The sequence below is a fragment of the Pseudomonas fjordensis genome (assembly GCF_976987115.1).
Genome location: NZ_OZ336860.1, coordinates 899,546 through 1,129,587, shown reverse-complemented (window position 1 = coordinate 1,129,587; position 230,042 = coordinate 899,546). Strand labels below are relative to the sequence as shown.

General features: G+C 57.3%; 219 protein-coding genes, 6 tRNA genes, 8 pseudogenes and 2 riboswitches (2 of these 235 running past the window's edge). Of the genes and pseudogenes, 139 read left to right on the top strand and 94 right to left on the bottom strand.

What is annotated here, in order from left to right:
* The 6 genes from ACWHXD_RS05075 to ACWHXD_RS05050 all read right to left on the bottom strand — a co-directional run.
* On the bottom strand, positions 1–153 hold the 5' portion of the coding sequence (locus ACWHXD_RS05075) for a BolA family protein (protein WP_032893547.1). It extends 87 nt beyond the left edge of the window; only the first 153 of its 240 coding nucleotides appear in the window; the start codon lies at positions 151–153; its stop codon lies off the left edge, out of view.
* Between the two features lie 114 nt (positions 154–267).
* Positions 268–573, bottom strand: coding sequence for an STAS domain-containing protein (locus tag ACWHXD_RS05070; RefSeq protein ID WP_003188596.1), 306 nt, complete (start codon positions 571–573; stop codon positions 268–270).
* Positions 570–1,217, bottom strand: a complete 648-nt coding sequence (locus ACWHXD_RS05065; protein ID WP_138761301.1) for an MlaC/ttg2D family ABC transporter substrate-binding protein — start codon at positions 1,215–1,217, stop codon at positions 570–572. Before ACWHXD_RS05065 ends, ACWHXD_RS05070 begins: the two co-directional genes overlap by 4 nt.
* An 11-nt stretch (positions 1,218–1,228) precedes the next feature.
* Entirely contained in the window at positions 1,229–1,696 is a 468-nt protein-coding gene (gene mlaD / locus ACWHXD_RS05060; protein WP_003188593.1) for an outer membrane lipid asymmetry maintenance protein MlaD, read from the bottom strand.
* Complete coding sequence (gene mlaE / locus ACWHXD_RS05055; RefSeq protein ID WP_003188592.1) at positions 1,696–2,493, bottom strand: lipid asymmetry maintenance ABC transporter permease subunit MlaE; 798 nt, start codon at positions 2,491–2,493, stop codon at positions 1,696–1,698. Before mlaE ends, mlaD begins: the two co-directional genes overlap by 1 nt.
* Complete coding sequence (locus ACWHXD_RS05050) at positions 2,493–3,302, bottom strand: ATP-binding cassette domain-containing protein (protein ID WP_003188590.1); 810 nt, start codon at positions 3,300–3,302, stop codon at positions 2,493–2,495. Before ACWHXD_RS05050 ends, mlaE begins: the two co-directional genes overlap by 1 nt.
* 310 nt (positions 3,303–3,612) lie before the next feature.
* Between ACWHXD_RS05050 and ACWHXD_RS05045 the strand changes: the two genes are divergently transcribed.
* From ACWHXD_RS05045 to ACWHXD_RS05000, 10 genes are all read left to right on the top strand, one after another.
* Positions 3,613–4,587, top strand: coding sequence for a KpsF/GutQ family sugar-phosphate isomerase (locus ACWHXD_RS05045; protein WP_032893550.1), 975 nt, complete (start codon positions 3,613–3,615; stop codon positions 4,585–4,587).
* On the top strand, positions 4,588–5,112 hold the full coding sequence (locus tag ACWHXD_RS05040) for a KdsC family phosphatase (protein ID WP_003188588.1): 525 nt from the start codon (positions 4,588–4,590) through the stop codon (positions 5,110–5,112).
* 8 nt (positions 5,113–5,120) lie between these two features.
* Positions 5,121–5,693, top strand: coding sequence for an LPS export ABC transporter periplasmic protein LptC (gene lptC, locus ACWHXD_RS05035; protein WP_014716937.1), 573 nt, complete (start codon positions 5,121–5,123; stop codon positions 5,691–5,693).
* Positions 5,680–6,213 carry a lipopolysaccharide transport periplasmic protein LptA gene (gene lptA / locus ACWHXD_RS05030; RefSeq protein WP_032893554.1) on the top strand — a complete coding sequence of 178 codons (534 nt, stop codon included), beginning with the start codon at positions 5,680–5,682 and terminating at the stop codon, positions 6,211–6,213. The genes lptC and lptA overlap by 14 nt, the downstream gene beginning before the upstream one ends.
* Positions 6,213–6,938: an LPS export ABC transporter ATP-binding protein gene (lptB, locus tag ACWHXD_RS05025; RefSeq protein WP_138761300.1), complete on the top strand. Its 726-nt coding sequence runs from the start codon at positions 6,213–6,215 to the stop codon at positions 6,936–6,938. Before lptA ends, lptB begins: the two co-directional genes overlap by 1 nt.
* A 184-nt stretch (positions 6,939–7,122) precedes the next feature.
* Complete coding sequence (locus ACWHXD_RS05020; RefSeq protein WP_003188580.1) at positions 7,123–8,616, top strand: RNA polymerase factor sigma-54; 1,494 nt, start codon at positions 7,123–7,125, stop codon at positions 8,614–8,616.
* Positions 8,617–8,691: 75 nt separating this feature from the next.
* Complete coding sequence (hpf, locus tag ACWHXD_RS05015) at positions 8,692–8,997, top strand: ribosome hibernation-promoting factor, HPF/YfiA family (protein WP_003171804.1); 306 nt, start codon at positions 8,692–8,694, stop codon at positions 8,995–8,997.
* A gap of 10 nt (positions 8,998–9,007) precedes the next feature.
* On the top strand, positions 9,008–9,472 hold the full coding sequence (gene ptsN, locus ACWHXD_RS05010; RefSeq protein WP_003188579.1) for a PTS IIA-like nitrogen regulatory protein PtsN: 465 nt from the start codon (positions 9,008–9,010) through the stop codon (positions 9,470–9,472).
* Between the two features lie 2 nt (positions 9,473–9,474).
* Positions 9,475–10,332 carry an RNase adapter RapZ gene (gene rapZ / locus ACWHXD_RS05005; RefSeq protein ID WP_003188578.1) on the top strand — a complete coding sequence of 286 codons (858 nt, stop codon included), beginning with the start codon at positions 9,475–9,477 and terminating at the stop codon, positions 10,330–10,332.
* 16 nt (positions 10,333–10,348) lie between these two features.
* On the top strand, positions 10,349–10,621 hold the full coding sequence (locus tag ACWHXD_RS05000) for an HPr family phosphocarrier protein (protein ID WP_032893555.1): 273 nt from the start codon (positions 10,349–10,351) through the stop codon (positions 10,619–10,621).
* Between the two features lie 121 nt (positions 10,622–10,742).
* Here the strand turns inward: ACWHXD_RS05000 and ACWHXD_RS04995 are convergent, their stop codons facing one another.
* From ACWHXD_RS04995 to pmbA, 6 genes are all read right to left on the bottom strand, one after another.
* The gene (locus ACWHXD_RS04995; RefSeq protein ID WP_098949562.1) at positions 10,743–11,636 is read right to left on the bottom strand and encodes a ZIP family metal transporter; all 894 of its coding nucleotides are present in this window, start codon (positions 11,634–11,636) and stop codon (positions 10,743–10,745) included.
* Between the two features lie 32 nt (positions 11,637–11,668).
* Entirely contained in the window at positions 11,669–12,280 is a 612-nt protein-coding gene (locus ACWHXD_RS04990) for a superoxide dismutase (RefSeq protein ID WP_138761299.1), read from the bottom strand.
* A gap of 1 nt (position 12,281) precedes the next feature.
* On the bottom strand, positions 12,282–12,710 hold the full coding sequence (locus tag ACWHXD_RS04985) for a DUF2753 family protein (RefSeq protein ID WP_003188573.1): 429 nt from the start codon (positions 12,708–12,710) through the stop codon (positions 12,282–12,284).
* A 27-nt stretch (positions 12,711–12,737) separates the two neighbouring features.
* The gene (locus ACWHXD_RS04980) at positions 12,738–14,114 is read right to left on the bottom strand and encodes a class II fumarate hydratase (protein WP_138761298.1); all 1,377 of its coding nucleotides are present in this window, start codon (positions 14,112–14,114) and stop codon (positions 12,738–12,740) included.
* Positions 14,107–14,502: a hypothetical protein gene (locus tag ACWHXD_RS04975; RefSeq protein ID WP_032893559.1), complete on the bottom strand. Its 396-nt coding sequence runs from the start codon at positions 14,500–14,502 to the stop codon at positions 14,107–14,109. Before ACWHXD_RS04975 ends, ACWHXD_RS04980 begins: the two co-directional genes overlap by 8 nt.
* Positions 14,503–14,649: 147 nt before the next feature.
* The gene (gene pmbA, locus ACWHXD_RS04970) at positions 14,650–15,996 is read right to left on the bottom strand and encodes a metalloprotease PmbA (protein ID WP_032893561.1); all 1,347 of its coding nucleotides are present in this window, start codon (positions 15,994–15,996) and stop codon (positions 14,650–14,652) included.
* Positions 15,997–16,104: 108 nt separating this feature from the next.
* Between pmbA and yjgA the strand changes: the two genes are divergently transcribed.
* Positions 16,105–16,626 carry a ribosome biogenesis factor YjgA gene (gene yjgA, locus ACWHXD_RS04965; RefSeq protein WP_003188568.1) on the top strand — a complete coding sequence of 174 codons (522 nt, stop codon included), beginning with the start codon at positions 16,105–16,107 and terminating at the stop codon, positions 16,624–16,626.
* A gap of 45 nt (positions 16,627–16,671) precedes the next feature.
* On the opposite strand, the gene tldD is transcribed toward yjgA, so the two are convergent.
* From tldD to mreB, 8 genes are all read right to left on the bottom strand, one after another.
* A complete protein-coding gene (gene tldD / locus ACWHXD_RS04960) occupies positions 16,672–18,114 on the bottom strand; it encodes a metalloprotease TldD (protein ID WP_003188566.1) in 1,443 nt (480 codons plus the stop codon).
* A gap of 16 nt (positions 18,115–18,130) precedes the next feature.
* Positions 18,131–18,979, bottom strand: coding sequence for a carbon-nitrogen hydrolase family protein (locus ACWHXD_RS04955; RefSeq protein ID WP_032893563.1), 849 nt, complete (start codon positions 18,977–18,979; stop codon positions 18,131–18,133).
* A 48-nt stretch (positions 18,980–19,027) separates the two neighbouring features.
* Entirely contained in the window at positions 19,028–22,843 is a 3,816-nt protein-coding gene (locus ACWHXD_RS04950) for a YhdP family protein (RefSeq protein WP_138761297.1), read from the bottom strand.
* A gap of 78 nt (positions 22,844–22,921) precedes the next feature.
* Complete coding sequence (gene rng / locus ACWHXD_RS04945; protein WP_003188562.1) at positions 22,922–24,379, bottom strand: ribonuclease G; 1,458 nt, start codon at positions 24,377–24,379, stop codon at positions 22,922–22,924.
* A 70-nt stretch (positions 24,380–24,449) separates the two neighbouring features.
* A complete protein-coding gene (locus tag ACWHXD_RS04940; protein ID WP_032893566.1) occupies positions 24,450–25,046 on the bottom strand; it encodes a Maf family protein in 597 nt (198 codons plus the stop codon).
* A 51-nt stretch (positions 25,047–25,097) separates the two neighbouring features.
* Positions 25,098–25,586: a rod shape-determining protein MreD gene (gene mreD / locus ACWHXD_RS04935; protein WP_003188558.1), complete on the bottom strand. Its 489-nt coding sequence runs from the start codon at positions 25,584–25,586 to the stop codon at positions 25,098–25,100.
* Positions 25,586–26,674: a rod shape-determining protein MreC gene (gene mreC, locus ACWHXD_RS04930; protein WP_084570971.1), complete on the bottom strand. Its 1,089-nt coding sequence runs from the start codon at positions 26,672–26,674 to the stop codon at positions 25,586–25,588. The genes mreD and mreC overlap by 1 nt, the downstream gene beginning before the upstream one ends.
* Before the next feature lie 139 nt (positions 26,675–26,813).
* Entirely contained in the window at positions 26,814–27,851 is a 1,038-nt protein-coding gene (mreB, locus tag ACWHXD_RS04925) for a rod shape-determining protein MreB (protein WP_002555108.1), read from the bottom strand.
* 210 nt (positions 27,852–28,061) lie between these two features.
* Between mreB and gatC the strand changes: the two genes are divergently transcribed.
* The 6 genes from gatC (at position 28,062) to ACWHXD_RS04895 (ending at position 33,291) form a co-directional block, all read left to right on the top strand.
* Positions 28,062–28,349: an Asp-tRNA(Asn)/Glu-tRNA(Gln) amidotransferase subunit GatC gene (gene gatC / locus ACWHXD_RS04920; protein WP_003188556.1), complete on the top strand. Its 288-nt coding sequence runs from the start codon at positions 28,062–28,064 to the stop codon at positions 28,347–28,349.
* Between the two features lie 16 nt (positions 28,350–28,365).
* Entirely contained in the window at positions 28,366–29,817 is a 1,452-nt protein-coding gene (gene gatA / locus ACWHXD_RS04915) for an Asp-tRNA(Asn)/Glu-tRNA(Gln) amidotransferase subunit GatA (RefSeq protein ID WP_014716920.1), read from the top strand.
* Between the two features lie 10 nt (positions 29,818–29,827).
* Positions 29,828–31,273, top strand: coding sequence for an Asp-tRNA(Asn)/Glu-tRNA(Gln) amidotransferase subunit GatB (gene gatB / locus ACWHXD_RS04910; protein ID WP_005784800.1), 1,446 nt, complete (start codon positions 29,828–29,830; stop codon positions 31,271–31,273).
* A gap of 160 nt (positions 31,274–31,433) precedes the next feature.
* Entirely contained in the window at positions 31,434–31,805 is a 372-nt protein-coding gene (locus tag ACWHXD_RS04905) for a septal ring lytic transglycosylase RlpA family protein (RefSeq protein WP_138761296.1), read from the top strand.
* A 59-nt stretch (positions 31,806–31,864) separates the two neighbouring features.
* Complete coding sequence (locus ACWHXD_RS04900; RefSeq protein WP_238344535.1) at positions 31,865–32,911, top strand: calcium/sodium antiporter; 1,047 nt, start codon at positions 31,865–31,867, stop codon at positions 32,909–32,911.
* On the top strand, positions 32,908–33,291 hold the full coding sequence (locus tag ACWHXD_RS04895; RefSeq protein ID WP_044271602.1) for a carboxymuconolactone decarboxylase family protein: 384 nt from the start codon (positions 32,908–32,910) through the stop codon (positions 33,289–33,291). The genes ACWHXD_RS04900 and ACWHXD_RS04895 overlap by 4 nt, the downstream gene beginning before the upstream one ends.
* 118 nt (positions 33,292–33,409) lie before the next feature.
* Here ACWHXD_RS04895 and ACWHXD_RS04890 read toward each other — a convergent pair whose 3' ends face one another.
* The 5 genes from ACWHXD_RS04890 to kdgD form a co-directional block, all read right to left on the bottom strand.
* Positions 33,410–34,351, bottom strand: a complete 942-nt coding sequence (locus ACWHXD_RS04890; RefSeq protein WP_032893571.1) for an AEC family transporter — start codon at positions 34,349–34,351, stop codon at positions 33,410–33,412.
* Positions 34,352–34,550: 199 nt separating this feature from the next.
* Positions 34,551–36,104: a galactarate dehydratase gene (gene garD / locus ACWHXD_RS04885; RefSeq protein WP_138761295.1), complete on the bottom strand. Its 1,554-nt coding sequence runs from the start codon at positions 36,102–36,104 to the stop codon at positions 34,551–34,553.
* Between the two features lie 10 nt (positions 36,105–36,114).
* Positions 36,115–37,479, bottom strand: coding sequence for an MFS transporter (locus tag ACWHXD_RS04880; protein ID WP_003188541.1), 1,365 nt, complete (start codon positions 37,477–37,479; stop codon positions 36,115–36,117).
* Positions 37,480–37,649: 170 nt separating this feature from the next.
* Complete coding sequence (locus tag ACWHXD_RS04875) at positions 37,650–39,095, bottom strand: aldehyde dehydrogenase family protein (RefSeq protein ID WP_032893573.1); 1,446 nt, start codon at positions 39,093–39,095, stop codon at positions 37,650–37,652.
* A 54-nt stretch (positions 39,096–39,149) separates the two neighbouring features.
* Positions 39,150–40,061 (bottom strand): 5-dehydro-4-deoxyglucarate dehydratase, encoded by a 912-nt coding sequence (kdgD, locus tag ACWHXD_RS04870; protein WP_032893575.1) that lies wholly within the window; start codon positions 40,059–40,061, stop codon positions 39,150–39,152.
* A 233-nt stretch (positions 40,062–40,294) separates the two neighbouring features.
* Between kdgD and ACWHXD_RS04865 the strand changes: the two genes are divergently transcribed.
* On the top strand, positions 40,295–41,452 hold the full coding sequence (locus tag ACWHXD_RS04865; protein ID WP_138761294.1) for a phospholipase: 1,158 nt from the start codon (positions 40,295–40,297) through the stop codon (positions 41,450–41,452).
* A 141-nt stretch (positions 41,453–41,593) separates the two neighbouring features.
* Here the strand turns inward: ACWHXD_RS04865 and ACWHXD_RS04860 are convergent, their stop codons facing one another.
* The 8 genes from ACWHXD_RS04860 to rplM form a co-directional block, all read right to left on the bottom strand.
* The gene (locus tag ACWHXD_RS04860) at positions 41,594–42,343 is read right to left on the bottom strand and encodes a FadR/GntR family transcriptional regulator (RefSeq protein WP_003188534.1); all 750 of its coding nucleotides are present in this window, start codon (positions 42,341–42,343) and stop codon (positions 41,594–41,596) included.
* Between the two features lie 159 nt (positions 42,344–42,502).
* Positions 42,503–42,922, bottom strand: coding sequence for a ClpXP protease specificity-enhancing factor (locus ACWHXD_RS04855; RefSeq protein ID WP_003188531.1), 420 nt, complete (start codon positions 42,920–42,922; stop codon positions 42,503–42,505).
* A 17-nt stretch (positions 42,923–42,939) separates the two neighbouring features.
* Entirely contained in the window at positions 42,940–43,557 is a 618-nt protein-coding gene (locus ACWHXD_RS04850) for a glutathione S-transferase N-terminal domain-containing protein (protein WP_003188529.1), read from the bottom strand.
* 148 nt (positions 43,558–43,705) lie between these two features.
* On the bottom strand, positions 43,706–44,485 hold the full coding sequence (locus ACWHXD_RS04845) for a cytochrome c1 (protein ID WP_003188528.1): 780 nt from the start codon (positions 44,483–44,485) through the stop codon (positions 43,706–43,708).
* Entirely contained in the window at positions 44,485–45,696 is a 1,212-nt protein-coding gene (locus tag ACWHXD_RS04840) for a cytochrome b (RefSeq protein WP_003188526.1), read from the bottom strand. The genes ACWHXD_RS04845 and ACWHXD_RS04840 overlap by 1 nt, the downstream gene beginning before the upstream one ends.
* Complete coding sequence (petA, locus tag ACWHXD_RS04835) at positions 45,696–46,289, bottom strand: ubiquinol-cytochrome c reductase iron-sulfur subunit (protein ID WP_003188524.1); 594 nt, start codon at positions 46,287–46,289, stop codon at positions 45,696–45,698. Before petA ends, ACWHXD_RS04840 begins: the two co-directional genes overlap by 1 nt.
* 266 nt (positions 46,290–46,555) lie before the next feature.
* Positions 46,556–46,948, bottom strand: a complete 393-nt coding sequence (gene rpsI, locus ACWHXD_RS04830) for a 30S ribosomal protein S9 (RefSeq protein ID WP_002555064.1) — start codon at positions 46,946–46,948, stop codon at positions 46,556–46,558.
* A gap of 14 nt (positions 46,949–46,962) precedes the next feature.
* Positions 46,963–47,391, bottom strand: a complete 429-nt coding sequence (gene rplM, locus ACWHXD_RS04825) for a 50S ribosomal protein L13 (RefSeq protein ID WP_003188508.1) — start codon at positions 47,389–47,391, stop codon at positions 46,963–46,965.
* A 250-nt stretch (positions 47,392–47,641) separates the two neighbouring features.
* On the opposite strand from rplM, the gene ACWHXD_RS04820 reads away from it, so the two are divergent.
* Positions 47,642–48,682, top strand: coding sequence for an NADP(H)-dependent aldo-keto reductase (locus ACWHXD_RS04820; protein WP_032893580.1), 1,041 nt, complete (start codon positions 47,642–47,644; stop codon positions 48,680–48,682).
* Positions 48,683–48,809: 127 nt separating this feature from the next.
* Here the strand turns inward: ACWHXD_RS04820 and ACWHXD_RS04815 are convergent, their stop codons facing one another.
* Positions 48,810–49,946 carry an acyl-CoA dehydrogenase family protein gene (locus ACWHXD_RS04815; protein ID WP_186932422.1) on the bottom strand — a complete coding sequence of 379 codons (1,137 nt, stop codon included), beginning with the start codon at positions 49,944–49,946 and terminating at the stop codon, positions 48,810–48,812.
* 220 nt (positions 49,947–50,166) lie between these two features.
* Here ACWHXD_RS04815 and ACWHXD_RS04810 point away from each other — a divergent pair, with 220 nt between their 5' ends.
* Positions 50,167–51,087 (top strand): GlxA family transcriptional regulator, encoded by a 921-nt coding sequence (locus ACWHXD_RS04810; protein ID WP_192901619.1) that lies wholly within the window; start codon positions 50,167–50,169, stop codon positions 51,085–51,087.
* A 130-nt stretch (positions 51,088–51,217) separates the two neighbouring features.
* Here ACWHXD_RS04810 and zapE read toward each other — a convergent pair whose 3' ends face one another.
* The 3 genes from zapE to ACWHXD_RS04795 form a co-directional block, all read right to left on the bottom strand.
* Positions 51,218–52,312: a cell division protein ZapE gene (gene zapE / locus ACWHXD_RS04805; protein ID WP_032893582.1), complete on the bottom strand. Its 1,095-nt coding sequence runs from the start codon at positions 52,310–52,312 to the stop codon at positions 51,218–51,220.
* Between the two features lie 79 nt (positions 52,313–52,391).
* Positions 52,392–53,747 (bottom strand): tryptophan--tRNA ligase, encoded by a 1,356-nt coding sequence (locus ACWHXD_RS04800; RefSeq protein WP_138761291.1) that lies wholly within the window; start codon positions 53,745–53,747, stop codon positions 52,392–52,394.
* Positions 53,748–53,763: 16 nt separating this feature from the next.
* Entirely contained in the window at positions 53,764–54,393 is a 630-nt protein-coding gene (locus ACWHXD_RS04795) for an alpha/beta hydrolase (RefSeq protein ID WP_032893584.1), read from the bottom strand.
* A gap of 146 nt (positions 54,394–54,539) precedes the next feature.
* Here ACWHXD_RS04795 and ACWHXD_RS04790 point away from each other — a divergent pair, with 146 nt between their 5' ends.
* Positions 54,540–54,977 carry a Z-ring associated ZapG family protein gene (locus ACWHXD_RS04790; protein ID WP_032893585.1) on the top strand — a complete coding sequence of 146 codons (438 nt, stop codon included), beginning with the start codon at positions 54,540–54,542 and terminating at the stop codon, positions 54,975–54,977.
* Positions 54,978–55,702: 725 nt separating this feature from the next.
* Here ACWHXD_RS04790 and ACWHXD_RS04785 read toward each other — a convergent pair.
* The 3 genes from ACWHXD_RS04785 to ACWHXD_RS04775 all read right to left on the bottom strand — a co-directional run bounded on the left by ACWHXD_RS04785 (position 55,703) and on the right by ACWHXD_RS04775 (position 59,343).
* Complete coding sequence (locus tag ACWHXD_RS04785; RefSeq protein WP_138761290.1) at positions 55,703–57,427, bottom strand: ABC transporter ATP-binding protein/permease; 1,725 nt, start codon at positions 57,425–57,427, stop codon at positions 55,703–55,705.
* Between the two features lie 100 nt (positions 57,428–57,527).
* Positions 57,528–58,088 (bottom strand): response regulator transcription factor, encoded by a 561-nt coding sequence (locus ACWHXD_RS04780; RefSeq protein WP_003171731.1) that lies wholly within the window; start codon positions 58,086–58,088, stop codon positions 57,528–57,530.
* Entirely contained in the window at positions 58,081–59,343 is a 1,263-nt protein-coding gene (locus tag ACWHXD_RS04775) for an ATP-binding protein (protein ID WP_003188495.1), read from the bottom strand. Before ACWHXD_RS04775 ends, ACWHXD_RS04780 begins: the two co-directional genes overlap by 8 nt.
* A gap of 205 nt (positions 59,344–59,548) precedes the next feature.
* On the opposite strand from ACWHXD_RS04775, the gene ACWHXD_RS04770 reads away from it, so the two are divergent.
* From ACWHXD_RS04770 to ACWHXD_RS04715, 12 genes are all read left to right on the top strand, one after another.
* Complete coding sequence (locus tag ACWHXD_RS04770) at positions 59,549–60,262, top strand: SIMPL domain-containing protein (RefSeq protein ID WP_032893587.1); 714 nt, start codon at positions 59,549–59,551, stop codon at positions 60,260–60,262.
* A 182-nt stretch (positions 60,263–60,444) separates the two neighbouring features.
* Positions 60,445–63,801 carry a dermonecrotic toxin domain-containing protein gene (locus ACWHXD_RS04765; RefSeq protein ID WP_098949577.1) on the top strand — a complete coding sequence of 1,119 codons (3,357 nt, stop codon included), beginning with the start codon at positions 60,445–60,447 and terminating at the stop codon, positions 63,799–63,801.
* Between the two features lie 80 nt (positions 63,802–63,881).
* A complete protein-coding gene (locus ACWHXD_RS04760; protein WP_032893590.1) occupies positions 63,882–65,483 on the top strand; it encodes an ABC transporter substrate-binding protein in 1,602 nt (533 codons plus the stop codon).
* Positions 65,484–65,741: 258 nt separating this feature from the next.
* Positions 65,742–67,370 carry an ABC transporter substrate-binding protein gene (locus tag ACWHXD_RS04755; RefSeq protein ID WP_138761289.1) on the top strand — a complete coding sequence of 543 codons (1,629 nt, stop codon included), beginning with the start codon at positions 65,742–65,744 and terminating at the stop codon, positions 67,368–67,370.
* A gap of 366 nt (positions 67,371–67,736) precedes the next feature.
* Entirely contained in the window at positions 67,737–69,281 is a 1,545-nt protein-coding gene (locus ACWHXD_RS04750; protein WP_370874668.1) for an ABC transporter substrate-binding protein, read from the top strand.
* A gap of 170 nt (positions 69,282–69,451) precedes the next feature.
* On the top strand, positions 69,452–70,846 hold the full coding sequence (locus ACWHXD_RS04745) for an OprD family outer membrane porin (protein WP_003188488.1): 1,395 nt from the start codon (positions 69,452–69,454) through the stop codon (positions 70,844–70,846).
* Between the two features lie 80 nt (positions 70,847–70,926).
* The gene (locus tag ACWHXD_RS04740; protein WP_032893592.1) at positions 70,927–72,525 is read left to right on the top strand and encodes an ABC transporter substrate-binding protein; all 1,599 of its coding nucleotides are present in this window, start codon (positions 70,927–70,929) and stop codon (positions 72,523–72,525) included.
* A gap of 76 nt (positions 72,526–72,601) precedes the next feature.
* The gene (locus tag ACWHXD_RS04735; RefSeq protein ID WP_003171721.1) at positions 72,602–73,612 is read left to right on the top strand and encodes an ABC transporter permease subunit; all 1,011 of its coding nucleotides are present in this window, start codon (positions 72,602–72,604) and stop codon (positions 73,610–73,612) included.
* A gap of 10 nt (positions 73,613–73,622) precedes the next feature.
* Positions 73,623–74,534: an ABC transporter permease subunit gene (locus ACWHXD_RS04730; RefSeq protein ID WP_138761288.1), complete on the top strand. Its 912-nt coding sequence runs from the start codon at positions 73,623–73,625 to the stop codon at positions 74,532–74,534.
* A gap of 10 nt (positions 74,535–74,544) precedes the next feature.
* Positions 74,545–75,513 carry an ABC transporter ATP-binding protein gene (locus ACWHXD_RS04725; protein WP_014716896.1) on the top strand — a complete coding sequence of 323 codons (969 nt, stop codon included), beginning with the start codon at positions 74,545–74,547 and terminating at the stop codon, positions 75,511–75,513.
* Positions 75,513–76,484 carry a peptide ABC transporter ATP-binding protein gene (locus ACWHXD_RS04720; RefSeq protein WP_003188483.1) on the top strand — a complete coding sequence of 324 codons (972 nt, stop codon included), beginning with the start codon at positions 75,513–75,515 and terminating at the stop codon, positions 76,482–76,484. The genes ACWHXD_RS04725 and ACWHXD_RS04720 overlap by 1 nt, the downstream gene beginning before the upstream one ends.
* A 426-nt stretch (positions 76,485–76,910) precedes the next feature.
* Positions 76,911–79,169 carry a TonB-dependent siderophore receptor gene (locus ACWHXD_RS04715; protein ID WP_138761287.1) on the top strand — a complete coding sequence of 753 codons (2,259 nt, stop codon included), beginning with the start codon at positions 76,911–76,913 and terminating at the stop codon, positions 79,167–79,169.
* Positions 79,170–79,252: 83 nt separating this feature from the next.
* Here ACWHXD_RS04715 and ACWHXD_RS04710 read toward each other — a convergent pair whose 3' ends face one another.
* Together ACWHXD_RS04710 and ACWHXD_RS04705 are read right to left on the bottom strand one after the other, a co-directional pair.
* Positions 79,253–79,507, bottom strand: coding sequence for a hypothetical protein (locus ACWHXD_RS04710; RefSeq protein WP_138761286.1), 255 nt, complete (start codon positions 79,505–79,507; stop codon positions 79,253–79,255).
* Positions 79,508–79,786: 279 nt separating this feature from the next.
* On the bottom strand, positions 79,787–81,370 hold the full coding sequence (locus ACWHXD_RS04705) for a peptide chain release factor 3 (RefSeq protein ID WP_003188476.1): 1,584 nt from the start codon (positions 81,368–81,370) through the stop codon (positions 79,787–79,789).
* Positions 81,371–81,702: 332 nt separating this feature from the next.
* Between ACWHXD_RS04705 and ACWHXD_RS04700 the strand changes: the two genes are divergently transcribed.
* The 5 genes from ACWHXD_RS04700 to ACWHXD_RS04680 all read left to right on the top strand — a co-directional run bounded on the left by ACWHXD_RS04700 (position 81,703) and on the right by ACWHXD_RS04680 (position 86,769).
* Positions 81,703–82,419 carry an ABC transporter permease gene (locus tag ACWHXD_RS04700; protein WP_003188475.1) on the top strand — a complete coding sequence of 239 codons (717 nt, stop codon included), beginning with the start codon at positions 81,703–81,705 and terminating at the stop codon, positions 82,417–82,419.
* 19 nt (positions 82,420–82,438) lie between these two features.
* Positions 82,439–83,332, top strand: a complete 894-nt coding sequence (locus tag ACWHXD_RS04695) for a glycine betaine ABC transporter substrate-binding protein (protein ID WP_138761285.1) — start codon at positions 82,439–82,441, stop codon at positions 83,330–83,332.
* 12 nt (positions 83,333–83,344) lie between these two features.
* On the top strand, positions 83,345–83,998 hold the full coding sequence (locus tag ACWHXD_RS04690; RefSeq protein WP_003188473.1) for an ABC transporter permease: 654 nt from the start codon (positions 83,345–83,347) through the stop codon (positions 83,996–83,998).
* Positions 83,995–85,152 carry an osmoprotectant ABC transporter ATP-binding protein OsmV gene (locus ACWHXD_RS04685; RefSeq protein WP_003188471.1) on the top strand — a complete coding sequence of 386 codons (1,158 nt, stop codon included), beginning with the start codon at positions 83,995–83,997 and terminating at the stop codon, positions 85,150–85,152. Before ACWHXD_RS04690 ends, ACWHXD_RS04685 begins: the two co-directional genes overlap by 4 nt.
* 453 nt (positions 85,153–85,605) lie before the next feature.
* On the top strand, positions 85,606–86,769 hold the full coding sequence (locus tag ACWHXD_RS04680) for a type III PLP-dependent enzyme (RefSeq protein WP_032893596.1): 1,164 nt from the start codon (positions 85,606–85,608) through the stop codon (positions 86,767–86,769).
* A 66-nt stretch (positions 86,770–86,835) separates the two neighbouring features.
* Here ACWHXD_RS04680 and ACWHXD_RS04675 read toward each other — a convergent pair whose 3' ends face one another.
* From ACWHXD_RS04675 to ACWHXD_RS04660, 4 genes are all read right to left on the bottom strand, one after another.
* Positions 86,836–87,111 carry a type II toxin-antitoxin system RelE/ParE family toxin gene (locus ACWHXD_RS04675; protein WP_080765562.1) on the bottom strand — a complete coding sequence of 92 codons (276 nt, stop codon included), beginning with the start codon at positions 87,109–87,111 and terminating at the stop codon, positions 86,836–86,838.
* Complete coding sequence (locus tag ACWHXD_RS04670; protein WP_032893597.1) at positions 87,111–87,377, bottom strand: CopG family ribbon-helix-helix protein; 267 nt, start codon at positions 87,375–87,377, stop codon at positions 87,111–87,113. Before ACWHXD_RS04670 ends, ACWHXD_RS04675 begins: the two co-directional genes overlap by 1 nt.
* Positions 87,378–87,520: 143 nt before the next feature.
* Positions 87,521–88,279 carry a tetratricopeptide repeat protein gene (locus tag ACWHXD_RS04665; protein ID WP_032893599.1) on the bottom strand — a complete coding sequence of 253 codons (759 nt, stop codon included), beginning with the start codon at positions 88,277–88,279 and terminating at the stop codon, positions 87,521–87,523.
* A gap of 2 nt (positions 88,280–88,281) precedes the next feature.
* On the bottom strand, positions 88,282–88,962 hold the full coding sequence (locus ACWHXD_RS04660) for a Fe2+-dependent dioxygenase (RefSeq protein ID WP_056789563.1): 681 nt from the start codon (positions 88,960–88,962) through the stop codon (positions 88,282–88,284).
* A 205-nt stretch (positions 88,963–89,167) separates the two neighbouring features.
* Between ACWHXD_RS04660 and ACWHXD_RS04655 the strand changes: the two genes are divergently transcribed.
* Both ACWHXD_RS04655 and ACWHXD_RS04650 read left to right on the top strand, forming a co-directional pair.
* The gene (locus ACWHXD_RS04655) at positions 89,168–91,483 is read left to right on the top strand and encodes a TonB-dependent receptor (protein ID WP_098949582.1); all 2,316 of its coding nucleotides are present in this window, start codon (positions 89,168–89,170) and stop codon (positions 91,481–91,483) included.
* Positions 91,484–91,606: 123 nt separating this feature from the next.
* Positions 91,607–94,132, top strand: a complete 2,526-nt coding sequence (locus ACWHXD_RS04650) for a PepSY domain-containing protein (protein WP_032893602.1) — start codon at positions 91,607–91,609, stop codon at positions 94,130–94,132.
* Between the two features lie 137 nt (positions 94,133–94,269).
* Here ACWHXD_RS04650 and ACWHXD_RS04645 read toward each other — a convergent pair whose 3' ends face one another.
* The 4 genes from ACWHXD_RS04645 to ptsP all read right to left on the bottom strand — a co-directional run bounded on the left by ACWHXD_RS04645 (position 94,270) and on the right by ptsP (position 101,518).
* Positions 94,270–95,811: an alkaline phosphatase D family protein gene (locus ACWHXD_RS04645; RefSeq protein ID WP_032893604.1), complete on the bottom strand. Its 1,542-nt coding sequence runs from the start codon at positions 95,809–95,811 to the stop codon at positions 94,270–94,272.
* A gap of 206 nt (positions 95,812–96,017) precedes the next feature.
* Positions 96,018–97,727 (bottom strand): PTS fructose-like transporter subunit IIB, encoded by a 1,710-nt coding sequence (locus ACWHXD_RS04640; RefSeq protein WP_138761284.1) that lies wholly within the window; start codon positions 97,725–97,727, stop codon positions 96,018–96,020.
* A gap of 11 nt (positions 97,728–97,738) precedes the next feature.
* Entirely contained in the window at positions 97,739–98,659 is a 921-nt protein-coding gene (pfkB, locus tag ACWHXD_RS04635) for a 1-phosphofructokinase (protein WP_098949585.1), read from the bottom strand.
* The gene (gene ptsP / locus ACWHXD_RS04630) at positions 98,660–101,518 is read right to left on the bottom strand and encodes a phosphoenolpyruvate--protein phosphotransferase (RefSeq protein WP_138761283.1); all 2,859 of its coding nucleotides are present in this window, start codon (positions 101,516–101,518) and stop codon (positions 98,660–98,662) included.
* Between the two features lie 284 nt (positions 101,519–101,802).
* Between ptsP and cra the strand changes: the two genes are divergently transcribed.
* Together cra and ACWHXD_RS04620 are read left to right on the top strand one after the other, a co-directional pair.
* Positions 101,803–102,798, top strand: coding sequence for a catabolite repressor/activator (gene cra, locus ACWHXD_RS04625; RefSeq protein ID WP_098949587.1), 996 nt, complete (start codon positions 101,803–101,805; stop codon positions 102,796–102,798).
* Between the two features lie 2 nt (positions 102,799–102,800).
* A complete protein-coding gene (locus tag ACWHXD_RS04620; RefSeq protein WP_032893613.1) occupies positions 102,801–103,577 on the top strand; it encodes a TatD family hydrolase in 777 nt (258 codons plus the stop codon).
* On the opposite strand, the gene ACWHXD_RS04615 is transcribed toward ACWHXD_RS04620, so the two are convergent.
* The 5 genes from ACWHXD_RS04615 to ACWHXD_RS04595 all read right to left on the bottom strand — a co-directional run bounded on the left by ACWHXD_RS04615 (position 103,524) and on the right by ACWHXD_RS04595 (position 109,958).
* On the bottom strand, positions 103,524–103,952 hold the full coding sequence (locus ACWHXD_RS04615) for a hypothetical protein (protein ID WP_032893614.1): 429 nt from the start codon (positions 103,950–103,952) through the stop codon (positions 103,524–103,526). The two genes, ACWHXD_RS04620 and ACWHXD_RS04615, sit on opposite strands and share 54 nt — an antisense overlap.
* A gap of 125 nt (positions 103,953–104,077) precedes the next feature.
* Entirely contained in the window at positions 104,078–104,782 is a 705-nt protein-coding gene (locus ACWHXD_RS04610; protein ID WP_414478929.1) for a methyl-accepting chemotaxis protein, read from the bottom strand.
* 1,570 nt (positions 104,783–106,352) lie between these two features.
* On the bottom strand, positions 106,353–107,189 hold the full coding sequence (gene ampE / locus ACWHXD_RS04605) for a regulatory signaling modulator protein AmpE (protein ID WP_003188449.1): 837 nt from the start codon (positions 107,187–107,189) through the stop codon (positions 106,353–106,355).
* Complete coding sequence (ampD, locus tag ACWHXD_RS04600; RefSeq protein ID WP_098949592.1) at positions 107,186–107,749, bottom strand: 1,6-anhydro-N-acetylmuramyl-L-alanine amidase AmpD; 564 nt, start codon at positions 107,747–107,749, stop codon at positions 107,186–107,188. The genes ampE and ampD overlap by 4 nt, the downstream gene beginning before the upstream one ends.
* A 61-nt stretch (positions 107,750–107,810) precedes the next feature.
* On the bottom strand, positions 107,811–109,958 hold the full coding sequence (locus ACWHXD_RS04595; protein WP_499083572.1) for a DUF1631 domain-containing protein: 2,148 nt from the start codon (positions 109,956–109,958) through the stop codon (positions 107,811–107,813).
* 246 nt (positions 109,959–110,204) lie between these two features.
* Between ACWHXD_RS04595 and nadC the strand changes: the two genes are divergently transcribed.
* On the top strand, positions 110,205–111,053 hold the full coding sequence (gene nadC, locus ACWHXD_RS04590; protein WP_138761280.1) for a carboxylating nicotinate-nucleotide diphosphorylase: 849 nt from the start codon (positions 110,205–110,207) through the stop codon (positions 111,051–111,053).
* Positions 111,054–111,172: 119 nt separating this feature from the next.
* Here nadC and ACWHXD_RS04585 read toward each other — a convergent pair whose 3' ends face one another.
* The 3 genes from ACWHXD_RS04585 to ACWHXD_RS04575 form a co-directional block, all read right to left on the bottom strand.
* A complete protein-coding gene (locus ACWHXD_RS04585; RefSeq protein WP_032893620.1) occupies positions 111,173–111,478 on the bottom strand; it encodes a DUF6388 family protein in 306 nt (101 codons plus the stop codon).
* 149 nt (positions 111,479–111,627) lie between these two features.
* Positions 111,628–111,703: transfer RNA gene (locus ACWHXD_RS04580), tRNA-Thr, on the bottom strand.
* A 64-nt stretch (positions 111,704–111,767) separates the two neighbouring features.
* Complete coding sequence (locus ACWHXD_RS04575) at positions 111,768–112,181, bottom strand: pilin (protein ID WP_138761279.1); 414 nt, start codon at positions 112,179–112,181, stop codon at positions 111,768–111,770.
* Positions 112,182–112,382: 201 nt separating this feature from the next.
* Here ACWHXD_RS04575 and ACWHXD_RS04570 point away from each other — a divergent pair, with 201 nt between their 5' ends.
* The 4 genes from ACWHXD_RS04570 to yacG are packed head-to-tail and all read left to right on the top strand — an operon-like array spanning position 112,383 to position 115,271.
* On the top strand, positions 112,383–113,591 hold the full coding sequence (locus ACWHXD_RS04570; RefSeq protein ID WP_138761278.1) for a type II secretion system F family protein: 1,209 nt from the start codon (positions 112,383–112,385) through the stop codon (positions 113,589–113,591).
* Positions 113,588–114,454, top strand: coding sequence for a prepilin peptidase (locus ACWHXD_RS04565; RefSeq protein WP_138761277.1), 867 nt, complete (start codon positions 113,588–113,590; stop codon positions 114,452–114,454). Before ACWHXD_RS04570 ends, ACWHXD_RS04565 begins: the two co-directional genes overlap by 4 nt.
* Positions 114,451–115,074 (top strand): dephospho-CoA kinase, encoded by a 624-nt coding sequence (gene coaE, locus ACWHXD_RS04560; protein WP_032893625.1) that lies wholly within the window; start codon positions 114,451–114,453, stop codon positions 115,072–115,074. Before ACWHXD_RS04565 ends, coaE begins: the two co-directional genes overlap by 4 nt.
* A complete protein-coding gene (gene yacG / locus ACWHXD_RS04555) occupies positions 115,071–115,271 on the top strand; it encodes a DNA gyrase inhibitor YacG (protein ID WP_003188437.1) in 201 nt (66 codons plus the stop codon). The genes coaE and yacG overlap by 4 nt, the downstream gene beginning before the upstream one ends.
* On the opposite strand, the gene ACWHXD_RS04550 is transcribed toward yacG, so the two are convergent.
* Together ACWHXD_RS04550 and ACWHXD_RS04545 are read right to left on the bottom strand one after the other, a co-directional pair.
* A complete protein-coding gene (locus tag ACWHXD_RS04550; protein WP_003171680.1) occupies positions 115,268–115,483 on the bottom strand; it encodes a hypothetical protein in 216 nt (71 codons plus the stop codon). The genes yacG and ACWHXD_RS04550 overlap by 4 nt on opposite strands.
* 64 nt (positions 115,484–115,547) lie before the next feature.
* The gene (locus ACWHXD_RS04545) at positions 115,548–116,237 is read right to left on the bottom strand and encodes an energy-coupling factor ABC transporter permease (protein ID WP_138761276.1); all 690 of its coding nucleotides are present in this window, start codon (positions 116,235–116,237) and stop codon (positions 115,548–115,550) included.
* Between the two features lie 127 nt (positions 116,238–116,364).
* On the opposite strand from ACWHXD_RS04545, the gene ACWHXD_RS04540 reads away from it, so the two are divergent.
* From ACWHXD_RS04540 to ACWHXD_RS04530, 3 genes are read left to right on the top strand one after another with little or no spacing between them, the layout of a single operon-like run.
* A complete protein-coding gene (locus tag ACWHXD_RS04540) occupies positions 116,365–116,994 on the top strand; it encodes a DUF1780 domain-containing protein (RefSeq protein ID WP_003188431.1) in 630 nt (209 codons plus the stop codon).
* 54 nt (positions 116,995–117,048) lie between these two features.
* Positions 117,049–117,222, top strand: a complete 174-nt coding sequence (locus tag ACWHXD_RS04535) for a DUF3094 family protein (protein ID WP_032893628.1) — start codon at positions 117,049–117,051, stop codon at positions 117,220–117,222.
* 60 nt (positions 117,223–117,282) lie between these two features.
* Positions 117,283–118,581 (top strand): NAD(P)/FAD-dependent oxidoreductase, encoded by a 1,299-nt coding sequence (locus ACWHXD_RS04530; protein WP_014716868.1) that lies wholly within the window; start codon positions 117,283–117,285, stop codon positions 118,579–118,581.
* 196 nt (positions 118,582–118,777) lie between these two features.
* Here the strand turns inward: ACWHXD_RS04530 and ACWHXD_RS04525 are convergent.
* Positions 118,778–118,854 (bottom strand) — tRNA-Pro (locus tag ACWHXD_RS04525).
* 238 nt (positions 118,855–119,092) lie between these two features.
* On the opposite strand from ACWHXD_RS04525, the gene ACWHXD_RS04520 reads away from it, so the two are divergent.
* The 50 genes and pseudogenes from ACWHXD_RS04520 to ACWHXD_RS04275 all read left to right on the top strand — a co-directional run bounded on the left by ACWHXD_RS04520 (position 119,093) and on the right by ACWHXD_RS04275 (position 168,457).
* Positions 119,093–119,953, top strand: a complete 861-nt coding sequence (locus ACWHXD_RS04520; protein WP_020303021.1) for a ParA family protein — start codon at positions 119,093–119,095, stop codon at positions 119,951–119,953.
* A 1-nt stretch (position 119,954) separates the two neighbouring features.
* Positions 119,955–120,713 (top strand): hypothetical protein, encoded by a 759-nt coding sequence (locus tag ACWHXD_RS04515; protein WP_020303020.1) that lies wholly within the window; start codon positions 119,955–119,957, stop codon positions 120,711–120,713.
* Entirely contained in the window at positions 120,713–121,411 is a 699-nt protein-coding gene (locus ACWHXD_RS04510) for a DUF2786 domain-containing protein (RefSeq protein ID WP_020303019.1), read from the top strand. Before ACWHXD_RS04515 ends, ACWHXD_RS04510 begins: the two co-directional genes overlap by 1 nt.
* Positions 121,408–122,127, top strand: a complete 720-nt coding sequence (locus ACWHXD_RS04505) for an HNH endonuclease signature motif containing protein (protein WP_020303018.1) — start codon at positions 121,408–121,410, stop codon at positions 122,125–122,127. The genes ACWHXD_RS04510 and ACWHXD_RS04505 overlap by 4 nt, the downstream gene beginning before the upstream one ends.
* Positions 122,111–122,329 carry a hypothetical protein gene (locus ACWHXD_RS04500; RefSeq protein WP_020303017.1) on the top strand — a complete coding sequence of 73 codons (219 nt, stop codon included), beginning with the start codon at positions 122,111–122,113 and terminating at the stop codon, positions 122,327–122,329. The genes ACWHXD_RS04505 and ACWHXD_RS04500 overlap by 17 nt, the downstream gene beginning before the upstream one ends.
* A complete protein-coding gene (gene dnaB / locus ACWHXD_RS04495; protein WP_020303016.1) occupies positions 122,326–123,675 on the top strand; it encodes a replicative DNA helicase in 1,350 nt (449 codons plus the stop codon). The genes ACWHXD_RS04500 and dnaB overlap by 4 nt, the downstream gene beginning before the upstream one ends.
* Positions 123,676–123,837: 162 nt before the next feature.
* Positions 123,838–124,359, top strand: a complete 522-nt coding sequence (locus tag ACWHXD_RS04490; RefSeq protein ID WP_020303015.1) for a hypothetical protein — start codon at positions 123,838–123,840, stop codon at positions 124,357–124,359.
* Complete coding sequence (locus ACWHXD_RS04485; protein ID WP_020303014.1) at positions 124,356–124,595, top strand: type II toxin-antitoxin system HicA family toxin; 240 nt, start codon at positions 124,356–124,358, stop codon at positions 124,593–124,595. The genes ACWHXD_RS04490 and ACWHXD_RS04485 overlap by 4 nt, the downstream gene beginning before the upstream one ends.
* Positions 124,595–125,596 carry a nucleoid-associated protein YejK gene (yejK, locus tag ACWHXD_RS04480; protein ID WP_020303013.1) on the top strand — a complete coding sequence of 334 codons (1,002 nt, stop codon included), beginning with the start codon at positions 124,595–124,597 and terminating at the stop codon, positions 125,594–125,596. Before ACWHXD_RS04485 ends, yejK begins: the two co-directional genes overlap by 1 nt.
* A gap of 34 nt (positions 125,597–125,630) precedes the next feature.
* Positions 125,631–125,867: an Arc family DNA-binding protein gene (locus ACWHXD_RS04475; protein ID WP_020303012.1), complete on the top strand. Its 237-nt coding sequence runs from the start codon at positions 125,631–125,633 to the stop codon at positions 125,865–125,867.
* Positions 125,864–127,630 carry a ParB family protein gene (locus ACWHXD_RS04470; protein WP_020303011.1) on the top strand — a complete coding sequence of 589 codons (1,767 nt, stop codon included), beginning with the start codon at positions 125,864–125,866 and terminating at the stop codon, positions 127,628–127,630. Before ACWHXD_RS04475 ends, ACWHXD_RS04470 begins: the two co-directional genes overlap by 4 nt.
* A 27-nt stretch (positions 127,631–127,657) precedes the next feature.
* Positions 127,658–128,365, top strand: a complete 708-nt coding sequence (locus ACWHXD_RS04465; RefSeq protein ID WP_020303010.1) for a DUF2857 domain-containing protein — start codon at positions 127,658–127,660, stop codon at positions 128,363–128,365.
* Positions 128,362–129,672 carry an STY4528 family pathogenicity island replication protein gene (locus ACWHXD_RS04460; RefSeq protein WP_020303009.1) on the top strand — a complete coding sequence of 437 codons (1,311 nt, stop codon included), beginning with the start codon at positions 128,362–128,364 and terminating at the stop codon, positions 129,670–129,672. The genes ACWHXD_RS04465 and ACWHXD_RS04460 overlap by 4 nt, the downstream gene beginning before the upstream one ends.
* Positions 129,669–130,679: a hypothetical protein gene (locus tag ACWHXD_RS04455; RefSeq protein ID WP_139129477.1), complete on the top strand. Its 1,011-nt coding sequence runs from the start codon at positions 129,669–129,671 to the stop codon at positions 130,677–130,679. Before ACWHXD_RS04460 ends, ACWHXD_RS04455 begins: the two co-directional genes overlap by 4 nt.
* A 7-nt stretch (positions 130,680–130,686) precedes the next feature.
* Positions 130,687–131,412, top strand: a complete 726-nt coding sequence (locus tag ACWHXD_RS04450; protein WP_020303008.1) for a PFL_4669 family integrating conjugative element protein — start codon at positions 130,687–130,689, stop codon at positions 131,410–131,412.
* Between the two features lie 5 nt (positions 131,413–131,417).
* Positions 131,418–131,957 carry a DUF3158 family protein gene (locus ACWHXD_RS04445; protein ID WP_032905007.1) on the top strand — a complete coding sequence of 180 codons (540 nt, stop codon included), beginning with the start codon at positions 131,418–131,420 and terminating at the stop codon, positions 131,955–131,957.
* Between the two features lie 15 nt (positions 131,958–131,972).
* Positions 131,973–132,428 (top strand): single-stranded DNA-binding protein, encoded by a 456-nt coding sequence (locus ACWHXD_RS04440; protein WP_020303006.1) that lies wholly within the window; start codon positions 131,973–131,975, stop codon positions 132,426–132,428.
* A gap of 103 nt (positions 132,429–132,531) precedes the next feature.
* Positions 132,532–132,975 carry a hypothetical protein gene (locus tag ACWHXD_RS04435; RefSeq protein ID WP_020303005.1) on the top strand — a complete coding sequence of 148 codons (444 nt, stop codon included), beginning with the start codon at positions 132,532–132,534 and terminating at the stop codon, positions 132,973–132,975.
* A gap of 61 nt (positions 132,976–133,036) precedes the next feature.
* Positions 133,037–133,234, top strand: coding sequence for a CrpP family ICE-associated protein (locus tag ACWHXD_RS04430; RefSeq protein WP_073451677.1), 198 nt, complete (start codon positions 133,037–133,039; stop codon positions 133,232–133,234).
* Between the two features lie 97 nt (positions 133,235–133,331).
* On the top strand, positions 133,332–135,236 hold the full coding sequence (gene topA / locus ACWHXD_RS04425) for a type I DNA topoisomerase (protein ID WP_020303003.1): 1,905 nt from the start codon (positions 133,332–133,334) through the stop codon (positions 135,234–135,236).
* A 108-nt stretch (positions 135,237–135,344) separates the two neighbouring features.
* Positions 135,345–137,225: a hypothetical protein gene (locus ACWHXD_RS04420; RefSeq protein WP_069557502.1), complete on the top strand. Its 1,881-nt coding sequence runs from the start codon at positions 135,345–135,347 to the stop codon at positions 137,223–137,225.
* On the top strand, positions 137,222–139,177 hold the full coding sequence (locus ACWHXD_RS04415; protein ID WP_020303001.1) for a DEAD/DEAH box helicase: 1,956 nt from the start codon (positions 137,222–137,224) through the stop codon (positions 139,175–139,177). Before ACWHXD_RS04420 ends, ACWHXD_RS04415 begins: the two co-directional genes overlap by 4 nt.
* A gap of 164 nt (positions 139,178–139,341) precedes the next feature.
* Entirely contained in the window at positions 139,342–140,481 is a 1,140-nt protein-coding gene (pilL2, locus tag ACWHXD_RS04410) for a PFGI-1 class ICE element type IV pilus protein PilL2 (RefSeq protein ID WP_020303000.1), read from the top strand.
* Positions 140,481–142,289: a PilN family type IVB pilus formation outer membrane protein gene (pilN, locus tag ACWHXD_RS04405; protein ID WP_020302999.1), complete on the top strand. Its 1,809-nt coding sequence runs from the start codon at positions 140,481–140,483 to the stop codon at positions 142,287–142,289. The genes pilL2 and pilN overlap by 1 nt, the downstream gene beginning before the upstream one ends.
* Positions 142,290–142,292: 3 nt before the next feature.
* Positions 142,293–143,623: pseudogene (gene pilO2 / locus ACWHXD_RS04400) on the top strand (type 4b pilus protein PilO2).
* Positions 143,613–144,182 (top strand): type IV pilus biogenesis protein PilP, encoded by a 570-nt coding sequence (gene pilP, locus ACWHXD_RS04395; protein WP_020302997.1) that lies wholly within the window; start codon positions 143,613–143,615, stop codon positions 144,180–144,182. Before pilO2 ends, pilP begins: the two are co-directional and overlap by 11 nt.
* Positions 144,183–144,194: 12 nt before the next feature.
* Positions 144,195–145,754 (top strand): GspE/PulE family protein, encoded by a 1,560-nt coding sequence (locus ACWHXD_RS04390; RefSeq protein WP_020302996.1) that lies wholly within the window; start codon positions 144,195–144,197, stop codon positions 145,752–145,754.
* Positions 145,744–146,886, top strand: a complete 1,143-nt coding sequence (locus ACWHXD_RS04385) for a type II secretion system F family protein (protein WP_020302995.1) — start codon at positions 145,744–145,746, stop codon at positions 146,884–146,886. Before ACWHXD_RS04390 ends, ACWHXD_RS04385 begins: the two co-directional genes overlap by 11 nt.
* Before the next feature lie 20 nt (positions 146,887–146,906).
* Complete coding sequence (locus ACWHXD_RS04380) at positions 146,907–147,422, top strand: type 4 pilus major pilin (RefSeq protein WP_032905001.1); 516 nt, start codon at positions 146,907–146,909, stop codon at positions 147,420–147,422.
* Between the two features lie 10 nt (positions 147,423–147,432).
* Positions 147,433–148,374 (top strand): ATPase, T2SS/T4P/T4SS family, encoded by a 942-nt coding sequence (locus ACWHXD_RS04375; RefSeq protein ID WP_020302993.1) that lies wholly within the window; start codon positions 147,433–147,435, stop codon positions 148,372–148,374.
* Positions 148,364–149,641 (top strand): shufflon system plasmid conjugative transfer pilus tip adhesin PilV, encoded by a 1,278-nt coding sequence (pilV, locus tag ACWHXD_RS04370; protein ID WP_020302992.1) that lies wholly within the window; start codon positions 148,364–148,366, stop codon positions 149,639–149,641. The genes ACWHXD_RS04375 and pilV overlap by 11 nt, the downstream gene beginning before the upstream one ends.
* Before the next feature lie 57 nt (positions 149,642–149,698).
* Positions 149,699–150,139, top strand: coding sequence for a type IV pilus biogenesis protein PilM (gene pilM, locus ACWHXD_RS04365; protein ID WP_020302991.1), 441 nt, complete (start codon positions 149,699–149,701; stop codon positions 150,137–150,139).
* Positions 150,140–151,066: 927 nt separating this feature from the next.
* Entirely contained in the window at positions 151,067–151,372 is a 306-nt protein-coding gene (locus ACWHXD_RS04360; RefSeq protein WP_020302990.1) for a hypothetical protein, read from the top strand.
* Positions 151,373–151,678: 306 nt separating this feature from the next.
* Positions 151,679–151,933, top strand: a complete 255-nt coding sequence (locus ACWHXD_RS04355; RefSeq protein ID WP_020302989.1) for a hypothetical protein — start codon at positions 151,679–151,681, stop codon at positions 151,931–151,933.
* Positions 151,934–152,030: 97 nt separating this feature from the next.
* Positions 152,031–152,537 carry an STY4534 family ICE replication protein gene (locus ACWHXD_RS04350; protein WP_020302988.1) on the top strand — a complete coding sequence of 169 codons (507 nt, stop codon included), beginning with the start codon at positions 152,031–152,033 and terminating at the stop codon, positions 152,535–152,537.
* Positions 152,538–152,634: 97 nt separating this feature from the next.
* A complete protein-coding gene (locus ACWHXD_RS04345) occupies positions 152,635–152,952 on the top strand; it encodes a hypothetical protein (protein WP_020302987.1) in 318 nt (105 codons plus the stop codon).
* 110 nt (positions 152,953–153,062) lie between these two features.
* Positions 153,063–153,398: a hypothetical protein gene (locus ACWHXD_RS04340; protein ID WP_020302986.1), complete on the top strand. Its 336-nt coding sequence runs from the start codon at positions 153,063–153,065 to the stop codon at positions 153,396–153,398.
* Positions 153,399–153,502: 104 nt separating this feature from the next.
* A complete protein-coding gene (locus ACWHXD_RS04335; protein WP_020302985.1) occupies positions 153,503–154,156 on the top strand; it encodes a DUF3275 family protein in 654 nt (217 codons plus the stop codon).
* Positions 154,153–154,416, top strand: coding sequence for a hypothetical protein (locus ACWHXD_RS04330; RefSeq protein ID WP_020302984.1), 264 nt, complete (start codon positions 154,153–154,155; stop codon positions 154,414–154,416). Before ACWHXD_RS04335 ends, ACWHXD_RS04330 begins: the two co-directional genes overlap by 4 nt.
* A 77-nt stretch (positions 154,417–154,493) precedes the next feature.
* The gene (locus ACWHXD_RS04325; protein ID WP_020302983.1) at positions 154,494–155,099 is read left to right on the top strand and encodes a hypothetical protein; all 606 of its coding nucleotides are present in this window, start codon (positions 154,494–154,496) and stop codon (positions 155,097–155,099) included.
* A 22-nt stretch (positions 155,100–155,121) separates the two neighbouring features.
* Positions 155,122–156,579, top strand: a complete 1,458-nt coding sequence (locus ACWHXD_RS04320) for a DUF6094 domain-containing protein (RefSeq protein ID WP_020302982.1) — start codon at positions 155,122–155,124, stop codon at positions 156,577–156,579.
* A gap of 101 nt (positions 156,580–156,680) precedes the next feature.
* The gene (locus ACWHXD_RS04315) at positions 156,681–158,921 is read left to right on the top strand and encodes a DEAD/DEAH box helicase (protein WP_020302981.1); all 2,241 of its coding nucleotides are present in this window, start codon (positions 156,681–156,683) and stop codon (positions 158,919–158,921) included.
* Between the two features lie 193 nt (positions 158,922–159,114).
* Positions 159,115–161,022: an acyltransferase family protein gene (locus ACWHXD_RS04310; protein ID WP_020302980.1), complete on the top strand. Its 1,908-nt coding sequence runs from the start codon at positions 159,115–159,117 to the stop codon at positions 161,020–161,022.
* 261 nt (positions 161,023–161,283) lie between these two features.
* Positions 161,284–161,883 carry a methyl-accepting chemotaxis protein gene (locus ACWHXD_RS04305; protein WP_499083566.1) on the top strand — a complete coding sequence of 200 codons (600 nt, stop codon included), beginning with the start codon at positions 161,284–161,286 and terminating at the stop codon, positions 161,881–161,883.
* A gap of 10 nt (positions 161,884–161,893) precedes the next feature.
* Positions 161,894–162,673 carry a TIGR03759 family integrating conjugative element protein gene (locus ACWHXD_RS04300; RefSeq protein ID WP_019819672.1) on the top strand — a complete coding sequence of 260 codons (780 nt, stop codon included), beginning with the start codon at positions 161,894–161,896 and terminating at the stop codon, positions 162,671–162,673.
* A complete protein-coding gene (locus tag ACWHXD_RS04295; protein WP_019819670.1) occupies positions 162,658–163,215 on the top strand; it encodes a lysozyme family protein in 558 nt (185 codons plus the stop codon). Before ACWHXD_RS04300 ends, ACWHXD_RS04295 begins: the two co-directional genes overlap by 16 nt.
* Positions 163,212–163,715, top strand: a complete 504-nt coding sequence (locus ACWHXD_RS04290; protein ID WP_032873832.1) for an integrating conjugative element protein — start codon at positions 163,212–163,214, stop codon at positions 163,713–163,715. The genes ACWHXD_RS04295 and ACWHXD_RS04290 overlap by 4 nt, the downstream gene beginning before the upstream one ends.
* A gap of 264 nt (positions 163,716–163,979) precedes the next feature.
* The gene (gene traD, locus ACWHXD_RS04285; protein ID WP_032873829.1) at positions 163,980–166,208 is read left to right on the top strand and encodes a type IV conjugative transfer system coupling protein TraD; all 2,229 of its coding nucleotides are present in this window, start codon (positions 163,980–163,982) and stop codon (positions 166,206–166,208) included.
* 17 nt (positions 166,209–166,225) lie between these two features.
* Positions 166,226–166,981 carry a TIGR03747 family integrating conjugative element membrane protein gene (locus ACWHXD_RS04280; protein ID WP_019819662.1) on the top strand — a complete coding sequence of 252 codons (756 nt, stop codon included), beginning with the start codon at positions 166,226–166,228 and terminating at the stop codon, positions 166,979–166,981.
* Positions 166,982–166,990: 9 nt separating this feature from the next.
* Positions 166,991–168,457: a UvrD-helicase domain-containing protein gene (locus ACWHXD_RS04275; RefSeq protein WP_019819659.1), complete on the top strand. Its 1,467-nt coding sequence runs from the start codon at positions 166,991–166,993 to the stop codon at positions 168,455–168,457.
* A 58-nt stretch (positions 168,458–168,515) separates the two neighbouring features.
* Here the strand turns inward: ACWHXD_RS04275 and ACWHXD_RS04270 are convergent, their stop codons facing one another.
* Positions 168,516–169,001: a hypothetical protein gene (locus tag ACWHXD_RS04270; RefSeq protein WP_019819657.1), complete on the bottom strand. Its 486-nt coding sequence runs from the start codon at positions 168,999–169,001 to the stop codon at positions 168,516–168,518.
* Positions 169,002–169,166: 165 nt separating this feature from the next.
* Between ACWHXD_RS04270 and ACWHXD_RS04265 the strand changes: the two genes are divergently transcribed.
* The 12 genes from ACWHXD_RS04265 (at position 169,167) to ACWHXD_RS04210 (ending at position 178,244) form a co-directional block, all read left to right on the top strand.
* Positions 169,167–169,478 carry a hypothetical protein gene (locus ACWHXD_RS04265; protein WP_019819655.1) on the top strand — a complete coding sequence of 104 codons (312 nt, stop codon included), beginning with the start codon at positions 169,167–169,169 and terminating at the stop codon, positions 169,476–169,478.
* A 157-nt stretch (positions 169,479–169,635) separates the two neighbouring features.
* Positions 169,636–169,944 (top strand): integrative conjugative element protein, RAQPRD family, encoded by a 309-nt coding sequence (locus tag ACWHXD_RS04260; protein ID WP_232005465.1) that lies wholly within the window; start codon positions 169,636–169,638, stop codon positions 169,942–169,944.
* On the top strand, positions 169,941–170,180 hold the full coding sequence (locus ACWHXD_RS04255; protein ID WP_019819651.1) for a TIGR03758 family integrating conjugative element protein: 240 nt from the start codon (positions 169,941–169,943) through the stop codon (positions 170,178–170,180). The genes ACWHXD_RS04260 and ACWHXD_RS04255 overlap by 4 nt, the downstream gene beginning before the upstream one ends.
* A gap of 18 nt (positions 170,181–170,198) precedes the next feature.
* Positions 170,199–170,537 (top strand): TIGR03745 family integrating conjugative element membrane protein, encoded by a 339-nt coding sequence (locus ACWHXD_RS04250; RefSeq protein ID WP_019819650.1) that lies wholly within the window; start codon positions 170,199–170,201, stop codon positions 170,535–170,537.
* Between the two features lie 12 nt (positions 170,538–170,549).
* The gene (locus ACWHXD_RS04245; protein WP_019819648.1) at positions 170,550–170,930 is read left to right on the top strand and encodes a TIGR03750 family conjugal transfer protein; all 381 of its coding nucleotides are present in this window, start codon (positions 170,550–170,552) and stop codon (positions 170,928–170,930) included.
* The gene (locus ACWHXD_RS04240; RefSeq protein WP_019819645.1) at positions 170,927–171,580 is read left to right on the top strand and encodes a PFL_4703 family integrating conjugative element protein; all 654 of its coding nucleotides are present in this window, start codon (positions 170,927–170,929) and stop codon (positions 171,578–171,580) included. The genes ACWHXD_RS04245 and ACWHXD_RS04240 overlap by 4 nt, the downstream gene beginning before the upstream one ends.
* Positions 171,580–172,473 (top strand): TIGR03749 family integrating conjugative element protein, encoded by an 894-nt coding sequence (locus ACWHXD_RS04235; protein WP_019819644.1) that lies wholly within the window; start codon positions 171,580–171,582, stop codon positions 172,471–172,473. The genes ACWHXD_RS04240 and ACWHXD_RS04235 overlap by 1 nt, the downstream gene beginning before the upstream one ends.
* A complete protein-coding gene (locus tag ACWHXD_RS04230; protein ID WP_019819642.1) occupies positions 172,463–173,953 on the top strand; it encodes a TIGR03752 family integrating conjugative element protein in 1,491 nt (496 codons plus the stop codon). The genes ACWHXD_RS04235 and ACWHXD_RS04230 overlap by 11 nt, the downstream gene beginning before the upstream one ends.
* Positions 173,931–174,362, top strand: a complete 432-nt coding sequence (locus ACWHXD_RS04225; RefSeq protein WP_019819640.1) for a TIGR03751 family conjugal transfer lipoprotein — start codon at positions 173,931–173,933, stop codon at positions 174,360–174,362. The genes ACWHXD_RS04230 and ACWHXD_RS04225 overlap by 23 nt, the downstream gene beginning before the upstream one ends.
* Positions 174,362–177,325: a conjugative transfer ATPase gene (locus tag ACWHXD_RS04220; protein WP_032873822.1), complete on the top strand. Its 2,964-nt coding sequence runs from the start codon at positions 174,362–174,364 to the stop codon at positions 177,323–177,325. Before ACWHXD_RS04225 ends, ACWHXD_RS04220 begins: the two co-directional genes overlap by 1 nt.
* A complete protein-coding gene (locus ACWHXD_RS04215; RefSeq protein ID WP_019819636.1) occupies positions 177,322–177,621 on the top strand; it encodes a hypothetical protein in 300 nt (99 codons plus the stop codon). Before ACWHXD_RS04220 ends, ACWHXD_RS04215 begins: the two co-directional genes overlap by 4 nt.
* The gene (locus ACWHXD_RS04210) at positions 177,618–178,244 is read left to right on the top strand and encodes a DsbA family protein (RefSeq protein ID WP_019819634.1); all 627 of its coding nucleotides are present in this window, start codon (positions 177,618–177,620) and stop codon (positions 178,242–178,244) included. The genes ACWHXD_RS04215 and ACWHXD_RS04210 overlap by 4 nt, the downstream gene beginning before the upstream one ends.
* Before the next feature lie 93 nt (positions 178,245–178,337).
* Here the strand turns inward: ACWHXD_RS04210 and ACWHXD_RS04205 are convergent, their stop codons facing one another.
* The 5 genes and pseudogenes from ACWHXD_RS04205 to ACWHXD_RS04185 form a co-directional block, all read right to left on the bottom strand.
* Complete coding sequence (locus tag ACWHXD_RS04205) at positions 178,338–179,066, bottom strand: prepilin peptidase (RefSeq protein ID WP_032873819.1); 729 nt, start codon at positions 179,064–179,066, stop codon at positions 178,338–178,340.
* Positions 179,067–179,102: 36 nt separating this feature from the next.
* Positions 179,103–179,486 carry a C2H2-type zinc finger protein gene (locus ACWHXD_RS04200; protein WP_074059261.1) on the bottom strand — a complete coding sequence of 128 codons (384 nt, stop codon included), beginning with the start codon at positions 179,484–179,486 and terminating at the stop codon, positions 179,103–179,105.
* A gap of 187 nt (positions 179,487–179,673) precedes the next feature.
* The gene (locus ACWHXD_RS04195; protein WP_019819629.1) at positions 179,674–180,363 is read right to left on the bottom strand and encodes an NYN domain-containing protein; all 690 of its coding nucleotides are present in this window, start codon (positions 180,361–180,363) and stop codon (positions 179,674–179,676) included.
* Positions 180,364–180,622: 259 nt separating this feature from the next.
* Positions 180,623–181,258, bottom strand: coding sequence for an SOS response-associated peptidase (locus ACWHXD_RS04190; RefSeq protein ID WP_019819627.1), 636 nt, complete (start codon positions 181,256–181,258; stop codon positions 180,623–180,625).
* Positions 181,259–181,286: 28 nt separating this feature from the next.
* Positions 181,287–182,255: pseudogene (locus ACWHXD_RS04185) on the bottom strand (DUF4113 domain-containing protein); the annotation flags it as partial.
* Between the two features lie 351 nt (positions 182,256–182,606).
* Here ACWHXD_RS04185 and ACWHXD_RS04180 point away from each other — a divergent pair.
* From ACWHXD_RS04180 to ACWHXD_RS04170, 3 genes are read left to right on the top strand one after another with little or no spacing between them, the layout of a single operon-like run.
* Positions 182,607–183,017 carry a hypothetical protein gene (locus ACWHXD_RS04180; RefSeq protein ID WP_019819623.1) on the top strand — a complete coding sequence of 137 codons (411 nt, stop codon included), beginning with the start codon at positions 182,607–182,609 and terminating at the stop codon, positions 183,015–183,017.
* Positions 183,018–183,031: 14 nt separating this feature from the next.
* Positions 183,032–183,244 carry a CopG family ribbon-helix-helix protein gene (locus ACWHXD_RS04175; protein ID WP_019819621.1) on the top strand — a complete coding sequence of 71 codons (213 nt, stop codon included), beginning with the start codon at positions 183,032–183,034 and terminating at the stop codon, positions 183,242–183,244.
* A 59-nt stretch (positions 183,245–183,303) separates the two neighbouring features.
* Positions 183,304–183,582, top strand: coding sequence for a type II toxin-antitoxin system RelE/ParE family toxin (locus ACWHXD_RS04170; RefSeq protein WP_019819619.1), 279 nt, complete (start codon positions 183,304–183,306; stop codon positions 183,580–183,582).
* A 910-nt stretch (positions 183,583–184,492) separates the two neighbouring features.
* Here the strand turns inward: ACWHXD_RS04170 and ACWHXD_RS04165 are convergent.
* Positions 184,493–185,683: a sensor histidine kinase gene (locus tag ACWHXD_RS04165; RefSeq protein ID WP_081376978.1), complete on the bottom strand. Its 1,191-nt coding sequence runs from the start codon at positions 185,681–185,683 to the stop codon at positions 184,493–184,495.
* Between the two features lie 791 nt (positions 185,684–186,474).
* Between ACWHXD_RS04165 and ACWHXD_RS04160 the strand changes: the two genes are divergently transcribed.
* Positions 186,475–187,962: a SulP family inorganic anion transporter gene (locus ACWHXD_RS04160; protein ID WP_019819612.1), complete on the top strand. Its 1,488-nt coding sequence runs from the start codon at positions 186,475–186,477 to the stop codon at positions 187,960–187,962.
* 11 nt (positions 187,963–187,973) lie between these two features.
* Positions 187,974–188,497: pseudogene (locus tag ACWHXD_RS04155) on the top strand (universal stress protein); the annotation flags it as partial.
* Positions 188,498–188,581: 84 nt separating this feature from the next.
* Here the strand turns inward: ACWHXD_RS04155 and ACWHXD_RS04150 are convergent.
* Complete coding sequence (locus tag ACWHXD_RS04150; RefSeq protein ID WP_019819608.1) at positions 188,582–188,977, bottom strand: VOC family protein; 396 nt, start codon at positions 188,975–188,977, stop codon at positions 188,582–188,584.
* Between the two features lie 114 nt (positions 188,978–189,091).
* Here ACWHXD_RS04150 and ACWHXD_RS04145 point away from each other — a divergent pair.
* Positions 189,092–189,307 (top strand): annotated as a pseudogene (locus ACWHXD_RS04145) (Tn3 family transposase); the annotation flags it as partial.
* Between the two features lie 235 nt (positions 189,308–189,542).
* Here ACWHXD_RS04145 and ACWHXD_RS04140 read toward each other — a convergent pair.
* Positions 189,543–190,502: a DMT family transporter gene (locus ACWHXD_RS04140; RefSeq protein ID WP_019819605.1), complete on the bottom strand. Its 960-nt coding sequence runs from the start codon at positions 190,500–190,502 to the stop codon at positions 189,543–189,545.
* Positions 190,503–190,757: 255 nt separating this feature from the next.
* Here ACWHXD_RS04140 and ACWHXD_RS04135 point away from each other — a divergent pair.
* Positions 190,758–191,033 (top strand): annotated as a pseudogene (locus tag ACWHXD_RS04135) (transposase domain-containing protein); the annotation flags it as partial.
* A gap of 31 nt (positions 191,034–191,064) precedes the next feature.
* Here the strand turns inward: ACWHXD_RS04135 and ACWHXD_RS04130 are convergent.
* On the bottom strand, positions 191,065–191,694 hold the full coding sequence (locus ACWHXD_RS04130; protein ID WP_019819600.1) for a LysE family translocator: 630 nt from the start codon (positions 191,692–191,694) through the stop codon (positions 191,065–191,067).
* A 628-nt stretch (positions 191,695–192,322) separates the two neighbouring features.
* Here ACWHXD_RS04130 and ACWHXD_RS04125 point away from each other — a divergent pair.
* Entirely contained in the window at positions 192,323–193,417 is a 1,095-nt protein-coding gene (locus ACWHXD_RS04125; protein WP_019819598.1) for a competence protein CoiA family protein, read from the top strand.
* 353 nt (positions 193,418–193,770) lie between these two features.
* Here ACWHXD_RS04125 and ACWHXD_RS04120 read toward each other — a convergent pair whose 3' ends face one another.
* The 9 genes and pseudogenes from ACWHXD_RS04120 to ACWHXD_RS04080 all read right to left on the bottom strand — a co-directional run.
* Complete coding sequence (locus ACWHXD_RS04120) at positions 193,771–194,217, bottom strand: hypothetical protein (protein WP_019819597.1); 447 nt, start codon at positions 194,215–194,217, stop codon at positions 193,771–193,773.
* On the bottom strand, positions 194,207–194,920 hold the full coding sequence (locus ACWHXD_RS04115; RefSeq protein WP_499083561.1) for a hypothetical protein: 714 nt from the start codon (positions 194,918–194,920) through the stop codon (positions 194,207–194,209). Before ACWHXD_RS04115 ends, ACWHXD_RS04120 begins: the two co-directional genes overlap by 11 nt.
* A gap of 244 nt (positions 194,921–195,164) precedes the next feature.
* Positions 195,165–195,905 (bottom strand): IS21-like element helper ATPase IstB, encoded by a 741-nt coding sequence (gene istB, locus ACWHXD_RS04110; RefSeq protein WP_064491510.1) that lies wholly within the window; start codon positions 195,903–195,905, stop codon positions 195,165–195,167.
* Positions 195,902–197,422: an IS21 family transposase gene (gene istA / locus ACWHXD_RS04105; RefSeq protein WP_081273177.1), complete on the bottom strand. Its 1,521-nt coding sequence runs from the start codon at positions 197,420–197,422 to the stop codon at positions 195,902–195,904. Before istA ends, istB begins: the two co-directional genes overlap by 4 nt.
* 110 nt (positions 197,423–197,532) lie before the next feature.
* Complete coding sequence (locus tag ACWHXD_RS04100; RefSeq protein ID WP_499083560.1) at positions 197,533–198,684, bottom strand: hypothetical protein; 1,152 nt, start codon at positions 198,682–198,684, stop codon at positions 197,533–197,535.
* Positions 198,681–200,417 (bottom strand): hypothetical protein, encoded by a 1,737-nt coding sequence (locus ACWHXD_RS04095; protein ID WP_019819593.1) that lies wholly within the window; start codon positions 200,415–200,417, stop codon positions 198,681–198,683. The genes ACWHXD_RS04100 and ACWHXD_RS04095 overlap by 4 nt, the downstream gene beginning before the upstream one ends.
* Positions 200,410–201,702 (bottom strand): site-specific integrase, encoded by a 1,293-nt coding sequence (locus tag ACWHXD_RS04090; RefSeq protein ID WP_032873808.1) that lies wholly within the window; start codon positions 201,700–201,702, stop codon positions 200,410–200,412. Before ACWHXD_RS04090 ends, ACWHXD_RS04095 begins: the two co-directional genes overlap by 8 nt.
* A gap of 79 nt (positions 201,703–201,781) precedes the next feature.
* A pseudogene (locus ACWHXD_RS04085) lies at positions 201,782–201,994 on the bottom strand (Y-family DNA polymerase); the annotation flags it as partial.
* Positions 201,995–202,191: 197 nt separating this feature from the next.
* A pseudogene (locus ACWHXD_RS04080) lies at positions 202,192–202,361 on the bottom strand (sodium-independent anion transporter); the annotation flags it as partial.
* A 63-nt stretch (positions 202,362–202,424) separates the two neighbouring features.
* Positions 202,425–202,485: riboswitch (Fluoride riboswitch) on the top strand.
* A gap of 138 nt (positions 202,486–202,623) precedes the next feature.
* Between ACWHXD_RS04080 and crcB the strand changes: the two are divergent.
* The 11 genes from crcB to nhaA all read left to right on the top strand — a co-directional run bounded on the left by crcB (position 202,624) and on the right by nhaA (position 209,258).
* Positions 202,624–203,007, top strand: coding sequence for a fluoride efflux transporter CrcB (gene crcB / locus ACWHXD_RS04075; RefSeq protein ID WP_047338305.1), 384 nt, complete (start codon positions 202,624–202,626; stop codon positions 203,005–203,007).
* A gap of 10 nt (positions 203,008–203,017) precedes the next feature.
* The gene (locus tag ACWHXD_RS04070) at positions 203,018–203,341 is read left to right on the top strand and encodes a DUF190 domain-containing protein (protein WP_047338306.1); all 324 of its coding nucleotides are present in this window, start codon (positions 203,018–203,020) and stop codon (positions 203,339–203,341) included.
* 96 nt (positions 203,342–203,437) lie between these two features.
* A riboswitch (Fluoride riboswitch) is annotated at positions 203,438–203,510 on the top strand.
* 79 nt (positions 203,511–203,589) lie between these two features.
* Positions 203,590–204,936, top strand: coding sequence for a voltage-gated chloride channel family protein (locus ACWHXD_RS04065; RefSeq protein WP_047338307.1), 1,347 nt, complete (start codon positions 203,590–203,592; stop codon positions 204,934–204,936).
* The gene (locus ACWHXD_RS04060; protein WP_080967020.1) at positions 204,933–205,298 is read left to right on the top strand and encodes a hypothetical protein; all 366 of its coding nucleotides are present in this window, start codon (positions 204,933–204,935) and stop codon (positions 205,296–205,298) included. The genes ACWHXD_RS04065 and ACWHXD_RS04060 overlap by 4 nt, the downstream gene beginning before the upstream one ends.
* Positions 205,299–205,378: 80 nt before the next feature.
* Complete coding sequence (locus tag ACWHXD_RS04055; RefSeq protein ID WP_047338308.1) at positions 205,379–205,702, top strand: DUF190 domain-containing protein; 324 nt, start codon at positions 205,379–205,381, stop codon at positions 205,700–205,702.
* 41 nt (positions 205,703–205,743) lie between these two features.
* A complete protein-coding gene (locus ACWHXD_RS04050; RefSeq protein WP_047338309.1) occupies positions 205,744–206,010 on the top strand; it encodes a hypothetical protein in 267 nt (88 codons plus the stop codon).
* 94 nt (positions 206,011–206,104) lie between these two features.
* Positions 206,105–206,446, top strand: coding sequence for a hypothetical protein (locus tag ACWHXD_RS04045; RefSeq protein WP_173857494.1), 342 nt, complete (start codon positions 206,105–206,107; stop codon positions 206,444–206,446).
* A gap of 73 nt (positions 206,447–206,519) precedes the next feature.
* Complete coding sequence (locus ACWHXD_RS04040; protein WP_499083557.1) at positions 206,520–206,789, top strand: hypothetical protein; 270 nt, start codon at positions 206,520–206,522, stop codon at positions 206,787–206,789.
* 28 nt (positions 206,790–206,817) lie between these two features.
* The gene (gene ppa / locus ACWHXD_RS04035) at positions 206,818–207,348 is read left to right on the top strand and encodes an inorganic diphosphatase (protein ID WP_047338301.1); all 531 of its coding nucleotides are present in this window, start codon (positions 206,818–206,820) and stop codon (positions 207,346–207,348) included.
* Positions 207,349–207,453: 105 nt separating this feature from the next.
* Positions 207,454–207,879, top strand: coding sequence for an EamA family transporter (locus ACWHXD_RS04030; protein ID WP_047338300.1), 426 nt, complete (start codon positions 207,454–207,456; stop codon positions 207,877–207,879).
* Positions 207,880–208,061: 182 nt separating this feature from the next.
* Positions 208,062–209,258, top strand: coding sequence for a Na+/H+ antiporter NhaA (gene nhaA / locus ACWHXD_RS04025; RefSeq protein WP_087715968.1), 1,197 nt, complete (start codon positions 208,062–208,064; stop codon positions 209,256–209,258).
* 47 nt (positions 209,259–209,305) lie between these two features.
* On the opposite strand, the gene ACWHXD_RS04020 is transcribed toward nhaA, so the two are convergent.
* From ACWHXD_RS04020 to ACWHXD_RS03995, 6 genes and pseudogenes are all read right to left on the bottom strand, one after another.
* Positions 209,306–209,719, bottom strand: coding sequence for a TetR family transcriptional regulator (locus ACWHXD_RS04020; protein ID WP_153330866.1), 414 nt, complete (start codon positions 209,717–209,719; stop codon positions 209,306–209,308).
* Positions 209,709–211,451 (bottom strand): tyrosine-type recombinase/integrase, encoded by a 1,743-nt coding sequence (locus tag ACWHXD_RS04015; RefSeq protein WP_240678625.1) that lies wholly within the window; start codon positions 211,449–211,451, stop codon positions 209,709–209,711. Before ACWHXD_RS04015 ends, ACWHXD_RS04020 begins: the two co-directional genes overlap by 11 nt.
* 98 nt (positions 211,452–211,549) lie before the next feature.
* Positions 211,550–213,160, bottom strand: a complete 1,611-nt coding sequence (locus ACWHXD_RS04010; RefSeq protein ID WP_087715966.1) for a site-specific integrase — start codon at positions 213,158–213,160, stop codon at positions 211,550–211,552.
* A 10-nt stretch (positions 213,161–213,170) separates the two neighbouring features.
* On the bottom strand, positions 213,171–214,328 hold the full coding sequence (locus tag ACWHXD_RS04005) for a tyrosine-type recombinase/integrase (protein WP_087715965.1): 1,158 nt from the start codon (positions 214,326–214,328) through the stop codon (positions 213,171–213,173).
* Between the two features lie 119 nt (positions 214,329–214,447).
* Positions 214,448–214,585 (bottom strand): annotated as a pseudogene (locus ACWHXD_RS04000) (DNA polymerase V subunit UmuC); the annotation flags it as partial.
* A complete protein-coding gene (locus tag ACWHXD_RS03995) occupies positions 214,575–215,003 on the bottom strand; it encodes a LexA family protein (protein WP_020303094.1) in 429 nt (142 codons plus the stop codon). The gene ACWHXD_RS03995 and the pseudogene ACWHXD_RS04000, both read right to left, overlap by 11 nt.
* 198 nt (positions 215,004–215,201) lie before the next feature.
* On the opposite strand from ACWHXD_RS03995, the gene ACWHXD_RS03990 reads away from it, so the two are divergent.
* Genes ACWHXD_RS03990 through ACWHXD_RS03970 form a run of 5 tightly spaced genes read left to right on the top strand, consistent with a single transcriptional unit; the run spans position 215,202 to position 219,848 of the window.
* A complete protein-coding gene (locus ACWHXD_RS03990) occupies positions 215,202–215,633 on the top strand; it encodes a TIGR03757 family integrating conjugative element protein (RefSeq protein WP_020303095.1) in 432 nt (143 codons plus the stop codon).
* Positions 215,630–216,571 carry a TIGR03756 family integrating conjugative element protein gene (locus tag ACWHXD_RS03985; RefSeq protein ID WP_032905014.1) on the top strand — a complete coding sequence of 314 codons (942 nt, stop codon included), beginning with the start codon at positions 215,630–215,632 and terminating at the stop codon, positions 216,569–216,571. The genes ACWHXD_RS03990 and ACWHXD_RS03985 overlap by 4 nt, the downstream gene beginning before the upstream one ends.
* A gap of 22 nt (positions 216,572–216,593) precedes the next feature.
* Positions 216,594–217,952, top strand: coding sequence for an integrating conjugative element protein (locus ACWHXD_RS03980; protein ID WP_019821327.1), 1,359 nt, complete (start codon positions 216,594–216,596; stop codon positions 217,950–217,952).
* 13 nt (positions 217,953–217,965) lie between these two features.
* A complete protein-coding gene (locus ACWHXD_RS03975; protein ID WP_020303098.1) occupies positions 217,966–218,334 on the top strand; it encodes a hypothetical protein in 369 nt (122 codons plus the stop codon).
* Positions 218,331–219,848 carry a conjugal transfer protein TraG N-terminal domain-containing protein gene (locus tag ACWHXD_RS03970; RefSeq protein ID WP_020303099.1) on the top strand — a complete coding sequence of 506 codons (1,518 nt, stop codon included), beginning with the start codon at positions 218,331–218,333 and terminating at the stop codon, positions 219,846–219,848. The genes ACWHXD_RS03975 and ACWHXD_RS03970 overlap by 4 nt, the downstream gene beginning before the upstream one ends.
* A gap of 31 nt (positions 219,849–219,879) precedes the next feature.
* Here ACWHXD_RS03970 and ACWHXD_RS03965 read toward each other — a convergent pair whose 3' ends face one another.
* The gene (locus ACWHXD_RS03965; RefSeq protein ID WP_020303100.1) at positions 219,880–220,209 is read right to left on the bottom strand and encodes a hypothetical protein; all 330 of its coding nucleotides are present in this window, start codon (positions 220,207–220,209) and stop codon (positions 219,880–219,882) included.
* Between the two features lie 458 nt (positions 220,210–220,667).
* Here ACWHXD_RS03965 and mobH point away from each other — a divergent pair, with 458 nt between their 5' ends.
* Together mobH and ACWHXD_RS03955 are read left to right on the top strand one after the other, a co-directional pair.
* The gene (gene mobH, locus ACWHXD_RS03960; RefSeq protein ID WP_087716012.1) at positions 220,668–222,551 is read left to right on the top strand and encodes a MobH family relaxase; all 1,884 of its coding nucleotides are present in this window, start codon (positions 220,668–220,670) and stop codon (positions 222,549–222,551) included.
* Positions 222,548–223,825 (top strand): site-specific integrase, encoded by a 1,278-nt coding sequence (locus ACWHXD_RS03955; protein WP_019821271.1) that lies wholly within the window; start codon positions 222,548–222,550, stop codon positions 223,823–223,825. The genes mobH and ACWHXD_RS03955 overlap by 4 nt, the downstream gene beginning before the upstream one ends.
* Before the next feature lie 169 nt (positions 223,826–223,994).
* On the opposite strand, the gene ACWHXD_RS03950 is transcribed toward ACWHXD_RS03955, so the two are convergent.
* The 7 genes from ACWHXD_RS03950 to rluD form a co-directional block, all read right to left on the bottom strand.
* Positions 223,995–224,071 (bottom strand) — tRNA-Pro (locus ACWHXD_RS03950).
* Between the two features lie 133 nt (positions 224,072–224,204).
* A tRNA-Lys gene (locus ACWHXD_RS03945) sits at positions 224,205–224,280 on the bottom strand.
* A gap of 5 nt (positions 224,281–224,285) precedes the next feature.
* Positions 224,286–224,362, bottom strand: a tRNA-Pro gene (locus ACWHXD_RS03940).
* Positions 224,363–224,371: 9 nt separating this feature from the next.
* Positions 224,372–224,447 (bottom strand) — tRNA-Asn (locus tag ACWHXD_RS03935).
* Positions 224,448–224,742: 295 nt separating this feature from the next.
* The gene (gene clpB / locus ACWHXD_RS03930; RefSeq protein WP_003188426.1) at positions 224,743–227,307 is read right to left on the bottom strand and encodes an ATP-dependent chaperone ClpB; all 2,565 of its coding nucleotides are present in this window, start codon (positions 227,305–227,307) and stop codon (positions 224,743–224,745) included.
* A 135-nt stretch (positions 227,308–227,442) separates the two neighbouring features.
* Complete coding sequence (gene pgeF / locus ACWHXD_RS03925) at positions 227,443–228,168, bottom strand: peptidoglycan editing factor PgeF (protein WP_138761274.1); 726 nt, start codon at positions 228,166–228,168, stop codon at positions 227,443–227,445.
* The gene (gene rluD, locus ACWHXD_RS03920) at positions 228,165–229,127 is read right to left on the bottom strand and encodes a 23S rRNA pseudouridine(1911/1915/1917) synthase RluD (protein ID WP_003188422.1); all 963 of its coding nucleotides are present in this window, start codon (positions 229,125–229,127) and stop codon (positions 228,165–228,167) included. The genes pgeF and rluD overlap by 4 nt, the downstream gene beginning before the upstream one ends.
* A 149-nt stretch (positions 229,128–229,276) precedes the next feature.
* Here rluD and ACWHXD_RS03915 point away from each other — a divergent pair, with 149 nt between their 5' ends.
* A protein-coding gene (locus ACWHXD_RS03915; RefSeq protein ID WP_032893630.1) for an outer membrane protein assembly factor BamD crosses the window boundary here: on the top strand, positions 229,277–230,042 show its 5' portion. 260 nt of this gene lie beyond the right edge of the window; 766 of the gene's 1,026 nt are visible here — the first part of the coding sequence; it begins with the start codon at positions 229,277–229,279; its stop codon lies off the right edge, out of view.

Here is a 230,042-nt window from a genome sequence, read left to right as displayed (position 1 = left end):
GGTATAGATCTGCTGCTGACGCTTGACCGGGCTCAATGCCGCCAGTTCATCGCTAATCACGTTCAGCTGGAAATTGCAGCCTTCGCCTTCAACTTCTATGTTCGTTTCCGGCAGCTTTCCTTCAAGGAAGCTCTTAACTTCTAGGGCCTGCATGCTCAACCTCTATCGGCGCCCAGTGCGCACGGGTCGCACATCATACAAAAAAGCCCCGCGCCTGCGAACCCCGCATAGCAGGACTCTGACGGGGGGCTTTTCTAATAATGTGTATTAAGGATGCGCCAGCAGTTCGGTCAAACCGGAAACTTCGGCAATTTCACGCATGTCTTCCGGCAACGCACGGATGCTGACCGGTTTTTTCGCCGCCTCGGCATCACGCATGAAGCACAGCAACAACGACAGGCCGACACTGCTGGACTTGGTCACCGCCGAGCAATCGAGCACCAGTTCTGGCGCCTTGCTGGCCTTGATCAGCGCCTGGCCCTGCTTGCGCAGGTCAGGCCCGGTGCGGTAATCCAGCACGCCGCTGAGGAACAGCTCGCCGGCGTCGCCGATACGAACAGCCGACTCGGTCATTGCGCAGGCTTCCCGGCAGCTTTGTCGGTTTCTTCCTTGGCCTTGGCCACTTCACCGGCCCAACCATTGATGGTCTTGTCCAGGTCGTTGCCATTGCGCTGCATCGCGTCAGCGAACTGGTCACGGAACAGCTTGCCGATGTTGATACCGTTGATGATCACGTTGCGCAGTTTCCACTCGCCGTTGATCTTCGTCAGGGTGTAGGACACTGGATAAACGGCACCATTGCTGCCGGAGACTTTCATCCCGACTTCGGCGCGGTCGCCAGTCTCGTCCTTGGCCGGGTCAACGATAATGCCCTGGTTGTTGTACTCCAGCAGGGCGTTGCCGTAGAACTGGAACAGACCCTTCTTGAAGTTCTCCTGGAACGTCTGCATCTGCGCAGGCGTAGCCTTGCGCGAATATTTGACCGTCATGATGCTTTTGGAAATACCTTCAGCATCGACCACAGGGCCAACGATGGCGTCAAGCGCCTTGTAGAACTGGGAAGGGTCTTGCTTGTACTGTTCTTTGTTAGCCTTGAGGTCAGCCAGCATTCTGCTGGTGGTGTCCTGCACCAAATCGTGGGCAGAACCTGCCGCGTTGGCCATCATCGGCAATGCTGCAAGCAGTACCAGCAGGCCACGTCGCAAGGTAGAGATCATGAACAGATTCCTCATTTGGCGTCTTTATTGACCGTATTGAGCAAAAATTTTCCGATCAGGTCTTCAAGCACCAGCGACGACTGTGTGTCGTGGATGGTCGAACCATCCTTGAGCAGGGCTGTTTCCCCGCCCACGCTGACACCGATGTACTTCTCGCCCAGCAACCCCGCAGTGAGGATAGATGCTGTGGAGTCAGTCGGCAGATTATCTACCTTCTTGTCCAGTTGCATCGTCACCCGGCCGGTAAAGCTGTCGCGATCCAGATCGATTGCCGTGACCTTGCCGATGGTGACACCGGCCATGGTCACTTTGGATCTGACCGTCAAACCGGCGATATTGTCGAAGTACGCGTAAAGTTTATAGGTATCGGCGGTAGGGCTGGCCGAAAGGCCGCTGACTCGCAGGGCCAACAACAGTAAAGCCAGGATGCCAGCCAGCAAGAAAAGGCCGACACCGATTTCCACAGTGCGGTTTTGCATCAGAAATCTCCAAACATCAAGGCGGTCAAAATGAAGTCAAGGCCCAGTACCGCCAGCGAGGCGTACACAACGGTCTTGGTAGTGGCACGGCTGATCCCCTCTGAAGTGGGCTCGCAGTCATAGCCTTGGAATACGGCAATCCAGGTCACCACAAAGGCAAAGACAATGCTCTTTATGATGCCGTTGAGCACGTCACCGGTGAAGGTCACGCTGTTTTGCATGTTGGCCCAGTAGGAGCCGTCGTAGACCCCCAGCCAGTCAACCGCCACCCACGAACCGCCCCAGATACCTACCACGCTGAAGATCATCGCCAGCAATGGCAGGGAAATGAAGCCGGCCCACAGGCGCGGGGCAACAATGTACTTGAGCGGGTCCACGCCGATCATTTCCAGGCTGGACAGCTGCTCGGTGGACTTCATATTGCCGATTTCAGCAGTCAGCGCCGAACCTGCACGCCCCGCGAACAACAAGGCGGTGACCACGGGGCCAAGCTCACGCAACAGAGTCAGGGCCACCATCTGCCCTACCGCCTGCTCCGAGCCGTAGCTGGACAGGATATTGAAACCCTGCAGCGCCAGCACCATGCCGATGAACACGCCGGAGACCACGATGATCACCAGGGACATCACCCCCACCGAGTGCAGCTGCTTGACCAGCAGGCCAAAGCCGCCGCCGATGCCGCCGCGCCCCAGCAAGGCGTGGAACAGGAAAATGGTCGAACGCCCCAGCACTTCGACGATGTCGATGCCCGAGCGACCGAAAAGGCGAACCTTCTCGATAAGAGATGTCTTGCGCATCAGCGCTTCCCCAGAAGATCTGAGCGGTAGTCCGCTGCCGGAAAGTGAAAAGGCACCGGGCCATCGGGGTTGCCGGTCATGAATTGGCGAATGCGCGGGTTATCGGCGTTCATCAACTCTTCAGGCGTACCCTGCCCCAGCACCTGACCATCACCTACTACATAGAGGTAGTCGGCAATGCTCGCGGTTTCGGCCAGGTCGTGGGACACCACGATACTGGTGATCCCCAATGCATCGTTGAGCAGGCGGATCAGGCGCACCAACACGCCCATGGCGATCGGGTCCTGACCCACGAATGGCTCGTCGTACATGAGGATCTGTGGGTCGAGGGCAATGGCCCGCGCCAGGGCTACACGGCGCTTCATGCCGCCGGACAACTCGTCTGGCATCAGGTCGATGGCACCGCGAAGGCCCACGGCCTGCAGTTTCAGCAACACGATGTCACGAATCATCTCGTCGGACAGTTGGGTGTGCACCCGCAGCGGGAAGGCCACGTTTTCGAACACATCGAGGTCGGTGAACAGCGCGCCGCTCTGGAACAGCACCCCCATATGCTTGCGCGCATCGAACAGATCGCTGCGCGACAGCGTCGGCAGGTTCTGGCCGTTGACCCACACTTCCCCGGCACTGGGGCGCAATTGCATGCCCATCAGGCGCAACAGGGTGGTCTTGCCGCAACCGGAAGGCCCCATGATGCCCGTGACCTTGCCGCGAGGAATGCGAATATCGACGTTATTGAAGATGCTGCGCGTACCGCGCTTGAAGGTAAGGCCCTTCAGCTCGACCGCGTAGGCGTTATCGGCACTCATCTAATCTCCTTGGGATGCAGCCTTTCACTCAGACACCATGTGTGCGACTTTGGTTTTCAACTGATGCGCAATAATAAGGCACATGGGTTGGGCGGACCGAACTGGCGGCGAACTATATCACTGCTGGTACAGAGCGCCCAAGGCCGGAACAGCGCTGGTTCAGATTTGAGACAGGGAAAAAACGTTGCTTGCTATGTTACCGACGGTGCTTTTCAGTTATCCGGCGCACAAAGCCTGACGAACTTGTGTGAGGGAATTGATCATTACCGCTATAATCGCCGACTTTTCGTCAGGCTATACGATTTCAGACATGAGCCAATCCAGCGACCTTATTCAATCCGCGCAACGCACCATACGCCTTGAGCTCGAAGCCGTAGAAGGCTTGCTGGCGCATATCGACGCGGATTTCGTGCGCGCCTGCGAGATGATTCTGGCCAGCAAGGGCCGCGTTGTGGTGGTCGGCATGGGCAAGTCCGGCCACATTGGCAACAAGATCGCCGCGACCTTGGCGAGCACCGGGACCACCGCGTTTTTCGTGCACCCGGCCGAAGCCAGCCACGGCGACATGGGCATGATCACCAAGGATGACGTGATTCTGGCGCTGTCCAACTCCGGCACCACCAACGAAATCGTGACCCTGTTGCCGCTGATCAAGCGCCTGGGCATCCAGATGATCAGCCTTACAGGCAACCCTGAGTCAACGCTGGCCAAGGCCGCCGACGTCAACCTGAACGTGCACGTGGCCCACGAGGCCTGCCCGCTGAACCTGGCGCCCACCTCCTCCACCACCGCCGCGCTGGTGATGGGCGATGCCCTGGCGGTGGCGCTGCTGGAGGCTCGCGGGTTTACCGCTGAAGACTTCGCATTTTCCCATCCCGGTGGTGCACTGGGCCGTCGCCTGTTGCTGAAAGTGGAAAACGTGATGCACAGCGGCGCCGAGCTGCCGAGCGTTCCACGCGGTACCCTTTTGCGGGATGCGCTGATGGAAATGACCCGCAAGGGCTTGGGCATGACCGCCATCGTCGAGACCGATGGCCGGCTGGCCGGGATATTCACCGACGGCGACCTGCGTCGCACCCTGGACCGCACCATTGATATCCATACCGCCACCATCGACGCCGTGATGACCCCTCACGGCAAAACCGCCCGCGCCGAAATGCTCGCGGCCGAAGCGTTGAAAATCATGGAAGACCACCGGATAGGCGCTCTTATAGTGGTCGACCACGATGATCGACCGATCGGGGCCCTTAACCTTGGCGACTTGCTGCGCGCAGGAGTGATGTAAATGACCAGCGACCTGATGCAACGCGGTAAAAACATCAAACTGGCGATTTTCGACGTTGACGGCGTGCTGACGGATGGCCGCCTGTACTTCCTCGAAGACGGCAGCGAATTCAAGACCTTCAACACCCTCGACGGCCAAGGCATCAAGATGCTGATGGCAGCGGGCGTGCAAACCGCAATTATCAGCGGTCGAAAAACACCGGTTGTGGAACGCCGCGCACAAAACCTCGGTATTCCTCACCTGTATCAGGGCCGCGAGGATAAACTGGTGGTATTGGACGAGCTTCTTGGCCAACTCAACCTAAGCTATGAACAGGTCGCCTATCTGGGCGACGACCTGCCAGACCTGCCGGTGATTCGCCGGGTGGGCCTGGGCATGGCCGTCGCGAATGCCGCAGCGTTTGTGCGCGAACACGCCCATGGCATCACCACCGCCCGTGGCGGCGAAGGTGCCGCCCGCGAGTTCTGCGAGTTGATCCTGCGTGCCCAGGGCAGTCTTGAAGCGGCCCACGCCGCCTACCTATAGAGCGTTATATGCTGAGCAAAAAGATTCGCAACTTCCTGTTATTCGGGGTCATCGCCGCGCTGCTTCTGGCGGTGGGCTACTGGAATATCAGCCCGGAGCGCTTTCTCGACAAGCCTGTTGCGCAGGTTGACGAAGGCCTTATCGACTATTACGCCACCAATGCCTACAGCATTCAGTACCTGCCCGATGGCAAGGTGCAGTATGAGATGACATCGGACAAGGTCGAGCACTTGAAGGCTTCCGAAGTCAGCCTGCTGACCAATCCGGACCTGAACCTGTATCGCGGCACCGAATTTCCCTGGCACGTCACCAGCAAGCGTGGCGAGGTGAACCCGGACGGCACCGAAGTTGAACTGATCGACTCGGTTCGCGTCGCACGTACAGACGCGCAGAACCGCGATACCATCATTACCAGCAGTCGCATGACCGTATTCCCACAGAAGCAATATGCGCAGACCGAGCAAGACGTTAGAATCGACGGCGCTGGCGGTGTATCGACTGGCAAGGGAATGAAAGCGTATTTGAAAGAAAGCAGGATACACCTGCTATCGAACGTAAGAGGACAGTATGAGGCTCGTTAAAACCCTCCCTATTTTGCTCGGTCTGGGCGCAGCACTGGGAAGCGTGAGCGCCTGGGCTCTGCCGAACGATAGCCAGCAACCGATCCACATCTCGGCTGACGATGCACAGCTCGATGACAAGCAAGGTGTGGCCACCTATACCGGCGGCGTGATCATCACCCAGGGCTCGATGAAGATTACCGGCAACACGGTGACCCTGACGCGTACCAAGACCGGCGATATCGATGTGGTGACGTCGGTGGGCAACCTGGCTTATTTCGAGCAGAAGCAGTCCGCCACCGACACCGGCCCGATGAAGGGCTACGGTAAGACCATCCAGTATCACGCCCAGCAGAATCGTATCGTGCTGATCGACCAGGCCAAGGTACTTAGCCCCGACGGCAACTCGACCGAAGGTGAAAAAATCACCTATGACACCGTCAAGCAGATCGCCAACGCCGGTCGCGCCAACGGCAACAAGGTCACCGCACCGCGCCCGCGCATCGACATGGTTATCCAGCCGAAGAAGAAGGCCGAGTAATGGCAACCCTGAAAGCCCAGCACCTGGCCAAGGCCTATAAAAGCCGCCACGTGGTACGCGATGTCAGCCTGTCGATCGACAGCGGCCAGATCGTCGGTTTGCTCGGCCCTAACGGTGCCGGCAAAACCACCTGCTTCTATATGATCGTCGGGCTGGTCCAGGCAGACCAGGGTCGCGTATTGATCGACGACCTGGACGTCAGCCACCAACCCATGCACGGTCGCGCACGGGCAGGTATCGGCTATCTCCCCCAGGAGGCGTCGATCTTCCGCAAACTGTCGGTGGCCGACAACATCATGGCGATCCTCGAGACCCGCAAGGAACTCGATCGCGATGGCCGCCGCCAAGAGCTGGAAAGCCTGCTGCAGGAATTCCACATCAACCATATTCGCGACAACCTCGGCATGAGCTTGTCCGGTGGTGAACGTCGTCGCGTGGAAATCGCCCGCGCCCTGGCGACCGCGCCGAAATTCATCCTGCTGGATGAACCCTTTGCCGGTGTCGACCCGATTTCGGTGGGTGATATCAAGCAGATCATCCATCACCTCAAGGCCAAGGGCATTGGGGTGCTGATCACGGACCACAACGTGCGCGAGACCCTCGATATCTGCGAGACCGCTTATATCGTCAACGATGGCCAACTGATTGCCGAAGGCGATGCCGAGACGATCCTGGCTAACGAGCTGGTGAAGGAAGTGTACCTGGGTCACGAGTTCCGCCTGTAAACACAGGGGTATCGCGCTTTTCCCTGGAGCGCGCGGGAGTCAATGGAAACCTCGGTTTTTTTATTGTTACCGCGCTCTAGGCAAAGGCCCCGAGATCAGGCATATAATTTGCTTATGTTTGGCGCTCACGCGCCCTGTCGTGGATGGCGCATTGCGCCGGCGAATAAGGTGTTAAGCCCCTGCCATGAAACCATCGCTAGTCCTGAGAATGGGCCAGCAGCTGACGATGACACCGCAGCTGCAACAGGCCATCCGCCTGCTCCAATTGTCGACCCTGGACCTGCAACAGGAAATCCAGGAGGCCCTGGAGTCCAATCCGATGCTCGAACGCCAGGAAGAAGGCGACGACTTCGACAACGCAGATCCGCTGGCCGACAACATCGAGCAAAAACCCAATCCCGACGTGCAGGAACCCTCCTATCAGGAAACCGCCCCGACGGTGGATAACCTGGAGGAAGGCGACTGGAACGAACGCATTCCCAACGAGCTTCCCGTGGACACCGCGTGGGAAGACGTCTACCAGACCAGCGCCAGCAGCCTGCCGAGCAACGATGATGACGAGTGGGACTTCACCACCCGCACGTCGGTGGGTGAGAGCCTGCAGAGCCACTTGTTGTGGCAACTGAACCTGGCGCCGATGTCCGATACCGATCGTCTGATCGCGGTCACCCTGATCGATTGCATCAACAACCAAGGCTACCTGGACGAAACCCTCGACGAGATCCTCGAGGCCTTCGACCCGGAACTGGACATCGAACTGGACGAAATCGAAGCCGTCCTGCACCGCATCCAGCAATTCGAACCCGCCGGCATCGGTGCCCGTACACTCAGCGAGTGCCTGTTGCTGCAACTGCGCCAACTGCCCGCCAAGACGCCATGGCTCACCGAAGCGCAACGCCTGGTCAGTGATTACATCGACCTGTTGGGCAGTCGTGACTACAGCCAACTGATGCGCCGCATGAAGCTCAAGGAAGATGACTTGCGCCAGGTCATCGAGCTGGTGCAAAGCCTCAACCCGCGTCCGGGCTCGCAGATCGAATCCAGCGAAGCCGAATACGTGGTCCCCGACGTCATCGTGCGCAAGGACAACGAGCGCTGGCTGGTGGAGCTGAACCAGGAGTCGGTACCGCGCCTGCGGGTCAACCCGCAATACGCAGGTTTTGTGCGCCGCGCTGACACCAGCGCCGACAACACCTTCATGCGCAACCAGTTGCAGGAAGCGCGGTGGTTCATCAAGAGCCTGCAAAGCCGCAACGAAACCCTGATGAAAGTCGCGACGCAAATCGTCGAACACCAGCGCGGTTTCCTGGAATACGGCGACGAGGCCATGAAGCCTCTAGTGCTGCACGACATCGCCGAAGCCGTTGGCATGCATGAATCGACGATTTCGCGGGTCACCACGCAGAAATTCATGCATACCCCACGGGGTATTTATGAGCTGAAATACTTTTTCTCCAGCCACGTCAGCACTTCCGAGGGCGGCGAATGCTCGTCCACGGCGATCCGCGCGATCATCAAAAAACTGGTTGCCGCGGAAAATCAGAAAAAGCCGTTGAGTGACAGCAAGATCGCTGGTTTACTGGAGGCACAAGGCATTCAGGTCGCCCGTCGAACCGTCGCCAAGTACCGCGAGTCCCTAGGGATCGCGCCTTCCAGCGAGCGTAAGCGTTTGATGTGACGGGCGGGCCACAGCGTTCCAGTGGTGGGTATTCCTGCCCACCGCTTTATGCACTGGCAACGAAGGAGAAGCTGTATGCAAGTCAACATCAGTGGACACCAGCTGGAAGTCACCAAGCCCCTGCGTGAATACACCGAGAGCAAACTGAACAAGCTTGCGGGGCATTTTGACAAGATCACCAACGTGCAGGTCATCATGGAGGTCGATAAGCTCAAGCAGAAAATCGAGGCCACCCTGCACGTACCGAATGCCAAGCTCGTCGCCAATGCGGAACATGAAGACATGTACGCGGCAATCGACTCGCTCTACGACAAGCTCGACCGCCAACTCATAAAGCATAAGGAAAAGAATCTGCACCTGATGCAAGGTACAGGTCGTTAACTCTCCCCCCATGATCCGACTTGAAACCATCCTGACCCCCGGCCGTTCCCTCGTGAACGTGCCGGGCGGCAGTAAAAAGCGCGCCCTTGAACAAATTGCCAACCTGATCAGCAGCCAAGTGCCTGAGCTGGAGATGCAAGATGTTTTCGAAGCTCTGATTGCTCGTGAAAAACTCGGCTCGACCGGTTTTGGCAACGGCATCGCCATTCCTCACTGCCGCCTCGAAGGCTGCGATACCCCGGTCAGCGCGCTGCTGCACCTGGAAAAACCCATCGACTTCGACGCCATCGACGGTGCCCCGGTTGACCTGCTGTTCGTTCTGCTGGTCCCGCAAGCCGCCACCGATGCGCACCTGGAACTGCTCCGGCAGATCGCCAGCATGCTGGACCGCAAGGATGTACGCGACAAACTGCGCAGCGCCTCCAGCAATGAAGCGTTGTACCAAGTTGTCCTGGATGAACAAAACGGGCAGTAATCATGCGTTTGATCATCGTCAGCGGTCGCTCCGGCTCCGGTAAGAGCACCGCCCTCAATGTGCTTGAGGACAACGGCTTCTATTGCATCGACAACCTGCCGGCCGGCCTGCTGCCAGAGCTGGCGGAACGTGCATTGATCCATACCGAATTGGCACAGCCACTGGTGGCTGTCTCGATTGATGCGCGCAACCTGCCCAGCCACCTTTCGCGGTTCCCGGAACTGCTGGAAGAAGTGCGCGCCAAGCACATTCATTGCGACGTGCTGTACCTGGATGCAGACGAAGAAACCCTGCTCAAGCGGTTCTCCGAAACCCGTCGACGTCACCCCCTCAGCAGTGCCAACCGCTCTCTGGCCGAAGCCATCGAGGACGAGACCAAACTGCTGGGGCCGATCATTGACCTGGCCGACCTGAAGATCAACACCACCAACCTGAACCTGTATCAGTTGCGCGATGCGATCAAGCTGCGCCTGCTGAACCAGCCTGAGCCGGGGACGGCGTTCCTGGTCGAGTCTTTTGGCTTCAAGCGCGGCATGCCGGTAGACGCCGACCTGGTGTTCGACGTGCGCTGCCTGCCCAACCCTTACTGGAAGCCGGAACTGCGCGATCAGTCGGGGTTGGACCAGCCTGTGGTCGACTACCTGGCCGCGCAACCGGACGTAGAAGAGATGTTCCAGGACATCTCCAGCTACCTGCTCAAATGGTTGCCGCGCTTTGCCGCCAGCAATCGGGCCTATGTCACCATTGCCATTGGCTGCACCGGTGGCCACCACCGCTCGGTCTATTTGACTGAACGACTGGGCCAGGTGCTGCAACAAACCCTCAAGAACGTCCAGGTTCGCCACCGCGACCTAAGCTGAAAGGAACACCACTGCGATGCCGGCTCGGGAAATTGAAATCATCAACAAGCTGGGCCTGCACGCCCGGGCGTCGGCTAAGTTCGTCGGCGTAGCTGGGCAGTTCCCCTGCCAGATCCGTGCAGGGCGCACGCCAGAGTCCATGGTCGATGGCAAAAGCATCATGGCGATGATGATGTTGGCGGCCGGCAAAGGCACCAAGATCCACCTGAGCACCGAAGGCGAGCAAGAAGACGAAGCAATGGCCGCACTGGTCGAGTTGATTAACAACTACTTCGACGAAGGCGAATAACCCCTACTGTAGGAGCGAGCTTGCTCGCGAAAAACGTCAACGATACGCGGGCATCCTGGTTTAACGCAGTGCTCTCAGGTTTTTCGCGAGCAAGCTCGCTCCTACATAGATAAAGCCATCCTCAGCCCAACGCCGTATCCATCACCATCATCAGGCAAAACCCGAGGCACAGCCCAAGGCTGGCGAGCTTTTCATGACCATTGCGGCGCGACTCGGGGATGACTTCATGAGTCACCACCAGCAACATGGCCCCAGCGGCCAGCGCCAGACCCAACGGCAACAACACTTCGGCAAGGCTCACCAGCCATGCGCAGAGCACCGCAAATACCGGTTCAACCAAGCCTGATGCAGCGCCAATCAGGAAGGCCTTGGCCCTCGACATTCCCGCTCCAGCCAATACCAGCGCAATCACCAGCCCTTCGGGGACATCCTGCAATGCAATGCCCATGGCGAGGCTGTCGGCATCCGCCATGCCTCCGCCCGCAGAGACACCCACGGCCATGCCTTCCGGGATGTTGTGCGCAATGATGGCAAACACGAATAACCAAATACGCGGCGGGATAACCGGTTTATCCGGTGTACCCACCAGCATTTCCGGGCTGGCGCCAGAGACCTTGCGGTCCACCAGGTAAAGGCCGAACGCTCCGAGCATGATGCCGAAGCTGATCAGGCCACCGGCGCCCCAGGGCGACAGCCCCAGGCTTTCAGCAGCAGCGATACCCGGCACGACCAGGGAAAACGCGGTCGCCGCCAGCATCACACCAGCCCCAAAGCCCAGCAGGGTATCGCTCAGCGCCATCGGCATGCGCCGAATCACCAACACCGGCACCGCCCCCAGCGCGGTGCCGAGCGCGCAGATCGCCCCGCCCTGCAAAGCACGCAAGATGCGCGGTTCCAGGTTCAACCAGGCCAGCCCATGGGCCACCAATAACGCAGTACCTGCCAATAGCAGCAGCGTGCCAAACGCATAACGAAACATCCGCACGCTACCGATCGCCAGTGTTTGAGTGCCCATAGTCGGCCTTAGATCTTGTTATGGAGTGAGTGTCAGGCCAAGGCCGCCTGATAGCGCGCGGCAACTTCCGGCCAGTTGATGACGCTATAAAATGCATTGATGTACTCGGGTCGTCGGTTTTGATATTGCAGGTAGTAAGCGTGTTCCCAGACGTCCAGACCAAGGATGGGTGTATTGCCGCTCATCAGCGGGCTGTCCTGGTTGCCGCTGCTTTCCACCACCAGCGTTTTTTGTGGCGTAACGCTCAACCAGGCCCAACCGCTGCCGAAACGCGTCAACGCCGCCTTGGTAAAGGATTCCTTGAAGCTGTCGAAGCCGCCAAGTTGTTCATCGATGGCCTTGCCCAGCGTACCCTCGGGTTTGCCGCCCCCTGTCGGTGACATGACCGCCCAGAACAACGAGTGGTTTGCATGCCCGCCTCCTTGGTTGACCACGGCGGCGCGTAATTTCTCCGGCAATGTTTGGACGCTGGACACCAGCTTCTCCACCGGCCAGCCGGCGAACTCAGTGCCCTCGACCGCGGCATTGAGGTTATTGATGTAGGTCTGGTGGTGCTTGGTGTAGTGAATTTCCATGGTTTGCGCGTCGATATGCGGCTCGAGGGCGTCGTAGGCGTAAGGCAAGGCCGGCAAGGTATAAGTCATATCAATGTGCTCCATAGTGGGACGTAGACGTTGGCGTCGCAGCACTGCCCAGCAGCCGATGAGTGCGTGGGTATTCGCCGTGATCGCTGATGAAATTCAGCAGCTCGACGTAGGTCTTGCTGCTCTGGCGCAACGCGGCCTCGCGCAATGACGGACTGAGGCGCGGGTCCTGCATGGTCTGCAGCAGGCGCTGGTGGATAGCGCAGAGGTATTCCGCGCTTTCCTCAGGCTGGTTCAGGCGCAAGTGCAGGTCCGCCAGGTTGTGATGGGAAATGACGCAAGCCGCCACTGCTTCGTCAGCATCCGCCCAGCGTTCGAACAACACTTGGGCCAGGGCCAGGGCTTGCAGATAGGCCTCGCGAGCGTCAACCAGCTCACCCGCCATAAAGCAGCGATTGGCCCGTTCGATCGTGCGTTTCCAGTGCTCCATGGTGAGCCTCCAAAGCAGGGTCGTTGATTACACGCCGCCAGCCGTGAGCTTTTCCGGGTCCAGCAGGACTTCCAGTTGGCTGCGAGGCAGGTCGGTGTGTTCGAGGGCGACATCGATCACCGGGCGGCCTTGCTGATACGCCTTCTTGGCGATTTCAGCGGCTTTCTGGTAGCCGATGATCGGGTTAAGTGCGGTGACCAGGATGGGATTGCGCGACAGCGCTTCCTTGAGCTTGGGTTCGTTGACCTTGAAGCTGGCAATGGCCTTGTCCGCCAGCAACCGGCTGGAGTTGGCCAGCAACTCCAGGCTGCTGAGCAGGTTCTGGGCAATGATCGGCAGCATCACATTCAGCTCGAAGTTGCCCGATTGGCCGGCCACGGTGATCACTGTGTCGTTGCCAATAACCTGGGCGGCCACCATGGCCGTGGCTTCTGGTATTACCGGGTTGACCTTGCCCGGCATGATCGACGAGCCCGGCTGCAGCGCCTCCAGTTCGATTTCACCGAGGCCGGCCAATGGGCCGGAGTTCATCCAGCGCAGGTCATTGGCGATCTTCATCAGTGACACCGCCGTGGCTTTCAACTGGCCAGAGACTGCAACGGCGGTGTCCTGGGAGCCAATCAGCGCAAACAGGTTCTTGCCGGGGGTGAACTTCACGCCGGTCAAAAGGCTCAGCTGCTGGCTGAAGCGCCCGGCAAACTCGGGGTGCGCGTTGATCCCGGTACCGACCGCCGTGCCGCCCTGGGCCAGTGCTTGCAGCGCCGGTAGCAAGTCCTGCACGTGGCCGATATTGGCCTTGAGCTGCTGCGCCCAGCCGTTGAGCACCTGGCTCATGCGCACCGGCATGGCGTCCATCAAATGCGTGCGGCCGGTCTTGATGAACGGATGAACCTCCTCGGCTTTTTGCTCGATGACTTGCACCAGATGCAACAGGGCCGGCAGTGTTTGCTCGTGCAGCACCAACGCGGCACTGACGTGGATGGTGGTGGGGATGATGTCGTTGCTGCTCTGGCCGCAATTGACGTGGTCATTTGGGTTGACCGTCTCGCCGAGCAAACGGCTGGCAAGGGTCGCGATCACTTCGTTGGCGTTCATATTGGAGCTGGTGCCAGAGCCGGTCTGGAAAATATCCACCGGAAAATGCTGCATGTAGTCGCCTTCCAGCAAGCCTTGGGCGGCATCGACAATGGCCTTGCCCTGCCCTTCGCTGATTTGCTTGAGGTCGACGTTGACCCTCGCGGCGGCGGTCTTGGCCAGGATCAGGGCGCGGATGAACTGCGCCGGCATGGGTTGATGACTGATCGGAAAATTATTCACGGCACGCTGGGTTTGCGCGCCATACAAAGCGTCTTGCGGCACACGCAGTTCGCCCATGCTGTCGCGTTCGATACGGGTGTCACTCATCATTAGATCCTTGCACCAAGTCAGAAACGGAAATCGAAGGCAGTAATTCGCAGCTCGCCAATTGCCAGGCAAAGGTCTGCCAGCGCTTGAGGCGGCAGGCACAGTGGGAGAGTTTTTCCAGGTCGCGCAGTGGCCGCCAGGCCTGGTCCAGGCACAGGGAGCGCCAATGCCAGGGCAAGGCGATATCGCTGGCAGTGTCGATCAACAAGCGAAATGAGGTTTCGGCGATCGTCCACGGATGGGTTGCGGTGCAACACGCCAGGTACCGACCTTCGTTGAGGTAATGCTCGATCAGGCGGGGTTCATTGGGATCCAGGCCACAGCGAATCTGGCGGCTCATCCAACGCCAGCTTTCCAGATAGGGATCCTCATGCAGGACAGAACTCATGAGCCACACTCATTCGGTAATGATATTTATTATTAAATGATATTGAGAATCAAAACAAGAGTAGCCCATTGATCCCACAAAAGAGCTGCAATAAAAAAGGCGCGCCATCTTTGCGATGGCGCGCCTTTTGGGGACGTGCTGGAGGGATTAGCTGCCAGCGACCGTCATGCGTTCGATCAGCACCGAACCCGTGCGGATATTGCTGCGCAGTTCCAGGTCGTTACCCACGGCAACGATTTGCTTGAACATATCGCGCATATTGCCGGCGATGGTCACTTCCTGGACGGCGAACTGAATCTCGCCGTTCTCCACCCAGAAGCCCGCCGCACCGCGCGAGTAGTCACCGGTGACCATGTTGAGGCCATGGCCCATCAATTCCGTCACCAGCAACCCGCGCCCCATCCGCCGCAACAACGCGGCCTGGTCTTCATCGCCATGGGTCACGAACAGGTTATGCACGCCGCCCGCGTTGGCGGTGCTTGGCAGGCCCAGCTTGCGACCGGCATAAGTGCCCAGCACATAGGACACCAACTCACCCTTCTCGACAAACGGCTTGGCATAGGTTGCCAGGCCATCGCCGTCGAACGACGAACTGCCCATCGCGCGCATCAGGTGCGGGCGCTCGTCGATGGTCAGCCACTCAGGGAACAGCTTCTGGCCGATGGCGCCTTCCAGGAACGAAGACTTGCGATACAGGTTGCCCCCGGAAATCGCCCCCAGGAAGCTGCCGAATAAACCACCGGCCAACTCTGCGGAAAACAGCACAGGCACTTCGCAGGTCGGCACCGGGCGCGCGCCCAGGCGGCTTGCAGCCCGTTGCGCCGCACGCAGGCCAATGCTTGCAGGGTCTGCCAGTAACTCGCCTTGGCGGTTTACGTCGTACCAGTAATCACGCTGCATCTGGCCATTGGCTTCGGCGATCATCACGCAACTGAGGCTGTGACGCGTGGACGCATAGCCACCGATAAAGCCATGGCTGTTGCCGTAGACGCGGCAGCCCTGATGGGTGCTCAAGGTGGTGCCGTCCGCATTCTTGATGCGGGCATCGGCATCGAAGGCTGCCGCTTCGCAGGTCAATGCCAGCTCGATGGCTTGCTCAGGGGTGATATCCCAGGCATGGAACAGGTCGAAATCCTGCACATCCTTGGCCATCAGCGCTTTGTCGGCCAGGCCCGAGCTTTCATCCTCGGAGGTGTGCTTGGCAATCGCCAGTGCCGCGGCGACGGTCTCGCGAATCGCCTCAGGGCCACTGGCGGAAGTGCTGGCCGAGCCTTTGCGCTGGCCGGCATACAAGGTAATACCAAACCCTTGGTCACGATTGAATTCAACCGTTTCCACTTCTCGCTGGCGCACCGAAGTCGACAACCCTTGCTCCAGCGACACCGCCACTTCACAGGCGCTGGCCCCCTGGCGCTTGGCCTCGGCAAGGATCTGCTCGACTTGTTCCTGCAGTGCCGGTAACGCTTGTGGACCGACGCTTTGGGCTGCACTCATGGTTTTCTCCACTCAAATTCTGCTTTCGGTTAAGGCCATCGAGCGACCGGGCCGGACAAGCGGCCCCCGACTGGTTATCATGGCGGCGTTTCTTTGCGGACTGCCACCATGGTTGATTCTTACGACGACTCCCTCGATGGGGAGAAAAGCAAAACCCAGGTCAAACGTGAGCTGCATGCTCTGGTTGACCTTGGCGAGCGCCTTACAACGCTCAAAAAGGATTTGGTTGCCAAACTGCCACTGACCGACGAAATGCGTCGGGCCCTGGCCGATGCGCCCAAGCACACCGCGAATATCGCGCGTAAACGGCATATCTCGTTTATCGGCAAACTGATGCGCGACCAAGACATTGACGCCATTCTGACTTTGCTCGATCAAACCGATGCCTCCACTCGCCAGTACAACGAACGCTTCCACAACCTGGAACGTTGGCGTGACCGCCTGATCTCGGGCGATGACGCGGTGCTGGAGAAATTCGTACTGGACTACCCGGACGCGGACCGCCAGCAATTGCGCTCCCTGATCCGTCAGGCCCAGCACGAGCTGGCGCATAACAAGGCGCCAGCCACCAGCCGTAAAATCTTCAAGTACATCCGTGAGCTGGACGAGACTCAACGCGGCCTGCGCTGATCCTCTTCCCCGGGTGGCGGTCTTCGCCACCCGAAGCTTGCGTTCCTACGACCCCGTGCCACCCACGGTGATCGCATCAATTTTCAAGGTTGGCTGGCCGACACCTACCGGCACCGACTGCCCATCCTTGCCGCACGTGCCCACGCCGCTGTCCAGCGACAGGTCGTTACCGACCATCGACACCTTGCTCATGGCTTCCGGCCCGTTACCAATCAGCGTCGCCCCTTTGACCGGCGCGGTAATCTTGCCGTCTTCGATCAGGTACGCCTCGCTGGTGGAGAACACGAACTTGCCGCTGGTGATATCCACCTGGCCGCCGCCGAGGTTGGCGCAGTAGATACCGCGTTTGACCGAGGCAATGATTTCTGCCGGATCGCTTTGGCCACCGAGCATGTAGGTGTTGGTCATGCGCGGCATTGGCAAATGCGCATAGGATTCACGACGACCATTACCGGTGCGCGCCACGCCCATCAGGCGGGCGTTGAGCTTGTCTTGCATGTAGCCCTTGAGCACGCCGTTCTCGATCAGGGTTGTGCATTCGGTCGGCGTCCCTTCGTCATCGACACTCAGCGAACCACGGCGGCCGGCCAGGGTGCCGTCATCGACAATGGTGCACAGCTTGGACGCAACCATTTCGCCCATGCGCCCGCTGTAAGCGGAACTGCCCTTGCGGTTGAAATCGCCTTCCAGCCCATGGCCCACGGCTTCGTGCAGCAACACCCCAGACCAGCCCGAACCCAGCACCACCGGCAAGGTACCGGCCGGTGCCGGAATCGCTTCCAGGTTGACCAATGCCTGGCGCAGCGCCTCACGGGCATAGCCCATGGCACGGTCGTCAGCGAGGAAATAACGGTAGTCGGTGCGCCCGCCGCCGCCATGACCACCGCGCTCGCGGCGCCCGTTCTGTTCGACGATCACACTCACATTGAAACGCACCAGCGGCCGTACATCCGCCGCCAGCCCACCGTCGGTGGACGCCACGAGGATGCGCTCCCACACGCCGGCCATGCTCACAGTCACTTGCTGGATACGCGGGTCCAAGGCACGGGTAGCGGCGTCGATACGCTTGAGCAGCTCGACCTTTTCCGCACGACTGATCACTTCCAAGGGGTTATCCGGCGCATACAACTGGGCCACGTCCTGGGTACTGAATGCCTGCACCGTGCCATTCTGGCCGGCACGGGAAATCGAACGGGCGGCACGCGCCGCCAGGCCCAAGGCCTCCAGGGTGATCGCATTGCTGTAGGCAAAGCCGGTCTTCTCACCCGATTGCGCGCGAACGCCTACGCCCTGGTCAAGGTTGAAACTGCCTTCCTTGACGATCCCATCTTCCAGCGCCCAGGACTCGGAAATCTGCCCCTGGAAATACAGGTCAGCCGCATCGATACCCGGCCCGGCCAGATCGCCCAGCACGGTTTGCAGGCTTTCGATGGTCACGCCACCGGGTGCCAGGAGGTGATCACTGACTGAGGACAACAACTCGCTCATAGGTTTGGCCTTAAATTCATCGTTCTGAAGCAGGCCGCTGCGCGCCCTGCGAGAAAAAGCGCCGGTGATTGGTCACCGGCATGCGCGCCCGTATCGACGCCTGTTCACTGCTATCGCGTTCGGCCAGTAACACCGCTTCGCCTTGATCCTGTTGCGCCAGCACTCGGCCCCAAGGGTCGACAATCGCCGCGTGGCCAAAGGTTTCCCGTGGGCCTGGGTGCACACCGCCCTGGGCGGCTGCCAGCAGGTAGCACTGGGTTTCAATGGCCCGCGCACGAATAAGCACATCCCAGTGCGCAGCCCCAGTCACCGCCGTGAAAGCCGAAGGCGCGGTAATCAGTTCAGCCCCCGCCGCGCGCAACTCGCTGTACAGCTCCGGGAAACGCAGGTCGTAACACACCGTCAACCCCACACGGCCCACCGGCGTATCCGCCACCACCACCTGGCTACCGAAAGCATAGTCGTCAGATTCGCGATAACGACCGCGAGCGTCCGCTACGTCCACATCAAACAGATGGAGTTTGTCGTAGCGAGCGACGATTTCACCCTGATCGTTGATCAGCAGCGAGCAAGCATTGGGTTTGGCGTGGGGCTGGTCCTTGGGCGGCAACGGCAATGTGCCGGCCACTATCCATAAGGTGAGGTCGCGGGCGGCCTGTTTCAACCAGGGCAGCACAGGGCCTTGGCCCAACGCCTCGGCGCGACCAATGTCGGCCACGTCACGGCGCCCCATGGCCGCGAAATTCTCCGGCAGCACCGCGAGTTTCGCGCCACCGGCCGCCGCCTGTTCCAGCAGGCGACGCGCCTGGGCGAGGTTGGCCAGCACGTCACTCTGGCTGACCATTTGAATTACCGCAAAGGACATGGGCCGACACTCCATACAGGGCATGGGGCCATGCTACTCCACAGGCTCTCAGTTTGGCTTTTCAAATGGCTTGTCGAAGGTGATTTTCGGATCCTTCCAGGGGCCCTGCACCTTGTATTGCACACTGGCAAAGCGCGAAACCCGGTCACCGATCAGCTTGTCGATCAAAAACAATGCACCACCAATGGCCGGCGCGCCGACAATCAGCGCTGCAATCGGCAGGTTGTTGGTCACGGGCAACGTGACCAGCAACTTGGCGTCGACGCGATCGGCAACCAGATCCAGGGTGCCGTTAAGCTCAAGATTGGTGGAAGGCCCGGTCATGGTGATGGGTTCGCGGGTCACGAACACGCCATTACTGGCGGCCAACAAGCCTTTGACCCGGTCGTAGCTCAAGCCCTTGCCGAACAAGTCGGAAAAGTCCAAACGCAAACGCCGGCCAATGGAGTTGAAGTTAAGCAGGCCAAACACGCGCAATGCCTGGGCCCCGCCCTCCACTTCGACGAACTGACCTTTACGGAACGCGGCATCCAGGCTGCCGGAAAACCGCTTGGGCCCGACCCAGGCCGGCGAACCCGGCCAGCGGCCATCCACGTCCAGGTGGAAGTCTTCGCTGGTCACCGTAGGCGCAAAACCCCACCCTTTGAGCACATCGGCAATGTTGCGGCCATCGAGGCGGCCCTTGTACCAACTGCTGCTGGCGCCTGGCGCACCTTCCCAACCCCCGGCGCCCTTGAGCAGCATGCCCTTGAGGCCAAGGTCGAGGTTATTGAAGGCCAGGCCCTTGGCGGTCGGGCGGATCCTCAGCGACCAGGCCCCGATCAGGTCCGAACCCTGGAACAATTGGTCGACGGCAATATCCAGGGCCGGAATGCTTTTTGGGTCGATATCGGCCAGCGGGTCCGGCGCGTTTTCGTCCGCCTGCGCGGTCGGGTCTGGCGCAGGCAATTTCACATACTTGAGGTTGACCGCAATCGGCGCGCCCTTGGCGTCCGGCAGGTTCACCGTGCCCTTGGCTTGCTGGCTATCGAGTTGCAGGCCCCAGGCCGCTGGTTTGCGATCAAGCTGCAAGCTGACCTGGTCAAACTGGGTACCAAACCCGGTCAGTTTGCCTACTTTGAAATCAGCGCCACTGAGCAGTTGCTTGGCATTGCCACCGGGATCATTGCCCGCGTAGCGATCCACAAGTTTCTTCCAGGGGTCGATATCCAGCTCCGACAGCACGCCACGAATGCGCAGGCCCTTGGCCCCCGGCAGCACCGCATCACCATCGCCAAGGAACAGTTCGCCGCGGCCATCATTGAAGTTGTCCGGCGGCGCGGCAAAAGTGAAATTCGCCAGCTCGCCGTAATCAAACCAATAACGGCGCTCAGCACCCTGCAAAGTCATGCGAAAGGTGCTGTCACGGCCCTGGCTGGCCGGCATGCCAAACGGCGCCGGCAGGTCCACCGCGACACCCTTGAGGTTGGAATTGACCATCAACTGGCTGTCTGCGCCGTCGAGGATCACTTGCAATTGGTACGGGATATCGCCGGAGACCGGCAGCGGCTGGCTGACTTTCAACCAGTCCGTGAGGCGCTTGACGGTGACCTGGCCATTGGCGGTCACGCGAGTGCTGATATTGCCCGGCTTGCCTTCGGCAAAGATCTGCGCCGTGATGGGACGGTCGAACGCCTGGGCCGAGATCTTCTGCCCGCTCAGGCCCTTGGCGCTGTCGAAGCGAAAATCACCTTTGAGCTGGGTCAGTTCCAGCGGCGGTTCCGCCAATTGCAGGCGCGCCTTGTCGGTCTTGAAGTCCACCACGATCTTGGGCTCAGTGCCTTTGGCCAGCGGTACGTCCAAGTCCAGGCTACCTTGCAGGTCGCCCTCGCCTTTCCAGCCAGCGAACGTAGATGCCGTGCCGATCGGGGCTTCCTGAAGGATCTTCAGGCCGTCGCCCAAACCGCCGGAGAACCCACCCGTGAGCAGCAGATGACTGTCCCCGCCCGCTGGGGCGTGGGGGATATTGACGTAGACATCCTTGACCTGGGTGTCGAGCAATTGGCCCTTGCTCGCCAGAATGCGTACACCGCTCTCCTCGACGAACACTTCCCCATTGACCTTGTTCACATGAGGCCAGCCCGGCTGGAAGGCCAGTTCGGCATCATGCACCTTGAAGAACAGGCTGATATTGCGCGACGCCGGCAGCGCATTGTGGCTGAGCGAACCCTGGTACTGGAAAAAGCCTTCGTCCACCGCGCCCTTGAGGATCGCCGTGCGCAGCCATTCATCCAGCGCCGGGCTCAACACGGCCGGTAGATACTTGGGGGTGAAACGGCCATCACCATCGACCATGCCGACCCGCAGGTCCATGTAGTCTTCCTGGCTGTGGTCGAAATGCAGGCGAATCAGGAAATCCGCCGCCACCTTGCCTTCCTCGCCCAGTACCTTGATATACGGGGCGATCAGGGTGAAGCCTTGCTTGTCCAGCTTCCAGGTCAGGCGCGCATTGGCCTGGATGTACTGCCATGGCTTGGCGAAGATCGGATACAGATGCAAGGAAAAGTCCTTGCTGTCCATGCGCAATTCGCCCTGGCCCAGGTCGCCACTGATACTGCCGGACACATTGCGTGCGGCCGGCGCGCCGAAGTACGCATCGAAGCCGACACGCTCGAGGTTGGCGGCAAAACTGAGTTTGCGGTCGGTGGTGTCTTGCGGCCGGAAGTCCACCAGCACATTGCGTAACAGCCCGGTGGCTTTGAGGTGTTCGACGGCCTTGGCGAAACCGTCCGGCAGCGGTGCCAAGGCGTTGAGCAGCGGTGTGATGGGCGTGAGGTCGAGACGATCGGCCTGCAACTTCCACACTTCCTGTTCCTTGTCGGTCGCCAGGCTTTGCTGCAATTGCAGGCGCGATTCCCAACGGGTTTCGCCGATGTTCATCGCCAGGGAATCAAACAGTACCTTGAGGCCAGTGTCACTGCGCTGCAGGTAAGCCGTCAGAGCCAGGTTTTCGAGGTGTACCGGCTTACGGTCGGCGTAGCTGCCCTTCACTTGGGGCGAATTGAGGCGTACCGCCGCGCTTTGCACCGTGCCTTTGGCCCAACTGAGCCAAAACTCGCCGCCGGCCTTCAATTGCGTCAGCTTCCATTGCTGGGTCAGCCTGGCGGGAATCCATTTGGCCCAGTCGCTTTGCGGCAGGCTCAGGTAGGCATCGACCTCAGCGTCTTGCCACTGGCTGGCGCGAATGCGGCTACGCAGGCTGACCGCCAACGGTTGGCCGTCGGGCAATGTCAGGCGAGCGTCCAGGCGCTGCTGGCTCATGCCGGTATGCAGGCTCAGGCCCACATAGGTCACGGTCACCGGCGCCTGGTCGAAGGGTTGCAGGGTCACCTGGCTGTCCAGCACCGACACGCGCTTGACCATCTGCATGCGCGTCAGCAACTGTTGCGGGTCCAACGGCTGATCGTCCTGCACCGGCAAGCCTTGCAGCGTCCAGCGGCCGTCCTGGCCTTCCTTGACGCTCAGTTGCAGGCCACTGACTTGCAGATGAGCGATGCGCACTTCGCGGGCCAACAGGCTGGCCCACATATCCGGCACCACTTCCACCTGGTCCAGGCGCAAGGCACTGCCACCCTCGCCGACCATGACGTCATGGGCCAGCAATACCGGGGCAAACCCGCTCCAGCGGCCTTCAAGGCTACCAATATGCAGCGGCGTCTCCAGCGCAGCCTGAGCCTTGGCTTCGACTTCGGCGCGGTATTCGGCCACCAGCGGGGTGAGTTCGCGCCCCAGGCTCACGTACACCGCTGCCAATACCAGCAACAAGGCGCACAGGCCCAGGCCCCAACGGGTCAAAGCGGCAAAAAAGCGTATCAGACGCTCCATGTCAGGCGACCCTCAAAAAACAGTTAGCGGACGGCAGATCAAGGTCTGCCGGTCTCGAAGAAAGTGCACAGCTGGGGATCAGAGCAACACCACGTCGTATTGTTCCTGTGAATACATGGTTTCGACCTGGAAGCGAATGGTGCGACCGATAAAACTTTCCAGTTCGGCGACGTTACCGGACTCTTCGTCCAGCAGGCGATCCACCACCTTCTGATTGGCAAGTACTCTATAACCTTCGGCCTGGTAGGCGCGCGCCTCGCGCAGGATCTCGCGGAAAATCTCGTAGCAAACCGTTTCCGGGGTCTTCAGTTTGCCGCGGCCCTGGCAGCTGCTGCACGGCTCGCACAGCACCTGCTCGAGGCTTTCGCGCGTGCGCTTGCGGGTCATCTGCACCAGGCCCAACTCGGTGATGCCGATGATGTTGGTCTTGGCGTGATCGCGCTCCAGTTGCTTCTCAAGCGTGCGCAGCACCTGGCGCTGGTGCTCTTCATCTTCCATGTCGATGAAGTCGATGATGATGATGCCGCCCAGGTTGCGCAGGCGCAGTTGACGGGCGATAGCCGTGGCCGCTTCGAGATTGGTCTTGAAGATGGTCTCTTCAAGGTTGCGATGGCCCACGAATGCACCGGTATTGACGTCGATGGTGGTCATGGCTTCTGCCGGGTCTACCACCAGGTAGCCGCCGGACTTGAGTGGCACCTTACGTTCCAGGGCTTTCTGGATTTCGTCTTCGACGCCATACAGGTCGAAGATCGGCCGCTCGCCAGGGTAGTGTTCCAGGCGATCAGCGATTTCTGGCATCAACTCGGCGACAAATTGCGTGGTGCGCTGGAAGGTTTCCCGCGAGTCGATGCGAATTTTCTCGATCTTCGGGCTGACCAGGTCGCGCAGCGTGCGCAGCGCCAGGCCGAGGTCTTCATAGATGACGCTGGGCGCGCCGATGGTTTTGATCTGTGCATCGATCTGGTCCCACAAACGCCGCAGGTAGCGAATATCCATGAGAATTTCATCCGCGCCAGCGCCTTCTGCGGCGGTGCGCAGGATAAACCCGCCCGCTTCCTTGATGCCCTCGGCGGCGACGCAGTCGCTGACCACCTTCTTCAGGCGCTCACGCTCGGCTTCGTCTTCGATCTTCAGGGAAATGCCCACATGGGCGGTGCGCGGCATGTACACCAGATAGCGCGAGGGAATCGACAGCTGGGTGGTCAAGCGGGCGCCTTTGGAACCGATAGGGTCCTTGGTGACTTGCACCACCAGGCTCTGGCCCTCGTGCACCAGGGCGCTGATGCTTTCCACCGCAGGGCCTTCGCGCAGGGAAATTTCCGAGGCATGGATAAACGCTGCACGGTCCAGGCCGATGTCGACGAAGGCCGCCTGCATGCCCGGCAATACGCGCACCACCTTGCCTTTGTAGATATTGCCGACGATTCCGCGTTTCTGGGTGCGCTCGACATGCACTTCTTGCAGAACACCGTTCTCTACCACCGCCACGCGCGATTCCATCGGCGTGATATTGATCAGAATCTCTTCACTCATGGCTGGGTCTCGTTCAGGCGTTTTCACAATAGTGACCGGTCGCTTAAGGCTTGGCGCTGGAATACGGCGTTCAGCACACGGTAAGGTTTTGCCAACAGGGTATGCCGAATTGGGCGAGCAGTTGCGCGGTTTCGCAGACTGGCAGGCCCACCACGGCGGAATAACTGCCATTAAGCCCGGCCACAAACACCGAACCCAGCCCTTGGATAGCATAGCCGCCAGCCTTGTCCTGCGGTTCGCCACTGTGCCAGTAGGTGGTAGCCTCCTGCACAGAAACCTCGCGGAAACGTACACGGCTGCTGACACATCGGGTTTCACATTGCTGGCCGTCGGTCAGGGCAATGGCGGTGAGCACTTCATGCTCGCGGCCGGAAAGTGCCATCAGCATGGCCAGCGCATCGGCCTGATCCACCGGCTTGCCCAGGATCCGCCCATCCACGATCACCGCCGTGTCAGCCCCTAGTACGCAGGTGTTTGAGGTGTGGCCAAGCGCAACAAAACCCGCCGTCGCCTTGCCCCGCGCAAGGCGCTCGACATAGGCAACGGCAGGTTCGTTGTTAAGAGGCGTTTCATCAATAGCGGCGCTGACCAGGGTGAAGGGCACACCGATCTGGGCCAGCAGTTCACGTCGCCGCGGGGAGCCCGAGGCCAGATAAAGCGAATTCATTGCAGCCTCTCCCTGTGGGGTTCGATAACCAGGCAGAGCCTCGCAATCCATTCAATTGATTTTATAGCGACGACGCAGCCCACGCAGGCCAAAACTGATCCAGGGCCATAACAAGGCACTGACCAGCGCCGGCAAGACCAGCGCCAGGGTCGGCTGGCGGTTGCCAGTCAACGCGCTGAGCCACAGTTGCACCAACTGCGCCAGGCCGAAGATCACCAGGATCACCAGGCACTGCTGCCACATCGGGAACATGCGCAAGCGCTGCTGCAACGACAGCACCAGGAAGGTTATCAGGGTGAGGATCAACGCGTTCTGGCCCAGCAAGGTGCCATACAGCACATCTTCGGCCAACCCCAGGCACATCGCTGTGACCATGCCCACCTTGTGCGGCAGGTTCAATGACCAGAACGCCAGCAACAAGGCCAGCCAGAGCGGGCGCAGGATTTCCATGAACTGCGGCAGCGGCGAAACACTGAGCAGCAAGCCGATGGCGAAGGTCAGCCAGACGATCCAGCCATTGCGTGAATGAGTACCGGCCATTATTGCTCCCTCTGCCGTGTGGTGGTCGGAGCGGCGGCAGGGGTCGCGGTCGGCGGTTTAGCTACAGCCGGCTTAGCCGGGCGCGCCGTGTGCGCTGCCGGTTGAGCGGGCGTTGCCACCGGTGCTGGTGCAGGTGTCGCCGCGGGTGCAGGGGGACCAACAAAAGCCGGTTTTGGCACCGTGGCCGGCACGATGGGCGCGGTGCCATTCTGCTGGTCTTCCGCTTCCTGGGCCTGGGCGGCGTCGTTGGCGCGCTCTTCCGGGGTACGGTTGTCGCTGAACACCAACAGCAGGTAACGGCTGCGGTTCAGCGCGGCAGTCGGTACCGCCCGAACGATAGCGAACGGCTGGCCGGAATCGTGGATCACCTCTTTGACCGTCGCCACCGGATAACCCGCCGGGAAGCGCTGGCCCAGGCCAGAGCTGACCAACAGGTCGCCTTCCTTGATGTCGGCGGTGTCGGCCACATGGCGCAGCTCCAGGCGTTCCGGGTTGCCGGTGCCGCTGGCAATGGCGCGCAGGCCGTTACGGTTGACCTGTACCGGAATGCTATGGGTTGTATCCGTCAGCAACAGCACCCGCGAGGTGTAGGGCATCAACTCCACCACCTGGCCCATCAGGCCACGGGCGTCGAGCACCGGCTGGCCAAGCACCACACCGTCGCGCTCACCCTTGTTGATGATGATGCGGTGGGTAAAGGGGTTGGGGTCCATGCCGATCAGCTCGGCCACTTCGACCTTTTCGTTGACGAGCGCGGAAGAATTGAGCAACTCGCGCAGCCGAACGTTCTGCTCGGTGAGGGCCGCCAGCTTTTGCATGCGCCCCTGCAACAGCAGGTTTTCAGTCTTGAGTTTTTCGTTCTCGGCGACCAGTTCGGTGCGGCTGCCAAATTGGCTGGACACACCCTGGAATAGACGTTGCGGCAGGTCGGTGATCCAGTAGGTCTGCATCAACACCAGCGACATCTGGCTACGCACCGGCTTGAGCAGTGCAAAGCGGGCATCGACCACCATCAGCGCGACCGAAAGCACGGTCAGCACCAATAAGCGCACACCCAATGAGGGGCCTTTGGCGAAAAGCGGTTTAATAAGCCGCTCCTCCCAGGCAAATGTTCTCTTTATTCATACGGCATCAAACCGGCCTGGATGCAGATTGAAGAAGATAAACGCCAACAGGCAGCACTGCAAAGTGCTGCCTGCCGACCAAGCATGAACCATCCAGGCAATCTTATTCGCTGGAGAGCAGGTCCATGGTGTGTTTATCCATCATTTCCAGCGCACGACCACCGCCACGGGCAACACAGGTCAGCGGGTCTTCGGCGACGATCACCGGCAGGCCGGTTTCCTGGGCCAGCAACTTGTCGAGGTCGCGCAGCAAGGCGCCACCACCGGTCAGTACCAGGCCACGCTCGGCGATATCGGAAGCCAGCTCCGGCGGCGATTGCTCCAGTGCACTTTTCACGGCCTGAACGATGGTGGCGAGGGACTCTTGCAGAGCCTCCAGCACTTCATTGGAGTTCAGGGTGAAGGCACGTGGAACGCCTTCGGCCAGGTTGCGACCGCGCACATCGACTTCGCGCACTTCGCCGCCTGGGTAAGCGGTGCCGATTTCCTGCTTGATGCGCTCGGCGGTGGATTCGCCGATCAGGCTGCCGTAGTTACGACGCACATACGTGATGATCGCTTCGTCGAAACGGTCGCCGCCCACGCGTACGGATTCGGCATACACCACACCGTTCAGGGAAATCAGGGCGATTTCGGTCGTACCACCACCGATATCCACCACCATCGAACCGCGTGCTTCTTCAACCGGCAGGCCGGCACCGATCGCAGCGGCCATCGGCTCTTCGATCAGGAAGACTTCACGGGCACCGGCGCCAAGGGCCGATTCACGGATGGCACGACGCTCAACCTGGGTGGACTTGCACGGAACACAGATCAGCACGCGAGGGCTGGGCTGCAGGAAACTGTTTTCGTGAACTTTGTTGATGAAGTACTGCAGCATCTTTTCGCAGACGCTGAAATCGGCGATCACGCCATCCTTCATCGGACGAATGGCAGCAATATTGCCTGGTGTACGGCCGAGCATGCGCTTGGCCTCGGTGCCAACGGCAACGACACTTTTCTGATTACCATGGGTCCGAATGGCCACAACCGATGGCTCATTCAGAACGATACCGCGCTCGCGCACGTAAATAAGGGTGTTGGCAGTGCCCAGGTCAATGGAGAGATCGCTGGAAAACATGCCACGCAGTTTCTTGAACATGGGGAAAGGACCCTAGGCAACGCGTGGGTAAAAAAGTGCGGCAAACTCTAACAACGACAGGGATTTTGGGCAAGGCGCCAATGTGCTAAATTGGCCGACTTTCTGTGCACCAACCCCCACAATCGCGGCCTTATGACCGTAGAAATGCGGTAGTGTTCCGACAATCTAACACACGGACGCCCTCCGTTCTGTTTTCCACTGGAGAATCCCATGGCGCTTGAACGCTCCGACGTGGAAAAAATCGCACATTTGGCCTCGCTTGGCCTTAATGATGCCGATCTTCCACAGACCACCGCAGCCCTGAACAGCATTCTCGGGCTGGTCGACCAAATGCAAGCCGTGAATACCGACGGCATCGAGCCCCTGGCTCACCCACTGGAAGCCAGCCAGCGCCTGCGCGCAGACGTCGTGACCGAACGCAATAATCGCGAGGCCTACCAGTCCATCGCGCCAGCGGTCGAAAACGGCCTGTACCTGGTTCCGAAAGTCATCGACTAAAGGGAAAGAGCCTTTCATGCATCACATGACTCTGGCCGAGATCGCCCGCGGTCTCGCCGACAAATCGTTTTCCAGCGAAGAGCTGACCCAGACATTGCTGGCGCGTATCGCCGCGCTCGATCCGAAGGTCAACAGCTTCATCAGCCTCACCGAGGAGCTGGCCCTGAGCCAGGCCAAGGCCGCCGACGCCCGTCGCGCCAACGGTGAGAACGGCGCGCTGCTCGGCGCACCGATCGCCCACAAGGACCTGTTCTGCACCCAGGGCATTCGCACCAGCTGCGGCTCGAAGATGCTCGACAACTTCAAGGCGCCCTACGACGCCACTGTGGTCGCCAAGCTGGCCGCTGCCGGGGCCGTGACCCTGGGCAAGACCAACATGGACGAATTCGCCATGGGGTCGGCCAACGAATCGAGCTATTACGGCGCGGTGAAAAACCCGTGGAACCTGGAACACGTGCCGGGTGGTTCCTCCGGTGGCTCGGCTGCGGCCGTGGCCGCGCGCTTCCTGCCCGCCGCTACCGCCACCGACACCGGCGGTTCGATCCGCCAGCCAGCCGCCTTCACCAACCTCACCGGCCTGAAGCCGACCTACGGTCGCGTGTCCCGCTGGGGCATGATCGCCTATGCGTCCAGCCTGGATCAGGGCGGTCCGTTGGCACGTACCGCTGAAGACTGCGCAATATTGTTACAAGGCATGGCAGGTTTTGATAAACAGGACTCCACCAGCATCGACGAGCCCGTGCCGGACTACAGCGCCAGCCTGAATACCTCGATCAAGGGCCTGCGCATCGGCGTGCCGAAGGAATATTTCAGCGCCGGCCTCGACCCGCGTATCGCCGAGCTGGTGCAAAACAGCATCAAAGAGCTGGAAAAGCTCGGTGCCGTGATCAAGGAAATCAGCCTGCCGAACAACCAGCACGCGATTCCCGCCTACTACGTGATCGCGCCAGCAGAGGCGTCTTCCAACCTGTCGCGTTTCGACGGCGTGCGCTTCGGCTATCGCTGCGAGAACCCGAAAGACCTCACCGACCTGTACAAACGCTCCCGTGGCGAAGGCTTCGGCAGTGAAGTGCAGCGCCGTATCATGGTCGGCGCCTATGCCCTGTCCGCCGGCTACTACGACGCGTACTACCTCAAGGCGCAAAAAATCCGTCGGCTGATCAAGAACGACTTCATGGCCGCCTTTGAAGAAGTCGATGTGATCCTCGGCCCGACCGCGCCGAACCTGGCCTGGAAGATCGGCGCCAAGACCGGCGACCCGATCGCCGAGTACCTGGAAGACCTCTACACCATCACCGCCAACCTCGCGGGCTTGCCGGGGTTGTCCATGCCCGCAGGTTTCGTCGATGGCCTGCCGGTGGGCGTGCAATTGCTCGCCCCGTATTTCCAGGAAGGCCGCCTGCTCAATGTGGCGCACCAGTACCAGTTGAACACCGACTGGCACACCCGCACCCCTACCGGCTTCTGAGGAGAACACTATGCAATGGGAAGTTGTGATCGGGCTGGAGATTCATACCCAGCTCGCCACCCAATCGAAGATTTTCTCCGGTAGCGCCACCACGTTCGGCTCTGAGCCCAATACCCAGGCCAGCCTGGTAGACCTGGGCATGCCCGGCGTGCTGCCGGTGCTGAACCAGGAAGCGGTGCGCATGGCGGTGATGTTCGGCCTGGCGATTGACGCCGAGATCGGCCAGCACAACGTGTTTGCGCGCAAGAACTACTTCTACCCGGACCTGCCCAAGGGCTACCAGATCAGCCAGATGGAACTGCCGATTGTCGGCAAGGGCCACCTGGACATTCCCCTGGAAGACGGCACCATCAAGCGCGTCGGCGTGACCCGCGCGCACTTGGAAGAAGACGCCGGCAAAAGCCTGCACGAAGAATTCCCGGGCGCCACCGGTATCGACCTGAACCGTGCCGGCACGCCGCTGCTGGAAATCGTGTCCGAGCCGGACATGCGCAGTGCCAAGGAAGCCGTGGCCTACGTCAAGACCATCCACGCGCTGGTGCGCTACCTGGGCATCTGCGACGGCAACATGGCCGAAGGCTCGCTGCGTTGCGACTGCAACGTGTCGATCCGCCCCAAGGGCCAGGTCGAGTTCGGCACCCGCTGCGAGATCAAGAACGTCAACTCGTTCCGCTTCATCGAGAAGGCGATCAACAGCGAAGTGCGTCGCCAGATCGAGCTGATCGAAGACGGCGGCAAGGTGATCCAGCAAACGCGCCTGTACGACCCGAACAAAGACGAAACCCGCGCCATGCGCAGTAAAGAGGAAGCCAACGACTACCGTTACTTCCCCGACCCGGACCTGTTGCCGGTGGTGCTGGAGGATTCATTCCTCAATGATATCCGCGCCACCCTGCCCGAACTGCCGCAGCAAAAACGCGAGCGCTTCCAGGAGCAGTTCGGCCTTTCCGTCTACGATGCCAGCGTGCTGGCCTCCAGCCGTGAACAAGCCAACTACTTCGAAAAAGTCGTGAGCATTGCCGGCGACGCCAAGCTGGCGGCTAACTGGGTGATGGTCGAGCTGGGCAGCCTGTTGAACAAACAGGGCCTGGAAATCGACGAAGCGCCGGTCACCGCCGAGCAACTGGGTGGCATGCTGCTGCGCATCAAGGACAACACCATCTCCGGCAAAATTGCCAAGACCGTGTTCGAAGCGATGGCCGCCGGTGAAGGCAATGCCGACGAGATCATCGAAAAGCGTGGCCTCAAGCAAGTCACCGACAGCGGCGCCATCTCGGCCGTACTCGATGAAATGCTCGCGGCCAATGCCGAGCAGGTCGAGCAATACCGCGCGGCAGACGAAGCCAAGCGCGGCAAGATGTTCGGCTTCTTTGTCGGCCAGGCGATGAAAGCCTCCAAGGGCAAAGCCAACCCGCAACAGGTGAACGAACTGCTCAAAAGCAAGCTCGAAGGCTGATTGCAGTGAAATGGTTGGAGCAGAATCCAAATTCTGGCTCTAACTCCTGTGGGAGCGGGCTTGCTCGCGAAAGCGGACTGACAGCCAACATATATGTTGAATGTTCTACCGCATTCGCGAGCAAGCCCGCTCCCACATTTGCTACCGGGGCATATCTGAAATGAAGCGTCTACTCGGCCTCCTGGCCCTGTCCTCCCTGCTGGCCGGTTGCGCCAGCGGCCTCATCGACCCCAACGGCTACGACGAAACCGGCACCGCGTCCTATTACGGCGCCAAGCACCATGGCAAGAGAACTGCCAGCGGTGAACCTTTCAACCAGAACGCCTTGACCGCCGCCCATCGGCGCCTGCCCTTCGGCACCCAGGTCAAGGTGACCAACCTCGACAACAACCTTTCTGTCGTGGTGCGTATCAATGATCGCGGCCCGCATACCCGTGGGCGCCTGATCGACCTTTCACGCAAGGCTGCCGAGCAACTGCGCATGCTGAGCAGCGGCACCGCGCGGGTTCGCGTGCAAGCCCTGAACAACTGATCGAGGCAGCCTTGAGCATTTTCGGATTGAACGCCCTCTCGCCCTGGAGCCTGCTCGAACTGGTGGGCGGCCTGATATTGCTGATCGTCGGCGCTGAAATCCTGGTGCGCGCTGCGGTGCGCCTGGCGGCCAGCCTCAAGGTGCGGCCACTGATCATCGGCTTGAGTATCGTCGCTTTCGGCAGCAGTGCGCCGCAGATGACCGTGAGCCTGCAGGCCACGCTGGCTGGCAACACGGACATTGCCGTGGGCAGCGTCATTGGCAGCAGCATCTTCAATATCCTCGTGACCCTGGGCTTGTCCGCACTGATCATTCCACTGCGAGTCTCGCGGCAGCTGGTGCGCGTGGATATCCCGGTGATGATCGTCGCCGGCCTGCTGGTGTTTATCCTGGCCGCCAATGAAATGCTGACGCCCTTCGATGGCGCCGTGCTGCTGGTGGCGCTGCTGGCTTACCTGGGCGTATTGCATTACCAGACACGCCATTCCCGCCGCCCGCGCACCCTCGACACCGTGGCCAAGGCGCCGTGGCTGAGCAGTGTGCTGCTGATGCTCGGTGGTTTGCTGGTACTGGTGCTGGCCGGGCATTTGTTGCTCGGCGCAGCGGTGGAGGTAGCGGGCGACCTGGGCCTGTCGGAGCGCGTCATCGGCCTCACGTTGATCGGCGTCGGTACTTCACTGCCGTGCCTGGCCACCTCGCTGATCGCCGCCTTGCGTGGCGAACGAGAGATCGCCGTGGGCAACGTGATCGGCAGCAACCTGTTCAACCTGCTCGGCGTGCTGGGCTTTACCGCCCTGGTGGCGCCGACACCGCTGTCGGTCTCGCCCAACGCCCTGGACTTCGATTTACCGGTGATGCTCGGCGCCATCATCCTGTGCCTGCCGGTGTTTTATACCGGTTACCGGGTAACGCGCATCGAAGGGCTGGTGTTGCTGGGGCTGTACCTGGCCTACGGGCTGCATGTCATGGCCTTCACCACTGGCATGCCGCTGGCCAACAAGCTTGAACAATTGATGCTGTATTACGTCCTGCCGGCGTTAGGCGCTCTGCTGTTGTTCACCTCACTGCGCGCCTGGCACCGCCAACACAAGAGGGAATCGCAATGACCGATCAGAAAAAGCCCGGGGTTGAAGTGCGTCGCCAGGTCATGGGCGATGTATTCGTCGACCGCGCCCTGGGCAATGCAACGGCGTTCACCCAACCGCTGCAGGACTTCGTCAATGAGCACGCATGGGGCAGCGTCTGGAACCGCGAAGGTTTGCCACTCAAGACCCGCAGCCTGATCACCCTCGCCGCCCTCACCGCTCTCAAGTGCCCGCAGGAACTCAAGGGCCATGTGCGCGGTGCGCTGAATAATGGCTGTACGGTCGAGGAGATTCGCGAAGCGCTGCTGCATTGCGCGGTGTATGCCGGAGTGCCGGCGGCGATTGATGCGTTTCGGGCGGCGCAGGAAGTGATTGAGGCGTATCAAGCCGATCAGCAGTGACTGCCCGATCGCCTTCGCGAGCAAGCCCGCTCCCACATTTGTCCGAGTTTCAGCATGAGAATCCGGTCGAATGTGGGAGCGGGCTTGCTCGCGAATGGCCCTGAAGACCGCGCAAAACTTAGATCCAGCCACCCGCTTGCAACACAAAAATCCCGATATTCGTGGTCACCGCCGCCATCAGCGTGGTGATCACGATAATCGCCGCCGCCAACTCATGATTCCCTTCCGCCGCCCGAGCCATCACAAAGCTCGCGGCCGCAGTCGGTGCGCCGAAATACAAGAACAGAATCCCCAACTCCGGCCCTCGGAACCCCAGCAACCACGCGCCCAGGGTGGCGATCACCGGCAGCCAGATCATCTTCATCAGGCTTGCGCTCAAGGCCATGTTGCCGCTCTTGCGCAGCGCGGCCATGGACAAGGTGCCACCGATGCAAATCAATGCCAACGGCAGCGTGGTGTCGGACAGGTACTGCAAGGATTTCTCAAGCCAACCGGGCACGCCGATCTGGAAGTACGCGAACGGCGTGGCGACGATCACGCTGATAATCAGCGGGTTGGCCATTACGCTTTTGAAGATGCTCCACGGGTCGGACTTGATCACCGGGCTATACACCGCCAGCACGATGGTCGACAGCGTGTTGTAAAAGAGGATCACCAGCGCGGCGAGGATCGCGCCCAGGGAGATGCCGTAGTCGCCGTACATACTGGCTGCCAGCGCCAGGCCGATGACCCCGTTGTTGCCACGAAACGCGCCCTGGGCGTAGATGCCTCGGTCTTCGCGTTTGCAACGAAAGATCGCCCAGCCCCAGGCCATGGCAAAGCTCACCAGGGTGGCGACGCAAAAGTAGATGAGTAGCCCCGGCTTGAGCGCCGAGTGCAGGTCGGCATGCAGAATGCCCAGGAACAGCAGCGCCGGCATGGCCACGTTGAACACCAGGGACGATGCGGTGTGGATAAAGTTGTCATTGATCCAGTTGATGCGCTTTAAGAACACGCCCAGGAACAGCATGGCAAACACCGGCGCGGTGATGGTGAGGGTGGTGAGGAAGATTGCCAGCATGCCGGGGAGAACCTTGGTGGGCGTCGTTAGTTGGCTAATGATAAGCCAGTACGAGCGGGTTCGTGTGGGCAACGCACTTCAAATGTAGGAGCGAGCTTGCTCGCGAGAAACTCCCAGGCGCCGCGTTCATTCAGTTAACACGCGTTATCGTTGGCGTTTTTCGCGAGCAAGCTCGCTCCTACAGGGTTAGCGCCGGGTCTCAGGTAATGGGCGCCGGGTTGAACAGCGTGATGTTGTTATGCAGCTTGTGCCGCTCCGCCCAGGTCTGCTTCTTGCCGCTGGCCACATCCAGATAGAAGTGGAACAGCTCCCAGCCCAACTCCTCGATACTCGCGCGCCCCGTGGCAATGCGCCCGGCGTCGATATCGATCAGGTCCGGCCAACGCTGGGCCAGCTCGGTGCGGGTCGAAACCTTCACCACCGGCGCCATCGCCAGCCCGTACGGCGTGCCGCGCCCGGTGGTAAACACGTGCAGGTTCATCCCCGCCGCCAGTTGTAAGGTGCCGCAGACAAAATCGCTGGCCGGTGTGGCGCAGAAGATCAGGCCCTTTTCCTTGAAGCGCTCGCCAGGGCCAAGTACGCCGGTGATCGCACTGCTGCCGGATTTGACGATGGAACCCAGCGACTTCTCGACAATATTCGACAGCCCGCCCTTCTTGTTACCCGGCGTTGTATTGGCGCTACGGTCTGCTTCCCCCTTGGCCAGGTAACGATCGTACCAGTCCATTTCCCTGACCAGCTCGCGGGCAACGTCTTCGTTTTGCGCGCGTGAAGTCAGCAGGTAAATCGCATCGCGCACTTCCGTCACTTCGGAAAACATCACCGTCGCGCCGGCGCGCAGCAACAGGTCCGAGGCATAGCCCAGCGCCGGGTTGGCGGTGATGCCGGAAAACGCATCGCTGCCGCCGCACTGCATGCCCAGGATCAGCTCGGAGGCCGGCACGGTTTCGCGGCGGCGCTGGTCGAGTTTCTTCAAGCGCACCTCGGCCAGGGCCATGATCTGCTCGATCATTTCGGTAAAGCCGTGGCTGGAATCCTGCAGGCGATACAACCATGGCTCGCTCAGGTCCACGGAGCTGTCGTTGTCGTGCATCACCTGGCCGGCCTGGAGCTTTTCGCAGCCCAGGCTGATCACCAAGGCTTCGCCGCCCAGGTTGGGGTTACGCGCCAGGTTGCGCACGGTGCGGATGGGGATGTAGGCATCCGTCGCCGTAATCGCCACGCCGCAGCCGTAGCTGTGGGTCAGCGCCACCACGTCATCGACATGCGGGTAGTTGGGCAGCAACTCGTCCTTGATGCGCTTGACCGCATGGTCCAGCACGCCGGTAACGCATTGCACGGTGGTGGTAATGCCGAGGATATTGCGCGTGCCCACGGTGCCGTCCGCGTTGCGATAGCCCTCGAAGGTAAACCCCTCCAGGGGTGCCTGGGTTTCAGGCACCTCGGTGGACAGCGGCAAGCTGTCCAGCGGTGGTGCGGTGGGCATGCGCAACTGGTCCTCCTGCACCCAACTGCCGCGCGGAATCGGTGCCAGGGCATAACCGATGGTCTGGCCGTAGCGAATAATCTGGCCGCCCTCGGGGATGTCTTCCAGCGTCACCTTGTGGCTCTGCGGGATGAAATCCACGGTGACCAGGCCGTCGGGAAACTCGGTACCGGCGGGTACCCCTTGATCGTTCACCACGATCACCACATTGTCGCGCTCGTGCAAACGGATCGAGCGCGGCGAGTCGGCATGTTCAATCAACTGCATCACACGAACCTCAGGAATGCGCTTGAGAAAGGTTGGTCAACTCAGGGCCCTGGGTAGGCGGCTCCTTGAGCACCACGCGCTTGATCGGGCCGACAATCACCAGGTAACTGAACACCGCCACCAGCGCGTTGGCGCCAACAAACACCAGCGCCCATTTGAACGAGCCGGTGGTGCTGATGATGTAGCCAATCACAATCGGCGTGGTGATCGACGCCAGGTTACCGAAGGTGTTGAACAAGCCGCCACTGAGCCCGGCGATTTGTTTTGGCGAGGTGTCGGACACCACCGCCCAACCCAGTGCGCCAACGCCTTTGCCGAAGAAGGCCAAGGCCATGAAGCCCACCACCATCCATTCGATATCCACGTAATTGCAGGCCACGATGCTGCTGGAAATCAGCAGGCCACCGATGATCGGCGCCTTGCGCGCGAAGGTCAGCGAATGGCCTTTGCGCAGCAGGTAGTCGGAAATCACCCCGCCCAGCACCCCGCCGATAAAGCCGCAGATCGCCGGTAACGAAGCAATGAAACCAGCCTTGAGGATGGTCATGCCCCGCTCCTGCACCAGGTACACCGGAAACCAGGTCAGGAAGAAGTAGGTGATGCCATTGATGCAGTACTGGCCCAGGTAGACGCCGAGCATCATGCGGTTGGTCAGAAGCTGGCGGATGTAATCCCACTTCGGCCCGTCGGTTTTCTTACCCTTGCCCTTGTCCTGGTCCATATCGACCATCGCGCCATTGGCGGCGATGTGATTGAACTCGGCCTCGTTGATCATCGGATGCTGGCGCGGGCTGTGGATAACTTTCAGCCAGATCAGCGAGAACACAATGCCGATCACGCCCATCACGATAAACACGTGCTGCCAGCCGAAGCGATAGACGATCCAGCCCATCAACGGCGCGAACAGCACGGTGGCGAAGTACTGGGCCGAGTTGAAGATCGCCGACGCAGTGCCGCGTTCAGCCGTAGGAAACCACGCCGCAACAATACGGGCATTTCCCGGAAACGACGGCGCCTCGGCCAAGCCCACCATGAAGCGCAGCATAAACAGCGCGACTACTGCAGTGGAGACGCCAAACTCACCGACATAGCCTTGCAGCACGGTGAACAGCGACCAGGTGAAGATGCTCAAGGCATAGACTTTTTTCGAGCCGAAACGATCGAGCAGCCAGCCACCGGGAATTTGCCCGGCCACGTAGGCCCAACCGAATGCAGAGAAGATATAACCGAGGGTGACCGCGTCGATGCCGAGGTCTTTTTGCAGGCTGGAGCCGGCGATAGCGATGGTGGCCCGGTCGGCGTAGTTGATCGTGGTCACCAGGAACAGCATGAGCAGGATCAAATAGCGGACGTGGGTCGGCTTGGTCGCTTGCATGTAGAAGTACTCCCACTAATTATTTTTTTTGCGGGTAATGATTTTTTGTTTTCCTGTGGGAGCCGGGCTTGCCCGCGATGCAGGCACCTCGGTGTGTCAGCGAGACCGAGGTGATGCTATCGCAGGCAAGCCAGCTCCCACATAAAGCCGGTGCCACAGGGTGCTGCGTGTTACGAACCGATGTAGCTGGTTTTCACCACGGTGTAGAACTCTTGCGCATAGCGACCTTGCTCACGCGAACCGTAGGATGAACCCTTACGGCCACCAAATGGAACGTGGTAATCCACCCCCGCCGTCGGCAGGTTGACCATCACCATCCCAGCCTGGGAGTGGCGCTTGAAGTGGTTGGCATACTTGAGCGAGGTGGTGGCGATGCCCGCCGACAAGCCGAACTCGGTGTCGTTGGCCATGGCCAGCGCCGCCTCGTAGTCCGCCACGCGCACCACGTTGGCCACCGGGCCGAAGATCTCTTCACGGCTGATGCGCATCGCCGCTTCACTGTCGGCAAACAGTGTGGGCGCCAGGTAATAGCCTTCGGTGTCGCAGGTGACCAGGCCGCCGCCGCTCACCAGCCGGGCGCCTTCGCTCTGGCCGATGTCGATGTATTTCATGTCCTGATCCAACTGGGCCTGGGACACCACCGGGCCAATGTCGGTGCCGCTATTCAACGCGTGGCCGACCTTGATCGACTTCATGCGCTCGGCCATGGCCGCGACAAACTGGTCGTGAATTCCCGCAGTGACAATCAAGCGGCTCGACGCGGTGCAACGCTGGCCGGTGGAGTAAAACGCACTCTGTACCGACAGCTCGACAGCCTGTTTGAGGTCGGCATCGTCGAGGATGATTTGCGGGTTCTTGCCACCCATTTCCAACTGCACCTTGGCCTGGCGCGAGACACAGCTGACGGCGATCTGACGACCAACACCCACAGACCCGGTGAAACTGATGCCATCGACTTTCGGGCTGTTGACCAGCACGTCGCCGACCACACGGCCACTGCCCATCACCAGGTTGAACACACCGGCAGGGAAGCCGGCGCGGGAGATGATCTCCGCCAAGGCCCAGGCACAGCCCGGCACCAGTTCGGCAGGCTTGATCACCACGCAGTTGCCGTAGGCCAGCGCCGGGGCGATTTTCCACGCGGGGATGGCAATCGGGAAGTTCCACGGGGTAATCAGGCCCACCACACCGAGGGCTTCGCGGGTTACTTCAACATTGACGCCCGGGCGCACAGAAGGCACGTAATCGCCCGACAGGCGCAAGCATTCACCGGCGAAGAATTTGAAGATATTGCCGGCGCGGGTCACTTCGCCAATGGCTTCGGGCAGGGTCTTGCCCTCTTCGCGGGCCAACAGGGTGCCGAGTTCTTCGCGACGGGCGAGAATCTCGCTGCCGACTTTATCCAGCGCATCGTGACGCGCCTGGATACCGGAGGTGGACCACGCCGGGAACGCGGCGCGGGCAGCGTCGATGGCCGCGTTGACTTGGGCCACGTCCGCTTTGGCATATTCGCCAATGGCGTCGGACACATCCGACGGGTTGATGTTGGTGCAGTAGTCGGCGCCGGTTACCCATTCGCCATTGATGTAGTTCTCAAAACGCTTTGCTTGGGACACGAATCTTCTCCTGACGCAAAAGGCCGCTGATTGCTCAGCGGCCTTGTGGATAATTTATTGCGCGCCTTGCTTGTCGATCAGCGCAGCGAGGGCTTCGTACTCTTCCGGCAGCAGGTCAGTCAGTGGCGTACGCACAGGGCCGGCGTCATAACCCACGATTTTCGCACCGGCCTTGACGATGCTCACCGCGTAACCGGCCTTGCGGTTACGGATATCCAGGTACGGCAGGAAGAAGTCGTCGATGATCTTGCCGACAGTGGCGTGATCTTCGCGGGCAATGGCGTGGTAGAAATCCATCGCCGTCTTGGGGATGAAGTTGAACACCGCCGAGGAGTACACCGGCACGCCCAGGGCCTTGTAGGCCGCGGCGTAAACCTCAGCAGTCGGCAAACCACCCAGGTAGCTGAAACGGTCGCCCAGGCGACGGCGGATCGACACCATCAACTCGATATCACCCAAGCCATCCTTGTAGCCGATCAGGTTCGGGCAGCGTTCGGCCAGTTGCTCCAGCAATGGTGCGGTCAGGCGGCAGACATTGCGGTTGTACACCACCACGCCGATCTTGACCGACTTGCACACCGCTTCAACGTGGGCGGCAACCCCGTCCTGGCTGGCTTCGGTGAGGTAGTGCGGCAGCAGCAGCAACCCTTTGGCGCCGAGGCGTTCGGCCTCTTGAGCGTACTCGATGGCTTGGCGGGTGGCACCGCCCACACCGGCCAGGATCGGCACGCTGGACGCGCAGGTATCCACAGCGGTTTTCACCACCTGGGAATATTCGCTGGCCGCCAGGGAGAAAAACTCACCTGTGCCACCCGCGGCGAACAAGGCGCTGGCGCCATAAGGGGCCAGCCATTCCAGGCGCTTGATGTAACCCGCCTGGTGGAAATCACCCTGGGCGTTGAAATCGGTCACCGGGAAAGACAGCAGACCGTGGGAGAGGATGGACTTCAGTTCTTGTGGATTCATTATTCGAACACCCTGGGCGAAGACTTTCTTACGAAAGGTTGTTGTTGGTTTTGATGATGTCGTACGTCATCGTACAACTATAAATAAATTCGTCAACTGCAATTCATCCGGTGTAATCCGGCGAAGGCTTAAGACGCGGCTCTTGACGTAGGAAATTCCTCACCTATGATCCAGGTAACTGTATATACATACAGTTATTAAGGAAGATTCCCACGACATAGCAAGGAGCTAACATGTCAGGTCTTGAACTCGCAGCACCCGAAAAAAAACCGCCTACCCTGCGTTTCGAAGGCGGTGAACACACCGCCATCGGCGATGACACCCTGCTTCGCTTCAGCAAGGACGCCCCGGCCATCCCTGCACGCCAAGTCGAACTGCACCTGCCCAACGGGCTCGCGCTGACCTATGGCCAAGTGATCGCCCTGGGCGGCGACTTCTATGGCATCCCCGGCCAACCGATCAGCGATGGCAACTCCCCGGCCGAGCGCGTGCAACGCTTCACCGCGGCCTTCAATTCTCTTGCCGTGTTGCCCGCTTCACGGCAAGAAGCGCAGAAGATCCTGGCGGTGATGCAAAAGGAGATCAACGCCGTCAACCAGGCGATTAAGGACGGCAAACAGCCGCACGAAGCCTACGACGCCCTGGGTGATACGTTGTCCGAGGAGTGGAACCGCATCACCGGCGGCGGCAGCGCTGTTTCGGCACTCGTGCCGCTGGGCCGCTACCTGAAACTGGCAGCGGACAACGCCGACCACTTCGGTGAGTGGGCCTTGTCCGCCTACATGGCCGGCCATACGGCAGCACTGCAACAAGCAGTGGTGGCCCACCAGACCGGCACCGACCAGGCCCTGGAATTGGCCTACGCCATGAACAGCTTTGCCGATCACTTTTTGACCGACCTGTTTTCCGCCGGCCACCTGCGGGTACCGCGCAAACAACTGGCGGCAGTGGTGACGCCAGGAGAACTCGGCTCGCTGATCAGCCGCTTTATGCACGATGAAGACAGTAAATTCGGGCTCAAGGTGCGCAATGCCATGGGCGCTCAGTGGCATGCCTACGGCGACAAGCGCTACTTCGACAGCATCGACGCCGACAATCGCGTGCAGGTCAAAGGGGCCGTACAGGCCTCGGCAGATGAAATCTTCGAAACCTTCATCAGCGGCATCGCACCCTCCCCGGCCGAGTTCAAGGCACCGCTGTATGTGCCCGACCTGAACGCCGCGCAAAACCCGGCAAATAACTTCTCGCCGCTGTTCAAGATGGAGGGGGACAAGGTGCTGCGGCGCAAGGACGTCAACGATTTGAACGACAAGCACTGGACCAATGATTGGTGGGGATGGAGTACGTACTTGCTGCTTAAGGACTACAAGCCAAACCAACCCGCCAACTAACGGCTGGCATGATCGTTCCCACGCTCTGCGTGGGAATACAGCCTGTGACGCTCCGCGTCACCCTGCGTAGGGCTTGAAAATCCACGCGCATCGGGACGCGGAGCGTCCATAGAGGCGTTACCACGCGGAGCGTGGGAACGATCAGCCCCGCTGCGCCTCTGCCTCTTCATGGGCATGACGCAGCCGCTCACGGCTGTTGGTCAAATGCAGGCGCATGGCCGCACGTGCCGCATCCGAATCCTGGCGGGCAATCGCCTCATAGATTTCTTCGTGTTCGCGGCTCAAGCGGCTCATGTAATGCTGTTGATCATCATGGGCCAAACGGGCCGAATTCAGGCGAGTACGCGGAATGATACTGGTGCCCAGGTGGGTCATGATGTCGGTGAAGTAGCGGTTACCGGTAGACAGTGCAATTTCCAGATGAAAGGCAAAATCCGACGCCACCGCATCGCCAGCGTGGGCCGCACTTTCATTCAAGGCATCGAGGGCCGCACGCATGGCCGCCAACTGCTCATCGCTGCGACGCAAGGCCGCAAGGCCCGCAGACTCCACTTCCAGGCTGATACGCAGCTCCAGAATCGCCAGCACATCACGCAAGGTCACCACGGTGGCCGGGTCTATGCGAAAACCGCTGGGGCTTGGCGTGTCCAGCACGAAGGTGCCGATACCGTGGCGAGTCTCGACCTGCCCTGCCGCCTGCAACCGCGAGATGGCTTCACGCACCACGGTACGGCTGACGCCATGGGCGTCCATGATCGCCGACTCGGTGGGCAACTTGTCGCCGCGTTTGAGCTGGCCATCGCGGATCTGCTCGGACAACACCGTGACCAATTCCTGGGCAAGGCTGCGGCGCTTGCGGGGAAGACGTGGGGCGGCGCTGGCGTTTTCCATGATGAACCATCTTTCTCGACGAACTAAAGACCGCATCATAGCCCATGGTGGTTGTACGATCACCGTTCTGGCGCGACTTTCATCCATATCCTTCACGCAAAAAAAATGCCCCGACAGATGTCGAGGCATTTTCTAGATGGGTCTGTAAGCGAAATCCGCTTACTTCACCACTTTCAAGCTTGGCCGACCGCTAGGGCGCGGCGGCTCGGCATCCGGTGGCGGTACATCATCACCGTCTTCGCCTTCGATCGTTTCGTCATCCTCTAAAGGCGACTCCAGATCGAACACCATGCCCTGGCCATTTTCCCGGGCGTAGATCCCGAGGATGGCACCGATGGGCACGAACAGCGTATGGGGCACACCGCCGAAACGCCCTTCGAAGCTCACCGCTTCGTTGTCCATGTGCAGGTGGCGCACGGCACTGGGCGATACGTTCAGCACAATTTGTCCATCACTGGCAAAACCCTGAGGTACCTGAACCGCAGGAAATTCGGAATTGACCAGCATGTGCGGGGTGCAATCGTTGTCCACAATCCACTCATAGAGCGCGCGGACCAGGTAAGGTCGACTGGAGTTCATCAACGGCTCCTTAAGCCTTAGCGCATATCGCGTTCGGCACCAGACAGACTTGCCTGGAAAGCCTCACGCGCAAACTGGCGCTCCATGTAATCAAGCAACGGCTTGGCCGGCCGTGGCAGTTCAATGCCCAGAATCGGCAAGCGCCAGAGTATGGGTAATAGGCAGCAATCCACCAAGCTTTGTTCCTCACTGAGGAAAAAAGGTTTGTCGGCGAACAGCGGCGAAACGCCGGTCAGGCTCTCGCGCAATTCCTTGCGCGCCTGCACACGAGCGGCTTCTTTGGAACGCGAATCCAGGATCACATCCACCAACCCGCACCAGTCACGCTGGATCCGATGGATCAGCAGGCGGCTGTTGGCACGCGCCACCGGGTACACCGGCAGTAAAGGCGGATGAGGGTAACGCTCATCCAGGTATTCCATCACCACGGTCGACTCCCACAACGCCAGGTCACGATCGACCAGGGTGGGCAAGCTGCCGTAAGGGTTCACTTCGATCAGCTTCGGCGGCTGACGGCCCGCCTCCACACTGATGATCTCGGCGCTGACACCCTTCTCTGCGAGCACGATGCGTACTCGGTGGGAATAGTGGTCGGCGGGGTCGGAGTAACAGGCCAACCGATTGGTCACGCCCATGGCGGTCCTCCTCGCTTGTTGAAATTATCGAAAGCTCAAAAACGAGCGCGCCCAGAAAGCATCCCTGTAACGACCGGTTCAAACCGGCGCTACGTGTTCAGAGATGCCGCTGGGCGCGCAAGATTAACAGCAATTGCTTACGGTTGGATCAATGCACATCCTTCCAGTATTCACGCTTGAGCAAATAAGCGAATACGAAGAAGAAAGCCAGGTACAGCAAGACGTAGGTACCGATGCGCTGATGCTGCAGTTTGACCGGGTTGGCCGAGTAGGCCAGGAAGGTCACCAGGTTCTTGACCTTCTCGTCGAACTGCTCTTCGTTCAGCGTACCGGTCTTGGGCACGATGGTCAGTTGATCGCACGCTTCATGGGTCAGCGGCGTGCCGGTCAGCGGATCATATTGCTTCTTGCCGTCTTCAACGACCTGAACCTGCTTGCATCCTACCACCTGGCGCCCCTGCAGGCCGACCAGAACGTTCGGCATGCCGACGTTCGGGAAGACTTTGTTGTTCACGCCATAGGGGCGCGCAGGGTCTTCGTAGAAGGATTTGAGGTAACCGTAGAGCCAGTCGGTACCGCGTACACGAGCCACCAGGGTCAGGTCGGGCGGTGCAGCGCCGAACCAGGTCTTGGCGTCGGCCGGTTGCATGCCGATGTTCATGTGATCGCCGATCTTGGCGCCGGTGAACACCGCGTGGCTGAGCATCACTTCATGGGGAATGCCCAGGTCATCGGCAACGCGCTCGTACCGTTGGAACTTGGCGCTGTGGCACCCCATGCAGTAGTTGGTGAATGTACGCAGCCCATCCTGCATGGCGGCTTTGTCAGACACATCGATATCGACTTTTTCCAGCTCCGCGCCATGCTCGGCAGCGAAGGACAGTAGCGGCAGCGCCGCAAGCACGAATGCAACGAGTAATTTTTTCATCAGCCAGTCACCCTTTCCGGAACCGGTTTGGTCTTCTCGAGCCGGGTATAGAACGGCATCAGAATAAAGTAGGCGAAGTACAGGAAGGTGCAGACCTGCGAGAGCAACGTCCGCTCAGGGGTAGGTGCCAATACACCCAGTACACCCAGGATCACGAACGAAATGCAGAACACCCACAGCCAGATCTTGCTCAGCCAGCCTTTGTAGCGCATCGACTTGACCGGGCTACGGTCGAGCCACGGCAGCACGAACAACACCGCGATGGCCGCGCCCATGGCGATCACGCCCATGAGTTTGTCGGGAATTGCGCGCAAAATCGCGTAGAACGGCGTGAAGTACCAGACCGGGGCAATGTGCTCAGGTGTCTTGAAGGCGTTGGCCTGTTCGAAGTTAGGCTTCTCCAGGAAATAACCGCCCATCTCCGGGAAAAAGAACACGATCGAGCAGAACACAAACAGGAACACTACTACGCCGACAATGTCTTTCACGGTGTAGTACGGGTGGAACGGAATGCCATCCAGCGGGATGCCGTTCTCGTCCTTGTGCTTCTTGATGTCCACGCCATCCGGGTTGTTGGAACCCACTTCGTGCAGCGCCAGGATGTGCAGTACTACCAAGCCCAGGATCACGATCGGCAAGGCCACCACGTGCAAGGCGAAGAAGCGGTTCAGGGTGATGCCGGAGATCAGGTAGTCACCGCGAATCCACTGGGTGAGGTCGTTGCCGATCACCGGGATTGCGCCGAACAGCGAGATGATCACCTGGGCGCCCCAGTACGACATCTGGCCCCAAGGCAGCAGATAGCCCATGAACGCTTCGGCCATCAGCGCCAGATAGATCAACATGCCGAAGACCCACACCAGCTCACGAGGCTTCTGGTACGAGCCGTAGAGCAGGCCGCGGAACATGTGCAGGTACACGACAATAAAGAACGCCGACGCGCCAGTGGAGTGCAGCAGGCGCAGGATCGAGCCGTACTCGACGTCACGCATGATGTATTCGACAGAAGCAAAGGCTTCTTCCGCCGACGGCGTGTAGCTCATCGTCAACCACACGCCAGTGACGATCTGGTTGACCAGCACCAACAGGGCCAGGGAGCCGAAGAAGTAGAAGAAGTTGAAGTTTTTCGGCGCGTAATATTTGCTGAGATGGTCTTCCCACATTTTAGTGGCGGGGAAGCGCGCATCCACCCAATCCATGAACTTGCTCATCACGCGTTCTCCTTGTCGAGGCCAATGACAATGATGTCGTCAGATTCGTAATTGTGAGGAGGAACCGGCAGGTTCAGGGGCGCGGGCTGGGACTTGTAGACGCGGCCAGCGAGGTCATAGTGGGAACCGTGGCACGGGCAGAAATAACCGCCGACCCAGTCTTTGCCCAAGTCGACAGGCGCCACTTCCGGGCGGAAGGTAGGTGAGCAACCCAGGTGGGTACACAGACCAACCAGCAGCAGAATCTCTGGCTTGATCGAACGCGCTTCGTTCTTGGCGTAGGCGGGCTGGTCGGACTTTTCGGATGTCGGGTCAGATAACTGGCCTTCGATCTTCTTCAGATTCCCCAGGATTTCCTCGGTACGACGAACAATGAAAACCGGCTGGCCGCGCCACTCAGCAATCATCTGCTGGCCTGGCTCGATCTTGCTGACATTCACCTTCACCGGTGCACCTGCGGCTTTCGCCTTGGCACTGGGAAACCATGACCCCACGAACGGGACCGCAGCCCCCACCGCTCCTGCAGCACCCACCACGGATGTGGCTGCTACCAAGAAGCGACGCCGGCCTGCATTCACGCCGTCATTGCTCATTCAGTCCTCTCCCATCAGCTTTTTGGCCTGTTAAATCAGGCGTCTACTAAGTGTTGAATCTTTACTTATAAAAATTTTGACGGATGGTAATGAAAAGCCCCACGTATGACAAGGGAATTGCCCGGAGCTCCGCCTCCAGGCCTTGTAGTATAGGGGGTCTACGGATGTGGCAAGTTGTCACGGCGAAAAATGTGCATAAATCGCAGGCAATAAAAAACGCCCAGCTCCGTGAGGAGGCTGGGCGTTTTTGTGGAACGTAAAGCGAATTAACGCTTCGAGTACTGCGGACGCTTACGCGCTTTACGCAGACCGACTTTCTTACGTTCAACTTCACGAGCATCGCGAGTCACGAAGCCAGCTTTGCGCAGAGCGCCACGCAGGGTTTCGTCGTACTGCATCAGAGCGCGAGTGATACCGTGGCGGATTGCGCCAGCTTGACCACTTACACCGCCACCGATAACGGTGACGTAGATGTCGAACTTTTCAACGGTCTCGGTCAATTCCAGCGGCTGACGAACTACCATGCGGGCAGTTTCGCGACCGAAGAAGTTGTCCAGGGAGCGGTTGTTGATCGAGATGTTACCAGTGCCCGGACGCAGGAAAACGCGTGCGGTTGCGGTTTTGCGACGGCCAGTGCCGTAATTTTGAGTCGCCGACATAATGAACTATTCCGTTAAAACTTCAGTTCTTGGGGCTGCTGAGCAGCATGAGGGTGTACAGCGCCCGCATAGACTTTCAGCTTGCGAAACATATCGCGACCCAGTGGGCCCTTAGGCAGCATGCCTTTGACCGCGATTTCGATCGGGGCTTCAGGCTTCTTGGCAATCAGGCCTTCGAAGTTGGAAGACTTGATACCGCCTGGGAAACCGGAGTGACGGTAGTACATTTTGTCGCTTGCTTTGTTGCCGGTTACACGAACCTGCTCAGCGTTGATGATGACGATGTAGTCGCCGGTATCAACGTGCGGGGTGTATTCAGGCTTGTGCTTGCCACGCAGACGGCTGGCGACTTCAGTGGCCAGACGACCCAGGGTCTGACCAGCGGCGTCGACGACAAACCAGTCGCGCTGAACTGTTTCCGGTTTTGCAGTAAAAGTTGTCATTCTTTAATAGCCTCAGGGGCCGCCTGTAAATTTAGACGGCGGATCTTACTGAATAGTGCGTACTTTGACAAGGTCAAAGGCAGCCGGATACAGACGCTATCGGGGGCTCGGGTCGGCGCGTCCGTTCAACGGCAAGATTCTTCGGCAGGCGGCGCATCACTTCCACTGCAGAAAGAGGTGGGCAATTATGCAGATTGCGAAAAAAAATTCAACCTGCTTTTATGATTGTTTTCCCCCGAAGGAGTACCCGATGGATTACCGACAGCTGGGCCGCACCGATCTGAATGTCAGCGCCATCGCGTTGGGCACCATGACCTGGGGCGAGCAAAACAGCGAGGCAGAGGCCTTCGCGCAGATCGAACGGGCCAAGGCCGCGGGGATCAACTTCCTCGACACCGCAGAAATGTACCCTGTACCGCCCAAGGCCGACACCTACGCCACCACCGAACGCTACATCGGCAACTACTTCAAAAGCCGTGGCGACCGCGCCGACTGGGTGCTTGCCAGCAAGATCGCCGGCCCCGGCAACACCATCGACTATATCCGTGATGGCCACCTGCGCCACAACCGCAAGCACATTGGCGCAGCCCTGGACGCCAGCCTCAAGCGCCTGCAGACCGACTGGATCGACCTCTACCAACTGCATTGGCCGGAGCGCAGCACCAACTTCTTCGGCCAGTTGAGCTACAAGCACAAGGACGAAGACGACCTCACCCCACTGGAGGAAACGCTCGAAGCCCTGGACGAACAAGTGAAGGCCGGCAAGATCCGTCACATTGGCCTGTCCAACGAAACGCCGTGGGGCACCATGAAATTCCTCGCCCTGGCCGAAGCCCGCGGGTGGCCGCGCGCCGTGTCGATCCAGAACCCTTACAACCTGCTCAACCGCAGCTTTGAAGTGGGCCTGGCGGAGGTTGCCATTCGTGAACAGTGCGGCTTGCTGGCCTATTCGCCTTTGGCGTTCGGCATGCTCAGTGGCAAGTACGAGAATGGCGCACGCCCGGCCAAGGCGCGCCTGACTGAATACAGCCGCTTCAGCCGTTACTTCAACCCGCAGTCGGAAGCGGCGTGCAGCCGGTATGTGGCTCTTGCGCGGGAACATGGCCTGGACCCGGCGCAGATGGCGCTGGCGTTTGTGACGCAGCAGCCGTTTGTGACCAGCAATATTATTGGGGCTACTTCACTGGAACAACTGGACAGCAACATCGCCAGTGCCGATCTGAAATTGTCCAAAGAAGTGTTGGAAGGGATTGAGGCGATTCAGAAGGATCATCCGAATCCAGCGCCTTGATTGTCGCGCACTGATCGTTCCCACGCTCTGCGTGGGAATGCCGCCTTGGACGCTCTGCGTCCGCTCTCAGAGTCGTGACGCGGAGCGTCACATGAGGCGTTCCCACGCGGAGCGTGGGAACGATCAATCAAAGCGCGCGCGCAATGATCTCCTTCATGATCTCATTGGTCCCCGCATAAATGCGCTGCACCCGCGCATCCGCCCAGGCCCGGGCAATCGGGTATTCCCACATGAACCCGTAACCGCCATGCAACTGCACGCACTCATCGAGCACCTTGCATTGCAGGTCTGTGGCCCAGTACTTGGCCATCGCTGCGGTAGGCACGTCCAGCTTGCCTTCCAAGTGCATAGCCATGCACTTGTCCACAAAAACACGACCGATCTGAATCTCGGTGGCCATCTCCGCCAGCTTGAAGCGGGTGTTCTGGAAATCGGCAATCGCCTTGCCGAACGCCTTGCGCTCACGGGTGTACTCAAGGGTCCACTGCAACGCCGCTTCGGCTGAGGACAGCGCACCAATCGCCACGGTCAGGCGTTCTTGCGGTAACTCTTGCATCAGGTAGGCAAAGCCCATGCCCGCCTGGCCCAGCAGGTTTTCCTTGGGCACGCGCACGTCCTGGAAGAACAGCTCCGAGGTGTCCTGGGCCTTCATGCCGACTTTCTCCAGGCGCTTACCCTTGTCGAAGCCCGGCGTATCGGCTTCCACCAGGAACAGGCTGGTACCCTTGGCACCGGCCTTGGGGTCGGTCTTGGCGACGACGATCACCAGATCGGCCAGGTAGCCGTTGGTGATAAAGGTCTTGGAGCCGTTGATCACGTACTCATCACCGTCCAAAACCGCTGTGGTCTCGACGCCCTGCAGGTCGGAACCAGCGCCCGGCTCGGTCATGGCAATGGCCGTGACCATTTCCCCAGAGATCAATTTGGGCAGGTATTTGTGCTTCAGTGCTTCACTGCCGTAATGCAGGATGTACGGCGCGACAATATCCGAATGCAGGGAAAAGCCGATGCCGGTCAAACCCAGGCGGCTGACCTCTTCGATCACCACCGCGCTGTAGAGAAAATCCGCGCCCAGGCCGCCGTATTCCTCTGGCAGGTGGGAACACAACATGCCCGCCTCCCCCGCCTGGTTCCACAGGTTACGGTCGATATAGCCCTGCTTTTCCCACTGCCCATGAAAGGGCACGGCGTGCTTTTCGAGGAAGGTGCGCACGCTCTCACGGAAGAGTTCGTGCTCCGAACTGAACAAGGTTCTGGGGATCATGGGTCACCTGCGTGGATTGTCGGACAAAGACGAGACCACAGAGCCTATGCCCCGAAGGCGTCACGGGACACTGGACACATGCGACAAAAAATAAGACGATCCAGCCGTCTGGTGACCACTTTCCCCTATAAGAATAAATGAAATTATGTCTAACCAAATCTCCACGCCGTTGCGGCGCGTCAGCATTTTGGCCATTGATCGGGTATTCGCTTCCACCCTCATGCAAGCCAAGGATTTCTTCCATCTCGCCAGCCTGCGCCATGGCAAACAGCAAGGCCTGGGCCTGACCCCAGGGTTCGAAACGCGCCTGGTCAGCCCCGACGGCCAGCCCGTGCGCAGCTTCAGCGATGTGATCATGCCGGTGGACGGCGGCCTCGAAGACGCCGACATCATCGTGCTGCCGGCCTTCTGGGACGACTTCGATGTGTTGTGCACCCGCTACCCCCAGGTGCTGCCGTGGCTGCGCGAACAACATGCTCGCGGGGCTGTGCTGTGCGGCGAGGCCACCGGGGTGTTCTGGCTGGCCGAAGCCGGGCTGCTCGATGGCAAGGAGGCGACCACCTACTGGCGCTTCTTCAATGCCTTCAGCGAGCGCTTCCCCAAGGTGCAGCTCAATCAGGACAAGCACCTCACGGACGCCGACAACCTGTATTGCGCCGGCGGCACTACCTCGGCCTGCGACCTTTATATTTACCTGATCGAACGCTTTTGCGGCGCCAACATCGCCCAGGCGGTAGCCCGCGACATTCTCTATGAAGTGCAGCGCAACTATTCACCGGGGCGGATCGGGTTTGGCGGGCAGAAGCTGCATCAGGATGTGATCATCCTGCAGATCCAGCATTGGCTTGAAGAGCACTTTGCCGACAAGTTCCGCTTTGAAGACGTCGCCCGCGAACACGGCATGAGCATCCGCAACTTCATGCGCCGCTTCCAGACCGCCACCGGTGACAAGCCGCTGCATTACCTGCAACGCCTGCGTATCGAGACCGCCAAGGGCCTGCTCTCGGGCAGCCGCAAGAGCATCAAGACCATCAGTTATGAGGTGGGTTACGACGATGCGAGTTTCTTTGCGCGGTTGTTCAGGCAGCACACGGAGTTGTCGCCCAACCAGTACAGGCAGCAATTCCAGCAAGCCGCCTGACCCTGGTTGAACGCGGAAAAAAATGTGGGAGCGGGCTTGCTCGCGAATGCGGACTGTCAGTCGACTTATTCATCAACTGACAGATCTCATTCGCGAGCAAGCCCGCTCCCACATTTGATTTATAGCGTGCTTAAGGCTTGTGCCCGCGCGACAAGAACTCGTGGGACTGCATTTCCAGCAGGCGGCTCAGGGTGCGCTGGAATTCGAAGTTCAAGCGACCGCCGGTATAGAGGTCCTTGAGTTCGACTTCCGCCGAGATGATCAGCTTGACGTTACGGTCGTAGAACTCATCGACCATATTGATAAACCGCCGCGCGATATCGTCGGTGGTCACGCCCATCTGTTCCACACCACTCAAGATCACGGCGTGGAAGATCTTGCCCAGCTCGATGTAGTCGTTCTGGCTACGCGGCCCATCGCACAGTTGGCGGAAATCGAACCAGGCCACGTCATCGCAGGTGCGCAGCGCGATGATCTCGCGGTTCTCGATCATCAGCTTGTCGTTTTCCACCGCCTGGGTGCATTCCGGTGTCAGCGCACGGAAGCTTTTCTTCAGGCTTTCGTGCGCAGCTTCGTTGAGCGGGAAGTGGAACAGCTCGGCTTGCTCCAGGTGACGCAAGCGGTAGTCGACGCCGCTGTCGACGTTGACGATATCGGTATTCTGCTTGATCAGCGCAATGGCCGGCAGGAAGCGCGCACGCTGCAGGCCATCCTTGTACAGGCCATCGGGCACGATGTTCGACGTGGCCACCAGGGTCACACCGTTCTTGAACAGTTCTTCCATCAGCGTGCCAAGGATCATGGCGTCGGTGATGTCGGAGACGAAGAACTCATCGAAGCAGATCACCCGGGCCTCCTGGGAGAAACGCTTGGCGATGATGGTCAGCGGGTTTTTCTCGCCCGGCAGGGTCTTCATCTCTTCGTGCACGCGCTTCATGAAGCGGTGGAAGTGCGTACGTACCTTTTCCTTGAACGGCAGTGCTTCAAAGAAGGTGTCCACCAGGTAAGTCTTGCCCCGGCCCACGCCGCCCCAGAAATACAGGCCCTTGACCGGCGTGTGGTCTTTCTTGCCAAACAGCTTGCTGAACATCCCTGGTTTGCTTTGCGACGCGGCCACGAGGTCCTCGTACAGGCGCTGCAAATGACGCACGGCATTTTCCTGGGCCGCGTCGTGGAAGAACTCGGGGCGTTTCAGATCAGCTTGATATCGTTCTAGGGGCGTCATAATTTCGTTAGCAAGGCAACAAAAACGGGCCGACACTGTAACGACGGCCCTGGATAATGGCAATCAACCCTTGGTCGGGTTAATCCTCGATTGGGGCTAACGCAGCGCGCAAGGCTTCGATGGCCGCGTCACGCGAAGCTTGGTCGGCGTACTCGGCGCTGTCAGCGACTGCGGCGCCGTCCAGCCACACGCTGAAGCTCAAAGCCTCGGCGCGCACGTCCAGCGCATCACCACTTTGCAGTTGCTTGGTCACCGCGCCGGCTGCTTTGCCATCGGCAAAGTTGCGCGACAGCAGCAGTTGCTCACCATCAGCGGCCAGCAGGCGGAAGCGGAAGCTGCCGTCAGCTTCACGGAAGCTCACAAACCGCGCAGCCTTTGCCGCTTTCTTCTTGGTGGCGACCGGCGCCGCCGCCTGGTTGACGAACGAACGCAAGCCCACCGCCTCACGCAACTCGGCCAAGAACGGTGCCGCCACAGCGCGGGCCTTCTTGGCGCCGACCTGCAGCAGGTCTTCCATGTCCGATGGGCGCGACATCAGTTGGTGGTAACGCTCGCGCGCTTCGCCGAGCTGGCCGTCGAGCAGTTGGAACAGACGGTTCTTCGCCTCGCCCCAGCCCAGGCCTTCTAGCAGCTCGCCACGGAATTCGGCTTCCTGGGCCTTGGTTGCGAACGCCTGGTACAGGGTGAACAGGTGCGAATTGTCCGGGTCCTTGGCTTCGCCTGGGGCGCGGGAGTCGGTGACGATCCGCGAGATCGCATCCTTCATGTCCTTGGCGCTGGTGAACAACGGGATAGTGTTGTCGTAGCTCTTGGACATCTTGCGACCATCCAGGCCTGGCAAAGTAGCCACGCTTTCTTCGATCAGCGCCTCGGGCATGGTGAAGAATTCTTTACCGTTGCCGAACAGGTGGTTGAAGCGCTGGCCGATGTCGCGGGCCATTTCCACGTGCTGGATCTGGTCGCGGCCCACCGGCACCTTGTGCGCATTGAACATCAGGATGTCCGCCGCCATCAGCACCGGGTAGCTGTACAGGCCCATGCTGATGCCCGCATCCGGGTCTTCACCGTTTTCGACGTTCTTGTCCACCGAGGCCTTGTAGGCGTGGGCGCGGTTGAGCAGGCCCTTGGCGGCAACGCAGGTGAGCAGCCAGGTCAGCTCGGGGATCTCCGGGATGTCCGACTGGCGGTAGAACGTCACCCGGTTCACATCCAGGCCACCGGCCAGCCAGGTCGCGGCGATTTCCATACGCGAGCGCTGGATGCGCTGCGGGTCATCGCATTTGATCAGGGCGTGGTAGTCGGCCAGGAAGTAGAAGGAGTCGGCATTCGCGTCTTCGCTGGCGAGGATCGCCGGGCGAATCGCACCGGCGTAGTTGCCCAGGTGCGGCGTGCCGGTGGTGGTGATGCCGGTGAGGATACGGGTACGGGTCGTCATGGGTGATCGCTTGTCATCAATTCGAAAGGCGTGGCAGCACCAGATCCTTGAGATCGGTCAGCTTGCCGTGAAAAAAGTGTCCGCATTCTGCCACTTTCAGCAACTCATGGGGGCGTTTCAGGGCGGCGGACCAGGCGTAGACCACTTGCGGATCGACCACTTCGTCGCTTTCCGGTTGGATCAGGGTCAACGGGCAGCCTTGGGGCAGCACGTCCGACTCGCCCAGGCGCATCACCGCCGCAGCCACCATGAACAGGTGTGCGAGCTTCTCGCCCTTGGCTTCCAAACGCCCGCCGAGACTGGCAGCCACGTAACCGCCGAAGGAAAAACCCAGCAAGGTGATCGGCAGGTCCGGGTGTTTTTCCCGCAGCCAGGTGGCGGCCGCTTCAGCATCGTCGACTTCACCGCTGGCCATATCGTGAGTACCGGCACTGGCACCGACGCCCCGGTAATTGAAACGCAAAGTAATCAAACCCGCGTCGCGGGCGGTGCGTTGCAAGGTCGAGACGACTTTATTGAGCATGGTCCCGCCCTGCACCGGGTTAGGGTGGCAAACCAGCGCCAGGCCACGTGGTTCGGGGTGATCCAGGTACAAGGCTTCCAATTGGCCCACCGGGCCATCGATCAAAACGGGGGTTTCACGCATGAGCAAGGATGAACTCCGTGACCTCTCAAGGGGTCGACTCGTCTAGCTAAAAGTCTGTGCATGGCATCATTGCGAGCTTAATCGCGGTATACAGCGCAGGTTTGAGCCGTTAACGTAAAGCAAAGCCGTTTATAGAGGAAGGACTCGTGGAACACTCGCTCTTAGTTTGGTTGTTGCCGACTCTTGCCCTGGTTGCCGGTGTCGCCATTGGTTTCCTGGTTGCCCGCCTGCTGCCGAATGCCGCGCCTAACCGCACGCAGCGTCAGTTGGATGACATTCAGGAACGTTTTGACAGTTATCAGAACGAGGTTGTTACCCACTTCAACAGCACCGCGACCCTGGTCAAGAAGCTCACCCAGAGCTACCAGGAAGTACAGGATCATCTCGCCGATGGCGCTAACCGCCTGGCCCTCGACGACATCACCCGCCAGCGCCTGCTGGCCGCGCTGCATTCCGATGCACCGCAACCCCCACGGGAACGCCTGACCCCGCCACGGGAAAACCAGGAGCCACCACGGGACTACGCGCCAAAAACGCCGAACGCCCCAGGCATGTTGGATGAGCATTACGGCTTGAAGAAGTAAGTCTTCTTCGAGCAATAAAAAAGCCCGGCTGATCGATGATCAGCCGGGCTTTTTTGTTGGGTGCCTGAACCACCAGACAACCCCGCCCCCTGTGGAGCTGGCTTGCCTGCGATGGCCATAGGTATCTACACAACTTTGTAGCCTGTAGCAGCCGACGGTAACCACGATGCGAAGCGAGCCGCTCTTGATCTTGATCTGCTTTTGATCTTAGGCGCCCCGTCAAACCACGCTGGCCGGAATTCGACAGGGATTTGGGGGGTAAACCGGCAGGGATGCCGGTTTAGCCGCCCCGCGCCATGGATGGCGCGTGGCGGCGGCCCCCCAAATCACTGGCGGATTACGGGCACACCGAGCCTAGGCGAGGTGCCGAGTGGTGGGGCAAGAGCGCTTTGCTTACTTTCGCGCTTTTCGAAAGTGAGCCGCCGTCAGGGCGGAACCCTAGGTGGCCGTTACCTAAATAACGGATATGTACCCGGTCCAACTGTGTTGACTGCCAGGCCGCCATCGCAGGCAACCCAGCTCCCACATTTAACTCTCGGTGCGTCAGTTAGAACAGGGTCGGCTATCCAGTCGTCACGGGAGCAAGCTCCCTCGCCACAGGTCCAGCGTCTCACCAAAGTTGTGTAGATACCTATGCTGCGATAGCGGTGTGCCCGTTGACACACCTGCCTCAGACACTCCGCCATCGCGGGCAAGCCCGGCTCCCACATTGAGCGAGCAGGCACTCAAGTGGGTTGTTGTTCCTGCAACCGCCCACCGTCAATGCGCACATGCCGCCCGTGGAAACGCTTGAGGCTGCTGCGGTGGCCAACGCTGACGATGCTCAGTCCCGGCAGTTCATCAATCAACGCCTGGTACAGGGTTGCCTCGTCTTCTTCATCCATCGCCGAAGTGGCTTCATCCATGTACAGCCATTGCGGCGCAAACAACAACGCACGGGCAAAGGCCAGGCGCTGTTGCTCGCCGGGCGAGAGCATGCGTTGCCAGTGGTTGGCTTCATCCAAACGGCTGACCAGATGGGGCAGGCGACAGGTTTCCAGCACCTGTGCATAACGTTCTGACGCATAGACGCTGTCGTCCTGTGGATAACTCAACACAGCCTTGAGCGTACCAATCGGCAAGTAAGGCTTTTGCGGCAGGAACAGGTAGCGCGTCGCCGGCAGCCGGATGCTGCCATGCCCGGCGGGCCACAGATGCCCCATCGCCCGCAGCACCGTGCTCTTGCCGCTGCCGGAACGCCCGCTGAGCATGACGCGCTGGCCAGGCTCCACGGTCATGTCGGCGTCGGTGAGCAAATGGCGGCCGTCGGCCAGGTCCATGCCCAGGTCTTGGATCACCAGGCGCTCGCCTTCAGGGCGCACGTCGATCGCCGGCGTGCGCTGCTCGTTGTCGCTCATGGCTTGCTGGAAACTCAGCAGACGGTCGCTGGTGGCGCGCCAGGTCGCCAGCTCCGAATAGGCGTTGATAAACCAGCTGAAGTTCTCTTGTACGTTGCCGAACGCCGAGTTGATTTGCATCAGCTCGCCCAGCTCGATCTTGCCGGTGAAGTAGCGCGGCGCGGCGACGATAAACGGGAAGATGATTGCGATCTGGCTGTAGCCGGCGGTGAAAAAGGTCAGGCGCTTGGACACTTTCATGATGTCCCAGAAGTTCTGCCAGACCTTGCCGAAGCGCGAACTCAGGCGTTGCCTTTCATTCGGCTCGCCGTTGTACAAGGCGATACTTTCGGCATTCTCACGCACCCGCACCATGGAAAAACGCAGGTCCGCCTCAAAGCGTTGTTGCTGGTTGCTCAGGCCAATCAAGCGCCGGCCGATCAGGTGCGTCAGCCAACTGCCCACGGCGGCGTACAGCAACGCACACCAGAACATATAGCCGGGGATGGTGACGCCGAACACCTCGATGCTGCCCGAGACGCCCCACAGGATGATCGAGAATGACACCAGGCTGACCACGTTACGCAGCAAGCCGAGGCCCAGGCTCAAGGTGCCGGAGGTGAAGTTGTTGAGGTCTTCGGAGATCCGCTGGTCCGGGTTGTCGGTGTAGCCGCCCTGCTCCAGCTGGTAGTAATTCTTGTGGGCGAGCCACCGGCTGAAGTGTTTTTCGGTGAGCCAGGCGCGCCAGCGGATCGTCAGCATCTGGGTCAGGTAAAGGCGGTACACCGCACCGAGTATCGCCACCGCCGCGATCCCGCCGAAATAGCCGATCAGTTGCCAGAAGGCCGCGGTGTCCTTCTTCTCCAGGGCGTTGTAGAAGTCCTTGTACCAGTGGTTGATCCACACGGAGATCGCCACGCTGAACAGCGACAGGCCAATCACTGCGGCTAGAAGCAGCCAGGCCCTGCCCTTCTCTTCACTACGCCAATAGGGTGTGATCATCGCCCAGGTTCGGCGGAAGAATTGCCCACGCACCGCGTCGTTGACCGCGCGGTATTCAGCGTTCTGATTCATCGTTCAGGCTCGGTAGGAAAAGAATGACAGGCGTTTGAACCGATCATAGGTGATCGGTTCGTGCGTCCGTGCAGCCTGAAGCGGGTTGTTCAGTCGCCGTTCAGCGTCGTACCGGGCGCTTCTGCAGCTTGCGTTGCAGCGTGCGGCGGTGCATGCCCAGGGCGCGGGCGGTGGCGGAGATATTGCCTTCGTGTTCGGTCAACACACGCTGGATGTGTTCCCACTGCAGGCGGTCTACCGACATCGGGTTTTCCGGCACCAGGGTGTCGAGGTCGGCATGCTCGGACAGCAAGGCAGCCAGCACGTCGTCGGCATCCGCCGGCTTGCACAGGTAATTGCAGGCGCCGCGTTTGATCGCCTCGACGGCGGTGGCGATGCTGGAGTAACCGGTGAGGATCACCACGCGCATTTCCGGGTCAAGTTCCAGCAGCTTGGGCAGCAGCACCAGGCCCGAGTCGCCGTCCATTTTCAGGTCCAGGGCGGCGTAGTCCGGCAGGTCGGCCTGGGCGATGGTCAGGCCCTCTTCGGCAGAGCCTGCGGTGCTGACGCGAAAACCGCGCCGGCTCATGGCGCGTGCCATCACGCGGGTAAAGGTCGCGTCGTCATCTACCAGCAACAGGTGCGGCAGTTCTTCGCCTTCGACTTGGATCTCGTCACTCATCGATATCTCCTCGTGCGACACGGGGCAGGCGCAGCTCGGTGAGCGTGCCACCTTCCTCATGACTATAGAGCTTCACTGAGCCGCCCGCGCGGGTCACGCTGGCCTTGCTCAAAAACAGGCCCAGACCGAAGCCTTTGCCCTTGGTGGTAAAGAAGGGTTTGCCGATCTGCTCGGCAATGGCCAACGGCACGCCCGCGCCATGGTCACGAATGCTGATGGTGACGTTTTCGGCGTCCCAGTCCAACTGCACACCGAGGCCTTCAGGGCAGGCGTCGGCTGCATTGTTCAACAAGTTGAGCAGCGCCTGGGTCAGGTCTGGCGGTGGCGCCATGCGCGGTACGCTGCCTTGGCCCAGCAGGTTGAAACGGTAACTGGCTTCGGGACGCATCAGGTGCCAGCGGTTGAGCGCCTCATCGAGCCACTGGGTGACGTCTTGCATTTCGACCGCCAGACGGCGATTGGCTTCGGCGGCGCGCACCAGTTGCTGGAGCGTCAGCTTGCACTGTTTGACCTGCTCCTGCAGCACGCTCAAATCGTCCTGCAGGGCCGGGTCGTGATGGTCCTGGGTCATTTCCTTGAGCAGCACGCTCATGGTCGCCAGCGGCGTGCCCAACTCATGGGCGGCGCCGGCAGCCTGGGTGGCAACGGCCAGCAACTGCTGGTCACGCAGGCCCTCTTCCCGGCGAATGGCGCGCAGTTCTTCCTGGCGGCGCAGTTCTTCGGCCATGCGCGCGGCAAAGAAGGTAATGACTGCCGCCGACAGGGCGAAGCTCAACCACATCCCGTAGATCTGCAGGTTTTCCCGGGCGATGGGGAATGTCTGCAAGGGGTAGAACTGCGCCAACAGCAAGGTGTACAGCGTCAGCGCGATGCCCGACAGCACCACCGAATAGCGCCACGGCAGGGTCACGGCGGCGATGGTCAAAGGCACCAGGTAATACGAGACGAAGGGGTTGGTAGAACCACCGGAGAAGTACAGCAACACGCTGTGGATAAACAGGTCACAGGCCAGTTGCAGGGCGTACTCCAGCTCGGTCACAGGCCAGGTGGTACGCAATCGAATGGCGGTGAACACACACAATACGGTGGAAAACCCCAGGGTCACAGCCAGTTGCAGCCAGGGCAGCGGCAGCAGGTCGAACCAATAGGCAAGCCCGACGGAACCGGCCTGTGCGGCCAATACCAGGGTGCGAATGAACGTCAGGCGCCAGAGGTTCTGGCGAGTGGCGGAAGTCAGTTTTACGGCGGCGAGCATGAGCTCTCCCGTTGAGCGCTGCAGGCGGATCGGCACGAGTATAAACGAAGCAGACCGGCTGGCACGGCGCGTGTGGCTCTTTGACGCAGGCCGGGCAAATGACCGTTCGTCGGCGCCCGCATAACTTGTAGGTAATGTGTAAACCCGAAGAACCCAGTGCCAACGTCTACAGTCTTACCGAGCACGACTATCTCAAGGAGCTTCCATGTCTCGTTTCATTCGCAGTGCAGCCATCATTACCCTCAGCGCCAGCGCCCTGGCCAGCTTGCCGGCCATGGCCGCCGATGCATTGCATTACAACCAGATCTCCCTGCGCGCCGAAGCCAGCCAGGAAGTGGCCCGCGACAAGATGATCGTCACCCTTTACACCGAATCGCAAAACGCCGACCCGGCCAAGCTCGCCGCCGAAATTACCACCACCCTGAACCAGGCCCTGGGCCAGGCGCGCGAAGTCAAAGGCGTGACCTTGCGCCAGGGCAGCCGCAACAGCTACCCGATCTACGACAGCAAGAACCAGAAGATCACCGGCTGGCGTGAACGCGCCGAGCTGCGCCTGGAAAGCGCGGACTTCCCGGCGCTGTCCAAACTCACCGGCGAGTTGTTGAACACCTTGAAAATGGACAGCATGGACTTCGCCATCGCCGACGCCACCCGCAAGGCCAGCGAAGATGCGCTGCTCAAAGACGCGGTGGCGGCGTTCAAGGCGCGCGCGCAACTGGCTACCGATGCACTCGGCGGCAAGGGCTACAAGATCGTCAACCTGAACTTCAACACCAATGGCTACCCGATGCCCTACGCCCGCAATGGCGGCATGATGATGAAAGCCGCCATGGCCGATTCAGCGCCGACGCCTGAAGTGGAAGCCGGCACCAGCCAGGTCACTATGAGTGCCGACGGCGTGATCGAAGTTTTACAGTAACTTTTTTAGACAGGACAGAGGCGCAGCCCCACGGGGCGTGCGCCTTTTTTTTGCGTTGGCGCCACGTCATATCCAGCAGCATATCTGGCAGGAATCAAGTGCCCGGCTTTCACGACTCATTACTGCCATAGCTACCAGGGAGGGCTGTGCTGGCATTTATTCACACAATGAGAGCCGAATTCATGTCCCTATCAATCAATCCAATACCCTCTGCATCACTGCATCCGACACCGAGCACTCAAGCGCAGACGCCACCCGCAGTCCCGCCAACAGCCAATCCCGTCCAACCCGACGAAACAGCACTGCTCAAGGCCTACCTCGAGGCCGCACAGCGCAAGGTGTTACACGGCAATGCCGGGCTTATAACCGTCCCGCCCCAAAGTACCCTGGGTCAATGGCTTGGGCTGTATCGCAGGCTTTTGGAAAACACCGTTGTCCAGAGCTGGCTGCGCGAACGACACTTCGCTCCAGACACCCTGCTTTCAATCAACCCCTCTACCGGTACCTTGTCGGCCGAGGTCGAGGGTAAAACCAAAACCTTTCAACTGTCGGATACCTCAGGCTGGGGGCAAATTTCAGGGCCATTGCTGGACGCCGCAAAAGTTATCGCCCCTGGCAATAACGGTGATTTGCGTGTGAGGCTGAGCGAGGACTCCATACAGGTCAGCGCAAAAGTGGTGGCCAACTTTGAAGGCGTTTCCCTGCCGCAAACACTGACACAGGCCCGTGCGCAAATCAGGCACCTGGAACATAAAGACACCTTCGACCCTATCCCCGCCGATGACCACCTGCGCCCTGCCAGCAGCCGCTCGGCACAGGCGCTGCTAGTGCAACAACACAACGCCGCCAGGTACTACAGCACCGCACCACAGGCCTTGGCTTACAAGCGCCTGGCGGTTGAGGTCGCCAACAACCTGCCCAATACGCGGGCAGAAGCCAAGAAGTGGGCGGATGACCTGCTGCTCAAACTCACGGGCAAACCTATCGACTCCGACACCGTCTACTTGAATCGCTTCAAAGGCGGCGAAAGCGCGGACACGGCGACCGGCTGGGAACACACATTCCAGGAGCCCTGGTCTTCGCTGCGCTTGCCCGACGCCCTGCTGAAAAACTTCTCCGAGCACGACTGGGTGCCTGGCAACCTCGACCTCGACGCGGGTTTGTATACCCAGCCTGCCGGGCAAAGCGAAAACGGCGGCTACGGAAAACACAATCAAATCGACCTCAAGCCGTCCCAAGTGATGCATGAAAGCTGGAAAACCGACTTTCAGACCCAGATGACCCAGAAATTCGACGCGTTCTGGAGCGCGCATACCGATGACTACCAGACGGTAATCAAGGGCGAGTTTGTTTCCCAGGCCCGAGAACAACTGAAGAGCGCCGAAGCCGGGTCATCTGCTGAGCGAGCGTTACAAGCCCCCGAACATCAGTTCACCCGTGGCGACTACAGCCTGGTAATGGCGGCGGCAAACAATATTCCACTCGACGAAAACACCCCCCTGAGCCTTGAACAGCTGCAGGCTAAAGCGCCAGTAAACAGCACCCCCCAAGTGCATGCCCTTGATATCCACGGTTTTATATCCAGCGACATTCTTCGATTCAGCAACGACGACGCTGGCCGGCAAGTGCTTTACCTACCTGGAGCCAAACCGGCATTTCTGCGCTTCGACTCCTTGGACAAGCTCAATCAATGGGTGATTGACCAGACCAAGGACCCGAAAAAAAGCCAGTCGCTGCTCGCGCACTTCTCGTTGGCTGATCGTCAGAACCGTAAGCCTGGCGTTCTCATACAACTGGCAAGCGGGTTCGTACCGGGCGGGAGCTTTACAGGTATTGGCGACACGCGAGATGGCCTGGACGCCCTCTTCAAGAAAATGGCCGCCGACGCTCTGAAAACACCGCTGAATAAAAGCAGTCAGTCAAAGATCGAGGGGGACGTGTTTTCCACCCTGGCAACCGCTGCCAAACAACGCATGACGAGTGATACCGACGTTGTCGTCAAATCCAACAGCGAAGTGACGCGGGACACATGGCTCAATGACATTACCGTGGCCGCGGGGTTACTGGCCAAGCTTGCTCCCATCGCAGCACCGGTCACCGGTGCCGCAGTAATTGCCGGGCTGACCGAACTGGGGCTGGGGTTCGAACAATCCGCGTCCGGAGACACCGAGGCGGAACGCGACAACGGGGCCTCCCGAGCACTCGATGGTGTGCTGAACACATTATTTTCCATCGGGGCGAGTACCGTCCCTGAAGATCCTTTTGCACTGCCGCCGAAGAAAGAACTGCCGGTGAGAAACCCGCTTGTTCAACCACAAGTCACCGAAATTGAAGAACCGAAACCCGGGCCATCCAATGGTACTCAGGTGGTCAACGACGCGGGGGCTCCGGCGCCAAAATCCCGCCCCCTACTGCCGATGGCGCCCTATGCTGTCCCCGAGGGTGAACAGTTGATAAAGGACGCGCCCCGCGACGCGCTGGGTGTCTACCGAATATCCGACAGCCAGGGAGCACTGCGCCAATTCGTGCGCCTTACCGATGAGACGGGGGCGAGCAAGGTATTTGAGATATCGGGGCGTTACCGCACCGGCGATGTGTTTGCCAGAGTCATCAACCCTGATAACGGCGCGGGACTGATGATCATCACACCCGGGCGTGATGGAGAGTGGGCCCGTGCGCCGGGCGATGGCGGGGTGAAGTGGCAGTGGCCGTGGCCGCGAACTGAGTCCCCGACACTCAGTAACGATATAAAAACCCCTGCACAGGTATCGGATAATTTTATTGAGTTAGACGGTACCAAAATGAAAGGCGCTGACATATTCGACAAGTATTTCAACGTTGAAGAGCAAGCGAACTATAAATATGGCATCAGCGTCGAGGAGGAGAACGGTGTTTTAAAGAATCGCCCTGTCTTTTCTTGGACAGCCGACAGCGGGGATTTCACGGTATCCGCATCGGAAAGAGCCTCCTCATCCCCGTTCGGTACCAGCAATTACTCCGAACAATTTATCAAAGACATCAACCGAGACCCTTACACAATAAGGCGCCCTGGCCTGGAGAACGTTGAAATCGACATATCTCGGCAGATAGCAGGAATGACTATCCCCAATAACTTAGAAGAGCCGATTCGTGAGGGGCTTATAAGGGACGGGATCGATAAATTTGAGCACATCGTGCCCGATCCTGACATGCGAGCGGCAATTTCAGAGGTTGCTCATCAAGGCTCGTCCGCTCCTGTGTGGTTTGAATTGCAGCCTCCCCGAGTGAAGCCCGGCTTTAGCAGCAACGTTGGCAAAAGGCGGTACGTCATCGACTACAACCCTTTAAAAAATGAAACAGAGGTCACCATAACCACCCAATGGCACCTGAAATATGCGGTTAGAGGTGAGTCCACCCTCGCCGATGACGTGAACATAACAGCCACTCGAACGTTCACCCTTCGTGAAAGTAATGAAATAGATGGCCAGCCCGTTACAATCGACAAATCGGCTCCCATCCGGATAGAAGTCTCCCCCCGCATAAACGTATCTCCTACCTAAGCCAGCTGAACGGCGGTAACCTCGGTGACCGCCGTTTTCGTTTGGGCAGCTTTAATATGCCCGCCATTTCAGGGGTCTTTATGCAAAGAATCGCCGTCAAGCCACTACTCCTCGCCGCAAGCCTTGTGGCCTTTATGCCGATGGCCCAGGCCGCCACGACCCTGGTCTACTGCTCCGAAGCCAGCCCCGCCGGCTTCGACCCCAGCCAGTACACCAGTGGCACCGATTTCGATGCCTCCGCCGAAACCGTGTTCAACCGCCTGACCCAGTTCAAGCGCGGTGGCACCGAGGTGGAGCCTGGTCTGGCGACGAGCTGGGATGTTTCGAAGGATGGCCTGACGTACACCTTTCACCTGCGTGAAGGCGTCAAGTTCCACACCACCGACTTCTTCACCCCGACCCGCGATTTCAACGCCGATGACGTGCTGTTCACTTTTAATCGCCTGCTCGATGCCCAGAGCCCGTTTCGCAAGGCCTACCCATCCGAGTCGCCCTACTTCACCGACATGGGCTTGAACACCACGATCAAGAGCGTCGAAAAACTCGACGAGCACAGCGTGCGGTTCAACCTGAACACGGTCGATGCTTCGTTCGTGCAAAACCTGGCCATGAGTTTCGCCTCGGTGCAATCGGCCGAATACGCCGCCCAACTGCTGAAAGAGGGCAAGGCCGAACAGATCAACCAACAACCGGTCGGTACCGGGCCGTTTGTGTTCAAGCGCTATCAGAAGGACTCGCAGATCCGCTACGTGGCCAATAAACAGTATTGGAAACCCGAGGACGTGAAGCTCGACAACCTGGTGTTCGCCATCACCCCGGACGCCGCCGCACGCCTGCAAAAACTCAAGGCCGGCGAATGCCAGGTCAGCGGTTACCCGCGCCCCGCCGATATCGAGGTGATGAAGCAAGACCCCAACCTGCGCGTGTTGCAACAAGCAGGCTTCAACCTGGGCTTTTTGGCCTATAACGTGACTCACCCGCCGCTGGACCAGCTCAAGGTGCGCCAGGCCCTGGACATGGCCATCGACAAGCCCGCGATCATCAAGGCCGTGTACCAGGGCGCCGGGCAATTGGCGCAGAACGCACTGCCTCCCGCGCAGTGGTCTTATGACCCGAACATCCAGGACGCCCCCTACGACCCGACCAAGGCACGGTTGCTACTAAAAGAAGCAGGGGTTGCACCAGGTACCACCATCAACCTGTGGGCAATGACCGTACAACGCGCCTCAAACCCGAATGCGCGGATGTCCGCACAAATGATTCAACAGGATTGGGCCAAGGTCGGCATCAAGGCCAACATCGTCAGCTATGAGTGGGGCGAATACATCAAGCGCGCCAAAAATGGCGAGCACGATGCAATGATTTATGGCTGGACCGGCGACAACGGCGACCCCGATAACTGGCTGGGCGTGCTCTACAGTTGTGCCGCGGTCAAGGGCAGCAACTACGCCAAATGGTGTAACCCGGCCTACGACAAGCTGGTGCAGCAGGCCAAGGTCAGCAGTGACCGTGAGCAGCGCATCAAGTGGTATCAACAGGCACAGAAAATCCTTAAGGAACAAGTACCTATAACGCCTATTGCGAACTCGACGGTTTTCCAGCCTATGCGCAAGCAAGTGCAGGACTTCAAGATCAGCCCGTTTGGGCTAACGCCGTTCTACGGTGTGGGTCTAGATAAGTAACAGCCGCGCCCCAACCGAGTGCGCTAGACGCCTCGGCTGGGCTTTTTTGGTGCGCCATTTGCACCGAAAAAACCCTCCAAACAAGCACTTTTGTGTCGAAACTTTCATAATTGCGACATTCCTGTACGTTCGTACCACAGTTTTCCCTTTGCAACCGCTCTGCATCTTGCATTGGGTATGGCGCCTGCATAAGTATCCGCAGGCCGACTCACGAGGTCGCCCTCACCACCAAAAATGACAACAAATCATGAGGCCAACATGCTTAAACACGCAGTCCTTCCGTTATTAGTGAGCGCTGGCCTTATGGCCGCAGCCCCCGTAGCCCTTGCGGCAACTAACCTGGTGTTCTGCTCCGAAGGGAGCCCGGCCGGTTTTGATCCAGGCCAGTACACCACCGGAACAGACTTCGATGCCTCGGCCGAAACCATGTTCAACCGCCTGAGCCAGTTCGAACGTGGCGGCACTGCCGTCGTTCCTGGCCTGGCCACCAGCTGGGACGTTTCCCCGGATGGCCTGACGTACACCTTCCACCTTCGCGAAGGCGTCAAGTTCCACACCACCCCGTACTTCAAGCCTACTCGTGAATTCTCGGCTGACGACGTACTGTTCACCTTCAACCGGATGATCAATAAAGACGATCCATTCCGTAAGGCCTACCCCACCGAGTTCCCGTACTTCACGGACATGGGGATGGACACCAACATCAAGAACATCGAAAAAGTCGATGACCACACTGTCAAGTTCACCCTTGGCACCGTGGACGCCGCGTTCATCCAGAACCTGGCCATGAGCTTCGCCTCGATCCAGTCCGCCGAATACGCTGCGCAGCTGTTGAAGGAAGGCAAGCCTGCCGACATCAACCAGAAGCCGGTCGGCACTGGCCCGTTCGTGTTCAAGAGCTACCAGAAAGATTCGAACATTCGCTACACCGGCAACAAGGATTACTGGAAACCTGAAGACGTGAAGATCGATAACCTGATCTTCGCTATCACCACTGACCCGTCGGTGCGTATCCAGAAGCTCAAGAAAAACGAATGCCAGATCACCCTGTTCCCACGTCCGGCCGACCTCAAGGCGCTGGGTGAGGACAAGGACCTGAAACTGCCGCACCAGGCCGGTTTCAACCTGGGCTACATCGCCTATAACGTCATGCCAGTACTCAAGGGCCAGACCGCCGCGAACCCGCTGGCTGACCTGCGCGTCCGTGAAGCCCTGGACATGTCGGTGAACAAGCAGCAGATCATCGACTCCGTGTACCAGGGTGCCGGCCAGCTGGCAGTCAACGCCATGCCGCCGACCCAGTGGTCCTATGACAACACCATCAAGGATGCCAAGTACGATCCTGCCAAAGCCAAAGAGCTGCTCAAGGCCGCTGGCGTCAAGGAAGGCACCGAGATCACCCTGTGGGCCATGCCGGTTCAGCGCCCCTACAACCCCAACGCCAAGTTGATGGCCGAGATGCTGCAGAACGACTGGAAACAGATCGGCCTGAAGGTCAACATCGTCAGCTACGAGTGGGGCGAGTACATCAAGCGCTCCAAGGGCGGCGAGAACCAGGCCATGATCATTGGCTGGAGCGGCGACAATGGTGACCCGGACAACTGGCTGAACGTGCTGTTCGGCTGCGACTCGCTGTCGGGCAACAACTTCTCCAAGTGGTGCGACAAGAAATTCGACGGCATCGTGAAAGAAGCCAAGGCCACATCGGATGTCGCCAAACGCACCGAGCTGTATAAGCAGGCGCAACATATCCTCAAAGATGCAGTCCCGATGACACCTATCGCGCACTCGACGGTGTATCAACCCATGCGTAATACCGTACAGGACTTCAAGATCAGCCCGTTTGGCTTGAACTCCTTCTACGGCGTTAGCGTCAGCGGCAAGTAAGGATCAATAACGGCGACGTTTCATAACGTCGCCGTTATTCCATCCGCCTGGACCTTAGGAAACAGACTACGTTTGCAAGCGTTGCCGTCCTACAGCAATGAACTGCGACCCGTGCCTCCGTTGCCTACAAGGTCAGTCAGAATTGACGCATTTACTGCAAGGTCAGCGCCCCATAAGGTCGTAGGACAGCAGCGGCATCATTCTGGTGAAGGGCACTTGCTGTGTGTGGGATCAGTGAGGTCTGCCTGGCTGCACGCCAGCAGGAAGGCTCGCTGTTGATAACTACAAACAAGGACCGGGAACGTCATGCGCCATACAACCGTTGTATCCGCTCTGTTTGCCACCAGCCTGCTGGCCGTGGCCACGATGGGCCAAGCCGCCGAAAAGAAGAGCCTGGTGTTCTGCTCCGAAGGCAGCCCGGCAGGGTTTGACACTGCGCAATACACCACCGCCACCGACAACGATGCGGCGGAGCCTTTGTATAACCGTTTGGTGGAGTTCGAAAAAGGCGCCACCGACGTCGTCCCTGGGCTGGCAACCAAGTGGGATATCTCCCCGGATGGCCTGACCTACACCTTCCACCTGCGTGAAGGGGTGAAATTCCACAGCAACAAGGAATTCAAGCCGACGCGGGACTTCAACGCCGACGACGTGCTGTTCACCTTCAACCGCATGCTTGACCCCGACCACCCGTTTCGCAAGGCCTACCCTACCGAGTTTCCGTACTTCAACGGGATGAGCCTGAACAAGAACATCGCCAAGGTCGAGAAAACAGGCCCCTACACCGTGGTGATGACCCTGAACACGGTCGACGCCGCGTTCGTGCAAAACATCGCCATGAGCTTTGCCGCGATCCTTTCGGCCGAATACGCCGAGCAGTTGCTCAAGCAAGGCCGGCCCAGCGACATCAACCAGAAGCCGATCGGCACTGGCCCGTTCGTGTTCCAGCGTTACCAGAAAGACTCGCAGATCCGCTACGTGGGCAACAAACAGTACTGGGACCCGAGCCGCGTCAAGCTGGACCAACTGATCTTCGCCATCAACACCGACGCCTCGGTACGCGTGCAAAAACTCAAGGCCGGCGAATGCCAGGTGACCCTGCATCCACGCCCCGCCGATGTCGAAGCCCTCAAGGCCGACCCGAACCTGCAGCTGCTGACCAAGCCGGGCTTCAACCTCGGCTATATCTCCTACAACGTGCGCCACAAGCCGTTCGATCAGCTTGAAGTACGCCAGGCGCTGGACATGGCGGTGAACAAGCAGAGCATTCTCAACGCCGTGTACCAGGGCGCCGGGCAACTGGCGGTCAACGCCATGCCGCCGACGCAGTGGTCTTACGACGACAGCATCAAGGATGCCGCCTACAACCCGGAAAAAGCCAAGGAGTTGCTCAAGGCCGCCGGCGTCAAGGAAGGCACCGAGATCACTCTGTGGGCCATGCCGGTACAGCGCCCGTACAACCCCAACGCCAAGCTGATGGCCGAGATGCTGCAAAACGACTGGGCCAAGATCGGCCTCAAGGTCAAGATCGTCAGCTATGAGTGGGGCGAGTACATCAAGCGCACCAAAAACGGTGAGCACGATGTCAGCCTGATCGGCTGGACCGGCGACAATGGTGACCCGGACAACTGGCTCGGCACCCTCTACAGCTGCGACGCCATCGGCGGGAACAACTACTCCATGTGGTGCGACCCGGCGTACGACAAGCTGATCAAGCAAGCCAAGGTCGTGACCGACCGCGAACAAAGGACTGTTCTGTACAAACAGGCGCAGCAACTGCTCAAGCAGCAGGTGCCGATCACGCCTATCGCCCACTCGACGGTCAACCAGCCGTTAAGCGCCAAAGTCGAAGGCTTCAAGGTAAGCCCCTTCGGCCGCAACGTGTTCTCGGGCGTCAGCATCAACCCATAAGACAATAACCGGATGGCGGGGAGCGAAATCGGCTCCCCGGCAAACGTGCGGCTTTTGTTGGGAAATTTCCTACGCCAAACGTTTGCAATAGCTTGAACGAGTTCCACACCCAATAGCCGGATCACCCAAAAAGACCGGCATTAAAAAAGAGAACCAAAGGAGCTTCACCCATGAAACTGAGCAGCAAAGCGCTTCTGGCCTTGGCCATCAGCAGCATCACGGCCACCGCCTACGCTGAAACGCAAAGCCAGGACTTCGTTCCTACCACCCTGGCCGGCACCAGCGCCCAAAGCGAGGCCAAAGGCTTTATCGAAGATTTCAGCCTGGGCGGCACCACGCGTAACTGGTACTCCCATGAAAGCAAATACCGTGGGGGCACCTTCTCGTACCAGAAACACGGCCAGACCCTGACCGACCGCAACCGTACCAACTGGGTGCAAGGCACCATCCTCAACGCCAGCTCGGGCTTCACCCAGGGCACCGTTGGGGTCAAGACTGAAGTGGCGGTGTACAACGCCCTGGTACTGGACCGCAGCAAGCGTGATATCAAAGGCGGCTCCAACCGTACCCTGGCCGACTCCAACGGTGACGCCGTCGACCAGTGGAGCAAACTGGGCCTGGCCAACGTGCAATTCCGTGTGTCCAACACCACACTGACCGCCGGTCGCCAGAACTTCAGCAGCGGCATCGTCGACACCATCGGCAACCGTGCCCTGCCTTCCAGCTTCCAGGGTGTGAGCTTTAACAGCGAAGAGTTCAGCAACCTGTCGTTCCAGGGTGGCGTGTTCGACCGCGTTTCGCCACGTAGCGAGCAGAGCCTGTCGAAATTCCGCAGCGAATACGGCAACGGCGCAGAAACCGACAAAGTGTCGACCCTGGGTGTGAACTACCAGCCGCTGAAAAGCCTGAAGACCAGCTTCTTCGCCGCCAACGTGAAGGACTTCTGGAACCAGTACTACTTCGGCGCCACCCACGAACTGGGCGACGCGCAGCAGTTGGGCCTGACCACCGGCTTCAACTACTACAAGACTGTCGACGAAGGCAAAAAAGAGATGGGGGAAATCGACAACGATACCTTCTCCCTCTCCCTGGGCCTGACTCACCAGGCACACAGCCTGACCTTCGGCTACCAGCAAGTGAACGGTAACGAGTACTTCGACTACCTGCACGAAACCAACGGTATCTACCTGGCCAACTCCCTGACGTCTGACTTCAACGGCCCGAACGAGAAATCCTTCCAGATCGCCTATGCCATCAACATGGCTGAATACGGCGTACCTGGCCTGAAGTTCAACGCCTACTCGGCACGCGGCTGGGGCATCGACGGCACCCACTACACCGGCAACAACGGCCGGGCCAAGTTTGCCTATGACGGCATCCAGTCCCAGGACGGCGAGAAGCACCAGGAATACGGTGTAGGCGCCTCTTACGCGCTGCAGAGCGGCCCACTCAAAGCCACCACCGTGCGTGCAACCTATGTTGAGCACCGTGGCAGCGAGTTCCAGTCCGACGGCAGCATCAAAGAGTTCCGTCTGGTTACCACCATCCCCTTCAACATCCTTTAATTAGTGCCAGGCAGGCGGCGAGCTCAGGACGAGCCCGTCGCCTACGCTTTTCTGGCTCCATCGATTGCAGAGGGCTCTGAATGAAAATGCTCCCACTACAAGCCGCCATGGCCGCTGCGCTGTTGAGCGTGGCGATCGGCGTTTCGGCCAAACCGCTGGTGGTCTGCACCGAAGCCAGCCCGGAAGGTTTCGACCCGGTCCTGTACACCACTGCCGTGACCGCTGACGCCGCCGCTGAAACCATGTTCAACCGCCTGGTGGACTTCAAGCCCGGCACCACAGAAGTGGTGCCTGCCCTGGCCAAAGACCTGCCGGAAATCAGCGCCGATGGCCTGACCTATACCTTCCACCTGCGTGACGACATCAAGTTCCACACCACCGACTATTTCAAACCCACGCGCAACCTGAACGCCGATGATGTGCTTTGGAGCTTCCAGCGCCAGCTGGACCCGAATCATCCGTGGCATAACAAATCTCTCGTGGGTTACCCGTATTTCGAAAGCATGGGTTTCAAGGAACTGCTCAAGAGCGTAGAGAAGACCGATGATCACACCGTCGTCTTTACCCTGACCCGCCCAGAAGCTCCGTTCCTGGCCGATCTGGGCATGGCATTCTCTTCAATCCACTCGAAGGAATACGCCGACCAGTTGCTCAAGTCCGGTAAAACTGAAGACCTCAACGCCAAGCCTATCGGCACTGGCCCATTCGTCTTCAATCGCTACCAGAAAGATGCCCAGGCGCGCTTCAAGGCCAACCCGGACTACTTCCGCGGCAAACCGGCGGTCGACCCGCTGATTCTGGCGATCACCACCGATAACAACGTGCGCCTGCAAAAGCTCAAGGCCAACGAATGTCAGATCGCGTTGTTCCCCAAGCCGGATGACATCCCAAGCATCAAGAAAGATCCGAACCTGAAAGTCGATGAACTGGCTGCGATGACCACCAGCTACACCGCATTGAACACCACGCGCAAATACATGAGCGATGCCCGGGTACGCCATGCGATTAACATCGCGTTCGACAAGGCAGGTTACACCGAAGCCCTGTTCGGCAAAGGCAACGCGGTAGTCGGCACCGGCCCCTACCCACCGACCTTGCTGGGTTTCAGCGAAAAACTGAAGAACCCACCCCGTGACCTGGACAAGGCCCGCGCCCTGCTCAAGGAAGCCGGCGTACCGGAAGGCACAGAATTCACCCTGTTCACCCGCAACGGCGGCGGCCCAACCAACCCCAATCCAATGCTCGGCGCCCAGCGTATGCAGGCGGATCTGGCGCAGGTTGGCCTGAAGGTCAATATCAAAGTCATGGAATGGGGCGAAATGCTCAAACGCGCTAAAAACGGCGAGCACGACATGGTTTCGGCGGGCTGGGTCGGTGACAACGGCGACCCGGATAACTTCCTCACTCCGAACCTGAGTTGCGATGCGGCGAAAAACGGCGAAAACTACGCACGCTGGTGTAACAAAGAGTTTCAGGACTTGATCGACAAGGCTCGTGCGGAAAAGGAACCGGCCTTACGGGCTGCGCTCTATGAACAAGCACAAGATGTCTTCGAGAAGGACCAGCCATGGCTTCCAATGGCTTACCCGAAACTGTTCACCGCCATGCGCAAGAACGTAGAAGGCTTCACCCAAAGCCCTCTGGGTACAAATAACTTCGCCACCACCCAGGTGAAGTAAATAAGAAAAACGCTCGGCACCGTCGACACTGACGGTGCCGGACCTGCCTAACCGGCTGATTGAGGTACACACCAAGATGTTTAGTTTTATTGCCCGCCGACTGGGGTTATTGATCCCCACGTTCTTCGGCATCACGTTGCTGACCTTTGCGTTGATTCGCATGATTCCAGGCGACCCCGTAGAAGTCATGATGGGCGAGCGACGGGTTGACCCCGAAATGCACGCACAGGCAATGGAGCGCCTTGGCCTTAACAAGCCGCTGTATGCGCAATACCTGGACTATGTCGGCAAGCTCGCCCAGGGCGACCTTGGCGAATCGCTGCGCACCCGCACCAGCGTGTGGACCGAGTTCACCGCCCTCTTCCCCGCGACCCTGGAACTGTCCATGGCCGCGCTGTTGTTCGCCGGTATCCTGGGCCTGTTGGCCGGGGTGATCGCGGCACTCAAGCGAGGGTCCCTGTTCGACCATGGGGTGATGGGCATCTCCCTGGCGGGATATTCGATGCCGATCTTCTGGTGGGGCCTGATCCTGATCATGTTCTTCTCGGTGAGCCTGGGCTGGACCCCGGTTTCCGGGCGTATCGACCTGCTCTACGACATCGAGCCACGCACCGGCTTCATGCTGATCGACACCCTGCTGGCCGACGAGCCGGACGCGTTCTGGGATGCGTTGCACCACCTGATCCTGCCGGCCATCGTGCTCGGCACCATCCCGCTGGCGGTGATCGCGCGCATGACCCGTTCGTCGATGCTCGAAGTGCTGCGTGAGGACTACATCCGTACCGCCAAGGCCAAGGGCCTGTCGCCGGCTCGCGTGGTGTTCGTGCACGGCCTGCGCAACGCGCTGATCCCGGTGCTCACCGTGGTCGGCTTGCAAGTCGGCACGCTGCTGGCCGGTGCGGTACTGACCGAAACCATCTTCTCGTGGCCCGGCATCGGCAAATGGCTGATCGAAGCCATTGGCGCGCGGGACTACCCGGTGGTGCAAAACGGCATTCTGCTGATCGCCTGCCTGGTGATCCTGGTGAACTTCGTGGTGGATATCCTCTACGGCTTCGCCAACCCACGCATCCGTCACCAGCGCTGAGATCATGACCATGACCACACCTAATCAAGTGTCAGCAGTCGATCAGAGCCTGCTGTACCCGTCCCCGTACAAAGAATTCTGGCAAGCCTTCTCCAAGAACAAAGGCGCGGTCGCCGGCCTGCTGTTCATGTTGCTGATCGTGTTCTGCGCGATCTTCGCCCCGTGGGTTGCCCCGCATAACCCCAGCGAGCAATACCGTGACTTCCTGCTCACACCACCGGCGTGGTTGGAGGGCGGGCAAATGCAATTTCTGCTGGGCACCGACGAACTGGGCCGTGACTTGCTCTCGCGCCTGATCCAGGGTTCGCGCCTGTCGTTGCTGATTGGCTTGTCGTCGGTGGTGATGTCGCTGATCCCGGGCATCCTGCTGGGCCTGTTCGCCGGGTTCTTCCCGCGCTTGCTCGGCCCGACCATCATGCGCTTGATGGATATCATGCTGGCCCTGCCGTCGTTGCTGCTGGCCGTGGCGATTGTCGCCATCCTCGGCCCTGGCCTGATCAACACCGTGATCGCCATCGCCATCGTGTCGTTGCCGTCCTATGTGCGCCTGACCCGCGCCGCCGTGATGGGCGAACTGAACCGCGACTACGTGACTGCCGCCCGCCTCGCCGGCGCCGGCCTGCCACGCCTGATGTTCATCACCGTACTGCCTAACTGCATGGCGCCGCTGATCGTACAGGCGACCTTGAGCTTTTCCTCGGCGATTCTCGATGCCGCGGCCCTGGGCTTCCTTGGCCTTGGCGTACAACCGCCAACCCCTGAGTGGGGCACCATGCTGGCTTCGGCCCGTGACTACATCGAACGCGCCTGGTGGGTCGTGAGCCTGCCTGGCTTGACCATTTTGCTCAGCGTGCTGGCAATCAACTTGATGGGTGACGGCCTGCGCGACGCGCTGGACCCGAAACTCAAGAACGCCGCCTGAGGAGATTCCCATGTCACTGTTAGAAATCAAGAATCTCAACGTGCGCTTCGGCGACAAGACCGCCGTGCCGGTGGTCGATGGCCTCGACATTTCCGTCGACAAGGGCGAAGTACTGGCGATCGTTGGCGAGTCGGGCTCGGGTAAATCCGTGACCATGATGGCGCTGATGGGCCTGATCGAGCACCCTGGCATCGTCACCGCCGACGCCCTGAACTTCGACGGCAAGGACATGCTCAAGTTGAGCAACCGCCAGCGCCGCCAGATCGTCGGCAAAGACCTGGCGATGGTGTTCCAGGACCCGATGACCGCGCTGAACCCCAGCTACACCGTGGGTTTCCAGATCGAAGAAGTGCTGCGCCTGCATTTGAAAATGTCCGGCAAACAAGCACGCAAACGCGCCATCGAGCTGCTGGAAAAGGTCGAGATCCCAGGCGCCGCAAGCCGTATGGACGCCTACCCGCATCAACTGTCCGGCGGTATGAGCCAGCGTGTGGCCATCGCCATGGCAATTGCCGGCGAGCCCAAACTGCTGATCGCCGATGAACCGACCACTGCACTGGACGTGACCATCCAGGCGCAGATCATGGAACTGCTGCTGGCCCTGCAAAAAGAGCAGAACATGGGCCTGGTGCTGATCACCCACGACCTTGCGGTCGTGGCTGAGACCGCCCAGCGCGTGTGCGTGATGTACGCAGGCCAAGCGGTGGAAGTCGGCCAGGTGCCGCAGTTGTTCGACATTCCGGCACACCCGTACAGCGAAGCGCTGCTCAAGGCGATTCCCGAGCACAGCCTCGGTGCTACGCGCCTGGCCACGCTGCCGGGCATCGTGCCGGGTCGCTATGACCGCCCACAGGGTTGCCTGCTGTCGCCGCGCTGCCCGTACGTGCAGGACTCCTGCCGCGCCCAGCGGCCGGGCCTCGATCCGAAAAGCAACAGCCTTGCCCGCTGCTTCTACCCGCTGAACCAGGAGGTGGCGTAATGGCCGTCGTACTTACCGCCCGCGACCTCACCCGTCACTACGAAGTGTCCCGTGGCCTGTTCAAGGGCCATGCCACCGTGCGTGCCCTTAATGGCGTGTCTTTTGAGCTGGAAGCCGGCAAGACCCTCGCCGTGGTGGGCGAGTCGGGCTGTGGCAAGTCCACCCTGGCCCGCGCCCTGACACTGATTGAAGAGCCCTCGTCGGGCTCGTTGAAAATCGCCGGGCAAGAAGTGGCCGGCGCCGACAAGGCCCAGCGCAAGCAGTTGCGCAAAGACGTGCAGATGGTGTTCCAGAGCCCCTATGCCTCGTTGAATCCCCGCCAGAAAGTCGGCGATCAACTGGCCGAGCCGTTGCTGATCAACACCAACCTGTCGGCCGCTGAGCGCCGCGAGAAAGTGCAGGCGATGATGAAGCAAGTGGGCCTGCGCCCTGAGCATTATCAGCGCTACCCGCACATGTTCTCCGGTGGCCAGCGCCAGCGCATCGCGCTGGCCCGAGCGATGATGCTGCAACCCAAAGTGCTGGTGGCGGACGAACCGACCTCGGCGCTGGACGTGTCGATCCAGGCCCAGGTGCTTAACCTGTTCATGGATTTGCAGCAGGAATTCAACACCGCCTACGTGTTCATCTCCCACAACCTGGCGGTGGTGCAACACGTCGCTGACGATGTGATGGTGATGTACCTCGGCCGCCCGGTTGAGGTGGGCCCCAAGGAAGACATCTACGCACGCCCCTTGCACCCTTACACTCAGGCGCTGCTGTCGGCCACCCCGACCATTCACCCGGACCCGAGCAAGCCGAAGATCAAGATCGTCGGCGAACTGCCCAACCCACTGAACCCGCCGCCTGGCTGCGCGTTCCACAAGCGCTGCCCGTATGCGACGGCGCGTTGCAGCAGTGAGGAGCCGCTGTTGCGTCCTTTGGATAACCGGCAGGTGGCTTGCCATTACGCGGAGCAATTTGTGGCCTGAAGCAACACAACCGCCCTGTGTGGGATCGTTCCCACGCTCTGCGTGGGAACGCCGTCGGCGACGCTCTGCGTCCGCCAGCTCAAGCCTTGCGCAAGAGTGACGCGGAGCGTCACAGGATCCATCCCCACGCAGAGCGTGGGGATGATCTCGTTGCATGAGTTCCATCGCCCTTCCCGCCAGATTGCGCATCAGTCTGGCCGGAGGGGCTTTTTTTTGCGCGGTTGTAACAAAAAAACATACCGTTTGAACCCCTGCCCAAAGCCCTGAAAACATTGAGCCAGAGCATTTCAAAAAGTGTATAGATTGTAAATGCAATTTACTTCTGTTTGAGAATCAATACCATTACGGCGCACGGAGAGCGCTGGATGCACTAAAAAAATTCAGACGCCTCTCGTTCAATCGCCCCTCCTAAAGGACTTTGTGGACATGTCGTCTCAATTCAGGCTCAGCCATCTCTCGCTGGCGTTTATCGCTACCCTTTCGTCCCCCGCGCTACTGGCGCAGAGTGTGGAAAAAGAGCGCGACAAAGTGCCGATCCAAGCGACAGACCTGCCTGTGGATGGCACGCCCCAAGCCCTGGTGCTGGGCGAGACACGTGTACTGGGCACCGCCGCCGAAGAACTCAAGCAAGCGCCCGGCGTGTCGATCATCACCGCCGAAGACATCAAGAAACGCCCGCCCACTAACGATCTGTCGGAAATCATCCGCCGAGAGCCGGGTGTGAACCTGACCGGCAACAGTTCCAGCGGCAGCCGTGGCAATAACCGCCAGATCGACCTGCGCGGCATGGGCCCGGAAAACACCCTGATCCTGATCGATGGCAAGCCGTCCACCTCCCGCAACGCTGTGCGTTACGGCTGGAGTGGTGATCGTGATACCCGTGGCGAAACCAACTGGGTACCGGCCGAAGAGGTCGAACGCATTGAAATCCTGCGCGGCCCGGCCGCCGCCCGTTATGGCTCCGGTGCCATGGGCGGTGTCATCAATATCATCACCAAACGCCCCACCGACCAACTGCACGGCTCGCTGACCGCCTACACCGCCTTCCCCGAAAACGATGCCGAAGGCGCGAGCAAGCGTACCAACTTCAACCTCAGCGGCCCGCTGACCGACACCCTGGCGTTCCGCGTCTATGGCGGCCTGAACAAGACCGACGCCGATGACGCCGATATCAACCGCGCAGCCCAAGCGACGCCGGACTCGTTGGTAGCCGGCCGCGAAGGTGTGCGCAATAAAGACGTGAATGGCTTGCTGAGCTGGCAATTCACCCCCGAGCAAACCCTCGACCTGGAAGCCAGCTACAGCCGCCAGGGCAATATTTTCGCCGGCGACACCATGCTCAACGGCGGTGGCGCGTTCGTGGAAAGCCTGGTCGGCAAGGAAACCAGTGTGATTCAACGCAGCAGCTTTTCTGCCACCCATCGCGGCGAATTCGACTGGGGTTCGACCCTGGCCACGCTGACCCACGACCTGACCCGCAACGAGCGCCTCAACGAAGGCCTGGCCGGTTCCGGCGAAGGCGCGCCCTCCGCCAGCGCGGGTCGTTTCGAGTCGCGCCTGCGCAATACCCGGGCCACTGCCGAGGTCAACCTGCCCCTGAGCGTGGGTGCGGAACAGGTGCTGACCCTGGGCAGCGAATACCTCTACGAGTCGATGAACGACCCTGGCTCGTTGCGCCCGCAAAGCTATGACCCAGGCACCGGCGGCGTCCCCGCCATCCCGGGCATCAGCCGCAACAGCACCAAGACCACCGCCTCAAGCTACGCCTTATTTGCCGAAGACAACATCGAACTGGGCAGCAAGACTGTCATCACGCCTGGCTTGCGCTTCGACGATCATGAGGAATACGGCGGCAACTGGAGCCCCAGCTTCAACGCTTCGCACCAGTTGACCGATGAACTGAGCATCAAGGGCGGCATTGCCCGCGCCTACAAAACCCCCAACCTGTACCAGTCCAACCCGAACTATTTGCTCTACAGCCGTGGCAATGGCTGCAACGCCAGCGAAGCCAACATGGGCGGTTGCTACCTGGTGGGCAACCGGGACCTGAAGCCGGAAATCAGCGTCAACAAGGAAATCGGCCTGGCTTTGGACAAGGGCACCTGGCGCACCAGTGCGACGTATTTCCGTAATGACTACAAGAACAAGATCAACGCCAGTAACGAGGCGGCGTTCCGTCTAGGCAATGGCCGACGTGTATTGGAGTGGGAAAACAGCGGCCCAGCCTTGGTGCAGGGCGTTGAAGGCAACCTGTTCATCAGCCTGCGCGATGATCTGGACTTGAACACCACCCTGACCTACATGATCGACTCCAAGGACAAGGACACCGGCGAGCCCTTGAGCATCATCCCCAAGTACACCGTCAACACCACGCTGGACTGGCAAGCCACTGACAAGCTGTCTTTCCAGGTCAGCGGCACTTATTACGGCAAGCAGGAGGCGCCGACGCTCAACTCACGCAGCGCCAGCAGTTACGATCGCAGCGCCCAGCAGGACGTCGACCCGTACGGGCTGATGGGCCTGAGCAGCGGCTACGAATTCAATAAAAACCTGAGCGTACGAGTGGGCATCAACAACCTGCTGGACAAGCGTTTGTCGCGCAAAGGCAACGCCGAGGATGCGGGGGCGCAGACCTATAATGAGCCAGGGCGGGCTTACTTCGCGTCGGTGACCACTTCGTTCTGAGGAAAGTGGACGGCCAGTAATAACAATGCCTTGGAAACCCCATCCAAGGCATTGTTTGAAGCGCTTTACATTGCTGGGCGAGCCTACGTCTGGCTATCGCCTTCGTCTGCGTCGTCGCTGTCGGGCTCTTCGGTGGTCGAGTCATCATCCCCCTCAGTGCCACCTTGGCCTTTATCGCCGGGTTCCGCTTCGGACTTGGCCAACTGCAAGTCCGGGCTCTGGCTACTCGTCACCCTGGCTGAGCCATGCACCGGGTTATGCGCCCAGGCCGTCGACATCCCCAACGACAACAACACCAGCACCTTCATCAACAGCACTATTCGTTGAAAAATACTCATGATCGATTCCGTCCAGTCAGTAGGTAAAGCCCACGCGACAGACCCATTACCATCGCCAGTCTTTGAAGCTAGTTCTGATCAAGGGTTTGCGCCAATTTCTGGTCAAATCGAGATTAACTGTGGGAGCGGGCTTGCTCGCGAATGCGGGGCGTCATTCAACAGATGCGTCGGCTGATCCACCGCCTTCGCGAGCAAGCGCGCTCCCACACTTAGCCTTTGGGCGACCAATAAAAAGGGCGAAGCCATCACAGCTTCGCCCTTCTCTTAACCGCTCAAACCTTAGTGGTGTTCGCGGGTCGCGCGGAATTTCACATCCGGCCAACGCTCTTCCATCAACGCCAGGTTCACCCGGGTCGGCGCCAGGTAGGTCAGGTGACCACCGCCGTCGATCGCCAGGTTTTCCACGGCTTTGTTGGAGAACTCTTCCAACTTCTTCTTATCGCTGCAATCAATCCAGCGCGCCGAATACACGGTGATCGGCTCGTAGGAGCACTCCACCTTGTATTCCTCTTTCAAGCGGCTGGCGACCACGTCGAACTGCAGCACACCCACGGCACCGAGGATGATGTCGTTGCTGCGCTCGGGGAAGAACACCTGGGTGGCGCCCTCTTCGGCCAATTGCTGCAAGCCTTGGCGCAGTTGCTTGGACTTGAGCGGGTCACGCAGGCGCACGCGGCGGAACAGTTCCGGGGCGAAGTGCGGGATACCGGTAAAGCCCAGCGCTTCGCCTTCGGTGAAGGTGTCGCCGATCTGGATGGTGCCGTGGTTGTGCAGGCCGATGATGTCGCCGGCAAACGCCTCTTCCAGCTGCTCACGCTCGGAGGAGAAGAACGTCAGGGCGTCGCCGATGCGCACGTCCTTGCCGGTGCGCACGTGGCGCATCTTCATGCCTTTTTCGTATTTGCCGGAGCAGATGCGCATGAAGGCGATACGGTCACGGTGTTTGGGGTCCATGTTCGCCTGGATCTTGAACACAAAGCCGGTGAATTTCTCTTCGACCGGTTCCACGGTGCGCTCGTTGGCGACGCGGGCCAGGGGTTTTGGCGCCCAGTCCACGACGGCGTCGAGCACGTGGTCGACACCGAAGTTGCCCAGCGCGGTACCGAAGAACACCGGCGTCAGTTGGCCGTCGAGGAACTCCTGCTGGTTGAACTCATGGCAGGCGCCCTGCACCAGCTCCAGCTGGTCGACAAAACGGTCGTACTCGTCACCCAGGTGGGCGCGGGCTTCGTCGGAGTCGAGCTTCTCGATGATCTTGGTTTCGGTGCGTTCATGACCGTGGCCAGCGGTGTAGACAATGATGTAGTCGTCGGCCAGGTGGTACACGCCCTTGAAGTCGCGGTAGCAACCAATCGGCCAGGTGATCGGCGCGGCCTTGATCTTCAGGACGGCTTCGATTTCATCCAGCAGCTCGATGGGGTCGCGGATGTCGCGGTCGAGTTTGTTGATGAAGCTGACAATCGGCGTGTCACGCAGACGGCACACGTCCATCAGCGCGATGGTGCGTGGCTCGACGCCCTTACCGCCGTCGAGGACCATCAGCGCCGAGTCCACCGCGGTGAGGGTGCGGTAGGTGTCTTCGGAGAAGTCTTCGTGCCCTGGGGTGTCGAGCAGGTTGATCATGTGCTCGCGATACGGGAACTGCATGACCGACGTGGTAATGGAAATACCCCGTTGTTTTTCCATTTCCATCCAGTCGGAGGTGGCATGGCGGTCGGATTTGCGCGATTTCACCGTGCCGGCTACCGCGATCGCCTTGCCCATCAGCAACAGCTTTTCGGTGATGGTGGTCTTACCGGCATCGGGGTGGGAAATAATGGCGAAAGTGCGGCGTTTCGCGACTTCGGCGGCCTGGTGGGTCATGGGAAATCGCCTGGCAGGTGAGTCAAAAAAGGGCGGCGAGTATAGCGCAAACGCGAGGGTACGGACCACCGTTGAGCCCATTGGGGGTGGCTAAATACGCCCAAGTGTGGAACCTTTTAAAAGGTAGAGACGTCCACTCCCCTGCTATCGCACTCGGAACAGGGGCTGAAAAATCAGCAAGTTAGCCTGACGAGGCTGCGCTCATGGCTCGATCGCATACTGCATTGCCAGTATCGGCGAGTTGCTTTTCGCGAACCCATTCCAAGGCAGCCAGTCATGGCCCTGCCGCTCGGAAATGTGTTCGCCGACAGAAGAAAAAAAGGAGTCCGCCTGTGGCTATTCGCTATGGCAAAGGGCTGATAGGAGCAGTGGTTGTCGTCGCTCTCCTGGCCCTGCTGGTCCACTGGATCGGCATCAACACGATCGAACTGTACCGCGACGATTTGTTGTTTTACCTGCAAGCTCATCTGATTCTCGTCCTAGTCTCCATGCTGGCAGCCCTGATTGTGGGCATCCCCGCCGGTATCCTGCTCAGCCGACCCAACATGGTCGGGCGCGCAGAACGTTTCATGCAGATCTTCAACATCGGCAACACCGTCCCTCCCCTGGCCGTACTGGCCATCGCCCTCGGCGTCCTCGGCATCGGCAGCGGCCCGGCCATCTTCGCGTTGTTCCTCGCCTCGCTCCTGCCCATCGTGCGCAACACCTACGAAGGCCTGAAAAACGTTCAGGGTTCCCTGAAAGAAGCCGCCACCGGCATCGGCATGACTCCACGTCAGGTGCTGTTTCGCGTGGAATTGCCCAACGCCGTGCCGATCATCATCGGCGGTGTGCGCGTGGCCCTGGCGATCAACGTCGGCACCGCGCCGCTGGCCTTCCTGATTGGCGCCAACAGCCTGGGCAGCCTGATCTTCCCCGGCATCGCCCTGAACAACCAGCCGCAACTGTTGCTCGGCGCCGCCTGCACCGCGCTGCTGGCGTTGCTGCTTGACGGCCTGGTAACCATGGCCAGCCGCCTCTGGCTGGAACGCGGGTTGCGCCCGTCTTAAGCCCGGTAAAGGAATTCACATGAAAAAACTGAGCTTGATATTAGGCTGCGTCCTGCTGCTTGCAGGTATTGCACAAGCCGCCGAAAAACCCGTGATCCGCATCGGCGCCCGGGTGTTCACCGAGCAGACCCTGCTCGCCGAAATCACTTCCCAGTACCTGCGCGCCAAGGGCTACGACGCCCGTGTGACTGGCGGCCTGGGCAGCAACCTGGCGCGCAGTGCCCAGGAAAGCGGGCAACTGGACCTGATCTGGGAATACACCGGTGTGTCTCTGGTGGCCTACAACCATATCGACGAGAAGCTCGACAGCGAACAGTCCTACGCTCGGGTCAAAGAACTCGACGCGAAAAAAGGCCTGGTCTGGCTATCGCCGTCGCGCTTCAGCAACACCTACGCCCTGGCACTGCCGGAGAAAGTCGCGCAGGAACATCCCGAGATCAACAGCATCAGCGACCTCACCCAAGCCATGGCTCAGGAGACCAAAGAGCACCGCCTGGTCGCCCTCGACACCGAGTTCGCCAACCGCTCCGATGGCCTGGCCGGCATGGTCAAGCTGTACGACATGAACCTGACACGCAAGAACACCCGGCAGATGGACGCCGGCCTGGTCTACACCGCGCTACGTAACGGCCAGGTGTTTGCAGGTTTGGTCTACACCACCGACGGGCGCCTCAACGCCTTTAAGTTGAAGCTGCTGGAAGACGACAAGCACTACTTCCCCGACTACACCGCAGCCCCGGTGATCCGCCAGGAATACCTCGACAAGCACCCGCAACTGGCTGCCGAGCTCAAGCCGTTGGCCAACCTGTTCGACGATGAAACCATGCGTCAGCTCAATGCACGGGTCGACGTCGACCATGAAAGCCCGTCCGCCGTTGCCGCCGATTTCCTGCGCCAACATCCAATCAACTAAAAAGGAGAAGACATGGAATTTTTGAACGCCTTTTCCCATCTTGATTGGGCCCAAGTCCTGCACTTGACCTGGCAGCACATCACCCTGGTCGGCATCGCCGTGATCCTGGCGATCTTTATCGGCGTGCCCCTGGGCATTCTGATGACGCGCTTCCCTACCCTGGCAGGCCCGTTGCAAGCCAGCGCCACGGTGCTACTGACCGTGCCCTCCATTGCGCTGTTCGGCCTGCTGCTGCCGTTCTACTCCAAGTTCGGCCAGGGCCTGGGGCCGATGCCGGCGATCACCGCCGTGTTCCTCTACTCCCTGCTGCCGATCATGCGTAACACCTACCTCGCGCTGACCGGCGTAGAGCCAGGCATTCGCGAAGCCGCACGCGGCATCGGCATGACCTTCGGCCAGCGCCTGCGCATGGTCGAACTGCCGATTGCGGTGCCGGTGATCCTCGCTGGCGTGCGCACCGCCGTGGTGATGAACATCGGTGTGATGACCATCGCCGCCACCATTGGTGCCGGTGGCCTGGGTGTACTGATTCTGGCTTCTATCAGCCGCAGTGACATGTCGATGCTGATCGTCGGCGCCGTGCTGGTCAGCCTCCTGGCCATCTTCGCCGACCTGCTTCTGCAGTGGCTGCAACGCTCGCTGACTCCAAAAGGATTGCTCAAATGATCGAACTTCAAAACCTGTCCAAGACTTTTCAAAGCAACGGCAAGACCGTCACCGCCGTCAACGATGTAAGCCTGACCGTCAATGAAGGCGAGATTTGCGTATTCCTGGGGCCCTCGGGCTGCGGCAAGAGCACCACGCTGAAAATGATCAACCGCCTGATCAAGCCCACCTCGGGCAAGATCTTGATCAACGGCGAAGACACCACCGACCTCGACGAGGTGACCCTGCGCCGCAACATCGGCTATGTGATCCAGCAGATCGGCCTGTTCCCCAACATGACCATCGAAGAGAACATCGTGGTGGTGCCCAAGCTGCTCGGCTGGGACAAGCAGAAATGCCACGACCGCGCCCGCGAGTTGATGAGCATGATCAAGCTGGAGCCCAAGCAGTACCTGCATCGCTACCCGCGTGAATTGTCGGGCGGGCAGCAACAGCGCATCGGCGTGATCCGCGCCCTGGCGGCTGACGCACCGTTGCTGCTGATGGACGAGCCGTTCGGCGCGGTCGACCCGATCAACCGCGAGATGATCCAGAACGAGTTCTTCGAGATGCAGCGCGCACTGAACAAGACCGTGATCATGGTCAGCCACGACATCGACGAAGCCATCAAGCTGGGTGACAAGATCGCCATCTTCCGCGCCGGCAAGTTGCTGCAGATCGACCACCCGGACACGCTGCTGGCGCACCCGGCCGACGAGTTCGTCAGCAATTTCGTGGGCCAGGACAGCACCCTCAAGCGCCTGCTGCTGGTCAAAGCCGAAGACGCGGCGGACAACGCCCCGTCGGTCAGCCCGGAAACCCCAGTGGCCGATGCCCTGGAATTGATGGACGAGCATGACCGCCGGTACGTGGTGGTCACCTGCGCCGAAAACAAAGCGCTGGGCTATGTGCGCCGCCGCGACCTGCACCGCCAGGCCGGCACCTGCGGCCAGTACCTGCGCGAGTTCAACGCCACGGCGGCGTATGACGAGCATTTGCGCATTCTGCTGTCGCGCATGTACGAGTTCAACCGTTCGTGGTTGCCGGTGATGGATGCGGAGCGGGTGTTCCTTGGGGAAGTGACCCAGGAGTCGATTGCCGAGTACCTGAGTTCCGGTAAGTCCCGTGGGGGCAAGACCAGTATCGTCTCCCCGGCCGAGACAGCCCTGGCTTAAAAGTGTGGGAGCGGGCTTGCTCGCGAATGCAGAGTGTCAGTCGCCAGATAGGTTGACTGGTGCACCGCATTCGCGAGCAAGCCCGCTCCCACATTGGACCTTCACTGGGTCTGAAACACCTCAAATCTCCCCATTCGGGGAACATCAATCCGTCACACCGGTCGGTTACATAAGTAGCTGCACGCGGCCGCGCGACGAACGCGTGCAAAAACGCGACATTTTTAGTTGATCCCACGCCCGCCAAGCCCTAAAGTTCGCGCCGAACGTCCATGCTGGAAACGATCCATCCGGCTCAAGTACTGACGACGAGACAGCAAGGCCAAGGGCAGCTTACCCCGTGGCCTTTTTGCTTTCGGCGACATGCCTTGGGAAGTAGGCGAACCAAAGTGGGGATACGGAGGACGTTCATTTGCACCCATTGATCAAATTAGTTTGCCCTTAGGAGTTCCCAGCATGTCGATCCAGGTCGAAGATTATTTCGCGCGCGCCACTTTTGACAAAATGAAGGCGTTCGCCGACAAGCAAGAAACCCCGTTCGTGGTGATCGACACCGCGATGATCAGCCAGGCCTACGATGACCTGCGCGCCGGTTTCGAATTCGCCAAGGTGTATTACGCCGTCAAGGCCAACCCGGCCGTTGAAATCATCGACCTGTTGAAAGACAAAGGCTCGAGCTTCGACATCGCTTCGATCTACGAGCTGGACAAGGTCATGGACCGCGGCGTCAGCGCCGACCGTATCAGCTACGGCAACACCATCAAGAAATCCAAGGACATCCGCTACTTCTATGAGAAGGGCGTGCGCCTGTTCTCCACCGACTCCGAAGCCGACCTGCGCAACATCGCCAAGGCCGCGCCGGGTTCGAAAGTGTATGTGCGTATCCTCACCGAAGGCTCGACCACCGCTGACTGGCCGTTGTCGCGCAAATTCGGCTGCCAGACCGACATGGCCATGGACCTGCTGATCCTCGCCCGCGACCTGGGCCTGGTGCCGTACGGCATCTCGTTCCACGTAGGCTCGCAACAGCGCGACATCAGCGTGTGGGACGCGGCCATCGCCAAGGTCAAGGTGATCTTCGAACGCCTGAAAGAAGAAGACGGCATTCACCTGAAGCTGATCAACATGGGCGGTGGCTTCCCGGCCAACTACATAACCCGCACCAACAGCCTGGAAACCTACGCTGAAGAAATCATCCGTTTCCTCAAGGAAGACTTCGGTGACGACCTGCCGGAAATCATCCTGGAACCTGGCCGTTCGCTGATCGCCAACGCCGGCATCCTGGTCAGCGAAGTGGTATTGGTGGCGCGCAAGTCCCGTACCGCGGTCGAGCGTTGGGTGTACACGGATGTGGGCAAGTTCTCCGGCCTGATCGAAACCATGGACGAAGCCATCAAGTTCCCGATCTGGACCGAGAAGAAAGGCGAGATGGAAGAAGTGGTCATCGCCGGCCCGACCTGCGACAGCGCCGATATCATGTACGAAAACTACAAGTACGGCCTGCCATTGAACCTGGCCATTGGTGATCGTTTGTACTGGTTGTCGACCGGTGCCTACACCACCAGCTACAGCGCGGTTGAGTTCAATGGGTTCCCACCGTTGAAGTCGTTCTACGTGTAATAAGACGGTTATAACTAAAAAGCCCATGGCGTTTCATGGGCTTTTTTCTGTCTGTGGTACGCGCCCTCAGCGATCTTCGCGAACGTGCCATAACCGTAGAATATAGAGTGTCGACTGTTGAATTTCGTAGCGCATTTCGTAATGGCCGACTAAGAGTCTTCTTACGTCGCGCGGTGAAAACTCTTCAATTCTCTCACCGATGCGCGGATTATCGAGCAGCGTGTCAGGCGCTTGAGACAGTGACTGCACGATGCGGGCGGCAGCTTCGCGGTTTACAACAGAGAGGAAGTCATATAATCGAGCCAGGTCGGATAAGGCTTTACTTGTCCACCTCAGCTCCATCAGCGCGGTACCGGTAGCGGCGAATCGGTGCTCAGGCTATCTGCCCAGGCCTGCACTGCCTGGTGATCGATCACGCGCCCCGCATCTACATCTGCCATAGCCTCAAGCGTCAGCCGGCTGCGCTCTTCTTCTTGATCGACCCAATCAGCGAGGGCCTGTTTCACCACCCATCCGCGTGAGCGATCCATTCGCGCGGCCATCTGGTCAACTTTCTGAGCAAGGGCAGTGGGAATATGAGCTGTCATTACTTTGGTTTCGGCACCCATGAAAACTCTCTCTGCGGATAAATGACAAGCAGGTGATTAAAAATGATTCAAGCTTAATCATAGCGACTTAAGCCAGAGCTTCAACCTTCGATCCTTGCCGTTCATCGACAAACCGGAACACGTGAATATGTAGAAACGGGTTCCTACAGCGTTTTCTCCAATTGGTCCGCGTGCCCTTGATAAGCCTCGGCCATGGCGCGAATCTGCGGGTCATTGGCCAGTGCCAGCGCCTTGTGCGCCGTTCGCAGGAATTTGGAATTCCCAGCCGCCAACGCCTTGCGCAGCCATTCCAGCGCAGCGTCGATCTGCCCTCTGTCCGCCAGCACCGCTGCATAGCTGAACTGCCCCCGAAAATCCCCAGCTTCGGCGGAGCGTCGGTACCATTCGACGGCTGTCTCTAGATCCCTGGGGCAATACTGGCCGTCTTCCAGATAACGCCCCAGCAGGTTCATCGACTTGGCGTGGCCCTGCCCTGCGGCCTGGCGATAAAGCATCAGCGCTTGGGCCTGGTCTTGCTCAATGCCGCGACCGGTAGCCAACAGGTTGGCGTAGTTGTACTGGCCCCAATCCAACCCGCCTTCGGCTGCCAGCCGATATTCCCGGGCTGCCGCTGCTTCATCGACGGCACAGCCCCAACCATGCTCCCGGCAACGCCCGATCATATTGCGCGCCATCAGGTGCCCGCCCTGCGCGGCAATCTGGAACCAGCGCAGCGCCAAGGCTTCATCGCGCGCAATGCCGCGCCCTTCCAGCAGGATTTGCCCGAGCAGGGCCTGGGCATCGACCACGCCTGCCTTGGCGGCGATGAGGATGGCCTGGGCGGCGCGCACCGGGGAATCATCGAGCATGCTTTGTAATTGCTCGACGTTGAGCACTTCTTCGCGGCGCAATAAAAAGCCCATGCTCAGACCTCGACCCAGCGGCGCAGCAAGTTGTGGTAGGTGCCGGTGAGCTGGATCAACGCGGGGTGGTCGGGCACGTCGCGGGTCAGTTGCTGGATCGCGCCGTCCATCTCGAACAGCAAGGTGCGCTGGCTGTCTTCGCGCACCAGGCTTTGGGTCCAGAAGAACGAGGCATAGCGCGCGCCACGGGTCACCGCGTTGACCTTGTGCAGGCTGGAGCCGGGGTACAGCACCATGTCGCCGGCGGGTAGCTTGACTCGCTGCACGCCGAATGTGTCCTGGATCTCCAGTTCCCCACCGTCGTAGTCGTCGGGGTCGCTGAAGAACAACGTGGACGAAAGGTCGGTGCGCACGCGCTCGTGGCTGCCTTTGGGTTGGCGCACCGCGTTGTCGATATGAAAGTCGAAACTGCCGCCTGCGGTGTAGCAGTTGAGCAGTGGCGGGAAGACTTTATGCGGCAGCGCGGCCGACATGAACAGCGGGTTGCTCCACAACCGTTCCAGCATCGCCGCGCCGATTTCCTTGGCCAGGGGGTGACCTTCGGGTAATTGCAGGTTGTGCTTGGCCTTGGCCGACTGGTGCCCGGCAGTGATTTTGCCGTCAGCCCATTCGGTCTCTTCCAGGGCCTGGCGAATGCGTAGCACCTCCTCGCGAGAGAACAGGCCGGGAATGTGCAGCAACATGGGGCAATACCTGCGATCAGAGAGGCGTCAATGGTATTGATTCTTATCCGCCCTGTAAAACACGGGGACGAACGAGAAGGCAAATTCCGTAACAAAAAAGTGTAAAGAATGTAAATTTGATGCGAATAGCAATATCTCGCAATTGATACAAAGTCTTGTTGGCCCTATATTCCGCGGCCTCACATCCTTGGGGAAGGGACACGTCATGTCGCGCACTATTCTAAAAATACCGGTCAGTTCACCACGCATGCTGGCTTCGGCCATCGGCGTTGCCCTGAGTGCCGGCTCCGCCGCCCACCTGGCGCAGGCGGCTGAAAATACCGAGCCAAAAGGCGAGCGCAACCCTATCTCCCTCGGCGCCACCAACATCACAGGGCAAGAGCAGGACAACACCTCCTACCAGGTCGAAAAAGCCTCGTCGCAGAAGTACACCGCGCCGCTGGTGGACACGCCGCGTTCGGTCACTGTGGTGCCGCAACAAGTACTCAAGGACACCGCCGCCACCTCGTTGCAGGATGCCTTGCGCACCGTACCGGGTATCACCTTCGGCGCCGGTGAAGGTGGCAACCCTCAGGGCGACCGTCCGTTCATCCGTGGTTTTGACGCTCAGGGCGATACCTACCTCGATGGCGTACGCGATACCGGCGGCCAGAGCCGCGAGATCTTCGACATCGAGTCCATCGAAGTCAGCAAAGGCCCCAACTCCTCGTTCGGCGGCCGTGGCTCGGCCGGTGGCAGCCTCAACCTGGTGAGCAAGACCCCACAAGCGCGGGACTTCACCAACGGCGGCTTTACCTACGGCTCCGACCAGACCCGCCGCTACGTGCTCGACGTGAACCGCCAGTTCCTCGACGACAGCGCGGCATTCCGCCTGAACCTGATGAGCCATGAACAAAACGTGGCTGGCCGCGATGCGGTGAACTACGACCGTTGGGGCGTGGCACCGTCGCTGACGTTTGGCCTGGGCACGCCGACCCGCGTCAACCTCAGCTACTACCATATGGAAAGTGATGACCTGCCGGATTCGGGGATTCCGTATGGCTATAGCAGCGCAGCCTCAAATGCGGTGCACGTTCACGACAAGCCGACCGATGGCGGCGACAGCAGTAACTTCTATGGTTTGAAAAGCCGTGACTTCCGCAAGACCCGCGCCGACATCAGCACGTTCTCCATCGAGCACGACCTGAACGACAACATGACCCTGAAAAACACCCTGCGTCATGGCAGCACCGGTCAGGATTATGTATTGACGCAACCTGATGACAGCCAGCACAACGTCAATCAGTTTGGGACCGTATGGCGTCGTGCCAACAGCCGTGTTTCCACCACCACAACGACCACTAACCAGACCGATCTGTTCGGTAATTTCCAACTGGCAGGTATGAAGCATTCCTATTCCACCGGTCTGGAATTCACGGGCGAAGAAACCCGCGTAAGTGGCTACACCGTTACTCCAAACAGTAACCCAAAACCCAACGGCTGCACGCCTAGCGTAGTCGGCAGCAGCGGCGGCAACTGTACTTCGCTCGGCAACCCGAACCCCGACGATGCCTGGAACGGCAGCATCGCCCGCAACTACAACGGCACCAACACCAAAGCCACCAGCCGTGCCGTGTATGTGTTCGATACCATCGAACTCGATCCAAAATGGCTGCTGAACGTGGGCTTGCGCTACGACACCTTTGACACCGTAGCCAACACCAACGCAGTGCCGAGCGCGACGGTAAAAGCCCGCAGCAAGATCAAAGACGACAGCCAGTTCTTCAACTGGCAGGCCGGCCTGGTCTGGAAACCTTTGGAGAACGGTAGTATCTATGCGTCCTATGCCACTTCAGCCACACCTCCTGGAGGTTTGGTAGGCGAAGGCGCCGATCCCAATCAGCTATCCGCCGGTGCCGCCACCAGCGACTTGCAGCCAGAAGAAACCGTCAACTACGAGCTGGGCACCAAGTGGGACCTGTTCCACGATCGCCTGTCCCTGACTGCTGCCGTGTTCCGTACCGAGAAGAAGAACACGCGCATTCTGGTGGATGCACTCACCTACGAAAACGCGGGTGAATCACAGGTCGATGGCGTGGAATTGTCGGCCAGCGGCAAGCTCACCGATCAATGGCAAGTGTTCGCCGGGTACACCTACCTGGACAGCGAGTTGGTCAAATCCGGCCTCAACGGGCGTAACGGCATAGTCAGTGCCGGCTCCAACAAAGGCAACCAAATGCCCAACACGCCGAAGAACTCCTTCAGCCTGTGGACCACCTACGACATCACGCCCAAGCTGACCGTCGGCGGCGGCGCCTTCTACGTCGATGAGGTTTACGGCGATGCCGGCAACACCGTGTATGTGCCGTCCTACACCCGCTACGACGCCATGGCCAGCTACAAGCTGACCAAAAACGTCGACCTGCAATTGAACGTGCAGAACCTGACCGACAAGACCTACTACGACAAAGCCTACTCGGCGCACTTCGCCAACCAGGCGGCCGGTCGTACGGCGTTATTGACCACCAGTTTCCACTTCTAAAAGCGGTAAAGTTCCAGCCAGAAGCCCCACACATCGAATGCGTGGGGCTTTTGCGTGTTTTTCGGCAACTCACGGCATAATGCGCGCCGTGATCAGATATCCAGCTAAGCGAGGCGCTCCGACGTGTTGAAGAAAACCCTGTTCCAGTTGCATTGGTTCTTCGGCATCACGGCCGGGCTGGTGCTGGCCTTGATGGGGGTCACCGGGGCCGCGTACTCGTTCCAGGACGAGATCCTGCGGGCGCTCAACCCCACCGTGTTGAGCGTGCAAAAACGCGAGACCGGTGTACTGCCGCCCGCCGAGCTGGTACGCAAGCTGGAAGCGGCCGAAGGCAATACCGTGGCCATGCTGTGGGTAGAAAGCGACAGCGGCAACGCTGGCCGCGTGTCCTTCACCCCACCACCGGGCGAGCGCCGTGGCCAGATGCGCTACTTTGACCCGTACACCGGCGACTACATGGGCGACGCGGTCGGCCAGGACCTGTTCGGCTTTATCCTGCAACTGCACCGCTTCCTCGCCATCGGTGACACCGGGCGCAATATCACCGGCGCCTGCACCCTGATCCTGTTGTTCTTCTGCCTCTCCGGCCTGTACCTGCGCTGGCCGCGCCAGGTGAAAAGCTGGCGCGTCTGGCTGACCCTGGACTGGCGCAAAAAGGGCCGCAGCTTCAATTGGGACCTGCACTCGGTATTCGGCACCTGGTGCCTGCTGTTTTATCTGTTGGCGGCGCTGACCGGGCTGTATTGGTCCTACGACTGGTACAACCGTGGCGTGACCAAACTGCTGTCCGACGCGCCGCAGAACGAGCGCATGCGCAAGCGCGGCCCTGCCCCCGCTGGCCCGGCTCCGGTGGCCAACTACGACGCGATCTGGAGCAGCATCTACAGCAACGCCGGTCCCGACTTGAGCGCCTACAACATTCGGATGCCGGCGGTTGCCGGGCAACCGGCCACTGTGTATTACCTGCTCAACTCATCGCCCCATGACCGCGCGCTGAACCAGATCAACCTGGACCCGGCCACCGGCGAGGTCAAATCCCACGAGCGCTACGCCAGCAAAAGCCTCAAGGCGCAGTTGCTGACCAGTGTGTATGCGCTGCACACCGGCAGCTATTTCGGCCTGGTCGGGCGGATTGTCCTCACCGTCAGCTCACTGCTTATGCCGCTGTTTTTCATCACTGGCTGGCTGCTGTACCTCGACCGACGCCGCAAAAAACGCCAGGTACGCGATGCCCGTAAAGGTCTGACAGACAACCACAGCGATGCCCCGGCCTGGCTGATCGGCTTCGCCAGCCAGAGCGGTTTTGCCGAACAACTGGCCTGGCAAACGGCCGGGCAATTGCAGGCTGCGGGCCTGGCGGTAAAGGTGCAGCCCCTGGGCAGTGTCAGCCCTGACGACCTCAGCCACTCGCAGAACGCGCTGTTTGTGGTCAGTACCTTTGGCGACGGCGAAGCGCCCGACAGCGCCCGTGGTTTCGAGCGCAGCGTGCTCGGCCAGGCGCTGCCCCTCAAAGGCTTGAACTACTCGGTGCTGGCCCTGGGTGACCGGCAGTACGAGCATTTTTGCGGCTTTGCCAGGCGCCTGCATTTCTGGCTGACCAACCAGGGCGGCAACCCCCTGTTTGCCCCGGTGGAAGTCGACAGCGGCGACACCCTGGCGTTGCAGACCTGGCAACAACAACTGGGCCAGCTCACCGGGCATGCGCCGGCAGCGGCCTGGCCGACGGCCCAGTACGAAAACTGGACCCTGAGCCAACGCACCCTGCTCAACCCCGACAGTGTCGGCTCGCCCGTCTACCTGCTGGGCCTCACATCCACGTCTGCGCACAGCTGGCTGGCCGGCGACCTGGTGGAAGTTCTGCCGCGCAATTGCCCGTGGGCTATCGAACACTTCCTGGCCGGCCTGGGCTTGGTCGGCAGCGACGGCGTGGTAATCGACGGCGTCGCCCATACCCTCGACCAGGCCCTGGCCACGCGCCAACTGCCGGACAACCGCACGCACCTGGTCGGCCTGCACGCCCAGGCACTGGTGGACGCGTTGGTACCGCTGGGCATGCGCGAATACTCCATCGCCTCGATTACCAGCGACGGCGTGCTGGAGTTGATCGTGCGCCAGGAACGCCACCCCGACGGCAGCCTGGGGCTTGGCTCCGGCTGGCTGACTGAACACGCCGCCCTCGGCTCGGCCATCAGCCTGCGCCTGCGGCGCAACAGCGGCTTCCATTTGCCCGACGCGCCTGTGCCGCTGATTCTGCTGGGCAACGGCACCGGCCTGGCGGGCCTGCGCAGCTTGCTCAAGGCGCGTATTGCCGACGGCCAGCAGCGCAACTGGCTGCTGTTTGGCGAGCGCAATATCGCCCACGACTACCTGTGCCAGGAGGAACTGCAAGGCTGGCTCGCCAATGGAGATCTGGCCCTGCTGGACCTGGCGTTTTCCCGGGACCAGGAGGAGAAAATCTACGTACAGGACCGTTTGCGCGAGTCAGCGGATGTGCTGCGTAAATGGCTGGCGGATGGCGCGGCGATTTATGTGTGTGGCAGCTTGCAAGGGATGGCGACGGGGGTGGATCAGGCACTGGCAGACATCCTGGGCAATGAGGCGCTGGAGCGCCTGATCGAACAGGGCCGCTATCGTCGGGATGTCTACTGACCCCGCTAATGCCTGCCTTCTGTAGGAGCGAGCTTGCTCGCGAAGAACGTCAACGATAACGCGGGCTTCCTGAATAACGCGGCGTCTGTGAGTTTTTCGCGAGCAAGCTCGCTCCTACAGTTTTGATTGCATTCCAATCAGATGGGTTGCAGTTTTTGCTCGAACACGGAAACCCCATCCAAGTCCCGCAGCATCACCGTCAACTCCGCCGTCTGCCCATCAATCTGCACCTCACCAAAAAACTGGAAACCCGCAAACGGCGAGGTGTTCTGTGCCGGTGGCGCCTTCTGGAACACCACGTGCGGGCCAAAGGTTTTATCCAGTGGGTTGGGCCCGAAGCTTCCGGCATTCAACGGCCCTGCCACAAACTCCCAGAACGGCTCGAAATCCTGAAACGCCGCGCGGTCTGGGTGGTAGTGATGCGCCGCGCAGTAATGCACATCGGCCGTCAGCCACACGTGGTTGCGCACCTTGTGCTCATGCAGGAACCCCAGCAGATCGGCAATCTCCAGCTCACGCCCTTGCGCCGGGCCAGGGTCGCCGTTGGCGACGGCTTCCCAACGCGCCACGCCGGGGCTGACCTCACCGTCGGGCACGCCCAGGCCGATGGGCATGTCGGCGGCGACCACCTTCCACTGCGCTTGCGACGCCTTGAGCCCGCGCTTGAGCCAGTCCAACTGCTCACGCCCCAGGAAGGGCTTTTCAGCGCCCAGGTTATCGTCATTCGGCCCGCGATAGCTGCGCATATCCAACACAAACACATCCAGCAGCGGCCCATAACTGAGCTTGCGATAAATGCGCCCGCCAGCGTCGGCGCTCTGTCGGCGCATGGGTGAGTATTCCAGCCAGGCCTGGCGGGCACGGCCCACCAGGGTGTTGATGTCGCGGGTCTGGTAACGCTCATCCAACTGCTTGCTCGATGACCAGTTGTTGATCACCTCGTGATCGTCCCACTGCCAGATCTGCGGCACCTCGGCATTGAAGCGGCGCACGTTTTCATCCAGCAGGTTGTAGCGGTAATTGCCGCGATATTCATCCAGGGTTTCGGCAACCTTGCTCTTGGCTTCGGTGGTGATGTTGCGCCAGATGCGCCCGCCTTCGGTGGTGATCTGCGCGGGGACTGGGCCGTCGGCGTAGATGGTGTCGCCGCTGTGGATAAAAAAGTCCGGCAGGCGCAGGCGCATAGCTTCATAGATGCGCATGCCACCGATGTCGGGGTTGATGCCGAAGCCTTGGCCGACGGTGTCGCCGCTCCACACAAAACGGATATCGCGCCGCTGTTGCGGCACGCTGCGCAAGTGGCCGAACCAGGGCTCACTGGCAATGCCGCTCTGGGCGTCTTCGAAATGCACGCGGTAGAAAATCGCCTGGTCGACCGGCAGCCCCGTGAGTTCGACACGGGCGGTAAAGTCGGTGCGGCTGTCGGCCAGGGGCGAGACGAACCGGCGCGGGTTGCTGAACACACTGCGGGTATCCCACTCCACCACCATCTTCGCCGGGCGGTCGCTGCGGCTCCAAATCATGGCGCGGTCGCCCTGCAGGTCGCCCGATTGCACGCCGTCAGTGAGTTGCGGCCGGTCCTTCACCGAAGCGATCACCGCCGGCGCCAGGCCCGGCAACAACAGGCCAGCGCCTACGGCTTGCATCACACGGCGGCGGCCCAGATCGAAGTGGCTCATGCAGGTGCCCTCTTGAGTATCAAAAGGGCCACTTAAGCATGATGGGATGAAGCGCAGATGACAGGCTACAACTGTAGGAGCGAGCTTGCTCGCGAAAAACGTCAACGATCACGCGGGCTTGCTGAATGAACGCGGCGCCTGCGAGTTCTTCGCGAGCAAGCTCGCTCCTACAGGGTATTTGGGCTTGCCCCCACACTTTTACTGGGTCAGGCAGTCACGGCCAGCTCGGCCGCTTCCGGTCGCTTGAGCAGGGCATACACCAAGCCGGTCAACACACTGCCCGCCACAATCGCCAACAAGTACAACAACGCATGGTTCATCGCATTCGGAATCACCAGCACAAACAAGCCACCATGGGGCGCGGCGAGTTTGCAGCCGAAGTACATCGACAGTGCGCCGGTCAACGCGCCACCGGCGATGCTGGCTGGAATCACGCGCAGCGGGTCTTTGGCGGCGAAGGGAATCGCGCCTTCGGAGATAAAGCACAGCCCCAGGATCATCGCCGCCTTACCGGCCTCGCGTTCGGTCTGGGCGAACTTGCGCCGGGCCAGCAACGTGGCGATGCCCATGCCAATCGGCGGCACCATGCCGGCAGCCATAGTCGCGGCCATCGGCGCGCCGCTCGAGGCGGCCAGCAGGCCGACCGAGAACGCATAGGCCGCCTTGTTGATCGGCCCGCCCAAGTCCACGCACATCATGCCGCCGAGCAGAATGCCCAGCAGCACCGCGTTGGTGGTGCCCATGGTGCTGAGGAAATCCGTCAGGCCCGTGAGCAAGCGGGCGACCGGTGGCCCCACCAGGTAGATCATCACCAAGCCGGTAAACAGGCTCGCCAATAACGGAATGATCAGGATCGGCTTGAGCGCTTCCAGGCTCTGGGGCAGTTGCACCGCGCGGCTGATCAGCTTGACGCAATACCCGGCGACGAAACCGGCGAGGATGCCGCCAATAAACCCAGCCCCCAGCGTCCCCGCCAGCAGCCCGCCAATCATGCCGGGTGCCAGGCCGGGACGGTCGGCAATCGAGTAGGCGATGTAGCCCGCCAGCAGCGGCACCATCAACAGGAACGCCTGGTCACCCACGGACTTGAGCGCCGCCGCCAAGGTGCCGGGCTGTTCGAAGGCATGAATGCCGAACACAAACGACAAGGCGATCAGCAAGCCCCCCGCCACCACCATCGGCAACATGTACGACACGCCGGTGAGCAGGTGTTTGTAAATCCCGGTTTTCTCGGCCTTGGCCGCTGCACCGCTGGCCGCGCTTTCCACTGCGCCTTCGGCGAGGGCCTTGTTGAGGATGGCTTCGGATTGCTTGAGGGCAATGCCGGTGCCACAGCGGTAAATCTTCTTGCCGGCGAAACGCTCGGTGGCCACTTCGATATCGGCCGCGAGCAATACCACATCGGCATCGGCAATCGCTTGCGAGCTCAACGGCGTGCGGGCGCCGACCGAACCTTGGGTCTCGACCTGCAAGTCATAACCCAGGCGCTGGGCGGTCTGCTGCAAGGCTTCGGCGGCCATGAATGTGTGGGCCACGCCAGTGGGGCACGCGGTAATCGCAACGATACGCGGCGCAGCCTTGGCCGCCACCGGGGCAGCGTCGGCGACATACACCTGGGCCTCTTCAGCCCCCCGACGCAATACGCCTTCGACATCTGCCAACGCCTGGGCCGGCGTGCTCTGGAACACGCGCTTGCCGACAAACCGCTGCATATCCACCGGGGTACTGCTGACCAGCAGCACCCACTCGGCATCATCAATCGTGGCCTGGGACAACTGGCGCTCCGGGCGCTGCACATCGACGACTTCAACACTGGTGTGCAAGCCCATGCGCTGGGCGGCGGCGTCCAGCAAGCGGGCGCACAGCACACTGGTGACCATGCCGTTCGGGCAGGCGGTAACAATGGCTAACTTCATCACAAACCCTCTTATTGTTCTGTCAGCGTGCGCACATCGACGCCGCTTTCGAGACGCGCCAACTGCGCGTCATCGCTGATGCCAAAACCGATCTGTGTCACTGCCATCGCGGCAATTGCCGTGGCCCGGCGCAGGGTGTGCTCCGGCGTGTCGCCACTGAGCAAACCGTGGAGCATCCCGGCCAGCAGCGAGTCGCCGGCGCCCACGGTACTGGCCACTGCCACTTTGGGCGGTGTGGCGTGCAGCGCCGCACCTGGGCGGTACCAAGTCACGCCTGCGGCCCCGTCGGAGACCACCACATGCTCGACACCTTGCTGATGCAGGCGGCTGATGGCATCGGTGGCGCTACCCAGGGCCTCGGCCAACTCTTCGGTATTGGGTTTGACCAGCCACGGGCCAACCTCCAACCCCAGGCGCAGCGCTTCGCCGCTGGTGTCCAGGGCCACTTTCAACCCGAGGTCTTTCAACGCCTCCAGCAGACCTTTAAACCACTGCGGGCTGACGCCGCGCGGCAGGCTACCGGCCACCACCACCGCATCGAACTCCGGGCCAATGATCGCGACCATCTTGAGCAGCGCTTTTAGCGCCTCTTCAGTCACCAGCGGCCCCGGTGCATTGATGTCGGTGACCCGCCCATCCTGTTCGGCAATCTTGATGTTGCTACGGGTTTCGCCGGGGACACGAATGAAGGCATCGCCAAACCCACGGCGCTTGATCAGCGCATTGAACGCCTGGGGGTTGGCACTGCCGAGGAACCCGCCCACGCTGACGTAATGGCCCAGGTCCGCCAGCACTTGCGCCACATTCACGCCCTTGCCCGCCGCGTGGGTGAGCATCGCCTCACTGCGATTGACCTCACCGGGTTGCAGGTGCGCCAGGCGTACCGTGAGGTCCAACGCCGGGTTCAGCGTCAGAGTCAGAATATTCGCCATCTACACGGCCTCCACTAGGGCACGCACTTCGGCAGGCGAACCCACCGCCAGTGCTTGTTGCGCCAGGCCTTGGGCCTCGCTCAGACTGAACTCACGCACCCGCGCCTTCACCTCGGGAATGCTGCGGGCCGACACGCTCAACTCATCCACACCCAGGCCGACCAGCACCGGCACCGCCAGCGGGTCCGCCGCCAACTCGCCGCACACGCCCACCCATTTGCCGTGGGCATGGGCGGCGCGCACGGTGATGTCGATCAGTTGCAAAACTGCCGGGTGCAAGCCATCGGCCTGGGCCGACAGGGTCGGGTGGCCACGGTCGATGGCCAGGGTGTACTGGGTCAGGTCGTTGGTGCCGACGCTGAAGAAGTCGACTTCCTTGGCGAGCACCGGCGCCAGCAACGCGGCTGAAGGCACTTCGATCATGATCCCCAGTTGCAGGTCCGCCACCGGGATCTCCAGGCGCAGGCGCTCGGTCATGTCCCGGGCGGCGCGCCACTCATCCACGCTGCCGACCATGGGGAACATGATGCGCAGCGGGCGGTTATCCGCAGCACGCAGCAGCGCGCGCAGTTGCGCTTCCATGATCTGCGGGCGTTGCAGCGTCAGGCGAATGCCGCGCACACCGAGGAAGGGGTTTTCTTCTTCGGCGATCGGCCAGTAGGGCAAGGGCTTGTCGCCGCCCACATCCAGGGTGCGCACCACCAACGGGCGACCGTTGAGGCCGTCGAGTACGCGACGGTATTCGGCCTCCTGGGTGGCCTCATCCGGTGCCTGGGGGTGGGCCATGAAAATCAGTTCGGTGCGCAACAGGCCGATACCTTCGGCGCCCTGCTCCACTGCACTGGCCACCCCGGCGCTTTCACCAATGTTGGCGAACACTTCCACAGCGTGGCCGTCACGGGTCAGCGCCGCTTCATGGCGTTGGGCCGAAGCAGCTTGCAAGCGCTGTTCGCGGCTGTCGCGCTCCACGGTAGCGCGTTGCAGGGTGGCGGTGTCGGGGTCGACATGCAGGCGACCGCGCTGGCCATCGAGCAACAGCGGCGTGCCGGCGTTGAGCAGTAATACCGCAGCGCCAGCACCGACCAAGGCCGGAATGCCCAGGGCGCGAGCGACGATGGCACTGTGAGCGGTGGCGCCACCTCGGGCGGTGAGAATGCCGGCAACGCGGGCCGGGTCCAAGCGCGCCACGTCCGAAGGGCCGACTTCTTCCATCACCAGGATGTAGGGTTCGCTCGGTTCCTGCACACTTTCAACGCCGCACAACTGCGCCAGCACGCGGCGGCCGATGTCACGCAGGTCGGCAGCACGCTCGGCCAGCAAGGCATCCTGCAACGCCTCCTGCTGCTTGGCGGCAGCTTCGATCACGCTCATCCAGGCGGCCTCGGCGCTTTCGCCCTGCTTGAGGCGGGTGTCGACTTCGTCGGTGAGTTCCGGGTCGTCGAGCATTTCCTGGTGGGTGATGAAAATCTCGCGGATGGCCTTGGCCTGGCTACGCTCGATCAGGCCCTGGATATCCGTGCGCACGTCGCTCAAGGCCGTGTGCAGGCGCTGGCGTTCGGCGGCGGCAGACTCGCCGCGCAAGGGGTAATCGAACACCTGTGGCACTTGGATGTGGGCCGGGCCGATGGCGATACCCGGCGCGGCGGCAATGGCCTGGAGTTGGCTACCGCTCACTGGCGCGCTAAGCACGGGTTCGATGTCGACCGGTGCTGGCTGTGCGCTCACGGTGGGCAAAGGCTCGACCTCTTCGCCAAGGCCCTCTTGCACGGCGGCCAAGAGGGCGGGCAATGCATCGCCGGCCACCGTCGGCTCGGCCACAAACTCCAGCACCTGGCCACGACGTGCGCCGAGGCTGAGCAACTTGCTCAAGCTTTTGACCGACACGGCGCCCACCGCGCCATCGACGATCCGCACGCGGATATCGCCATCAAAACTTTTCGCCAATTGGGCAAGGATCTTCGCCGGGCGTGCATGCAACCCGTGGGCGTTGGCCAGGGTAATGCGGGCGCTGGGCCAGTCCGGTGGCAGTTCACCGCCCAGCACTTCCAGCACCGCGCGGCTGCTGGTGGCGCGCCCCAACTCCTGGCCGCGCCCTTCAATCAGCAAGGCACACAGGCGTTCAAGCAGGGTCTGGTGCGCTTCACCGAGGCTCGCCAGGCAAAACAGGCCGTGCAAAGGCTGGCCGAGGTAGCGCATGGGTTTGTCCGGCGTCACAAAGGCCAGGCCCGGACGCTTGACCGTCTGCTCGCTGTGCAACCACCACAGGCCATCGCCCAGGGGCAGCGCGTCGACCTGCTGCAACACGGCGGCAAAGCCATTGCTCACACAGTCGGCCTGGCGCAGCAGGCGTGCACCGCGCCACACCAACTCTTCAAAATCATCGGCCGACACGCCCAGGCTGATCATCTGTGCATCCAGCGCCAGTTCCTGGGGCGCGCCTTGCAACAGTTTCAACAGGGCTTCGGCACTGCCAGCACGGCGCAAGGCCTGGCCCAGGTCGGTTTCACCGAGAGCACGGGTGAGCAGTTGCAGCAGGCGAAGGTGTTCATCGGATTTAGCCGCGATGCCAATCGCCAGGTAGACGATCTGGCCATCGCCCCAGTCCACCCCTTCGGGGAACTGCAGCAGGCGCACACCGGTGGAAAACACCTGGTCGCGGGTTTCTGGCGTGCCATGGGGAATGGCAATGCCTTGGCCGAGAAAGGTCGAGCCTTGGGCTTCACGGGCTTGCAAGCCACTGAGATAACCTTCGGCAACCAGGCCATCGGCCACTAATTTGTCAGCGAGCAGGTGCAAGGCAGCAGATTTATCCACAGCCACCTGGCCCATGGATATCTGCTCTACGGTGAGCTCAAGCATGCCGTTCTCCTAGTTAGTGCGACGGGCGCACTAGGTATTGTTGTAGGTAAATATGTTCAAAATTAACTGACTGAGCGGTCAATTGGCAGTGGTCACTCAGCGGCGAACATCGTAAAAATACGCTTGCTGAAACGTTTAATCTAGAATTTATGGCAGATTACGCGTTAATTGCGCAAGCTTGAAGGGCCACTCGGCGCTTGCTGTGGGACATGGGTCGAATGCTGGAATCGGTTACGATTGGACAAAATGTCGGGGCGAGCGCCAAAAAACAAGGAAATCCCGGTTTGAAACTCAGTGATATCGCACGTCTGGCCGGTGTGTCCGTTACCACCGCCAGCTATGTCATCAATGGCAAGGCCGAACAGCAGCGCATCAGCAACGCAACCGTTGAGCGTGTGCGTGCCGTGGTCCAGGCCCATGGCTTTACCCCCAACCCTCAAGCTGCCGGGCTGCGCAGCCGGCACACGCGCACCTTGGGGTTCATCCTGCCAGACCTGGAAAACCCCAGCTACGCACGCATCGCCAAATTGCTGGAACAAGGTGCGCGGGCGCGAGGCTATCAGTTGCTGATCGCCAGCTCCGATGATGAAGCGGACAGCGAACGCCAACTGCTGCAACTGTTCCGTGCCAGGCGTTGCGATGCGTTGTTCGTCGCCAGTTGCCTGCCGGCCAGCGATGACAGCTATCGCGAGCTGCAGGCCAAGGGGCTGCCGGTGATTGCCATCGACCGGGAGATGGAGCCGAACCAGTTCTGTTCCGTGGTCAGCGACGACCACCAGGCCTGCCAGCAACTCACCAGCAGCCTGCTACAACCGCTGCCCAAGCAGATCGCACTGATTGGCGCGCGGCCCGAACTGAGCATCAGCCAGGCACGTACCGCCGGTTTCCGGGATGCGCTGCAAGGCTTCACGGGCGAAGTGATTATCGAACAGGGCGAAGCCTTCAGCCGTGACTGCGGCCGAGAGCTGATGGAGCAACTGCTGCAACGCCTGGGGCATCTGCCGGACGCGCTGGTGACCACCTCCTACGTACTGCTGCAAGGCGTGTTTGATGCGCTGCATGATTTCCCGCTCAAGTCACGGCCCCTGCGCCTGGGCACCTTCGGCGATACGCAGTTGCTGGATTTCCTGCCGCTGCCGGTCAACGCCATGGCCCAGCAACATCAGTTGATTGCCGAAACCGCCCTGCGCCTGGCCCTGGCCGCCATTGAAGAGGAACAGTACCAACCCGGCGTGCATGCGATTGGCCGGACCTTCAAGCAGCGTATCCACGAGGCCTGAGCGTGGAGCTGATCGACACCCACACGCACCTGGACTTCGAGGACTTCGAGCAGGATCGCTCGCACGTCCTCGCCCACAGCCGTGAACTCGGCGTGCGGCGCCTGGTGGTGCTGGGGGTGTACCAGAAAAATTGGCAGCGGCTGTGGGACTTGGTGCAACAGGACGAGGGCCTGTTCGCCGCCTTCGGCTTGCACCCGGTGTATCTCGATGAGCATCGCCCTGCCGACCTGCTGGAGCTGGGCGACTGGTTGACGCGCCTGCATGGCCACCGGCAACTGTGCGCCGTGGGCGAAATTGGCCTGGATTACTTTCTGGAACAGTTGGACCACGAGCGCCAGCAACGGCTGTTTGAAGCCCAACTGAAACTCGCGGTGGATTTCCAACTGCCGGCTTTGCTCCACGTTCGCCGCAGCCACGCCGCCGTGATTGCCACCCTCAAGCGCATCCGCGTGCCCAGAGGCGGCATCATCCATGCGTTCGCCGGCAGCGCTGAAGAGGCACGCGAGTACATCAAGCTTGGGTTCAAACTGGGCCTGGGCGGCGCTGCCACCTGGCCCCAGGCCCTGCGCATGCACCGGGTACTGGCGCAGTTGCCACTCGATGCCGTGGTGCTGGAAACCGACTCGCCGGATATGGCCCCAGCCATGTACCCCAACCAGCGCAATAGCCCGCAGCACCTGCCGCAGATCTGCACGGCCCTGGCCGAGCGCATGGGTATCAGCCCTTTATTGCTGGCTGAGGCGAGCACACGCAATGCGTGCGAGCTGTTCAACTGGTAGCGGGTTGATGACCTGCAACTTCAAGGTCATTGTCTGTCGATGGCGGGCATAGCGCACCACCAGCAAATGGCTCAGCACGGCGACCAGCGAAATGTTCAGTTGCCCGATCACACTGAGCAGCCCCAACCATTCAGCGACCAAGGCCATCAGCAAGGTTGCGCACGTCAGCATGATCATGCTCGGCCGCACCAGCGCCCAGTGGTCCAGGGCCTTGAATTGGCGCAACTGCTTGACGCACTCCAACTGCAACCCGCAGTGGCAATACGTACAATCAAACGGTATATCAATGGCAATGGCGTTCAGTTGCCAGGGCTTGAGCTCAAACGTCATGTTGCATTGGGCGCAATGCCCTTTGATACCGATTGCGGCGGCCATCGTTTTGTCCCCTCGTGACCGTGACGGATGAAATAAATTTTCACCTATTCACGCCCCGATAAAACACGCATCGGTAAATCAGGACATAAGCCACATGGCCCGCCGCTTCGTCCTTCAGAACCTCCCTACACCCGAAACGCGCCAATCAATTGCTTCAACTCAACCACCTGGGTTGCCAGTTGCCGACTGGCCGCTTCCGTGTGCTGCGCGCCCTGCGCCGCATGCTCGCCGGCGCGGTTGATTTCGACAATGTTCTGGTCGATGTCGTGGGCGACCGCCGTTTGCTGCTCCACGGCGGCGGCGATCTGCTGGTTCTGATCGACGATCATCCCAACCGCCCCCAGGATATTTTCCAGGGCTTGTTGGACTTTTTCCGACTGCCCTACCGTGCCATTCGCCATTTCATGGCTGCTGCCCATGGCCTTCACCGCTGCACCGACGCCGCTGTGCAAGCGGAGGATCATCTGCTCGATTTCCTCGGTGGAGTGCTGGGTGCGCCGAGCCAGGGTGCGCACCTCGTCGGCCACCACCGCAAACCCGCGCCCTTGGTCACCGGCGCGCGCCGCTTCGATGGCCGCGTTGAGCGCCAGCAGGTTGGTCTGCTCGGCGATGCTCTTGATCACCTCCAGCACGCTGCTGATGGACTGGCTGTCGGTAGCCAGTTGGTTGATCACCCGCACCGATTCGTCGATCTCCGCCGCCAGGCGCGCGATGCCGCCTTGCTGGGATTGCACCAGCGCACGCCCGCTGACGGTTTCATCGTTGACACTCTGAGCACTGCTGACCGCCGCCGCCGCGCTGCGCGCCACCTCCTGGGCGGTGGCGGACATCTGGTTCATCGCCGTCGCCACTTGCTCGATCTGGCTGCGCTGGCCGGACACCGCCTGGTTACTCTGTGCCGACACCGCCTGCACCTGGCCGGCCTGCAACTCGACCTGGCTGACCGTATGCCCAACACGCTCGATCAGGTCATGAATCTTGGCCACGGTGCCATTGAACACCTGGCCCAGGTCGCCCAGTTCGTCACGGCTTTGCGCAACGAAGGTGACCGTCATGTCACCTGCCGCCACTTTGTCCATCATCGCCCCCAGGCGCCGCAAGGTGGTGCGGGTGGAGACAAAGAAACCGGCATAGAGATAGAAAATCAGCGCAAACACCGCCGCCAGGGCCGTGACCAGCAACACCATATGCAAACGGTTCTGCGCCAGGCGCTGCTGCAACTGCTGCCCGAGGAACGCCAGGGTGGCGTCATCCAATTGATAGGTCTTGGCCATCAGTTGGCTGACGCCGTCATAAAAGCCCTGCCAAGGCGCGTCGAGGGTCTCGGCCATCACCACCTGCTCTTCGAAAAACTCACTGCCTTGCTTAAGGCTCGCCTGGCTGGCTTGCGCCGAGATGTCGAGGGCGGCGTGCGCAGCCTTGCTGGCGCCCAGCGCGTCCTGCAGCTTCAAGCCATATTCACCGTGGAGTTTTTCCAGTTGCTGCAGCAGTTCGTCAAAACGGGTGCTGGAGGACGAATTGATAAAGCCCTGCCCCAGGGAGTACGCGCCCATGGCACGGCCTTCGCCCAAGGCTTGGGTGACTTGAGGGGTGACGGTGGTGACCAGGTCGCTGAGCTGGCGCAGATCACTTTGCGGATCACGGCTCAAACCGGCTTGGCTGGCAATGATCTGGCTGAACATCTGGGCCTGGTTGAGTAACTTGCCGATCAACGCCGCTTTGTTGAGCAGCGAGGTTTCCTGCTGCTGGGCCTTGAACGCAGCGATCAGTTCGTCGCGTTTACTGTCGAAGACGGCAACTTGCTCGGGCTGGGTCGCAATGGCGCGCAAGCCCTGCAAGCGCTCCACTACACTCGCTTCCAAGGCGCTGATTCTGGTCTCCAGGTCTGCCGCTTTGCCGGACTGGCCGAGGGTCGCGTTGATCTGAACCTGGTTGTTGAGGGTTTCCAGCTCGCGACGCAACGCCAGGCTGCTGCCGAGCAGGTCAAGGCTTTGCAGTTCGACGCGGGTGCCCTGGTATTCACGCCACGAGTCGCGCACCAGGTAATAGTTGGTCGCCAGCATCGGCAGCAGGAACAGCACGCTGATCAGGCTGAACTTCATGCCGAAGCTCAGGCGGTTCATCAGCGCGACGGCGGGATAGAGCAAGCTCTTCACAGGTGACCTCCCCTTCTTTTATTTTTATTGAGGCGCAGGGCGGCGGCAGATAGCCACTATTTGGCGCTCTATCTGTATAGCTCAATTCGAAAGGGAGTTTTGTAACGTAAGGTTAACGGCGTGTCTGGAGGCCCTAACGCCATGTAGGAGCGAGCTTGCTCGCGAAAAACTTAACGACGCCGCGTTTATTCAGGAAGCGCGCGTTATCGTTGAGGTTTTTCGCGAGCAAGCTCGCTCCTACAAATCAGGGGAGTACCGTCCAGATGGCAAACCCGGCATACCACAGCACCGCCGCACGCAGCAGCAGTTCCCACAGGCGATCCAGGCTGTTGATGCCATCGGCCCCCACCACTGGCGGCGGGATTTCCGCAGCGGCCAGGCCGACTTTTTCCACCAGCTGTGCCGCGCTGATGTCCCAGCTCAGCAGTTCGTGGAGCATCACCCGGCTGACCCCGACGAAATTGCCCACCAAGGCAAAGCTGGCCGCCAGCAGGCGTACCGGCAACCAGTCAAACGCGTGACGCAATTGCGTAGCGCGCTCGGCCACCAAGGGGTTCTGGCTGTGTTCGCTGGCCAGCGCCAACAGGCGGTACGCCAGGGCGGCCACCGGGCCCAGCAGGAAATACCAGAAAATCACCGCAAAGAAGCTTTGGTACGCCTGCCACAGCAGGTAGCCCTGGACGCGCTCCAGCAGTTGTTCGCCACTGTCGGCGCCAAGCTTGAGGTCGCGTTCGGCCACATGCTCGGCCGCTTGCAGATCACCGCGCCGCCAGGCATCACGAAACGGCCCCAGCCCTGCCAATAGGTCGCCACGGCCCAAGCTATAGATCACCACCAGCAAATGCACCGGCAATGCCAACAGGCCATAGGCCACTGGCTCCAGCACCAGCAACAGCAAGGCCAGCAATGCCACCGGCAACAGCACCAATACCAGCAGGATCAACCAGGGCCGCTTGCCCATGCGCGGGCTCGATTCCAGCTTGGCCAGTTCACGCAGCCATCCGCCGTCACGCTGCAACCGCAGGCGCAAGGCCGAGAACTTCTCGATCCATACCGCCAGCACCAACACCAGGAAACTCATCGTTCGTGTCCTCCATCCTGCAGGGCGCTGCGAAAGCGCGTCCAATCAAAAGCGGGGCCCGGGTCAGTCTTGCGCCCCGGAGCGATGTCGCTATGACCACAAATATTTTGGTAGGTGATATCTGGGTAAGCGGCCAGCAGTTGGCGCGTCAGGTCGATCAACGCCGCGTACTGGGCATCGGTGAACGGCAGGTCGTCCGTACCTTCCAGCTCGATCCCAAGGGAAAAATCGTTGCACACCTCGCGCCCCTTGAAGCAGGAGATACCGGCATGCCAGGCCCGGTCGCGGCACGAAACAAATTGCGTCACAGTGCCGTCACGTTCAATCAGAAAATGCGCAGACACCCGTAGGCTGGCTATCCCTTCAAAGTAGGGATGCTCTGAAATATCCAGGCGGTTCTGGAAAAACTCCTGCACCTTGCCGGTCTTGAACTGCGCCGGAGGCAAACTGATGTTGTGCACCACCAACAGCGAGATTTCGCCTTCAGGGCGCTCGTTGAAGTTGGGCGAAGGGCAATGACGAATGCCCTGGCACCAACCGCTGGCGGGGTCCAACTGCATACAGGCTCCTTGAGTGAGACGAGGTGTGACCAGTATGCCGCGTTCCACCCTGCGGTTGCGATCACTTGCCGCGATTGAGTTGCCGCAGGTTACCCACCACGGCTGTCAGCGCACGTTCGAACAGCGGGCCATCGTCCAAGCTGTGCAGGACGCCCTGCTTGAACGCCAGGGCTAACTGGCCCGCGCTTTTCTCCAGGACCTTGAGGCCCGTGCGGCTGACAAAAATATAGGTATCGGCGGGCGGCATGATTGCGGTCAACTTGCAGCGCAGGGTACCGGCTTCATGTTGCTGCAACGCAACCCAGGCACCGACTCGCAACTGCTGGACCTTGAGCAGGTCGGGATCGTCAGGGGGCATTGATTCGTCGGCGGCCGGCGGGCCAGCGTCCAGGGTAAAAGGCTCGCGGGCTTCGACCAGCACCTCGCCGTCGAGCGGCTGAACATGCAGAGCCTGCAACCGCAGGAAAAACTCGCGGGTACTGAAAGGATCGAACGCCGCACCGGCCAACCCGTCACGCAATGCTTTGAGCAGCCCGGGCAATTGCTCCAGCAAACGCCGGCCGGCTTCGGTGTCTTCACGCAGGCCCACGCTCCAGACCAATTCATCCAGGGTGCGCAGCGCCGTCTGCCATTGCAGCGATTGTTCGCCGTGCTTGAGAACGGCCACTAACAGCACCTGGCTCCAGGCTTGCTGCACAAATTGCAGCACCGATGCCGGCAAGGTTTTGCCCGCGAGCCGCCGATTGAGCACCTGCGCCACACGTTGACGCGCCACCTGGGTATGCAGGCGCTCTTGCTCGGCGTCACGGGTATGCCGCTCAAGACGTTCACTGCGTGTGCGCTCTTGGGCTGTAAATGCGCTGAACGTGGTGAGCAACTGGGAGAAAATCGCCGGATCTTCGACGTACTCATTCAGCAACCGCTGTACGAGTTGCTCGATACACAGATAGAGGTTGTCCCGTGAGTGGTCATGGGGCGGGCTCCAGCCGATGACGGCGCTCGCGATGTCATTGAGCAAGCGCCGCGCCGGATGCTGCGTGCAACTGAGCAGGCTCTTGTCCAGCACCGCCACTTTCAGCAGCGGGATCTGCAAGCGGGCGATCAGCGCCTTGAAAGCGTCCGGCACACTGCTGTCATCGAGCATGAACTCGAACAGCATGGCCACCAGATTGATCAGATCTTCGTCTGCTTCTTCCAACACCCGCGACTTGCCACTTTTGACACTGACCCGGGTGAGCAACTGTTCAAGCTGGCTGCGCAGGTCGAAATCGTCCTCGCACTCCGGCTCCGGTACATATTGCTGCAAATGCGACAGCAGCCGCAGCAGATCGCGGGTGGCAATGGGTTGCGGCTCGGCGCTGGCTTCAAGGGTCGGGGCCACGCTGCCACGCACGGCTACCAACAACGTCTGCAAGGCGCTGAACGCTTGCTGGCCGCTTTTATCCAGCGGCGGGTCGGCCACCGCTTGGCCGGAGCAGTCCTGATGCTCCCGGGCCGCACGCCCGCCGGCTCGACGGGACGGGACCGCTTTGAGTTCCGGCAATACGCCCGTGGCGATCAGCAATTGGTTGGCCTCGCCATACAACAGGTCGGCGTCACTGAGCACGTATTTCTCAAACAGCTTGAGCATGACCAGCTTGACGCGGATCTCCACCCCGAGGCTTCGTCCTGCTTGCAGGAAAAACTCACACAGCCGCGCCGGGCCCAAGGGGTTTTCCGGATCATCCAGGCGCCTGCCGAGCAGTTCACTCAAGCGCGCGTTCAATTGCCCCAGCGCCAAGCCATCACGGTGGCGCACCCGACCGAGCATCGCTTCCAGGGCCACGGCTTTTTCCACGTCATCGGCGCTGGTGCCGGATACCGCCTCATAAGACACCAGCGGCACCAGGTGCGCCCCGCTGCACCGGGCCTGGCCCAGGTTGGCGAACGCCACGAACAACTGCTCCATGAACACGCGTTCGAAGTTCTTGCGCTTGAGGCGCAGGTCGCGCATGGCCTCGAAAAAAATATGATGGTCGACGGTGCTACGGGCCTTTTCGGCCATTTCAAACAGGGTGTCGTCGGCGTTATCGAACAGTTCCTGCAAACCCTGCTGCAGCTGTTGCGCAGCCTTGTCACGCACCTGCAGCAACACCACCGGCAGGCGCGCGAGCGGCGATGGCGTGGCCTGTGCCCTGTTGATAGGCACCACCTTCCCGTCATTGTGCATCCTGGCCTCCTGAAACGGCGGTTTTGAGAGGTGGATAGACCGGGAGCAGGCCCGGCAGGCCCTGCAAATATCCCGGTTACCACCAAGACGTCAAAGCTATGACGCCAATTGCAAGGCGCGAGATTATCTTGCAAACGAGGGCAGTTGCGCCAGCACACTCTGACTTTGTGCGGTAAATGAGTGGCGAGCCTGGGTTAGAACGCACGCTGGCCCTATAATCGAGGCACTTTGTTTGTGGAGCCTGTTATGCCGAACCTCCGTCTTGCCGACCTCACCGCCGAAATCGAAGCCAACGTGCGCCGCGCACTGCTGGAAGACATCGGCAGTGGTGACATCACCGCGCAGTTGATCCCGGCCGAACGGCTGGCCAAGGCAACGATCATTACCCGTGAAGCGGCCGTGATTGCCGGTACGGCCTGGGTGGATGCAGTGTTTCGTCAACTGGACCCACGGGTCGCCGTGCATTGGCAGGTAGCTGACGGTGAACGTGTCAGCCCCAACCAGGCGCTGTTCCACCTTGAAGGCCCGGCACGCTCGCTGCTCACGGGTGAACGCAGTGCGCTGAATTTTTTGCAGATGCTGTCAGGTGTAGCCACCCGAGCGCAGTTCCTGGCGGACTTTGTCGGGAGCACCCAGGTCAAACTGCTGGACACCCGCAAGACATTCCCAGGTCTGCGTTTGGCGCAGAAGTACGCGGTGACCTGCGGCGGTTGCCACAACCACCGTATCGGGCTGTATGACGCGTTCCTGATCAAGGAAAACCACATCGCCGCCAGCGGTGGTATCGCTCAAGCGATTACGGCCGCCCAAAAGATCGCCCCGGGCAAGCCGGTGGAAATCGAAGTGGAAAGCCTGGAGGAATTGCGCGAAGCCCTGGCGGCGGGTGCCGACATCATCATGCTGGATGAACTGAGCCTGGACGACATGCGCGAAGCCGTGCGCCTGAACGCCGGCAAAGCCAAGCTGGAAGCCAGCGGCGGGATCAATGAAACCACCTTGCTGCCTATCGCTGAGACCGGCGTGGACTACATCTCCATCGGGGCGATGACCAAGGATGTGAAGGCGGTGGACCTGTCGATGCGCCTCAGTATCTGAAGATGCCGTAACTGTAGGAGCGAGCTTGCTCGCGAAAAACCCTAACGATAACGCGTACCTCTGGGGGCACGCGGTGGTCTTGAGTTTTTCGCGAGCAAGCTCGCTCCTACAGGCTGCTTTTAGACGACGAGGTTATTCATCTCGCAGTACTCGTCCCAATCGACACCCAGCACCTCGGCCGCCTCTTTGTGCAAGGCCAACCGCGCGGCCTCGAACTCTTCGGGTGTCGTGGTGTACTTGAGGGTCAGCTCCCAAGGCTGAAGGCTCTGGCTCTCGGCCTCGTCCTCGAATGCCCACTGAATCTGGTCGCGCTGATCATCGGCACTCAGGTCCTTGATCTCTTCTTTTAGCTGCGGCGTGTCCTCAAGGTAGTGCTTGAGCGCTTGTTCGTGCCGCGCTTCCTGGGTCATTTCAGTCGTGGTCATGTTGTTCTCTTAGATCGAGGAATGGGAATGCATCTGGGTCTTCAAGGTTGCGCAGATACAAAAGAGCGGGCGCAAATGCCCGGCTCACCTGGCCTTCAGAACCATTCTGGGATCATCTGAAAACATTGCCGTTGAAACAGCGGTGCCTGTGGTGCCCGAGACAGGAATCGAACCTGCGACCTTCGCGTTACGAGTGCGCTGCTCTACCGGCTGAGCTACACGGGCGGTGGGCTAAAGCTAGCACTGCATTGGGCATGCAGCAACTTGCTCGCTCACCGCCCGGCGACTGTCACGCGCCGTTGGCGCCGCAACCCTTGGCAGCATACTGAGGCTCTACCGTGGTGGCACAGCTCCAGCCGCTGGTGGCGCTGCGGGTCAGGGTGATGGTCTTGCCGAGCACGGGCGCGGGCGCATCGAGGATTTCACAACGGATAGTACCGACGCCCGAGGCCACATCGCCCGTCACTTCGATAGTGCAGTTGGCGGTAGGGCTGGTTCCACCGATCAGCGGCAGCTTCGGCACTTCGCCCTGATTGATAGCGTCCTCGTAGCCGGCCTTTAACGCGCTGATTTCAGCCAACCCCGCGGTGAACTTGGCCTTGGCCTGGTGCTTGGTGTACATGGGCAGACCGATGGTGGCCAAAATGCCGATGATTGCCACGACAATCAACAACTCGATCAAGGTAAAACCTTTTTGACGCATCTCTTTCACTCTCCAGAATAGAACCATGACAAGGCGCGTCCTGCGCCCCGTAGTGTGCAACGGCGCCAGTGTACTCATCCCCACGCAGCCGTTCGCCTGCAAGACGCACAATCTGACATTTTATCGCCCAGCACCAGCCTGCCCGACTCCGCCACCTGACTAAGCTATAAATTCTTCACGACCTGGGTGCGCCAACCTCACATGAACGACACTCCAACAATCTATGCCTGGGAGGGCATCAACCGCAAAGGGCGCCGGGTCTCCGGGCAAATCGCCGGCCATAACCTTGCGTTGATCAAGGTGCAATTGCGCCAGCAAGGGATCTGCCCTGAGCGTGTGCGCAAGAAGTCTTGTGCACTGCCGACCTTCAAAACGCGCATAACGCCCGCAGATATCGCCCTGTTCACTCGCCAGTTGGCCACCTTGCTCAAGGCCGGCATCCCGCTGCTGCAAGCCTTCGACATCATCAGTGAAGGCGTCGAAAACCCACAACTGCGCGAACTGGTGAAGGCGCTGAAACAGCATATTGCCAGCGGCCACCCGTTGGCTGCTGCCCTGCGTCAATATCCCCGCTACTTCGATGAGCTGTACTGCAATCTGGTGGCGGCTGGCGAAATGGCCGGCGCCCTGGAAACCCTACTGGAGCGCGTGGCGATTCATCTGGAAAATAGCCAACGGCTCAAAACCAGGATCAAGAAAGCCATGACCTACCCTATCGCAGTACTGGTAATTGCCACAGGGGTGAGCACAGTGCTGTTGATCCATGTGGTGCCGCAATTCCAGAACTTGTTCGCCGGGGTCAACGGCCAATTGCCGGGGTTTACCCTGGGGGTCATCGCGCTGTCGGAACTGCTGCAACAGGCGTGGTGGATGCTGGGGCTGGGTGTGGGCGCGGCGCTGGGCGCGGGTCGCCACGCCTACCGGACTCACCCGGGGTTTCGCCATGGGTGGGCAGCAGGTTTGTTGAAAGTGCCCGTGGCAGGCAAACTGCTGCACAAATCCGCGGTCGCCCGCTACGCTCGCACGCTATCCACTACGTTTGCGGCGGGCGTTCCTCTGGTACAGGCATTGGGTTCGGTGGCTGGCGCCGTCGGTCATGGCCCCTTCAAACAGGCAATCGAACGTATGCGCCACGATGTATCCACAGGCATGCAGTTGAATCAATCGATGCATAACAGCGGCCTGTTCCCAGGCATGGCGATCCAGATGACCGCAATCGGTGAGGAGTCCGGCACCCTGGACCGCATGCTGGAAAAAGTCGCGAACCACTACGAGTCAGACGTGGACACCTTGGTCGACAACCTCACCAGCCTGATGGAGCCGCTGATCATGGTGGTATTGGGGGGGATTGTCGGCGCGCTGGTAGTCGCCATGTACTTGCCGGTATTCCAATTGGGGACGGCGTTTTGAGCCTGTTGCTGGGCGAACATCCCTGGGCGTTTGTTGGCCTGGCGCTGGTGTTGGGCCTGATCGTCGGCAGCTTCCTCAATGTGCTGGTGTGGCGCCTGCCCAAAATGCTCGAGCGGGAGTGGCGTGCCCAGGCCCATGAGATTCTCGACTTGCCAGCCGAGCCCGATGGACCGGCCTATAACCTGATGCGCCCCAACTCCTGCTGCCCGCACTGCAATCAACCGATTCGGCCTTGGGAAAATATCCCGGTGCTCAGCTACCTGCTGCTCCGGGGGCATTGTGCCCACTGCCGCGAGCCCATCGGCCTGCGTTACCCCCTCACCGAACTGGCCTGCGCGCTGATCTCAACCGCTGTCGCCTGGCACTTCGGCTTCGGCTGGCAAGCCGGCGCGGTGATGCTGTTGAGTTGGGGCTTGCTGGGGATGAGCCTGATTGATCTGGACCACCAACTGCTGCCGGATGTGCTGGTGCTGCCGCTGCTATGGCTGGGGCTGATCCTCAACAGCGCTGACCTGCTGACGCCCCTGCCCGATGCAGTATGGGGCGCGGTCATCGGCTACATGAGCTTGTGGAGCCTGTTCTGGCTCTTCAAGCTGGCCACTGGCAAGGACGGCATGGGCCATGGCGACTTCAAATTATTGGCCTTGCTGGGAGCCTGGGGCGGCTGGCAGATTCTGCCGATGACCCTGCTGATGGCCTCGCTGCTGGGCGTGTTTGCCGGGTTGATTCTGTTGCGTTTGCGTAAGGCCCAGGTGTCAGCGCCGATGCCGTTTGGCCCCTGCCTGGCAATTGCCGGCTGGATTGCATTGCTCTGGGGTGGTCAAATAACCGACTTCTATTTGCAGTCTGTCGGTTTCAGATGACCACTTCTGTTGCAACACCCTGGATTCTTGGGCTCACGGGCGGCATTGGCAGCGGCAAAAGCGCTGCGGCCGAGCACTTTATCAAGCTGGGCATCGACCTGGTGGACGCCGATCACGCCGCGCGCTGGGTCGTCGAGCCGGGCCGCCCGGCGCTGGCGCGCATTGCCGAACATTTCGGCAGTGGCGTGCTGCAAGCCGACGGCCAACTGGACCGTGCCGCGCTGCGCAAACTGATTTTTGAGGTCCCACAAGAGCGCCTGTGGCTGGAGGCCTTGCTGCACCCGCTGATCGCCGAGGAAATTCGCAGCCACCTGGCACGCGCCCAGTCGCCCTACGCGATCCTGGTGTCACCGCTGCTGATCGAATCCGGACAGTACAGCATGACCCAGCGCATCCTGGTGATCGACGTGCCGCAATCGCTGCAGATTCAGCGTACCCTGCAGCGCGACGGCATCAGCGAACAACAGGTGCAGGCGATTCTCAAGGCCCAGTCCAGCCGCGAAGACCGCCTGAACCATGCCGATGACGTGCTGGTCAACGATAAGGACCTGGCCTGGCTGCACGGCGAGGTCGAGCGACTGCACCACTTTTACCTTACTTTGCGTGGAGGCCGATCATGAGCCAACCCTTGACCGTCGACTGCCCAACCTGCGGTGCCCCCGTGGAATGGAAAGCGACCAACCTCAACCGGCCGTTCTGCTCGGACCGTTGCAAACTCATCGACCTGGGTGCCTGGGCCGCTGAAGAACACAAGATTCCCGTGGCCCCTGACGCCGAAGACGAACTGTTTTCCGAAGACCTGCCGCCGCGCCACTAAGGCCGCATAAAGGCATATTCCTGCTGGTCGTCGAGGTTTTCTGCAAGGTATTGCAACTCGTCGGCCAGGTCTTCAAAGCTGCGTACACCCTTGCTTTGCTGCACCACTGCGCTGAGCATGGCGCGCAAGGTCAAGCCGGGGTCAAACCCGATTTCCTGCGCTGCGTCCTGGCTTCTGCGCAACTCCTGCCGTGCCCATTCATACACACTCATGATTCGTGCTCCTGAAAATTTTGCAGAGCATGGACCTGCGCCGCTGCCCGGCATTTGACCTGGATCAACGCTGCGAATCGTCGTCCTTCCAGGGCGCCGAGAGGTAGCGGGTGCGGTTGAAGGTCTCCAGCCAATCGGGGCAAAACACCACCAATGCGCTGATGACCATGCCGTTGATAAAGGCTTCGGGAAAGATGATCAGCCACAGGTAACCGACAAAATCCTCCAGCCATTGCGGCATCGCAAAAAGGCCGTCGAACCACAGCAGGCCCAGGCCGGCCAACAGGCACAGCAATGCCGACAGTGCGGCAGCAAAAAAGCCCGAACAGAAGATATACACAAAGGGGTTTCGCGGCTGCGCCCGCTCTACCAACAGCGCGCACCCTTCGGTGACCAGCACCGGCAGCACGATCAGGAGCAGGCCATTGACGCCAAGCGCGGCCAGATCCTGGCGCCCCAACAGCATCAAGCCAAGCTGGGCGGCAAAGCCACCGACGATTGCCAGCGGCCAATCGAGCAGCAAGGTCACGGCGGTCATGCCGATAAAGTGATAGGAAACACCGGTATCGAAATCCCGCCGCACCAGCCACAGCATGAACAGTGCGAACACCGTGCCGAACAGCAAATGCTGGCGCCGCCGGTCGGCAAACAGCTCCACCCAGGGCGAGCGCAGGATCGCCCATATCACCACGGGCGCATACACCAGCCAGCCGATACCGAGGGTCTGGGGTGCCAGAACCGCTGCACTGATCACGGACGCTCTGCCTTTACTAAAAAACTCATCACACACCTCGTCCCTGGCCTGTTTCACGTGAGCATTCTACACCCGCGTTTTAAGGCAAGACTTCCTGTGGTCATCATTTGAACGCTAAGCTGCGACTATGGATGACTCAGATTATTTGCGCCTGCTCACCGTAGCAGCCGAACAAGCCAACGCATTCCTGTCCAATGCCCGCAAGTGGGAGCGTGAGCGTTGGGTCTGCCAGCGCCTGCTGCAAGGCTTGAACGTGCCCTACCGTGTCGAAGAATTTCACGCGGCGGGCCAGGAGCCGCCCGACGTGTTGTTTCGCGACGCCAGCTTCGAGGTCTTTTTTGTACTGGACGAGGGGCGTCGCCTGAACGACGAGTGGCGCGATGAGTTGCTGCGCAGGCGCAGTGCTTTCTCCCTGAGCCAACTGGTACGGCGCGAAGCCAAGCCACGGCGCATCCCCGCCCATGAGTTCCTGCTGCGCCTGGCCCCCACACTGCGTAAAAAAGCTCACAACTACAAAGAACGCGGCATGGACTTGGGGGAGCTGGACCTCATTGCGTTTACCAGCCTCAAGCGCGAAGTGCTGGACCTCAACAGCCATTTTCCGCCGCCGACCGAATACCTGCGCCAGGGCTGGCGCTCGCTATCGCTGGTGGGGCCGACATTCGCGCGGGTCCTGTTCGCCCATCCCGACGCGCCGGACTTCTTGCGCAACAACCTGGGCCGCAGCATAGTGTTTGATGTCGGCATCAGCCTGTGATGCCCCTGGCTGTAACGTGGCGCCCCTTTGCAACGTCTACCTGACGAGGCCTTTATGACCAGCCGCCTGAAACCCGATGACCAAGAGCGTGTCGAAGAGTACCTGCAACTCTCCCAGAACAGAGTCGAGCGCAAGCCTTTCCGGCCGTGGCTGCTCCTCTGCGTGGTGCTGGTAGTGGTGATCGGGCTCGGTGCGCTGAGCCGCCTATTGAGTTACCTGACGCTATGAGCCGCCTGGCGCTCGCGAGGGTAACTGCTCCGATTTCTTTTAGCCTTGCGAGATATCCCCATGACCCATCGTATTATTATCGTGGGCGGCGGTGCCGGCGGCCTGGAGTTGGCTACCCGCCTGGGTAAGACCCTGGGCAAGCGTGGCAAGGCCAGCATCACGCTGGTCGACACCAACCTGACCCACATCTGGAAGCCCTTGCTGCACGAAGTGGCTGCCGGCTCGCTGAATTCCTCGGAAGACGAACTCAACTACGTCGCCCAAGCCAAATGGAACCACTTCGAGTTCCAGCTGGGCCGTATGAGCGGGCTTGACCGTGAACAGAAGAAAATCCAGCTGGCCGCCACCCTCGACGAAGAAGGCCGCGAACTGGTGCCCGCCCGCGTGCTGGGCTACGACAGCCTGGTGATTGCGGTAGGCAGCACCACCAACGATTTCGGCACCGAGGGCGCGGCGCAACATTGCCTGTTCCTCGACACCCGCAAGCAGGCCGAGCGCTTCCACCAGCAACTGCTCAACCACTACCTGCGCGCCCATGCAGGCCAAACCGACGCCGTTGAACAGATCAGCGTCGCCATCGTCGGCGCCGGTGCCACCGGGGTTGAGCTGGCCGCCGAGCTGCATAACGCCGCCCATGAGCTGGCGGCTTATGGCCTGGACCGTATCAAGCCGGAAAACATGCACATCACCCTGATCGAAGCCGGCCCGCGGGTATTGCCTGCCCTGCCGGAGCGGATCGGTGGGCCAGTGCATAAGACCCTGGAGAAACTAGGGGTGACGGTACTGACCAACTCGGCAGTCAGTGAAGTAACCGCCGACGCCTTGATTACCAGCAGCGGCCAGGTGATCCCGGCTAGCCTCAAGGTCTGGGCGGCCGGTATTCGCGCACCTGGCTTCCTCAAGGACATCGACGGCCTGGAAACCAACCGCATCAACCAGCTGCAAGTCCTGCAAACCCTGCAAACCACCCGCGACGAAAACATCTTCGCCTTTGGTGATTGCGCCGCCTGCCCGCAGCCGGGCACCGACCGCAATGTACCGCCACGGGCCCAAGCGGCTCACCAACAGGCGTCATTGCTGGCCAAATCGCTCAAGCTGCGGATTGAAGGCAAGGAGCTGCCGACCTACAAGTACACCGACTACGGCTCGCTGATCTCGCTGTCGCGCTTTTCCGCGGTGGGTAACCTGATGGGCAATTTGACGGGCAGTGTGATGCTGGAAGGCTGGCTGGCGCGGATGTTCTACGTGTCGCTGTACCGCATGCACCAGATGGCGCTGTATGGGTTCTTCCGCACGGCGATGCTGATGCTGGGCAGCAAGATCGGCCGCGGCACCGAGCCGCGCCTTAAATTGCATTAACAACGCATAACACCTGTGGGGGGCAAGTTAAGCGAATCTTGCCCCTTGTAGGAGCGAGCTTGCTCGCGAAAAACGTCAACGATAACGCGGGCTTTCTAAGTGAACGCGGCGCCTGTGAGTTTTTCGCGAGCAAGCTCGCTCCTACAACAACAGGCAAAAAAAATCCCCGTATCTTTCGATACGAGGATTTTTAATATGGTCGGGGTAGGGGGATTCGAACTCCCGACATCCTGCTCCCAAAGCAGGCGCGCTACCGGACTGCGCTATACCCCGGTAATAAAAAGGCGACCTTTCAGTCGCCTTCTTCGATCAGCGCTTTTGGCCTCTGATCTTAAGATTCGATTCCAGCGTTAACTGGTCTCAAAAATGGTGGGTCGTGTGGGATTCGAACCTACGACCAATTGGTTAAAAGCCAACTGGTTTTCAGGTCTCGAAACCAATTGGTTATGGGTCAGAATCTACCCGATTTTCGATGCAGCCTCTAATGAATTCACATTAGAGGCTCTAAACCATGAAAATCACTGCGGTCGTTTCGACCAAAGGCGGCGTTGGTAAAACCACCATTGAGGCCAACCTCGGCGCATTCTGCGCGGACGCGGGCCTTCGCACCCTCCTAATCGATCTGGATCCCGCCCAGCCTTCGCTTTCCTCGTATTACCAATTGGTCGAGGAAGCTCAGGGCGGCATCTATGACCTGCTCGCGTTCAATATCACCGACTCCCTCAAGATCATCTCCAGCACGACGATTCCTAATCTGTCCCTGGTGATCTCGAACGACGTAAATAACCAATTGAACAGCTTGCTCCTGCAGGCACCGGACGGCAGATTGCGACTAGCTAATCTGATGCCGGCATTCGAAGGCCATTTTGACCTGGTACTGATTGACACCCAAGGTGCCAGATCGGCCATGTTGGAAATGGTAGTTCTCGCGTCTGACTTGGTCATATCCCCTCTTCCACCCAACATGCTCGCCGCACGCGAATTCAGCCGTGGGACCATGCAGATGTTGGATGGCCTCCGTGCCTATGGGCGCCTGGGTATGAAAATCCCTCCCGTGCGGATCGCTATAAACAACCTTGATCAAACCACCGACGCGCAGGTGATCGAGCAGTCAGTCCGCGAAATATTCCAAGACAATGAAGAAATCAGCGTTTTGGACAGCATTATTCCTACTGCAGTGGTGTTTCGTAGCGCTGCGTCCCAAGGCGTTCCAGCACACCGCCTGGAATATCGCCAGCCTTCCAACCGCAAATCCCCAGCAGCCCTAGTCGTCATCCGGCAATTGGCCATTGAGCTCTTTCCAGAATGGCGCGACCGCTTCGAGGCCATGAACGAAGAGAAGGTGGCCAAATTGGTGAAGGAGGATCGTTGAGATGGCAAAGCCCTCTATCACCGATGCTCGCAGCATTTCTGCAGACGTCATCCTTGAGATTGGCAAGTACTACAGCGCTCAACAATTACGCAGCTTGCAAGCCAAACTTAGTGGTACCGCTCGTGACATCCATTCCCTGACAAGTGGTACGCATCTACCCGGCCGTATAGGCGCTCACTTGAGCTTTGAACAGCGTCAGCTTTTGCAGGACGCCGCGAAGCTTATTGAGTCAGTAAATTCAAACATACGGCACGCAAAGGAGAAGCGCGGCCGCGACGAAAACGTGGCCAAGCGGCGTCAACAAGCACGAGATGCGGAAGCGAAGCGCCTTGTAGCTGAAACATATCTGGAACCTTTCGTCCCTGACCCAGCAGCTCTGGAACCACTCCTGGATATTCTTAAAACAGCGCTGACGCTCAACCGCGCAGACGTTTTCAGGAATGGTTATTCCCCTGGTGAGTTCAATCTCAGGCTGCGTGATTACCTGTCGCCTGCCCGCACACGAAAGCTCATCGGCTGGACCAGCCCAAGTGCGTTCTGGATAAGCACGGTGCTCTCCCTGCGCAATGACGTTGTGCAAGCTATCGAGCAGGACATTGCTTACGACGATGGTTCCAGCGTCCAGGACCGTCTAAATATGCTGAAACAGAAGGTTTCGGACTGTCGCGCCCAGGTTTACCTCTCTGTGGATGAAGAGGAAACACTGCGTCTTTGGTCAGAGGCGCTCTCCCCTCGTACCCAGCACGAAGGGGGTGAGTGATGGATAAGCAACGAGTTCTTGAAAAAGTTGCTAAATGCTTTGCACTGGCCAACTCCAACGGTGCATCGCCTAATGAAGTTGAAACAGCGCTTCGCCAGGCCCGAAACCTGATGAAACAGTACAACCTCGAAGCCATCGAGGTTGCGGCTCATACGGTAGATGAAGCGAGCGTTGCCACACATACCCGCCGGGCTCCCCAGGATTGGCTTCACCTGCTCGCCCAGACTTGTGCGCGAGCGTTCGATTGCCAACACATTGCCTATTACAACCCTTTACAGGGTTGGTCTTTCAAGTTCCTTGGCAAAGGTATTTCGCCAGAGCTCGCTGCACACGCGTATTCCGCACTGCTTCACCAATTGGTGGCAGCACGCCGCGAGCATGTGGCCCAACAAAAGCGATGCCAACTGAAAACCAAGCGTCGTCGCGGCGCTCTGTTTGCCGAAGGTTGGATAAACGCCGTGAGTTACAAAGTGGCTGAATTCGCCGGTTCTATGGACAGTGAAACAAGCAAAGCTATCAGCACTTACTTGGAACACCACCATCCAATGCTGAAAACCTTCGAGATCCAGTCCCGTGAAGCCAAAGGCCACGATACCGGGTCGCTAACCGCAGGTTGGAATCAAGGGCAAAACGTTCGGCTCCACCACGGTGTAGGGAAAACAGGCCACACCGCTCTCATTACCGGAGGTGGGCAATGACACGTCAATGTCTATCCCCTCTTGCTAAGGCGACCTTGGAGCATGCGCGCTCCCAATTGGGGCTGATGCCGGATCAAAAGCATCATATTTGGAGTGAGGCTGAGGAGCGCATGCTCATTGCCCGCTATCCCAACGAAACGACCCAGGCCCTGGCCGATGAAATCGGACTCAGCGTCTATCAGGTCTATGCCAAGGCCAAACGCCTTGGCATATCCAAGAGCGCTGAATTCCTAAGCAGCAATCTCTGTGGCCGATTTGATGGTAGCTCAGGCACGGAGCACCGCTTTGCCAAAGGCATGACCCCTTGGAACAAAGGCGTCAAGGGACTCCCCTCAGTCGGCCGCATGGCAACAACACAGTTCAAAGCAGGAAACCGGCCCGAGAACTGGCTCCCCGTTGGCAGCCTGCGCACAACACAAGATGGGTATCTGCAGCGAAAAATCACTGACACCGGTTACCCACCAGTTGACTGGCAAGGTGTGCACATCCTGTTGTGGGAAGAGCACTACGGTCCCGTGCCCATCAACCAATGCGTGTGCTTCAAGGACGGTAATAAGGCCCATATCGCTCTCGACAATCTAGAGCTGCTCACACGAGCGGAGCGTATGCGCCGTAACACCATCCATCGCTATCCGGAAGAGCTGAAGTCCGCCATTCGCGCCATCGGCAAACTCAAGCGCACCATTCGTGAGGCTGAACATGAAAAACAAGATTGAGGATCTCCGCAATCACCTGTTCGTCACTATTGAAGGCCTGCTCGACCCCGACAAACCAATGGAACTTGATCGCGCCAAAGCCGTGGCCGAAGTTGCGCAGGTGATGATCAATTCGGCCAAGGTCGAAGTGGCGATGGTGAAGGCTCTGGACGCGGTTAGTGGAAGCGGCTTTATGCAGATTGGTCAGGAGCCCTTGAAATGAACCACCTCGACCTCTCCCCCCCCCACTCCGTCGAGGCAGAACAAGGCGTATTAGGCGGGCTGCTGCTCGACAATAACGCCTGGGATCTCGTCGCAGACAAGCTGGAATACTCGGATTTTTTTCGGCACGACCATCGGTTGCTGTTCGGGACTATTGCCAGCCTGGCCGACAAAGCCATTCCATTCGATATCGTGACCGTACATGACGCATTGGAGAATCCCGACGAAGCGGGTGGTCTCGCTTACCTCGGCGAATTAGCCAAAAACACACCGTCAGTGGCCAACATAGAGCACTACGCATTCATCGTACGTAACCGCTCTCAGCTCAGGCAGCTCATGACCCTGGGCTACCAGTGCTCTCGCGAAGCTACAGATCCGCAGGCCGACGCCACGGAAGTTCAGGAGTCCATCGAGCAGCAACTCTTCGCCTTGGGGGAAGGTAAAAGCGCGTCGGAGTTCGTCAACATCAACAAGTGCCTGACGGCGGTCGTCGAGCAAATCGATGAGCACTTCAATGGTGATGTAGTGGTGACCGGCGTGCCTTCAGGTCTGGACGATCTGGACGAGATGACGTCTGGTTTCCAGGAAGCCGACTTGATCATCCTCGGCGCACGTCCGTCGATGGGTAAAACATCTCTGGCCTTGAACTTTGTGGATACAGCGCTGCAGGCAAAGCCTGATCGTACGGTCCAGGTTTTCAGCATGGAGATGCCCGCTAAAGCGCTGCTCTATCGATTGATGGCCATCCTTGGCCATCTCGACCTTGGCAAGCTATTGAAGGGCAAGCTCGATGACGAAGACTGGCCAAAACTGACCGCCGCAGTTTCGCGCATCAATAGCTACGGTGAGCGCTTGGTCATAGACGACTCATCAGGTCTTACACCTGGTGCGATCAGGGCCAAATCCCGCCGTGCGGCTCGCCGGTTCGGCCACCCGAGCCTGATCCTTATCGATTATCTGCAGCTCATGCGCTGCCCAGGTCAAGAAAACCGGGCGAATGAAATCAGCGCTATCTCCCAAGCACTTAAAGCGCTGGCCAAGGAGATGAACTGCCCTGTAGTCGCTCTTTCTCAGCTCAATCGTGAACTGGAACGCCGCCCGAACAAGCGCCCTATCAACGCCGATTTGCGTGATAGCGGCGCCATCGAACAGGACGCGGACCTGATCATGTTCGTGTACCGCGACGAGAAATATCACCCGGAGACCGAACACAAAGGCATTGCAGAAATCATCATCGGCAAGGCTCGTAACGGCCCGACCGGAACGGTGCGCACCGCCTTTATTCCACACCAAACCCGCTTTGCAAATCTCAGTGCCAGCAGTGGCTGGCAAGGGGTTCAGCCATGAAAAATACTCCCGCTATCTCTCATTGGTGCCGTCATTGTGACGGTCACCATCCGATACATCAGGTGAGTGGAGTTGTACCGGCCTCCCCTGACGGTGAAGTGGACGTGCTGATTTGCCCAACCTGCAATAGCTATGACATCGAGGAGCTTCTGGAGGTGTCAGATGCACAGTAACGTCTCCCTTTTCCCAAGCATTCATGCCGGTGCCGGGTTCGAAGCCTCGGCCGTGGTTCACGCTCATAAAACGGGGATCAACCCCGTTGAACTGGACGCTCTTGCTCAATCGATTGGTCGCCTTGCTCGTGACCACAGCACAGTAGTCCCGTTGAGTATGCGAGGCGATCTTCTGGAGTTTCAGGAACTCGGCTACATCGAGGTATCCGAAACAGCAAGCTCAACGCTTACCGTCGAACTGCTCTGCGCAGGTGCGTTGCTCTCAAGCTACTTCTGGTCGGTTTGGGTTCCCCGTCATCTCCAAAGCTGCTCGTTGAAAGTGGCTGTGATGTCCCACCTGCAACATCCAGAGCCAGTTCAACACTGCAGCGTTGTATTCCGCGTGCCAGGCGCACGTGAAGCAACACGTCAATTTCTACATGAGCTGGGTACCAAGTTTCCTGGTGATCAGGCTGAAATCATTGCGATTCAGGCCGGCAACGTTCTGGCAGACAAGGATGTTGACCAATGACCGTCAGCCGTTTACGTGGACAGCACGAGAACCTTCGCTATTTGGTGGAGTTTGCTGAGGCTAACGGCTGGACCGTCTCTCGAACTCACGGTGGCCACATCAAATTCACCAAAGCTGGGCTTGGGTCCATTTACACCTCGTCGACCTCAAGCGATCACCGCTCAGGCCTCAACGCTAAGGCCCGACTTCGTCGCGCTGATCGGACTCAACCTCAACGTACTCAGGAAGCCATCTAATGCCTATTCGTCATTGCATCGTTCACTTGATCGACAAGAAGCCCGACGGCACACCTGCGGTCCTGGATGCCAGCCAACACGAATTGGCGAAGTCGCAAGCCCTAGAAAATATGCTGTCCGACTTCAACGAAGCCTACAACGCAAAACAAGGTAAAGCGTGGGGCTTCTTCCATGCAGAGTCCGGCGCATACCCTTTCAGTGGCTGGCTAAAGATGTACTTCGACGGTAACCAGGACTTCACGCAGTTTAGCCTGGAGGCAGTCGAGCACCTGCAACGATTGATGGAAGAGTCAAATCTGTCCACGGGTGGCCACGTTCTATTCGCGCACTATCAACAAGGCATGACCGATTATGTGGCGATCGCCATGCTGCAACACAGAGAAGGCGTCATGGTGACGGACGATTTGGACGTATCCCCATCGCGTCACCTAGACCTTGGCCAACTGCACCTGGCAGCGCGGATCAACGTGTCCCAGTGGCAGAACAACAAGCAATCCAAGCAATACATCTCATTTATCAAGGGCAAGAGCGGCAAGAAGTTTTCGGAGTACTTTCGCGAGTTCATCGGCTGCCAGGAAGGCGTCGACGGCCCGGGCGAGACCCGCACCCTGCTCAAGGCTTTCAGCGACTTCGTTGAAAGCGAAGACCTGCCGGACGAATCCGCACGCGAGAAAACCAAGACCCTGGTGGACTATGCCAGCAGCCAGGCCAAGCTTGGCGAGCCCATTGGCTTGGAAGAACTGTCGAGCTTGATCGATGAAGATCGGCCAAAAGCGTTTTACGACCATATCCGCAACAAGGATTACGGCCTGTCGCCGGAAATCCCGGCGGATAAGCGCACCCTCAACCAGTTCCGCCGTTTCACCGGCCGCGCCGAAGGCTTATCCATCAGCTTCGAAGCGCACCTCCTGGGCGACAAGATCGAGTACGACGAGGCTTCAAGCACGCTCACCATCAAAGGTTTGCCTACCCAACTCAGTGATCAGTTGAAACGTCGCTGAACATACCCCTGCCCGATAAGTAATGGAGAACGCTATGAGCAATGAAACCAAACGTCAGCTCGAAGAAAAATTCGTAGTCCGCCTTCCGGACGGAATGCGCGAGCGAATCGCACTGCAGGCACGTGAAAACACCCGGTCAATGAACTCGGAAATCGTTCACCGCCTGGAAGCGACCGCGGGGCTTGAAGCCGCTTTGGATCGAGCCCACAAGATCATTGACCAACTGTTGGCTGCAGCTCCGGCCAATGAGCAAGCTGGGGCAAGAGTATGAAACCGTCATTGGCCCAGACTATGAAAGAAAAGCTGCAGCTTCCTGGATTTGAATCCAAGTCGCCAGCTGCTGCTCGCTTGAGCGACCCCATCGTCGACACACCGATGTTACTGACATTGGATGAGACGCTGCCGTATGACGAAAACCCACGGACTACGCGCAACCCAAAATACGACGACATCAAGGAGTCGATCCGTCAGCGTGGCCTGGATACGCCTCCGCCCGTGACCCGTAAGCCTGGTGAGGAGAAGTTCCGGATCAGGAACGGCGGCAACACTCGTCTCGCGATTCTGAATGAATTGTACCGTGAGACTGGGGACGAGAAATTCTTCAGGTTCCACTGCCTGTTTCGTCCGTGGGATGCAGTCCGGGGGGAGATTATTTCTCTCACCGGGCACTTGGCCGAAAACGATCTGCAGGGGCAACTGCTGTTCATCGAGCGGGCAATTGGTGTCGATAAGGCAAGAGCGCTATATGAGGAGGAAGCAGGCGGATCGATATCTCAAAGTGAACTCTCTCGACGTTTGAAAGCTGACGGGTATCCGATCTCTCAGCCCCACATCAGCAGAATGCAAGATGCTATTCGCTACTTGCTTCCTGTAATTCCTGCAATGTTGTACTCCGGCCTCGGATTTGATCGAGTTATAAAACTGTTAGGTTTGAGAAAAACCGCCCTTCAGTGCTGGGAGCGTAATTATCAGCAGCATGGAAACGAGCTGCCTCTTGAATTCGAAACAGTCTTCCAAGATGTTCTGTCTCAGTTTGAGGGAGATGCCGAAGAGTTTCTGTTTCAGCGCTTCCAGGACGAGTTGATAGCTCAACTGCAAAAGCCGCTGAATCTCGGGTACGAGAAAATCCTGCTGGAGATTACCCAGAATCAGGACCAATTGCGCAGATCCACACCGATACTCGAACTGCCTCAGCCCACCATAACCTTCGGCAGTGTGTCGCAGGGCGGTAGCTCGACCGAGGGCGGTAACAATCCCCCTCAAAACCCGGTACCACAATCGCCCTCCCACCAAACCGGGGGATGGATTAAAACGAGCACAACACCACAAAAAAGCAAAGAGCCAATCAAGCCGCAGCTCACGCCTCCGCCCTTGGAACAAATGAGTCCGGAGGAACAGAAGAGCCGGCTAGACGGGCACGTTGCGAGCCCGGTGAAAACATCTGCCAGGGTCGAAAAGATGAGGCGCGAAGTCGCGGCGCTTGATGGGGAGATTCTGCCTGACTTCGCGGCCAATGCTTTGGTGGCCATCCCGGTTCAAGCCGGTGGACTGAATCCCATTTCTGACCTCTGGTACATCGAACGCGAGATCGATAATCCCGTCACCCTGCGCCAGCATATCGCTCAGTTGGCACGGGAAGTTGCGACCACAGTCAATGCACCTGGTGAATTCCTGGACCTCGACGGAGGGGTGGGCTTTAGCTATCGACATCCAACTGAAGACGTCGAAGTCACCGCTACAGCCCAGCACACTTTGACGCTGCTCCAATCATTGAGCGGCTCAATCGCCATCGCGCTGAAGATGATTCAGCAACAGCCTGAACAGGCTGGTTCACTTGCCGATTTCGAATTTGCTGCAGGTCTCGGCCAGATCCTATTGGGTCAGCCCTATGCCAAGGATCAATCTCCAGAGAACACGAATCGTCTGAGCGATGGCGCGCTGGTGAAGCTCTTTCGAATTATTCGTCTCGCAAGACGTTTGATCGACTTAGAAATCAAGTCAATGGCCAACAACAATCCGAGTTCACCTAGCTGATTGGGTCGATGGCAGGGAGAGAGTCGTATGTCCAAAACACCTATCAATGAAGCCATCCTGTCTCAGGTGCTGCACCACATGCGCAACGGCCAACTCCGTCGCTGCATAGAGATGGGATTGGAGCCCGAAATCTTGGCCCAGCTTCAACAACCTTCGGTGCTGAGCTTGCTGCTTAACACTCCCGTTTCCTGGTGCAGTGTCACGATAGATGGAGACATGGTGAAAAAGCTTCTGACCGGGGCTCAACGATCAGACGAGGAAGTGCGCATGATTGAACGTGCTCTTCGACTCGGGGCAACGACACAGATGCTGCAACAGTTCTTTGGCTTATCCCCCCAAGATGTTGCCCTTCAACGCCTGGTGATTGGCGTAACAGCACGCCGTGGCCGGTGGCGAGAGTTTAGCGAAGAGATGGATGCTCAGCTTTGGTACCGCTGGACCCATCTGATGAAAGAGCATCAGGTTGAGCTGGATGACAGCCTGGCGTTGCTGGACGTGGCCATGCTGGTGGCAGAAGAACTCAATGCTCCACAGGGCGCCGACTCAACTGAAGGCACGGAAAACCTCAGTTTAGCGATAATCTGGCACCGCGTTCAGTCATGGATCAGAGACGGCCTTTATCCGCCTTCGCATCCAAGCGCTGGATTTACAAAAGGTTTGAAGCTGGTGTCATCGGCCAACCATCAGTTGGCCCTACCAGTAGTTACACTGGGGCAAGGTGACAACGACCTATGAAGTTGTCCCGGCTCCCCTTCTCGACACTTCTGGACTCTGCATCAGGGCATCTTGAGGCTCATCTGCGTCAGAAAAAAGAGTCGATGCCCCCGGGGATTGAGGGCTCAGCGCCCTACTCCGGCATTATTTTCAGCGGTAACCCTCATGAGACAGTTCCTCGTCGATTGCTTCTGGATGATCGACTGTCTCCGCTTGAACGAAACGCCTGGCAGGTATTTCGCCTACTGATCAATGACGACGGCCTGACGGCGTTCCCCACCTATGAGCAGCTACGGCCATACCTGGGCATGCTACCCGGCAGACCGGCGTCCCGTGAAACGGTATCAAAAGCCTTGGTCACCCTTCGCCTGACTCGCTGGCTCAGCCTCGGTCGTCGCGTGCGTAATGACCTCAGTGGTCAGGTTCAAGGCAACGTCTACCTTCTTCACGATGAACCTGTAACGCCTGGTGAAGCGCTGGAGTTCGACAAAGACTATCTGCAGTTACTCGCTCAATCGATGGAGCATCAGACCAAGGCGATTCGTGAAGTTGCTGAAATAGCCTGGAAGGAGTTCGCCGCAGATCCGGAGGTTGGTCAGCGATTACCGACTCGGTTGAACATCATCGAAGCTCGCTTGAACAGTCAGCCATGGGTTCAGGCAACAGCCCTTCAGCCTTTGACTGCTCCCGAGTTCGGAATCCGAACTCAGCAAAATATAGCTGCCTCCACACTGAGTTCGGAATCCGAACTCAGTGAATCCAGCGGTAAGCGAATCGCTTTTGAGCTGAGTTCGGAATCCGAACTCAGCCGTAAATCACTGAGTTCGGACTCAGTTCGGAATCCGAACTCATATAGTACGTATACAGATACAAACAAAGATGTTTGTAAAAGCTCTGTACATGTACCGCCCACGTCAGATGACACGGCTGCAGACCTCCTGGATGCCCTGCACCGGCTGCCCACGGATCAAAAACAGAGTGCCCTTGTGGCGTTGCAGAAAGTCCCACCAGAGGTGAAGCCTGCGCTCATCAAGCAATGGGTGCACCGTTGTGATACGGGAGGCGTTCGAAACCCTTTTGGGTATCTGATGACGCTTGTCGCCACGGCGGTACGAGGTGACTTCAACAGCAATTGGAAGCCAGACGACAAACCACGTCTCAACCACATGAACACGGGTAGCCCGTCGACGGGCTCAAGCACCGTTGAAGTTGCTCAACCGGTGAAAGCGATGGTGACTCCACGCAATCCGGAATCGATACAAACCGCCAATCAAACACTGAGCGAGATGCTGCACCTGCTAAAGCCCAATCGGAGCACACATTCATGACTCCGGACGGAAATGTCAGTCAGCCAAGCTATGCCGCCCGCATGGCGCTGACCAGACTTGATACCGGTTATGGCAGAGAGCTGAGTGATTCGGGCCGAATCATTCAACCAGGATCCCAGGTCAGCGGCATAGCCGAGCTGAGTGTTGCTGCCCGCAACACCCAGCCAGGATTCGATATCGGTGGAGGCATTCAGCCAAGTGATGCGGCCCGCATCACCCTGACAGAATCCGTAATCTGTGGTGGCCGTCGGCTGAGTGCTGTGGCCCACACCACTCACCAGGGATCAGATACTCCAGGTGGCAACTCAAAGCTATGTGGGCCACATAACTACCGGCTGGATGATGCGGCCCGCATCACCCTGACAGAATCCGTAATCTGTGGTGGCCGTCGGCTGAGTGCTGTGGCCCACACCACTCACCAGGGATCAGATACTCCAGGTGGCAACTCAAAGCTATGTGGGCCACATAACTACCGGCTGGATGATGTGTCCCGCATCACCCTGACAGGAACCGTGATCTGTGGTGGCCGTCGGCTCAGTGCTGTGGCCCACAACACTCAACAGGGATTCGATACTCCAGGTGGCAACTCGAAGCTATGTGGGCCACATAACTACCGACTGGATGATGCGGCCCGCATCACCCTGACAGGATCCGTAATCTGTGGTGGCTGTCGGCTAAGTGCTGTGGCCCACACCACTCAACAGGGATTCGAAACTCCAGGTGGCAACTCGAAGCTATGTGGGCCACATAACTACCGACTGGATGATGCGCACCGCATCACCCTGACAGGATCCGTAATCTGTGGTGGCCGTCGGCTCAGTGCTGTGGCCCACAACACTTACCAGGGATCCCGGATCGCTGACGGCAGTCAGACAGACAATGTTGCTTCTCTCCTTCTATATATAGACGCCTCAACAAATCCCCTTCCGTCTGACTATGGATTTAATGCTGCGTCCGTAGCAGCCCAATTGCAGCATGGCCATGTCAATCCTCTTTCCAAGGAATAACTGCACCATGGCTGACAATTACCGGCTCAATATTGGCTCACTACGCAGCGATGTGAAGCTCACCCTTCACACCCATCATGCTGCACGGATCTGGATGGGACGCCCAAAAAACGATCTCAAGGTCGGCATCATCGGATTGTCGGGCTTCTGCACTGTAGTCAACCGCATGTCACGTGGCGCCCAGCAGGATGATCCGTATTCAGACTGGTGGATGATCCAGCTTGAAGAGAAGATCCGCGATTCAAAGGAGGCACTCAAAACCATCGAAGATCGTCTCGATACAGCCATGGCTTCCCTCCCCCCGGCCATCAGTATCAGCGAGAACCTGTCCATCCAGCCTGTCAGCCTCCCTCTATACATCGCCAATCCACTCGGCTTCCAAGCCGTGTACCTACTGACCAACTACGACGAAATTGTCAGGCGCATTTTGCTGGCCCAGCACGTCGGTCTGGTCGGTCGTCACGACATGGAAACTTGGATCGATGAAGGCGCAGCCGTGCTGCGCAGACTTTTTGGTCTGGCCCAGATCTATAAATACTCCGGCGCTGCACGCGATGACTTCGCCGCCAACAATGCCAAGGCTGAAGCAGCCCGCAAAATGTATGAGCGTTACGGAGAACTGCCGCAGGACATCCTGGAAGGCACCCGCCGCTCCAACTTTGCTCCCCCCATCATTCGCGGCCAACAGCAATCCGAGGCGAGTGATCACTTTGATGATGCCGAGGAAGGCTGATGGTCATGGGCCAGACGTCCTCAGAAGACGGCGTGCTGCAACAGACCGCCTTCCGACCACTGCAACAGGATGCCTTCCAACGACTGCAACAGGCTGCCTCACTAAAAGGCCTTTTAAAGCCTTTTAAAGGTAAGGGGGAACTGAGCCAATTTGCCGATCTATGCCGGGTTCAAGAATCGGAATTGAAAGCACTTGCCCAGGAAGTGCTGAGCCAGGCTCGCCGGTATCCATTCACCCTTGTGCCAGTTCGACTGACAGAACAGAACACCCAGGCAGGAACCCAATTTCTGAGATGGCAGCAGGTGACGGACCGCCGAATGGGCGTAGGTGTCTGGGCAGACATGATGGGTTCATCCAGAACACCGGAAGCCATGCTGCAGGACTTGTACGCAATGGAACTGCAGCGCATCACGTTGAACATGCAAATGAGCTTGATGCACTCAATTGCCAAACAGGCCGCCGAGTGCGCCGAAAAAATGGGCCAGGCAGAGGCCGTGTACACCGCTCGACTGCAGCAGCTCACCAATCAAACGCAACATCCATAACGTCGGAGAATACTCATGTCCACACCCGTACAAGGCTGGGAAGGCAATATCGGCTCCACCCCGGAATTCAAAGAGTTCGCCAACGGCAACAAGGACCCACGGAGGCTCATGCGCGCCAACGTCTACTTCGACAACTCGATTCCGGACGGTAAAGGCGGGTATGAAGATCGAGGGGGATTCTGGGCGAATGTCGAGTGGTGGCACAAAGACGCTGAACACTACTCGCACCTGTTTCAGAAGGGCATGCGCGTGATCGTTTCCGGCCGAGCCGTAATGGATCGCTGGGAAAAAGACGGTGAGGAAAATGCGGCTCTGAAGGTTCAAGCCTCGCGGGTCGCCATCTTGCCGCACAGGATTGCGAGCGTGACCCTGGCACCGTCACAGAGCCAAGGCAGCACGTCACGTGATCAATCCAGTCCGCAACCTGCCCCTGATTTCGACGACTACCCGGACCCCGACCGTCAGTTCTGATTGCAGGGGCTTAATTTCGGCCCCCCAATCGTGAAGCTCGTGGTGGAGGGAAAAACATCAACGTCTTTCCCTCCCCAATCGTGAAGCCTTAAGGTGTATGACAATGCGGGACGATGATGAGGTGAGGAGTCCAGATGGCTGGCTTCTGGTAGCAGCGGATCACCCCACGTTGGGACGGCTGTACTGGCGGTACTGTGATGAGAGCGACGTCAACGCAGCAGACTTCTACGGTATCACCGACAACATTCGACTCGCCTCCTGGATAAAAGCTGGTTGGCGTGATAAAGACGTCTGGGCTGATGACTACAGTGACATGAGCTCATTCGTTGCACGAAGATTCATACAAGAGCTTTTGAACCCTGATCGCTACGACACCAACTATTTCGAACTTTTTAACTGGGATGATGAGTCTGAGGATCTTGAGCTTCATGGCGATTTACACGATTTTCAACGACGAAGTGGTCAGTCCGTTGAGTTCTTCGTGCATTGGCTAAGGGCCACCAATTGGTTCGACATCCCGGCACCTGGCTGCAACACCCTCCCGTAAAAAAATCGCGCCAAGCGCGGATCTGCTGGAAGATGAATTTGAGCATCGTGGAGCAACCGCCATGGGTGATAACGCTTTCTTGCCTAAAGCCACTGACAGGCGACGTTGCAACAATCCTCACCTGACGGTTTTTGCCACTGGTGCGGCCGCTGCGCGGAAAGGGCTACGGGTGTATGACTGCCCTTACCAACATCCCGCTATGCGTGCGTCTTGGCTAAAGGGCTTTGCCCAGGCACAGCAGCTCTCGCTGGACCTATAGCCGCTTAATGCCCTCCCCCGCGCATTGACCATTTCCTATTGAAGCCCTACCTGCCTGACGCAACAGTCCCACTCTGATTATTTGAGAGGGACACACCGTGAAGCTATTGATCATCGAGGCACCTGGTAAGCTGAAAAAGCTCCAGCCAATGATGAAGAAGCTACGCCCAGGCGAAGACTGGCAGGTGGTTGCCAGTGGTGGGCACATCCGCGACCTGCCGGCCAAAGGTCAGGACGACAGCATGATCACCACCGGAGTACGTAAAAACTACACACCGGTGTACGAGATCCTGGATAAGAGCGGCAGAGCCGTCAAAACGATCAAGGCCGCAGCGAAACAGGCCAGTGAAATTTACCTCGCAACCGACCCTGATCGTGAAGGTGAAAGCATCAGCTGGCACATCCAGCAGGTACTGGCGGTCAAAAACTACAAACGCATTACTTTTAACGAGATCACTCTCAAGCGCGTTGAAGAAGCACTGGCCAATCCACGACAAATCGATCTGAACAGGGTTGCCTCACAGGAATGCCGGCGTGTTCTGGATCGCCTAGTGGGTTACCTAGTGACCCAAGAGTTGCGGCGCCTGATGGGCAAACCTACTTCCGCTGGCCGCGTTCAATCACCCGCCGTGTTTCTCGTGGTCTTGCGCGAACGCGAGATCCGCAACTTTCAGGTGATCAATCACTTTGGCGTGCGTCTGTTCTTTGCCGACGTGAGTCGGGGCACCACTTGGTATGCCGAGTGGCAACCGGTACCGGATTTCGCAAGCAAGGACGTCCCCTACGTTCAGGATATCAACCTGGCCCAACTCGTCGCCGGCACGCGCAACATCGTTGTCGAGTCCTGCGAGGATCGCAAGGCCGAGCGTCATCCTCCCGCACCATTCATCTCCTCGACCCTTCAACAAGCTGCTAGCAACGCCTTGAAATGGGATCCGGACAAAACCATGCAGGTGGCCCAGCGCTTGTACGAGCAAGGCGTGATCACTTATCACCGGACGGACAACCCCAATGTCCCAGACGAAGCCATGGAGGATATTCGAACGGTGGCCAACGCTCTTGGATTGAACGCCGTAGATGAACGGCGCACGTTTAAAGCGGCCGAAGGCGCGCAGGAAGGTCACCCTGCCATTACACCGACCTATTGGTCCGAAAGATCCGCCGGTGAAAAAGATGACGAACTGGCCCTGTACAAGTTGATCTGGGTTCGGGCGTTGGCCAGCCAGCTTGAGGCCGCTATCTACGACGTGCGTACTGCGAAACTGCTCGCTGTTGGTCCAGGCGGCAAAGCCCTGCGCTTCACTGCATCGGGCAAAACACTCTGCCATCCGGGATGGATGAAGGTGCTCAAGGGCGATGATACGGATGAAGAGGAAGACGCAGAAGCAGACAACCCTGTGCCAGCGCTCACTCCAAAACAGATTCTTTCGGTCCACAGCGGCGAACTGCTGAAGAAGAAAACTCAACCACCGTCACGCTACACCAAGGCCAGCCTGATCAAAGAAATGGAACGGCGCGGTATCGGTCGTCCAAGTACGTTCGCCTCCATCTTGAAGAACATCACCAGCAAAGGACTGATCGAGGAAAAGAGCCGCAAACTGGTACCGGCGCCTCTGGGGGAGGAAACGATCGCGAAGCTCGAAGGGTTCTTCAGTTTCGTGGAGCTGGATTTTACGCGGGAATTGGAGCGCGACCTGGACAAAATCGCCCAGGGCCAAGACACCTACGGCGCCGTCGTTGCACGTCTGCATAAGCGCCTGGAAGAGGAACTGTCTCAGCAACGTGGTATGCCAAGTGTGCCAATGGCGTCAGCTCCACGCCCAGCCACAGCCGGTGGCGCTTTCAACTGTCCCAAATGCAATCAGCCTCTCGCAAGGCGTCAGAAAAAAGGGGACGGCGGCTATGACTTCTGGGGCTGCACCGGGTACAGGTCCAACGGCTGCAAAGTCAGCTTTCCCTCACTGAATGGCAAACCAGACTTCGATAAACCCAGAGGGGTTTAACTCTTACTACCGAGAGCATAATTCACTGCTAACGGTGTTATGCATTAACGCTGGAACCTACCTCTTCCGTACCTGACATTCCTCTGCGAATAGCGGAGGAGGTCACGGGTGAGCGAACAGAAAAGACAATCGGTGTTGGGACTGCGCATCTTAGCGCCGAAGCTGGAAAAGTTCTCAGATCGCCAGATTGAAGTGGCCCAGACTTGGGCTTTGCATTTTCAGATCTCACCTTCCCTCCTGACCTCGTTCATCGAGCACTACCTCAACTCTAATGTCCACTCCCGCTGCTGGTGTGTGGCATGGGACAGTACCAATGCTCAAACGCGCCAGGTTCTGGCCAGGATCGGCAACCAGCTTCAGTACTTCGACGGCCAGCAATTAATGGCCTGCAAGATCGTAACTAAAGATCGCGTACATAAAAAAAAGCCGTCCGTCCAGGTAGCCCAGCAGCTGCTGCTGAGATTTAAGGGGCGTTGGTTTGCTGATGTGCTTCTGACGTCGTTTTGCAAGTCTGCACGAGCGGCAGCAGTTGCGCTCGCGGTTGAGGATCTGGGTAGTTTTATTTCCAAAGGCTCGGATGCGTCGGTAAGCAACAATCGTTACTTCAACCCGCGCACGCAGTTTTACTTGAAACAGATCGGCAGCACGCTGAAGCAGTATTGCCAGTGCCTGGACCAGGAACTTCTATTCGCTATTCGTTCAGCGCAGTGCCCTTCCCCAAAGCTCTATAACTGGCTGGCTCAAGGGGACCGCGTACGTCGACTACAAGCCCTCAAGGTTCAACCGGTGCTAATCCCTCTCTTAGTTTTGGCCAACCAATGGCCTTGGCCATGGGACGAAGAGCAAAAGATTTTCCTGGAAAGCCCATGGGATGAACTTCAAGAGTTTCGACCTATCTTGCGCGACGACGACTACTGCGTGGAATCCAGGGAATGCCTAGTGGGCCGTATCACGGACGCTGGCCTCCCCCTGAACGACATCTTGGCATGGCTCTTACAAGCTCCAAGAACATCAGTTCGGTACTTGGGCCAACAACGCGTTTTTGATACCGGCAGCGCATTGACGCGAATAAGCCGTGAAGGTCCGGATACTCCGTGGCATCGATTGCTGCTTGGAGCAGCAATGGTCAACCGCCGCCCTTCGACTAAGACGCACTGGAAAACCTTTTTTGCATTGCTGGATAAGATTCCCTATCAACTTTTGGAGCAGACAAAAGACTGGAGCAGGTTGTTCTCAGGATGTCCGACAGAGTGGTCCAACCCTGATTGGCTTCAAATTGCTGATAGGCTGCAAGATCTGAATGATGTTTTTAATAGCGTTGATGAAAGCGACGGACCCGACGCCCGTGACGCACTGCAAAAACTCAAAAGCTTCATAGGTACTGCTACCTATCACCAGATCGCCAACTTAGTGGATGGCTTTCACCTGGCACTGATAGACATACGTGAAGCTCTTGATGCCGCAGATCCCCAAACAAAAGCGGACTCTTCAACGCCCTGGAGGACGCTGCTTAATTCGAACGACACACTTCTCGTAAGCCCGAATGGGCTGCAAATTGTCGAGCTGAAATGCCCAGCGGACCTTGATGCAGAACATCGAGCGCTAGGCCATTGCATTGATGGTTACGACTACAGCGCTTATCGAGGCAACTGCCGTCTTTTTTCAGTACGCGAAAACGGACAATCATTGGCCTCTGCCGAAATCCAAATGGATGAGAGTGCCTGGGGCAAGACACCGGCAAAATTGACTTCTAAACACTTGGTCACGATACAGCTGAGAGGGCTCCGCAATCGCACACCTAGGTCGGGCTCAAGGGTTGACCGGGCTTACCAATGGTTTTGGGCAAAGATCAAATCAGGTGAGATCGAGGTCAACCTGGAATGGCCCGACCACACACTATCCATGCCCCGCTATACAAATCGAAACCGGAAAAAGCTGCACGCTCAAGCGTGCACAGAATGGATCAACCAGCGTTTGAGTAAAACATGAGCCGTCCGCGCCTTTTGAATAGTCGGCCCCATCTGGTCGAGAAGGTTATTTTCGACGGTTATGACTTCGGGATTCTGCTGCAGTACGTCGAGGGGGCCAACCGCCTGTTTCTTGAGCGTGATGGGTTCTACATACGCCGTGCGGAGCATCCTCAACATCGCTACTGGCGAATGCCCAAGGGTAAATTGCTGGATGACCTGGATCTGCTCTTCCACCGTCTGATGGAGTTGACGGAAGGCCGTTTCAACGAGAGCTGGCAGACCTTCTCTGCAAAGCTTGCAGCAGCACAACAATCACCAGACCGGCAAGCATTCACCTGGGGTCTAACGTTTCGAATTGCTCCACTGGCTCAGGGAGGCATTCTGCTGTCGGGCGATTATCACCCTGGAGCCGTCGCGGTATCTCGGCGTATGCACGGCGTGTTCCTTGGCCAGTCCAAGTCTTGGCGCATTGATTCGACCGCCGAACTGGTGCGTTCCAACCTCATCCTTGAGCTGGGGCTTTATGAAGATCAGTTCGAGATCCTGGACACCGTGCAGGAGCTGCTGACCGACGGTTCCATTGTTCCCGCTGATGAAGTCACCCGCATCAGCCTCGGAGGCCCGCCGCAAGAGCGCGCAGCCCCAGTCGGGCAGGAGGAAGTCTCAACAGACGTTTACCTTGCCGCTGTGCCATCCATCGAGCGGACCGAGTTCACTAGCGAGCAAATCGACCAGGCGTTGACGGGGCATTCATTGCTGGACCATCAACCGGCAGGCATCCGGCATTTGTTGCAACGAACGAGCGCTTTACTCGCTGATGACATGGGCCTAGGCAAAACACGTCAGGCCATCATCGCCGCCGCTATTCGAGCGGGAGACGGACCCATCCTCGTCATCACCTTGTCGACCCTGATTATCAACTGGCAACGTGAAATCCAGATGGTGTATCCCGAGGCCAGAATAGGCCAGCAGGTCTTCGATCCCTCGTTACAGTGGACCATCATTAACTACGAGCGCTTGGGCGACTATGTCCTGCAGGCCGGCCATTTTGAAGTGATGATCATCGATGAGGCTCACCGCCTGAAAGAGCCCACCGCGGCGTGGACACGTCATGGCTTCGACATTGCCGCCAAGGTACCCAATCGCTATTTGTTGACTGGTACACCCGTCCTGAATCGAGAGTCAGAACTTCACACGCTATTGCGGCTTTCCGGCCATCCCGTTGGGAAGCTGTCACTCAAAGAGTTCTGCGAACAGTTCGCCGGCAGCCCAGAGTTTCGCAAGAACCTTCGAGAGGCGATTGGCGACTGGATGCTTAGGCGCCGCAAAGACGTGCTCACGGAGCTCAAGGGTAAGCAACGGCAGACTTTGCCGGTAGAGCTGTCAGTCGAGGAACGTCGTGAATACGACCGGATACGCTTTGAAGACAGACCAAGTCTTGCCAGGCTAGGCTCGCTGCGCCAGTTGCTGGAGCAGGTGAAGGTTCGGGTCGTCATGGAGCTGCTGTGCGAACTGGATGTGGAAGACAAAGTCATCTTGTTCTGTGAGTTCAAGGACACCGTCAGCACGCTGCGTACTGAGTGCGAGCAAGCCGGATACGGTTGCGTTACCGTGGTAGGCAGTGACTCCCTCGGCAAACGCCAAAAAGCGATCGACCGTTTTCAAAGTGATCCTGACACCAGAGTGTTCGCTGCGACCACTTCTGCCGCCGGTACCGGAAATAACCTGACGGCAGCCAACTATGTCATGTTCCTGGGACTACCCTGGACACCAGGATTACAAGATCAGGCTGAGGATAGAGCCTACCGGAATGGGCAGCTACGCATGGTTGTGGTGAAAATCCCGCTGGTGGAGAACACCATTGATCAGATGCTATGGCAAATGCTGATGGATAAACGACAACTAGCGAGCGACCTGATAGAGCCGGATGCAGCGGCCAACGCTAGATCCGAACTGGTGAATTACTTGTGAGCAATTCAATAGGCTTTCTCCAAGACTGAATATCACAATGTTATGGCAAACGGCTTAGTTTAGCGCTCGCATAAAAACCCTAAGACGCAGTTCTCTATTTCCTGCTGCATCGTCAATGACTGGCTGTCACTGTGCCTCCATCATCAAAGGGGGCCTTTCGGCACATGATCAGGCACTTCACCACACTCTCCCTGCTCGCGCTCGTCGCCAGTTGCGCAACCCACACGCCACACGCGCCTAAACCGGCGTTTGATAGCAGCCGTAACCCGGACATGTTGACGCCGGACCTCTACCCCAGCGGCGCCGTGCCTGAAAAAGAACCGGTCGTACGCTATGGGCGTTACACCCTGGTCAGTACCTTGCCTGACTCGGGTCAGCGTGACCTAATGGCTCAGATCATTGACATCAGCATTCCTGCCAACATGCACCCCAATGTGCGCGATGCCATGCAATACGTCGTGGACCGTTCCGGCTACACGCTCTGCTCGCCCGACACCGGCCACGTCAACATCCTTTACACGCGACCACTCCCCGCAGCCCAGTACAAGCTTGGACCCATGACACTGCGCAACACGCTGCAAGTACTCGCAGGTCCGGCCTGGCAGGTGAAGGTGGACGAAGTGAATCGCCAGGTGTGTTACGTACTGCGTCCTGGTTACCAGCTCCCGGAATCATCGCGCACTGCTCCAATGCAAGTGGCAGCTACCACCACACCTTCCACTCCACTGACTTCACCGACAACGAAAAACACTACCAGCGGCGAAACGTCCAGCACCGTTGTGGTCGCCGCCGTACCCTCACCGGCGCCGATCAAAACCGCTACTGCAGCACCTGCAACTGCAACCCCAGTATCTACCCCAGCAGTGCCCGCCAAGGATGGCTCTATTACGACCTCTTCCGGGAAAACCACATCGAGCCCGGCAGTCACCTCGCCGCTTAACGCTACCACCACTCAGCCTGCAAGCATTGGGACGTCTGGAAACATTGCCCCAAGTACCTCCGTCGCGCCAAAGCCTGCTCTCGCGGTGGTAACCCCTCCAAAGCCGCTGGCCCAGATATGGACGGCGACCACTGGCTCAACACTTCGGCAAACCGTGGAAGCCTGGGCAGCTAGGGCTAAGTGGACGCTGATCTGGAAGGCAGACGACTTGGATTACCCGATTGACGCACCGCTTCGATTCGAAGGCAGCTTTGAAGAGGCTATCAAAGAGATCTTTCCGCTGTACGACTCAGCCCCTCGGTCATTCGTCGTTGACGGCAGCCCAGCACAGTTGGTGCTTTACATCGCAGAGAGGAAAAAATGATGACTGTACGCCTCTGGATTCGAGGCACAGCCTCATTACTGGTCATGGCTCTGATCAGCTCCTGCTCACTGCAGCGCGTGAATGAGTCGGCCAGCCGTGCCGAAAACGACGCAGCGACCGCCTCCCAATACAGCCGCTTCTTGCGAAATCAGCAACAAGAGCCGGCACGCGAAACCGTCGTTTTTAGTGACAAGCCGTGGGTCTCAAAACAACCCATGGTCGCCAAGCGCGGTTTGCCGCTGGCCATGGATTGCGACATTACTTATCGCCCTTCTTACAACGTTGGGATCGCAGAGGTCGCGAACTACATCACGAGCGAGTGTGGCGTTCCAGTCATCGTGGCTCCAGATGCGATCGATCCAAGCGTCCTATCCGTTCGTAATCAAGGTAACGCAGGATCTAATTCGCCTCCGGTTATGGCCTCGCCGGATAATCTGTCCAGTTTCATGCCAGCCGGTGTCATCGGCAACATGCAGAGCAACGCCCGACCTTCGGGTATGGATGGGCTCTTCGCGCCTCGTACATTCCCAGTTAAGTACAGCGGCAAGCTTTCTGGTTTGTTGAATCAGGTAACCGCTCAACAGGGCCTGGCATGGAACTATTTATCCGATGATCGCAGCGTGCACGTCACCTACTTCGATACCAAAACGTTCGATGTCTGGGCCTTTGGTGATGACCAGGTGATTGAAAGCACTGTCAAATCCGGTTTGCTGACATCCACCGGCAGCGGGAGCTCCGGAGGGGGTGGCGGATCTTCATCATCAGGCGCGTCGGGGGAGTCTGGCAGCAACCAGAGCACCACCGTCTCAATCAAAACATCACTGATTGGGGACATTGAAAAAAACGTCCAAGCGATGCTAAGCCAGCAGCCCCAGGGTCGTATGTTCCTTTCTCGGTCCACTGGAACCTTGACGGTAAGCGATCGCCCAGAGGTACTTTCCAACGTTTCGAAGTACTTGACCTCCCTCAACCGGAGCATCACACGCCAGGTGCTGTTCAATGTCAAAGTCTTTGAAGTAACCCTCACCGACAAGGATCAAACAGGCCTAGATTGGTCTGCGGTTTACACTAATCTGAGCAGCAAGTGGGGTTTTTCCCTAAAAAATGCCACCACTGGAATTACCACTAATGCGGTCTCCAGCTCGTTCAATGTTTTAGATACCTCCAAGTCACCTTGGGCTGGCTCGAATCTGATCATCAAAGCGCTATCTGAACAATATCGAGTTTCAAACGTCCGATCTCCCTCGATCACAACTTTGAACTTACAGCCTGCACCTATCCAAGTCGGTAACGTGCAAAGCTATATTGCCTCGAGCTCTACTACCACAACGGCCTCGGTCGGGTCGTCCACATCACTGACTCCCGCAACGATCACCAGCGGGTTCAACATGATGTTGCTTCCTCGCATTATCGACCAGGACAACCTGCTGCTGATGGTCACTTTGAGCATGAGCAGCAAACCCACCTTCACCCCGTTCACCAGCAACGGCTCCAGCGTTCAGACAGTCGATTACGACACCAGGAACCTGTCTCCCAAAGTCAAATTGCGCAGCGGCCAAACGTTGGTTCTGACCGGCTTTGAGGAGAACAGCGAAAACGCGACCAAGTCCGGTGTCGGTGATCCTGGATTCTTCGGCCTGGGCGGTAGTCGCATCCGCAGCACGGATCACAACGTGCTGGTCGTGCTGATTACACCTGTTGTTGATAGCGACACTGGAAGCCCTAGCGCCCTGAGTATTCCTGCAGCCAATGATCCGTGGGGCTCTTGCCCAAGCCCTTTGCTGCGTTGCAGCGCATTCAAGGGTTAAGCCATGGTCGCGGAAATCGCAAAAAGCACACGCTCAGCACGAGTCCAGGTCCTGCAGCACAGAGGGAGATCGTTCGTAACAGGTCTACGCTGGCATCCATTGGGCAGCGTCACCGGCCACATGAAGGAAGCACGGCAGTACGGCCGTGAACACCAGTTAGACATCGTCGCCATTCGCAGAACACCGGCCATCATCCAGGCGGGTTTCGTTGCGCGCAGTGACGAAGTCACCAAAGGCATGTACTCGCTCGCAGCGACCCTGGCAGGCCAGTTGGGGGACTCGTGGATTGCGGCCTGGAGAACGGACGCTGACCTTGACCAATACGCCCTTGTCGCGGTGTTTCAAGGAGGCGTGATCTCTGGCTGCGACATGATCGGCACCGGTGCCGAGGTGCGTCGGAGAGTCGTTCAGCAGCGCAGTCGGGGCATCCAGTTCAGCCAGGAGTACCTGCCTTCAGAATTTGAAATGGGTGGCCAACCGCTCGACGTTGACGAGCTGCTCCAACCCTCGCATTTGAAACGTGAGTATCGACTGAGGCCACTTGTCTTTGGGTTATCCAAAGCAGAGTTGGTGCAACTGACGATGGTTGGTGCGCTGATCGCTGCCGGCATCATCGCGTGGGTTCAATGGCAGAGTCATCAGGACCGGATAGCCAAAGAAGCAGCTTTCCAGGCTGAACAACTTCGCCTGGCAGAATTAGCCAGGCTGCAGCAAGAGTCTGGCGTGGAACAGTTGCCTCAGGCTCTGGAGCACCCTTGGGCCAAGCGCCCTTCGGTCACAGACTTCATTGAGGGATGCAGCCGCGGCATTTATCAATCGCCCCTATCCATTGAAGGCTGGTTGTTCACAAGTGCCGTCTGCGATGGTGCAAAGGTCTTGTCATCTTACAGACGCACGGGCAATAGCACGGCCGACGAACTGATACAGGCCACTCAGGGCCACTATGCTGATCGGCCGGTCTTCTTTGACGACGGCAACTCGGCCACGTTGAAACTCGACATTTCCTTGCCAGCAGCCGGTGATGAACCGCTAAAGGAAGCGATCGTCATGCTGGCGAATTTGTCTTCCTGGCTGCACAGCTTCGGCCAAAGCCCCGTTTTGAAAGAGGTGCCGGTCGTAGTGCCCATCCAGCCGGCATTACCTGGTCAACCTGCTCCCCCCCCCCACCACAGCCTCAATGGAAGCAATTCGAGCTGCGCTACACCACTGGTATTACACCAATCGACTCTTTATCCGGTGCTCCAAGTCAGGGGCTTCGTCTTACAGAAATCAAAGCAGATTACAAAGCCGACCATCTTGAGTGGTCAGTTATAGGTGACCTTTATGCGAAGTAAAATTCTGCCGTGTTTCTGCCTGGTTATTGCTGCCGGATCCTCTATTGGCTGGGCAGCGGAAAACAGTGTCTCTGGTGTCAACGTAGGAGAGCTGGCCATCGTTCAAAGTCAGACGATCCTCCTCAAGGCGCAGGCGGAAAGGGCTCAGGCTCAGCGGTCGATCAATGGCGAAGACAACCATTCAACCGCTCAGTCTTCAGCCTCATTCGTACCTCAAGGCCTACTCCCACCCCCTATCACCGTCACACGCGCCACTGATACCCAGCAAGAACTACCTGTCGTTAAAGCCATATTCGGCTCCGCAAGGCGGCTTCGTGCCACGTTGCTCTACAGCAGCGGATTTGAAGTGGACGCTGACGCCTCGTCGCGGGAACTCCCAGGCGGCTACCGCGTGGCGAACCTCACCCTGGACAGCGTGACACTGGAACGTGATGGCAAGCGCTTCCCGCTCGGGTTTTCCAATATTCCACCGGGAAGCGCCTCCAGTAGTAGCAACCCGGTCTCCAGCAGCATCCCGTCAGCCACCTCGCTGCCCGGGTTGATCCAAGGACAGCGGTGAAGGTACGAGCCAATGACGACTTTGACTGAAATACAAACTGAAGCAGAACCAGTCCTCGATGAAGCCGCTGCTGCGCTGCTGAATTCGCATCAGCAATTGCTCACTGCGCCTGGCGGATCGTTCGAGCTGAAACCGGAGTTACGTCAGCTGTGCGCATTGACCAGCGATGGAATTCTGTATGTGTCCGCCCAGCACCAAACGGATGCCTATGTCATGGCATTCGAGGATGAGTTGGAACACAAGAATCATCAGTTTGCAGTCAAGATCTGCCCTATGAGCACGATCAAGGCGCTCTACCAGGCGAATGACGACGCCAATGGCAGAGCCCTCTCGACCACCGAGACCAAACGCCAGGCGCAGGTGGTGCAGCTGCTAGGCAAAGCCCATCGGGATAATGCCAGCGATGTTCACTTTGTGGTGGGTCACGACATCACCAGGATCTTCTTTCGCATCCACGGACTGTTGTGGGAGGCGGAGCAGCATCAAAGTCAGGTGGGCCTTGAGCTCTGCTCATCCCTCTACAACAGCATGTGTGATGTTGCGAAAGACCACTACCAGCCACAAGTCAGCCAGGACGCACGTATAAAACGATCCTACGTGGATCAACTTGGTCTGTTCGGTGCCCGGGTTGCCACCAGGCCGCTCGTAGAGGGTCCTTTGATGGTTCTGCGTCTGCTGTATGACGACAAAACCAAAATGACCCTTGAGGCTCTCGGTTTTCTCCCCGAGCAAATTGAGGCGTTTAGCCGTATCCGCAGCTTTCCTTATGGCGTGAACTTGGTTACCGGCCCCACAGGATCCGGCAAATCTAAGACTCAGCAGGTCAACCTGAACCTGCTCTATGAAGAGTGCGGTGGCACAAAACACATTTTGACCATGGAGGATCCGCCCGAATATCCAATCATGGCCAACCAGTCCCCTTTGGGCTCAGGAGAAACCTGGAGCGACGGCATCACCAACACGATGCGCCTCGATCCGGACGTCCTGATGTATGGGGAGATCAGGGACCTGGCCTCGGCCCAAGCGGCTTTCCGTGGTGGGATGACCGGGCACTTGGTGTCCTCCACGTTGCACACCAATAACTCAGTGGCAGGGCTTCAGCGGCTAATCGACATGGGGGTAGACCGCTACCTCGTGACAGATCCCGCACTGATGACCAGCATCGTCAATCAGTCCTTGCTTCCCGTGCTATGCCCTCACTGTCGTGTACCTGCCGCTGCTCATCTGGACCAGCTCAACGGTGCATTGGTGCAACGCCTGCGCGGCCTGGACGCGGTCGACCTGACCTACCTCAAAGGTCCTGGGTGCCCACACTGCAAAGGTTTGAGTGTCGTTGATCGTACGGTAGCCGCGGAGGCGCTCATCACCGACAACAATTTCATGCACGTTTTTAATAAAAAAGGGGCCAGTGCAGCACGTCGTTACTGGGTGAAGGAAATGGGCGGTATCACCAAAACTGCCCACACAATCCTCAAGCTCAAACAAGGATTGGTAGATCCACGTCACGCCGAAATGATGGTGGGGCCGTTGGACTTTGACCGGCAAACCCTGGAGCTCGCCCATGCTGAGTGACGTCAGAGCGGTGCTAAACCGCTGGGCAGAAACCTTCTACGCCAAACAGTTCGGCAAGAACGAGCGAATTCAATTTTATGAAAGCCTTATGGGCATCCACGGGGATGGCGTTTCACTTGAAGATGCCCTGAATACTGTTGCGCGGGCATTCAGTGATAACGGCCAGAAACGCCACCCTGTATCGATTGCCTGTCGTGAAATCGCGCAATCGGTCAAAGGAGGAAAGTCGTTCAGCGTTTCATGCGAAGGCTGGGTGCCTTATGACGAAAACTCACTGATCGCTTCCGGGGAAGAGACCGGCAACCTGGTGCAGGCCTTTAGGGATTGCGTGAGGATTATTGAAGTACGCCAGAGGATCGGCAAGCTGGTGGCCTCAGCCACGGTTTACCCTTCGGTCGTGTGGAGCGTTATGGCAGCGCTGCTGTATGTGATCGCCGCGTGGATGGTGCCTTCAATGACAAAGCGCTCCAATCCCGATGCCTGGACAGGTGTGCCGGCGTTTCTCTACGCCCTATCGAATTTCGTGACCCACTACGGACTGGTGACCCTGATCGCGGTCGTTATCTTCATCCTCGTATCAATCTTCACGCTGCCGGTGTTTTGCGGGCTTCAGATCACGGCCGCCAGCCCGTCATGGAAGCTACAGTTGAACAAATTGCTCCAGGTCCTGAGAGTCCGAGCAGAGCGCCTTCCCCCTTGGTCGGTCTACAAGGCGCTTCACGGTTCCATCTTTTTGCTCAACATGGCCGTGATGTTGCGCTCAGGCATCAACCAGCTCGACGCATTGAAGTCGCTGCAGCGCAACGCATCTCCATGGCTCAAGGAACGGTTGAGCGCCATTCATTACGGTGTCAGTGCCGGCAAAAACTTCGGTACCGCCTTGAAACTTGCTGGCCATGAATTTCCAGACCCAATGGCCATGCATTTTCTTGAAGTGCTCGCCACCCGCAAAGGCTTCGCCGAATCGATGGAAAGGTTTTCCAACCGTTGGCTGGAGCAAACGCTCCAGCGCGTCGAGGCCATCGCGAAGTCGCTTATTGGGGTGTCCTCGATGGCCATGGGAATCATGATGATTCTGGTGGTGATCGGCATCTTCCAGTTGGCCGGCAATGTGACAGAAACGCTTAAATAAACCCAAATGAGGTCGTAAAGATGAGAACAAATACCCGCCAAAACCAACGCGGATTTCTTTCCCTGGACGGGATGTTCTGGCTGATGCTGATCGCCGTGGCACTCGGTTTCATCGTGTTCATGGGGTATAGAACGTTCGGTAGCTCGGACGTCACCATTGAACAGAGCAACCTGGGCACCTTGCTGAGCAATACCAAAAGGCTGAAAAGCACAACAGGGTACGCAACAGCCGGTACCAACCTGGCCCCGTCCTTGATCAACCTGGAGGCCACAGGTGGTATGAGCATTAACGGCAACGCCTTATCCAACCGTTGGAACGGAGCCGTTACTGTGACCAGCAACGGCATGACCTTCACCATCACCGAATCCAACCTTCCGAAGAATGCCTGCATCACGCTTGCGTCCAACATGGCCAAGGACAAACAGACCACAACGGCGATCAACGGTGGTACTGCCATTGCCGGCGAAATCACAGCGGTGGCCGCTGCGACTAGTTGCTCTTCGGATGCCAACACCATCGCCTGGACCTCGTACTAAGGAGTCCTGTGTGAGCGTGATCTCCGAAGCAGAATTCGTCGACCTGTACCTAGGTGACGATTTTGCCGATGCCAAAGGCCTACCGGGACAGGCGCGAAGGGTTGAAGCACCCGTCGAGTGGCGGACAGCGCTTGACCGCTTACGTGTGCAATGTGAAGCGAAATACGCTGAGACAAAGGATCCTGAGTTCGCTCTGATTGAAGATGGAGTAGTCCTTCGCGTCACCCATCTGCTGGACTTGAACGCAAAGCCCGTTTTCATCCTGAGCAAATCATCGGTTCAGATCCGTCCCTTGGACATGTTGGGCTTGCCTGATTACCTCCAGGACGAACTGATGAGTGAAACAGTCCGTGGCCTGATTTTTATCTGCGGCGAAATGGACTCTGGGAAAACCTCCAGCGCGGCCTCGCTGGTAAAAGCGCGTCTTGAAACCTGGGGGGGAATCTGTGTCGCTGTAGAGGACCCACCGGAACCCTATTTGAACGGTCAACACGGCAAAGGACGCTGCATCCAGGTTCCAGTCTCACGCAGGATGGGCGGCTACGAGGAGGCGTTGATATTGGCATTGCGCACCCGAGCTGATTTGTTGTTTGTCGGTGAAATTCGCGACAGTGCAACCGCCGCACAAGTCATTCAGGCGTCCATCAACGGGCACCTAATTATTTGCACCGGCCATGCCGGCAGCGTCACCCAAGGTATTGAGCGTATATCAGCCCTAGCGCAGCCCCTGCTGAGTAACGCCCGTGAATTACTTTCCAAAGGGCTTGTAGCCGTCGTTCACCAGGCTTTGTCGTCGGGCAGTGAGGGCACTCGTCGATTGACACTGCAGAGCCTGCTCTTTACGGGTTCTGACAGTGCCAGCATTCGAGAGAAAGTCCATGCAGGGAAAATCACACTGCTGGAACAAGATATCGCTCACCAATCATCAAGGAGCCTCTGGAATGACCAGTAAAACTAAACAACAGGGCTTCTTGAGCCTGGACATGGCAATCGGGTTGCTCGTATTTGGTGTCGTTGTGACCTTGGCGATGGTTTGGCAAATCAAACAAATGGATGCCCAGGATTATCGAATTGCGGCCGATCAACAGCGCACTATTTCAGAGGCACAGGCCAAGTACCTGAAAGACAATTTCAACGTAGTGCTCGCCAACGCGTCGGCGACAGTGCCAGTGCAAATTACGGTGCCGATGCTCATCAACGCTAATTACCTGCCTGCAGGTTACAGTTCCACCAATGTTTTCGGGCAGACCATCCTTGGCCTTGCCCGTAAACCCAATCCCAATCAGCTAGAAGCGATTGTGGTCACCAGGGGCGGACAGACGCTTCCGGAAATGAGTGTGCGTGCCATTGCTGAAAACCTTGGAGGACCTGGTGGTTTTATATCTACAACCAACCCTAACGTCGTTCAAGGCATCCGCGGCGGCTGGCAAGTCGCGCTGAGTAATTACTCCATTGCGCCTGGGCCAGGCCACACTGCCAGTGCACTGTTTCTCATGGACGGCGCCTTGGCCAACGATTACTTGTATCGAAATGCTGTGCCAAACCATCCCGAGCTCAACACAATGAATACTGATCTCGGTATGGGCAACCACAACATTAATAATGCGGGGAGCATCTCCGCCTCTGGCAACGTTACGACTGGTGCCGACGTGACAGCGCGCAATGTCACAGCCACCGCGAATGTGAACGCGGCGACCGCGAACGTCACGGGCGAAACGTACACGGGTGGATGGTTCAGAACTCGGGGTGACACTGGCTGGTACAGCGAAAAATGGGGAGGTGGTATCTATCAGAACAGCCCCGATTGGGTCCAGGTATACAACGACAAAAACTTCTCAACCGGCGGCCAGCTCTGGGGTGGGAAGATCACTTCAACCGGCAAAATAACGGCCTACGATCGAATCGCTACCAACGAATTCATCTCCGTCGGTGGTCTTGCTACAGAAGGTTCCGCCTGCAGCGATCGCACGCTCATCGCAAAGAGTGCAGTGGGAATAGTGCTCTCTTGTCAGAACGGCGTATGGAAAGGCGTTGGAGGCGCTGGCAGATGGGGCGGCTCATTTTGGACAGCCTCGCACACGGCTGGCGGCTGCCCAGGGCCAAATCCATATACAGGTTCATGCAGTTGTCCTGTCGGTTACAAGGCCAATAATCAGTTTGCCATTGCCATCGGAGGCTGCAATCCGTGCGTCTCTTACTCTTGCTACAAAGATGAATGAGCCATTTTCAGCCTTCTCATTCACGTAGCTAAGTCGTACACCAAAGAGATCACCGATATGACACTGCAATGGGCTGTCTTGATGATTCTAATCATTGCCACGGGGATCGTTATGGAAACCCAACAACAGGCCCAAACCGTCTCCGACTTCGCCTCCGTTGATTCGCTAGGACGGAGCTTTCTGATTTACCGATCGGCAGCCGCCGGGTTTGCGCAGTCCAATCCTGGCTTCTCTGGAAAGCCTGACGACACTGCACTGAACCTGCCGACATGGTTTGTGAAACCGCTCGGTATTGAGGCCTACATCAATGCCGGAACAACCTACACCTTTTACAACGGCACGGCGCCGGCGGGGATGCCAGCGACGCTGGTCGATCTGACGCAGTCGACTACCGTTGGCGTAAATCGCGCGGGAGTGCTTGTCTCCCCGAAAGCGGGAGTGACCGGTATCCCCATTCCATCTGTAATACCTGACGGTGCCGTCACTGCAGTGAACTGATCAAAGCCCAGGTCAACACTGGCTATGTTGCATATCGCCCAGCCTAACAACATAATGCACGCAACAACGTTTCCACCCCGTTGGCTACTGGCGGTCATCAGTAGCGCCCGGAGATGCGGTTCGCCTCATCTCCATCCCCAAAGCACGCTGAGCTCCGGGAAGGGCGTGCGGATCTGGTTCAAAGCTCTCCCTGTGTCTCCCTGTTCAAGCCAGACACGCAGCCGTCTAACTCGTGAATTGCGAGTTCAAAGGCACATAGGGCTTTGATGAGGTTCGAAGCACAGTAATCTCAGGGCCACACTGGTGTTGTGGCCCACATTTTTTAAAGCTCACACAAAGGGTAGCCTGATGATCTTGCGAAGGATTATCAGGCTACCCTTTGGTAGCTGCTTTTCCCTGCCGGTGGCCCGCCGGCGAAACGCAGGGCTCCCTTTGTGCGCGGATGCGTGCCTTATGTTTGCTGGCCTCAGCCACGATAATCGGCCAGGTGTAGGAAGTGAGACGTTCAGATCACAGCCCAGGGATCGATGACGCCTTTATCCCGCACAGGTGGTATTTTTTTCTGAAAGACGCTTAGTACTACATCCGAGAGTGACTGTTGACCCAGCTACTCTCGGTAGCTTCTCCTGCAAAATTCGATCTGCTTTGACCTCCCCGAAATATCCCTCCCCGCTTGACACATCACTATCCCCCCTTCGATGATATGGACGTGTTTTGCTGACGTCGTCAGCATCATGCCCAGGCAACCAGGATCTTTAAGGTTGCGACACGTCAATCGTGTTGATTCGCCCAAGACCGCTGAGCTTCTGGTAGCGCGGTCGGTCGACAAACGTCGATAGAAGCACCTTATGCTACTCACCTCGCGGGGAATCACTTCCCCGACAGGGCCAGTGTTTTCTCCGCATCTCAACCTGCAGGAGAATCACCATGTCCAAACTCACTTATAACTTCGGTTTCGCACTCGGCGTTGTTGCCCGAGAGTTTTTGCGTGCCATGAAGAAATCGAACATACGTCCAGCAGATAAGCCGCAGGCGAAGTCTCACGGGCAGCTTCCACCACCCTGCGTTTCTGACAGCATGGTGCGTGAAATGGATCACTTGCCAGCCATGGTCCGTGCCAAAGGTGTTGATCTGAATCTTTGGTACAAGGCTAATACTCGTGAGGTCGAAAAGCCGGTGCGCAAACCGCGTTCCCGGGGCAAGGCTCAACAGCTGACACCTGTTGCTTGCTAAACCTCTCCTCATTCACCCCAGCAGGGAAACCTCCCGCTGGGGAGGTTTCTCTGAAACCCTTCAGCTGGGGCTTGACAATCAGCAACAGGATTTTCATGCTGTGTCCATGTATAGCTGACGTCGTCAGCAACATGCCCATGTAGTCTGGATCCGAAAGACTACGATGCGGTTTACCGCATTGATCCACTCCCAAGATCGCCATAGCTTCCGGTAGCGCGATCAGTCGACTTTGTCGATGGAAGCACCTTTCCCACCCATGACGGGCCTTTCCCGTCAGGGCAGGCCTCTCACTTTTTTGGAGGTCTGATGAAAACCGAACTGGCTCTCTACCAAGCGCTGATTTCGATCAACGTTCCGGAACAGAAAGCAAATGCTGTTATTGAAGCTTTGGAGACCGACATGCAATCGCTACTCGCAACCAAGGCTGATATTGCCGCTCTTCGAACTGAACTGAAATCTGATATCGCTCAGGTCGAACTCAAACTCACTTTGCGCATGGGCGTCATGATGTCATTTACTGCCGGTGTGATTATCACCGCAGTGAAGTTCATGCTGCACTAAGCAAACCCTTTTGCTCTACCCACCCTCGCGGGGAATACTTTCCCCCAAGGGCGAAGTGTTTCTCCGCTTTCTGCTATTTCGAAATTGGAGAATCACCATGAGCACTACTCAAACCAACGAAGCCAAGTTCTTCGACCTGCACACCACCGGTATTGGTTACCTTAACCGTATCCGTGAAGTGAAACCACGCGGCAAGGGCAAGCCATTCATGGCTGTCACTGTTGCTGCATTACGCGGTTCGTCTGACGACACCGAGTACTCCTACATCGACTGCAATGTCGTCGGCGCCGAAGCTGAAAAGCTGATTCGTCGTAGCCAAGCTGCAGTTGATGCAGGAAAGAAGGTCCTTGTGAGCTTCCGTATCGGTGACATCTGGACCGACTGCTTTATCTATGAAAAGGGCGATAAGAAGGGTCAACCTGGGGCAAGCCTCAAAGGACGTCTTCTTTTTATCGGCTGGATCAAGGTCGATGGCGATACTGTCTACCAAGTCAAACCGAAAGATTCTGCTGAGCCCCTTCCTGCCCAGGATCGTGCTGCTGTAGATGACTCGGATGACAACGGCCAAGGACAGCCAGATCCTGAACAACGTCAATCAGCATGATTGAAATCATGGCGCCCCCCTGGGCGCCTTTCAATATTCATATCGAAGGGAACGCCTCCCTTCGGGATTGGTGATTTCCGAACGCTGGAGATAAACCATGATGATGAATCCTCAACGACTGCCGCTGCTGACCGAAATCGGTCTTTTAGCTGCTCAAGCTAGTGTTTACAGCAAGTTGGATAAGCTACTGCCGAGCAACCCGACACTCGATCCCGATGAAGACCCGCGCTACACCCTTACTACTGATCTTTGGTTAGAAGTACTGGATGGGGTGATCACATTGGCAAAGATGGACCATCGAGATGAATTCAATCCCGTAAACAGCCCAATGTTGTCTGAGTTCGGACTTCTCAAGGAATATCGGAGGGCTCGTTGGGAGTTGGAAGATGAGCTTATGCACCCCGAATACTACTAACCCGCCAGGAAACACTGGCTGACTCTCAAGCTGATTCCAAATCAGCATAAAGACCCATCGGGAAACCATCTCCCGAACGGGCCAGGTGGTTTTCGCACCTGGAGATTTACATGCTTACCACCAATAACCTCGTATCGTCTGACTTGCTCAAACTCCCGGTCGTTCTAACGCCTCGGGCCTGGCAAGAAGCGGTGCATATCGAAAACCCACAGGATGTATCAGTCATCAGTAACCGACTGGGCGATGTCGTCCTGGAGGCCTACCGAGAACTGCATATGCAGCCTGACTGTACACAAATCCATTTCGGGCTCTATCGATTGCTGCCTGCCGGCGACAACTCGGATCGTGTCTGGTTGGACCTAAAACTTGACCGCATAGAATCGCCACCAGGTTCATTCTATCTGTACATCTCACTCAAGGAAGAAACCCATACCTCCTGCCCATAAACCTTTCTGAACTCACTGCACCACCCCAAGCCCGACACTGTCGGGCTTTTTTCATTGTGCGAGTAATGCTCGTAGCCTTACACCCATGCAGTGTGGAGCTGCCCATGATCAACATCCCAGGCCAGTTGGCCATCCGCACTATCAGCGGCCGCAATGGCGACTTCAACGTCGGGCGGCTATCCACTTCAATCGGCGAGTTCGTTATCAAAGACGCGCTTCTCGACCAATATGATGAAGGCAAATACAGAGGCGATTTCCTCATCACTGAAATACGCCCCTCGTATTACTCAACCGCCGGCCGGTTAGTGGTTGAGATCCGGGCCAAGCTCGAAAGCATGAGCCTCGATGACGTAGACAACTTGACGGCGGAAGACGCTGCCAAGCTTTCACCAAGCGAGCCAGATCCCATAGATGAAGAATCGTCTTCAACTCAAACAAAGCCAGCGCGACAGCGCAAAACGCTCCCCATCACAACGACTGTAAGCAACGTCGACAAACCGTCATCACCAGAGGATGCCCCCTTTGGGATGCCACTACCCAGCTCGGAAAATGCCACAGCGCTAGACGCGGTACTGTTTGGCACGATCTGGCCACTGGGGGATGCGGTAAAACTTGACACCACCGTTGACCGTCAGCGCCTACGTCAGCAATGCACTCGCCTCGGCGAGCTTGGCTATGTGCTGGACTTCAAGCAACAAACCTGGAACTGCCAATCTCCCACATTGCGGGAGCTCCACCACCAAGGAAGCACTCCATGAATCCGACTTTTTCAGACATCGGTGAGCACATTCTGCTGACCGTCGAAGACCAACTGACCAACAACGACGTGTCCGATGATGACGAGATGCGCGAGCACTTCATCGAAATCGGACTGACAGAAACGCAAGCGAACGCTGCCTTACAACTGCGCCCTCTGTACCGGGTCAACCTCTACATGATAGGTCAATCGCCGTTGTTCCAGGGCGACACGACCACAAGCTTCGATCCACACACCCGCTCATTCAAGCGCGATCGATAACCCACCAACCATTAACCCCGAGGGGCAGTGTCCTGCCCCTTCTGGGCGGGGCCGCCCTCCGATCCGGAGGATGCTCAATGTCCACATCTTCTCTCACACGGCTGTATCAGGTTGACGAATGTCCTGATCTGTACGTCGATGCCTGTGCCTGCGACGCGCAGCGCAACTTAGTGTTTCTCTCGGCCTGGGGCCGTGACACGGCACTGCAGGAGTTCTTGGCCAGACTGACCCTCGGCTCCGCTGAAAACGGTCTTGACCAGTTTCATATCGTCTCCGACGGCCGGAGCCTTCCTGTCTTCCCCAACGTCGACCTGCTGGAAAAACGAACCACCCGGCAATTTCGCGGGACGTTATTCGGCAGCCTAGTACACCTCTGGCTGTTCGACCGGCGCTGCGCGCAGCCCGACCGGGCTAACCACTTCTCCTATGCCCTTCTACAGGACGGGCAATCGCCTCTTCAAAAGCTTTGGCCCCTGGTCATGGATACATGCCCATTACCGCTGCTACCGCATTGGCATAACGAAGTTATGGAAGTGCTCACCCAACACGACATGTTGCAGTCCCTACCGGGATCGTTAGGTGCTATCTCGGCCTGGCGTTTGTCGCTGCAGCTCGACGTACTCGAACCCGCCCTGGGTGATCTGATCCGCCAGGGGCTTCTCTCAACCCACGCTCAGTTTTGAGCCTTCATTCAGGAGCTTCATCATGGCCTTGATGTTCCCACGCTTGGCGCGCAACTTCGCTCGCAATGGCTACTACCCTACCGACGAAACGACTCTGGAACGGACCCTGCAGGCATTGGCCCCCTCTCCCACCGGCAAAATGCGGATCTGCGATCCATGTGCCGGCGAAGGGGTTGCCCTGGCCGAAGCAGCACATTTTCTTGGGCGAGACCGCACAGACACATTCGCAGTTGAATACGACCAGGAGCGTGCTGCGCATTGCAGGACGCTCCTGGATCGTGTGCTGCATAGCGATCTGATGGACACCATGATCAGCCGCCAGGCCTTTGGCTTGCTCTGGCTTAACCCGCCCTACGGTGACCTGGTCGCTGACCATGCAGGTGCCTCACAGTACCAAGGTAGCGGTCGCCGGCGTCTGGAGAAAATGTTCTATCAACGGGCGCTTCCACTGCTGCAGTACGGCGGGGTGTTGGTGTTCATCGTTCCACACTATGTGCTGGACGACGAACTCTGCAGTTGGCTATGCAATCACTTCACTGAACTGCGGATTTACAATGCCGCTGATCCAACCTTCAAACAGGTGGTGATATTCGGTATACGAATCCGCCGCCAAGACCTGGCTCGACCGCAAGAAGTCAAATACGTACGCGCACGCCTTCAGGCGATTGGCGCCGGGACGTTGAATGCAGAAGTGTTACCTGAGAGTTGGTCTTGGGAGCCCTATAGGGTCCTGTCGTCGACCAGCGAACTGGAGCACTTCTATCGCATCAGCCTCGAACCGGAGCAGCTAAGCGCTGAAGTCAAACAGCTTCGCGGCATGTGGCCAGACTTCACCCTGCACTTTGGTCAAACGGGTGTTCAACCACGACCACCAGTACGTGAGCTGTCCCGGTGGCACTTGGCATTAGCCCTGGCTGCCGGCGCAATATCGGGCGTCGTTACCTCGAAGTCCGGGCGAGTGCTGGTGCTCAAAGGCGATACTTACAAAGACAAGGTTCGCAAGACCGAGTTTACCGAAGACCAGGACGGTAACGTTTCTGAGGTAAGGATCCTGACCGATCGTTTCGTGCCTATCATTCGGGCATGGGACATGACGCCGGGATCTGCCAACCAAGGACGCGTTATCACCATCACCTCTTCGGCGGATCGACAACCTGAAACTGACGAGCCGATTGCACCGGCGGTCTCGGACACCACCTCACGCGTGACGTTTGAAGCTGGACAGTTGGTACTGACCCAATCGGTACACCACCTGGTGGAGCACGGCCATCTCGACCCAAGCACCTACTTGCGACGGCATTTCTCCGGTGACTGGGGAGAGCTGCCCCAGGAAGACTGGAGCAGTAACCAACGAGCCCTGGCTACTGGAGAGCGTCTGTTCTCTAGCTACGACATCGACGCCGAGGATGAAACCCGGCTCTGGATCATCACTGAAGCCGACCGAAGCGTAACAACCTTGTTGCTGCCATCGGACTACTGACCCGCTACCAATAAGGCATTCCCTTATCCAAACCTCAGGGTATTCACCATACCCCTAGGGGTGTCGTGCATGCCCTGTTTATCCTTCCAGGAGAAACAACCATGAACGACCTATCACATACCCCACTTTCACCACTTTCCATCGGTTTGACCGAATTCATCGACGAGTTCGGTGATGAGCTGCTGGACTCACTCAACCGATCAAACCCACCGGTCTACGCCGGTCACATCAACCCAGCCCGGCAACGGGTGATGGATGAACTCAAACGTCAGCCCTTTTCAGCTCAGGCCGAAGTGGTACAAGCCGTTGCAGCGTTATTGTTGGATCGTAACGAGCAGGCTGCAGTGATCAACGCAGAGATGGGCACTGGCAAAACCATGATGGCCATCGCTGTAGCCGCCGTCATGCACAAAGCCGGCTATCGCCGCACCTTGATCGTTTCGCCTCCACACCTGGTCTACAAGTGGCGGCGAGAGATTCTCGAAACCATCCCAGACGCACGCGTCTGGGTACTCAATGGACCTGACAGCCTGGTCAAGCTGCTCAAGCTGCGCGACCAACTGAAAGAGCCTTACGACGGGCGGCAGGAGTTCTTCATCCTCGGGCGCGTGCGCATGCGGATGGGGTTTCACTGGCGCTCGGTGTGTTGGCCGCGCCGTGCGGGTGGTAACCATCACCTTGCAGGTTGTCCCGACTGCGGACGGCTGCTGGAGGATCAGGAAGGCAACCGGCTAACCGTCGAAGAGTTTCACCAAGAGGAACGCCGTCGTAGCTGCCCTCATTGCCAAGGCCCACTCTGGACGCTGATGCGCCCAGGCAAAGCTGAAAGCGGAACACGCCGAGCAACCATCTTGAAATCAATGTGCCGGATTCCGACCATTGGCCCGGTGCGCGCTGACAGACTGCTGAACGACTTCGGGGAAGACTTTCTCGCCTCGATGCTGATCGATAACGTCAGCGAGTTCATCAACCTGATGGACGCTCAAGGCAATTTCATCTTCAGCGACCGTCAGGCCAAACGCATGGAACGTGCCATGGCCAACATCGAGTTTGGCTTTGGTGAAGGCGGTTACCAACCCACGGAGTTCATCAAGCGCCAGTTGCCTGATGGGTATTTCGACCTACTAGTGGTGGACGAAGGCCATGAGTACAAAAATAGTGGTTCTGCTCAGGGCCAGGCCATGGGCGTACTGGCAGCTAAAGCACGCAAGTGTGTTTTGCTGACCGGTACGCTTATGGGCGGCTATGCCGACGACTTGTTTTATCTGTTATTTCGGATCCTTACCCGCCGCATGATCGAGGACGGTTATCGACCAAACGCACGCGGCAGCATGGCCCCTGCGGCCATGTCGTTCATGCGGGATCACGGCGTATTGAAGGATATCTACACCGAGCGAGATAACGAGTCACATAAAACCGCCAAGGGTAAAAAACTCTCAGTGCGTACGGTGAAGGCCCCAGGCTTTGGCCCAAAAGGCATTCACCGCTTCGTGCTGCCGTTCACCGTGTTCCTGAAACTCAAAGATATCGGTGGGAACGTGTTGCCGGCGTACCAAGAGGAGTTTATTGACATAGCCATGTCTGCTGAACAGGCTTCGGCCTATCAGCAGTTGGCAGGAAAACTGACCCAGGAGCTTCGCCAGGCACTGGCACGCCGAGATACGACCCTTCTGGGGGTCGTACTTAACGTACTGCTGGCCTGGCCAGACTGTTGCTTCCGGCCGGAGATTGTCAAACATCCACGCAGCAAGGACACGCTGGCTTTTGTGCCGTCGATCTTTGCAGATGGGCAACGTATGCCCAAGGAACAGGCACTACTCGACCTCTGCCTCACGGAAAAAGCCAAAGACCGCAAAGTCTTGGTCTACACCGTGTACAGCGGCACTCGTGACACCACTTCACGTCTCAAACGGTTGCTGGAACAGGCCGGGTTGAAGGTGGCGGTGTTAAGGGCGTCAGTCGATACCGCCAGGCGCGAGGATTGGATTCTCGACCAGGTAGATCGTGGGATCGATGTGCTGATCACTAACCCGGAGCTGGTTAAGACCGGTCTGGATCTGCTCGACTTTCCGACCATCGCGTTCCTGCAGACGGGGTACAACGTGTACACCCTTCAACAGGCAGCTCGACGGTCTTGGCGGATTGGGCAGAAGCAAGCCGTGCGGGTGATTTTCTTTGGCTATGCCAACAGCTCTCAGATCACCTGTCTGCAGCTGATGGCCAAAAAGATCGCCGTGGCGCAAAGCACGTCGGGAGATGTTCCTGATTCGGGCCTTGATTCGTTAAACCAGGATGGGGACTCGGTTGAAATGGCACTCGCAAGACAATTGATTGCTGCATGACTGCATGGCCACCTTCGGGTGGCCATTTTTGTTCAGAAGCTAATCTCAGCTTGTCATGTGCAAAATGCCTATGCGGACGATCCTCCTCTAATCCAGAGACATCTCCGATAAAAGCTACTGACCTCGAACACCAATTTCTTGTTCAAATGCGACTCCATGGCCACTACAATGCCACCCCACAATGTAGGTGACCATGGACGCGAAGATGCAATTCCGGAAAAGTATAAATGCACTACGAGCACTGGCGGTTCTATCCGTAGTGCTTTTTCACTTCCAGATCAGTGGATTTGCTGGGGGATTCGTAGGAGTCGACGTTTTCTTTGTGATTTCCGGTTTTTTGATGACCGGAATTATCTTCAAAGGTTTGCAGGCACAGAACTTTTCCATTATAAATTTTTATGTATCGAGAGCTCGCCGCATTATTCCGGCACTCGTGGCACTATGCGCAGCACTGCTGATATTTGGGTTCATATACCTTCCTTTAGATGACTACCGCGAAACAATTCGGTCAATTAAAAGCAGTCTTTTCTTTAGCTCAAACTTTATGTTTGCCAAAACTGGCAACTACTTTGATGCACCACTGCACGAAAATTGGCTACTGCATACCTGGTCGCTATCTGTCGAATGGCAATTCTACCTCGTTTACCCACTCATTTTAATGGGCCTTCACAAGTTATTTGGCACTCAAAAAACCAAAATATCTTTGATTTTTCTCGCTATAGCTTCTCTGGCAACTTCGATCTATATTTCGAATACTGACCCGGTCTTCGCGTTCTATATGCTACCTACTCGTGCTTGGGAGCTAATCGTCGGCGGATTGGTATTTTTGTACCCGTTTCACTTCAATAGACGACTGGGATATGCGTGTGAGGGCCTTGGCCTAGCAGCTATTCTCATGAGTATTTTTTGCTTCACTGAGCAAGATCCTTGGCCGGGTTATCTAGCCTTGGTTCCTGTTCTCGGAGCAGCCCTTGTAATTTCAGCTAATTCGCAATCGATTTTTGGCAATAATCGAGCACTACAATTTACGGGCACAGTTTCATACTCCGTGTACCTATGGCATTGGCCACTAGTTGTATTCGTATACACCTGTGGCTTATTGAATAGCTTACCCCATGTGGTAGGCGCGATAATTCTCTCCTTTATAATGGGAACCCTATCCTTTTACTTCGTTGAATCGAAAACAAACAAAAATACAGCTTCACGCAAAGCAGCAATACAATACATAAGTCTAGTTGTGGTCACGGTTGGTATATCTGCCATTACCTCCTCAGTAGTCAAAGATCATCCTGAAGTAAGGTTTGCTTACGTCGACTTAGGTCGACCTGAATACACAAGCAAGCTTTATGATCGAAAATGCTACCCCAACCCTTATGGTGCTGCTGATTGCAAGCTTGGCTCTGGAGAAATATCTGTAATATTGTTCGGTGACAGTCACGCAGAATCAACTGCAGCAGCAGTGCAAATGGAGAATAAACAAGCGGCTTTGTCTTGGGCTCGTGGTGGCTGCCCGATACTGCAAAACTTTGAGATGCATGACAAAGAGCTAACTGATAAATGCCATGGTTTTATGCGTGAAAAGTTGGATACACTGGCTAAATCCTACCAGGGTATTCCCGTTATCCTATTTAGCCGGGCAGCGATGTATTTGGACACAAGCCGTGGAAATAACTATCGCACCTATATAGCAGGACAAGAGCATCTTCAAGGTCAGAAATTTATCAATGCCTACACTTCAGAATATGCAAAAACTGTTTGCTCTATCGCTAAAAATCATCCTGTATACATCGTTAGACCTATCCCTGAAATGCCTTTTAGCGTTTATAAAGGATTAAATTTGCATAAGCGTATTTTTCAACATGAATCAGACATCTCGATTTCTCTTCTGAGCTATCAGAAGCGGAATTACGACGCCAACAATGCAATAGACGCTGCTGCGAAACAGTGTAACGCCACAGTTATTGATCCGACTTCTTACCTTTGCCCAAATGGGCAATGCATGGGATCTAAAAATGGAGTGGCTTTGTACTATGATGACAACCACTTGGTTGACTCGGGCAATCTACAGTTAAAGGGTTTGTTCAGAAATATCGCAAAGTAGGTGTCCGTCACTGCGGTGCAACCTAGCTGTCCGTAGGCAAACCGTTCACAACGGCATGCCCTAAAAACAAAGCAGTCTGGAAAACCTATTTCCTGCTGCACACCAATAGCCGGTTTGAGAGGGTGTCTTCGCTTCTGCGCGAGGACGCCCATGAACCTACCACGCCCTACCCGAACCACTGTGATACTCAGCCTCTGCCTCGTCGCCCTGACAGGCATGTTGGCCTATGAACATCATCAGCTGTCCCTACTCAGGATCAGCATGTCTACGACTGCTGATAAAGAATCCCTGGACGCAATGCTGACGCGCCTGAGCAAAGTCGATGAACGGTTGGACACTGTGGATGGCAAGCAGTGGGTCAGCAACGATGACTTCCGCTCCGGACAACAAGCGCTGTCAAATCGGATCGATGCCGCGCAGGCCTTTGCGAAGCAAGCAACCGAATCAGTGCAGGATCTCTCTCGTAATGTCGCGTCTTCTGGTGAGTTGGTGGTGCTCAAGGCAAATGTCGAAACGCTCGATAGCCGTGTTCACGAATTAAGCCAAGCCCAGATCAAGCAACCTTCAGCCCCACCGTCTAAGCCCAAAGCTGTTGTACGCAAGCCTCGTCCCGCCCAGAAGCCCAGTACCAGCCTTATCACACCGCAAGCGCCGCCTTTCACCATCGTCGGTATTGAGTACCGGGGCGGTGAGCGTTTTTTGTCCGTAGCACCGCCTGGCAGCACGCAGTTAAACCAGATCTATCTCATCCGACCGGGTGATGCCGTGGCGGGTACGGCCTGGCGCCTAAACGCTCTGGACGGCAAATCCGCAAGATTCGAGGTGGCCGGAACGCCGCAAACCATAACCGTCGCGCAATAGGACCTCCTTTATGTTTGGCCTTCTCACTCTCTCAAAGAAAATGAACGCTACAAACGCCTCGTTGATTATTGGTCTGGCAGCCATTGTGATGGCTTATGGTTGCTCAGCTGCTCCTGGGCCTTCAACGTCCATCACCAGCACGCAGAACAGCGAAACCGAGAACTCTTCCCAAGGGGCCAGCCAGACAGAACTGGCCCGCGAGTGGGGATTAACACCCCAAGAGTGGAGTCGCTATCGCACCGTCATGGAAGGTCCCCGGGGCATCTATTCACCAGGACTGGATCCTCTGACTGCACTGGGTATCGAAGCTAAATCAGCGGAAGAACGCCGGCGTTACGCTGAACTGCAGGTGCAAGCTGAACGGCAACGCATCGACAAGGAACTGGCTTATCAAAAGGCGTATGACCAAGCCTTCGCTCGCCTATACCCCAACGAAAAAGTCATTCAAATTTCATCAGAGCCGCTGTCTCCAAAAACCTCCGGCGCGGCAAATGCTCTCAAAGGCTCAGGTCGATTAGCCGTTTTTGTTCAAGACAGTTGCACCAGCTGTATTGCCCGGGTGAAAGACCTCCAGGCTCAGAAACAACCCTTCGATCTCTACTTCGTGGGCAGCCAAGGGGACGACGAGACCATCCGCCGCTGGGCAATCCTGGCTGGCATCGAGCCAACCAGCGTACGCAGCCGCCAGATAACACTGAATCACGATGCCGGCCGCTGGCTTGGCCTTGGGCTCGGCGGCGAGCTACCTGCTGTGGTGCGCGAGGTGAATGGGCAATGGCAGCGACAGTAGTACGCGCCGTATTGGCTGCCTGTTTTATGTTGGCCGCGGCGTTGGCCAACAGTGCGGAGGTTCCTCCACCGGCCTATCAATTGATTGCCCTGCCTGCCGGCGTTCCGTCCGAGGTGCTCTATTCCGTCGCACTGCAGGAGAGCGGGACGCGACTACGCGGCCAAATAGTGCCCTGGCCATGGACATTGAATGTCGCCGGCGCCGGCTACCGGTTTGCGACCCGAAGCGATGCGTGCAGGGCTTTGATGATTGCGCTTCAAACCGCTGGTCCCAGTCGGGTCGACGTTGGTCTAGGTCAAACCAACATAGGTGCCAATGGCCACCGTTACAGCTCTCCCTGCGAAGGTTTGGATCCCTATAAGAACCTCTCGGTTACCGCCCAGATCCTGGCAGAACAAAAAGCCAAGGGCGGTGACTGGATCACTGCCGCCGGCCGGTACCACCGACCGGCTGGAGGTGAACCTGCCGCACGCTACCGACGTGCCTTTGCCAAACACCTTAGCCGCGTAACCGGCATCAACCTAATGGCGAACAACCCATGAAAAGATCTTTGAGCTTAATGCTATTGCTGTGTTCGATCTCGCCCATTGTGGCGAATGCCAGCTCATTGATTGTGGTTGAAGACCGTGGTGGCGTTTCCGCCCTGCCCTATTACCAAGACCTGGTCCCAGAACCTACAGGCCAGTCTGCACCGTTAGAAAATATCGGAGTGCGCGGTCAAGGGTCGTTTCCAGTGCGCTCAGACCAACTGTCACCTGGTCAGGTTCAGGGTCGAGTAATCAATGCGCCAGGCCTGCAACCCTTGTTTCTAGTGGGTGACGATGAAAGCTCAAGGGTTTGGCTATCACAACGAACCGAACAGCTTAAGCACCTAAACGCTGTCGGACTGGTGGTCAACGTTGTCAGCGCCGAACGCTTTGCCGAGGTGCAGCGTTGGGCGGATGGTCTTCAGATGGTCCCAGCCCCCTCGAATGATCTGGCGCAACGTCTTGGAATCAAGCACTACCCGCTACTCATCACTGCAACAGCCATTCAGCAATAGGAGGCAAGGATGCCACCACCTCAGTCACTCACCGTGGTGATCAGACAACCGGAAGACCCGCGAACATGCCAGCTCATCTTGGAGCAAGTGAGGTATCTGGTCTGGCTGTATGGCGGTCGTGTGACCTCCACAGAACAAGGTGATGCCATCGCAATGCGCTTGAAATTAGCTGATCGATTGGCTTCACACGAGATATCACAAGTAAGCCAGGAGCTGGACGAACAGTTCCCATTGAAAACCACTTAACGATAGAAGGCTCCAACCATGGCCGGTTCTTTCACCATTGAGGCATTGCTCCGTCCTGCCGTCGAGCTTTACACGGTCTGTGTCTGCGCCGCTGCAGCACTGATCTGTATTTTTGCGCCCTGGGCTTTTGCACTGACTCCCTTATTTGGAACGGTTTCCGCCTTTGGCTTTTTGATTCTTGGATATGTGCGCCTGAGACAGGCGTTGGTCGTATTGCGGTATCGACGCAATATTCGGCGTCTCCCCCACTACACCATGACCAGCAAGGACATGCCGGTCAGTAATGAACGTCTGTTCATCGGTAAGGGCTTCCGCTGGACTCAGAAACACACCCAGCGATTGATGGACACCTATCTGCCCAAATACGCCGAGTATGTCGAGCCAACCTCGATCTATTCCTTGGCACGGCGCATCGAGGAGCGGCTGGAGTTCGCCCCTTTTCCACTCAGACTCCTGACCAAAGCCACCTCGTGGAACGTAGCGATTAACCCGGTGCGGCCACTGCCGCCAGTGGGTGGATTACCGCGTTTACACGGTATAGAACCCCATGAAATTGACGTTAGCTTACCGCTGGGTGAACGGGTTGGTCACTCCCTGGTGCTGGGTACGACGCGGGTGGGTAAGACCCGCCTGGCGGAACTGTTTATCACCCAGGACATCAGACGCACCCGTAGCCGGTCTCGGCGCCGCGTTCAGATGGGTCGACGCGTTCAGCCAGTCCATCGAAGCCAGCGCACAGCGGCACAAAACGAAGAGATGAACCTTGATCGAGAGGTGGTGATTGTCTTCGATCCTAAAGGCGATGCCGACCTTCTCAAACGCATGTACATCGAATGCATGCGTGCCGGCCGACTGGACGAATTTTATGTATTCCACCTGGGATGGCCTGACTACTCCGCACGTTACAACGCCGTGGGCCGCTTTGGCCGTATTTCAGAGGTGGCCACCCGGATTGCCGGTCAATTGTCGGGGGAAGGCAACTCAGCTGCATTTCGCGAGTTTGCCTGGCGGTTCGTCAATATTATCGCACGTGCCTTGGTGGCCCTCGGCCGTCGGCCAGATTACGAGCAGATCCTCAAGCACGTCACCAACATCGATGCGCTGTTCATTGAGTACGCGCAGAAGCACTTCGCAGAACACGACCCTAGAGCCTGGCAAACCATTGTTGAGCTTGAGGGCAAGATCGATCGCAAGAACCTCAGTTTCGCCATGAAGGACCGCCCGCTGCGCGTGGTGGCCTTGGACATGTACCTGACTCAGCAACGCATATCCGACCCTGTGATGGAGGGGCTGCGATCAGCAGTTCGTTATGACAAAACCTATTTCGACAAGATCGTTGCCAGCCTGCTGCCGCTGTTGGAGAAGCTGACCACAGGGCGCATTGCTGAGCTGCTTTCGCCTGACTACATGGATCTTGAAGATCCGCGACCCATCTTCGACTGGATGCAGGTCATCCGTAAACGAGCGGTGGTCTATGTGGGACTGGATGCACTGTCGGATACCGAAGTGGCTGCCGCCGTTGGGAACTCCATGTTCAGCGACCTGGTGTCAGTCGCAGGTCACATCTACAAGTTCGGTATCGACGACGGCTTGCCCGGTGCCTCCGGCGCCAAGGTGGCGATCAACGTGCATGCTGATGAGTTCAACGAGCTGATGGGCGAAGAATTTATCCCGATGATCAACAAAGGCGGCGGCGCCGGCATGCAAGTCACCGCCTATACCCAGACCATGAGCGACATTGAAGCGAAGATCGGTAACAGGGCAAAAGCTGGCCAGGTCATCGGTAACTTCAACAACCTGTTTATGTTGCGTGTGCGCGAGACCGCCACTGCCGAGCTGCTGACCAATCAATTACCCAAGGTTCAGGTGTTTACCAGCACACCGGCCAGCAGCGCCAATGACGCAATCAACGGCAAGACGGCCTTTACCTCCAACACCCACGACCAGATCCAAAGCGTCAGCGTGCCAATGATCGAGCCGGCGCATGTGGTTGCTCTGCCCAAGGGGCAATGCTTTGCCCTGATCGAAGGCGGCAACCTCTGGAAAATCCGTATGCCGTTGCCGGCAAGTGATCCCGACGAGGTGATGCCCAAGGATCTGCAGGCCCTGGTTGAAGGAATGCGTAAAGGATCAGGAACCAACAGCGAATGGTGGCAAGCGCCGGGATATCAGTCACTAAGCGAATCGCTACCCGAAGACCTGGTCGACGATTTCCGCCTTATGGCCAACGACGACAAAGTCGCTTAGCGTAAAGGAGCAAAGCGATGGCCGATATCGCGGAAAAAGCCCAGCAACAGCAGGAAGGGCAAAAATCCTTTCTGGGCATGGTGATCTCAGCGCCCTTCCACTTTCTGGGGGTGATGTTCGGCTCACTGCTGGGCGCCATCCTCGTTGAGTGGCTGTGCATGTACGTGTTCTGGCCGGAAGCTGGATGGAGGCACGCCCAGCAGATGTTTGAACATGAGCTGGGCTGGCTGTCCCAGGACTTGTTACATAGCGTTGTCATCAAAGAACCGGGGCGCACCGCAACCTGGCTGGCAAAAACGACCTATGATTGGCTGATGGTAAAAAGCGGCCTGCAAGACAGCATTAACTCATTGACCCAATACGCTCGCTCCACGTCGCCGCAGCACGCCGGCATGTTCGACCTGCGCTACGAACTCGGTCGGGTCATGATCAAGTTCCAGGATTACGGCTTGGCCATGCTTTATACCGTGCTCACCTTTTGCGTACGAATGGTCATCCTGACACTGACAATCCCACTGTTTGCACTGGCGGCGTTTACGGGCCTGGTGGATGGCCTGGTGCGACGTGATCTACGCAAGTTCGGCTCCGGCCGTGAGTCGAGCTACCTGTATCACAAAGCACGCGGAACCATTATTCCGCTGGCCATCGTGCCATGGACAATTTACCTGGCTATCCCGATCAGCGTCAGCCCCCTGCTTATTTTGCTGCCGTGCGCGTTGTTATTGGGCGTATCGGTTTACATCACTGTCTCCAGTTTCAAAAAATACCTCTAGGAGCTGCCCATGCAGTGGACACAAGAACAGCAGCCCATCGTCGATTCAACAGCAGAGAAGCTACTCGTCCAAGCCTTCGCCGGCACAGGCAAAACCACAACACTGGTTGGTTATGCCACCCACCACGCCTCGGTGAAAATGCTTTATCTCTGCTACAACAAACCCGTCGAGCTCGCAGCCAAGGGACGCTTTCCTCGCAATGTGGTCTGCAAGACGGCGCATGGCTTGGCTTATGCGGTCTATGGCAGCCAATACGCCGCCAAACAGACCAATAACTTACGCCTCACCGATATCGCCAGAGCCATCAATACCCAGGACTGGGAGCTGGTACGAGATGTACTGAGTACGCTGAACAACTTCATGGCCAGCGCCGATAACGAGCTCGGCCGCGGACACTTTCCCAGGTTTCAGGGTCAACGAATGCTCACCAGCGCGCAGGAACGATTTCTGGACAGTGCACTGGGTGTCGCCAGAACTATCTGGAACCGGATGATCGACCTGCAGGACACGGGAATGTTGATCACCCACGATGGATATTTAAAGCTGTATCAGTTGAGTAAACCTGACCTGAGTCAGCGATTTAAGGCGATTCTGCTCGATGAAGGTCAAGACGTGAACCCGGTCATTGCCGACTTGGTAAGGATACAGCGCATCTGCAAAGTCACCGTCGGCGACCCTCACCAGCAGATTTACCGTTTCCGTGGTGCCGAAGACGCTCTCAACAGCGATTGGATGGCCGATGCAGAGCGCCACTACCTGACCCAGAGCTTTCGCTTCGGTCCAGCAGTCGCGCATGTGGCCAACATCATCCTTTTTTACAAGGGTGAAACTCGAAAGCTGCAAGGGTTAGGCCCCAAAACCCAGGTTAAACGTGCGCTTCCTGAAGACCTCCCGCATCGCACATACATCCATCGCACGGTTACCGGCGTCATAGAGAACGCGCTTAGCTTGGTAGCGAGCAAGCCTAAGATCTATTGGGTAGGTGGCATCGACAGTTATTCATTGCGCGACCTGGAAGACTTGTATCTGTTCAGCCGCAACCAAAACCAATCCGTGCAAAACCGTAAGTTACTGCGTGATTACCGGGACTTCTCGCAATACGTTGAAATTGCCGAGGTGAGCCAAGACTCGGAGATGCTGCGATCGATCAAGATCATAGCTGCCTATCCCGATCTGCCTCAGCGCATCCGGACACTGCGGGCTCGGTCAGTAGACAACGAGCTGGATGCCACGATTACACTGACCACAGGGCATAAAGCCAAGGGGTTAGAATGGGATTTTGTGAGCCTGTATGACGACTTCAGCGCTGACCCGCTGTCGCCCGATATCGATCAGGGTCGCAAAGACGACGAACTGAATCTGCTATATGTGGCCGTGACGCGGGCAATGAAGATACTGGCGTTAAACTCGATGGTGTTATCCATCATGCAGCGCTATGTGGATGCAAGAACATCTCTAGCAGGGCAAGTACGCTAAAAGGGAATTCGCACCCAGCAGAGCGTCTTTGATACCTCTGTTAGCGGCTCATAGACGGCTAGTAGGGAGACTCCAATTTCTGCTCATAATCGAGATCTTCTTGCGAGATGTGGAAGAAATCTTTTTCAACGCCGCATATTTTTATCGCACGCTCTAATGAGACGTAGTCCCAAGCGGGTTTAAGATCGCGATCAAAACTTACCAACGCATATGTATCTTTGTCGGATGAAATGCCCACGCCCTTGGGGTAATGCTCCACCCATGAGCTGCGGGCTAAAATTTCTGAAAAGCTCAACTCGCGCTTGAGACTGTACCAATGTGGACGCTTTATTTTGAATAGGCCAGATTTCTGCAACTCACTCACGGCTTTTACGAAAATTTCTTCAACAACATTAGTCACGGATGTGCCGGTGTAATTTTTGAGCTGGGAACATAGAAATATAGACGTTCCATCTGAATTCACTCGCACCCTTAAAAAACAAGTACCTATGTGATCATATCCAGGAAACTGAAAACGTCGAAAATCTTTTTGATAGGCCGTCATAAGACGCTCGTAGTAATGAGATTCACTAAGATGCTACACCGACCAGGCTTAAACGTCAGCTTCGCCAAGCAACGAAAATCACCGATTCAGTCGCAGAGTATTTCCGGTTGATTGCACATCCTCAATACTGAAAACCTGGCAGCTCCACACATGAAGGATGTCGCCATGAGTCGCCAGGCATTTGAATACCATACCGAATTCGCCCCGCTGAACTATCTCGTCCGAACCAAAAAGCTCTTCATGTTCAAGTCCGAAGAGCCATCTACCGAACCTGACATTCAAGGTTTCCTGCAGGATCCGGAACACCAGCAGCGCCTTGCTCAGCTAGGCCAAGAGGGTTGGGAACTGATCAGCGTTCAACCCGTAGTCAGGGGCGAAGTCCAGATTGGCAATCAAAATGCCCAGGGCTGGGCATACGGCATTGCCTTGCCCACCGGCTATCTTCTTTTCTTCAAACGCTCGATCCAACGAGACTGAGGGTGCAGTTACCGTACGAAGAAATCCTAACGGCCCGGAATATGGTTTTCTTGCGGCGACTATAGTGTGATCACGGCAAGCTGACGGCAACAGGAATGACTTGAGCCTAGCCGTGATCCAGACACTGCGCCTACCCGCCCTTACATGCCGATTCTTATTGACAGGACTGATCTCGCTTTTCGGGATCATTCTGTCTACCTCCCAAGCGGTAGCTGCTTCTGCCTCCGAACAGGCCAACCTGGACGTCATGATCCGCCAGTTGAATGCCTTGGAGGACACAGCACGTCGTAGCGCTCAAGTAGCAGACGAGCCGGGCAAACGGTACTTCTTCGATTACCAGCGCTTGGCGGGTGACATCGCCCGAATCCGCCATGGCTTGGAGGGCTACCTGACGCCAAGCCGAGCCCAACCTCGGGATCCAGCCGAGCTTTCGGGCCAATACACCACCGAAGGTCGCAAGCCATGAGCATGAACGGCGCTCAGGCGTCCGCCTTTCAAGCGGCGAGTGGTTTCCCGGCTTCGTCGAGCTACCTATTTTTCGTCGGCGTGGCCGTGGCTATCACGTTCGTGTGGGGGGCCTGGGCCGTCTGGAGCTGCTACCGAGGATGGGCCACCGGCAACCTTGACCGAACGATTGCTTCGACCTCTTTGGTTCGCATCCTGCTGCTTTGCATGATCCTCACCACCTTTGTACTCAGTTGATCGTATTGGAGACTCACCATGAATTTGCTTTCACAAACACGCTACATGCTGATCGGCATGCTTGCTCTTCCACAACTGTCCATGGCTGCCCTCCCCCAGTCCCAACCTCCGACTCGAGGTGAGGGCTCTAACCTGATGCAAACCATGCAGAACTACGCCTTTGACGGCATGTCGCTGATGGGTCTGATCGTCTGCGCCGTCATTTTCACCGGGGTAGCGTGGCACGCCTTCGGCGTTTACCACGAGATCCAACACGGCAAGAAGAAATGGGCTGATCTTGGAGCGACGGCCGCTGTCGGTGTGGCCATCTTGGGTGTCGCCATCTTCCTGATCACCAAGGCAACTAACATTCTTTAAAGAGCCTTGACCATGACAGAACTCTCTGACGATGGGACGCTAATTTTCCTACCGGTGCGGCTGAACAATCAGCCGGTCATCATGGGCGGCCTCACTGCCGATGAAATGTGGGCAACCCTAGCGATCAGTGCCGGCTCAGGATTGGTAATTGGGATTCTGGCAGCAATTTTGACCCATATCTGGGCGCTGATTATCGCCACAGCCATGCTCTTTGCGATCCTTGGGCTGACCCTCTCCAGCCGTTTTTTACGGCGTTGGAAACGCGGCCGACCGGACACCTGGCTCTACCGCCAGATGCAACTGAGCGTTGCACGATATCTTCCTACCTGGAACAAGGCCCACCTGATCACACGCACGGGTGCGTGGACCTGCCGTAGAACGGGGGCTCAATGACTTATCGAAAAAAAGTGGACGCCCAACTGTCCCATATCAACAGCCTGCGCCTGGTCATTGGCCTGCTGATCGCCCTGGGGCTGTACATGGCCTATGGCTGGCAGAGCGCACCGCGTGATTTGACTATCCATGTACCGCCTGACCTCCGGTCAGGCAGCACCCGACAGTGGTGGGATGTCCCCCCAGAGTCTGTGTATGCCTTTGGGTTGTATATATTCCAGCAGATGAATCGTTGGCCCGTCGACGGTGAAACCGACTACGAAGACAACATCGCCCGTTTGGGTGGCTACCTGACGCCCAGTTGCAAAGCGTATCTGCAAAAAGACTTCGAGCTGCGCCGCAACAGTGGGGAGTTGCGCAAACGCGAGCGCGGTGTATTCGAGATTCCAGGCCGAGGAATTGACGATAAAACAGAACAGCATATTGAGCAGCACAGCATCAACGACTGGACGGTCAACTTGGATATCACCGCTGACGAGCACTACGGCGGCGAACGCGTGAAACGGGCACTAGCGCGTTACCCGCTGCACATCATCCGATCCGACATTGACCCCGAGAAGAATCCTTTTGGACTCGCCTGGGACTGCTACAGCAGCAATCCTCAGCGCATCGAAGTCTCCGCAGAACCTGCCCGATCGGGAGGCAAATGATGATGCGTCGGCTGCTGATTATCGGAATGCTCATGCTCAACTTCTTCAGCATGGCCAACGCAGTTGAGATTTTACGCTGGGACCGAATTCCACTTGCACTGCCTTTGATCGTCGGCCAGGAACGCATTGTTTTTGTCGACCAAAATGTTCGAGTGGGTCTGCCCCGGAATTTGGTTGATAAGCTGCGCGTACAAAGCACCGGTGGCGCACTGTACCTCCTGGCCAAAGAACCCATACCTCCAACTCGCCTGCAGCTCCAAAATATGAGCAGTGGCGAAATCATGTTGGTGGACATCATTGCTACAGAAGGTAAACCAAATCAGCCCGCGCCCGAGCCTGCAAAAATTGTTGCAGGTGAAGGTTCCTCGCCTCGTTACGGGCAGGCAAGTTCTAAGCCGACGAGCAGTCGCGCTCCGGTCCCCACGTCGGAGCCCAACGTTCAAGACGAGGATCCGCCGACTCCGCGCCGCGAGTCGCCTCTGCCTGTGGTCATTACACGCTATGCCGCACAGATGCTCTATGCCCCTCTGCGCACCGTGGAGCCTGTAGACGGTATCGCCCAGGTCAATCTTAAGCGGGGCCTGAACCTCACCACGTTGCTGCCGACGTTGCCGGTCGAGGCCTCTGCTTTAGGTGCATGGCGGTTAGACGACTACTGGGTGACGGCAGTGAAACTGCGCAACACCAGCACTCAGCACCTTGCACTGGATCCTCGGGAGCTGATGGGAGACTTCATCACGGCGACGTTTCAGCACCCTTACCTCGGTACCAAGGGTGAAGCAAGTGACACCACAACGGTCTATCTGGTGACACGCGGCCATGGTTTGGCCGAATCGTTACTGCCGGCGGCCGTCAGCCAGATCGATCCGAAAGGAGGTCACCATGAAGAGTAATCCTCTGGTCAAATTCCTGGTCATCCCTTTCGCGATCCTGGCGTTATTCATGGTGGTCAAACTGTTCAGTAAGGACAGTTCTGAGAAACAGACTCAGGCTCCAGAAACGCTCGTGCTCAGTACGGGTGAAGCAAAAAAGCTTGGCGTTGACGGCGATACCCCCGGCGACACGCTGCGCACCATCGTCGTGGAAAGCAGACAGCTCAAAGACCAGGTCTCCAATGCGTTGAAGAACAATGATGAGCTGAAGCAACAAAACCAGGAGTTACAAAGACGCCTGCAGTCGATCAACGACAACGTTGACAGCAAGCTGCAAAACGCCCAGCAAACAATGAAACAGGAGTCACAACAACAGAGCCAGACCATCCTGGATACGCTGCAGCAGCAATACAACACACTGAGCAGCAAATCAGCTAGCAGCAATCAGTCTGGATCGGATTTGCCGATCGGATTCGGCGTTCAGCCTGGTGATGGGCAGGACTTCAAAGGCGCGCCTGGACCGGATGTCGTATGGATCGAGCCGCAGGACGCTACTCCTGTCGATATCAACGGGAAGCCCATTGCGGCCGGTTCCAATCAAACCGCCTCGGGATTTAACTTCCCAACCTCATTCGGCGAGTCCGTAGACCGTGGGCAAAATGCTCTTCGTACGAGCGCTCAGAACGTTGCGAGTGAGATCTCGCCACAGGAGGCCCGCAAACAGGTGCGCAAGGTCTATACGCTGCCACAGAACTCCACATTGATGGGTTCTGTCGCGATGTCCGCATTGATCGGCCGGGTGCCCATCGACGGCACGGTCAACGACCCCTACCCCTTCAAAGTACTGATAGGCCCGGACAACCTCACCGCCAACGGTATCGATTTGCCCGATGTTGCCGGCGCCGTGGCCAGCGGAACAGCGTCCGGCGACTGGACTTTGTCTTGCGTACGCGGGCAGATCAAAAGCCTGACTTTTGTCTTCAATGACGGCACGGTACGGACGCTGCCACAGCCACAAGAAGAAACGAATGGCAGTCAGAACAGCAATAACCAGAACAATGGCAACCAGAACACCATACAGGGAGGCCTGGGCTGGATCAGCGATGCCTACGGTATTCCGTGCATCAGTGGCGATCGTAAAAGCAACGCCTCGCAATACATCGGTTCCCAGGTACTGATTACCGCGGCCGGCGCCGGCGCTGCCTCCCTAATCAAATCGGATGGAAACAGCAGTTCATTTATAAATCCGCAGTCCGGGACCATAGGTTCAGTTGGCGGCTCAGGCAGTGACGCCATGGGCAAGATCATCGGCCAAGGCGTCAATGATGTGTCCAGTTGGGTGAACAAGCTCTACGGGCAAGCCTTCGCGGCAGTGTACGTGCAGCCCGGGGCGAAAGTTGCTGTTCACCTAGACCAGCAGCTGACCATCGACTACGAACTCCAAGGCCGCAAGGTCAACTATCGCTCAGGAGCCCGTCATGCTTCGACTGCGCTTGACTAATCATTCTTTAAAAATCGGAACCTACCTGGTGATCGCAATGCTCGGGACTGGCTGCTCCACCAGCAAGGACGAGCTGCTCCCCCATGGCGACAGCACGATGATGGACGTTTGGGATCAAGGTGCCAGTGGTTCAGGAAATAGCACGAGTAGCCGCCAGTTGCTCGATGCGCGCCAAAACCTTCGGCGACCTCTGGAGACGGGTGAAACAGACAACGCCAAATTCACCCGCACAGCCCAAAACGAGATCTACAGCCAGTTTAAGCGTCTGCCCAATCCGGACCTGGTCATGTATGTCTTTCCCCATCTGGCGGGCTCTGATCCAGCCCCTATCCCGGGCTACACCACAGTGTTCCCGTTGTACCAGCGCGTGCAATACGCCATGCCTGGCGAACGCACGGAGTCCTATTAATGAGGTTTTTTGAGCGGTTTAAAACACGACGTGGCTCAGACCGAGTCGAGCCGGAGCTCGCAGTTAATGCTACCGAGCATGTCGACGTGCAGGCATCAGCCACTGAATCTTTGGAGGCAGCGACCGAACGCTACTTCGCACGCCTCGCTGCCATGGGCATTCCCTCGCCGAGTGATTGGCGCAACCCAAAGAAAAAACCAGCGACTACCGCTGACGTAGACCGCATGTATGACGTGAACCCCTCTTTCGTGGATCTTCTGCCGTGGGTGGACTATCTGCCGGCGGAAAGAGCCATGCTGCTGGAAGACGGCGTGTCTCGTGCTGCGTTCTTCGAGCTGACACCGATCGGCACCGAAGGTCGAGATCCCGACTGGTTGCGCAAAGCCCGGGATGCCTTGGAAAACGCCCTGCAAGACTCTTTCGATGAGCTGGAAACCTCCCCGTGGGTCGTGCAGTTGTACGCTCAGGACGAAACCAGTTGGGACAACTACCTGCAGCAGTTGCACGACTATATCCAACCCCGGGCACAGGGCAGTGACTTCACCGAGCTTTACCTGAAGTTGATCAAGCAGCACCTGGAGGCTATTTCCAAGCCAGGCGGGTTGTTTGAAGACACCAAGGTCAGCCAACTGCCTTGGAGGGGCCAGCAACGCCGTGTCCGCATTGTCGTCTACCGACGTACTCAGGGGGCTCAAGCTGACGTGCGCGGCCAAGCACCTGCCCCCTATTTAAAAATCATCTGTGATCGCTTGGTAGGCGGGTTGGCTAACGCCGGCATTAAAACCCATCGTATGGATGGCCATGCTATCCGACACTGGCTGATTCACTGGTTCAATCCACGGCCTGACCATCTCGGCCCTGCAGACGCTGATATCCGTCGATTTTATGAGGTGGTTTGCAAGCAGGTGCCGGCAACTGAGGAAGGCGAGTTGCCGCTGGCCAGCGGGACCGACTTTTCGCAAAACCTGTGTTACCGCGAACCGCTGTCGGATACAGAGAAAGGCTTGTGGTACTTCGACGGCCTGCCCCACCGCGTAGTGATGCTCGATCGTCTGCGGGAAGCGCCTAAGACGGGACACCTGACCGGTGAAACACGCAAGGGCGGTGATGCGCTCAATGCGCTGTTCGACAAAATGCCAGAGGACACCATTCTCTGTATCACGCTCGTGATCACTCCGCAGGACATACTTGAAGGCCACCTGGAGCAGCTTTCACGCAAGGCCGTTGGTGATACCCAAGCATCGATCCTGACCCGCGAAGACGTTGCTGTCGCCCGCCAGTTGCTCGGCCGCAAGCACAAGCTGTACCGGGGCAGCGTAGCTTTTTACCTACGCGGCAAAGACGATTTGGAGTTGCAGGAGCGCAGTTTGCAACTGAGCAGTGCCTTGCTAGGAGCGGGTATGGAACCCGTGGAACCTCGGGATGAGGTTGCCCCCTTAAACTCGTACCTCAGATGGTTGCCCGGCAATTTTGATCCCAATGAGCGCAAAGCACTGGAGTGGTATGCGCAACTCATGTTCGCTCAACACATTGCAAACCTTGCTCCCGTCTGGGGACGGTCGACCGGAACCGGTCACCCAGGCATCACGCTGTTTAATCGTGGGGGAGCGCCGATCACCTTCGATCCGCTGAACAAGCTGGACCGCCAGATGAACGCGCACCTTTTCATCTTCGGACCTACAGGTTCAGGAAAGTCAGCCAGCGCAACGAATATCCTCAGTCAGATCGTTGCCATCTATCGGCCGCGACTTTTCATCGTTGAAGCCGGCAACAGTTTTGGTCTGCTGGGTGACTTTGCCAAGAAGCTCGGTTTGACGGTTAACCGTGTCCGGCTTGCGCCAGGATCAGGGGTTAGCTTAGCGCCCTTCGCCGATGCTGAAAAACTCATTGAGCCCACCGCAAACGTCAAAACTCTCAAGGCTGATGACCTCGAGGCCTCGGACGAACACCTGGCAAGCCAAACCGAAGACGAACAGCGCGACATCCTGGGAGAGATGGAAATTACAGCCAGGCTGATGATCACTGGCGGGGAGGATAAAGAAGATGCGCGCCTTACCCGGGCTGATCGCAGCGCCATCCGCCAATGCATTCTCAATGCGGCACAAAAATGTGTAGCGGAACAACGCATCGTACTCCCTGAAGACATCCGTGATGCACTGCGAGAGATGGGGCATGAACCGGGTATCCCGGCTGCTCGAAGCTCACGCTTTCTGGAGATGGCAGAAGCCTTGTCCATGTTCTGCATGGGCACTGAGGGCGACATGTTCAACCGCCCAGGCACGCCATGGCCAGAAGCGGATATCACCATTGTCGACTTGGCTACGTATGCCCGAGAAGGCTACAGCGCACAGATGGCCATCGCCTACATTTCGCTACTCAACACAGTCAACAACATCGCAGAGCGGGATCAATTCAAAGGCCGCCCCCTGATCTTTTTCACCGACGAAGGCCACATCCAGTTGAAGGTTCCACTGCTGTCCCCCTACTCCGTCAAGATCACCAAAATGTGGCGAAAGCTGGGAGCCTGGTTCTGGATGGCCACTCAAAACGTTGACGACGTGCCACCAGAGGCATCGGCCTTACTCAACATGATTGAGTGGTGGATCTGCTTGAATATGCCGCCTGATGAGGTGGAGAAGATCGCACGCTTTCGTGAACTGACCCCAGCTCAGAAATCGATGATGCTGTCCGCACGCAAGGAAAGCGGGAAGTTTACCGAGGGCGTAGTGCTATCCAAAAGCATGGAAATGTTGTTCCGAGTGGTACCGCCTAGCTTGTACCTGGCCCTGGCCATGACGGAACCGGAAGAGAAGAAACAACGCTACGACATCATGCAGGCCAAAGGCTGCAACGAGCTCGACGCGGCCATTGAAGTTGCCGCAACGCTAGACCGCTATCGCGGTATCGAACCTCACATCATCACTTTTCCCGAGCAAGTCACGGCCTTGGAGCGCCACGTATGAGAACACTGAATTCCTTGACCCAGAACCTGATTGAAAGTCTGACCCAGTTGCTTGAACAGCCTGGTGAGGATGCTTTGCAGACTTTGGAGGTTTGCGCCCCCGTCCTGATAGAGGAACTGCAACAGGTTTTGATACGTGCCGTGGACCGTCGTGACATCGAGTCCCAGCTTCAAACGGTGTTAACCAACTGGCTTCGACAGCACCCTCAGCCCGAGAGTGCTGAACACGCCCTCCTTGAAGCACTGCGTATTCAAGCACTCTTGTCATCGAAGCCTACGGCCGAGCTCCACACATGATTCGGTATATGGGGGTAGTGGGTTTTCTAGTATTTTTTTTGATTACTGTCGGCTACGCCGTCCTCAAAAGCGAGGTGCAAACACGACAACATCCAGGCCCTTGGACGTTTGGGCAGGTTAATGCTCGCTGGACTGTGACAGAGTTTGCGGATCTGGAATGCCCGTATTGCAAGATCTACACACCGGCTCTCAAAGCCTGGGTCCAGCAGCAGAAGAACGTAAACCTTCAGTGGCATCACCTGCCACTGGATTTCCACGGTTCGGCCGCGATTCACGAAGCCAGAATCGTTGAGTGCGCAGGAGAGTTGGGCGGAGCGCCGGCATTCTGGCAAGCCGTCGACCAGGTCTTTGAACGAACTCGTAGCAACGGCCTAGGCTTTGATGGTCAGTTGGACATCAACGACGTTGGTCACCAGGCACTGATGGCCTGTGCTGCAAACAATAAACAGATCTCTCTACGCATCAGTAGGCAGGCAGAAGAAGCCCTTAAGTCTGGGGTCACAGCGACACCCACCGTGCTGATTAGAGACAACAAAACCGGCAGGTCTCTAAAGCTGGAAGGTCCTGCCAATGATGTGATGTTGCTGTCGGCAATTGACTTGTTGATTCAGAAAGATAACTAGCTCTGCACCATATTTTCACTATGTGCACACGCGGCCAGCAACCGCCACTCATGTGCGAAAGGTGAAATGTTGGTTGTTTCTAGCATAGGCGATTTAAACGACCGACCACGCCGGTGTGTAGAGTAGAGCGAGCCAACCTGCAGCAGCCAGGTACGGACCAAAAGGAACATGCGCTGTCCGCTCTATTTTGCCCAACGCAAGGAGCGTGCTTCCTACCACAGCAAATACCAGTGACGATAGCACCAACGTCACTGGCAAGATCTGCCAGCCACCCCAGGCGCCGAGCATGGCCAACAGCTTCAGATCGCCCTGGCCGATACCGTAATCGCCGGTGATCAACCTGGAAAGGAAACGAATGGCCCAAAGCACCAGGTAGCCACCCACAGCTCCCCACAGGGCATGGGACAGGGTTGTAAACAGCTCGAAGCTGTTGACGATCAAGCCCAGCCACAGCAGCGGCAACACCAGCACGTCGGGCAGCAGTTGGTGATCGAGGTCAATCAAGCTCAGGGTCAGCAAGCCACCGACCAACACCAAGGCGGCCAGGCCGCTTGCCCCAACACCGTAGTGCAGCGCTGCCCAGCTTGAAAGGCCTCCCATGACCAGTAGCGTCATACTGAATCGAGCGTTTATTTGATCAGGCAGTAATGACACGGACGAACGCGGACGTTGCTCAGTAGGCGATTCTTGCCCCAGCATCTGGGCGGCGTCCAAACTCCATTGTCTTTCCAAGAAAGCAGGAATACTGACAACCAAAGCGTTGACGGGTAATCCGGCCAAAAGACCAACCGTGAAAAGAGCTATCGGTAGTGAGTCCTGCACCTGACTTTCCTATGAGTTTGCTGTTGGAGAGCATAATTAACCTGCGTATTGCCCCCACTTTTTTATTCCTGCTCTTGCTTCGTCCTCACCGATACCGCTTACAAGCGAATCAGCAAAGGTCAAATGAGCATCCATATAGCGGTCAAAATCTTTCTCTGGAACTCCGTTCGCAAGAGCACGGCTCCACCACGAAAAAACAACCACAAGCTTGCCAAGCTCGGGATCATAATCGTCCTTCAAGCGTTCAAGACCACCATCGTTAAAGGCGACAGCCCATCCGAACGCTTTGGAAAAATCGCGGACATTTTGGGGTTGCGAGCCGCGAGCCAATTGTTTATGTCTAGCAGCGTGTGTTTTACGATCCTCTTCCAGTGAAGGCACATAAAGAAGCCCGCAGATGCGGCATGTGGACACACTCATAAGTCATTCCCTCGATTGTTAAGAGCTAAGAGCGGAGCCTGGAACTGCATAAGGAACTTTTAGGCAGGTCGTATGCAGCATATTTCCTCGATCCCCTCGCTTATGGCAACCATTGCTGCCCTCAAGCCTGCGTCAAGGTAACTATGGCCGGCAGGCTTGGCGGCGAGGTCTACAGGACACGCATAAATTACCAGTAGTCTGGTTTATCGATTGGTTTTTTTCGTGTGGGTATGCGAGACGGTAATTGATGCTGGGCCAGTTCAACGTTCTTCACCACATGCCGCATCCAGGTCGCATACTGCTTCAACGATCCTGGAACCGCTCGCTGAATGCCTTCCCTGTGAGGAAGTATCACTCCGAGGTTTAGCTCTGGGAAATCTTCACGGAGCGCCCGCAGCGCCGGGGTCATGTCGGTATCAGCCGACACCAAGACGAGCTGCTCTATACGTTGTTCAGGTGGCAGAGTCGCCTGCCGAGCTGCTAGGCGGTACATGCTGATAGCGATATGTACGTCTGTCTCTTTTTCTTCAAGCTTCCAGATCTCGACCTGATCAGTCCTGGACGCTGGAGTGTACTTATCGATAAAGCGCGGAGCTTTACCCGATTCAAGCTGGTGACGCCCATAAAACACGCTTACATCGAGTGCAATCAATGCACGAAGGTACGTATCTTGAGCTTCTTTAGAAGCAATGCCACGGGTGGCCAAGGAGGGTTTGACGCCGGAAGTGAAAAAGCTGACGGCATCGAGGGTATTTTCTGGGTGCTCGACACGTATTATGTGAGCCAGCAGTCCCGGAAGATCAAGCCACTTATACTGGGTGCCCGCCAACAGGCCGTAAAACAGGTTGTAGCCGTCTACAAAGCAAGCTGTACGCAAGATTCTCCATCCCTAGAAACGAAAAAACCGGCTCAGGGCCGGTTTCTTCACCCCAACTGCCAGCGAACTGAATCACTGCGTACGGGGCTGAGTAGTGAATTCATTGTGCAAGTTACTACAAGCAAATACAAGCCCCATCAATCATTTTTGATCATCGTGGTTCACGCAGAATCACACCCGATCAGCCCACAAACCCATCTCAAAACCAGCCCTAAAGCTAGCCAGTCAGCTTCTTAGGCGCACTGGCCTGGTAGGTTAATCATACAGCAACTGCCATCCGGTCTGCCGGATACTGACGCATAAACTCCATGCTGTCGTCGGCGCCGGCATTCAACCAATCGCCATACAGCCCCCGAGGCAAAATCACCAGCATGCGCTTTTCGTCCTCGGGCTTGTGGTAGTTGCGCATGAACGGGTGACCATCCGCATTGATGGTCAGCATGGTGAAGCTGTGCAGTTCCTCCCCGGTACCGGGATCGCGCCATTGCTCCCACAGGCCCGCTATGCCCATTAACTCACCGTCTGCCCGCACAATCCGCGTTGCAATCGGTTTACCCGTTCGCCAGTCAGGTTCATAAATGGCCGCGGCAGGGATAATGCAGTGTTGGGCCTTTCGCCAAGCTGTGCGGTACGACGGCTTTTGACTGGCCGTCTCCGATCGGCAGTTGTAGGTGCTGCGTACGATTTTGGTGTCCTTGCTCCAGGTTGGAATCAGCCCGAACGCGCCTGTCAGCGCTTCCAGCAACGCAGGCGATTCCTCGTCGACGTGCTCCGCACGGCGAATGAAAGGCCCGGTATAGCCTGGGTATAGTTGCAACTTACCCTGCTCGAACGGCTCAACGCCAAATGTTTCGGCCACCCGCTGCGGCGACGGCGCTTCGTAATGACTGCACATACACAAACTCCCTCCGGATCCAGATGCATCAATTGGCATTTACCGTCCACAACTGGTCAAGCCTGGTGGTGTAGCTCGGACTTTTCAGCTCACGGCGCATCGCCCAGGCCGGCGCCGCCGGCACAGCGGCGGTACGCAGCGTGCCTCGACCCCAGCGATTATTGATTTCGTCCAGGACACTCATCACCTTGTCGGCCGTGGCCGGTTGTGTGTGCGCAAACAGGTCATCGGTAAACTCACCTGGTTGACGCAGATCCATCAGCAACACCTCGGCCTTGCTGTATCGGAACCCACGTCGGAACAGGCGTTCCACTGCCCGCGTGGCTTCCTTGGTGATCAAGCGTACGTCATTGGTGGGATAGGGAAGCTCGACTAGCACGCCGTTAGCGTAACGTGCCTCGTCCGGGTTAAACATGCCGGTGCGAATGCTCACGCGGATCTTCTTGCACAGCGAATGCTGGGCTCTCAGCTTTTCTGAGGCGCGCTGCGCGTAGGTGGCAACCGCCTCTTTGATTGGCTCAAGTGTTTCGAGGCGCACGCCAAACATTCGGCTGCAGCAGATCTCCTGCTTGGCAGGTGCCGCATCTTCCAGGGCCAGGCACGACGTGCCGGCGAGTTCACGCACCGTCTTCTCCAGCACCACACTGAATTTACGGCCGAGCAACCCGGGGTCGGCCTTGGCCAGGTCCATGGCAGTGTGAATACCCAGGGCATGCATGTGCGCCGTCATACGTCGACCAATGCCCCACACCTCTTCAACGGCCGTATTACGCAACACCCAATCGCGTTTAAAGGGGTCGCACAGATCCACGACGCCGCCTGTCTGCGCCTGCAGACGCTTTGCGGTGTGGTTGGCCAGCTTGGCCAGGGTTTTGGTGTGGGCAATGCCCACACCAACTGGAATTCCGGTGTGTTTTAGGACCTTGGCACGGATCGTTCGCCCGAATTCGGTCAGGTCGCCGGGCATGCCGGAGAGGTCACAGAATATTTCGTCGATGTAAAGGAAAGATGTCAACCCATGGACATGAGTGAAGCCCACGCCAACTCTAGTTTCCCGCTGAATACACCATGACCATGGATATCCACCTACGAAGCGCTTTCAGAGCCTAATCTGTCCATACCGAAAGCCGCTGTTGACTGCGAGCAGCAGGAGCTGACATCAGGTTAGGGTATAGCCCAGCCTGACACCGCAGCTTGTCAACATAATATTATTAGTTATGATTACTTTGAATCATTTTTTTTGGACGCTGGCGTAGAATGAGAGGCTCAATCACATGTCATTCCACCGGCTGCTGATGACATTCCTCACTCGAACCCCACCGTACCAATTCGAGAGAAGTGACGCTTCATGAAAAATCATCCTGACACAGTTGAGCTGTTACAGAAAATTGATAAGCTGCTGACGGCAGTGGAGTCGTTGCATAATTGCCTCCAAACCCTCGAAGCTGTACCCAATGACAGTTACGATATTGCCCGTACCCAATTGCGTAATGCGGCCCGCGAGGCCTCGCACGTGATCGAGCGCCATCGAAGCACGCAAGAACTGAATCAAAAATCAGAGCAAAACGTGCCGCACTCTTTGGCGTTGCTTGCTTCTGCCGAAGCGGCGGAATGGCGCGCCAATGAACTCAGAAAAAATGGCGATTATGCCGAAGCACGCCAAGCCAGCGAACGTGCCATTACGTTACGCCAAGCGGCATCGGAAGCTGCTGTGATTGAACGCCGGCAAGGCATGCACCTTGTGCAGCCAATTGGTTAGAAGTAGCAGTCTTCATGGCAACTACCGCAAAAACTCGATCCGTCACCGCTCATGTACCTATGCAGTTAGCCGAAAAGGTAGATTTAATGGCTGAGCGGCTGGAGCGCTCCAAGAATTGGATCGTCAAGCAGACTCTGGCTGCTTGGATAGACCAAGAAGGGGGGCGCAGTCGCCTGACACGCGAAGCGTTGGCCGATGTAGACGCTGGTCATGTGATTGACCACTAAGCTGTCCAAGCCTGGGCCGACAGCCCCAACACCGAATCGCCATTAGCAATCCCGAATTGATGGAGTTGAATTGCACCAGCAAAGCGCTTTCTGACCTTGCTCGCCTATATGAATTTCTGGCGACGGTGGTGGATCAGCCTGCCGCTGCTCGTACTGTACAGCAACTAACAGTTGCCCCGACAACGTTGCTGGCAAATCCACGCATCGGTGAGCGGCTAGATGAGTTCGAACCTAGCGATGTGCGCCGAATCCTGATTGGCCACTACGAGATGCGTTACGAAATTACGGGATCTATCGTCTACCTGTTGCGCGTGTGGCATAAACGCGAGAACCGATAGATAAATTTTTAACACAAATCGCATTCTCCGCGACGATTCCAGGGAGAGGATCAGTTCTCCTCAGAGTTGACAGCCAGAGTCTCGTTTCCTCGATATTGAATTTCAGACCCTGTATTTCCATAAGAACGAGAAAGTTTCTTGAGATTCGGTAATGCCCGCAGGTAGCACAGTGACGCTCCTCCCAATCGCCAATTGACCGTTGCAAACCAGTCTTTTGAGCGCATATCAAGCAGCCCATTTACCCCTCCATGGAGCAGCCGTGACTCTTGCGAGGCAGGGACAAAGCACAGTTAGATTTTATTGGCAACTTTACGGTAGCTGCTTATCGTGAGAAAGCCATATTCGTAGCGAATATTTTCCTTAAATTTTGGCACTCAACTTAATGAACAAAATCTCCGAACGTACGTTGGCTGGCTGGAATTTTACGTTGAGCACCACGAAGCGGGATCGCTGCCAGCGCCCTTGAAGGGCTCATGGGTGGCGATTTTTTAAATGCACACAGTCTCTACGCTGGCTTCAGATTCGTACCTGGTGGAATTGGTGGAAGCCGTTGAGCTGGCTCGCATTGCTTGGCGGGATACGGTTAATCACCTGCAACACGTTTCAGATGACGTTTGGCTGGGTCAGATGGAAGCAGTGGTGTGTCTTGAAATCCAATACAGAACCCAGCAAGAGCAGCTCTGTCGTTACCTCTACAAAACAGTAATGAGCAGTGGCGGATAATTGCTGCTCTTGGATAGCGCCAATCATTCAAGCCTACGCTGGGCGGGCTTTTTGAGCATCCGAGGGATACGATATCTGACAATCCATTGCCCGACACGGGTTTCAGATTAACCTTACACAGAGCGCTCGCCGAGATGAAGTTGCAGACCGTTTCCATTAAAGTCCTTGTACGTTACGGTCTCCCTGCTCATCTCAGAAGACCATCAGGAACCAGCCTTGCGGGGAGGCGAGTCTTGAACACAGGAGAAAAAATTATCTGAAACGCGGTGCCTCCAAGGTCTGCGTTGGGCTCATGACTTAGCGAACCATCTAGGTTCTTTACCAGTTCAGTGATCACCTTCATTCCCAGCCCCGACATTTTATGTACATCAAAGTCAGTCGGGAGGCCTCTGCCATTGTCGCTCACAGTCAAGCAGCATTGGTGCTGATATGGTGTTAAATGAACGTTGATTTTAGAGGCTCCATATTTCAATGCATTGGTCACCAATTCGTTAACAATCAGACCGATTCGGCTGAGTTGTTCACTATCCAACGCCAGTGGGACGGCGTCGACTGAGATTACCATCTGGCTTTCAGATCCCAGCATCGTAGATAAGCCAGCGCACAATTGGACGAGATAGTCAGCACTATCCAGCGTAGAGGCTGCCTTGCCGACATTAATATGTTTATGCACATTGGCTACAGCAAATATCTTGGTTGCCGCTCTGGAAATCTCCTTAGCCGCTTCAGAGCTGCCCAGCTGAGCACTTTGAATGCTCAACATCGACACAATCAGATGAAGGCTATTCATCACACGATGGTCGATTTCTTCGGCCATTAAGTGGGAATGATTCAGCGCCGCTTCCTTTTCCGCGATGGATCGCATAGCAGACAGGCGCAGCTCCAGTTGATCCATCACAACGCTTGCAAGATCCGTCAATGTGTCTAGCTGGTCTTGGGTGACCGTACGCGGCTGCGTGTCCAAAACACATAGCGTGCCAAGATTGAAACCGTCGTGGGTATGAAGCGGTACTCCCAAATAAAACTGTAACCCGAATTCGCCTGCGACGAGGGGATTAACGAGCGTACGAGGGTCGTGTCTAGCGTCCGTTACTAACCAAGGTTCTGCCTGGAGGATCGCGGAAGAACAAAGGCCTGAATTGCGGGGAATTTGTTTTACGTCGAGTCCGTGATGAGATTTGAACCAGATTCGGTCTGTATCGACGATGCTCACGATTGCTATCGGAGTTCCAAGAAGACGAGCTGCTATCGCGGTCACACGATCAAATGCGCCATCCGGAGGCGTGTCTAGGATGGCGTACCTGCGAACAGCGTTCATCCTGAGCGCTTCCTCTTGAGCGGACTTACTAGAACTGACGGGATGAGTCACGGTGTTCATAGTGTGCACTCACAGGAATAAGGCCAGTAGCTGTGCTCTCGGGTTCGATGGAATGCCCCAAAAAAATTGGAACTTTTCTATGGCCTCGCGCACAGGGAGCAAATTGGATGATAGCAGAGTGTGCATTGCTACACTATTACGTGCGGAACAGCTGGACATCCTACGCTGCGCTCAGTGCGCCGGTATCTTGTGGTTAGAAGAAACCAAAAGGTTAGCGTACGTTTTTTCCGGGTTCTCTCGGCCGCCTTCCGGAACACCCCGGATGGCAGAAGTCCGCATCCGACACTAGGTTCACGCCAGCATGACGATAAGCCTGGACGATCAAACGCGAGCAGAACTGCCTCCGGTCGGCCACGAAGGCAGCTAACAGTAACCGTCTGGCCAACTCACCGCTCAGCACACAGACCAGCTCGAACAGGAATGAATGGAAAGCAAAGTCTTGCCCGCAGGTATACCGATTGACTAAGCCTATATCTGACGTAGCTCATGCAGAGCTTGGCAACGGGTCGCAATCGGCGACGGCTTCATTGTATACTTCGGTTCCGCATACCCCTTGAGCACAGGAACATCAGCATGACTGTACTCCAAACGATCTACTGGCAGCCTACGCCGCCTTAGCGCTACGCCCCCCTCGCAACACCTGCTTCCGCTAGTCTCGCTCGCGGGCGCACACTGCTGTACGCCTGGTTTTTGCACCTCAAGCACACAGCAAAAAATCCTCAAAATTTGAACTTGTATCGATTCGTTCGCCATTCCTTTGGCGTGCGCGATGCTTTGCCTTGGATATTCTGATGCTGCAATCGCTCAAACAAACGTGGTTTTCCAACGTCCGTGGAGACGTGCTAGCAGGTCTCGTAGTCGCCCTGGCATTGATCCCGGAGGCCATTGCCTTCTCGATCATTGCCGGCGTCGACCCCAAGGTTGGTCTCTACGCCTCCTTCTGTATCTGTGCTGTTATTGCCTTCGTCGGCGGTCGTCCCGGCATGATCTCGGCGGCTACCGGCGCCATGGCACTGCTCATGGTTACTTTGGTTAAAGAGCACGGACTTCAGTATCTGCTGGCAGCCACGTTGCTCTGTGGGGTACTTCAAATCCTCGCGGGTTACCTGAAGCTAGGTTCGCTGATGCGCTTCGTCTCTCGCTCTGTGATCACGGGTTTTGTAAACGCATTAGCGATTCTGATTTTTATGGCGCAGTTACCTGAATTGACCAACGTGACCTGGCACGTCTACGCCATGACCGCAGCGGGCCTAGGGATAATCTACCTGTTTCCGTATGTACCTGTGATTGGCAAGCTGATTCCTTCGCCATTAGTGTGCATCCTGACACTGACTGCACTTGCCTTTTACCTCGGGCTGGACATCCGTACCGTGGGTGACATGGGCCAATTGCCGGACACACTGCCGATTTTTCTGTGGCCTGAAGTGCCGCTGAACTTTGAAACCCTGCGCATCATCTTTCCTTACTCCGCAGCGCTGGCAGTTGTAGGCCTATTGGAGTCGATGATGACCGCGACCATCGTCGACGGTCTGACGGATACCACCAGCAACAAAAACCGCGAGTGCAAAGGTCAGGGTGTGGCCAACATCGCCGCTGGCATGCTCGGCGGGATGGCAGGTTGCGCGATGATCGGCCAGTCAGTCATCAACGTGAAATCTGGTGGCCGCACCCGCCTCTCGACATTGTGTGCCGGCGTTTTCCTGCTGCTGATGGTGGTATTTCTTGGCGAATGGCTCTCTAAAATCCCGATGGCGGCACTCGTGGCAGTGATGATTATGGTGTCCATCGGTACCTTTAGCTGGGATTCCTTGCGCAATATGAAAGAGCATCCGCTGTCGACCAACCTCGTCATGGTGGCGACCGTCGTGGTCGTCGTGGCCACTCACAACCTGGCCTACGGCGTATTGGTCGGTGTGCTGCTGGCGTCCCTGTTCTTTGCCAACAAGGTCGGACACTATCTGGACATCAAGAGCACTCTGCAAGAGGCGCAATCGCATCGGACTTATTACGTTGTGGGCCAGGTGTTCTTCAGCTCTGCAGACAAGTTCACTGAGGGTTTTGACTTCAAGCAAGCGCTGAAAAAGGTCACCGTCGATCTCACACAGGCGCATTTCTGGGATATTACCGCCGTCGCAGCGCTGGATAAGGTCGTGATCAAGTTCCGCCGTGAGGGCGCTGAGGTTGAAGTGCTCGGTCTCAATGAAGCCAGCGCAACAATCGTTGACCGCTTCGGTATGCATGACAAACCCGGTGCCATCGACAAGCTCATGAGCCACTAAGGAGGACGACAATGACCCACGTAATGGCATGCAGATAACTCACAATCCGCATTGGCGGTCTGTGATTACGCAGCATGGGCTTCGCAACGTCTCAGCGCTCCCCCTGACCTTGCTTCATGTGCTGGATAAGGAGAAATATCCTGCATCCGCTGACCTCAGCGGCAATATCGGTCTCGGCAGCAGTGAACATCTACTGGAAGATCTGGCCACGCTGGATGCGCAGCGTGCAAAACTGGCCTTGGAGCATGGCCAACACATGCTGGAAAAGGCCAGGGAGCGAACGGCCATTTCCGGCGCTGCGTTTCCTGAGCTGAAGCAGCGCCACGGACACTTGGTAGAAATCTGAGCGACCTTCAGGAGGATTCGACTGTTGGTGATAGGAAGAGTGGGTGAAGACAACTCACGCAACGCGCACAGCCTTGGCAGCCAGATAGAAGCTGTGGTGCGAACAATTCACCGGCCTATCCTGATCACAGCTAGCAGCTATAAAAAGCCCGAAAAGGTGATGCTCGCATTTGACGGCAGCTCCACTGCCGTATCCGTCCGGCGAACACGCCTTGCTTCCCGATAGATAATGCTGCGCCCTCGATTCTCGACTGTTCAAAGTTTCAAGCTACGCTTAGGGATCCGGAGCATATGCAAAACAAAGCTTATTCCCCTCTGGATCCCGACAATATGCTGCATAGAAATCTGAAGCATATTCTCGAAAGCCCGGCTTACCCTCATTGGTTCCTCCCATCTCAATAGCAAGCGCCCAGACCTCACGAACCTGGGCCTCCGAAGCTGCCAGAAAACTCACTTGAACACCGTTCCCCCAAGTGGCTGCAAGACCATTTATAGGGTGCTGGACGTAGAACTGGGGCCATCGCCTATTGGGGTATCGCCAGCCTACGCCGCGAGCAGCCCCACCGTTCCCTTCAGGCATCTGGATAAGGCCTAGTTTCGCCAGCAAGGCGTCGTAAAAGACTACCAAACACTCAAGATCCCTAGCTCCGACGTGCACGTGACTGAACATAGGTATACTCCGCGAAAGGGGGACGTGTCGCTTTGTGATAATGCGCAAGCACCGGGCATCACACATTGTAATGTCGCCCCGGTGCACACGGGTGTCTAGCCATCTTTGCTGGACTTGACCGCAGCCATTGTGCTGTGGAACACGGTGTTTCTCGAGCGGGCAGCCCAAAGGTCAGCCGACGCCGGAAAGCCGGTGAATACAGATCTGTATCAGTACCTGTCGCCGTTGGGCTGGTAGCACATCAACCTGACAGGCGATTACGTGTGGCGGCAGAGCCACAAACTGGAAGATGGAAAATTCAGGCCGCTACGGCAGGTCGGAAAACCTTAGTATACGATTTTCCCGGTTCCTGCTCACTAGCGGTCGACGGCCAGTTCGTGGAATGCGCACTGACGTATGCGTCCTGTCAGCGGTGTCCAGCCAACACATCTTCCAAGCTCCGGCATTAAGCGCCACGGTGTCTCCGGTTTTAAAATGAACACCATCGCGCTTATAGCTGGGTTTGTGTAGGTGACTCCAAACGACGCTTACCAAAGAACTTTCTCCGATGGGCTTTCAGAGCAAATCACGCCTGTACACTCGAACCTGCGCGGTAACTTGGCGTCATGACCTTTATTGCGATTGTGGCACCTGTTAACAGGGCTATTACTCCCAGCATCTCAAGACCGGTAGGTAGACGGTTTTCGGCGATAAGGCCGAACGCAGCGGCGAAGATCGTTTCTACAGAAATGAGCTGCCCAGACAGGGCCATGGGTAACCGCTGGCTTGCAATGTTCCAAGCCCATGCCCCTCCAACGGAGGCAAAACATGCCAGCGCTGATGCTGCGGCGAAAACCGGTAGAGTATTGTCCAAACGTAGGTCAATGTGCGGGTAGCTATATACCCCAAACACAAGCCCGAAAGGTAAGAAAAGCAGGACGCTGACACCTGCTCCACTCATCATTAGTCCAGTCCAAAGACCTGAATGTACTTGGGGAATTTTTGCCAATATCTTTTGGTTTAATATGCTGAACATTAACCAAGCCAATACTGCGCCTAACGCATAACCTACTGCCACAAGGTACGAGGGCGCGCCTCCATCTAAAACGCTGACCAAAATTCCATAATTCGTTGCAACCAAACCAAAAACTGCCAGAATTATGGGTGCACAGAAGCTGCTCCAGGAAACTGTTCGGTTGATCAAATTGCCTGTGATGGCAACTATAACCGGCGTAGCGCTCAAAAATGCGGGTGCGATTATAGCCCCACCGTGAAGTACACTTCCCATAATGCATCCTATGTAAAGAGCATATCCTAGGACGCCAAGCAGCCCGGCCATCATAGTTGAACGCCAGCTTAAAACTGGATCGCCAGGCCAATAAACACGAATAACAACAAGACCAATGCAGCCAGAGATGATGAATCTCAATGTAATAAAATCAACCGGTCCAAAATCTCCCATCATGTAAGGAGACAGAAAATTAAGCGCCCAGCTGAACGTAGCGAAAATTGCAGCTGCAATCCCAATCACATAGGATTTTGACATCGCCTCTCCTGTGACGGGCTTACACGCCCGATTTTAGATAATAGGATCGCAATATTTCGAGGAGCGAATCTCCTTACCGTCCTTTATACCAATAAATTGTGACCCATAGGCCGTCTGAGTTGGTTTACCCAAGTTAACGCCCATCCCTACGTCGCCACCACTTTCAGACTTGCCTTCGAACATGGATTTTGTCTAGTCGTGAGCGCCAGTCTAGAAAGCGCATTGTCACAGCAAGTCGGGTCTTACACGGCCGCAGCGCTGTCGCGCTACCTTGATGACGGTGCCGTACCCATAGACAACAAATGGGCCGAAAACCAAATCAGGCCATGGGCTCTTGGGCCGAAGAACTGGCTCTTTGCAGGGTCGCTGCGCAGCGGTAAACGTGCGGCAGCGATCGTGAGCCTGATCCAGTCTGCACGGCTGAATGGTCATGATCCGTATGCTTATCTGAAAGACGTTCTCAGACGCCTGCCGACGCAGCGGGTGAGTGAAATCAAGCAGTTGCTTCCGCATAAGTGGGAGCCCGTTTAATCATGTAAGGGTGACGCTCGGACGTACACACTTAAGTTCGTCTGGCTGTAGCCAATAAGGCGGCTGCGCCGAGCATCATTGCACCCGTTATGCGATTGATGATCGACAATTTCCGCTTCGAAGGGTGCAGAGATCGAATGATGCTGCCAGCAAGGGCCCAGCCTATAGCGGCGATAAACTCGACCGCAATGTAGATTGCACTTAAAACGACGAACTGGGCAGTGAAGGAGGCGCCAGTACCAGCAACAATGAATTGGGGAACAAAAGCAGTGAAGAGCAAGATTGCTTTGGGGTTGGTCATGGCAGTCATGAACTCCCTGCGTGCCAAGGAGTAGGCATCGACAGGCTGGAATACCGAAGCCCCATCTTCGTGACAATCACGGCCTATCATCATTCTTACGCCGAGATAGGCGAGGTAAAGGACACCTACCCACTTAATAATCTGGAAAGCGGGTTCAGACGCCTCTAGCAATGCGCCTAAACCGACAATCACCATTGCGATCATCAATGCAAAGGCCGTACACCGACCTGACAGACCGACCACTGTAGGCAGCAAACCCTGCCTGCTGCCATTTGCGAATGCAAGCAGGTTGTTGGCGCCCGGTGAGACGGCAACGATTGCTGCTGCGGGGAGAAATAGGAGGAGTTGGGCTAGGGTCATGGTTGGAACCTCGGCATCGACAATAATTGATTCTAGCCAGAGCTTGAATAGTCTCTACGAGGATCGGGCATATTTCGCAGCGCCTATCCTTTGGAGAAGCGGTGTTCAGGTGTTTGTTGGTAGCTTCGGAGTATGCTTTGGGGTCAGTAAGGTGTGTTGGCTAGACGCTTACTACGCTTCCGCAAATCACCTTTGTTTACGTTCACCCCCGCTGAACCCTGGATGATAGCAGCATCTCATGCTCACTGGATTGTTTGCGACGTCAAAGGGCCCGTGCCGTACTCACTGGGCTTGTGTCTCGTAACCAAAACGATCTAAAACGTTAGCGCACGACCACAAGCATAAGTACATCCTGCGATGGTCCCCGCTAAATTCAGAGAATTAAAACTGTCGCAGGGTATAAAAATCTGTCGCAGGCTGGTCGCCGTTGTGACGGGTCGCTGCCAAATAAGTATTCTCCAGGCGTCGTACCTGACAGACGTTTCAGATTACTAAAGATCAAATACTGACTCTGTTGTGAATCTGAACTGCGTCTTTGGAAAAGGAGGTTGCCTTGGCTTGCGTGGGTTTAGTGAACGGCTGTCGTACTGTGGCCTCAGTGCTTAGCGATGAAGATTGGAAGAAAGTAGTGAAAATATCGAAAGGCCGCCAGGTGCTCATGCCGGATACGAAACTTCCGGCACAGGCCAAAACCCTCAGACGGGATGGAGGCATCACCAGGTACTTTTCCCATTTTCCTGGAGAGAGCCCTGAGGGCTACTCCAGCACTGAAAGCCCAGACCATATCGCCATGAAGGTGGCCATTTACAAGAAGCTGGTTGCTCTAGGCATTCAAGCCGAGCTTGAAGACGGCGTAGACGATTGGCGGGCTGACATTCTGGTTGGCGACTCGGCCTTTGCTCCGCGCCTAGCAATAGAAGTGCAGATTTCGCCTCAGTCTGCGCAGCGGACATATGAGCGCACTGAACAACGCAATCGCTCTGGTGTTCCGACTCTTTGGATATTCGGCAGTATCGGCCTGACGGGCGTTATCAACGAGGATCTAGCACGAACAAACCCCGTGTTCGTCGCAAAAACACCACTGGATGCAGCCGATATAGCGAGTGCAGTGTGTCGTGGCCAAGCATTCTACGATGACTTGTCGCACTACCAGCAAACGCCAGCAAGACCAGTTGCGCTGCTCATAAACTGTGCATGCGGAGACAGATGGCTCTACCCGTTCGGCTGTGTTTTGCTTCTCAACAGAATCTCCGGTGAAACTGCCCCAATGTTCATTAGTTGCTTTAGGACAAGCAGGGTGGGAAAGGGGCTTCTACCTACAGCTAGAATGAGGGCGGTGGAAAGATATTTTGACCTGGGCATGTCTGCCGTGAAAGTTAGCGCCGAAAAATATGGCGTTGGGTTTGGACGGCCATCTGAGGTCTGGCATCGTTACGGGCGCTTTGGAAACTCAAAATCAGGCATTCGGGTATGGGAGCGAAGCTATAGCTGCCCGACCTGCACCAGCACGCCTGAACCGCTGACGCGGGGCTTACCAAAGAATGTAGCCCTGTCGATGTGCCCGGTCCCCGTCGCCACTACCGTCGATGCGCGTTCTGTTCTTAGCGTCACACCGAGTTGGAGAATGAGCAGAAAGGACGGCTGGGTTGAGTCTGTAATGTGTGAACGTAGATGGAAGGATGAATTCATCTACCCGCTCAGGTCGGCAATTGCGCAGGCGTGACTCGCTGAACAGTTGCAACATGCCTAATCGGGTGGTCGCGACAGTTTTAATTCTCTAGGCCTCCGCTCCACAGCAGAGACTTGAGGGTTTGCGACAGTTTTGCGTTTCCTCCAGAGTTGGCTTGAAGCCCCAGAAAGCCGGGCTTCGCAGCGACAGTTTTAATTCTCTAAATCCACCGCGACTGTCGTGATGATCCGCCTCGACGATACTCCAGGTGTCGTCTCGTCCCCCTGGTCAGTCAGCAAGGTCAGCCAAAGCGGACGCTCGTTGAGCATAGCCTCACAACACGCTCATTGAGTATCGCCCCTAGCCTTGCGGCTAGTTGCGGATCGTGTACCCCCACGACTGCCATCTCAAAGCTTTCTGGGCCCGCGTGGATCCAACGATAGTATGTTGGACGCAGGTAACTGTCGTTCAAGCTCAGCAATACGGTCATACAGCTCTATGATTTTCGCATCCGCCTCGCTCAATAAACTTGCTAGCTGGTCGCGCTGTCGGGCAACCTGCTCAATCCGATCTCGCAAGGCGCGGCTTTTCTGACGGGCAAGATGATTTATCTGGTTCAACGAACGAGGTCGCTCCTCCGCATGTTGTTCGATGTAGGTTTTTATCTCTGCGATGAGACTCGGGAAACGTGATTTCTTAAGTGCCGACGGATCGCTCCCGGCCTCTTTGGCCACGTTGTTTTGAGTAACCGGTGTCCCCTTCGTTAGAAGCTGCGGCTTATTGAGTTTCAAGCGCTCAAAAGCCTCGCGATATTGATCGGCCGCGCTGCGACGCGCCGTGAGTTCAACGTCCATTTGCTCCCCCTATGACTCGCCGGAAGCTCTCTACGCTTCGTTGTTGAGCGATTAAGGACTCCATTAGCGGACTTCCGTACTGAGCATTAACAAGCCGCTCTTTGAGGACATGTTCAAGATCATCGACTGCGTCCAATCGTTCTGAGTCATACAGCACATCAGGGCAAGGTTTTTCATCCTCCGAATCACCGCCCCCGCAATGAGCAATGTTGTCGACTCCTCCGTACGGACAAGGCTTGCGACTCGAGCAAACGCCAAGAAGGATTTGGCGACATGCTGCGGCACCCTTCTTCGCCAAACCGATCATCTTCTTTGCATCCTCTGGCGTGATCAGCCGAACGATCTCAGCCTTACGTTTATCTCCATGGGGACTTACAAAACGCTCACTCGTAAGCTGCTGTAACTCTCTACCAAGCGTCTCGTACATCGTGCGAACGTACAGCGTGTGAGCCTTATCCTCTAGACGCATCTGCGAGTGATTTTGTCCGTAGTAAAGGCTCATCGCTCGGGTGACGTGCTTGAGTTGGTACTGAAGCGAGGCATCGCTTACGAGCCCGGAAGCTTGCATGTTTACTGCACCAGTTCTACGCAACTGATGCCATGCTAACGGCCATACCGCGCCCACTTGATAGTCCTCCGGCAATGTAGGAGTAGCTAGCCGGGCCAATTTCAAATCCTCACTCGTGATACGCAAACGCTCCAAGTCAAACACCTTGCCGTAGTGGCTCAAAAGGTCGGAATATGACGGAATACTTGGTCTCAGTGAGTGATCATTTTTCTTGCTCGATGGGGCCCACGGTTCGTAAGAAAACGAGGTTAAAAAACGCCCCGTGAGCCCGCTCGCAGCTACATGAGGTGCGTATAATGACCGAAACAGAGAAATGACTGTCAATGGCCATTAATTTTGACCCACTTTTGGCCAATAGAATTGACCCACTTGCTCACCGCTAACCGCCGGTTTTCTGCTTCAAACGATAGCTCTCACCTCCCAGCATAAAGATGTGTGAATGGTGGATCACGCGGTCGATGATGGGCACGGCCACGTTGTCGTCATGGAAGAACTCGCCCCAGCTGGTGAAGTCCTTGTTGGTGGTCAGGATGACCGAGCGGTACTCGTACAGGTTGTTGATTAACTGGAACAGGTTGTACCGGGCTTGGCGCGTCATCGGCAGGTAGCCCAGCTCATCGATGATCAGCACGTCGTATTTGCTCAGCTGATTAAGGCGCTTCTTCAGCTCGCCCTTCATTTCCGCCAGCTCCAGATCCTCGACCAACGCCAGAGCCGTGCGGAACAGCACCTTGTAGCCCGCCTGAACCGCCTTGTGGCCAATCCCAATGGCCAAGTGGGTCTTGCCCACACCCGGTGGTCCGATGAACACCAGGTTGTCGCGGTTGTCGATAAAGCTGAAGTCCAGCAAGGTGCTGACCTGGCGCTTGGTGATGGTGGTCTGGTGCCGGTAATCGAAGGCCTCCAGATGCTTCTCCGAGGGGAACTGCGCCTGCTTGAGGTTGCGGCTTACGCGGCTACTGGAGCGGGCGTTAAGCTCATGCTCGACCAGTGACTGGGCGAAGCTCAGGTAGGACAGTTCATTGGCTTCGGCTCTGGCCAGCAGGGTGGCCAGCTCACCCGCGGTCGCGCTGAGGCGCAGGCTTCGGTACTGCGCGATAGTGCTGTCGAGCAGGCTCATTGGGTCACCCCGTGGCCAGTCGACTGGCCAATGCGGGCATAAGCGTTCAGGTCGGCGTGACTAACCTGGCTACCGGCCTCTGGCGCATAGTCATGGTCGCCGATGATCCGGCCCCGCGCCTTGGCTTGCTGCCATGCTTCGAGGTAGCGCTTGAGCCCGGTGGCGGTCAGTTCACTGCGCTCGCACAACTCGCCGAGCAACGCCGTATCAACCGGCGCATGGGCCATGAGCAGGTCGCGTGCAGCAACCAGCTGATCCTTGTAGATACGCGGCGAAGTACGCTTGAGCAGTTGGCACAGGGTTGCCCCAAGGGCATCGGGCAGGATCGAGTCGATGCCGCGCTCCAGGTCGGTAATGCGCTGGGCATGGTCTCGGTAATGGTTGTTGTTCTTGATCATCCGGCCCTTGGCCTTGCACAGGTCATGGGTGGCTATGAGTTCACCGCTCTCCAGGTCATGGATCAGCAACTGGTTGTCCTGTGCGCTGACACCGACACGGGCTTGCTGCCAGGCCATGGGTACCGAGTACTTGTTGGCCTGCCATGAGATCAAGCCGGTCTTGTCGACCTTGCGGGTCTCCCTTGTCGGCGCCACGTGCAGCAGGTTCTGCGGGACGAGATAGGGCTTGAGCTGACTACGCTCCAGTGCCTCGAAATGCGCTCTTGGATGCTGCCCCGTCGTGCCGTGCACGCGTGCGTTGGCGACAGTCTCGAGCCAATCATTCAGGTGCTGTCGGACGGCGGCCTCGTCCTGGAAGTGCTCGCCGTAGAAGCAGTCACGCTTGACGTACTTGACCCCGGCCTCCACCTTGCCCTTGCTCTCCGGGTCATAGCCCTCGCAGGCATGGATGCGGTACCCGACGGTAGTCGCATACTGGTGGAAGCGCTGGTTCAGCGTCAGCTCACGGTACTGCTCGTTGATCACCACCATCTTGGTCTGATCGTAGATGCACTCCTCGGTGACGCCGCCGAAGTAGCGGAAGGCCTCGTCGTGCATCTGGATAAACCGTTCGGTATCCAGCGGCCGGAAGTTCAGACCGACATACATCAGCCGTGAACAGGACAGCACAAACACCACAAAATGAACGACACGCTCCAGGCCGCCAATCATGACGCCTCGCAGCTCACCGGGGTCGACCTGACACTGCACGCCAGGCACTGACTCAACGACCGGCTCGTAATAGCGCAACTGGCCACTGGCAACCTGCTGCTTGAGCGCTTGCACATAGCGGCGAATGCTCCGGTCTGACACCGCCAGCTCGGTGGTGCGCTCCCTCAGGCGACGGGCCAGCTTGACTGCGCTCAGGGCTGGAAACTGACCCAACTGATTAATCAGATAATCGCGGTGCTCGTCGAGCACCTTGGTGCGTGAAGGGTCAGCAATGGTAGCGCTGATCTGCATCTCATCCAGGTGGAGATACTTGCGTACGGTGTTCCGGGAAATCCCCAGCTCACGACTGATGGCACGGACCGACAGGCCTCGGCCCTGGTCATACAACCCCTTGATCTTGTGAATCACAACCCACTCCTTCAATGATCTGTCCCCGGCCTGTGCATAAGGCGGGTGACGCTACATGGTCGGTGGCCAATGCCACTATGGGTGGGTCAAAATTGTTGGCCAGAGGTGGGTCAGTTTAATTGGCCATTAACAATGACCTCCATCGCCCTCACTGCGACCTTTACAGATGGGGATGTGACCCACAGGGCGTCGCTATCGGCCTGCGTTTTCGTCGTCTGTCCACGTAACAAAAAAATGTCGCCGAAATTCTTGTCGTGCTCGACCTCAAGGCATCCCGCTCGAAGATTCCAAGCTTCCTCGACTCGCATGAGGCTGAAGTTAAGGATGTAAGCTAAACCTGCGCTATTGACCAGTTTCAGATAGCTAGTCAGCGTTCTTACTTGCAATTCACCACTGCGCCCCACCCAACGTTCAAGTAGCTCAAAAATGCCGAAGCGTTTCGCGGTATCTGCAAACGCTCCGAGAAAACGAAGCCCCGTTTTAGCGCCTGATAAATGCATCTTATGGCCGCAAAAAGGTTGTGCGTTTGCGCACGCCACTCTTTTTGAAACTCTATGATTATGTTCGTAAGCCTCAATGCTGAACCGGTAACAAGCTTCAACTTGTTGTTGATGGGATAGGAAGTCATCAAGACACTCTCGCAGCCTGGTGACTTGGTAGTGCCAAATACGTGGAGGAATGTACGGTGTTTGAGCTGTTTGGTGGGGTGGAAACAGCGCAGCCAGACGGGTTAGCGAGCCCGAATCCAGCAAAGTAAACCCTACGGCGCTGCGAGACGCGTATAGCTCATGCATTAACGACAGAAACTCAGTCTTTCTTGAGGCATGAAGAAAGGCAGGGATTTCCTCGCATACGCGTGGAAAGCGGCTCAATTCGCTGGCCAGTATTCCTGCCTCTTCACACAAAACAAACAACCGCCGCATCTGATCGAACCGCGTCTTTAGAGATCGATAGCCGCGAGCGCCGTACGGCCCGTATAGCCACCAGCCTGTGATGATACGAAGCAGATCAGCGTTCGCCGAGCTAATGGGCGCCGCGACTTTTGTGGCGGGGCCATCCCCGAAATTTAGCGTTAACGCCTTCTTGGCCCATGGGTCAAGCCTCCAAACTGGGTCGCCCCAACGGCTTACTACTTTGCCCTGTGCATCAATTACGACAGGCCAATCAGGTGGCGGAGGCCAGCTCTCAGGACGGTAATTTGGCGCTCCGGGAACGGCGAGAGGCGACTCAATAGAAAGCCCTAACGTCGTGAGGATATTCATAAGGAAGGTCCCGCTGTAACTTCCGCCAGCCGAATAAATCCGTCCCAAGCTGGGTGATAACTCTCCTCAGCTATGCGAGCCAGTGCCTCCTCAACCCAAAGCCGACGCACCTCGCTACTTTCTTGAAAGAACCGCAGCTTCGCACTCAGACGCTCAATCGCAAGCATTGCAGGATGGTCAGCCTCCTCAGATCTATCCGTGGAAGCTGGACGATATCTAGTTAGCTCCAAGCTCTTGAGCACGCGCAAACTACTTAGCGACCAGACGTGATCTTCGCTTTCAATATCCCGATGATTGACGCAGAAGAGGCAACCAGCAGCGTTGATACAATCGGGATCAGGTGCATTCGTCGGAGCATCTACGACCGATTCTGGCAAGGACGTCGCACAAGCACCTGGAGCAGGTGAGCAAATGACGGGATCTGATTGCCGGTGAAATCGAGTAATTTCAATCATCGCAATTTGCGGATTGGGCTCAGCGTACACACGGATCAACGTTTCAGCTGTGTGCTGTGCGATTTCCGCGACCAGTTCAGGGCGTTGCGATTCACGTAACAACCAGTTAATACGAGCACCCCGTAGCTTACGTGGTCGAACGAATCGAATATTGGAATCGGTACAGAGGCGCACTAGAGCTGTGAACTGAGGAGCTTCTACAACGAGACGTCCCCCAAGACGGACGAGAGGAAAAAGAAGCCCCTCTAGGTCGTCCGGAAACCACGTGTTTCGCCACTCAATGTAGCGTTCAAACCACTCCTTGTAGCTTGAGAAAACTTCAAATAGCACTTCGCCCTGACGACGCTTTTTGTAAGACCTGACTTGGTAACCATCAAGGTGACTCGTATAGTGGTATTGGTCGATCCGAAGTTGATGCGCCTGCGACAAATTCATGCCGGTTTGCGCGATGAACATAAGCATCTCGGCTTCGATTCTCAGATTTACTGCCGGGTATCGAGTCTCGATTGAAACGTCAGAGTCCCGGAATTCTCGGTGTCGAAGGATGGCCGCAATCTGGAATTTGGTTTGAGGTCGAACCCGTCGTGACGCTTCTTTCTCTGTATCGCGAAGGCCGCACCAGATAGGTAGCGTTGTACCCGATCTCAATGCCACTTGGATGGGGAGTGGTCCCGCCACAGCCTCATAAGTGAGTGACGTACAGAGGTCGGCAATTAACTGCCCGAAAGAAAAGCTCTCTTCCACACTTTGCTTATCAGCGCTCCCATTTCTAACCCGTCCGTTGCCTCTGGGTTTGCGAATTCGTGTGCTGTACAAAAGTGTCGAGCTTCGGCCTAGCACTCGATCAAGCATCGTCGCTGTCAAACTTGCAGTGTCGTATAACGATCCGGCAGTTAAATATCCTTCCACACGGTGACGGTGTAAAAGATGCTCTGCCCACCCCAGGTAAGCTTGCGCAACCTTGTCAATGCTCAACTGGCGTCCGGATTGATCCGCCCACCGAAAAAACTGCCGCAACGAACCGATCTTGTTATTCGCCGAAAAGCGGCTCCCCCCGCCTACAAGGTCGTCGGCCAAACACTCGTGGAGCTCCTTTACAAGCTCTACCCGTTCCAGCAAAGGATCCCCTAAAACACCTGATGTGATTTCATTGCGTACAGTCTTCACTTTTGCCTTTGCACCACCGCTGTATAAAAATGGGGTCAGATCCCAAGGCGTCTCGTTCTTCGCGTACTCAAGCATTGGAAACGTTAGGTCTGAAGACGTCCGATTATTCATTGCTCGCTCCGTGCCTGGAAGAAATCCCTGTAAACGCAGCCATGAAGCTGTTCGCAATGGCCTGCTTAGCGGGTGTGGCTTGCACAAACTTGATGTATTTGAAGGTAGTAGCCTCCGAATTTCGACCGTGAAGCAATGCATTGCTAACAGTCGCAATCACTATCGCCACATCATCGCAATTTGCTAAAGCCAGCTTGGCTAGCTCAGTTCCAAAGGTGCACCGGGACTGATGGAAGCGAAATGTCCTGAGTACCTTAACGCCAGCTGTGATGCCTGCTTTTCTAAGCGATGACATCTCAACGTTTATGGCCGAAGACTGATCGCTGCTGCGCCGTCCGAAGGTATTACCGAAACGAGTCAAGAAAACTAGGTCTCGATTCTCATCGGCAGCAGATGCCTCGCGACTTAACCTGCGGAGCCCCTTGGAATATTCCAAAACTTCTGAACACAAAGCTTCGGGAATCCATACCTGGCCAGTTACTCCAAATTTGGTATGCACGGGCGGGGACGCACCTGGCCCCACAAATATCCTAAGCAGGCCTTTAGCGGACGGATCAGGTATCGCACGTTCCAACGCGCCGATACGAAGGTCACAGATTGTTCCCAGTCGCATACCCGTGAAAAAGCCTAGAGCTAGCATCAGGTACAGCTCAGGCGAGGCATTACGTTTTGCAAAATCGAGAATGACGTCGCGGTCAGATGAGGTGACAGGAAGCAACCCGCCTTCCAAAGTGATCCCGATGCGTTTCCGGTTGGGAATCCCCAGATCGGTAGTAGTGCCAGCGAAGGTTCGTTCAAAACCAACCTGGTCAAAGTATTTGATGAAAAAGCGCTTGTCTTTCCATAGTGGCAACAGCGGAGATAGAAGCCCACGCTTCCTGACCCACCTATAGAAACTGATGCAGTTGCGCATGTACTCGGAGGCCGTTGCTGGGCTGATATGACCAGCATCTCGCGCCTTAATAAGCGCCCCACGGTACTGAACGAGACACCGATCAGCTTTTCGAGACGGGAACTCAAACCACTCAAGTCTGCGGCTCTCCAAAAACTTCGCGTAGTTCAGCAGTCCATTAACGTTGCTGGAAACGGTCTTTAGGATTGCTTCCCCATTGGTGACACGCTCCATAGCCCAGAGGTTCGCCTCTCTCCAGGGCAAGCCGTTTACCCAGAAAATTTGTGGTAGCCCTTCGATTACTACCCGGGAGCTATTCGACGAGTAGGTAATCAGGCGGTCTTTGACAGAAAGGTCATGCGGACTGAAGTGGATGTGCTCAACGGTAGCCAAGGGATATCTCTGTAAGAAAAAGCGCCAATGTCCATGGGAACCCTATCTAACTTTGGGCGTCCACAGTATGCAACTTATTCTTATCGATGGAATACACTTCGCTGTCGCAAACCATTGATTCTATGAGGGTCATCACCCTTTCGGACATTTGACCGTACAGCGCGTAATTGCTGCTGAAAGCCACAATTCCGTGCCGGCGCAACGTGTCCTTGATCTGGAAATAGGGCGCGCCCATTTTGACGTAAGGTTTGGCGTCGTAAGTACGGGCGATCACGCAGCCGTCGTTTGATCTGAATGACACTAACAGTTAGCGGAAGATAACATATTGATTTATATTGAAAATACACCACTAACATTTTTTATGGTTTTGGCGATTCAGCGGGATCAAATAAGCCTTTTGATTCACACAGACGAAGGCAATTCGGCATAGATAGTTTGACGCTCGTGGCGTCCGTCCTGGAGGCGCACATCGAGAGTTATTCGTCGAAGTCAGGCCTCGATATCACGCATCAGAGTATCGATGACGTCAGGTTTGTCATGGACGCCGAACCGATCCACCAGCATGGAGGTCGCTTGGTTCATGCCAATGATGTCGACCGCGCACATACACGACGGAGTCTGAGCACCACCTTGTCGAGAGCCGCCACCGCCGCGATATCCCCGATGTATTCCTTGAATTCAAGTTTGGTATGCCTTGATACTTCTGAGGGGGCTGATATACGATGATTTCAGGAGATGGCATTCCTCCTTTAACCGCCTAGTGCTGATGATGCCTACGTGAACCCTGGACAGGGTGCGTAGGTGTATCCGCTCCCTGTCCCTGAGCTAGGACAGGATTATGATCCTACGACCCCAGTCGCCTCTCTTTTTTTGTGCTTACCTGTTACCTATTTGGCCTAGGTCTGACGAGGTGAGCCCACCATGCTGAAATCACTTTTGGTTATCGCCGTTGGCGCGTCACTCGGTGCCTGGTTGCGCTGGCTATTGGGTATGAAGCTAAACGCATTGTTCCCCACGATTCCCCCAGGCACTGTGATTGCAAACATGATCGGGGGCTACATCATCGGCTTAGCAATCGCGTTTTTGGCCGCATCCCCGACTCTGAGCCCTGAGTGGCGCCTGCTGATCATCACGGGTTTCTGTGGAGGGCTCACCACCTTTTCTACGTTTTCGGCAGAAACAGTTGCCCTGATCCAGGAAGGCAGATTGCTCTGGGCGTTCGGCTCAATTTCATTACACGTCGTGGGCTCGCTGACGATGACGGCTGCCGGGCTTCTGTCCTATCAAATTATCGGTACGCGCTGAGGAGATGAAAATGAAAGGTTTCCTGGTGATTTTCTTTACCCAACAGAACCGTCGTTATCAGGGCAAGATGCTCGGCGACTGGATCGTTGATTTGGCGAAAGAAATGGGACTACGTGGTGCGACCCTATCTACGGGTATCGAGGGTTTTGGGCATACCGGTCGGCTGCACTCCTCCCATTTTTTTGAACTGGCGGATCAGCCTACCGAGATTCGCATGGCTATCACCGAGGACGAATCTGAACGGTTGTTCGTACGATTGGAGCTTGAGGAAATCTCGGTGTTTTACATAAAGACTCCAATTGAAATGGGCTTCGTCGGCAAAAAAACCACCTAGTCCGGCATCCTTTTACCAAGCTAGGCTTCAAGAGATCTTCCTGTGCTTGTTGTTTCCGTAACATGATTTTACATTTTGAGCGGAGCTAGCTAAGATCGACGGATTGGAGATGGCATTCCTCCATTAACCAACCGCTGCGCCCGTAGCAGCTGATGATGCCTACAGAAACCTGATCAATCAGGTCTGTAGGCGTTCGCGCTCAGATTCCCTTTTTGGTCAGGCCCACTTACTTTTTTGTGGCTGGCCAAATGTCTAAATTTCGACGACCTGAACAACTCGACTTACTGCCCTATATAGCGAAATGGCTTGCGCTTGCTGGTCTTGTAGCTCTTTTGGCAGGCTCTGCTTCTGCGTTATTCCTCCTTTCTTTGGATCATGCCACCCAGTGGCGAGAAACCCATCCCTGGGTGATCTGGCTCCTGCCAGTGGCCGGCTTTGCTGTGGGACTTGCATATCACTTGATAGGCAAACCCGTTGATGCCGGAAACAACCTGATCATCGATGAGATCCATGATCCTAAGAAGATCGTGCCTTTGCGCATGGTACCGATGGTGCTGATCGGAACCGTGGTTTCCCACCTTTTTGGTGCATCTGTGGGACGTGAGGGGACGGCGGTGCAAATGGGCGGTGCCCTTGCCGATCAACTGACGCATGTCTTCCGTCTGCGCCGCGAAGACCGTCGGGTGATTCTCATGGCCGGTATTAGTGCTGGCTTTGCGTCCGTCTTCGGCACCCCTCTTGCCGGGGCTTTATTCGGACTTGAAGTATTGGCCATTGGACGTATGCGTTACGACGCGCTTTTCCCTTGCGTGGTTGCGGCAATCGTTGCTGACCAGGTGGGGCAAGCCTGGGGCGTGGTTCACACGCATTACGTCATTGGCGAAGTGGTTCCGGTGCAGCTGTGGAGTGTCATGGCTGTGGTGGTAGCTGGGATTGTCTTTGGCCTTACCGGCCTGCTATTCGCGACAGCGACCCACAAGCTCGGAGCCTTCGTTAAGCGGCTTATCACCTATTCACCATTAAGACCCTTTGCCGGCGGCCTGCTGATCGCAGTCGCAGTGTGGGCGCTCGGTAGTAACCATTACATCGACGTTGATAAGTACATCGGGCTAGGCATTCCGAGCATCGTCCAATCCTTTCAAATGCCAATGGCCCCTTGGGATTGGCTTGGAAAGATGGTGTTCACCGTTGTCTCCTTGGGCACTGGATTCAAAGGCGGTGAAGTGACACCGCTGTTTTACATCGGTGCCACCTTGGGGAATGCGCTGGCTCCCCTCTTGCACCTTCCCTTCGGCATGCTGGCTGGTATCGGCTTTGTCGCCGTCTTTGCCGGTGCAGCTAATACGCCACTGGCAACCATCGTTATGGCCATGGAGCTCTTCGGGCCCGAAATTGCTCCGCTTGCAGCCATTGCCTGTATCGCAAGTTACCTCGTATCCGGACACACCGGGATCTATCACGCCCAGCGCGTCGGCCACAGCAAGCATCACCGTCCTCTTCCGGAGGAAATCCGGCTCTCTGATATCAAGCAATTTCATGCTCAAAGTGAATCCGCCAGCGAGCGGAAAGTGACTCTTGTGGGGGAAGAGAAATGATTGAACATCACCAAGATCGCCTGACAGCTTTGCAACTCTATTTTCCTGGCGCTAGCCGGGCTCGCGTGACCAGCTTCTGGCACCACCTAAGCGCACCTGCACTAGCCCAGCACCTCCTTAAAGTTGCTCAAAAAGCAAAAATTGAGCAGGTCATGCTCAAGACGATTTCTGCAGGTTATTTGCCAGGCCATCGCATCTCCCATCATCACCCGGAGCTTGGCGATATGCGTCATCCCCAGTGTCTGGAATTGCTAGATACAGAGGACAAGCTGCGCGCATTCCTGCGCGACCACGCTGACGAGTTACGCAAGGTGCGAGCAGTTCTTCTCTTATGTGAGTTACCGCTCACTAACGCGTCGTAATTCAGTTTGAAAACAGCTCGGAAATGAAGAAGTAAGGCCGACCGAAGCGTCGGTCACTCGCCACATTAGAGGATGTAGCTATGAACGGCTTTCAGCTGACGTTTTTCACCGAACAGAGTACCAACTACCAGCACCTTCCACTGGGAGAGTGGTTGGTCGAGTTCGCCAAGCGAGAGGGCGCGTTGGGTGCGACGTTGGTGAGCGGTACGGAGGGGCTAGATCATTTGGGGCATTTGCATACGGCGCATTCCCTCAGCGGTGCCGATCATCCCGTCACGGTGACTATATCCACTGATGAAATTGGGTGCGACAGGTTGCTGGAGGCATTGGCCAAGGAGTCGTTTTCACTGAGCTATATCAAATTGCCCATCGAATACGGTCGAGTGGGCCAGGCGAAAAACTAAAAAACGCACCTTGTTGGACAACCAATAAAAAGGATAACGCCATGTACCGAGTTTATAACCTACGTCCACAGCCAGCCCCTGCTAACTGGGCTCGTGACAACAAGACGCTTCTCGTAGGACTGGTTTTCTGGTCACTTTTTCTGGCCGGCATCGCAGGCAGTCAAAAGGTCTCGAGCGAGGGGTGGTACATCGTCACCTCGCTCGAAGGCGCATTGGTCACGATGCGTATGCCCAGTGAGAAGTCCTGCAAGGCCGACGTAGCCCAGACCTGCGTACCGGGCTACGAGCTGAGAGCACAGCAACATTGAGCGCGATGGCGGTTGGCAATCCAAAGATGAGATCGCGAAATGGAGCTCACCGACGTCGGCTCATCAAAATCATTTTAGAGAATTGGGAGACCACATGAGCGCAGTGACGCTGAGCATCGTATTCGGGCTTGTGATGGGCAGGTTTTTCACAGGATCTGTCTATGAGTTCGCCGCGCTTTTCATCGTAAGCGTTGGAGTGTCCTTGCTGACCTTTTATCTGCTAAATCAAAGGCGCGCCAGGCTACAAGCCCAAACGGCGTATTGCTGCTCTGTAATGGTTGCTTCAAACCAAATGATGGAGCTTTTCCAGATGGCAAAGGGAGGGCAGTTCATACCCTTGGTGGGAGAGATTCCTGAACTAATTATTGGAGGCTTCTTGGTTCCCGCAATTGCGGTGTCGGCAGTGCAGCTGTTCAGGATACTCATGGAGAGCTGACGTCCGACATAGAGGCCTCTCAACGGTTTCACATGGTTAATGACGTTCCCGAATCGTTACTTGGAGAAGATCTATGAAAACGCAAATTCAGGCCATTTATGCACGTGAAATTCTCGATTCACGCGGCAACCCTACCGTTGAAGTCGACGTCACCTTGGAGTGCGGCGCCAACCGTTCGCACACCACTTTGACTGTGATGAGGACAGCTCGAAATCTCCGCGACCATGGACTGACTTGGATGCGATCAGGAAGTCATTCGTCCTGCAGCCGGGAAATCTGTTGGTTTGGTCAGCGTAAAAATCGAATCACGTGTATCCGTTGGCAAAAAAGTCAGCGGCCTTAGCCTTTCATAGACGCTTGGAGATATGAGCATGAGCTACGCGGACATTCCAGCTGGTAACGCAATCCCCGATGACTTCTTCACCGTTATCGAGATTCCTGCAAACCACTCGCCGATTAAGTACGAGGTGGACAAGCCGAGCGGACAAATTTTTGTTGACCGCTTCCTCAGCACACCGATGTTCTATCCGGCCAACTACGGGTTTATCCCGAACACGCTGAGCGACGATGGCGATCCTCTCGACGTTCTGGTGATTTGCCCATATCCCGTCTCACCTGGTGTTGTAATCCGCAGTCGCCCGGTTGGTGTGATGTACATGACTGACGAAGCCGGAGCGGATGCCAAGGTGATCGCAGTGCCTCATGAAAAACTCAGCTCTATGTACAGCGACGTCAAGGAGTGCTCAGACCTCCCTGCGTTACTCCTCGCGCAGATCCAGCACTTCTTCGAAAACTATAAAACATTGGAGCCAGGCAAGTGGGTGAAGATGGGCCGCTGGGGGAGCTCAGATGAGGCGCGGGAAGAGATTCGCAAATCGGTAGCTGCATATATCCCCAAATAGCTCTTCCGCCAGTTGGAATTCAGCCGGGAGTCGAACTGAGGGGCGCGTGATTTGTAATTGGCCTCTCAGTCGCCCGGAACATTAAATATCGATGGAAACACGCGCATGGAAAAATGGGTGGCTTATGCCTTCATCTCAATGTTTTTTGCCGGGTTTACTTCTGTGATCGCCAAGATGGGACTCGCAGGCATTTCAGCTGAGCTTGGTCTAACAGTTCGAACCCTGTTCGTGTGTGCCTTTGTACTCGTATTCGCCGCCTGGGCTGTTCCGACACAGGAAGTGGCCAACATCACAAGCCGAAATCTGTATTGGCTAGGACTGTCTGGCGTCACCACTGCCTTGTCATGGATCTTCTACTACAAGGCACTGAAAGTCGGGGATGTCGCCACGGTGGCACTGATCGATAAAGGTAGCGTGGTCGTTGCCATGCTGCTCGCCGGCCTGGTGCTTCGAGAGATCATCACGTTGCGCATGATCGCCGGTGCGGGCTTGATCGTGGCAGGTTTGTTGGTCATAGCTAAAAAGCCCTGACTAGCCTGCAAGTCAATGTTCTGCTCGGAGCATAACTCTGTACCACGCGTTCCAGAGCCCTAGGGGATAGGTTGAGTCTTATCTTAGCCTAGGACAATAACTGTTACAGGCTATTTGCTCAGCCATATTGATAAACCTCGGATGTTAAAATAATCGCTTTAGATCAAAGCGCAAGGAAACTGATGACCCACAATAGAACTTCCGCAGAAACCCCTAGAGCGGCTGCAATCTTGGCTCGCTTCCTGTCATCGGAATCCGCTGGAGGTCTTGTGTTGATGGGGGCAGCTTTGGCTGCGCTGATTGTCGCTAATTCGCCTCTATCCCAAGGTTACTTCGCAGCCTTGCACAGTGTCTGGTTGGGCATGTCTGTCGAGCATTGGGTCAACGATGGCCTGATGGCCATCTTCTTTCTAATGGTCGGCCTGGAGATCAAACGAGAAGTGCTGGCAGGTGGGCTTTCCACCTGGGGCCAGCGTGCCTTGCCGGGATTTGGTGCTATAGGCGGCATGGTTGTGCCTGCGCTGATCTACATCGCAATAAACTGGGGTAATACTGAGACCTTGAAGGGCTGGGCCATCCCAGCCGCTACCGACATCGCATTCGCCCTGGGCGTCTTGTCGCTGCTGGGTAAGCGAGTCCCGACTTCGCTGAAGGTTTTTCTCGCTGCCTTGGCGATCATTGACGACCTGGGGGCTGTGGTCATCATCGCTTTTTTCTACACCACTGGTCTTTCCATGCCGATGTTGCTGGCATCGCTCGCAACTCTGGTCATTCTGATCGCAATGAATCGATTGGGCGTCAGACGATTGCTCCCATATTTGCTTGTCGGTGGTGTGCTGTGGTTCTTCGTGCTGCAATCTGGGGTGCATGCCACCCTTGCTGGTGTCGCTGTAGCGCTGTGCGTCCCAATGGGCAAGCCTGAAGAGGAAGCCCGGTCTCCACTGCTGTTCCTAGAAGAAAAGCTGCACATGTGGGTAGCGTTCGCTGTGGTGCCGATTTTTGGCTTCGCAAATGCTGGGGTTTCACTGGCAGGTATTTCCATGGAAAACCTGGTCGATCCAGTTCCGCTGGGTGTTGCGCTCGGCTTGTTGGTGGGCAAACAGATAGGCATTTTCCTATTGGCGGCCTTAGCCATTCGTCTGGGCTTGGCCAAGTTACCAGAAGGAAGCACCTGGACTCAGCTTTACGGCGTGGCGCTGTTGTGTGGCATTGGCTTCACCATGAGCCTATTCATTGGCAACCTGGCGTTTGCCGGATCAGCTCACTTGATTGATGAAGTCAAAGTTGGGGTCTTGATCGGTTCGATCCTGGCTGCGTTTGGCGGCATCATAGTTCTTAGCCGTAGCAGTGTTCTCGCAGGTGCCGCAATAGCCAAATAGCCTCGATTGGATTGACCACGGTATTTCTGAACAGGCAGAAAGGCCGTTTATCTGCTGGGCTTCTGAGTCAGAGCCACAACCTTTCCGCTGGAGACCGCTTTTAACTCAGCCATTTCGAAAAGGAGGCGCTGGTTTACAGAAGCGATTCGGGCAAGCTCCGCCAAAAGCTGGTCGTTTTCCGCACGAAGCGCCCTGTTTTTCTCCTTCTCACTCATCAGTGCTTGGTGCTTCGAGTCTCGCTGGGCGCGCACCGACTTGCCCATGAGAGTGCGAATTTTTTCCGCCACCGCTGGGTAGGTATTATGAATGAGACCCGGCGTAACACCTGCTGCTCGGGCAACCGAAGCAATGGAGAGCTTTTCGTTGCCTGCGACGAGGCCATCAATGACCTTATCTAGCGCGGCGAGGGTCTTCGACCTTGAACGGGCTGGTGTCTGATCCTGAGTAGACTTATTCACCATTTACAGCCTCGTCCGTCTCATCGTTTATGGGAGAGAGCCCCAAACTGGTGATGACGTCGAGTGCGACTTGCAAATCGCGCGCTGCTCGCTGCGTAACGGCAGGGCCCGCGTCTTCGATCTTAATCAACTCTTGCTGCTGGATATAAATGTCCTGCCAGGTGCCAGCGAAGAATTCATCGATGACTGAATTTTTGCACCCTGGGCACCGTGTGGCCTCATATAGACCAGCACCTCCGCAGCCCCGCTCCGTGGCAATGCACCATCCGTGTCCAGTCGCACGAATGTTGGCATGTGGAGCGGTCTGGGCAAGTAGAGCTGCTCTATCCTTGATTGGGATCGCCCGCAATTCCACAATCTTTTCGCCTGCGCCCCCAGCCAAGGGCTGGTCACCGAGCCATGATTCGATCAGATCGATTTTAAATTCTGTCATCTGCTGAAAGATCTCATCAAAAAGCGTCAGGTCTTGCTGCGGATTGGATGCATAGAGTTGAGTCATGCTCATGCTACTGTGTTTGAACTGCCACTTTAGGTAGATTAACGAAGTGCGACCCATACGGGACTCAACAAAACACCTTGCATAGGTTCGCCTGCATTGGTGCGTCCTCAATGGCCAATCACTTCCAGCGGCTTTAGCTATACGGTCAAACGCAGCATTGGATGCTTGCCCGCTAAGCGCCTCAACATGTTTATCCTGAAGTTTACCGCCCTGGGCGTGTCGCCCCAAAAATAGTTTCTTCGAGTCCCTGCGAGCCTTTTCCAGCCTCAGAAGGTGCTCGGTGGGATTACTGGGATCGATAGTTCTTGCAAGATTTCTAATCTCTAGTTCCAGTTCTTTCCTGATAGGAACCGAGTATTTGGCCAAAAGCTCCAGTGCATCTAGAGTCAATTCTGGGACGAGATACTCTACGCGCCCCTTGCCCGTCTTATGTTCTATTGTGGATACCCAGCAAAATTTAACTCCATTTTTGATCTCTCTACGCCAAGCGCCAACCTCAATCCCAATGGCCTCGTCATTACGCATGCCGCTAGTGATTGAAACTATATACAGCACAGCATCTCTGCATCGAATCGACATTCGCTCATCACTAGGATGATATCCTATACCACTGACCGCTAACTCAGCTTTCATCTCCCGAACGATACTTTCGCAATAGTTGAAAATTTTAGATTGTTCACCAGAAGGAATAATATCCGTCCGCCCAACGTTTTTATTAGCAGAAGCCGATCCTTTTACTTTGCTAACTCCGCAAATTCGCCATAATTTAGAGTTACCCCAAGGATCACTCTGAAGGGGAAAAATCGTATCAGCAGCAAATACCCAAAGGAAATCAATAACCCGTAACCGTCCATAGAGCGGGAGCGGCCTTAACTTTAATTCATTCTTGCAATGATAAACATAATTACTGATATGGATCGGACGAACATCCGCAAACCTTGAAACTCCCAGATTGTTCAACCAACGAATAAAGGGCATCACACTTGCAACAGCGAAAGTAGTGATACCCCGTGCGATAGGAGGCTTGGAGCTAGGTAGACCTCGCTTAAACCATGCGTAAGCAACAGCTTTGCAGTCATCAATGAGCGCCCGAGGCATGCTCATATCCCAATTGATAAATTTATAGGAATGGGCAACATTGGCCTGATCAAAAAACGGACGAAGATCCCACTGCGCATCGCCAAACCTGCTAAGCACCAGAGTTTCCCCACGGTCATTAACGATGGCACTGATCACAATAGCATTTCGTTCTGCGGGACTCAGACCATTGGCTGTCACCGGTTGCGCAATGAGGACATCATATGCCTTCAACAACGCATTCGTGCTTCTTATGTTCAAATCCCGCCGCCCCTTCTTTTCTTCATGAACTCGATCTTTTTAGCCCAGAACAAGTGCGGAGATGATTCAGCCTTTGCCTTTGCTCGCTTAACCAAAGCGGCATCAAATTTTCGTGAAGTGAACTCATTGATAAGTTTAATATAGTCAAACTGCCGCCTACGCCATGCCTCCCACTCATCAGTGAGAAAATATTCGACTTCGGCGTAAAGGAACTGTTGGTAACTGAACAGCCGGTATAAGTCCTCCTGTGTGCCTACAATCGCATAGCTGGGACAACCGAGGCAGTGAATAAACTCCGAACAGTGATTTACGCCATCCTTGGGCGCCCGACTACCATAAAGGCTATCTTTGCAGCCGCCTGGCGGGGTAGGTGTGACGTGGATGCCCCGTAGCTTGTCTGGAAAAGCCTCCCCGACAAAAGTTGCGCCTTCGGTCTTAATTTCATCATTAATTTTTAAGTAGTGATTATCCGCAACGCCTGGCGTATGGCCCATGACAGAGGACACTTCTAAAATGTCTCCACCGCTCAGCTTCCACAAACGGCTTTCCATAGTCTTCCGCAGCCGACTAAGCGTGACATGCAGTCGATTACCTAGATCGTCTTGAAGTGCATGACGCTCACAAATATTTTTGGTAGTCACGTATAAAGCGCCGGGCGTAAGGGTAACAATATTGTTCGCCCCACCCCGTTGCCCTGAGCGATACAACCATACATATGAACAAATCTCCTCGGATGCCAGCGCCACAAGTGGCTTGCTGATTTCAAGGGCCTTATTCAAGACTGCAACCCCATCGAGCGGAATGGCGCTGTAATCGTCTAGCAGATTAGTTTGACGTATTGTTTTACTCTGCGCACCTTTGCCCCGCCGCTTGATAGTAGTTATCAATCTGAGATTTGGCACAAACGGGTGAGGCTTTAGGGCATCTCTCGTCATTTCTAAAAGTGGCGTGGTATTAATACCTGATCTTGCCGCCGTGATTAGTAGCATCACTGCCATGGCCTCTGCTCCATTGCCAAGGAACGTGCCCTTATGGATAGCAACAAGGTCGGACTTTAATGCCCCGAGTAGCCTTTGCATTTCCCCCATGGTGAGCGGATCTGCGTCTTTCGTATTCCGCGCATTGTTGGGGAATGGATTTGGCGGCAAGAGATCGTCAGTATCGGTTTCTACAAATCCATAATCAGCTAGAACAATGACCAATGACTTAAAGCTGGTGTAGTAGTTCTTAGCCGTCGAGCCATTGGGGTACTTTAGCTTTAGCCAAGAGATATAACGTTCCAAATGACGTTTGGTCAGGCCGTTCGGCGTTGTGGGTGGCGACTCGACCGAGCCTCCACCTAAGAAACTCAGAAAGAACCTCAACCCGTTCACAGAGTAACCAATCAAAGTGGCTACGGAGAAGTTTCCTCCTTGCAGCAACGCCCTGATAACGTAAATGCTTTGAATTGCCCAGGCGTCGAAGCCCGAACCTAGGTATTGAGAGTGGTCGAGCTGCCTATGATTTCTCGGGTTTCTCGGCAAATCAATTTTGATGCTATCTTCGACAGCCTCGAATCCTTTCGTGACGGATTGCAGGGCCGCCTTATAGTTCTTTTGCCGGGCCAACGTAACTACCTCAGGTGCGCTTAGTGGAGTCAGCCGTGAACATCATGTCAATTTCGTCCTCATGCGCAAGAACGGATTGAGCCTCCAGCTGGTTGATGAGGTGCAAGTAGATCATCGTTGTTTGAACATCTGAATGCCCCAACCTGTCTCTGACATACAACAGCGGCTCACCTTCAAATTCTTTGCTTTTTCTAAGGGCAAGCAAGGTATAAGTCCCGTAAGTGTGGCGTAGCATATGAGCCCGAACATAGAAGCCGCACTTTCGCTCATAGGACTTCATAACGTCCACTACGGAATCCTTTGAATAATGCCTGCCTTCATTAGTTAGGAGTAGCGCAGTTACACCTCCATCACCATTGGACTTACGAACCTCTCGCTGGTGAAGGGAATAAGACCACATGCTCTCCATCAGCGACCATGGCACATCGATAGTCCTGGGCTTGTCGTACTTGATATGCATGTCTGAAGGATCAAGAGCAACGCTGACCATTTGCCTTGGGCGCAGTCCATTTTTTAACCTAGGGTTGAACACATATTTGAGAGGAAAAGACCTGGCCTCACAGGAGCGAAGCCCTGTACGCACCATGAGGTGAAATAATATCTGGTGGCTTGGATCAGTATCCAAGGCAACGCATACCTTGACTTGATCCTTGGTCAAGAATTTGGTCAGGCGCTTTCGGTCACGCACCATCACCGAAGCCTTCGTGCTCTCGGCTCCGGGTTGAGCAACATGACTGAGAAGACCGGAATGTGGAGCCACCCTGACCCTTTTCTCCCCGAAGGGCAGCACGGTTATCAGGTTGCGCTGCTTGGCCCATCGGTAGAACTTCACAATCAGGGCCAAGCGACTGTTCACCGTTTTGGGATCAAGCGCTAATTCTCCGCTAGACCAATCCCTGTACCTCGACAGGATGCTCAGACCATGGGCCGGGCTTTCCTCGTTCCAGGCCAAACCATTGGCCTCCAGGAAGGCGAAATAATCGTACAGACGCCGCCCATAGGCTTCCCAAGTCAAATCGCTTAGGGCCTCACCTGACTCGATGAGCGTGTGCCAAAGGAAGGACTGGGCTGGCTCGACTGGCCATCCCTCTGACCCGATCAGCAAAGGAAAGCCTTCAAAGGATCGACCTGCCAATGCTAGGTCTTTTGTTGCGAATACCAGCCTCATGCCGCTGCCCTAAACCACCACCAATGGATTGCCTTATGAAGTCTGGAAACTATTGTTCCAAAGGGGTTCAGAAGGTGGCGCGGACTCTACAGGATTTACTAACGATTTCTACCCCTCAGATCGTTGTTACTGAGAACAACAATGGGGGTGTGGGCGAGGTCTGGCCGGAAAACACGCTCAACCGCGCCGTAAAAATGATTGCAATCTACCAGGCCGAACACGGGCAAGCCCGCGTAGAGCGCAGTTTTAACGTGCATGGTTGCGAACGCTGTAATTCACCACACCCCATATAACCAGTTCGTCCCCCTCCATGACGTACCTGGGCGGAAATTTGGGATTTTCGGCCATCAACACCACCTGATCATCCAGCTTGTGCAGACGCTTGCACACGCACTCTGCATTGAGTGCCGCAATGACGATATCGCCATGCCGCGCCGTTTTGCTTCGATCAACCACCACCAGGTCACCGCTGAAAATACCGGCGCCTTGCATGCTGTCGCCTTGGATCTTGGCCAGGTACATGTGGGGGGCTCGGATCTCAAACAGCTCATCGAGCGAGATCAATTTTTCAAGGTGATCGGCTGCCGGCGATGGAAAACCGGCAGACACCTGGGAGGAATACAGTGGAAGTGATACACCACCGCTGGCAATGGGACCAAGAAGGGTCACGCTCATAAACCTAGCCTGAACAAATAACTGTATGGATACACAGTTAACTGCGCCGCAGAAGTCTCGTCAATTTGAGCCGACCAAATGCCCTCCGACCTGAATTGAGCCCTGCGGAAAACCTATATCACTCGAACTCCTATTTCTTACTGCACTCAACGCGGCCATCCGGTTTCCTGTACCTGAACTCACTTTAGGTACGGTGCGATGCCCCCTATCCATAAGCCTTCCCGCACGACGAAGCATTGGCTTGCTTCCATGGCCTTAACGTTACTGTCTGCCACAGCACACGCGGAAACGTGGGTCATCACTGATCACGCACATCCTGTGTCCGTACCTACTGGCGTGCGCATCATTCGTCTCGACGACCAGCAACGCCTCGAAGAGCTGCTGTCTCAACAGCTTCCTAACGATCAACGCCAGGCTGAAGCAACCATTCAACGTTACTTAGCAAGTCCAGCCGGCAAACGTCTTCAAAGCGACCTGGTTCAAGCACAGCAGGGCATTACAGATGCCTGGAGTGTGGGGGTTGAAAAAATCCCCGCAGTTGTCGTCGACCGCCACTACGTTGTGTACGGGGAGGCGGACGTGGCAAAAGCCATAGCGCAGATTGATCGAGCTAGGAGCCTGTCACGATGAGACGCTCACGCTTAGCGATCCGCCCACTGTCACTGGCCATCGCCTTCAGCTTGTCCTTCAGCGCATCAGCTGCGATCACTTCGGCCACAATCATTGCTTCGACGCTGTCGCCGACCTGTCTGGAATACAAAGTCGTCGGCATTTGCTATTGGCTGCTCTGCACACCCTTCGGCTGCAAGGTCAAAACTTCGACCAAGGTTCGTCACTACGTCCCGGACGCCGTGGTGTCTGCATACTCAAATACGGGGATGAACCCCTGGATAGAGATGTCGCCTCTCGGCACACCTAACCCGATGGCTCAAGCAGGTAACGATGGCACCACCAACCACGTCGCCGAAAACAACATGATCAAGTTCAAGGAAGCCGATGTGATCGGCCATCCTGGTGGTGCGGCACTGAGTCAGTTCGCCAGCGCCTCTGGCTATGTCTGCAAAGGCGCAACGTTACCACTAGTCCCCTACTTCCTTAGCACCCTGGACCCCATAGCCTGGCGGTACGGCGTACCTGAAGCTGTATACCCCGAGGCGCTTATCCCAGGGATGCGTGAGGTCGGTAGCCTGCTCACTGCAAGCAGTTGGGGGAATGTCTACCCCCGTAGCGGCTTTCTCAACCAGACCGATGACTACAAGACCGGTGCCGTCATTGCACAACGTGCAGGCGATGTGACCACTCGCCTCGGTCAAGTTCACGTCTACCTGCCGATGCTCGCCCTTCCCTATCCAGGTTACTGGCCAGCGGGACCACTGCGCGAAGGTGACGCCTCCACCGGCAAATGGCAGGAACTGACCCCGGTGCTCAATCCCACCTGCGCAACATTTCCCACCATCGGACCCAACATCGATGCCCAGGACGGTGGCTACGCCTGGGCGCTTTGGCGCCCGTATTCGTGCTGCCAACGTCGTGGCCAGACTTTCCTCGGCAGTACGGACTTCCAATGAACTTCAGCGACTGGAGCACTACATGAAACTCACCCCCTTGGCGATCTGCCTCATCTGCTGTTTTAGCAGCGCAGTAGCGCAATCTGCTGACCCAATCAACGTCTCCTCCTCTGGCAGCGTCATTGGTGACGACGTGCTCTACAACATCGGCGGGGGGAACGCCGTGACCATGGGGAGCGCCGGCAATATGGACAGTATTTCCGTCGGCGGTGGCTGGAACAACAACCTGGTCTGCGGAAACATGAGCATGAGCAACACCCTGCAAAACCAGTTGAATGGTGCCACCTCTGGATTCCAGAACATCATGAGCTCGGTGGTGCAGAACGCCACCAGCGCCGTCGCCTCGCTGCCAGCCTTGATCCTCCAACGCGCAAACCCAGCGCTGTACAACCTCATCACGAATGGCATCTTGCAGGCTCGGTTGGACTTTGACCGGTCCAAAGGCACCTGCAGGGCCATTGGCGAAAAAATGGCGGATATCGCCGGCAATCAAATGGGCTGGGGCAAGCTTGCTGAAGGTCAAGCAATGAGCCAGGCGCTGACGTCCAACACGGACGCAGTGTCGGCTGTGGAGCAGGTCGAAAAGAAAGGTGGCAACGATGGCGTCACCTGGGTTGGGGGTGATCGAGCAGGAGGTTCCGGCCAGAAGCCAATCCGCATTGTCGGTGACGTCACCAAAGCGGGTTACAACCTGCTGAACAAACGCACGGCCGGCGATACCGGCACGATCAGCAAAGACAGCTGCAACAACGGCATGGTCTGCAATGTCTGGTCATCGCCCCAAGAAGCGACCACATTCGCCAATCGCGTGCTGGGAGAACAGCAACAACAAACCTGTGACAGTTGCCCTAAAACGGTGACAGCAGCAGGTGTAGGCCTCACGCCGCTGATCCAGGAAACATACGACACTAAGCTTAAAGCACTGCAGGAGCTGCTGACTGGAAGAAAAAGTCTATCGGTCGAGAACCTTGAGGCTGCAAGTAGCAACTCTCTGCCCATCACCCGTGGTGTTGTGGCGGCTCTCAAGGATGAGCGAGATCAAGACGTACTCGCTCGCAGACTTGCCTCCGAAGTCGCGCTGTCCGACGTACTGGAGAAAGCGTTGACCCTTCAACGTACCTTGATGGCAGGTAGCCGAGAACCAAACGTCGCGGCTAACGACCTGGCCGTGCAGGCAGTCGGTCAGCAGAGCTCGTCGCTGCAACAGGAAATTGGCAACCTGAAGATGGAGCTGGACATGCGTCAGCAGCTCGCGAAGAACTCACCACTGACCATCATTGAACGCGGCAAAGCTCGGGCCGAAGACTCACGCGGCGTATTTCCAGGAGATCCAGAAACGGATCGCCTGAATCAGTTGCAATCACCTGCCAAGAGCAAATAGTGAGGTGTAGGCAATGACTGATATTCAAGATCCTGTCGCCGCCCCCAACCGCTCACTGACTAGACGTGTCGGGTGGGGCATTCTACTTGTGCTAGGCACTCTACTTGTTACTACCGCCCTCGTAGTGCTACTCAGCGCCGTATTGATGAGCGTGTTCGACAGTGCTGAGCAATGGCAAGCATGGCGTGTCGAAAACTACTGGCCGCTCTTCACCTGGCGACTGATGCTTTATATCGCGTTGACGGTTGCCTGGCTCAAGCTCAAGGCTCGTTTGACGCAATCGAGGCGCAAAGGGTTGCTGAAGATCGAGGTCATGGTGGTTTTATTGTTTGCCATGGTTGAGATGAGCAAAGTGCTGTATCAAGCAGGAGGTGTCCAGTGACCCTCTACACCAATGACTATCTGGAGTACTACCTCACCCTGGTGGGCTGGATCATCAACAACGGCATCTGGGACATGATTTCGGATACCGGTCTGTTCGCCCTGCCCTTCTGCATAATCGTGATTCGAGAATGGCTCAAGGTCCGTGGTGAAGGGGCTGATGAGGGTAACAAAGGCGTGCTTTCACTGGCCCGGATCGAGACCAACATCTATGTTGGTTACGTCGTCGTCGCATTCTTCGCAGTCCCTGCCGTCAATGTGAGTTTCGATACCTTGGCGTTCGATCAAAGTAGAGCCCAGCAATGCCAGTACAACTTACCCAAACCAGCTGACACCGGCTGGAACACGACATTTAGCTCTCTGGCTGGAAAGAGTGCGCAGATGCCAATGTGGTGGGCGTTTATGCATGCGTTGTCAAAAGGGTTGACCAGTGGTGCGGTCGCAGCCATACCTTGCGGGACCGATCTGCGACAGATGCGAATGGACGTAAACAACACCAAGATCAATAACCCGTTGCTGGCCCAGGAGATCGGCGACTTTACCCACGACTGTTACGGACCTTCACGCGCCCGACTTTTCATGCGTCAACCAGATGTGGGCACGAAAGCCAATGACCCCCAGTTCTTGCAGGACCTTAGTTGGATCGGCTCCCACTTCTTGCTGAACACCTCGGGCTACTACGACACAGACTACTCCAAGACTCCCAGAACTTCCTGGCCATACAGTGCTTCGCGTGATGTGGGGTTGCCTCAGGTTAGCGGAGGTGGAGGATATCCAACCTGTAAACAATGGTGGTCCGATAGCGGAGTAGGCTTACGAGATCGTATCAAAGATCAGGTATCACCTGACCTCATGACAAAAATGCTTGGTTGGGCGAAGTGGTTGTCCCAGGACGAAGTAACCGACTCGCTTGTTCGGCAACTGGTCTCACCGTCGAACCAGGTGAAAGGAGATGTTTATACGGACTACGGTGGGCAAATTAACGGGACGGTGTGGAATGGCGCAGCTCGGGCAGCCGGCACTCTTGGAGTTGCACTGGGATCCATGGCCTACTTCCCTGCCATGGACATGGTTCGTCAGGCGCTACCAATGGTCATGGCGTTCTTGAAGATGGCGATGGTGATTTGTATCCCGCTGGTACTGATCGTCGGCGCTTATCAGTTGAAAGTAGCAATGACCATGACAGTGGTATTTTTTGCGCTGATCTTCGTGGACTTTTGGTTTCAACTGGCACGGTGGGTAGATACAACTATCCTGGACGCCCTGTATGGAGCAGGCTCACCCCATTTGTCATTTGACCCTGTCATGGGATTGAACGCTACGACTCAGGATGCAATCCTGAATTTCGTGATGGGTTCGATGTTTATCATCCTACCGTTGTTCTGGATAGGAGCACTTGGATGGGCGGGTATTAGTGCAGGTAAGGCGCTAGAGGGACTTACGAGTGGAACACTAGCCGTTCGAGGTGCTGGAGAGAAAGTTGGTCAAACAGCAGAAAGCAAAATTACAAAGTGAGGGATGTAGACAATGCACAACACTTCATGCCTCACCACTTTTGGCTTTCGTCTTCACGACGCCACAAACTGTTTGGACCATTCCGATCCCAGAGACTCTGAGACTTGCTTTGAACATTAACAGTCTCTTGATTATCAACCTTAGCCATGATCAGCGCGGTAGTCGCGATGAAAGCTACTGCAGTCAACAGGCCAATTATCCAGTTGAACAGTGGTACCGAGAAAAAAAGCACTACTGATAACAACGTCAGCCGTTTGAACCAACGAAGCACTAGATTCGAATCATGCAGAAAGAAGCGCACCACACGACCAAGGCTATAGCCCAAGCGGCTTGCAACGGTCTGTGAGGTGTATGCGGTCATCATGCTTCTCCTAGCCCTCCTTAAACTGGAGGCGCTTTGACATTATTTATAATCCTGATTTCGCGCTGCCGCAAGGCCAATGGATAAACGGGTGCGCCGTCATGAGTTCGCGGACGCCCTACCCCCACCCACCGCCAAATGGCCCAAAAGGGTAAATGGTCTCTAAAAGCGAATGGAATGGTTCACAAGGGTAAAAGCCCTACCCGAAAGGGCTTGCTACGCAAAAAGGTCGTCGCCCTCACCTGCTGTTCGTTGCAACTCATGGAGCGACACTCAATAAAAAAAGGGTTCGGAACCTCGTCGTGCAACTGTTCTGCGCAGGCGAAATCACATGGAGCGTCACACTGATGGCGTAACGCCTCTCGAAATACCCTAACGCAGCCGGTGACCTTTTCCCATTGAAGTAAACCCACCAGATAGCGGAAAAGCCAGTCCATGATTCATTGATGGAGCTGGTGATGTTCTCATTTTTCCGCCGCAGCAAACCCTTGCCTGCTGCCGCCCCTTCACCAAACGGTTTTCTGAAACCTGCCCAGGGACAGGATCTGCTGGCGACCCCACGGCGTCAAAAATTGCTGGAGAACATCTGGCAGCGTGCTTCGTTATCACGCTCACAGTTTGTGGAGCTCTATCGGCGCCCACTGGAGCGCTACGCAGAGTTGGTCCAGCAGCTCCCTGCCTCGCAGAACCACCACCATGCACACCCAGGCGGGATGCTTGATCACGGCTTAGAGATCGTCGCCTATGCGCTGAAGATTCGACAGACCTACCTCCTACCCATCGGCGCACCTCCGGAGTCTCAATCGGCCCAGGCCGAAGCGTGGACGGCCGCAGCTGCTTATGGCGCTCTGATTCACGACCTCGGCAAGATTGCCGTCGACGTGCACATCGAACTGGAGGGAGGTAAAACCTGGCACCCATGGCATGGCCCAATCAACCGCCCTTATCGCTTTCGCTATGTGAAAGGACGCAACTACCAATTGCACGGGGCCGCTGCCGCACTGATCTACGCGCAGATCCTTTCCTCGGAAATCCTGGACTGGCTCAGCGGGTTCCCCGAAGCCTGGTCGCAACTGATCTTTGTGCTGGCCGGCCAGTATGAGCACGCCGGCATATTGGGCGAGATTGTGGTCAAGGCCGACCAAGCCTCGGTCGCGCAGGAGCTCGGCGGTAACCCTGCTCGTGCGTTGTCAGCGCCAAAACAGTCCTTGCAACGTCAACTGGCGGACGGTTTGCGCTACCTGGTGCGTGACACGTTCAAGCTGAATCAGCCTGATGGCCCCTCAGATGGGTGGCTGACACAAGAGGCTCTATGGCTCGTCAGCAAACCGATTGCCGATCAACTACGCGCTTACTTGCTGACCCAAGGCGTTGAAGGCGTACCCAGTTCGAACGCGCCCTTCTTCAACATGCTGCAGGACCAGGGTGTTATCCAGACCAATGCCCAGGATAAGGCCATCTGGAAAGCAACAATCGACAACGGTCGCGGCTGGCGAAATACCTTCACCCTGCTCAAGCTTTCACCCTCACTGATTTGGAGTGATCCCAACGAACGGCCCACCGTTTACGCAGGCACCCTTGAGGTTGAGGCTGGCAATGCAGTGGATGAGCTTGAGGCGCAAAGTCCCAGCGCTGCTCCAGTGAAAAGCTCACCTAAAGCGACTGAAGCTAATGCTGCTCCAGCGCCATTAACGCCGTCACCAACGGCATCCGCTGATACACCACAGCGCCCTTCGAATGATCCAGCTGAATTTGACGCGCTATTGGCACTACTAAATAATGTCAATGAGCCACTAGAGGAAACCCAAAACAGCCCCTTGTCACCAATACAGAGCGTGTCGGCGAAACCGGATGATAGCGAGCCCCTTCACTCTCCTAACCCAGGAGGCGTGCCTTCACCAACTGATAAAGAAGTCATTTCAATGCCCAGCAACACCGAGCTCGGCCAGGGATTCGTTGAATGGCTTAAACAAGGGATCGCCTCTCGAAAAATCATTATTAACGACACCAAAGCACTGGTCCATACAGTAGCCGGGACCGCTATGTTGGTGACGCCAGGAATATTCAAGCGCTACGTCCTTGAGTTCCCCCACATTGAACAGCAAGCCAAAGCACAGCAAGTCAACGCTTGGCAGTTGGTTCAACGAAGTTTCGAGAAGCAAAAACTTCATCGTAAAACCCTGAAGAGCCTGAATATCTGGAACTGCGACGTAATCGGCCCTCGCAAATCAAAACAGCTGAAGGGTTACTTACTATTGGACCCCCTCACGATTTTCTCAGAAGTACCTCTCGATAACGCAAGCCTTTCTTTAAAATTAGAATCAATGGAGTCCCAACAATGACCACCGCCTTGCTACTTACGGAGGAATACATCTTTGCGCGTGACCTTCGACCTGCATCTGCAAAGACTTATCTATCCTCAACCAAAGCGATGCTCGCACATTTTGGGACCACCCCAATCGAACAGATTGATCATCGGTCGATCCTCGCGTGGCGAAAGGAGTTTCTGGCAAATGGTAAGGCAAAACGCAGTTGGAATACTTATTCGAGTCACCTTCGTACTGTATGGAAATATGCGATAAAGCACGAAATGCTTAAACATACGACGGTCAACCCATTCATAGAAACCTGTGTAATTCCCCCAAAACGCCCTAGCAAAATACTCGATGCAAATTTAATTCAAAGATCTCGGAATTGGCTCGACACGCTAGAGGCACAAGAGCGCTGCACAAATGAGCGCAGCCAAGTCACACCCGCTTGGTTTTGGCTTGCTGTATTCGAGGTTTTCTACTACACCGGCATACGACTGAATGCTTTATTGCATTTGCGCTACAAAGACGTCGATCTTGATAAGCAGATGATTCTAATCCGTGGTGAAACGGAAAAAACACATCGAGAGTTCTCTGTGCCCATCATGGAAGGTCTCGCGCCCCACCTAAAACTAATTTTGGATAAAGCGAAGCGCGCTGGCTTCACCCCAGATGATCAATTGTTCAACGTAAACCGTTTTTCAATGCATTACCGTGGGCGAGTAATGACATCGGATCAGGTCGAAGCAATGTACCGTAAGCTGACCCAAAAATTTGGAGCCCGAATCACCCCCCATCGTTTTCGTCATACCTTGGCCACAGATCTGATGAAAGAACCAGATCGAAATATTCATCTCACGAAAAACCTGCTGAATCATTCAAACATCGCGACGACGATGAGCTATGTCGAGGTCGACTACAGCCACATGCGCACGGTCCTGCATGAGCGTAGCGTGATGCAAGGGGCATTAAGACGTATCCGGCGCGAAGACACGAGCGGAGCGTCATCACGATCACATGGGACGGTCAGAAGGCTAGATAGACCGACTGTGAAGCTGCCCTCTTCCAAAGCCTTGGAAGAAATAGCCATAGCCATGGAACTGTCGACGAATCCAACGCTTAAGCAAGCTTTGAATCACGTAGCCAATTACTTTGGTGAAATACAGGAACCTCAGCGCGATCAGGAACATCCGCCTGCAGAAATGAATACCCTAGCTGCTCTCATGTCTTCTGCAATCAGAAGGCCAAGCGTGGCATCAGGGTATTCGAGTGCTGAGTTAGCGAGACCAACCAAATTATCACCATGACAACCGATCAGGGTTAAGCGCGCCGGCGGAGCAGCAGCGCCCTACTGCTTACAAGCACGTATCGCGCATGCCAACATCGCGTTGGTAGAGGCATCTGCGCGCAAAAAATATGAACGCACAAAAAAAAGGCAAAAAAAAGACGCCTAAAAGGCGTCTTTTTCAGCGGAAATGGTCGGGGTAGGGGGATTCGAACTCCCGACATCCTGCTCCCAAAGCAGGCGCGCTACCGGACTGCGCTATACCCCGGCATGTGCAACGAAAAGCCGTTGCACATTGACATCATGCGACAACAAAACTACTGTTTGCCGCAGACGGCTGCATGTCGATCGAGTAGATACTGCTCAACTCCGCCCTACTTAACACACATCCGCTTTGAAAATGGTGGGTCGTGTGGGATTCGAACCTACGACCAATTGGTTAAAAGCCAACTGCTCTACCAACTGAGCTAACGACCCAAATATGGTCGGGGTAGGGGGATTCGAACTCCCGACATCCTGCTCCCAAAGCAGGCGCGCTACCGGACTGCGCTATACCCCGGTTTGAAATTGGCTCCGTGACCAGGACTCGAACCTGGGACCCAATGATTAACAGTCATTTGCTCTACCGACTGAGCTATCACGGAACTACATATTTCAAAGTTACTGCTGTGTTGCTTCCTCTTCGACCCTGTCCGTATCGCTACGTTAGCGTCTCTGAGGCGCGCTATTCTACAATCTTAAAAACCCCTGTCAACCCTTTAAATTGCTTTTAAGACAATGATTTGCGCTTCTTTCTGATTTCTTCTTGGGGAGAAGAAACCCGTGGGCTGACGTTGCTGCGGGGCGCACTTTACAAGCCTTTGCCTTACAGTTCAACGCCCTATCGAAAAAAAAGGCCCCGCAATGCGGGGCCTTCTTTGTTTACGCCAAGCGCTGGGCTTAATGGAAGACGATTTCGTCGTCTTTCACCGTGGCCGTGACGCGAGTACCAGGCATAAAGCTGCCCGACAGGATCAACTGCGCCAGCGGGTTCTCGATCCAGCGCTGGATCGCACGTTTAAGTGGCCGTGCGCCATACACTGGGTCGTAACCGACCGCGATCAGCTTATCCAACGCTTCGCCGCTCAGCTCCAGGTCCAGCTCGCGCTCAGCCAGGCGGCTACGCAGGCGGCCCAACTGGATCTCGGTAATGCCCGCGATCTGATCCCGCGCCAGAGGCTCGAAGATCACCACTTCATCGACCCGGTTGATGAATTCCGGACGGAAGTGCGTGGTCAACGCGTCCATCACCGCCGCACGCTGGGCTTCACGATCACCCACCAATTCCTGGATCTGTGCCGAGCCCAGGTTGGAGGTCATCACGATCACTGTATTACGGAAGTCCACCGTACGCCCGTGGCTGTCCGTCAAGCGACCATCCTCCAGCACCTGCAGCAAGATGTTGAACACATCCGGGTGCGCCTTCTCGACCTCATCCAGCAGGATCACCGAGTAAGGCTTGCGCCGCACGGCTTCGGTCAGATAACCGCCCTCTTCATAGCCCACATAGCCTGGTGGAGCACCGATCAGGCGAGCCACCGAGTGTTTCTCCATGAATTCGGACATATCGATCCGCACCATGGCCTCTTCCGTATCAAAGAGGAACTCGGCCAACGCCTTGCACAACTCGGTCTTACCCACACCGGTCGGGCCCAGGAACATGAACGAGCCGCTTGGACGGTTAGGGTCGGACAAGCCTGCCCGGGAACGCCGTACCGCGTTGGACACCGCCACCACTGCCTCTTCCTGGCCGATGACGCGCTGATGCAACAGGCTTTCCATCTTCAGCAACTTGTCGCGCTCGCCTTCGAGCATCTTCGACACCGGAATACCGGTCCACTTGGAGACCACTTCGGCGATCTCTTCCTCGGTCACCTTGCTGCGCAGCAACTGGTTTTCAGGCTTGCCGTGCTGGTCGACCATCTGCAGGCTGCGCTCCAGGTCCGGGATCACCCCGTACTGCAACTCGGCCATGCGGTTCAGGTCGCCTTTACGGCGCGCGGCTTCCAGTTCCTGGCGGGACTGCTCGATTTTTTGCTGGATCTGCGCCGAACCCTGTACTTCGGCTTTTTCCGAGGTCCAGATTTCTTCGAGGTCCGAATACTCACGTTCCAGGCGGACGATTTCTTCCTGGAGTTTTTCCAGGCGTTTCTTGGCCGCTTCGTCTTCTTCTTTCTTCAGCGCCTGGGATTCGACTTTCAGTTGAATCAGGCGTCGATCCAAACGATCCAGCACTTCCGGCTTGGAGTCGATCTCCATGCGGATGCGGCTGGCCGCTTCGTCGATCAGGTCGATAGCCTTGTCCGGCAACTGACGATCAGTGATATAGCGGTGGCTCAACTTGGCCGCCGCAATGATCGCACCGTCGGTGATCGCCACCTTATGGTGAACCTCATAGCGCTCTTTCAGGCCACGCAGGATCGCGATGGTGTCTTCTTCGCTCGGTTCTTCCACCAGGACTTTCTGGAAGCGACGCTCAAGGGCCGCGTCCTTTTCGATGTACTGACGGTATTCGTTGAGCGTGGTCGCACCGACGCAGTGCAGCTCACCCCGCGCCAAGGCGGGCTTGAGCATATTGCCGGCGTCCATGGAGCCTTCGCCCTTACCGGCGCCGACCATGGTGTGCAATTCGTCGATAAACAGAATGATCTGCCCTTCCTGCTTCGACAATTCGTTAAGCAAGGATTTGAGGCGCTCTTCGAACTCACCCCGGAACTTGGCACCGGCAATCAGCGAGCCCATGTCCAGAGACAGCAGGCGCTTGCCCTTGAGGCCGTCCGGCACCTCACCATTAATGATGCGCTGGGCCAGGCCCTCGGCAATCGCGGTTTTACCCACGCCAGGTTCACCGATCAGCACCGGGTTGTTCTTGGTGCGACGTTGCAACACCTGGATGGTGCGACGAATCTCGTCGTCACGGCCGATCACCGGGTCCAGCTTGCCTTCTTCGGCACGCTTGGTCAGGTCGACGGTGTATTTGTCCAGGGCCTGGCGAGACTCCTCGTGGTTGGGGTCGTTCACCGCTTCGCCGCCACGCAGGTTGTTGATGGCGTTTTCCAGGGCTTTCTTGCTCACGCCCTGGCCGAGCAACAATTTGCCGAGTTTGCTGTTGTCGTCCATGGCGGCGAGCAACACCAGTTCGCTGGAGATGAACTGGTCACCTTTCTGCTGTGCCAGGCGGTCGGCCTGGTTGAGCAGGCGCGCCAGATCCTGGGACATATTCACGTCGCCGGTGGGGTTCTGGATTTTCGGCAGTTGGTCGAGCTCTTTGCTCAACTCCTTGCGCAGGCTGTTGACGTCAAAGCCCACCTGCATCAGCAAGGGTTTGATAGAACCACCTTGCTGTTCCAAGAGCGCCTGCATCAAGTGCGCAGGCTCGATGGCCGGGTGGTCGAGGCCCACCGCCAAGGATTGAGAGTCAGACAAGGCCAACTGCAATTTGCTGGTTAAACGATCAATACGCATTAGTCACCTTCCTTTTGAGCAGGCCGGAGCTATGAACAAACACATCCTGAATGAAGAAACCTGCCAGATACCCTTATAGATGGGGTGGATTCTGGGCGTTTCAAGCGGCGGACGGTTGATACAGGTCAGGACAGTCTAGCGTTCAAGCCAGATAAGGGAGGCGAATCGGCCCGTACGCGGGCTGCGGCGATAAGAAAAGAAACGCGGGTCGGTCACAGTGCACAAACCGCCACCATACACAGCGGTGACACCACACGCTGCCAGGCGCAGGCGCGCCAGCTGGTAGATGTCGGCCATGAACTTGCCAGGGTTGTGGCTGGGAACAAAGGCTTGGGCGGTGGCCGGCAGTTGCTGCATGAATGCTTCACGCACTTCCGGGCCGACCTCAAAGGCTTGTGGGCCAATGGCAGGGCCGAGCCAGACCAGAACCTCTTCAGGGGCGGTATCCAGGCGTTCGAACGCGGCTTCCAGCACACCAGCCGCCAAGCCACGCCAACCGGCATGGGCTGCGGCAACTCGGCTGCCCGCTCGATTACAGAACAGCGCCGGCAAGCAATCGGCGGTCATGGATGTACAGGCGATGCCAGGAGTGCTGGTCCAACTGCCATCGGCCTCGACAGTACGGCTCGGATTGGCCTCAACCACGTGCGTGCCGTGGACTTGGCGCAGCCAGGCAGGCTGGATATCGAAGGCGTCACTCAGGCGACGGCGATTTTCAAGGACGGCCTCAAGGCTGTCCTCGACATGATCGCCCAGGTTGAGGCTGTCGAACGGCGCCAGGCTGACGCCGCCCGCACGGGTGGTGACGCAGGCTTTTACCCGAGCCGGCGCGGGCCAGTCAGGTATCAGCCAGTCACTCATCCGACAAACGCCTCGCGATCCTGCTTGAGCAGCGACAGCAGCCAGACCAGATCGTCCGGCAGTGGCGATTCCCAGCTCATGCGCTTACCGCTCGTCGGATGGTCCAGTTCCAGGAAGCGTGCATGCAGTGCCTGGCGCGGGAACGTCTTGAGCGATTCAACCATGGTCTGGCTGGCCGCTGGCGGAATACGGAAGCGACCACCGTAGGCCGGATCGCCGACCAACGGGAAGTTGATGTGCGCCATGTGCACGCGGATCTGGTGGGTACGGCCGGTTTCCAGCTTGACCCGCACATGGGTGTGGGAGCGGAAACGCTCCAGCACACGGTAGTGGCTGACGGCTTGCTTGCCGCCCTCCATCACCGCCATACGCTGGCGCTGCTGGCCGTGACGACCAATGGGTGCGTTGATCTTGCCACCGGCCACAACAACGCCGATCACAATGCACTCATAGATGCGGCTGACGCTACGGCTCTGCAATTGCGTAACCAGTTGCGTCTGCGCCTGAATGGTCTTGGCTACCACCATAAGGCCGGTGGTGTCCTTGTCCAGACGGTGCACGATGCCGCAGCGCGGCACATTGATGATGTCCGGCACGTGGTGCAACAGGGCATTGAGCAAGGTGCCATCAGCGTGCCCGGCGGCCGGGTGAACCACCAGGCCTGCGGGTTTGTTGATGACCAGGATGTCGTCGTCTTCATAGACGATATCCAGCTCGATGTCCTGGGCGACCCATTCTCCCTGGGCTTCCTGCTCGGCAGTCAGCTCAAGAATCGCACCGCCATGGACTATGTCTCGCGGGCGGATAACCGCTCCATCCACAGTCAGGCGGCCGTCTTTGATCCAGGCGGAAAGGCGCGAGCGCGAGTGCTCAGCGAATAATTGTGCGGCGACTTGATCGAGGCGTTGGCCGCCCAATTCGGACGGCACCTCTGCGCGAAGTTCAATTTTATCGGACATGCTCAGACTAGGCGTGGCGTAGCCTTTGGTTTCGGCTGCGCGCTTGTGGTTAAATACGGCGTCTTTTGCCCCGAGGCTTTCAACGGGGCGCTCATCATAACAGGACGGCCCCGCCCAAGACAGCGGCCGTCATAGGGACGCAAGCCGCCATGCAAGTGAAACACCTGCTGCTGATCGCCATCCTCGCCATGACTGCTGCTTGCTCGTCAACAAAGGACGTCGTCGACGAAAACCTGAGCGAAGTCGAGCTGTACCAGCAAGCTCAGACAGACTTGGACAATAATAGCTTCACCAGCGCCACAGCGAAGCTGAAGGCATTGGAGTCGCGTTACCCGTTCGGCCGCTATGCCGACCAGGCCCAGCTTGAGCTGATCTACGCCAACTACAAGAACGCCGAGCCGGAAGCTGCCAAGTCCGCTGCCGAGCGTTTCATCCGCCTGCACCCGCAGCACCCGAACGTGGACTACGCCTACTACATGAAGGGCCTGACCTCGTTCGACCAGGATGTTGGCCTGCTGGCGCGCTTCCTGCCGCTGGACATGACCAAGCGCGACCCGGGTGCTGCCCGCGACTCCTACAACGAGTTCGCCCAGCTGACCAGCCGCTACCCCAACAGCCGCTACGCGCCGGACGCCAAGCAGCGCATGATCTACCTGCGCAACCTGCTGGCTTCGTACGAGATCCACGTGGCCCACTACTACCTGACCCGTCAGGCTTATGTGGCCGCCGCCAACCGTGGCCGCTACGTGGTGGAAAACTTCCAGGAAACCCCATCCGTGGGCGACGGCCTGGCCGTGATGACCGAGGCTTACCAGCGCCTGCACCTGGACACCCTGGCGACCACCAGCCTGGAAACCCTGAAGCTCAACTACCCTGACCACCCGAGCCTGAAGGACGGCCAGTTCGTGCCTCAGG

Coding starts and splice junctions, on each gene's coding strand:
- ACWHXD_RS05070 (WP_003188596.1), bottom strand. CDS start 573: ATGACCGAGTCGGCTGTTCGTATCGGCGACGCCGGCGAGCTGTTCCTC.
- ACWHXD_RS05065 (WP_138761301.1), bottom strand. CDS start 1,217: ATGATCTCTACCTTGCGACGTGGCCTGCTGGTACTGCTTGCAGCATTG.
- mlaD (WP_003188593.1), bottom strand. CDS start 1,696: ATGCAAAACCGCACTGTGGAAATCGGTGTCGGCCTTTTCTTGCTGGCT.
- mlaE (WP_003188592.1), bottom strand. CDS start 2,493: ATGCGCAAGACATCTCTTATCGAGAAGGTTCGCCTTTTCGGTCGCTCG.
- ACWHXD_RS05050 (WP_003188590.1), bottom strand. CDS start 3,302: ATGAGTGCCGATAACGCCTACGCGGTCGAGCTGAAGGGCCTTACCTTC.
- ACWHXD_RS05045 (WP_032893550.1), top strand. CDS start 3,613: ATGAGCCAATCCAGCGACCTTATTCAATCCGCGCAACGCACCATACGC.
- ACWHXD_RS05040 (WP_003188588.1), top strand. CDS start 4,588: ATGACCAGCGACCTGATGCAACGCGGTAAAAACATCAAACTGGCGATT.
- lptC (WP_014716937.1), top strand. CDS start 5,121: ATGCTGAGCAAAAAGATTCGCAACTTCCTGTTATTCGGGGTCATCGCC.
- lptA (WP_032893554.1), top strand. CDS start 5,680: ATGAGGCTCGTTAAAACCCTCCCTATTTTGCTCGGTCTGGGCGCAGCA.
- lptB (WP_138761300.1), top strand. CDS start 6,213: ATGGCAACCCTGAAAGCCCAGCACCTGGCCAAGGCCTATAAAAGCCGC.
- ACWHXD_RS05020 (WP_003188580.1), top strand. CDS start 7,123: ATGAAACCATCGCTAGTCCTGAGAATGGGCCAGCAGCTGACGATGACA.
- hpf (WP_003171804.1), top strand. CDS start 8,692: ATGCAAGTCAACATCAGTGGACACCAGCTGGAAGTCACCAAGCCCCTG.
- ptsN (WP_003188579.1), top strand. CDS start 9,008: ATGATCCGACTTGAAACCATCCTGACCCCCGGCCGTTCCCTCGTGAAC.
- rapZ (WP_003188578.1), top strand. CDS start 9,475: ATGCGTTTGATCATCGTCAGCGGTCGCTCCGGCTCCGGTAAGAGCACC.
- ACWHXD_RS05000 (WP_032893555.1), top strand. CDS start 10,349: ATGCCGGCTCGGGAAATTGAAATCATCAACAAGCTGGGCCTGCACGCC.
- ACWHXD_RS04995 (WP_098949562.1), bottom strand. CDS start 11,636: ATGGGCACTCAAACACTGGCGATCGGTAGCGTGCGGATGTTTCGTTAT.
- ACWHXD_RS04990 (WP_138761299.1), bottom strand. CDS start 12,280: ATGACTTATACCTTGCCGGCCTTGCCTTACGCCTACGACGCCCTCGAG.
- ACWHXD_RS04985 (WP_003188573.1), bottom strand. CDS start 12,710: ATGGAGCACTGGAAACGCACGATCGAACGGGCCAATCGCTGCTTTATG.
- ACWHXD_RS04980 (WP_138761298.1), bottom strand. CDS start 14,114: ATGAGTGACACCCGTATCGAACGCGACAGCATGGGCGAACTGCGTGTG.
- ACWHXD_RS04975 (WP_032893559.1), bottom strand. CDS start 14,502: ATGAGTTCTGTCCTGCATGAGGATCCCTATCTGGAAAGCTGGCGTTGG.
- pmbA (WP_032893561.1), bottom strand. CDS start 15,996: ATGAGTGCAGCCCAAAGCGTCGGTCCACAAGCGTTACCGGCACTGCAG.
- yjgA (WP_003188568.1), top strand. CDS start 16,105: ATGGTTGATTCTTACGACGACTCCCTCGATGGGGAGAAAAGCAAAACC.
- tldD (WP_003188566.1), bottom strand. CDS start 18,114: ATGAGCGAGTTGTTGTCCTCAGTCAGTGATCACCTCCTGGCACCCGGT.
- ACWHXD_RS04955 (WP_032893563.1), bottom strand. CDS start 18,979: ATGTCCTTTGCGGTAATTCAAATGGTCAGCCAGAGTGACGTGCTGGCC.
- ACWHXD_RS04950 (WP_138761297.1), bottom strand. CDS start 22,843: ATGGAGCGTCTGATACGCTTTTTTGCCGCTTTGACCCGTTGGGGCCTG.
- rng (WP_003188562.1), bottom strand. CDS start 24,379: ATGAGTGAAGAGATTCTGATCAATATCACGCCGATGGAATCGCGCGTG.
- ACWHXD_RS04940 (WP_032893566.1), bottom strand. CDS start 25,046: ATGAATTCGCTTTATCTGGCCTCGGGCTCCCCGCGGCGACGTGAACTG.
- mreD (WP_003188558.1), bottom strand. CDS start 25,586: ATGGCCGGTACTCATTCACGCAATGGCTGGATCGTCTGGCTGACCTTC.
- mreB (WP_002555108.1), bottom strand. CDS start 27,851: ATGTTCAAGAAACTGCGTGGCATGTTTTCCAGCGATCTCTCCATTGAC.
- gatC (WP_003188556.1), top strand. CDS start 28,062: ATGGCGCTTGAACGCTCCGACGTGGAAAAAATCGCACATTTGGCCTCG.
- gatA (WP_014716920.1), top strand. CDS start 28,366: ATGCATCACATGACTCTGGCCGAGATCGCCCGCGGTCTCGCCGACAAA.
- gatB (WP_005784800.1), top strand. CDS start 29,828: ATGCAATGGGAAGTTGTGATCGGGCTGGAGATTCATACCCAGCTCGCC.
- ACWHXD_RS04905 (WP_138761296.1), top strand. CDS start 31,434: ATGAAGCGTCTACTCGGCCTCCTGGCCCTGTCCTCCCTGCTGGCCGGT.
- ACWHXD_RS04895 (WP_044271602.1), top strand. CDS start 32,908: ATGACCGATCAGAAAAAGCCCGGGGTTGAAGTGCGTCGCCAGGTCATG.
- ACWHXD_RS04890 (WP_032893571.1), bottom strand. CDS start 34,351: ATGCTGGCAATCTTCCTCACCACCCTCACCATCACCGCGCCGGTGTTT.
- garD (WP_138761295.1), bottom strand. CDS start 36,104: ATGCAGTTGATTGAACATGCCGACTCGCCGCGCTCGATCCGTTTGCAC.
- ACWHXD_RS04880 (WP_003188541.1), bottom strand. CDS start 37,479: ATGCAAGCGACCAAGCCGACCCACGTCCGCTATTTGATCCTGCTCATG.
- kdgD (WP_032893575.1), bottom strand. CDS start 40,061: ATGAATCCACAAGAACTGAAGTCCATCCTCTCCCACGGTCTGCTGTCT.
- ACWHXD_RS04865 (WP_138761294.1), top strand. CDS start 40,295: ATGTCAGGTCTTGAACTCGCAGCACCCGAAAAAAAACCGCCTACCCTG.
- ACWHXD_RS04860 (WP_003188534.1), bottom strand. CDS start 42,343: ATGGAAAACGCCAGCGCCGCCCCACGTCTTCCCCGCAAGCGCCGCAGC.
- ACWHXD_RS04855 (WP_003188531.1), bottom strand. CDS start 42,922: ATGAACTCCAGTCGACCTTACCTGGTCCGCGCGCTCTATGAGTGGATT.
- ACWHXD_RS04850 (WP_003188529.1), bottom strand. CDS start 43,557: ATGGGCGTGACCAATCGGTTGGCCTGTTACTCCGACCCCGCCGACCAC.
- ACWHXD_RS04845 (WP_003188528.1), bottom strand. CDS start 44,485: ATGAAAAAATTACTCGTTGCATTCGTGCTTGCGGCGCTGCCGCTACTG.
- ACWHXD_RS04840 (WP_003188526.1), bottom strand. CDS start 45,696: ATGAGCAAGTTCATGGATTGGGTGGATGCGCGCTTCCCCGCCACTAAA.
- petA (WP_003188524.1), bottom strand. CDS start 46,289: ATGAGCAATGACGGCGTGAATGCAGGCCGGCGTCGCTTCTTGGTAGCA.
- rpsI (WP_002555064.1), bottom strand. CDS start 46,948: ATGTCGGCGACTCAAAATTACGGCACTGGCCGTCGCAAAACCGCAACC.
- rplM (WP_003188508.1), bottom strand. CDS start 47,391: ATGACAACTTTTACTGCAAAACCGGAAACAGTTCAGCGCGACTGGTTT.
- ACWHXD_RS04820 (WP_032893580.1), top strand. CDS start 47,642: ATGGATTACCGACAGCTGGGCCGCACCGATCTGAATGTCAGCGCCATC.
- ACWHXD_RS04815 (WP_186932422.1), bottom strand. CDS start 49,946: ATGATCCCCAGAACCTTGTTCAGTTCGGAGCACGAACTCTTCCGTGAG.
- ACWHXD_RS04810 (WP_192901619.1), top strand. CDS start 50,167: ATGCAAGCCAAGGATTTCTTCCATCTCGCCAGCCTGCGCCATGGCAAA.
- zapE (WP_032893582.1), bottom strand. CDS start 52,312: ATGACGCCCCTAGAACGATATCAAGCTGATCTGAAACGCCCCGAGTTC.
- ACWHXD_RS04800 (WP_138761291.1), bottom strand. CDS start 53,747: ATGACGACCCGTACCCGTATCCTCACCGGCATCACCACCACCGGCACG.
- ACWHXD_RS04795 (WP_032893584.1), bottom strand. CDS start 54,393: ATGCGTGAAACCCCCGTTTTGATCGATGGCCCGGTGGGCCAATTGGAA.
- ACWHXD_RS04785 (WP_138761290.1), bottom strand. CDS start 57,427: ATGAATCAGAACGCTGAATACCGCGCGGTCAACGACGCGGTGCGTGGG.
- ACWHXD_RS04780 (WP_003171731.1), bottom strand. CDS start 58,088: ATGAGTGACGAGATCCAAGTCGAAGGCGAAGAACTGCCGCACCTGTTG.
- ACWHXD_RS04775 (WP_003188495.1), bottom strand. CDS start 59,343: ATGCTCGCCGCCGTAAAACTGACTTCCGCCACTCGCCAGAACCTCTGG.
- ACWHXD_RS04770 (WP_032893587.1), top strand. CDS start 59,549: ATGTCTCGTTTCATTCGCAGTGCAGCCATCATTACCCTCAGCGCCAGC.
- ACWHXD_RS04765 (WP_098949577.1), top strand. CDS start 60,445: ATGTCCCTATCAATCAATCCAATACCCTCTGCATCACTGCATCCGACA.
- ACWHXD_RS04760 (WP_032893590.1), top strand. CDS start 63,882: ATGCAAAGAATCGCCGTCAAGCCACTACTCCTCGCCGCAAGCCTTGTG.
- ACWHXD_RS04755 (WP_138761289.1), top strand. CDS start 65,742: ATGCTTAAACACGCAGTCCTTCCGTTATTAGTGAGCGCTGGCCTTATG.
- ACWHXD_RS04750 (WP_370874668.1), top strand. CDS start 67,737: ATGGGCCAAGCCGCCGAAAAGAAGAGCCTGGTGTTCTGCTCCGAAGGC.
- ACWHXD_RS04745 (WP_003188488.1), top strand. CDS start 69,452: ATGAAACTGAGCAGCAAAGCGCTTCTGGCCTTGGCCATCAGCAGCATC.
- ACWHXD_RS04740 (WP_032893592.1), top strand. CDS start 70,927: ATGAAAATGCTCCCACTACAAGCCGCCATGGCCGCTGCGCTGTTGAGC.
- ACWHXD_RS04735 (WP_003171721.1), top strand. CDS start 72,602: ATGTTTAGTTTTATTGCCCGCCGACTGGGGTTATTGATCCCCACGTTC.
- ACWHXD_RS04730 (WP_138761288.1), top strand. CDS start 73,623: ATGACCACACCTAATCAAGTGTCAGCAGTCGATCAGAGCCTGCTGTAC.
- ACWHXD_RS04725 (WP_014716896.1), top strand. CDS start 74,545: ATGTCACTGTTAGAAATCAAGAATCTCAACGTGCGCTTCGGCGACAAG.
- ACWHXD_RS04720 (WP_003188483.1), top strand. CDS start 75,513: ATGGCCGTCGTACTTACCGCCCGCGACCTCACCCGTCACTACGAAGTG.
- ACWHXD_RS04715 (WP_138761287.1), top strand. CDS start 76,911: ATGTCGTCTCAATTCAGGCTCAGCCATCTCTCGCTGGCGTTTATCGCT.
- ACWHXD_RS04710 (WP_138761286.1), bottom strand. CDS start 79,507: ATGAGTATTTTTCAACGAATAGTGCTGTTGATGAAGGTGCTGGTGTTG.
- ACWHXD_RS04705 (WP_003188476.1), bottom strand. CDS start 81,370: ATGACCCACCAGGCCGCCGAAGTCGCGAAACGCCGCACTTTCGCCATT.
- ACWHXD_RS04695 (WP_138761285.1), top strand. CDS start 82,439: ATGAAAAAACTGAGCTTGATATTAGGCTGCGTCCTGCTGCTTGCAGGT.
- ACWHXD_RS04690 (WP_003188473.1), top strand. CDS start 83,345: ATGGAATTTTTGAACGCCTTTTCCCATCTTGATTGGGCCCAAGTCCTG.
- ACWHXD_RS04685 (WP_003188471.1), top strand. CDS start 83,995: ATGATCGAACTTCAAAACCTGTCCAAGACTTTTCAAAGCAACGGCAAG.
- ACWHXD_RS04680 (WP_032893596.1), top strand. CDS start 85,606: ATGTCGATCCAGGTCGAAGATTATTTCGCGCGCGCCACTTTTGACAAA.
- ACWHXD_RS04675 (WP_080765562.1), bottom strand. CDS start 87,111: ATGGAGCTGAGGTGGACAAGTAAAGCCTTATCCGACCTGGCTCGATTA.
- ACWHXD_RS04670 (WP_032893597.1), bottom strand. CDS start 87,377: ATGGGTGCCGAAACCAAAGTAATGACAGCTCATATTCCCACTGCCCTT.
- ACWHXD_RS04665 (WP_032893599.1), bottom strand. CDS start 88,279: ATGGGCTTTTTATTGCGCCGCGAAGAAGTGCTCAACGTCGAGCAATTA.
- ACWHXD_RS04660 (WP_056789563.1), bottom strand. CDS start 88,962: ATGTTGCTGCACATTCCCGGCCTGTTCTCTCGCGAGGAGGTGCTACGC.
- ACWHXD_RS04655 (WP_098949582.1), top strand. CDS start 89,168: ATGTCGCGCACTATTCTAAAAATACCGGTCAGTTCACCACGCATGCTG.
- ACWHXD_RS04645 (WP_032893604.1), bottom strand. CDS start 95,811: ATGAGCCACTTCGATCTGGGCCGCCGCCGTGTGATGCAAGCCGTAGGC.
- ACWHXD_RS04640 (WP_138761284.1), bottom strand. CDS start 97,727: ATGAAGTTAGCCATTGTTACCGCCTGCCCGAACGGCATGGTCACCAGT.
- pfkB (WP_098949585.1), bottom strand. CDS start 98,659: ATGGCGAATATTCTGACTCTGACGCTGAACCCGGCGTTGGACCTCACG.
- ptsP (WP_138761283.1), bottom strand. CDS start 101,518: ATGCTTGAGCTCACCGTAGAGCAGATATCCATGGGCCAGGTGGCTGTG.
- ACWHXD_RS04615 (WP_032893614.1), bottom strand. CDS start 103,952: ATGGCCGCCGCAATCGGTATCAAAGGGCATTGCGCCCAATGCAACATG.
- ACWHXD_RS04610 (WP_414478929.1), bottom strand. CDS start 104,782: ATGTCCGCCACCGCCCAGGAGGTGGCGCGCAGCGCGGCGGCGGCGGTC.
- ampE (WP_003188449.1), bottom strand. CDS start 107,189: ATGAGTTTCCTGGTGTTGGTGCTGGCGGTATGGATCGAGAAGTTCTCG.
- ampD (WP_098949592.1), bottom strand. CDS start 107,749: ATGCAGTTGGACCCCGCCAGCGGTTGGTGCCAGGGCATTCGTCATTGC.
- ACWHXD_RS04595 (WP_499083572.1), bottom strand. CDS start 109,958: ATGCACAATGACGGGAAGGTGGTGCCTATCAACAGGGCACAGGCCACG.
- nadC (WP_138761280.1), top strand. CDS start 110,205: ATGCCGAACCTCCGTCTTGCCGACCTCACCGCCGAAATCGAAGCCAAC.
- ACWHXD_RS04585 (WP_032893620.1), bottom strand. CDS start 111,478: ATGACCACGACTGAAATGACCCAGGAAGCGCGGCACGAACAAGCGCTC.
- ACWHXD_RS04575 (WP_138761279.1), bottom strand. CDS start 112,181: ATGCGTCAAAAAGGTTTTACCTTGATCGAGTTGTTGATTGTCGTGGCA.
- ACWHXD_RS04570 (WP_138761278.1), top strand. CDS start 112,383: ATGAACGACACTCCAACAATCTATGCCTGGGAGGGCATCAACCGCAAA.
- coaE (WP_032893625.1), top strand. CDS start 114,451: ATGACCACTTCTGTTGCAACACCCTGGATTCTTGGGCTCACGGGCGGC.
- yacG (WP_003188437.1), top strand. CDS start 115,071: ATGAGCCAACCCTTGACCGTCGACTGCCCAACCTGCGGTGCCCCCGTG.
- ACWHXD_RS04550 (WP_003171680.1), bottom strand. CDS start 115,483: ATGAGTGTGTATGAATGGGCACGGCAGGAGTTGCGCAGAAGCCAGGAC.
- ACWHXD_RS04540 (WP_003188431.1), top strand. CDS start 116,365: ATGGATGACTCAGATTATTTGCGCCTGCTCACCGTAGCAGCCGAACAA.
- ACWHXD_RS04535 (WP_032893628.1), top strand. CDS start 117,049: ATGACCAGCCGCCTGAAACCCGATGACCAAGAGCGTGTCGAAGAGTAC.
- ACWHXD_RS04530 (WP_014716868.1), top strand. CDS start 117,283: ATGACCCATCGTATTATTATCGTGGGCGGCGGTGCCGGCGGCCTGGAG.
- ACWHXD_RS04520 (WP_020303021.1), top strand. CDS start 119,093: ATGAAAATCACTGCGGTCGTTTCGACCAAAGGCGGCGTTGGTAAAACC.
- ACWHXD_RS04515 (WP_020303020.1), top strand. CDS start 119,955: ATGGCAAAGCCCTCTATCACCGATGCTCGCAGCATTTCTGCAGACGTC.
- ACWHXD_RS04510 (WP_020303019.1), top strand. CDS start 120,713: ATGGATAAGCAACGAGTTCTTGAAAAAGTTGCTAAATGCTTTGCACTG.
- ACWHXD_RS04505 (WP_020303018.1), top strand. CDS start 121,408: ATGACACGTCAATGTCTATCCCCTCTTGCTAAGGCGACCTTGGAGCAT.
- ACWHXD_RS04500 (WP_020303017.1), top strand. CDS start 122,111: ATGAAAAACAAGATTGAGGATCTCCGCAATCACCTGTTCGTCACTATT.
- dnaB (WP_020303016.1), top strand. CDS start 122,326: ATGAACCACCTCGACCTCTCCCCCCCCCACTCCGTCGAGGCAGAACAA.
- ACWHXD_RS04490 (WP_020303015.1), top strand. CDS start 123,838: ATGCACAGTAACGTCTCCCTTTTCCCAAGCATTCATGCCGGTGCCGGG.
- ACWHXD_RS04485 (WP_020303014.1), top strand. CDS start 124,356: ATGACCGTCAGCCGTTTACGTGGACAGCACGAGAACCTTCGCTATTTG.
- yejK (WP_020303013.1), top strand. CDS start 124,595: ATGCCTATTCGTCATTGCATCGTTCACTTGATCGACAAGAAGCCCGAC.
- ACWHXD_RS04475 (WP_020303012.1), top strand. CDS start 125,631: ATGAGCAATGAAACCAAACGTCAGCTCGAAGAAAAATTCGTAGTCCGC.
- ACWHXD_RS04470 (WP_020303011.1), top strand. CDS start 125,864: ATGAAACCGTCATTGGCCCAGACTATGAAAGAAAAGCTGCAGCTTCCT.
- ACWHXD_RS04465 (WP_020303010.1), top strand. CDS start 127,658: ATGTCCAAAACACCTATCAATGAAGCCATCCTGTCTCAGGTGCTGCAC.
- ACWHXD_RS04460 (WP_020303009.1), top strand. CDS start 128,362: ATGAAGTTGTCCCGGCTCCCCTTCTCGACACTTCTGGACTCTGCATCA.
- ACWHXD_RS04455 (WP_139129477.1), top strand. CDS start 129,669: ATGACTCCGGACGGAAATGTCAGTCAGCCAAGCTATGCCGCCCGCATG.
- ACWHXD_RS04450 (WP_020303008.1), top strand. CDS start 130,687: ATGGCTGACAATTACCGGCTCAATATTGGCTCACTACGCAGCGATGTG.
- ACWHXD_RS04445 (WP_032905007.1), top strand. CDS start 131,418: ATGGGCCAGACGTCCTCAGAAGACGGCGTGCTGCAACAGACCGCCTTC.
- ACWHXD_RS04440 (WP_020303006.1), top strand. CDS start 131,973: ATGTCCACACCCGTACAAGGCTGGGAAGGCAATATCGGCTCCACCCCG.
- ACWHXD_RS04435 (WP_020303005.1), top strand. CDS start 132,532: ATGCGGGACGATGATGAGGTGAGGAGTCCAGATGGCTGGCTTCTGGTA.
- ACWHXD_RS04430 (WP_073451677.1), top strand. CDS start 133,037: ATGGGTGATAACGCTTTCTTGCCTAAAGCCACTGACAGGCGACGTTGC.
- ACWHXD_RS04415 (WP_020303001.1), top strand. CDS start 137,222: ATGAGCCGTCCGCGCCTTTTGAATAGTCGGCCCCATCTGGTCGAGAAG.
- pilL2 (WP_020303000.1), top strand. CDS start 139,342: ATGATCAGGCACTTCACCACACTCTCCCTGCTCGCGCTCGTCGCCAGT.
- pilN (WP_020302999.1), top strand. CDS start 140,481: ATGACTGTACGCCTCTGGATTCGAGGCACAGCCTCATTACTGGTCATG.
- pilP (WP_020302997.1), top strand. CDS start 143,613: ATGCGAAGTAAAATTCTGCCGTGTTTCTGCCTGGTTATTGCTGCCGGA.
- ACWHXD_RS04390 (WP_020302996.1), top strand. CDS start 144,195: ATGACGACTTTGACTGAAATACAAACTGAAGCAGAACCAGTCCTCGAT.
- ACWHXD_RS04385 (WP_020302995.1), top strand. CDS start 145,744: ATGCTGAGTGACGTCAGAGCGGTGCTAAACCGCTGGGCAGAAACCTTC.
- ACWHXD_RS04380 (WP_032905001.1), top strand. CDS start 146,907: ATGAGAACAAATACCCGCCAAAACCAACGCGGATTTCTTTCCCTGGAC.
- pilV (WP_020302992.1), top strand. CDS start 148,364: ATGACCAGTAAAACTAAACAACAGGGCTTCTTGAGCCTGGACATGGCA.
- pilM (WP_020302991.1), top strand. CDS start 149,699: ATGACACTGCAATGGGCTGTCTTGATGATTCTAATCATTGCCACGGGG.
- ACWHXD_RS04360 (WP_020302990.1), top strand. CDS start 151,067: ATGTCCAAACTCACTTATAACTTCGGTTTCGCACTCGGCGTTGTTGCC.
- ACWHXD_RS04355 (WP_020302989.1), top strand. CDS start 151,679: ATGAAAACCGAACTGGCTCTCTACCAAGCGCTGATTTCGATCAACGTT.
- ACWHXD_RS04350 (WP_020302988.1), top strand. CDS start 152,031: ATGAGCACTACTCAAACCAACGAAGCCAAGTTCTTCGACCTGCACACC.
- ACWHXD_RS04345 (WP_020302987.1), top strand. CDS start 152,635: ATGATGATGAATCCTCAACGACTGCCGCTGCTGACCGAAATCGGTCTT.
- ACWHXD_RS04340 (WP_020302986.1), top strand. CDS start 153,063: ATGCTTACCACCAATAACCTCGTATCGTCTGACTTGCTCAAACTCCCG.
- ACWHXD_RS04335 (WP_020302985.1), top strand. CDS start 153,503: ATGATCAACATCCCAGGCCAGTTGGCCATCCGCACTATCAGCGGCCGC.
- ACWHXD_RS04330 (WP_020302984.1), top strand. CDS start 154,153: ATGAATCCGACTTTTTCAGACATCGGTGAGCACATTCTGCTGACCGTC.
- ACWHXD_RS04325 (WP_020302983.1), top strand. CDS start 154,494: ATGTCCACATCTTCTCTCACACGGCTGTATCAGGTTGACGAATGTCCT.
- ACWHXD_RS04320 (WP_020302982.1), top strand. CDS start 155,122: ATGGCCTTGATGTTCCCACGCTTGGCGCGCAACTTCGCTCGCAATGGC.
- ACWHXD_RS04315 (WP_020302981.1), top strand. CDS start 156,681: ATGAACGACCTATCACATACCCCACTTTCACCACTTTCCATCGGTTTG.
- ACWHXD_RS04310 (WP_020302980.1), top strand. CDS start 159,115: ATGGACGCGAAGATGCAATTCCGGAAAAGTATAAATGCACTACGAGCA.
- ACWHXD_RS04305 (WP_499083566.1), top strand. CDS start 161,284: ATGTCTACGACTGCTGATAAAGAATCCCTGGACGCAATGCTGACGCGC.
- ACWHXD_RS04300 (WP_019819672.1), top strand. CDS start 161,894: ATGTTTGGCCTTCTCACTCTCTCAAAGAAAATGAACGCTACAAACGCC.
- ACWHXD_RS04295 (WP_019819670.1), top strand. CDS start 162,658: ATGGCAGCGACAGTAGTACGCGCCGTATTGGCTGCCTGTTTTATGTTG.
- ACWHXD_RS04290 (WP_032873832.1), top strand. CDS start 163,212: ATGAAAAGATCTTTGAGCTTAATGCTATTGCTGTGTTCGATCTCGCCC.
- traD (WP_032873829.1), top strand. CDS start 163,980: ATGGCCGGTTCTTTCACCATTGAGGCATTGCTCCGTCCTGCCGTCGAG.
- ACWHXD_RS04280 (WP_019819662.1), top strand. CDS start 166,226: ATGGCCGATATCGCGGAAAAAGCCCAGCAACAGCAGGAAGGGCAAAAA.
- ACWHXD_RS04275 (WP_019819659.1), top strand. CDS start 166,991: ATGCAGTGGACACAAGAACAGCAGCCCATCGTCGATTCAACAGCAGAG.
- ACWHXD_RS04270 (WP_019819657.1), bottom strand. CDS start 169,001: ATGACGGCCTATCAAAAAGATTTTCGACGTTTTCAGTTTCCTGGATAT.
- ACWHXD_RS04265 (WP_019819655.1), top strand. CDS start 169,167: ATGAGTCGCCAGGCATTTGAATACCATACCGAATTCGCCCCGCTGAAC.
- ACWHXD_RS04255 (WP_019819651.1), top strand. CDS start 169,941: ATGAGCATGAACGGCGCTCAGGCGTCCGCCTTTCAAGCGGCGAGTGGT.
- ACWHXD_RS04250 (WP_019819650.1), top strand. CDS start 170,199: ATGAATTTGCTTTCACAAACACGCTACATGCTGATCGGCATGCTTGCT.
- ACWHXD_RS04245 (WP_019819648.1), top strand. CDS start 170,550: ATGACAGAACTCTCTGACGATGGGACGCTAATTTTCCTACCGGTGCGG.
- ACWHXD_RS04240 (WP_019819645.1), top strand. CDS start 170,927: ATGACTTATCGAAAAAAAGTGGACGCCCAACTGTCCCATATCAACAGC.
- ACWHXD_RS04235 (WP_019819644.1), top strand. CDS start 171,580: ATGATGCGTCGGCTGCTGATTATCGGAATGCTCATGCTCAACTTCTTC.
- ACWHXD_RS04230 (WP_019819642.1), top strand. CDS start 172,463: ATGAAGAGTAATCCTCTGGTCAAATTCCTGGTCATCCCTTTCGCGATC.
- ACWHXD_RS04225 (WP_019819640.1), top strand. CDS start 173,931: ATGCTTCGACTGCGCTTGACTAATCATTCTTTAAAAATCGGAACCTAC.
- ACWHXD_RS04220 (WP_032873822.1), top strand. CDS start 174,362: ATGAGGTTTTTTGAGCGGTTTAAAACACGACGTGGCTCAGACCGAGTC.
- ACWHXD_RS04215 (WP_019819636.1), top strand. CDS start 177,322: ATGAGAACACTGAATTCCTTGACCCAGAACCTGATTGAAAGTCTGACC.
- ACWHXD_RS04210 (WP_019819634.1), top strand. CDS start 177,618: ATGATTCGGTATATGGGGGTAGTGGGTTTTCTAGTATTTTTTTTGATT.
- ACWHXD_RS04200 (WP_074059261.1), bottom strand. CDS start 179,486: ATGAGTGTGTCCACATGCCGCATCTGCGGGCTTCTTTATGTGCCTTCA.
- ACWHXD_RS04190 (WP_019819627.1), bottom strand. CDS start 181,258: ATGTGCAGTCATTACGAAGCGCCGTCGCCGCAGCGGGTGGCCGAAACA.
- ACWHXD_RS04180 (WP_019819623.1), top strand. CDS start 182,607: ATGAAAAATCATCCTGACACAGTTGAGCTGTTACAGAAAATTGATAAG.
- ACWHXD_RS04175 (WP_019819621.1), top strand. CDS start 183,032: ATGGCAACTACCGCAAAAACTCGATCCGTCACCGCTCATGTACCTATG.
- ACWHXD_RS04170 (WP_019819619.1), top strand. CDS start 183,304: ATGGAGTTGAATTGCACCAGCAAAGCGCTTTCTGACCTTGCTCGCCTA.
- ACWHXD_RS04165 (WP_081376978.1), bottom strand. CDS start 185,683: ATGAACACCGTGACTCATCCCGTCAGTTCTAGTAAGTCCGCTCAAGAG.
- ACWHXD_RS04160 (WP_019819612.1), top strand. CDS start 186,475: ATGCTGCAATCGCTCAAACAAACGTGGTTTTCCAACGTCCGTGGAGAC.
- ACWHXD_RS04150 (WP_019819608.1), bottom strand. CDS start 188,977: ATGTTCAGTCACGTGCACGTCGGAGCTAGGGATCTTGAGTGTTTGGTA.
- ACWHXD_RS04140 (WP_019819605.1), bottom strand. CDS start 190,502: ATGTCAAAATCCTATGTGATTGGGATTGCAGCTGCAATTTTCGCTACG.
- ACWHXD_RS04130 (WP_019819600.1), bottom strand. CDS start 191,694: ATGACCCTAGCCCAACTCCTCCTATTTCTCCCCGCAGCAGCAATCGTT.
- ACWHXD_RS04120 (WP_019819597.1), bottom strand. CDS start 194,217: ATGGACGTTGAACTCACGGCGCGTCGCAGCGCGGCCGATCAATATCGC.
- istB (WP_064491510.1), bottom strand. CDS start 195,905: ATGAGCCTGCTCGACAGCACTATCGCGCAGTACCGAAGCCTGCGCCTC.
- ACWHXD_RS04100 (WP_499083560.1), bottom strand. CDS start 198,684: ATGAATATCCTCACGACGTTAGGGCTTTCTATTGAGTCGCCTCTCGCC.
- ACWHXD_RS04095 (WP_019819593.1), bottom strand. CDS start 200,417: ATGAATAATCGGACGTCTTCAGACCTAACGTTTCCAATGCTTGAGTAC.
- crcB (WP_047338305.1), top strand. CDS start 202,624: ATGCTGAAATCACTTTTGGTTATCGCCGTTGGCGCGTCACTCGGTGCC.
- ACWHXD_RS04070 (WP_047338306.1), top strand. CDS start 203,018: ATGAAAGGTTTCCTGGTGATTTTCTTTACCCAACAGAACCGTCGTTAT.
- ACWHXD_RS04065 (WP_047338307.1), top strand. CDS start 203,590: ATGTCTAAATTTCGACGACCTGAACAACTCGACTTACTGCCCTATATA.
- ACWHXD_RS04060 (WP_080967020.1), top strand. CDS start 204,933: ATGATTGAACATCACCAAGATCGCCTGACAGCTTTGCAACTCTATTTT.
- ACWHXD_RS04055 (WP_047338308.1), top strand. CDS start 205,379: ATGAACGGCTTTCAGCTGACGTTTTTCACCGAACAGAGTACCAACTAC.
- ACWHXD_RS04050 (WP_047338309.1), top strand. CDS start 205,744: ATGTACCGAGTTTATAACCTACGTCCACAGCCAGCCCCTGCTAACTGG.
- ACWHXD_RS04045 (WP_173857494.1), top strand. CDS start 206,105: ATGAGCGCAGTGACGCTGAGCATCGTATTCGGGCTTGTGATGGGCAGG.
- ACWHXD_RS04040 (WP_499083557.1), top strand. CDS start 206,520: ATGAAAACGCAAATTCAGGCCATTTATGCACGTGAAATTCTCGATTCA.
- ppa (WP_047338301.1), top strand. CDS start 206,818: ATGAGCTACGCGGACATTCCAGCTGGTAACGCAATCCCCGATGACTTC.
- ACWHXD_RS04030 (WP_047338300.1), top strand. CDS start 207,454: ATGGAAAAATGGGTGGCTTATGCCTTCATCTCAATGTTTTTTGCCGGG.
- nhaA (WP_087715968.1), top strand. CDS start 208,062: ATGACCCACAATAGAACTTCCGCAGAAACCCCTAGAGCGGCTGCAATC.
- ACWHXD_RS04020 (WP_153330866.1), bottom strand. CDS start 209,719: ATGGTGAATAAGTCTACTCAGGATCAGACACCAGCCCGTTCAAGGTCG.
- ACWHXD_RS04005 (WP_087715965.1), bottom strand. CDS start 214,328: ATGAGGCTGGTATTCGCAACAAAAGACCTAGCATTGGCAGGTCGATCC.
- ACWHXD_RS03995 (WP_020303094.1), bottom strand. CDS start 215,003: ATGAGCGTGACCCTTCTTGGTCCCATTGCCAGCGGTGGTGTATCACTT.
- ACWHXD_RS03990 (WP_020303095.1), top strand. CDS start 215,202: ATGCCCCCTATCCATAAGCCTTCCCGCACGACGAAGCATTGGCTTGCT.
- ACWHXD_RS03985 (WP_032905014.1), top strand. CDS start 215,630: ATGAGACGCTCACGCTTAGCGATCCGCCCACTGTCACTGGCCATCGCC.
- ACWHXD_RS03980 (WP_019821327.1), top strand. CDS start 216,594: ATGAAACTCACCCCCTTGGCGATCTGCCTCATCTGCTGTTTTAGCAGC.
- ACWHXD_RS03975 (WP_020303098.1), top strand. CDS start 217,966: ATGACTGATATTCAAGATCCTGTCGCCGCCCCCAACCGCTCACTGACT.
- ACWHXD_RS03965 (WP_020303100.1), bottom strand. CDS start 220,209: ATGACCGCATACACCTCACAGACCGTTGCAAGCCGCTTGGGCTATAGC.
- mobH (WP_087716012.1), top strand. CDS start 220,668: ATGTTCTCATTTTTCCGCCGCAGCAAACCCTTGCCTGCTGCCGCCCCT.
- ACWHXD_RS03955 (WP_019821271.1), top strand. CDS start 222,548: ATGACCACCGCCTTGCTACTTACGGAGGAATACATCTTTGCGCGTGAC.
- clpB (WP_003188426.1), bottom strand. CDS start 227,307: ATGCGTATTGATCGTTTAACCAGCAAATTGCAGTTGGCCTTGTCTGAC.
- pgeF (WP_138761274.1), bottom strand. CDS start 228,168: ATGAGTGACTGGCTGATACCTGACTGGCCCGCGCCGGCTCGGGTAAAA.
- rluD (WP_003188422.1), bottom strand. CDS start 229,127: ATGTCCGATAAAATTGAACTTCGCGCAGAGGTGCCGTCCGAATTGGGC.